Genomic DNA, 230,686 nt, shown 5'->3' on the forward strand with positions numbered 1-230,686 from the left:
TTCCTGCACCGCTTCGCCGTGGCGCTCGAGATCGGCCGCGGCAAGCACGACCCGAACCGGGTCGAGCGGCCCGACTACAGCTTCGCGATCGACCGGCTCGACGATGGCACGAAGCGCGTGCGCATCACCCCGCGCAAGCGCGGCAGCCCGATGGACAAGCTGGTGGCCGAGCTGATGATCCTGTGCAACAGCACCTGGGGCAAACAGCTGGCCGACGCGCGCATCCCGGCCATCTACCGCGCCCAGAGCATGGGCCGGGTGCGCATGACCACCCAGCCGGCGCCGCACGTCGGCCTCGGCGTCGCCCAGTACGCCTGGGCCAGCTCGCCGCTGCGCCGCGCCGCCGACTTCATCAACCAGCAGCAGCTGCTGGCGATGCTGTCGGGCGAGCCGCCGCGCTACGGCGCGCGCGACCCGATGCTGTTCGCCGCGCTGCGCGACTTCGACCAGACCTACAACGCCTACGCCGAATTCCAGGGCCGGCTGGAGCGCTACTGGTGCCTGCGCTGGTTCGAGCAGGAGGGCGTGCGCGAGATCGGCGCCACCGTGATCAAGGAAGACCTGGTGCGCTTCGACGGCCTGCCGCTGGTGCTGCGCATCGCCGGCCTGCCGGAACTGGCGCGCGGCACGCCGGTGAAGCTGCAGCTGATCTCGACCGACTACCTCGACCTGGCGCTCGAATGCCGCCTGCTCGAGGCCGGCGAGCCGGTGGCGGTGGTGGACGAGGAAGAAGAGATCGCCGAGGCGGCCGAAGAGGCCGAAGCCGATGTCGCCGAAGGCCTCCCCGATGCTGCCGTGCCGGCCACCGACGCGGCCGCCGGCGAACCGCCGGCCGCTGCGGCCTGATCGTCCATGCGCCCGACCCAACGCCTCGATCATTTCCTGCCGGTGCGCTTTCGCAACGGCACGCTGGTGAAGCAGTTCTCCAAGCCCTGCGTGCGTTGCGGCCGCGTGCTGCACGCGGCCGACATGCACGGCATCGCCCGGCTGCTCGGCAGCCACCTGGCGCTGGCCGCCCAGGCCGAGTGCCCGGCCTGCCAGGCGCGCTTTCCGGTCACCTGCGTGGTCGACGACAAGAAGCGCGTGCGCCGGCTCGGCGTGCCGCACTTCCTGCTCAGCCTCTACCTGCGCCTCCTGCCCGACCATCCCGACGAGGGCGAAGCGCGCGAGGCCGCCGCAGCCCAGGCGGCGCGCGAAGAGGCGGCCGCCGTCGCCGTGGCGCCGGTGGTCGACTACCCGCGGGCCGACGTCGCGCTGGGCAGTTACCAGGGCAAGCCGATCCCGGCCCATATCGTGGTCGACGGCCGCGAGGTTCCGTTCGACCGGGTCGAGCCCGGGGGCCGCGTGGCGCCCGGCGAATACCTGCTCGACGGCTGTTTCGTATATAAGAGCCTGCCCCGTTAGCGATCCGATCCGCAGGTCGCGCCGGCGCAGCACCCGATCCGCACCCCACTGGCCGGGCTTACCCACCCGGCAGCCGATTCTCACGAGGAAGACAACATGGCAAACCGCACTCCGCTCTTTGATGCCCACCTGGCCGCCAACGGCAAGATCGTCGATTTCGCCGGCTGGGAGATGCCGATCAACTACGGTTCGCAGATCAAGGAGCATGAGGCGGTGCGCACCGACGCCGGCATGTTCGACGTCTCGCACATGACCGCCGTCGACGTGCGCGGCGAGCGGGCCACCGCCTTCTTCCAGAAGCTGATCGCCAACGACGTGGCCAAGCTCGGCTTCGAAGGCAAGGCGCTGTACTCGGGCATGCTCAACGAGGCCGGCGGCGTGATCGACGACCTGATCGTCTACCGCACCAGCTGGGGCTACCGCGTGGTGGTCAATGCCGGGACCACCGACAAGGACCTGGCCTGGATGGGCAAGCTGGCCGCCGAATTCGGCGTGACGCTGACGCCGCGCCGCGACCTGGCCATGATCGCCGTCCAGGGGCCGAACGCCATTGCCAAGGCCAAGGCCGCGCGGCCTGAGGCGGCCGAGCTGATCGACGGCCTCGGCGTGTTCGTCGGCCTTCCGCAGGGCGAATGGTTCTTCGCCCGCACCGGCTACACCGGCGAGGACGGCCTGGAAATCACCATGCCGGCCGCCGAGGCGATCCCGTTCTGGAACGCGCTGATCGCTGCCGGCGTGGTGCCGGCCGGCCTCGGCGCGCGCGACACGCTGCGGCTCGAAGCCGGCATGAACCTGTACGGCAACGAGATGGACGACGGCGTCTCGCCGCTGGCCGCCGGCATGGCCTGGACCATCGCCTGGGAACCGGCCGACCGCGACTTCGTCGGCCGCAGCGTGGTCGAGGCCGAACGCGCCGAGCGCGCCGCCGGCAGCACGACGCGGCTGAAGCAGGTCGGCCTGGTCTACGAAGGCAAGGGCGTGCTGCGCGGCCATATGCGCGTGGCGACGGCGGCCGGCGACGGCGAGATCACCTCGGGCACCTTCTCGCCCACGCTGCAGGTTTCGATCGCCATGGCGCGCGTGCCGCTGGCGGTCAAGGTCGGCGACGCGGTCGAGGTCGACGTGCGCGGCACGCTGCAGCCGGCCCGCGTGGTGAAGATGCCGTTCGTGCGCAACGGCAAGAAGGTCTACGAGTAAGGCGCCGAGGCCGTCTGCAAGGGCGGCCTTTTTTCGCCGCGGAGGACGCCGGAGGCGCAAAAAGTACATCGTGGCGTCGCTCGCCCCGGCCTTGGCGCCGGATGGCCGGGCGCACGGCGTTGCCGGCGTGTCTTGTGCAATTCCCCGCGTCCCCGGCGTCGTCCGCGGCACAATCCCGGCCGCGCAACCGCCGACGGGCGCGGCGGGTTTTCCCGACTGTCCCGGTCACCGTGCGGCCGTTATCGTTATCCGAAACGCAAGTGTCTGTACCCGCAGCAGGAGCGGCTACGGATTTGATAGAATCCGCGCCAGCCAACCCGGCCCAGGCCGACCCATAACTAGGCGTGACCCGCGCCCCCACCACGGAAGCGACCCATGAGCACCAATATCCCCAGCGATCTGAAGTACGTTGCCAGCCACGAATGGCTGCGCGCCGAAGCCGACGGCGTCGTGACCGTGGGCATCACCGACCACGCCCAGAGCCTGCTGGGCGACGTGGTCTACGTCGAAGTGCCGTCGGTCGGCGATGTGCTGGCGGTCGACGCCGGTGCCGGCGTGGTCGAATCGGTGAAGTCGGCTTCCGACGTCTACGCCCCGATCGCCGGCGAGATCGTCGCCGTGAACGAAGCGCTGGCCGACACGCCCGACCTGGTCAACAGCGACCCGTACGGCGAAGGCTGGTTCTTCAAGATCCGCCCGGCCAATGCCGCGGACCTCGACGGCCTGATGGACGCCGAGGCGTACGCCAAGGAAATCGGTGCCTGAACATTGATCGCCATCGGTGATGGAGCTGCATGCAGTCCAGGCCCCCGGCGAGGCCGGGCGCTTCGGGGGCGGTGAGCGATCGGCGGATCTTTCGCCGATCGAATCCGCTCCCCCCGCCCTCGCCGCCCCCGGGGTCCCCGCGAAGTCGGAGACTCGTGGGGTGGTCCTGAGGGAGCTTCGCTACCGCTCGTGCATGGCTGCTGCTGCGGCCGTAGCCCATCCTATAGCCGAGTACATACTCACCGGTCGCCACAAGCGGCCGGTTTGCCATTCTCTTCTGTGATCGCCGCGCCGGCCCCTCGGCGCGGCAAAACGACAAGGGTCATACCGTGACGCCGCTTCTCTCCCTCGAAAACCACAACGAATTCATCCACCGCCATATCGGCCCGGATGAGGCCGAGATCGCCAGCATGCTGGAGACGGTCGGTTCCGCCTCGCTCGACGCGCTGGTGGAAGACACGCTGCCGGCGGCCATTCTCGGCGGCACGCCCTGCGGCCTGCCGGACGCGGTGACGGAAGAAGCGGCGCTGGCCGAGATCCGCGCCATCGCCTCGAAGAACGTGATCGCGCGTTCCTTCATCGGCATGGGCTACCACGAGACCATCACGCCCAAGGTGATCCTGCGCAACGTGATGGAAAACCCCGGCTGGTACACCGCCTACACGCCCTACCAGGCCGAGATCAGCCAGGGCCGGCTGCAATGCCTGCTCAACTTCCAGCAACTGGTGCTGGACCTGACCGGCCTCGAGCTCGCCAACGCCTCGCTGCTCGACGAAGCGACCGCCGCCGCCGAGGCGATGGCCATGGCCCGCCGCGTGTCCAAGTCCAAGTCCAACCGCTTCTTCGTCGACCGCGACGCGCTGCCGCAGACCATCGACGTGATGAAGACCCGCGCCCGCGCCTTCGGCTGGGAGCTGATCTACGGCACCGCCGCCGAAGCGAAGGACCACGAAGTGTTCGGCGCGCTGTTCCAGTACCCGAACGTCAACGGCGAGATCGCCGACCTCGAGTCCGCCATCGCCGCGATCAAGGCCATGGGCGGCCTGACCGCGCTGGCGACCGACCCGATGGCGCTGGTGCTCTTGAAGTCGCCGGCCGCGCTCGGCGCCGACATCGCGCTCGGCTCGGCCCAGCGCTTCGGCGTGCCGATGGGCTTCGGCGGCCCGCACGCCGCCTTCTTCGCCACCAAGGACGAGTACAAGCGCTCGGTGCCGGGCCGCATCATCGGCGTGTCGGTCGACTCGGCCGGCAATCCGGCGCTGCGCATGGCGCTGCAGACGCGCGAACAGCACATCCGCCGCGAGAAGGCCAACTCCAACATCTGCACCTCGCAGGTGCTGCTGGCCAACATGGCCTCGCTGTACGCCGTCTACCACGGCCCGGCCGGCCTCAAGCGCATCGCCGACCGCATCCACCGCCTGACCGCGATCTTCGCCGAAGGCCTCAAGCGCGTCGGCGTGACGGTGCAGACCCGCCACTTCTTCGACACCGTGGTGGTCGACCTCGGCGCCAAGGCGCATGCCGCCTTCGAAGCCGCCCAGGCCGCCGGCTACAACCTGCGCCACGTCTCGTCGAGCCAGCTCGGCGTGAGCTTCGGCGAGCGCGCCAGCCGCGCCGACGTCAAGGCGCTGTGGACCGCGCTGGTCGGCGAAGCGGCCAAGGGCCTCGACGTCGAACTGCTCGACCAGGAACGCGTGGCCGCCCTGCCGGCCGCCGCGCTGCGCACCGACGCGATCCTGACCCACCCGGTGTTCAACGCCCACCACACCGAGACCGAGATGCTGCGCTTCATGAAGAAGCTGCAGAACAAGGACCTGGCGCTCGACCACGCCATGATCTCGCTCGGCTCCTGCACCATGAAGCTGAACGCCACCGCCGAGATGATCCCGGTGACCTGGCCCGAGTTCGGCGACATCCACCCGTTCGCGCCGGCCACCCAGACCCGCGGCTACCTCGAGCTGGTCGAGGGTCTGAGCGAGCAGCTCAAGGCCATCACCGGCTTCGACGAGATCTGCATGCAGCCGAACTCCGGCGCGCAGGGCGAATACGCCGGCCTCTTGGCGATCCGCCGCTATCACGAGGCGCGCGGCGAAGGCCACCGCACTATCTGCCTGATCCCGCAGTCGGCTCACGGCACCAACCCGGCCACCGCCCAGATGATGTCGATGCAGGTGGTGGTGGTCGCCTGCGACGACAACGGCAACGTCAACGTCGAGGACCTGAAGGCCAAGGCCGAGCAGCATTCCAAGAACCTGGCCTGCCTGATGATCACCTACCCGTCGACCCACGGCGTGTTCGAGGAGGCGATCCGCGAGATCTGCGACACCATCCACCGCCACGGCGGCCAGGTCTACATGGACGGCGCCAACCTCAACGCGCTGGTGGCGCTGGTGAAGCCGGCCGAGATCGGCGCCGACGTCAGCCACATGAACCTGCACAAGACCTTCTGCATCCCGCACGGCGGCGGCGGCCCCGGCATGGGCCCGATCGGCCTGAAGGCCCACCTGGCGCCCTACATGGCCAACCACGTGGTGGCGCCGATCGACGGCCCGCACCGCGGCCAGACCGCCGTCTCGGCGGCGCCGTTCGGCTCGGCCTCGATCCTGCCGATCTCGTGGATGTACATCCGCATGATGGGCGGCAACGGCCTGAAGAAGGCGACCCAGGCCGCCCTGCTGAACGCCAACTACATGGCCAAGAAGCTGGCCGAGCACTACCCGATCCTCTACACCGGCAAGAACGGCCGCGTCGCCCACGAGTGCATCGTCGACCTGCGTCCGCTCAAGGCCGCCAGCGGCGTCACCGAGGTCGACATCGCCAAGCGCCTGATGGACTACGGCTTCCACGCCCCGACCATGAGCTTCCCGGTGCCCGGCACCTTCATGGTCGAGCCGACCGAATCCGAATCGCAGGCCGAGCTCGACCGCTTCATCGAAGCGATGATCTCGATCCGCATGGAGATCGACATGGTGCAGCAGGGCGAATGGCCGGCCGAAAACAACCCGCTGCGCAACGCGCCGCACACCCAGTACGCGGTGATCGGCGAGTGGGAACGTCCGTACGGCCGCGAAGTGGCGGCCTACCCGCTGGCCTGGGTGCGCGACAACAAGTTCTGGCCGAGCGTGGGCCGCATCGACGATGCCTACGGCGACCGCAACGTGGTGTGTTCCTGCCCGAGCATCGACGCCTACAAGTAAGCGGCGCGCCGGGCGGTCGCCGCATGGCGGCCGCCCGCAGCCTGCATGATCGAGGAGAACCCACTGCCTGGCGGTGGGTTCTTTCATATACGCTTTAGGCGCGGCCGACGTTCATGCCGAACGCGCGCCGACATTTCCACCTGACCGGCATCGACCGGACGGAGCCCGAGGAGAGGACGCCACCATGACCACCCTGCCCGCCATCCTGCAAGAACCCATCCAGGCCCTGCTCGACGACGGCGACAAGCTGTTCGACAAGGGCAAGTTCGACGCTGCGCTGGCCAAGTACCAGGAGGCGCAGGCGCTGCTGCCGTCCGACCTGGAGCGCTGGGAAGCCAGTACCTGGGTGCTGGCCGCGGTCGGCGACGCGCGCTTCCAGCTCGGCGAATTCGACGCGGCGCAGCCGGCCTTCGCCCAGGCGGTGCGCTGCCCCGAGGGCGCCGACAATCCCTTCATCCTGCTGCGGCTGGGCCAGTGCGAGCTGGAGCTCGGCCGCGACGAGTCGGCGCGCGACGCGCTGGCGCGGGCCTTCGCCGGCGGCGGCGACGAGCTGTTCGAAGACGAAGACCCGAAGTACCGCGCGCTGCTGGCCTGAAGCGGGCCGTCGCGCCGGCGGCATCCCCGGCTGGACGGCGCCGTTCACCGCGGAGGACGCCGAGGACGCGGAGACGAGCGACGGACCGTCCCGTCAACGCAACGAGCCCTGCCTATTCGGCAGGGCTTCGTTTTTTCCGCGTCCTCGGCGTCCTCTGCGGTAAAAGGGTCGGTCCCGGCCGCGCCTCAGCGCACGCCGAGGTGATCGAGCCAGTGGTCGTAGTCGCTGGCCGACCAGTGTGCGCCGGCCGAGCGGGCGGCGGCCGGCGACAGGCCGGTCAGCATGGCCGCCACGCGGCAGCCGGCGGCGATGCCGGCCGCGATGCCGAGCGCCGAATCCTCGTGCACCAGCGCCGACGACGGCGCCACGCCGAGCCGCGTGCAGGCGGCCAGGAAGGGATCGGGATGCGGCTTGCCGCGCGGCACGTCCTCGGCGCCGAGCACCAGGTCGAATTCATCCTCGAGCGCGAGTTCGGCCAGCGTGAATTCGATGTTGATCCACGGCGCATTGGTGACCAGCGCGACCGGGATGCCGCGCTCGGCCAGCCAGCGCCGGTAGCGCGCGAAGCCGGCCAGCGGCGCCAGCTTGCCGCGCGCCAGCGCATGGAAGCGCCGTTCCTTGTCGTCGTGCAGGCGCTGCGCCTCCTCGCCCTGCACGTCGCGGCCGAGCACGGCGCGCACCACGTCGAGCGTGCGGCCCGGCACCAGGCGCGGATCGCCTGGCGCGACGCCGCTGCCGGTATGGGCGCGGGCGAATTCGTCCCAGGCCGCGTCGTGCAGCGGCGTGGTGTCGGTGATGGTGCCGTCCATGTCGAACAGCACGGCTTGGAAGGGAAAGTCCACGGCGGGGATCTCGATATGCATTGCAGGCATTCTTGCGAGTAGTCCCGGACCCGACAACTACGAGCCTCGTGGATTTGAATCCGTTCTGTGCGGCTTTGAGCTTCGGCGCGGCGCCCGGCAAAGCCGGACGTTCAAGAGCAGTGGAATACTGAACTACCGGCTCTGGCCTGTTCCATCCCGACTTCCCCCGCCCTCGCCGCCGCGAGGGGCCTCGCTGACGCTCGTCAGCGTCTATTTCAATCCTCAGCGCAGACTGATTCGGCGCCGCCGTTTTTGTAGGAGCGGCTTTAGCCGCGAATAGCTGGAGTACATGCGGCCATTCGCGGCTAAAGACGCTCCTACACAACCCGCCGACATGAGCGTAGCGATATGTCTAGCTGCAGGATCAACGAAGAGCGAACGAGCGCCAGCGAAGCCCCCTCGCGGCGGCGAGGGCGGGGGAGTCGGGTTGAATCAGGGAAGCGCGCCCTGGTTCAGCCGTCACAAATGACAAGCGCCCGGCTTTGCCGGGCGCCCGCACTACCGCTCGATACCACTCGGCGGTCAGTTCAGATCATGCGCGCTTGAATCGGGCCTCGGCGACGCGGTCGGCCACCACGCTGGTCGGCAGGCCTTCGCTGTCGGCACGCGCGAACACCTCGGCCAGCGTCTCGCCGATGCGGCGCACATGGGCCTCGACTTCGCTTTCCGGCTTCTTCAGGTGCTCGTAGCAGACCTTGATGATGCCGCCGGCGTTGATGACGAAATCGGGTGCGTAGAGGATGCCCTTCCGGCGCAGCGCTTCGCCGATGTCGGCGGTGGCGAGCTGGTTGTTGGCGCCGCCGGCGACGATCTTGACCTTGAGGCGGTCGAGCGTGGTCGGGTTCAGCGTGGCGCCGAGCGCGCACGGCGCATAGATGTCGGCCTGCACGTCGTAGATCGAATCGACCGGCACGATTTCGGCGCCGAGTTCGGCACGGGCGCGCTCGAGGCGGGCCGGGTCGATGTCGGCCACCACCAGGCGGGCGCCGGCTTCGCGCAGGCGGCGGGCGTAGTCGTAACCGACGTTGCCCAGGCCCTGCAGGGCGACGATCAGGCCGTCGAACGAGTCGCGCTTGAGGTGGTGGCGCACGGCGGCCTGGGCGCCGACGAAGCAGCCCAGCGCGGTGAACGGCGACGGATCGCCGGTCTCGCCGAGGCCGGCGACGTGGCGGGTGCGGCGGGCGACGTGGGCCATGTCGTCGGTGTTGGTGCCGACGTCCTCGGCCGTCACGTAGCGGCCGCCGAGGCGCTCGAGCGCCTCGCCCAGCGCCTCGAACAGCGCCGGGGTCTTGTCGGTCTTGGAATTGCCGATGATCACGCTCTTGCCGCCGCCGATCGGCAGGCCGGCCACGGCGTTCTTGTAGGTCATGCCGCGCGACAGGCGCAGCACGTCGGTGATCGCTTCGCCTTCGCTGGCGTAGTTCCACATGCGGCAGCCGCCCATGGCGGGCCGAGATTGGTGTTGTGGACGGCGAGGATGGCCTTGAGGCCGGACTTGGGTTCGGAGACGAACACCACTTGTTCGTGGGCGTCGAAATTCGGTTCGTTGAAGACGAAGGCGGTCATGCTTTTGGCTCCGCGCGGCGTCGGTCCACGCAGCCCGGTAGGGTGGCGCGGCGGCGTTCCGCAATGGGTCTGGTTGGTCTGGGTCTACTGGTATTTCGGTGCGTCCGCGGCGCGATGGCCCCGTCGAACGGCGCGGCCGGCGATTGTGTCGCCGGCCGACGCGCATCGTAATGCCTTCGCCGCCGTGGGAACAGTGCGGCAAGCCCCTTACGGCCGCCGCCGGTCAGTCCAGCCGACGGGCGCGATAAGCCAGCGTGCGGTAAGGGAAGCGCACCTCGGCCCGGCCTGCCAAGGCCGGGTGGCCGGCGACCAGCGCGCGCAGCCGCTCCGCCACCCGCTCGCGCTCGGCATCGGGCAGCGCGGCGATGAAGCTGACCGACAGCACGCGGTCGACCACCACCTGCTCGGCCGGACCGGCATGCACGTAGTCGAAGGCGGTCTCGGCCAGCGGGCCGAAGCCCTCGGCCGGGAACACGCTGCGCCAGGCGCCGCTGTGGAAGCGCGGCGTGTCGCCCTCGTAGGGCGTCATCAGCTCGGTCAGCGCGGCCACCCAGTCGACCGATTCGTCGCGCACGTTCCACACCAGCAGCAGCTCGCCGCCGGGCTTCAGCACCCGGCGGATCTCGGCCAGCGCAGGCGGCGTGGCGAACCAGTGGAAGGCCTGGGCGCAGGCGACCAGGTCGCAGCTCGCATCGGCCAGCGGGATCGCCTCGGCGGTGCCGGCCTGCACGTCGACCTGCGGCAGGCGCGCCGCCAGCTGCGCGCGCATCGCCTCGACCGGCTCGACCGCGACCACCGTGGCGCCGCTGGCGGCCAGCAATCCACTGAACTTGCCGGTCCCGGCGCCGAGATCGAGCACCCGGCGGCCGGCGCCGAGGCCGATTTCGTCGCGCAGCCAGCCGGCCAGCGCCTGCGGATAGTCGGGCCGGCCGCGCGCATAGGCGGCGGCCTGGCTGCCGAAACCGTCGGCGGCGGCGTGGTGGATGCCGGCGCTCATCGCTTGAACGCCCCGAGCAGCAGGCCGGCGCCGACGAAGGCGCCGCCCGAGGCGCGGTTGAACCAGCGCATGCGGCCGCCCTGGCGCAGCCAGACCGCCAGCTTGGCGCCGCCGCCGGCATAGACGCACATCCAGCCGGTCTCGATCAGCACGAAGCTCAGCAGCAGCAGGCTGGCCTGGCCGGCCATCGGCTTGCCCGGGTCGAGGAACTGCGGGAAGAAGGCCACCCCGAACAGGATCGCCTTGGGGTTGGACAGCGCGACCAGGATGCCGATGCGGAAGCGCGCCCAGGCGTCGTCGGCGTCGGGCCGGCCGTTGGTCTCGAGCGCGCTGTCGGCGGCGCGCCAGGTCTTGATGCCGAGGTAGATCAGGTAGGCGGCGCCCAGGTACTTGATCACCTCGAACGCATGGCTCGACGCCAGCAGCACGGCGCCCAGGCCGCCGAGCGAGATCGACAGGATCACCGCCAACCCGGCCAAGAGGCCCAGCATGGTGCTGCCGAAGGTCTTGCCCAGGCCGTGGTGGATGCCGTGGGTCATCGCCAGCAGCATGTTGGGGCCGGGCGTGCCGGAGATCACGAACACGGCGGCGAGATAGGCGAGCCAGATTTGCAGGGTCATGGCGGGATTCCTGGGCGGGGACGGAGGCTCGATCATACTGCGCAGCCCGGCCGCCGCGATCCGGGTTGTCCCGCGGTGCCGCTCCGGGTCGTCCGATGGTGCCGTTCCGGGTCGTTCCATAGTGCCGTTCCGGCAAAGCGGCCGGTTTGTCGTATGCTTCGCGGCACCCGTCGCGCCCGCCCTGCCGCATGCCTTTCCGCCCCCTTATGGTCCGTTCCGTGTTCCTCGCCCACCACGGAGACCTGACCATGCATCTCAAAGCCCTGCTCGCCTGTGCCGCCGTCGCGGCCGCCGTCAATCTGCCGCTCGGCGCCGCCGAGCAGCCCGGCACGCCGCCGGGCTGGACCGTCTCGGCCACGGTCGGCAAGCAGTACGAAGTCGGCTACGACCCGAAGGAAGGCGCCGTCTACCTGCGCTCGGTCGGCGATCCGGGCGACGCGGTGGGGGCGCTGAGCCAGTCGATCGACCCGGCGGCCTACCGCCACAAGAACCTGATGTTGTCGGCCGAGGTCAAGGTCGATCCGGAACCGGGCCGGGTCGAGCTGTTCCTGCGCGCCTCCGGCGGCCCCGACACCCATTCCGGCGCCTCGTGGAACACGCCGAAGGAATGGGCGCCGATCACGGTGCAGATGGGCGACGGCGTGACCGACGCCACCACCGCGCTGGACTACGGCCTGGCCATCCAGGGCCGCGGCCGGGTGTGGATCCGCAACGTGCAGCTCACCGTGCTGCCCGATACCGCCCGGCAGGCCCACAACGTGCCGCTGCACCTGAAGCTGCCGGCGGAGCCGATCGTGCCGCGGCCGGTCAACCTCGGATTGCGGCCGTGACCGGGACCCTCGCATACGACCATCCGATGGCGCCGTTCAACCTGCGCGCCGCCATCTTGGCGCTGGGCTGGGCGCTGCTGGCGCTGGCCGGCTGGAGCGCCTGGCGCAGCGGCTTCAGCGCCGACCTGGCCGGCCTGCTGGCCGGCCATGCGCTGGCGGTGGGCCTGCTGGAGCCGACCCGGCGCTGGCAGCGCGCGGGCCTGGCGATCGCGACGGCGGTCGGCGTGCTGGCGCTGTCGACCTGGCTCGGCGGCGCGCTGGCCCACGCCTTGCGCGTCGCCGCCGACGCCGGCCCGCGGCCCTGGCGGCTGCCGGACGCGGTGCCGATGGCGGTGCTGTGGCCGCTGCTGCTGCCCGGCATCGTGCGGCGCTGGCTGGCCTGGCGCGAGCAGCGCACGCTGGCGGAGCAGGCCGAGCGGCACGCGGTCGAACGCACCCTGCTCGAAGCGCGGCTGGCCGCGCTGCAGGGCCAGATCGAGCCGCATTTCCTGTTCAACACGCTGGCCAATGTGCAATACCTGCTGCGCCACGACGCCGCGCTGGCCGACCGCATGCTGGAACGCCTCAACGCCTACCTGCGCGCCACCCTGCCCGAGCTGCGCCAGGCCGAGGCCACGCTGGGGCAGGAGCTGGCCCGGGTCGAGGCCTACCTCGACATCATGCGCATCCGCATGGGCGAGCGGCTGCGCTATGCCATCGACAGCCCGGCCGGGCTGGCCGATGCGCTGCTGCCGCCGCTGGCGTTGGCGACGCTGGTCGAGAACGCGCTCAAGCACGGCCTCGAGCCCAAGCGCGGCGACGGCCGCATCGACATCGTGGCCTGGCGCGACGGCGCGCGGCTGCGGGTGGCGGTCGAGGACGACGGCGTCGGCTTCAGCGAAAGCGGCGGCGGCCACGGCATCGGCCTGCGCAACCTGCGCGAGCGGCTGGCGGCGCTGTTCGGCGCCGAGGCCGGCCTGCTGCTGGCGGCGCGGCCCGATGGCGGCGTGCGTGCCGAATTGAACCTGCCGCTGCGCCGTAGAGAGGGGGCGGCATGAACGCCACCGCGCTGATCGCCGAGGACGAACCGCTGCTGCGCGAGCAATTGCGCGAGGCGCTGGCGGCGCAATGGCCGGCGCTGCGGGTGGTGGCCGAGGCGGCCGACGGGGTGGCGGCGCTGGCCGCGCTGGTCGAGCACCGGCCCGACGTGGCCTTCCTCGACATCCGCATGCCCGGCGCCAGCGGGCTGGAGGTGGCGCGCGCCGCCTCGGGCCGCTGCCACGTGGTGTTCCTGACCGCCTACGACGAATACGCGCTGGCCGCCTTCGACGCCGGCGCGGTCGACTACCTGCTCAAGCCGCTCGATCCGGCGCGGCTGGCGCGCGCGCTCGAACGGCTGCGCCAGCGCCTGGCCAGCCCGCCGGCCGATCTGCGCGGCCTGCTCGATCGGCTGACCCCGGCCGAGCCGGCGCGGCTGCGCTGGATCCATGCCGCCAGCGGCCTGCAGATGCGCATCGTGGCGGTGGACGAGGTGGCGGCCTTCGTCGCCGAAGCCAAGTACACCCGGCTGCTCGGCGTGGGCTTCGACGCCCATATCCGCAAGACCATCAAGGAGCTGGCCGGCGGGCTCGACCCGGCGCGCTTCTGCCAGGTCAGCCGCGGCGCGGTGGTCAACATCGGCCGCATCGAGCGGGTGGAGCGCGACGGCGGCGGCGGCATGCGGCTGTGGGTGGCCGGCACCGCGCTGACGGTGAGCCAGCCCTACCAGGCGCAGTTCCGCCAGATGTAGCGGCTCGCCGTCGGCCCGCCGGAATGCACAAGGCCCGGCATCGAGCCGGGCCTTGTCGGGTGCCGCTGCCTGGGCCGGACGGGCCGGCCGCGGGATCAGCCCTGCACGCCTTCGAGCATCTTCTGCAGTTCGCCGTTCTGGTACAGCTCGCTCATGATGTCCGAGCCGCCGACGAACTCGCCCTTGACGTAGAGCTGCGGGATGGTCGGCCAGTTGGCGAATTCCTTGATGCCCTGGCGCACTTCGTCGTCGGCCAGCACGTTGACCGCCTTGTACTGGTCGACGCCGCAGGCCTTGAGGATGCTCGCGGCCTTGGCCGAGAAGCCGCATTGCGGGAAGGTCGGCGTGCCCTTCATGAAGAGCACCACCGGGTTCTCGGTGACGGTTTGGCGGATTTTTTCCTGGATGTCCATGACGCTTTCCTCGCTGGCCGTCGCAGTACGGCCGGTTGGCAGTCCGAGCGATGGTTCGGACTCGGTAGATGCGGATTCGACCAATAGTCGAGCAATTCGGTCGGGAATTTTACGCGGCGGCCCGGCCGGCCGGCAAGCCGGCTCGGCGGTGCGGCCGGCTCAATCGAACAGGCCGAGGCTGCTGCCGGCCGGCGGCCGGTGGCGGCGCTCGAAGGCCAGCAGCGCCTGCTTGCGCGGCAGGCCGCCGGCGTAGCCGGTCAGCGAGCCGTCGCCGCCGATCACGCGGTGGCAGGGCACGATCAGCGCGATCGGGTTGGTCGCGTTGGCGCGGCCGACCGCGCGCGCCGCGCCGGGCTGGCCGAGCGCAGCGGCCAGCTCGCCGTAGCTGACGGTCTCGCCATAGGGGATCTGCACCAGCTGGGCCCACACCGCATGCTGGAACGGCGTGCCTTCGGGCGCCAGCGGCAACTCGAACTGGCGGCGTTCGCCGGCCAGGTATTGCGCCAGCTGATGGATCACCTCGGCCAGCGCCGCCGGCGCATGGCGTGCGCCGGCGGCACGCGCCTCGTCCTCGGCGGCGGCGCCGAAGCTCAGGCTCAACAGGCCGTTCTGCCCGTCGGCGACCGCGACCATGCGGCCGAACGGCGAGTCGAGCGCATCCCAGGTCGCCGCGCGGCGGGCGAGCGAACGGGCGGGCAGCGGCTGGGCGTCGTCGAATTCCATCTTGCCGGTCCGCCGTGGACGGCCTCAGCCGAGCCGGCCGCCGCTGACCCGTTCGATGCCGGCCAGGTCCTGCCAGCTCTGTACCGCGGCGAAGCCGGCCGCGGCGAGCAGCGCGCGGCAGTCGGCGGCCTGGTCGTAGCCGTGCTCGAACAGCAGCCAGCCGCCCGGCGCCAGGTGCTCGCCGGCGCCGGCCACGATGCGGCGCAGGTGGGCCAGGCCGTCGGCCTCGTCGGTCAGCGCGCCGCGCGGCTCGAAGCGCAGGTCGCCCTGTTCGAGATGGACGTCGCCAGCGGCGATGTAGGGCGGGTTGGAGACGATCAGCTCGAAGCGCTCGCCGGCCACCGCCGAATACCAGTCGCTCGCCAGCAGGCGAACGGCGGCGCCGTGGCGCGCGGCGTTGCGGCCGGCCACTGCCAGCGCGGCCTCGGAGCGGTCGACCGCGGTCATGGCCAGCAGCGGGCGGTGCCTGGCCAGCGCCACCGCGATCGCGCCCGAGCCGGTGCCGAGATCGAGCGCGCGGCACGGCGCGTCGGCCGGCAGCCGTTCGAGCGCCAGTTCGACCAGCAGCTCGGTTTCCGGCCGCGGGATCAGCACGTTGGCGTCGACCTCGAATTCGAGGCTGAAGAATTCGCGCGAGCCGAGCAGGTAGGCGACCGGCTCGCCGGCCACGCGGCGCTGCGCCAGGTCCTGGAAGCGCGCGGCCGGCGCGTCGTCGAGCGCGGTCTCGGGCCAGGCGGCCTGGCGGGTGCGGTCGAGGCCGCTGACGTGCTCGAGCAGCATGCGCGCCTCGAGCACCGGCAGGCCCAGCCCGCGCGCCCAGGCCAGCAGCTGCTGGACGGTGGCCGCCATCAGAACGCCTGCCAGGCCGGCCGGGCCGCCAGCGAGACCGACTTGAACTGGCGGCGGTAGAGGAAGCCCTGCACGCAGTCGACTTCGAGCGTGCGCGCCAGCGCCAGGTCTTCCTCGCGCTCGATGCCCTCGAGGATCACGCGGCAACTGCATTCGTGGGCGAAGCCGATCAGGTGGCGCAGCGCGGCGCGGCCCTTGACGTCGCGTGCGCGGGCCAGCCAGGAGCGGTCGAACTTGAACCAGTCGACCGTCATCATCACGTCGAGCGACACCATGGAATTGGGCGCGCCGATGTCGTCGAGCGCCAGCCGCACGCCGCGCGCGGTGAAGGCCTGCGCCAGCAGCTGCGACAGGTGGGCGTCGGAGACGTCGGAATTCTCGATGATCTCGACCACCAGGTCCGGGTGGCTGCCGAGCAGCTCCAGCAGCGGATCCTCGGCCTCGCCGACGGTCACGCCGTAGGCATCGGGATCGAGGTTGACGAACAGCGGGCCGGCCGGCGCATAGGCAAGTTGCAGCCGCTTCATGTCGTACTCGACCTGGTAGAGGCTCAAGGGGCTGGCGTGCAGCGCGTCGAAGATCGGCTTGGGCGCCAGCGGCTGGCCGTCGGCGGTGTAGAAGCGCGCCAGCGCCTCGTGGCCGATGGCCTGGCCGCTGGCGAGCTCGATGATGGGCTGGTATTCGACGCCGTAGCGCTGATGGCGCAGCAGGTCGAGCAGCAGGGCGGCCGGCACGCGGCTGGGGCGGCGTGCACCGAGCGGTCGGAGATCGGGGAGAACATGGTAGGAATATTACACGATGGCCTTCGGCCGCCGGACGCGATCGGTGGCCGGATGCGGCAACGCCGCGAGTATCCACCGCAGCTCGATGCAGATGCGACGAGCGTCAGCGAGGCTCCCTCTGGCCCAACCCGCGAAGTCTGAGACTTCGTGGGGGCCTGGTGGCGGCGAGGGCGGGGGAGTCGGGATGGGACAGACTTGCCACGAGGTCGATGACTCACGACCAGGCAATCCCCGGCACCGCAGGTCAATGTCCCACGCTCAGAGCAAGAACACCGTGGCGAGGCCGAGGAAGATGAAGAAGCCCATGCTGTCGGTCGCCGCGGTCAGGAATACCGAGGAGCCGTAGGCCGGGTCGCGGCCGAGCTTTTCCATGGTCAGCGGCACCACGATGCCGACCAGCGCGGCGATCTGCAGGTTGAGCACCATGGCGGCCGTCATCACGATGCCGAGGTGGGCGTCGTGGTAGAGCAGCCAGGCGATCACGCCGAGCACGCCGCCCCACACCACGCCGTTGAGCAGCGCGATCGCGTGCTCCTTCAGCACCAGCCGGCGCGCGTTGGCGCTGTTGACCTGGCCCAGCGCCAGGCCGCGCACCACCAGCGTCACGGTCTGGGTGCCGGTATTGCCGCCGATGCCGGAGACGATCGGCATCAGCGCCGCCAGCGCGACCAGCTGGGCTATGGTGTGCTCGAAGGCGCCGATCACCCGGCTGGCGATGAAGGCGGTGCCGATGTTCACCGCCAGCCAGGGCCAGCGGTTGCGCGCCGACTGCCAGACCGAGCTGAACAGGTCTTCGTCTTCCTTCAGGCCGCCCAGGCTCAGCACTTCGGCCTCGCTCTCCTCGCGGATCACGTCGACCATCATGTCCACCGTCAGCCGGCCGATCACCTTGTGGGTCGAGTCGACCACCGGCGCCGACACCAGGTCGTAGCGCTCGAAGGCCTGGGCCGCCTCGCTGGCGTCCTCGTCGGCGCGGAACATCACCACGTCGTGCGACATCACTTCGGCGACTTCGCGCTCGGGATCGCTGACCAGGAGCTTCTTGATGCTGAGCACGCCCTTGAGGCGCTGGTCGTTGTCGACCACGAACAGCTTGTCGGTATGGTGCGGCAGCTCGTCGAAGCGGCGCAGGTAGCGCAGCACCACCTCGAGCGTGACGTCGTCGCGGATGCTGACCATGTCGAAGTCCATCAGCGCGCCGACCTGGCCCTCGGCATAGGACAGCGCCGACTGCAGCTCGGCCCGTTCCTCTTCCTCGAGCGAGCCCATCAGCTCGCTCATCACGTCCTGCGGCAGGTCGGGCGCGAGGTCGGCCAGCTCGTCGGCGTCGAGGTGCTCGGCGGCGGCCAGGATCTCGTCCCGGTTCATGTCGGCCAGCAGCGTCTCGCGCACCGAGTCCGACACTTCCAGCAGCACCTCGCCCTCGGTCTCGCCGGGCACCAGGCCCCAGACCGTCATGCGGTCCTCGAGCGGCAACGATTCGAGGATGAAGGCGATGTCGGCCGGGTGCAGCAGGGCCAGCTTGTGCTCGAGCTCGACTAGGTTCTGCTTGTGCACCAGCGATTCGACCAGCTCGTGGCGCGGCATGTCCTGCTTGTGCACCAGGTTCTCGACCAGCTTGTGCCGCTGCAGGATGCGGACCACCTGCTGCAGGCTGTCCTGCAGGCTTTCCTTGGGCTTGGGGGCGGGAGCGGTCATGCCGGAACCTCGGTGAGGCGGCGCCCGCACGGGCGCGATCGGGGTGGGGCCGGAAGGCGGCGCGAGTTTAGCATGCGGCCCTGCTTGAAACTGTGCGCGCCAACCCGATCTAAGCTGGATGTATCCGGGCAGCCGGCATGCGCGGCGCCGGCCGGCAAGCTGGCGGAAACGCCAGGTCGGAACGTTGGCGGCGGCGCGGCATGTGCATGCAACATAGCGGTCCGATCATCGGCCCGGCGCGTGGGTCGCCGCGGCGAGCACGATCTCGATATCGATTAGCAGTAGCCAACCAAAACAGGTAACGCCATGAACGTACCCCGCCTTGCCACGGCCCTGACCGGGCCGCTGCTCGACCTCGAGCGCAAGATCCTGGCCGCCCAGTGCGACATCGAAGCCTGGTTCCGCAGCCAGTGGCTGGATCACGCTCCCCCCTTCTACGGCTCGGTCGATCTGCGCAACTCCGGCTTCAAGCTGGCGCCGGTCGACATGAACCTGTTTCCGGGCGGCTTCAACAACCTCAATCCCGATTTCACCCCGCTGTGCGTGCAGGCGGTGCAGAGCGCGCTGGAGAAGGTCTGTCCCGATGCGCGGCGCCTGCTGCTGATCCCCGAGAACCACACCCGCAACCAGTTCTACCTGCAGAACGTGGCCGCGCTGCAGCGCGTGCTCAAGCTGGCCGGCCTCAACGTGCGGCTCGGCTCGCTCAATCCCGAGATCACCGCGCCGACCGCCTTCGCGCTGCCCAACGGCACCTCGCTGACGCTCGAGCCGCTCAAGCGCACCGGCCGCCGCGTCGGCCTCGACGGCTTCGACCCCTGCGTGGTGCTGCTCAACAACGACCTGTCGGCCGGCGTGCCGCCGATCCTCGAAGGCATCGACCAGAACCTGCTGCCGCCGCTGCACGTGGGCTGGCACCGCCGCCGCAAGACCAACCACTTCGGCCAGTACGACGTGGTCGCGGCCGAGTTCGCCGACCTGCTGGCGATCGACCCGTGGTACATCAACCCCTACTTCGGCCAGGTCGACCGGCTCGACTTCCAGACCCGCGAGGGCGAGGAGCGGCTGGCCGCCGAGGTCGAGCGCATCCTGGCGCTGACAGCGGCCAAGTACCGCGAGCTCGGCATCGACGCCGCGCCCTACGCCATCGTCAAGGCCGACGCCGGCACCTACGGCATGGGCGTGATGAGCGTGAAGTCGCCCGACGACGTGCTGGGCCTCAACCGCAAGCAGCGCAACAAGATGGCGGTGGTGAAGGAAGGCCTGGAAGTCAGCGACGTGATCGTGCAGGAAGGCGTGCCGACCTTCGAGACGCTGGGCGAGGCGGTGGCCGAGCCGGTGGTCTACATGATGGACCGCTACGTGGTCGGCGGCTTCTACCGCGTCCACACCGGCCGCGGCGCCGACGAGAACCTCAACGCGCCCGGCATGCACTTCGAGCCGCTGTACTTCGACACCCCGCTGTCGACGCCCGATTGCGACGGCAGCCCGGACTGCGCGCCGAACCGCTTCTATGCCTACGGCGTGGTGGCGCGGCTGGCGCTCCTGGCCGCCTCGCGCGAGATCGAGGCGACCGAGCCGCAGTACGACGCCGCGCTGGCGGTCTGACCCGCCGCCCCATCGACAGGAGCCCGCCATGCCCTCTCCCCGCCTCGTCTTCGCCGCGCTGCTGGCCGCGGCCTCGTTCGTCCAGGCTACCCCGGCGCCCGGCGACGGCGCGCCGGCCAATGCGCGCGTCCATTTCATCGGCATCAAGGACGGCGACGTGCTGCCGCCGACCGTCACGCTGCGCTTCGGCGTCGAGGGCATGAAGGTGCGCAGCGCGGCCGAGGATCCGTTCGACCGCAGCAGCGGCCACCACCACCTGCTGATCGACCTGCCGGCCGTGCCCAAGGGCCAGGTGATCCCGTTTGACGAGCGCCACGTCCACTACGGCAAGGGCCAGACCGAGGCCACCGTCACGCTGGCGCCCGGCCCGCACACGCTGACGCTGCAGTTCGCCGACGGCGCGCACGGCTCCTACGGCCCGCAGCTGTCGGCCAGCGTGCGAGTGACGGTGGAGGCGGCCAAGCCGGCCGAGACCGACAAGAAACCGGCCAAGGCCGGCGCCAAGTAGCACGGCGGGGCCGCGCCGGCCCCGCTTCAATCCGTCGGCGGGCTCCGCCGGGTCGCGGCCGCGATCCGGCGCCGCCGCCGTGCCGACCGATCCACCGGGAATCCACCATGCGCATCGCCTTCTTCGCCGACCCGCTCGACCGGTTCAAGACCTACAAGGACAGCACCTACGCCATGATGCGCGAGGCCGCCCGCCGCGGCCACGCGATCCACGCCTTCGAGCAGCGCCACCTGAGGGTGAGCGAGGGCCGCGTGCTGGCCGACGCGCGCCGCATCGCGCTGACCGGCGACGCCCACGACTGGTACCGCGCCGAGCCGGCCGAGGCCACGGCGCTGGCCGACTTCGACGCGGTCGTCATGCGCAAGGATCCGCCGTTCGACAGCGAATACCTGTACGCCACCCACCTGCTCGAGCACGCCGAGCGCCAGGGCGCGCGGGTGTTCAACCGGCCGCAGGCGCTGCGCGACTACAACGAGAAGCTGGCGATCCTGCGCTTCGCCGACTACACCACGCCGACGCTGGTCAGCAGCCAGCCGGCCGACATCCGCGCCTTCCTGGCCGAGCAGCGCGACGTGATCCTCAAGCCGCTCGACGGCATGGGCGGCATGGGCATCTTCCGGCTCAAGCCCGACGATCCCAACCTCGGTTCGATCCTCGAGAGCCAGACCCGCGACGGCACCGTCACGCTGATGGCGCAGCGCTACCTGCCCGAGATCCTCGACGGCGACAAGCGCGTGCTGGTGATCGGCGGCAAGCCGGTCGACTGGTGCCTGGCGCGCATCCCGATGGCCGGCGAGACCCGCGGCAACCTGGCCGCCGGCGGCACCGGCGTGGCGCGGCCGCTGAGCGCGCGCGACCGCGAGATCGCCGAGGCGCTCGGCCCGACCTTCGTGCGCGACGGCCTCTTGCTGGTCGGGCTCGACGTGATCGGCGACTGCCTGACCGAGGTCAACGTCACCAGCCCGACCTGCTTCCAGGAGATCAGCGCGCAGTCGGGCATCGACGTCGCGGCGCTGTTCGTCGATGCGCTCGAGGCGGCGGTCGGGGCGGCGGCCTGAGTCCGGCGTCGCTGCGGTGGCCTTGGACTGCCGGGCGTTGCTCCGCCTGTCCGGCCGCCGCCGCGCTGGATCGGCAGGCGATGTCCGGCTGAGCGGCCGTGCGGTGGGCACAAGCGCTTTGGTCCGAACCGGCCGGTTTCTGCCGCCGCCGCGGAATTTCGCCCGCCGGAGCCGGTCGGACGAATTTACCGCATCGCAGCAGACGGGCGCGCGGCGCTGCTAGAATCGGCTCCAACGCGTTTCCCTGAGTCTCGACATGGTTGGAATCCTGCTGGTCACGCACTACGGCCTCGGCGAAAGCCTGGCCGAATGCGCCGCTCACGTGCTCGGCCGAGCGCTGCCGCAATTGCGCTACCTGCCCGTCTACCGTACCGACGATCCCGACGTGGTGCTGGAGCGGGCCCGCACGCTGGTGCGCGAGATCGACACCGGCCGCGGCGTGCTGGTGCTGTCGGACATCTACGGCGGGACGCCGTCCAACGTCGCCTACCGGCTGATCCAGCCGGGCCGCGTCGAAGCGGTGGCCGGGGTCAACCTGCCGATGCTGGTGCGCTCGCTCAACTACGGCCACGAGCCGCTGGACGTGGTGGTGAGCAAGGCCGTCACCGGCGGGCTCGAGGGCGTGATGTACATGCTGCCGCCGACCACCCGCCAAGGGCCCGGCCAAGAATAGAAGACCACCGAGAACACCATGGCGCAGAAAGAAGTCGAAATCATCAACAAGCTGGGCCTGCATGCGCGGGCCTCGAGCAAGCTGACGCAACTGGCCAGCCGCTTCAAATGCGAAGTCTGGCTCGCCCGCAACGGCAAACGGGTCAACGCCAAGAGCATCATGGGGGTGATGATGCTGGCGGCCGCGCGCGGCAGCCGCGTGACCATCGAAACCATCGGCGAGGACGAGGAGGCCGCGATGGCGGCCCTGACCGAGCTGATCGCCAACCGCTTCGACGAATCGGAATAGACGCCTCGTCGCGCGCAAGGTCGGAGGAGCCATGACCATCACCCTGCACGGCATCGGCATCGGCGGCGGCATCGCCATCGGGCGCGCGCACCTGGTGAGCCATACCGATCTCGAGGTCGCCCACTACGAGATCACCCAGGCCGAGGTGGCCGGCGAGATCGCCCGCTTCGACCAGGCGGTGCGCGCCACCCGCAAGGAACTCGAGCAGCTGTGGGGGAGCATCCCGGAGAACGCGCCGACCGAGCTCGGCGCCTTCCTCAGCCTGCACGTGATGCTGCTCAACGACCACACCATCAGCCGCGAGCCGCGCGACATCATCGTCGAGCGCCGCTGCAACGCCGAATGGGCGCTCAAGCTGCAGCAGGATCGCCTGCTCGAGCAGTTCGACGTGATCGAGGAGGAATACCTGCGCGAGCGGCGCAACGACGTGATCCAGGTGGTCGACCGGCTGTTCAAGGCGCTCGACGGCCACGACGGCGAGCACTACGTGCCGCCCGAGGACAGCAAGGAGCGCGTGCTGATCGCGCACGACCTGAGCCCGGCCGACATGGCGCTGTTCAAGGGCGCTGACTTCGCCGCCTTCCTCACCGACGTCGGCGGGCCGACCTCGCATACCGCGATCCTGGCGCGCAGCCTCGACATTCCCTCGGTCCTAGCGCTGCACCATGCGCGCCAGCTGATCCGCGAGGACGAGACCATCATCGTCGACGGCACCGCCGGCGTCGCCATCATCGACCCGAGCGAGACCATCCTCGCCGAGTACCGCAAGCGCCAGACCGGCCTCGCGGCCGAGCGCAAGAAGCTGCAGAGCATCAAGCGCACCGCCGCCGCCACCCGCGATGGCGTCGCAATCGAGCTGCACGCCAATATCGAGACGCCCGGCGACGTGGCCCAGGCGCTGGGCAACGGCGCCACCGGGGTCGGCCTCTACCGTTCCGAATTCCTGTTCCTCGGCCGCGACGACCTGCCCGACGAGGAAGAGCAGTACCGCGCCTACCGGTCGGTGCTCGAAGGCATGAAGGGCGCGCCGGTCACCATCCGCACGGTCGACCTGGGCCGCGACAAGATGCCCAAGTGGGCCGACGAGGAGGCCGTCTCGGCGCCCAACCCGGCGCTGGGCCTGACCGGCGTGCGGCTGTGCCTGGCCGAGCCGCAGCTGTTCCGCACCCAGCTGCGTGCGCTGCTGCGTGCCGGCCGCCACGGCAAGCTCAAGCTGCTGGTGCCGATGCTGGCGAGCCTGGCCGAGGTCAAGCAGGTGCGGCTCCACGTGGAACAGGCGCGCGAGGAACTGCGCGAGGACGGCATCGAGTTCGCCGACGACGTCGAGGTCGGCGGCATGATCGAGGTGCCCGGCGCCGCGCTGACGGTCAGCCACCTGCTCGGCAAGCTCGATTTCGTCTCGATCGGCACCAACGACCTGATCCAGTACACGCTGGCGGTCGATCGCGGCGACGACGCGGTCAGCCACCTGTACGACCCCTTCCACCCGGCCGTGCTGCACCTGATCGGCCACGTGATCCGCACGGCCGACCGCGCCGGCGTGCCGGTGTCGGTCTGCGGCGAGATGGCCGGCGACGCGCGCATGACGCGGCTGTTGCTGGCGCTGGGCTTGCGCCGCTTCTCGATGCACCCGGCGCAGCTGCTCAACGTCAAGCAGATCGTGCTCAAGAGCGACCTGAGCAAGCTGGCGCCGCTGGCGCGCGAGATCGAGCAGGCGCCGGACGCCGACCGCGTGCGCGAGATCCTGGCCAGCCTCGACGGCTAGGTTCGCGCCGATGCACACCTAGGTTTCCGGCCCGGCGCCGATCGTCTAGCGTAGGAGCGGCTGCAGCCGCGAATGGCCGTCGATCATCGGCCCCATTCGCGGCTGCAGCCGCTCCTACGCTGCTTTCCAATCCAGCTTCGGCGACGACCGCAACTCGCCGGCCACCTCTGCCAATCCCATGCCCGACCAGCCCATCAAGCTCGCCATCGTCCGCCAGAAATACAACCCCGCCGGCGGCGCCGAGCGCTTCGTCAGCCGCGCTATCGCGGCGCTGGCCGGCTCGGTCGAGGTCACGCTGGTCACGCGCAGATGGGAGGAGCACGCCGGCTACCGCAGCCTGAAGGTCGACCCGTTCTACCTCGGCAGCGTCTGGCGCGAATGGAGCTTCGCCCGCGGCGTGGCGCGCGCGCTCGACGGCGCCGGCTTCGACCTGGTGCAGTCGCATGAGCGCATCGCCTGCTGCGATCTCTACCGCGCCGGCGACGGCGTGCACCGCGAATGGCTGGCGCAGCGCCGCCGCCAGCTCGGCCCGCTGGCGCGGCTCGGGCTGTGGTTCAACCCGCTGCACCACTACGCGCTGGCGGCCGAGAAGAAGCTGTTCACCAGTCCCCGGCTGCGTGCCGTGATCTGCAATTCGCAGATGGTGAAGGACGAGCTCAAGCACTGGTTCGGCCTGCCCGACGAGCGCCTGCGGGTGATCTACAGCGGCATCGACGCCGAGGCCTTCTCGCCGCAGCGCGCCCGTGCCCGGCGCGACGCCATGCGGCAGCAGCTGGGCATCGCGCCCGATGCGGCGGTGCTGGCCTACGTCGGCTCGGGCTTCGAGCGCAAGGGCGTGGCGACCTGCCTCGCCGCGCTGGCCGCGGCCGGCGGCGAGACGCGGCTGGTGGTGGTCGGCCACGACAAGCGCGCGCGCCGCTACCAAGCGCAGGCCGCCGCGCTCGGCATCGCCGGGAGGGTGCATTTCGTCGGTGCGCAGAAGAACGTGCAGGACTGGTACGGCATGGCCGACGCGCTGTTCCTGCCGACGCTGTACGACCCCTTCCCCAACGTGGCGCTCGAGGCCTTCGCCTGCGGCCTGCCGGTGCTGACCAGCCGCAAGTCGGGCGCGGCCGAGTTCGTGCGCGAGGGCGAGAACGGCTTCGTGCGCGACGCGCTCGACCACGCCGGCTTCGCGGCATTGATCGCGGCGCGGCCGAAGGCGGCCGATTGGGCGGGGATGGGCGAGGCGGCGCGGGCGACGATCCTGCCCTATACGCCGGCGGCGATGGCGGAGCGGCTGACGGGCTATACGCCGAATTGTTGACTGCGCGCCGCTGAGCCAGGCGAATTGCCTGGCTGATTCCGTTCAGCCCCTGGGCCACCAGCACAAGCTGGCCAGCCGCTCGCGCGGCGCGAAGCCGAGCGAGGCGTAGATGCGGCGCGCATGCTCATGCTCGTCGGCCAGCATCACCAGCCGCTCGGCGCGGGCGAAGCCCTGCTGCGCCACCCGGTGCACCAGCGTGCGGCAGATGCCGCGGCCGCGGTAGGCGGCATCGGTCAGTACCGCCTGGAAGCGGCCGGTCGCGCCCTCGAAATACAGCCCGAGCTGCGCCACCAGCCGGCCGTCGAGCCAGGCGCCGTGCCAGCCGCCGCGGCCCTGTCCGCTCAACTGGCGGTACATGCGCTGCTTGGCGGCGAGGTGGCGGCGGTAGCTGTCCTCGGGATAGCGGCCGCCATCGTCGGCGATGTTCAGCGCGGTCCAGGCCGCCCAGTCGGCGTCGTCGCGGAAGGCGCGGATCTCGAGGCCGGTGTGCGGCCGCGGCGGGGCGACCAGGTCGGCGGCTTCGGCCAGCATCACCACGGTCTCCTGCAGCGCGTAGCCGTCGGCCATGAAGCCGTCGACCGCCGGCGCCGCAGCCCCTGCCGCCACCGGCCACATGAAGGTGCGGTGCTGGATGCGCGGCGGCGTGCCGACCCGCGCGGCGAAATCGGCTTCGAGCCGGCCGCGGTCGGCGTCGCTCGGCGCCGCGTCGAGCACCAGCAGGTTGCCGAAGTAGAAGTCCGGGTTGCCTGGCGTGCGAACCACCGTGTAGCCGCTCGCCTGTTCGATCTGGCCGGCGGCGCGGTGGAACAGCATCTCGCTGTCCAGCCCCCAGCGGCTCATATGTCGCCTTCGGCCAGGTTGCCGTTCTCTTCCAGCCAGGCGCGCCGGCTGCTCGCCTCGCCCTTGCCCATCAGCATGGTCATGATGCGGCGGGTATCGTCCTCGATCGCGTCGAAGTCGATCTGCAGCGTCCGGCGCGTATCGGGGTTCATGGTGGTCTCGAACAGCTGCTCGGCGTTCATTTCGCCGAGGCCCTTGAAGCGGCTGATGCTCCAGGCGCCTTCGCGCACCTTCTCCAGCCGCAGCTTGTCGAGCACGGCTTCCAGCTCGCCGTCGTCGAGCGCGTAGAACTTGCGCGGCGGCTTGTTCTTGCCCGAGCCGGCCACGTCGATGCGATACAGCGGCGGCTGGGCGATGTGGATGTGGCCGTGCTTCACCAGCTGCGGGAAGTGGCGGCAGAACAGCGTCAGCAGCAGCACCTGGATGTGCGAGCCGTCGACGTCGGCGTCGGACATCACCAGGATCTTGCCGTAGCGCAGGCCGCTGAGGTCGGCCGGGCCGTCGGCCTTGTGCGGGTCGACGCCGATCGCCACCGCGATGTCGTGGATCTCGTTGTTGCCGAACAGTTCGCCGGCGTCGACTTCCCACGAGTTCAGCACCTTGCCGCGCAAGGGCAGGATGGCCTGGAAGTCCTTGTCGCGGCCCTGCTTGGCGCTGCCGCCGGCGCTGTCGCCCTCGACCAGGAACAGCTCGCGGCGCGAGACGTCCTCGCTCAGGCAGTCGGTCAGCTTGCCGGGCAGCACGGCCACGCCGCTCGACTTCTTCTTCACCACCGTCTTGGCCGCCTTCATGCGGCTCTGCGCCTGGCGGATCGCCAGCTCGGCCAGCTTCTTGCCGTAGTCCAGGTGCTCGTTGAGCCACAGCTCGAACGGATCGCGCACCTGGGTCGACACCAGCCGCAGCGCATCGCGGCTCGACAGCCGCTCCTTGGTCTGGCCCTGGAACTGCGGATCGAGCACCTTGGCCGACAGCACGAAGCTGGCGCGGGCGAACAGATCCTCCGGCAACAGCTTGACGCCCTTGGGCAGCAGGTTGTGCAGGTCGATGAAGTTCTTCACCGCGTTGAACACGCCGTCGCGCAGGCCGGTCTCGTGGGTGCCGCCCGACGGCGTCGGGATCAGGTTGACGTAGCTTTCGCGCGCGATGCCGCCCTCCTCGGTCCAGGTGATGACCCAGGCGGCGCCCTCGCCCTTGGAGAAGCTGTCGCTCTCCTCGGTGATGTAACGCTCGCCGCGGAACAGCGGCACGATCAGTTCGGCGTCGGCCAGCTGCTCGTTCAGGTAGCCGGCCAGGCCGTCGGGATAGCTCCAGGCCTGGGTGTCGCGGCTGCCGTCCTTCTTCTCGACGATCAGCGTGACCGTGATGCCGGGCAGCAGCACCGCCTTGGAGCGCAGGATGTGGGCCAGCTCGCCCATCGGGATATTGGGCGAATCGAAATACTTGGGATCGGGCCAGCAGCGCACCGTGGTGCCGGTGTTCTTCTTGCCGACCTCCTTCAGCATGGCCAGCGGCTCGATCACGAAGCCGTCGCCGAAGGCCAGCGCATGCTCGGCGCCGTCGCGCTTGACGCGTACCTCGAGCCGGGTCGACAGCGCATTGGTCACGCTGACGCCGACGCCGTGCAGGCCGCCGGAGAAGCTGTAGGCGCCGCCGTCCTTCTTGTTGAACTTGCCGCCGGCATGCAGCTGGGTGAACACCACCTCGACGGCCGGCACCCCCATCTCGGGATGGATGCCGACCGGGATGCCGCGGCCGTCGTCGGCCACCGCGATCGAGCCGTCCTGGTGGACCGTCACCTCGATCGACTTGGCGTAGCCGGCCAAGGCTTCGTCGGCGGCGTTGTCGATCACTTCCTGGACGATGTGGAGCGGGTTCTCGGTGCGGGTATACATGCCCGGCCGGTGCTTCACCGGCTCCAGGCCCTTGAGCACCTTGACCGAGGATTCGTCGTATTGCGGGGCGGCGGCCATGTTCGATCCTTGTTGCGGCGATTGGCGCGGAGTCTAGGGGGGCGGGCCGCGGCGGGCAAGCGGGCACGGGCTTGCGAGCGGCAATGGAAAAAGCCGCTGATCGAGGATCAGCGGCTTTTGGAATCTGGTTGCGGGAGTAGGACTCGAACCTACGACCTTCGGGTTATGAGCCCGACGAGCTGCCAACTGCTCCATCCCGCGACAGAGAGGCCGGATTATGTCGACCTCGTTACGCTTCGTCAAGCGTCTTGTGCAAAAAGTTTCATTCGGGCCGGTTCGCGGCCGGCCATCGAGGGAACGTAGGAGCGGCTTCAGCCGCGAATCGGTTCAACATCTACCGGTGCCATTCGCGGCTGAAGCCGCTCCTACAAGGTCGTTCATTCGATCGCGCAGCTTTCGTAGGTCGGGCTGTATGCCCGACGGCGACGCCGGATCGACAGTGCTGTCGGGTGTAAAACCCGACCTACGGGGCCGGAGCGCTCAGCGTTCGTCGCTGCGGTAGAAGCGCCAGGCCAACCCGATGCCCGCGCTCAGATTGGTCTTGCGCTTGACCAGCGGGCTGTCGGCGAAACGGGCGCCGCCGACCTGGTCGGCCCGCAGGAAGGTGCCGAGCCACCAGTCGCCGAAGCTGCGGCTGGCCGACAGCGTGCCCTGCAGGCCGCCGTAGCCGCCGCGTGCGCGGTAAGCCGGCCGCTCAGCGGTGGCGTAGCGCGCGTCGACGTCGTAGAAGTAGGCATGCTGGCGGCGGTCGCCGAACAGCGCGCCGGCGCTCAGGCCCATGCCCCAGTCCCGGCCCTGGCGCCATTCGACGCCGATCTTCGGATTGAACACGTTGCCGACGTGGCGCACGCGCCAGTCGTCGAACGAGGCCACCGCGCGCAGCGGCAGCACCAGCTCGACCCGCACCGGGTCGGCGGCGGCGCTGAGCCGGTACTTGAACGAGGGGCCGATCTCCAGCGTCGGGTCGAGTTCGGGCATGCCGGCGCGCGCGCGGTTCTTCTCGCTCTTCACCGGCGGCGTGGCGTTCAGGCTCAGGTCGAATTCGGTGCGCTCGCCCTGGAACAGCAGGCCGCGCACGCCGGCGCGCGAGACCTGCAGCCGTTCGCCCTGGTAGCTGAGGTAGGGCAGGGGCAGCAGGTAGCCCTGCTGCTCGTCGCTGCCGCGGTAGTCGGGCAGTCTCAGCGCGGTGGCGCCGATGCCGAGTTCGAGGCGGGCATCGTCGGCGGCGAAGGCCGGGGTGGCCAGGACGAGGGGGAGGATCGTGAGGGCGGCAGCACGCATGGCGGAGTGGGCGGCGAGGGAAAGCAGGCAGTCTAGCAGCCGGCCGGGCCCGATTCGCCGCGACCGGGCCGATCGCTAGCCGGCCGCCAGCAGCGCGGCCAGCTCCATCGGTGCGCGTTCGATACGCACCGTCGGCGTGCCGTGCCAGTCGGCGCAGCGGCGGATCGCGGCGCCGAGGTCGCCGGCCAGCCGCTGCGATACCCGCACGCCGGGCTCGAGATACAGCGCCTTCACCTCGAACACGCCCTGCTGGCGATGCGCCTTGGCGTCGAGCCGGCCGACCAGCCGGTTGCGGCTCAGCAGCGGCAGCACGAAGTAGCCGTACTGGCGCTTGGGCGCCGGCGTGTAGCACTCGATGCGGTAGTCGAAATCCCACAGCTCGGTGGCGCGCTTGCGGTCCCACACCACCGGGTCGAACGGCGACAGCAGCGTGGTGACGGTCGAGCCCAGCGTGCCGGCCTCGGCCGCCGGCAGGTGCTCGGCCAGCGAGGCGTGGACGAACACGTCGTGCTTCCAGCCCTCGATGCGCGCCGGCAAGAGCTCGCCGGCATCGGCCAGCGCATGCAGCGCGGCGTCGTACTTGCCGCGGCGCAGCCGGTAGTAGTCGCCGACCCAGCCGGCCTTGACCACGCCGAGCGCCCGGCACGAGCGCCGCACCATCTCCGCCTGGGCCGCCTCGAACGTCGGCGTGTCGCGGCCGTCGTCCCAGCCGGCCGGGAAGGTCTTGGCCAGCACGCGCTCGGCCAGATCGTAGACGCGCTGGAAGTTGCGCCGCTCGGTCACCATCAGCCGGCCGGTGGTGAACAGCACCTCGAGGTGGCGCTTCTCCGGCTTCCAGTCCCACCAGCCGTTGCCGCGGCCGCCCTGGCGCTCGAAATCGGCCGAGCGCACCGGGCCGTGTTCGCGGATGCGGCCGGTCATCTCGGCGATCTCGGCCTGGTGCGCCTCGAGCCAGCGCGCCGAGAACTTCCAGCCCATCGCCGCCGGGTCGAGCATGCGGTGGCGCAGCAGGCCGTAGTCCTCGGTCGGCACGAAGCAGGCCTCGTGCGCCCAGTATTCGTACAGCGCGCCCTCGGCCAGCCATTGTTCCAGCCATTCCTGCGGATAGGCGCCGAGCCGGCTCCACAGCACCAGGTAGGGGCTGCGCGCCACCACGTGGATGGTGTCGATCTGCAGCAGCGCCATGCGGCGGATGGCGGCCAGCACGTCGGCCTTGGCCGCCTTGCGGCGCGGCGGCGCGAGCAGGCCCTGGGCGGCGAGGTGCAGGGCGCGGGCGGCGGGGAGCGAGAGATGGATCGTCATGGCGGGCGGGGCGGAACGCGGAGTGCGCCAGCATGGCGAGCCGGCCCGGCGCTGGCAAGCGGGCCGGCGCGCTTGCCGCGGATTCGGCTTCGGCGCGAGCGGGCCCATTATCGCGGCCGATGGTCACACCGGGTTCGTCCGGCTCGGCTGCTGCGGCGGGCCGTCCCGTTCCGGTGCGCGGCTGCTGCACCGGAATGCCGCGCCGCCGGCGCTCCGATCGGCCCTGCCACGGTGGATTCGAACCGGCTGCCCCTGCCGGCCATGCGGCAAAATCCGCCGGCGGGTAGCATTCTTATGTGAATGTTTTAAGAATGTTCCGGGTCGCTTTTAATTCCAATGGTTACTGTCAGGTTAAACAGGTTAAATATCCTACGATATTTGCGGCGCGCTTGAATATTGCCCTATAAATCAAGAGGCCCGGATGCACCGCATTCAGGGCTCGGTGCATAGGCATATCGTCGCAACATAGGGCGATTTCCGATGCGCCGACAGATCGGTCGGCCAAAATCGATAATTAGGATGAGGTCGGGCCGTTTTCACGAAGATGTTAAAAGGAGGAATTAATCATGGCAAAAGTCAGTACCGCACTCTCGGCTACTTCCCAGCATCTGACCATCAACGTCATGACGACGATGGACGTCGATGCGATCATTGCGCAATACGGCAGCCTCAGCTCGCAACCGACCGCACCGACCCCGATCGGCCACCAGAACATCTGGATGGTGTCCGACGATCCGCGCGGCTGGAGCACCAATGGCGATCCGGCCAACATCTCGCTGAACGCCCACGTCGGCGATACGCTGTCGTTCTTCTGCAGCAGCATGTCCGACAATTCCGACAGCGCCGCCTTCATTTACCAGATTTCGGGCGGCGGAGCCGTGCTCAATCCGTCCACGGTGAATGTCATCACCCTGCAGCAGGCTGCCCAGCCGACGGCACCCAATGCCTATCCTTTCGAGGGCGTCAGGGAAAGCTTTTCCAGCTGCGACGCCAAGGTGGCACAGCAAGGCACCGCCCAGAACTTCTGGGTGAGCGCCGCGCTGTTCACCCTGGACGACAGCGGCGAGCGCCAGGTGCTGGCCGGCTATGTGTCCTGGGATCCGACCGTCGTGGTGTCCTGAACAACGGTGATTCGTTGATCGAGGCTGTTTGACAGCCTGGATATTGAGCAGGCGGACCTCCGGTCCGCCTGCTTTTTCGTCGGGGGAACCGGCGAGGGCCATCATGCGGCGCGATAGAATCGCCCCTCTCCCTTCTCCGGACCGACTGCCATGGCGCTCGGCGCAACCCTCGAACACGCCCTGCTGGCGCTTGGGCGCCGGCGTGTAGCACTCGATGCGGTAGTCGAAATCCCGCAGCCCGGTGGCGCGCTTGCGGTCCCACACCACCGGGTCGAACGGCGACAGCAGCGTGGTGACGGTCGAACCCGGCATGCCGGCCTCGGCCGCCGGCAGGTGCTCGGCCGGCGAGGCGTGGACGAACATGACGTGCTTCCAGCCCTCGATGCGCCGGCAAGAGCGCGCCGGTATCGGCCAGCGCATGCAGCGCGGCGTCGTACTTGCCGCGGCGCAGCCGGTAGTGGTCGCCGACCCAGCCAGCCTTGCGTACGGGCCGGGCATTCGCGGCTGAAGCCGCGCCTACCGCATCTCCTTCCCTGCAGAGTGTTCCCATGACCCCGCTCGAACTGCGCCAGCGCTGCCACACCATCGTCCCCGGCCATCGCGCCACCACCGCGCCCGCGGCCGAAACCTTCGCCGCGATGGCCGACTGGTGCGCCGCCCACGACGTGCGCCACGACCAGTACGGCGAGGGCGCGCTGATCCAGGCCTTCGAGCGCAAGGTCGCCGCCCTGCTCGGCTATCCGGCCGCCGTCTTCATGCCGACCGGCACCCTGGCCCAGACCGTGGCGCTGCGGCTGGCCTGCGAGGCGCGCGGCAGCCGCAAGGCGGTCATGCACCCGACCGGCCACGTCTACCGTCACGAGCGCGGCAACTACCAGCTGCTCGATCATTTCGAGCTGCTCACCGTCGGCGAGCCCGGCCGGGTGTGGGATGCGCGCCACCTGGCGGCCTGCCACGACCGGCTCGGCGCGGCGCTGTACGAATTGCCGATGCGCGAGATCGGCGGCCAACTGCCCGAATGGGAGGCGCTCGAAGCGCTCAAGGCCGCCTGCCGCGCGCGCGGCGTCCATCTGCACCTCGACGGCGCCCGGCTGTGGGAGGCGGCCGCCGGCTACGGCCGGCCGCTGGCCGAGGTCTGCGCCGGTTTCGATTCGACCTATGTATCGTTCTACAAGGGCATCGGCGGCATGGGCGGCGCCATGCTGCTGGGCCAGCCCGAGCTGATCGTGCCGGCCGCGGTCTGGCTCAAGCGCATGGGCGGCAACCTGTGGCAGCGTTCGCCCTACGTGGTGGCGGCCGCCATGCAGTTCGACGCGCGGCTGGCGCAGATGCCGGCCTGCCTGGCGCGGACCCATGAAGTGGCGCGGCTGCTCGGCGAATTCCCGGCGCTGCGGCTCAATCCGGCCGCGCCGCAGGTGAACCTGTTCCACGTCCACCTGTCGTGCAGCGAGCAGGCGGCCAACGCGGCGCGCGACCGGCTGGCGGCCGAGCGCGGCATCTGGCTGTTCGGCGCGGCCCTGCCGGGCGAATTGCTCGGCCATTGCTATTTCGAGTGGTACGTCGGCGACAACCTGCTGGCGCTCGGCGACGAGGCCCTGCGCGGCGCGGTGGCGGAATTCCTTGCTTACGCAGGTATCGCCTGACGAAGCGCCTCGGGTCGCGCATGTAGGCGCGGCTTCAGCCGCGAACGGCTGAGCTGAAATGTCGATCATTCGCGGCTGAAGCCGCTCCTGCGACGGCGTTCATCGCCGGTTGCGGCGGCGCCCGGCGTAAGCCGTGAAGGCATCCATCGCAGGACGGGCTTTACGCCCGACGGCGATCTCGATAGGCGGCGCCGTCGGGCGTAAGGCCCGACCTACGGGTTCTCTGGCGCACCTTGCTCCGGCCGTTGCGCATGGCGGCGCCTCAGTCGAACAGCCCCAGCACATTTTCCGGCGGCCGGCCCAGCACGGCGCGGCCGTCCTTGACCACGATCGGCCGTTCGATCAGCCGCGGATGCGCCGCCATCGCCGCCAGCAGCGCGGCCCGGCCCAGTTGCGGGTCGTCCAGCCCGAGCTCGGCGTATTCGGCCTCTTTGGTACGCATCAGCTGGCGCGGATCGTCGAAGCCGAGCTGGGCCAGCAGCGTCTCCAGCGTCGCCGCATCGGGCGGCGCGTCGAGATAGAGCACCACCTCGGGTTCGACGCCGCGCTCGGCCAGCAAGGCCAGCGTCTCGCGCGACTTGGAGCAGCGCGGGTTGTGATAGATGGTGGTCATGGCGGTGCCTTCGCATGCAAAGGCCGCAGTGTAGCGCGGTAGAATCGCGCCCTCCCCGCTTCCCTCCGGACCAGACCGCCATGGCGCTCAGCGCAACCATCTACAAGGCCGACCTGCAGGTCTCCGACCTCGACCGCGGCTACTACGGCGGCCACAACCTGACGCTGGCCTGCCATCCGTCCGAGACCACCGAGCGCATGATGCTGCGGCTGGTCGCTTTCGCCCGCCACGCCTCCGAGGCGCTCAAGTTCACCCGCGGCATCAGCAGCGACGACGAGCCGGACCTGTGGGAGCACCACGACTACGGCGACGTGAAGCTGTGGATCGAGCTCGGCCTGCCCGAGGAACGGCGGCTGCGCCAGGCCTGCGGCAAGTCCGACGAGGTCTGGCTGTACGCCTACGGCGGCCGCGCGCTGCCGGTGTGGTGGCAGCAGAACGCCGGCGCGCTGCGCAAGCTCGACAAGCTCAGCGTGGTATCGGTCGACGAGGCCACGCTGGCAGCGCTCGACGCGATGGCCGCGCGCACCATGCAGCTCAGCTGCACGATCCAGGACGGCACCATGTGGCTGGCCGACGGCGAGCACAACCTCGAGATCGTGTTCGAGACCTTGCAGGATCACGGTCGGCAGGCTTAGCGGAGCTGGTTGGGACAACGCTTTACCGCGGAGGAAAAGCGAGGGGACGCTGGTACCGGCCCATCGGCCGCGGGCTTTCCGCTTCCATTTCCTCCGCGTCCTCTGTGTCCTCTGTGTCCTCTGTGTCCTCTGCGGTGAAAGCATTGACGGGCTACGCTCCGTCTTCATGCTATCTCGATGAAATAAAAGCATTTTTCGAGACTTGTCGGGCGGTTTCTGAGAAAATCGCCGATTGCCCGCAATGCCCGATCGCCCCATGTCCGCCAGTCCCCAGCCCATCTACCAACTGCCCGCCGGCGTCGCGCCGCGCAAGCCGGCCACTTTCCTGCCCATGAGCCGGGCCGAAATGGACGCGCTCGGCTGGGACGAATGCGACGTGATCCTGGTCAGCGGCGACGCCTATATCGACCACCCGAGCTTCGGCATGGCGCTGGTCGGCCGGCTGCTCGAGGCGCAGGGCCTGCGCGTCGGCATCCTGGCCCAGCCCGACGGAGGCAGCGCCGAGGCGTTCAAGGCGCTGGGCCGGCCGCGGCTGTTCTTCGGCGTCACCGCCGGCAACATGGATTCGATGATCAACCGCTACACGGCCGACCGCCGGCCGCGTTCGGACGACGCCTACACCCCGCACGCCGCGCCCGACAAGCGGCCCGACCGCGCGGTGACGGTCTACTCGCAGCGCTGCCGCGAGGCCTACCCGGGCGTGCAGATCATGATCGGCGGCATCGAGGCCTCGCTGCGCCGCATCGCCCAGTACGACTACTGGAGCGACAAGGTGCGCCAGTCGGCGCTGGTCTATGCCAAAGCCGACATCCTGCTGTTCGGCAACGCCGAGCGCGCGCTGGTCGAGGTGGCGCAGCGCGCCGCCGCCGGCGAGAAGCTGCGCGACATGCGCGACATCCGCGGCACCGCCTTCATCGTGCCGCACGGCTGGCGGCCCGACGAGGGCTGGAGCGAGGAGGACTCGACCACCGTCGACCTGCCCGGCCGCGTCGATGCGCATCCCGATCCGTACGCGATGGAACCCGAGCCCGCAGGTCGGACTTTAGGTCCGACGGCGGACGGGGCGCTGCCGGAGCTAGGTCGGACTTCATGTCCGACGGCGACGGTGGATGGGGCGCCGTCGGACCTAAAGTCCGACCTGCAGAACCCTCAGCCCGTCGTGATGCCGATCCGCCTGGTCAGCAAGGCCGAGCGGCTGCGGCAGAAGCTCGAAGCCCGCCAGAAGACGGTGGTGCGCATCCCGGCCTACGAGGCGGTCGCCCACGACCCGGTGCTGTACGCCCACGCCAGCCGGGTGCTGCACCTCGAATCGAACCCGGGCAATGCGCGCGCGCTGGTGCAGCTGCACGGCGAGCGCGACGTCTGGATCAACCCGCCGCCGATCCCGCTGACCACGCCCGAGATGGACTACGTGTTCGGCCGCCGCTATGCGCGCAACCCGCATCCGTCCTACGGCGATGCGCATATCCCGGCCTGGGAGATGATCCGCTTCTCGATCAACATCATGCGCGGCTGCTTCGGCGGCTGTACCTTCTGCTCGATCACCGAGCACGAGGGCCGCATCATCCAGAGCCGTTCGGAAGCATCGATCCTCGGCGAGATCGAGGAGATCCGCGACAAGACGGCCGGCTTCAAGGGCCATATCACCGACCTCGGCGGCCCGACGGCCAACATGTACCGGCTGGCCTGCAAGGATCCGAAGATCGAGTCTGCCTGCCGCCGGCTGTCCTGCGTCTACCCGGGCATCTGCGAGAACCTGAATACCGACCATTCCTCGCTGATCCAGCTGTACCGCAAGGCGCGCGCGATCCCCGGCGTGAAGAAGATCACCATCGGCTCGGGTCTGCGCTACGACATCGCGGTGCGCTCGCCCGAGTACATCAAGGAGCTGGTCACCCATCACGTCAGCGGCTACCTGAAGATCGCGCCGGAGCACACCGAGGACGGCCCGCTCGACATGATGATGAAGCCGGGCATCGGCGCCTTCGAGCGCTTCAAGGAGCTGTTCGACCGCTTCAGCAAGCAGGCGGGCAAGGAGCAGTACCTGATCCCCTACTTCATCGCCGCCCACCCGGGCACCACCGACGAAGACATGCTGAACCTGGCGCTGTGGCTGAAGAAGCACGGCTTCCGGCCCGACCAGGTGCAGGCCTTCACGCCGACGCCGATGGCGATGGCCACCACCATGTGGCACACCCGGCGCAATCCGCTGAAGAAGCTGAGCCGCAGCTCGGACAAGGTCGCGGTGATCCGCGACGGCCAGCAGCGCAAGCTGCACAAGGCTTTCCTGCGCTACCACGACCCGAAGAACTGGCCGATGCTGCGCGAGGCGCTGCTGAACATGGGCCGGCGCGACCTGATCGGCCACGGCGCCCACCACCTGATCCCGCCCGAGCGGCCGGGCGAGCGCCAGCTCAAGGCGCCGGCCGGCAATGCGCGCGGCGGCGGCGGGCCGGGGACGGCGAATCCCTCGGCGCGCGGCGGCGGCCGTCGGCCGGCCGTTGGCAAGGGGGATGGGCGCAGGGGGAAGGGTGGGAACGGCAGGTGAAACGTGAAATGTGAAAGGTGAAACCTGTCACCCCATCCCCTCCCCGACCCTCCCCTTGAAGGGGAGGGAGCCATATTGCGACACGTATGACGGTCACCGGCGATCGGGATCTGCGCTCCCTGTCCCCCCCTTCAAGGGGGAGGCTAGGAGGGGGATGGGGTCCACGTTTCACATGTCACGTTTCACATTTCACGGCTTTCAACGCCTGATCACCACCCGCTGCTTCGGCATGCTGTACCCATTGCCGTCTGCCTCGGCCGCCTCGGCCTTGTCCTGCAGCACCGGCAGTTCGCGCTGCGCCAGCAGCACGGTGACCAGGCTGTTGCTGCGCCGCAGCCGCTCGGCCATCAGGGTGCCGACATTGCGGTAGAGCTTGGCCGCCAGCTCGGCCGGCAGCTTCACCATGTCGAGCCGGTCGAATCCCAGCAGCCGGCACGGCTCGCTGCTGACCACCGAGGCCGAGCGCTCGCCGAAATCGATCAGCGCCAGCTCGCCGAACACGTCGCCGGCCGACAGCGTCGCCAGCTCCACCGTCTCGCCGGCCTGGCCGCGGCGCTGCACCTGCAGCTTGCCGCTCATCACCGCGTACAGGTGGCGGCCGTGCTCGCCTTCCCGCACGACGACGACCTGGTCGGCGATCTCCTGCTGGCGGCAGTGCGACAGGAACAGCAGCAACTCTTCCGGCGACAGGCCCTGGAACAGCGGCACGGTCGCCAGCAGGCGCTGCATGGCTTGCTGGTTCTTCATCGGCGGTCTCCCTTCCCCGCGAAGTCTAGCGAGCTTTTCCACCCGTCGCTCGCGGCGGCCGCGGACGCAAAAAAGGCCCGGGTCGCCCCGGGCCGTCAATCTCTCGCGCAATTCGAAACGAACGACCCGCCCCCTTACTGCGGGCGGTAGGTCACTTTCAGCGTGTAGGCCGCCGCGGTGTAGCCGCGCACCATCACGTAGGCGTTGCCGTTGGCCGTCACGTTGACCGAGCAGGTCTCGTTGCTGCCCGACTGGTAAGGGCGGCAATCGTAGGTGCTGGTGGTCGGCGCGGCGTTCTTGCGCACGTAGAGGTCGGCGTCGCCGGTGCCGGTGATCTCGGCCTTGAAGGTGCTGCCGGCCACCGTGGCGAACGGGCCGTAGTTCACGTTCTGGCCCTTGGCCACGCTGCCGGTGAAGGTCTCCACCTTGTCGCCGCCGCCCGGTGTGCCGCTGCCGTCGCTGCCCAGCTCCACCGCGTAGGCCAGCGCCAGGCGGGCGAACTTCAGCGCATGCGCCGCCTGGTTGCCCGAGTTGGCGTAGGTGTCGTTGACCGAGTGGATGTAGGGGTTGTCCTGATTGAAGGCGGCCTCGAACGGCAGCGAGGCGACGTAGCCCTGGCCGTTCCACGAGGCGTGGTCCGAGCAGCCGTAGCCGCACTTGTCGTAGCCGACCTTCAGCGTGGGCAGGTAGGTGGTGATCAGGTTGGCCAGGAAGGTGTTCTGCTGGCTGTCGGTGTAGTCGGTGTAGATATAGATGTCGTTGGCCGAACCCTTGTAGTTGGTCATGTCCAGCTGCATCACGCCGACCACGTTGACGCCGTCGGCCTTGAACTTCTTGGCGATGTCCTGCGAGCCGCGCAGGCCCACTTCCTCGGCGGCGTAGCCCATGAACTTGATGGTGCGGCGCGGCTTGTAGCCGGTCGACAGCATGATCCGGGCCGTTTCGGTGAGGCTGGCGATGCCCGAGGCATCGTCGTCGGCGCCCGGTGCGCGCATGGTCTCGGCCGAGCCGCCGCTGCCGTTGATCGAATCGAGGTGGCCGCCGATCACCACGACTTCGCTGGCGTTGTCGGTGCCCTTGATGGTCAGGATCACCGATTTCTGCGACCAGCCGGTGTGGGCGAACTGCTCGACCGTCACGTCGCTGCGGCTGCCGGCCATCTGCTGCCACTGCTGCGCCAGCCAGTTGGAGGCGTTCACGCCGTGGCTGCTGGTGTAGTAGCGGTTGGTGTAGGACGACAGGCTGTTGATGGTGCCGGCGATATTGCTTTCCTGCATCTGCGGCAGCAGCGGGTTGACGGTGGCCTGGTTGTCGATCGCGTAGCTCGGCCGCGTCGCGGTGGCGGTGGCCAGGAGGGCGGTCTGGCGGCCCAGCGTGCTGCGCGCCTCGGTCTCGGTGCGGTGCACCATGTAGCCGCCGCAGTGGTTGAGCTGGTGGTGGATCGATTCGGACAGGCCGTCGAGCACGGCCTCGTCGACCTGCACCACGTGTACGCGCTCCAGGCCGCCGCTGCGGCCGACGCCAGCGCTGGCCGGCATGGCGCGGCTCTCGGCGGCCAGCGCCTGCGGCGCCAGCTTCTGCAGTTCGGCGTAAGCGGCGTCGCCGAGGGTGATCCAGACCTTCTTCGGGGCCGGCGCGGCGCCGGCCAGGCTGCCGGCGGCGAGGCCGGCCAACAGCAGGGGAATCAGCTTGCGTTGCATGATCTGCTCCTTGGGTCGGGCGCGATCGGCAAGGCGTCGTCCACCCGGCGCGCGGCGCGGCCCGGCCATGCCGCGGAAGCGGCCGGCGGGCGCGTCGCGTGCCGCCCGGCGAAACCACCGATCGGGCACGAAAAAGCCCCTCCCTCCCGCACAGGAGAGAGGGGCCGAGGGGGTGGATTACTGGTGGTTGCCGACCAGCGTGACACCGCTGAAGGCGGCGTAGCCGCGCAGCATCAGGTGGTAGGTGCCGGTCTTGGGCGAGGCGATGGTCACCGTCTCGTTGTTGCTGCTGAGGTACGGACGGTAGTCGTACGAGCTGGTGGTCGGAGCCGAACCGAACTTCACGTACAGGTCGGCGTCACCGGTGCCGCCCGAGATCTTGAAGGTCAGGTTCTTGGCACCGGCCGGGATCACCATGGTGTAGCGCAGCTCGGCGCCCTTGGCGGCGGTCAGGCCCGTCACCGGCACACCCTTCTGCAGCACGGTGCCGCCGGGGTTCGGGTTCGGGTTGCTGTTGCAGCTCACGCCCACCGCGGCGAAGGCGGCGGTCACGTCGGCCTTGCTGTAACCACGGTTGTCGGCCGCCTTCTCGACGCCGCAAGCGCCTTCGTTGAAGGTGCTGTTGGCGGTCCAGTACAGGCGGTTGGCATCGACCATCACTTCGAAGGCCTTGCGCGTGCCCCAGCCTGCGGTCTTGGCCAGCGTGTAGAAGGCCTTGTTGTAGACGCCGCTCGAGTAGTGCACGTCCATGCCGCTGCGGTAGTCGGCGGCATTGCCGATCGAGCTGCCGTCACGCGGCGGGTTGTCCATGTAGCGCAGCGCGCCGGCGGCCTTGAAGATCTCGGCGCCGACCTGGAAGTCGTTGCTGCCCTTCATGTAGAACTCGGCGGCTTCGCCGGCCATGTCGGAGAAGGCTTCGTTCATGCCGCCCGACTGGCCCGAGTAGGTCAGGCCCGAGTTCTGCTCGGTGAAGCCGTGGCTGACTTCGTGCGCCGACACGTCGAGCGACACCAGCGGGTAGAAGGTGCTGCCGCCGTCGCCGAAGCTCATGGCCGAGCCGTCCCAGAACGCGTTCTGGTAGTTGGTGCTGTAGTGCACCTTCATGTACAGGGTCTGGCTGATCGGGCGCAGGTTGAACCAGTCCTGGTACATGTTGAACACGACGTTGCCGAAGTAGTGGGCGTCGTTCAACGGCGAGTAGGCGCCGTTGATCTGCTTCACCGTGTTGCGCGGGCAGGCGAACTGGAACGGCGTGGAACCGCTGGTGCCGTGGTTCAGGTTGACCGTGATCACGTTGCCGCTGTTCATCTTGCAGTCGTCGGTCACGACCAGCGGGCCGAAGTCGGTGCCGTATTCGTACTGGCCGGTCTTCTGGTTGCCGCCGGGGCCGGTCGCATCCTTGTGGGCGAGACCTTCCCAACGCTCGAGCACGGCGCCGGTGTTGGCGTCGATGAAGAAGTGCGGACGCGACGGGGCCGAAGCGTCTTCGACGAAGAACGACACCAGGTAGACCAGGCGGGCACGGCCGTTGGCATCGAGCTTCACGTACAGCTTGGCCTGCTCGTTCTCGACCTTGGCGCTCTTGCCCTTGAGGGCCAGGTTCTTGGCCTGGGCCAGCACCATGGCGGCCGGCATGGTCGGCTTGGCGCTCGGCAGGTCCTGGGCCAGGCCGTTGACCACGGTGCCGGACAGCTTGGCGGCGGCGACGCCGGGCAGGCGGTGCTCGACGATCGCTTCGCCCCAGACCGGCACGCCCTGGTGGAATTGCTGGTAGCGGGTGATGACCTTGCCGTTCGGCAGGGTCTGGCTGCGCACCGCCTGGGCTTCGTCGGCGGCGAGGCCGAGCGTGCGCTGGATGGTGGCCGTGCCGCTGGTGATGGCCGCGGTGCGGGCATTGGTCTGCGCGGCGAATGCTGCCGGCATGTGTTCCAGATCGACGCGCTCGGCGGCGACGGTACCGAGGGCAGCGCCGACCAGGACCGACAGCATCAGGGACGCACTACGCAGGTGTTTCCTTGCTTCATTATGGTGATCCTTCCTCATCTCGATTGCACGCGGGGGTTACCCCGCATTTGGCCGCTTACGGACGACCGGTCCGGTCGCCCCACGGCCTCCCCGCGCGCCCTGCCGGTTGGGCAGAGCGCGACGTTCCACGCAGCCCGATGCGTGCATCCGGCCGCGAAAAACCAAGTGTTGCCCGCGCTCAGCCGGTCGGCCGGAAGAGCATGGGTAACCCGTAAGTGATGTTTCCTGGGAAAGTCGCACCGGTAGCGAGGGATGGCCGGTGCATGGTCCGTGCAGGCGTCTGCTGCGCCGATCGGACTCGTATTTATGACAAGGCGATGGAAGTAATAGGGCAGGACGATGACGACGTCCACGAGAGGCTTAGCCAGGCCGACGAACGGTAGGTAATTGTCATTTTCTTAGCGCCGAAGCAACAATTGCGCACTCGCCATGCCGGCTGCGGTGAGGAGCAGCGAGCCGAGCAGGTGAACGCCGGCGGCAGCCAGCGCCCAGCCCGGCTGGTCGTTGCGCAGCAGCGTGACGACCTCGGCCGAGAAGGTCGAGAAGGTGGTGAGGCCGCCGAGGAAGCCGGTGACGGCGAACAGCCGCCACTCGGGCGCGAGATCGCCGAAATGGGCGAAGAAAGCGTAGGCGACGCCGACCAGGTAGCCGCCGACCAGGTTGGCGGCCAGGGTGCCGTAGGGCAGCGTGGGGAACAGCGGATTGAGCCACAGCGACAGGCCCCAGCGGGCCAGCGCGCCGAGCGCGGCGCCGAGGGCGATGGCGAGGATGGCGGACATAGCCTTGATGAGCCTCAAAACGATCGTGTGTGGATGACTACGGGTTCAGGCGCCTGGGAACCCGTGTGCCGACGCTGGAGTCGCGGCAATCCCCGACATGAACGGCTGTGCGCGGGGCGAACGGTTCAACGCACCATTGGCGAGCGTCAGCGAGGCTCCCTCTGGTCCACCCCACAAAGTCGCGACTTTGTGGGGCCCCGGGGCGGCGAGGGCGGGGGAGTCGGGATGAATCAGGGATCAAGCCAAAGTTGAACACTCACCGGTGTTCAAACGCCCGGCTTTGCCGGGCGCTGAACTGCCGGTGGCCCTCCGACCGGCGATCCAAGCCAACTAGGCCCGCGGCCGCTTGATGACCTGGACGCCGAGCTGCTTGAGTTTGCGGTAGAGGTGCGTCCGTTCGAGCCCGACCTTGTCCGCCACGCGGCTCATATTGCCGCCCTCGAGGCCGATGTGGTGCTCGAAGTAGGCGCGCTCGAACTCGTCGCGCGCCTCGCGCAGCGGCTGGTCGAAGTTGAACTGCGGGCCGGCCGCGATGACGGCCTGCGCGCGCGGCGGCGAGAACTGCGCCAGCACGCGGCTGACCGGCGCGGCGTCGATGTCGCTGTCGGTCGAGGTCAGCGCCAGGCTCTTGACGATGTTGTGCAGCTGCTCGTGGTTGCCCGGCCAGTCGTGCTGGCGCAAGGCGTTGAGCGCGGCCGAGCTGAAGCGGCGCGGGCCGGTCTTGTTGGCCTCGACCACGCTGGCCAGGATGTGCTCGGCCAGCTCCGGGATGTCGTCGCGGTGCTCGCGCAGCGCGGGCAGCGGCACCACCAGTTGCGACAGGTAGGTGAACAGCGCCGGGTCGAAGCGGTCGATCAGCTCGGGCAGGCTCTTCGAGGTCGCGCAGATCAGCCGCACATTGTGCTTGTCCAGCCGCGGCAGCAGCGCCACCAGCGCGGCCTGGGCGCGCCGCTCGTAGTGGCCGATGTCGCGCAGGAACAGCGTGCCGTTGGCGGCGCGGGCGACCAGGTCGGCGCCGCTCTCGACCAGCGCGTCCTGGCTGTCGGGCGCGACGAAGGGCGCGGTCGGCGGCGTCAGGTAGCGCGCGCAGGTGACGAAGCCGCTGCCCGGCTCGCCGGTCATCAGGAGCGGAAACGACAGGCTCTGCGCCTGGTCGAGCTGCTTCTTGAGGATCAGGATCTGCGGGCTCTTGCCCAGCGCGGCCAGCGAATTCTCGGCCACCTTGGGTTGCACCTCGCCGTGCTTGAGCGCGCGCTTCACGGTGGCCAGCAGCTTCTGCAGGCCGATCGGCTTCTCGAGGAAGTCGAACGCGCCGATGCGGGTAGCCTCGACCGCGGTGTCGATGGTGGCGTGGCCGGACATCATCACCACCGGCATGGTCAGCTGGCCGTTGCTGGCCCACTCCTTGAGCAAGGTCACGCCATCGGTGTCGGGCATCCAGATGTCGAGCAGGACCAGCGCCGGGCGGCCCTGGTTGCGGATCTGGCGGGCCTGGGCCGCGTTTTCGGCCACCGCGACGCGATAGCCTTCGTCCTGCAGGATTTCCGACAGCAATTCACGGATGCCGATCTCGTCGTCGACGATCAGGATGTCGTTACTACCCACTCGTTCTCTCCCCTGTTTGATCTGCGATCGGCAGATCGATACGGACGCAGGCGCCGTGCGGCTCCACGTTGAAGGCCGCGATCTGGCCGTGATGTTCGTCGATGATTTTCTTCACCACGGCCAGGCCGAGCCCGGTGCCCTTCTGCTTGGTTGTTGCATAGGGCTCGAAGACACGTTGCAAAATTGCCTCGTCGAAACCCGGACCGTTGTCTTCGACCGACAATCGTACCGTTTTCCCGCGTCGTTCGGTACGCAGCTTGATGCGCGCGAAGATATCTTCGCCGACCGCCTCCTGCGCGTTCTTGAGCAGGTTGTGCACCACCTGGCGCAGCCGGGTCGGGTCGGCCATCACGCGGAGCGCATCCTCGCCCACCGTTTCGCGTTCGACCGGAGCGCTCTCGTACAGCACCATCACCTCGTCCAGCAGCGCGCGCAGATCGACCGGCACCAGCTGCAGCGAGGGCTGGCGCGCGTATTCGCGGAATTCGTCGACCATCCGCTTGAGCGCGCCGACCTGGGCCACGATGGTGTGGGTCGAGCGCGTCAGCACCTCGCGGCCTGGATCGTCGAGCTTGTCCGCCAGCTTGAATTCGAGCCGCTCGGCGGCCAGCTGGATCGGCGTCAGCGGATTGCGGATCTCGTGCGCCAGCCGCTTGGCCACCTCGCCCCAGGCGGCGTCGCGCTGGGCGCGCAGCAGGTCGGTGACGTCGTCGAACACCACCACCGCGCCGCGCCGTTCGCCCTCGGCGATCAGCCGCGCGCCGTGGGTCAGCAGGATGCGGGTGCTGCCCTCGAACGGCAGCTCGAGCTGGCGGTGCCAGTCGCCGTCGATCTCGCCGAAGGCCGCCATCATGCCCTCGGCGAAGCCGGCCAGGTGCGGGAAGCGCTCGGGCCACAGCTCGAGCCGCAGGCCGTCGAGCCGCTCGATCTCGGCATGCAGGATCGCCTCGGCGCTGAGGTTGGCGGCGCGCAGCTTCCAGCGCTCGTCGAAGGTCAGCACGCCGGCGGTCAGGCTGGCCAGCACGGTCTCGAGGTAGGCCTTGGCCGCCACCGTTTCGCGCTGCTCGCGCTCGAGCTGGTCGCGCGCCTCCGACAGCTGCCGCGTCATGCGGTTGAAGCTGTGCGTGAGCGTGCCGAGCTCGTCCTGGCTCACCACCGGCTGCACCTGCGAATAGTCGCCCTGCGCCACCGCGCGCGTGCCGGCCGCCAGCACGGTGAGCGGCGCGGCGAGCTTTTCCGACAGGAACATGCCGAGCACCACCGCGGCCAGCAGCGCCATCAGCAGCGCCAGCGTCAGCGTCAGGCCGTAGCTCTTCTTCAGCACCGAGCGCGACAGCGACAGCAGCTTGTAGTTGTTGCGCATCTCCTCGACCTGCTCGGCGTCGCGCGCCAGCTGGCGCGGCACCGGCTGGATCAGCTGCAGCGCGCGCGTCTCGACGCCGATGCCGCTGCCGTAGCTCGGGTTCACCGGCACGATCACGCGCAGGCTCAGGCCGTAGCTCGGCGTCGATTCGAGCTCGCGGTAGGGCTGCTGCGCCAGCACCTGCTTGAGCACGTTGCGCTCGGGCACCAGCGGCACCGGGTTGGCGTATTCGTCGCCGACGTGGGCGATCACCCGGCCGCGGCCGTCGAACAGGCTGGCCTCCTGCACGTTGTACTGCTCGCGCAGCCGCGACAGCGTGGTCAGCGCCTGGGCGTCGAAATCGCCGGCCAGCTCGCCGGCCATGTAGTGGGCCTTCTGCTTGAGGTCGTCGAGCGAATAGTCGAGTGCCTTGCGGCCGAGGTTCAGGCCGCTGTCGAGCGCGCTGTCGACGCGCACGTCGAACCAGGTCTCGATCGACTTGGTGAGGAACTGCACCGACAGCGTGTAGACCAGCGCGCCGGGCAGCACCGCCACCAGCGCGAACATCAGGGTGAGCCGCCAGGCCAGGCGCGAACCGAACAGCCGGGCGCTGACCTGGCGCCGCAGCTTCAGGAGCCGCGTCGCCACCAGCGCGGCGAGGCCGACGATCATCAGGATGTTGAGGCCGAGCAGCGGCTCGTAATAGCGGCCGAACACGGTCGAATTGCCGGCCGCGGTGGCGAGCAGGAACAGCAGGATGACGCCCAGCGAGCCGAGCAGGATCAGGGTATTGCGAACGGGCATGGGGACCTGCGCTATTTCGCTTCGCCGAATTCGACGGCGGTCGTGGCGGACTCGAGCGTCCAGTCGTCGCCGAGCAGGCTCAGCTGCAGCGGCTTGGGCAGCCTGGAGGTATCGAGCCGCATCGTCAGCTCGCCGGCGAAGCGGCTGTCGAGCTTGCGGGTGACCGAGCCGCGCTCGGCGACCTGCCAGTCGCGCACCACGCCGAGCCCGCGCAGCGCCTCGCTGAGGGTGTCGTAACTCTGGTAGAGGGTGCCGACGCCGACGCGGTAGCTGCGCGTCAGCGCGTGGTAGGACAGCTTGTATTCGATGCGCGCGGTGGGATTGAACCAGTCGGCCATGCGTCGCCAGGCCCAGTACCAGCGCGGCTTGGTGAGGGTGAACTCGACCGCGAACACCAGCGGGACGCCGGCCAGCAGCGCGTTCTCGTGCACCGCGTCGAGGCTCACCACGTAGCGCGCGTCGAGCGCCAGCCGGCCTTCGCTCTCGAGCCCGGCCGCGCTTTCGAGCCGGATGCCGGCCGCGCCCGCCTGCGCCATGAGCAGGCCGGCCAGCAAGGCCAGCAGGCTAAGTCGGAGTCTTGTACAGCAGCGCGTAAAAAAACCCATCGTGGCGATCGTTCGGCAGCAGTTGCCCGTCGTCGGGTAGGTGATCCGGCAAGGGCAGCCGCCGGGCGTCGGCATGACGCGAGAGGAAGTCGGCGACCTGTTGTTGATTTTCCTGCGGAAAGACCGAGCAGGTTACGTAAAGCAGTTTACCACCCGGTTTCAGGCAGCCCCACAGCGCCGCCAGTATGGCCGCCTGTTGCGTGGCGAATTGCGCGAAATCGTCGGGTCGGCGCAACCACTTGATGTCCGGATGGCGCCGCGCCACGCCGGCGGCCGAGCACGGCACGTCGGCCAGGATGCGGTCGAACGGCTGGCCGTCCCACCAGCCTGCCGGTTGACCGGCGTCGCCGACCTTGAGTTCGGCGGCGAGGCCCAATCGCTCGAGATTGGAGGCGACGCGGCGCAGCCGCTCGGCGTCGGCGTCGAGCGCGGTCAGCGTGCAGTCGGCCAGCTCGAGCAGGTGGCCGGTCTTGCCGCCCGGCGCACAGCAGGCGTCGAGCACCCGCATGCCGTCGGCGACGTCGAGCAGCGGCGCGGCCCATTGCGCGCCGATGTCCTGCACCGAGCAGGCGCCGTCCTGGAAGCGCGGCAACCGCTCGATCGGCACCGGCTGGGCCAGGCGCAGGCCGGCCGCGCCATCGGCCGCGGCGGCCAGGCCTTCCGCCTCGAGCTCCGCGAGATAGGCCTCGCGCGTCCCCTGGCGCAGGTTCACCCGCAGGCTCATCGGCGGATGCTGGTCGTTGGCCGCCAGCACTGCCTGCCAATGTTCCGGATAGGCTTCCCTCATCGCCGCGACCCACCAGCCGGGATGATTCCAGCGCGCGCGCTCGTCCTGCCGCGCCGCGGCCAGCAGTTCGTCCTTGCGGCGCAGGAAGTTGCGCAGCACCGCGTTGACCAGGCCCTTGCCGCGGCCGGCCTGGATGCGCGAGGCGACCTTGACCGCATGGTCGACGATCGCGTGCGGCGCGGCGCGGCCCCAGCCGAGCTGGTACAGGCCGGTCGCCAGCAACGCGCGCAGCGCCGGGTCGGTGTCCGGCCGGCTCAGCAGCTGGCCGAGCATGAATTCGATCTCGCCCCAGCGCCGCAGCGTGCCGTAGCTGATGTCCTGGATCGCGGCGCGCTGGCGCGGTTCGAGCGCCTCGCGGCTACGCTGGCGCGCCAGCACGTCGGTCAGGTTGCGGCCGTCGAGCACGGCGGCCACGGCTTCGCTGGCGAGTTTCTGGGTCACGTACATAAGGTGGCGATTTCCGGTGGTGCAAATGAAAGGACGGGGCGAGGCGCCCCGTCCTGTGTCCATGGTAGCGCGCCGGGCCGGCCGGCGCGGCGCTCGTGTCCTGCTCAGTACCGCCTGCCGGCCGCCATCGCCCGCAGCCGCGCCACGCGCTCCTCGGTGCGCGGGTGGGTACGGAACAGCTCGGTCATGCCGCCGCCGTGCAGCGGGTTGACGATCATCATCTGCGCGGTCTCGGGTGGGCCTCGGCGGCGTGCAGCGGCAGCCCCTGCGCATAGCGCTCGATCTTCAGCAGCGCGTCGGCCAGCGCGCCCGGGTCGCCGCCGATCGCGGCCCCGCCGGCGTCGGCGCCGAATTCGCGCGAGCGCGAGATCGCCAGCTGGATCAGCATCGCCGCCACCGGCGCGAAGATCATCACCAGCAGCGCCACCAGCGGATTGACGCCGCCGCCCTCCTCGTCGCGCTGGCCGCCGGTGAAGAACATGGCGAAGTTGGCCAGCGCCGAGATCGCCCCGGCGATCGAGGCCGAGATGGTCGAGATCAGCGTGTCGCGGTGCTTCACGTGGGCCAGCTCGTGCGCCATCACGCCGCGCAGCTCGCGCGCGGTGAGCACCCGCATGATGCCGGTGGTGGCCGCCACCGCGGCGTGCTCGGGGCTGCGGCCGGTGGCGAAGGCGTTCGGCTGCGCCTCGTCGATGATGTAGACGCGCGGCATCGGCAGGCCGGCGCGCTGCGCCAGCTCGGCGATCATGGCGTGGAATTCGGGCGCGCTGCGGGCGTCGACCTCGCGCGCGTCGTACATGCGCAGCACCATGTCGGCGCTGAACCACCAGGCCCAGATATTCATCGCGCCGCCGAACAGCAGCGCCACCAGCATGCCGGTGCGGCCGCCGAGCACCAGGCCGATCGCGCCGAACAGCGCCACGAAGGCCGCCATCAGGAGCGTGGTCTTGAACCAGTTGCCGAACATCGTCTCGTCCTCCGGATTGCAAGGCGCCCGATCGGCGCCGTCCCTGCTTAGATGGGGCCGGGCTCCAGGGAATTCAATGATTTAGCGCCGCGCGCTCAGCCCAGCAGCTCGCCGACCGCCGGCGCGCCGCCGGCAAGGAAGGCCTGTGCCGGCAGCCGCTTGCCGCCGGGCCGCTGCAGCTCGGTCAGCCGCAGCACGCCGGCGCCGGTGGCGACCCGGATGCCGTGCGCGTCGGCCGACAGCACTTCGCCCGGCCGGCCCGCGACGGCGCCGTCGGCCTCGGCCACGCCGGCCCAGCATTTGACGATCGCCTCGCCGTGCCGCGCAGTGCAGCCGGGGAAGGGATCGAAGGCGCGCAGATTGCGGGCCAGCTGCTCGGCCGGCAGGGTCCAGTCGATCGCCGCCTCGTCCTTGCGGATCTTCTCGGCATAGGTCACGCCCTCGGCCGGCTGCGGCACGGCGGCCGCCTGCAGCGCAGGCAGCCGGGCCAGCGCCTCGACGATCGCGCGGGCGCCCTCGGCCGCCAGCTTGTCGTGCAGGCTGGCGGCGGTGTCGTTTGGCAGGATGGCTACAGGGTGCGTGCTCAGCATCGCGCCGGTATCGAGGCCGGCGTCCATCTGCATGACGGTGATGCCGGTTTCGCCGTCGCCGGCCTGGATCGCGCGCTGGATCGGCGCTGCACCGCGCCAGCGCGGCAGCAGCGAGGCGTGGATGTTGAGGCAGCCGTGGCGCGGCAGGTCGAGCACCGCCTGCGGCAGGATGATGCCGTAGGCCGCCACCACCATCAGCTCGGCCTCGACCGCCGCCACCGGCGCCTGCTGCTCGGCCGTGCGCAGCCGCTCGGGCTGGTAGACGGCGATGCCGTGGCGCTCGGCCAGTTGCTTGACCGGCGAAGCGACCAGCTTCATGCCGCGGCCGGCCGGCCGATCGGGCTGGGTCAGCACCAGCGGCACCTCGTGCCCGGCGGCGAGCAGCGCATCGAGCGCCGCGGCGGCGAAATCCGGCGTGCCGGCGAAGATCAGTTTCATGGTGTGTGGGCCATTTATATAAAAGGGGCGAAGGCGAGGCCAAGCCATTGGCGCCGCCTACCTTTTGAATGAATTACTTGTCCGTCCGGTGACGATCGGTGCGTAGTTCCGAATCCGCACCCCCATCTATGGAGTGTGGACCATTCTGGCTAACGGAGAGCGGACGAGCGCTAGCGAGGCCCCCTCGCGGCGGCGAGGGCGGGGGAGTAGGGATGAATCAGGTAGACCCGCTGCGTGAATACTCACTGACCTGAAGTCCCCGGCTTGGCCGGGGACTGAGCTGCCGGTCGATTTCACCCGGCCTGCGCAAGGTCTAAAGGGTCTTCCGCTGATTCTTCTTCAACTTCACCAGGATCCGGTCGAGCTTGAGCCGCGACAGCTTCTCGACGAACACCTTGCCGTCCAGATGATCGATTTCGTGCTGAATGCAGATCGCCAGCAAGCCCTCGGCGTCTAGGCGGAAGGAATCGCCGTTGCGATCGAGCGCCTCGACGGTGACCCGTTCGGCGCGCTCGACTTCTTCGTAAATCCCCGGCACCGACAAACAGCCTTCCTCGAATCGGGTTTTACCGTCGAGCGAAATGAGTTTCGGGTTCACCAATGCGATCAGCCCGCTCTTGTCTTCGCTGACGTCGATCACGATCAGGCGCAGATGGCGGTCGACCTGGGTGGCCGCCAGGCCGATGCCCGGCGCGGCGTACATGGTCTCGGCCATGTCGTCGATCAGCCGGCGGATCTCGTCGTCGACTTTTTCCACCGGCTTGGCCACTTTATGCAGCCGCTCATCCGGGTAATGCAGGATATTCAGAATCGCCATGTTTTCTTGCTAGCTTAAGTATTTGGATGCAGAATCCGAGCAATTGGATTAAATGACCTCGGCATAAAACATTTCGAAGCCGAGTCGAACAAGGAAGCCATCAATGCGCCCGTCCGCAATCCGTTCCAATCTCGTTTCCCGACTGGTATCTGGCGTCATTATAACGCTGGCGGCCGCACTGCCGGCCCTGGCCGACGAGCTCAAGCTGCAGGACAACGCGCCCGAGCGCTACGTGGTGGTCAAGGGCGATACGCTGTGGGACATCTCGGGCAAGTTCCTCAAGGATCCGTGGCGCTGGCCGCAGATCTGGAACATGAACCGCGACGAGATCAAGAACCCGCACTGGATCTATCCGGGCGATGTGATCGTGCTCGACACCAGCGGCGGCAGCCCGCGCCTGCGCCTCTTGGGCAACAAGGACACCGACGGGATGCGCGCCCGGCAGAAGCTCGACCCGCGCATCCGCGTCACCCAGTTCGAGCCGCAGGCCGCGCCGGCCATCCCGGCCCAGGCGATCGAGCCGTTCCTGCAGCGCCCGCTGGTGGTCGACGAGCGGGAATTCGCCAACGCCCGCGCATCGCGCTGGGCCCGGAAGACCGCGTCGCCATCGCGACCGGCGACCGCGCCTACGCGGTGGGCCTCGGCGGCAAGAAGGGCGACGTCTTCCAGGTGTTCCACGGCGGCAAGGAATTGCGCGATCCGGATACCAAGGAAGTGCTCGGCTACGAAGTCACCTACGTCGGCGAGGCGGTCAGCCGCGAGGTGGCCGACGTCAGCTCGCTGCAGATCGTCAACACCAACCAGGAAGTGGTGCTGGGCGACCGGCTGATCGCCAAGCCGCCGCGCGAGTTCACCAACTACGTGCCGCGCGTGCCCGACAACGACATCCGCGGCAAGGTCATCTCGACCTACGGCGGCGTCAACGATGCCGGCCCCTACACCACGGTGGTGATCAACAAGGGCGGCCGCGACGGCCTGGCGCCCGGCCACGTGCTGTACGCCTACAAGGCGCAGCGGCTGGTGCGCAAGGAGAAGCGCGGCGAGGCCGACCTGTACACGCCGCTCGAGCGCAACGGCAGCGTGTTCATCTACCGCGTGTTCCCCAAGCTGGCCTATGGTCTGGTGCTCGACAGCAACCAGTCGGTCAATCTGCTCGACGAAGTACGCAAGCCTTGAGCTTATGCGGACTTTGGCTGTAGCTCAGCCTGCAGTGCAAGCGCCCGGCGAAGCCGGGCGTTTGTGTTCGGAGTGGGCTCGAGCTGCGGCTTGCCCTGATTCATTCCTACTCCCCCGCCCTCGCCGCCGCGAGGGAGCCTCGCTGCGCTCGCCTGGCGCATTTTCAGTCTTCATCGCAGCTTGGGCTGCGGCGCTGCTCTCGGCAAAGCCGGGGTTGCAAGGATGTGAGTGCTCGACCAACGGCGAGCCTTGATTTATCGCGACTCCCCCGCCCTCGCCGCCGCGAGGGAGCCTCGCTATGCTCGCCTGGTGCATTTTCAGTCTTCATCGCAGCTTGGGCTGCGGCGCTGCCCCGGCAAAGCCGGGGGTTGCGAGGATGTGAGTGCTCGACCAACGGCGAGCCTTGATTTATCCCGACTCCCCCCGCCCTCGCCGCCGCGAAGTCCCCGCAAAGTCGCAGACTTTGTGGGGTGGGTCAGAGGGAGCCTCGCTGCGCTCGCTCGCATCTCCTTCAGCCGTTTATTTGCGCTTCTCCCATTGCCACGGCATGGGCTCCGCACGACGTATGCCTGCTTAGGTATTTGGATGGAGGCGCGCCATGCGTGACGCCGATAGCGAGAGCTGGCTGCGGCTGGCGTTGGTGCCGGGTGTCGGGCCGGCGGCGATGGTGCGGCTGTTGTCGGCCTTCGGCGATCCGGCCCGGGTGCTGGCGGCCAGTCCGGCCAGCCTGGCGCGGCTGGTGCCGGCCAAGTTGGCCGAGGCGATCCGGCAGGGGCCGGCGGCCGATGAGCTGGCGGCCGCGCTGGCCTGGCTCGAGGTGCCGGAGAACCGGCTGCTGACGCTGGCCGACGCCGACTACCCGCCGCGCCTGCTCGAAATCGCCGATCCGCCGCCGCTGCTCTATGTGAAGGGCCGGGTCGAGCTGCTCGCCGCGCCCAGCATCGCCGTGGTCGGTAGCCGCAATGCCACGCCGCAGGGCCTGCAGAACGCCGAGGCCTTCGCGCGCGAGCTGTCGCGCCAAGGCTGGACCATCGCTTCGGGCCTGGCGCTCGGCATCGACGCCGCGGCGCACCAGGGCGGCCTGGCCGGCATGGGCTCGACCATCGCGGTGGTCGGCACCGGCCTCGACATCGTCTACCCCGCGCGCAACCACGCGCTGGCGCGGCAGATCGCGGCCGAGGGCGTGATCGTGTCGGAGTTCGCGCTCGGCACGCCGGGCCGCGCCGGCAACTTCCCGCGCCGCAACCGCATCATCTCGGGCCTGGCGCGCGGCGTGCTGGTGGTCGAGGCGGCGCTGCAGAGCGGCTCGCTGATCACCGCGCGCGAGGCGGCCGAGCAGGGCCGCGAGGTGTTCGCGATCCCAGGCTCGATCCATTCGCCGGTCGCGCGCGGCTGCCATCAGCTGATCAAGCAGGGCGCCAAGCTGGTCGAGACCGCGGCCGACATCGTCGACGAGCTCGGCGGCGGCAGGATGCCGCTCGTCGCCCGCGGGCCGGAACCGTGGCCGAAACGGCGGCGCCGGCGGTCGACGCGGAGGCCGCGGCGCTGCTGGCGGCGCTCGGCCACGACCCGCTCGACGTCGAGACCCTGCTCGGCCGGGCCGGCTTGACGCCCGATCGAGGCTACGCGATGCTGTTGACGCTCGAGCTTGCCGGGCTGGTCGCCAGATTGCCCGGCGGCCGCTTCCAGCGGCTGGCCTGAGCCCTTTCAGCATTCCGCCCGACCGAGGTCCCCCGCCCGATGTTCGACGTCCTTGCCTACCTATTCGAACAGTACTTCACGCTCGACAACTGTCCGGACCACGGCACGCTGGCCAAGCGGCTGTCTGCGGCCGGCTTCGACGAGGATGAGATCGGCGAGGCGCTCGACTGGCTGTCCGAGTTCGACGAGCTGGACCTGGCGCCCTACGCCGCGCTCGACCAGGCGGCCCAGCTGCCGCGCCTGCTGCATCCGCGCGAGGAGGCGCGCCTGAGCGAGGCGGCGCAGTCGTTCTTCCATTACCTGTCGGCCTCCGGCGCGCTCGGCACCGCCCAGCGCGAGCTGCTGATCGACCGGCTGATGCAGAGCAGCGCCGCCACCATCGACGAACCGGCGGTCAAGCGCGTCGCGCTGATGCTGCTGTGGCGGCAGGGCGACGACCTCGCCAACCTGCTGATCGAGGAGCTGCTGTTCGCCGAAGCCGGCGTGCCGATGCACTGAAACCCGCTGCAGAATGCGCCCCGGCCGCGAACCGGCCGGGCTGCGGAGTGGTCCCACTCCGCGTCCCGATCGAACGGGCGGATTGGAAAATCCTGTTCCCGTACCTAAATTGTCCCTAACATCGCGCCGCGGCCCCGCCTGCCGGTCGGACCGCACCACTACTATTCAATATTCTCCCGTCGCGGAGCACGCATGGCCGACAACCTGCTGATCGTCGAGTCGCCTTCCAAGGCGAAGACGCTGAAAAAATACCTGGGCAAGGATTTCGAGATCCTCGCCTCCTACGGTCACGTCCGTGGCCTCGTGCGCAAGGACGGCTCGGTCGACGTCGACCACGACTTCGCCATGAAGTACCAGGTGATCCCGAAGAACGCCAAGCACGTCGACGCCATCGTCAGCGCCGTGAAGGCCGCCAAGAACGTCTACCTGGCGACTGACCCGGACCGCGAAGGCGAGGCGATCTCCTGGCACCTGCTGGAGATCCTCAAGGGCAAGAAGGCGCTCGGCGAGAAGCTGGTCAAGCGGGTGGTGTTCCACGAGATCACCGAGAGCGCGGTCAAGGCCGCGGTGGCGCATCCGCGCGACGTCGACAGCCACCTGGTCAACGCCCAGCAGGCGCGCAGCGCGCTCGACTACCTGGTCGGCTTCAACCTGTCGCCGCTGCTGTGGCGCAAGGTGCGCTCGGGCCTGTCGGCCGGCCGCGTGCAGAGCCCGGCGCTGCGGCTGATCTGCGAGCGCGAGCGCGAGATCCGCGCATTCACGGCGCAGGAATACTGGACCGTCCATCTCGACAGCCACAAGGGCAAGCAGAAGTTCGGCGCCCGGCTCAACGAGTGGCGCGGCAAGAAGCTCGAACAGTTCGACGTGCCGAACGAGGCGACCCAGGCCGAGATCCTGGCCGCCATCGAGGGCCAGCCGGCCACGGTGCTCAACGTCGAGAAGAAGCGCAAGAACCGCAACCCGGCCGCGCCCTTCACCACCTCGACCATGCAGCAGGAGGCGGTGCGCAAGCTCGGCATGACCACCGACCGCACCATGCGCACCGCGCAGCAGCTGTACGAGGGCATCGCGCTCGGCGACGGCACCACCGGCCTGATCACCTATATGCGTACCGACTCGGTGGCGCTGGCCAACGAGGCGGTGGCGGAGATCCGCGAATACATCGGCAACACCTTCGACGCCGAATCGCTGCCGGCCAGCCCGCCGGTCTACAAGAGCAAGGCCAAGAACGCCCAGGAGGCGCACGAGGCGATCCGCCCGACCTCGATCCTGCGCACGCCGGAGTCGGTCAAGGCCTTCCTCAGCGCCGAGCAGTACAAGCTGTACGAGATGATCTGGAAGCGCACGCTGGCCTCGCAGATGTCGGCCGCGCGCTTCGACACCACCGGCGTCGACATCGGCGTCGGCGAGGCGGTGTTCCGCGCCAGCGGCCAGGTGCTGGTGTTCGCCGGCTTCCTGGCGGTGTACGAGGAGGACGTCGACGACGCCGAGGACGAAGACAACGCCAAGCTGCCGCCGCTCGAGGCGGGCGAGGCGGTGCCGGTCGACAAGCTCTACGGCGAGCAGCACTTCACCCAGCCGCCGCCGCGTTATTCCGAAGCCAGCCTGGTGAAGGCGCTCGAAGAGTTCGGCATCGGCCGGCCGTCGACCTATGCCTCGATCATCTCGACGCTGAAGGATCGCGAGTACGTGATCCTCGACAAGAAGCGCTTCCTGCCGACCGACACCGGCGAGGTGGTCAACAAGTTCCTGACCGAGCATTTCGCCCAGTACGTCGATTACCAGTTCACCTCCAAGCTCGAGGACAAGCTCGACGAGATTTCCAACGGCGAGCGCGACTGGATCCCGGTGATGGAGGAGTTCTGGAAGGGCTTCTCCGAGCAGGTCGAGGAGAAGAAGGCGCTCAAGCGCAGCGAAGTGACGCACGAGGCGCTCGACGAGGCCTGCCCCAAGTGCGGCAAGCAGCTGACCATCCGGCTCGGCAAGCGCGGCCGCTTCATCGGCTGCTCGGGCTACCCCGAGTGCGACTACACCCGCGACCTGAACGAGACCGCCGAGCAGCGCGCCGAGGCCGAAGCGGAGGCGCCGCAGGTGATCGAGGGCCGGGTCTGCCCGCTCGACGGCGGCCAACTGGTGGTGAAGTCCGGCCGCTACGGCAAGTTCATCGGCTGCGCCAACTACCCCAAGTGCAAGCACATCGAGCCCTTGGAGAAGCCCAAGGACACCGGCGTGACCTGCCCGCAATGCAAGGTCGGCACGCTGACCGAGCGCAAGTCGCGCTACGGCAAGCTGTTCTACAGCTGCAACACCTATCCCAAGTGCACCTACGCGACCTGGAACCCGCCGATCGCCGAGACCTGCCCGCAGTGCAAGTGGCCGGTGCTGACGCTGAAGACCACCAAGCGGCGTGGCCTGGAGAAGGTCTGCCCGCAGAAGGAGTGCGGCTACAGCGTGGTCGTCAAGACCCCTGAACAACTCGCCGCCGAGGGCGGCGGCGAGGGCTGATCCAGGCTCGCGGATCGGGCCGGAAGGCTTGTGGCGCAAGGGCCCGGCAGACATCTGCCGGGCCCTTGGTGTTTATGCACTCATCATCGATTGTCGCTTCGGGAGTAAGATGCGCATCCTCGAAGGGGCGGCGGGTACGCCGCAGGTCGGAATTCCGGCCGATCGTGGTGTGCGACAGGCACCGGCCGCCCCGAGTTCTGGCAATGTTTCACCGCGCGAACGTGCCATAGTGAAGTGCTCGCCGAGCACGAGCGCCGGAGAGAGACAACGATGACAGCCCGCCGCGACTTCGCCGAAGTCGTCCCCAACGCAACAGCACGCGCGACTTCCTGGAGGCGCTCGACGCCGTCAGCCAGTTGATCACCGATGCCGGCGAGGACGCGCTCGCGCGCACGCTGATGGTGATCGGCCAGGCCGCGCGGGCCGGTGCGGCGGCGCTCTACCGTCACCAGGCCGGCGGCCTCAGTGCCCAGCACGTGGCCGGCTGGCGCGGCGACGTGAGTCTGCCGGCCGACGTCGCCGCCAAGCTCGCCCGGCTCGACTACCGCATCTACCGCGACCTGCACGACACGCTGTCGGCGGGGCTGATGCTCGAGCGCCACGTCAGCGAGCTGCTGCCCGCCACCCAGGTGATGCTCGGCCCGATCGGCCTGCAGCACCTCCTGTGCGTGCCGCTGCTCGACGGTGGCGAGCTGGTCGGCTTCATCGCGTTGGCCTATCTCGACGCGCCGCGCCGGCGCGAAGCCGGCGAGCCGCGCTTCCTCGCCACGCTGGCCAACTACCTCGCCTTGGCGCTGGTGCGCCACGAGGCCGAGAGCCGCCTGCGGGTCAATGCCCAGCGGCTGTCCACCCTGGTCGGCGCGACCGAGGACATGGTGTTCGAGCTCGACGGCGGCGGCATGGTGATCAACGTCTGGTCGAGCCATCCGGCGCTGCCCTCGGCCTCCCTGGTCGGCCTGCCGCTCGACCGTGCCTTTCCGCAGGACATGGCCTGGGCGCTGCGCCAGGCGATGCCGCGCGCGCTGGCCAGCGACGGCCGCGAGCAATTCGAATTCACCCTGCCGCGGCTCGAAGGCGCGATCTATTGCATCGGCCGGCTGCAGGCGGTACCGAGCGAGAACGGCAACGGCCGCCACCTGGTCGCGCTGGTGCGCGACGTGACCGAGCTGATGCGCGAGGAAGCGCGCCGCCGCTCGATGGTGGAGACGCTGGACCTGCTGGAGGAGGCGGTGATCGAGCTCAGCGCCGACGGCCGGCTCAGCCGCGTCTCGGCCGCCTGGTCGCAACTGCGCGGCGGCGACGAGTCCGATCCGCAGAGCCTCGGTCAGCCGCTCAGCGAATTCGTCCACCCCGACGACCATGCCACCCTGGTGCGCGCCTACGGCGAGGTGCTGCGCTCGGGCGAGCCGGTGACGGTGCGCTTCCGCCTGGTGCGTGCGGTCGGCGAGCCAGTCTGGCTCGAGGCCAAGCTGCTGCCCAACTGGGGTGCCGACGGCCTGGCGCAGGGCCTGCGCGGCGTGCTGCGCGACGTCACCGCGGCCCACCTGAGCGAAGCCCACATCCGCCAACTGGCGCTCTACGACGGCCTGACCGGCCTGCCCAACCGCGTGCTGCTGGACGACCTGCTCAACCAGGCGCTGGCGCGCGCGCGCCGCCACGGCAGCCGGGTCGCGCTCGGCTTCATCGACCTCGACCATTTCAAGCAGATCAACGACGCCTTCGGCCACCAGGCCGGCGACCAGGTGCTGGCCACGCTGGCGCGGCAGATCCGCTCGGTGCTGCGCGAGGAGGACGTGCTGGCGCGCTGGGGCGGCGACGAATTCATCGTGATGCTGCCCGACCTGCCCGATCTCGCCACGCTGAGCAACGTGGCCGAGCGGCTGCGCGAGATCGCCCGCCAGGGCGTGGTGCTGGAGGGCATCGAGACGCGGCCGACCATCTCGATCGGCATGGCGGTCTACCCCGACAACGCCGACAACGCCGAATCGCTGCTGCGCGCCGCCGACAGCACCATGTACCACGCCAAGGCGATGGGCCGGAACAACGTGCAGTTCTACGGCGACATCGTCCACCTGAAGAGCATCGGCCGCGAGCACATGGCGATCCAGACGCGGCTCAACCACGCCGTGCTCGGCAACGAGCTGCAGGTGTTCTATCAGCCGATCGTCAACGCCCGCACCGGCGAGGTCAGCAGCGTCGAGGCGCTGGCGCGCTGGCACGACGACGTGGCCGGCTGGATCACGCCGCAGCTGTTCATCCCCATGGCCGAGAAGCTCGGCCTGATCAGCGAGCTGTCCGAGCAGATCACGGTGCAGGCGCTGACCAAGCTCAAGGGCTGGCGCGAGCGCGGCCTCAAGCAGCAGCTGGCGCTCAACGTCTCGCGCAACCTGCTGTTCTCGCCGCGCTTCGTGAAGAACCTGATCGCCACGGTCGAGGAATACGGCCTCAGGCCCGCCGACGTAATGATCGAGGTGACCGAGAGCCTGGCGCTGACCGACCACGCGCGCCAGTCGCGCCACCTGCGCCAGCTGCACGAGGCCGGCTTCCGCATCGCCATCGACGATTTCGGCACCGGCTATTCCTCGCTGTCGCAGCTGCACGACATGCCGGTCGACGTGCTCAAGGTCGACCTCAGCTTCACCGCCCGGCTCAACCAGGAGGCCGGCCGCCGCATCATGCAGGCGATCGTGCAGATGGCCCATTCGCTCGGCATGGAAGTGGTGGTCGAGGGCGTCGAGACGCTCGACGCGGCGCGCTTCCTGCAGGGGCTCGGGGTCGAGAAGATGCAGGGCTTCCACTTCAGCGAGCCGGTGCCGGCCGGCGTCTGCGAGCTGCACATGCAGTTGGGGCTCGACGGCAAGATCTGACCGGGGCTGCGGCGCATGGGCGCCGCGGGCACAGTGCGGCGGCCGCAAGGCAAGCGCTCGATATGCCGCCGCGTCGACGGCCTGCTCCGCGGTAGAATCCGCCCTCCTTTCTGGCGACGGACCCAACATGCGCGTGCTGCAGGCGTTTTACGGCATCTACCTCGGCCTGCTGTTCATGGCCGGCGTGGTCGGCGTCATGCCGTTCTACGTCGTCGCTTCCTTCCTGTCCGACCGGCCGCGGCTGGCCCTGATGTTCGGCGCCAACCGCGTCGCGATGCGGCTGTGGTCGCTGCTGACCGGCGTGCGCATCCGCGTCGAGGGCCAGGCGGTGTGGCAGCCGGCCCACGTGCTGGTCGGCAATCACTGCAACCTGCTCGACATGCCGGTCTGCGCCGTCGCCTGCGCCCGGCCGGTGAAAGTGCTGGCCAAGCAGGAATTCGCCCGCATGCCGCTGCTGGGATTCCTGTTCCGCAGCTTCGCGGTGCTGGTGGCGCGCGATTCGGCCGACAGCCGCCGCGCCGGCGCCCAGGCGCTGGCACGGGCGCTGGCCGAGGGCTGGCCGGTGCTGCTGTTCCCCGAAGGCACCCGCAACCGCACCGCAGCGCCCTTGCAGCCGTTCCGCGACGGCGCCTTCCGCGCCGCCATCGCCGCCCAGGTGCCGATCCAGCCCTTCGTGCAATTGCGCATGCGCAGCGTGCAGCAGCTCAACACGCTGTGGTTCCGGCCGGGCCGGCTGATCTTCCGCTGGCTGCCGCCGGTGCCGACCGCCGGCCTCGGCGAGGACGACGTGGCGGCCTTGCGCGATCGCGTCTACGCGCTGATCGAGGCCGAGCTCAAGCGCGACGATCCGGCGTTCCGCGACTAGGGCTGCGTCGGCCGGATCGGCAGGTCGGGCTTTACGCCCGACAGCGCTGCCGATCGAGGCGGCTGTCGGGTATAGAACCCGGCCCACGGCCGCAGCATCTCCGACGTTGCGCCGATGGTCTGCTCGACCGTCTTGCCGGCCGCGCGATCGAGACCTTGCCGGCAATCCGCCTTCATCGAAGCTTCATGCCGGCGTCACGGCATCGACACGCCTCCGCCGCAGTCTGCGGCGTCATGACCGCACGACGCCTCCACCTCGCCCTGATCACCGAAACCTATCCGCCCGAAGTGAACGGCGTGGCCATGACCTGCGGCCGCATGGTCGACGGCCTGCGCGCCCGCGGCCACCGCGTCGAGCTGGTGCGGCCGCGCCAGGCCGGCGACGGCCCGGGCGCCGCTGCGTCGGGCGGGCCGGCATCCGCGGCCGCCGTCCCGGGCGGCGACCTGCTGGTGCGCGGCCTCGGCATTCCGCGCTATCCCGACCTCAAGTTCGGCCTGCCGGCGACCGGCCGGCTGCTCAAGCGCTGGCGCGCCGAGCGGCCCGACCTGGTGGTCGCCGTCACCGAGGGGCCGCTGGGCTGGAGCGCGCTGCGGGCCGCGCGCAAGCTCGGCATCCCGGCGCTGTCCGAGTTCCACACCAATTTCCACAGCTACAGCGCCCATTACGGCCTCGGCTGGCTCGAGCGGCCGGTGCGCGGCTACCTGCGCGCCTTCCACAACCGCAACCTGGCCACGCTGGTGCCGAGCGAAGACGTGCGCGCCCGGCTCGACGGCCAGGGCTTCGGCCATCTCGAAGTGGTGGCGCGCGGCGTCGACACCGGCCTGTTCGACCCGGCCAAGCGTTCGGCCGGCCTGCGCGCCGGCTGGGGCGCGCAGGAAACCACCCAGGTGGCGATCTACGTCGGCCGCCTGGCCGCCGAGAAGAACCTGCCGCTGGTGCTGGCCGCCTTCAACGCGATGCGCGCGATCCGGCCCGACAGCCGGCTGGTGTGGGTCGGCGACGGCCCGAGCGCGCCGCGCTGCAGGCCGCCCATCCGGACCACTGCTTCGCCGGCATGCAGCGCGGCGAGGCGCTGGCACGCCACTACGCCTCGGGCGACGTGTTCCTGTTCGGCAGCACCACCGAGACCTACGGCAACGTCACGGTCGAGGCGATGGCCAGTGGCCTCGGAGTGGTCGCCTACGACTATGCCGCCGCGCGCGCCCATATCCGCCATCGCGACAACGGCCTCACCGCGCGTTTCGACGACGGCGACGATTTCGTCGAGCAGGCCTGCTATGCCGCGCGCTACCCGGTGCTGATGCGCGAATACGGCGCCGCCGCGCGCCGCACCGCGCAGGGCCTGGGCTGGGAGGCCATCGTCGAGCGCTTCGAGCAGGTCGCGCTGGCGGCGCTGGCGCGTACCGGCGGCCGCCTGCCGTCGGCCGCCCCGGCCTGAGCGGCCCGGCCCGCTTTCGCCAACGGAGCGGCCTGCATCGCGGGATGGGGCCACGCGCGGGTTGACGGCGCCCCGCCATGCGGTTAAACCCACGGTCAATGGCCGTGCCGGCCGCTTCCCCGATTCCCGCGATGAAACTCCGCTTCACCAAGATGCAGGGCCTGGGCAACGACTTCGTCGTGCTCGACGGCGTCCGCCAGTCCATCGACCTCAGCCCGGCGCAGTACCGCGCGCTCGGCGACCGCCATTTCGGCGTCGGCTGCGACCAGATCCTGCTGGTCGAGCCGCCGACCGAGGCCGAGGCCGACTTCCGCTACCGCATCTTCAACAGCGACGGCGGCGAGGTCGAGCAGTGCGGCAACGGCGCGCGCTGCTTCGTCCGCTTCGTCACCGAGCAAGGCCTCACCGACAAGCGCCGCATCCGGGTCCAGACTGCGCGCGGGCTGATCGCGCCGCAGCTCGAGGACGACGGCCTGGTCACCGTCGACATGGGCGCGCCGCGCTTCGTGCCGGCCGAAATCCCGTTCATCGCCGATGCCGAAGCCGTCACCTACCCGCTGCAGCTGGCCGAGCGCAGCGTCGAGATCGGCGTGGTGTCGATGGGCAATCCGCACGCGGTGCAGCTGGTCGACGACGTCGATACCGCGCCGGTGGCGGCCGAGGGGCCGCAGATCGAGCATCACCCGCGCTTCCCGGCGCGCGTGAACGCCGGCTTCATGCAGATCGTCTCGCGCGGCGAAATCCGCCTGCGGGTGTTCGAGCGCGGCGCCGGCGAGACGCTGGCCTGCGGCACCGGCGCCTGCGCCGCGGTGGTGTCCGGCATCCGCCGCGGCCTGCTCGATGCCACGGTGCGGGTGCAGGCGCGCGGCGGCCAGTTGACCGTCCGCTGGGACGGCCCGGGCCAGCCGGTACTGATGACCGGTCCGGCAGTCACCGTGTTCGAGGGCGAAATTGAGCTTTGACTGTTTGATCTTCGACTGCGACGGCACGCTGATCGACAGCGAGCCGATCGGCCATCGCGCGATGGCCGAGGAGTTGGCGCTGCTCGGCATCGAGGAGGACGCCGCCGACATGCAGCGGCGCTACCTGGCCTGGCGCCTGCGCACGCTGTTCGACGACCTCGAGGCCCGCCACGGCGTGCGCTTCGACGACGGCATGGAGGCGCGCTGGCGCGCCCGCGTGGCGCAGCTGTACGACGCCGCGCTGCGGCCGATCGACGGCGTCGCCGCCATGCTGGCCGCGCTGGCGCAGCCCAAGTGCGTCGCCTCCAACGGCCCGCGCGCCAAGATCGAGCACGGCCTGCGCGCCACCGGCCTGCTCGGCCATTTCGGCGACCGGCTCTACAGCGCCTACGACGTCGGCGCCTGGAAGCCCGATCCGGCGCTGTTCCGCCACGCCGCCGCCAGCATGGGCGCGGCGCCCGCGCGCTGCGCGGTGATCGAGGACAGCCCGGTCGGCGTCGAGGCCGCGCTGGCGGCCGGCATGCCGGCCTTTTTCTATGATCCAGACGGCAGCCAGCCGGTGCCGCCGGGCGTGGTCGCCTTCGCCGACATGGCCGGCCTGCCTGCGCTGCTGGCCGCTTCTTCCCAACCGTAATCGACACGAGATCCGCCCATGTCCCTGCCCGCCGCCGACGTCGCCAGCTGGCTGCAAGCCAATCCGGAATTCTTCGAGGAATACGCCGACCTGGTCGCCGAGATCTTCATCCCCCATCCGCACGGCGGCCGCGCCATCCCGCTGGCCGAGAGGCAGATCCTGACCCTGCGCGAGAAGAACAAGCTGCTCGAGGGCAAGCTCGGCGAGCTGCTGCAGTTCGGCGAGGAGAACGACCAGATCGGCGACAAGGTGCACAAGCTGTGCGTGGCGCTGCTGCAGTCGCGCGACCTGGCCGGCGTGCTCGGCACGCTGAACTACCACCTGCAGGAGCATTTCCGCGTGCCGCACGTGGCGGTGCGGCTGTGGGGCGGCGAAGCGGACGAGACCCTGGCCGAGTTCGCCCCGGTCGGCGACGCCGTGCGCGAGCTGGCGCACAGCCTGGCCACGCCCTACTGCGGCCCCTACGTGACCGACGAGGTGCTCGGCTGGCTCGGCGAATCGGCGCCGCGGCTCAAGTCGTTCGCCCAGGTCGCGCTCAAGGGCGAGGACGGCCCGTTCGGCCTGCTGGTGCTGGCCAGCGAGGACCCGCAGCGCTTCTATCCCGAGATGGGCACGCTCTACCTGGCGCGCATCGGCGAACTGGCGGCCGCCGTGCTGGCGCGCTGCATCGATTGACGCGATGACGGCCGCCGGCCCGAGCGCGCTCGAGCGCTTCGAACGCCACCTGGCCGGCGAGGCCGGCCGCTCGGCCGCCACGCGCGAAGCCTACCTGGCCGATGCGCGCCTCTTGCTCGAGCTGGCCGGCGCGACGCCGCTGGAAGCGCTGACGCCGCGGGCGATCCGCGGCTGCGTGCGCCAGCTGCGCCAGCGCGGCCACGATCCGCGCAGCATCGCGCGGCGGCTCAGCGCCTGGCGCGCCTGGTTCCGCCTGCTGCGGCGCGAGGGGTGGTGGAGGCTGACCCGGTCGCCGGCATCAAGGCGCCGCGTGCCGAGAAGAAGCTGCCGCGGCCGGTCGGCGTCGATGCGGCGGCCGGCTTCCTCGACTCGCTCGACCAGGACGAACCGCTGGCGCGGCGCGACCGTGCGATCTTCGAACTGGCCTATTCCTCCGGCCTGCGGGTGTCCGAGCTGGTCGGCGCCGACCTGGCCGATTTCGAAGAGGCCGGCACGATGCTGCGGGTACTGGGCAAGGGCGGCAAGACGCGCACCGTGCCGGTCGGCGCGGCCGCGCGCGCGGCGCTCGATACCTGGCTGGCCGAGCGCGGCACGCTGGCGCGGCCGGGCGAGCCGGCGCTGTTCGTGAGCCGGCTCGGCGGCCGTATCGGCGTGCGCGCGGTGCAGCAGCGGCTGTCGCAGTGGTCGGACCGGCTGGGTCTCGCCGACAAGCTGCATCCGCACCGCTTGCGCCATGCCTGCGCCAGCCATTTCCTGCAGGGCAGCGGCGACCTGCGCGCGACGCAGGAGCTGCTGGGGCATGCCAGCATCGCCAGCACCCAGATCTATACCCACCTCGACTTCGACCGGCTGGCGGCGGTGTACGACGCCGCGCATCCGCGCGCCAAGGCGAAGTCCTGAACGGCTCGCCGACAGATCACCGGTAGATGCTTCCGTCGGACGGGAGGAGGAAAGACGCTTACCGCAGAGGACGCAAAGGACGCAGAGGTAAAAGCCATTCGCTCGAGCCGCCTGTGGTTACCCTCGACCAGCCCGTTTTCCTCCGCGTCCTTGGCGTCCTCGGCGGTGTATTTTCGAATCGGCCGTGCCATCGCATCGGCGATTTGCGCGCATCGCAACCGTAGGAGCGGCTTCAGCCGCGAACGCGCAACGGGATTGATCGCGATTCGCGGCTGAAGCCGCTCCTACGACACCGTGCCTGGCCGTCCTGGTCAAGCCGACCAGTTCACCAGCCCGCTATACGCCGTCGCCAGCACCAGCAGGCCGAAGCCGATGCGGTACCAGGCGAACGGCACGAAATCGTGGTTGGCGACGAAGCGCAGCAGCGCGCGTACCGCGATCAGCGCGAACACGAAGCTCGCCACGAAGCCGGCGGCGAACAGCGCCACGTCCTCGCTGCCGAGCGCATGGCGGTGCTTGTACACGCTGTACAGCGATGCCGTGCCGAGCACCGGGATGCCGAGCAGGAAGCTGAACTCGGTGGCGGCGCGGCGCGACAGGCCGAAGAACAGCCCGCCGATGATGGTGCTGCCCGAGCGCGAAGTGCCCGGGATCAGCGCCAGGCATTGCGCCAGGCCGACCTTGAGCGCATCGAGCGGGCCGAGGTCGTCCAGCGTCTGCACCGTCACGCGGTGTTCGCGCTTCTCGGCCCACAGGATGACGAAGCCGCCGACGATGAAGGCGATCGCCACCGCCACCGGATTGAACAGCACCGCCTTGATCTGCTCGCCCAAGAGCTTGCCCAGCGCCAGCGCCGGTACCGCCGCCACCGCCAGGTTGACCAGCAGGCGGCGCCCCGGCCCCGGTTCGCGCGCGTGCAGGATCGCGCCGGCCAGCCGCGCGCGGTACTCCCATACCACTGCCAGCATGGCGCCGAGCTGGATGAAGATCTCGAAGACGTCGCGCTTCTCCTTGTCGAGGAAGCCGAGCAGGTGGCCGGCCAGGATCAGGTGGCCGGTGCTCGAGATCGGCAGGAATTCGGTCAGGCCTTCGACCACGCCCATCAGCAGGGCCTTGCACAGCAGGATGATGTCCATCAGGAATGTCTAAAATAGTGGAAGGGAATCGGAGGTGGTGCGGCGCAGCACGGATTATATGCGTCGGACGTGCGGCCGAAGGCCGGAACCGGGCGCCGCCAGCGCCTAGAATGGATGACCGGCGCCGCAGTGCGGCCGGGTCGTCGCGGGCGACGAATAACGAAAACGGCGGAGTGCACCCAGCATGATCAAACGCGTTGCCTCGAACGAGCTCAAGGTCGGGATGTACATCCACGATCTGGGCGCCGACTGGTCGGTCCATCCCTTCATGCGTTCGGCCTTCCTGCTCCGCGACGACCGCGACATCGAGACCATCGTCTCCTGCGGCATCCACGAGGTCTACATCGACACCGACCGCGGCCTCGATGTTCCCGACGCGCCGACCCAGGACGAGGTGCAGCGCGAGCTCGAGCGCGAAATGATCGCGATCGCCGCGGCCGGGCCGGCGGCCTCGATCCGCGTCTCGACCGCCGAGGAGATGGGCCGCGCGCGCGCCATCAAGAGCCAGGCCGCCAACCTGGTGCGCAACGTGATGGCCGACGTGCGGCTGGGGCGCGCGGTGGCGATGGAGGCGGTCGAGCCGATGGTGACCGGCATCACCGAATCGATCCTGCGCAATTCGGGCGCGCTGATCGGGCTGATGCACATCAAGAACAAGGACGACTACACCTTCCTGCACTCGGTCAGCGTCTGCACCTTCATGGTGGCGTTCTGCCGCTCGGTCGGGCTCGACGCCGAGACCACCCGCCAGGCCGGCCTCGGCGGCCTGTTGCACGACACCGGCAAGGCGCTGGTGCCCGACGCGATCCTCAACAAGCCCGGCCGGCTCACCGACGAGGAATTCGAGATCATCCGCCGCCACCCGAGCGACGGCCACGCGATCCTGCTCAAGACGCCCGGCGTGGGCGAGATCCCGCTCGACATCACGCTGCACCACCACGAGCGCGTCGACGGCTCGGGCTACCCGCACAAGCTGGCCGGCGACCAGATCAGCACGCTGACCAGGATGGCCGCCATCGTCGACGTCTACGACGCGATCACCGCCGACCGCTGCTACCACAAGGGCATGCCGGCGACCGACGCGCTGCGCAAGATCTTCGAATGGAGCAAGCACCACTTCGACCCGGCGCTGGTGAAGGCCTTCATGCGCTGCATCGGCATCTACCCGGTCGGCACGCTGGTGCTGCTGGAAAGCCAGCGGCTCGGGGTGGTGACCGAGCACAACGAGGACAGCCTGCTGCAGCCCAGGGTCAAGGTGTTCTTCGACGTGCGGCGCGGCTATCTGCCGCCGTTCGAGCTCGACCTGGCCAAGCCGATGGGCAAGGGCGGGGCGGACCGGATCGTGAGCCACGAGAGTCCGGCCAAGTGGAAGGTCGATCCGCAGCGCTTTATGTAATTGAGGGGTGATCGCCCGTAGGCGCGGCTTCAGCCGCGAATCGGCGGTCGTGCCACCCATGATCGATCGCGGCTGAAGCCGCGCCTACGGGGTGCCGGATGTCGACCTGGCTAGTGGCCCGGCCGAGCCGCGCCGGGCGTCGGCGCGAAGCTGCCGGTCTCGCGTTCGAGCCAGCCGAGGAAGCGCAGCGCCTGGCCGCGGTCGTCGCCGCACATCTCCTCGCTGGCCTTGAGCCCGCCGCAGACGGCCGGCCGTTCGGGCCGGCCGAAGATCCTGCAGCGCAATTCTTCATCGAGCTGGATGCACGGCACGCCGGCCGGCTTGCCGTCGGGCATGCCGGGGATCGGCGAGCTGATCGACGGGGCGATGCAGCAGGCGGCGCAGCGCGGCCGGCATTCCATCTTCGGCACCCTCAGGCCAGGCCTTCGGCGCGCAGCGCGGCGAGCACGGCGGGCCGGGCGGCGACGCGGGCGGCGTAGCGTTGCAGCGCCGGCCAGCGGTCCAGGCCGATCTTGAGGAAGTTGCACCAGTTGAGCAGCGTGAACAGGTAGCCGTCGGCCACGCCGAACTGCGCGCCCATCAGGTAGTCGCGCTCGCGCAGCTGGCCGTCGAGCCAGTCGAGCCGGGTGAACAGCTTGTCCTGCGCCGCCTGCCGCGTCTCGGCCGGCGCCGCGCTGTTCCACAGCGGCGAGAAGCCCTTGTGCACCTCGGTGCTGAGGAAGTTGAGCCATTCCTGCAGCCGCACCCGCTCGAAGCTGCCGGCGGCCGGGGCGAGATTGGCCTCGGGCGCGCGGTCGGCCACGTATTGCAGGATGGCCGGGCCCTCGGTGATCAGCGCGCCGTCGTCGAGCTCCAGCGCCGGCACGTAGCCCTTGGGGTTGATGGTGTAGTAGTCGGTGTCGCGCTCGGTGCGGTGGGCCTTGAGGTCGACGCGCTCGAGCGTGAAGGCGAGGCCGGACTCCTGCAGCGCGATATGCGGCGACAGCGAGCAGGCGCCGGGGGCGTAGTAGAGCTTCATGGCGTTTCTCCGGGGCTGGGGATCAGCGGGGTGGTCATTTCGGGGCGGTAGCGCGCCACCCGGTCGCGGCCGTCGCGCTTGGCGGCGTACAGCGCCAGGTCGGCCTCCTTGAGCAGGCTGTCGACATCCGGGCTGGTCGATTCGGACAGCGTGCAGCCGATGCTGACCGTGACGCTCAGCACCGACCCGCCGGGCAGCTTGATCGCGGTGGCGGCGGTGACGGCGCGCAGCCGTTCGGCAGCGTCCAGCAGGCCGCGTTCATTTTCCTCGGGCAGCAGCACCGCGAATTCCTCGCCGCCGAGCCGGCCGAGCAGGTCGGTCTCGCGCAGCTGCTGGCGGATGGCATCGGTGAAGGCGCGCAGCACGCGGTCGCCGGCATCGTGGCCGTAGCGGTCGTTGATCGACTTGAAATGGTCCAGGTCGAGCAGCATCAGTCCGAGCGGATGGTCGTAGCGCAGCGCCCGCTGCCATTCCTGCTGGGCGCGTTCGAGGAAATAGCCGCGGTTGGCCACGCCGGTCAGCGGATCGATCGTGGCGCGGCGCCACAGCGTTTCCTGCGCCGCCTTGCGCTCGCTGATGTCGATGAAGCCGACGAAGTAGGCGGTCTCGCCCTGGTATTCGATCAGCGAGGCCGACAGCGAGGCCCAGAAGCTTTCGCCGTCGCAGCGCTTGAGCTTGAGCTCGTACTCGCTGAGCGCCTTGTGCTGGGCCAGCTGGGCGGCGATCTCGGCATGGTGCTCGCCGCGCAGGTAGAGCGAGTCGACCGGCCGGCCGGTCAGCTGGGCCGCGCTGCAGCCGAACAGCAGGCCGGCGCTCTGGTTGGCGGCCAGGATCTCGCCGCTGTCGCCGCGCACCAGCAGCAAGGGGCGCGACAGCGTGTCGAGCGCGCGCAGGATGTGGGCGTCCTGCTCCTGCCGGCGCTGGCTGCCGGCCTGGATCTGCAGCGCCAGCTGCTGCTCGCGCCAGCCGCGCCAGGCGGTGCCGAAGGAGAACACCAACAGCAGCAGGTAGGCCGTCACGTAGGCCGCGGCCTTGAGCCGCCAGTCGGCGAAATAGGCGTGCTCGGGCACGCCGACGAAGACGATGAAGGGGAAGTTCTCCAGCCGGTGGAAGTAGAAACCGCGCTCGACCCGGTCGTAGGGCGAGGCGAATACCGCGTAGCCGGTGCTGCGGCCGTTCACCCAGTCGGTGAGCCAGGCCGCGTCGCGCACCTGCTTGCCGACCATGCCGGGCAGGTCGGGATAGCGGCCGACCAGCACCAGGTCGTTGTCGAGCAGGGTGAAGGCGCTGCCGTCGACCGCTTCGAGCCGGCGCGCCAGCTGGTTGAAGTATTCGAGCTTGACCAGCGCGGTGGCGGCGCCGCCGAGCTGGCTGCCGGCGCCGTCGATGCGGCGCGCGACCACGAAGCCGAGCTCGGTCGAATGCGGCAGTTGGAACGGCGGCGAGAACGACAGCGCCTGGCCGGGGTTCTCGCGCAGGTGGCGGAAGAAGGCCTGCTGGCCGGCGTCGGCCTCGGCCAGCCGGTCTGGCGTCAGCGCGGTGCGGCCGTCGGGCGACAGCAGCGCCAGCGTCTCCACCTGCGGCAGGGTGGCGAGCTTCTCGCCGAGCAATTCGCCCAGCCGGCTGCGCTCGGCCTCGGGCAGCTCGGCCAGCCGCGCCACGGTGGCCGGCGGCACCTTGCCGACCAGGTCGCGCAGCACCAGGTCGGTCTCGCGGAAGGCGCCGTCGAGCTGCTCCTTGAGCAGCAGCGACAGGTTCTTGGCCGCCAGCTGGGCGGCGCTGCGGGTATCGCGGTAGGACTGGCGCAGCTCCCAGCCGATCAGCCCGGCCACCCCGATGCTCATCGCCACGATCGAGGCCAGCACGCTGCTCCGCGCCCGCAGGAAAGCGCGCCAGGTGACGGCGGTGCGGGCTAGCGGGGCGGAAGACTGGGGCATGGCGGGTGCCGGCGAGGAGGTCACCGCTGATTATAGAGGCCGGTATGGGCGCCTACCGGGTCGTTGCCGTCCGTCTGCGCGGGCGTGCCGGCGGTGTCCGTGCGGCAGCGGTCCATCACGGGTTGCCAAGGGCGTTTTACCGCAGAGGACGCCGAGGACGCAGAGGAAGCTGGCGGCCTGACAAGGCCCGGACTTGAGCGATCTGCAGGCCGATCCGACGGGCCTTCCTCCGCGTCCTCGGCGTCCTCTGCGGTAAGGCTTTGGGCGCCGCCGCCTCAGCCGCGCAGCCAGCGCGCCGCCTTGGGCGCGAAATACGTCAGGATGCCGTCGGCGCCGGCGCGCTTCATCGCGATCAGCGATTCGAGCGCCACCTTGCGCTCGTCGATCCAGCCGTTCTGCGCGGCGGCCTGGATCATCGCGTACTCGCCCGATACCTGGTAGACGTAGGTCGGCACGCGGAATTCGTCCTTCACCCGGCGCACGATGTCGAGGTAGGGCAGGCCCGGCTTCACCATCACCATGTCGGCGCCCTCGGCCAGGTCCAGCGCCACCTCGTGCAGCGCCTCGTCGCCGTTGGCCGGGTCCATCTGGTAGGTCTGCTTGTCGGCGCGGCCGAGGTTGGCGGCCGAGCCGACCGCGTCGCGGAACGGGCCGTAGTAGGCCGAGGCGTACTTGGCCGAGTAGGCCATGATGCGCATGTGGATGTGGCCGGCCTCGTCGAGCGCCTGGCGCACCGCGCCGACCCGGCCGTCCATCATGTCGCTCGGCGCGAACACGTCGGCGCCGGCCTCGGCATGGCAGAGCGCCTGCTTGATCAGCACTTCGACCGTCTCGTCGTTGAGCACGTAGCCGCTGTCGTCGATCAGGCCGTCCTGGCCGTGGCTGGTATAGGGGTCGAGCGCGCCGTCAGTGATCAGGCCGAGTTCGGGGAAGCGGGCCTTGAGCGCGCGCACCACGCGCGGCACCAGGCCGTCCGGGTCGTAGGCGGCGCGGCCGTCGGCGGTCTTCTCGCCCTGGATCACCGGGAACAGCGCCAGCGCCGGGATGCCGAGCGCGACCGCTTCCTCGACCTGCGGCAGCAGCGACTCCAGGCTCAGCCGGCTCACGCCCGGCATCGACGCCACCGGCTCCTCGCGCCGGCCCTCGCCGTCGAGCACGAACACCGGCCAGATCAGGTCGTTGGTGGTCAGCACGTGTTCGCGCATCAGCCGGCGGCTGAATTCGTCGTGGCGCATGCGGCGCGGGCGGTAGAGCGGGAGGGAGCGGTTGCTGTGCATGGGAAAGCCTCTGCGGGAGCGGTGATGCGGTGGCGCGGCCGGCGGCGCTTCAGCCGGCCGGCTGCCAGACCATGTCGAGGTGCGGGATCTCGTCTTCGAGATAGACCTCGCTGGCCGGCGCGAAGCCGAGCGAGCGATAGAAGTCGGCCAGGTGGGCCTGGGCGCCGATGGTGTTGGCCTGGCCGGGATAGTGCCGCGCATGGCCGGCCAGCCCTTCGCGCACCAGCGCGCGGCCGCTGCCGCCGCCGCGGGCGGCGGGGGCGGTCAGGATGCGGCCGAGCGAGGGCGTGGCGTACTTGAGGCCGGCCGGCACCAGCCGCAGATAGGCCTGCAGCGTGCCGGCTGCGTCGCGGCCCAAGAGGTGCAGGCTGGGCGGATCGAGCGCGTCTAGGTCGGGATAGGGGCAGGTCTGCTCGACGATGAACACCGCCTGGCGCAGCACGGCGACCTCATGCCATTGCAGCGCGTCGAGCCGGTCGAGCCGGACCCACTGCCAGGCCAGCGGCGCAGCCGCCATCAGGCGTCGCCGAGCCGGGCGCGGACGCGGGCGATGGCGGCGCGGACCTGGGCCGGCGCGGTGCCGCCGACGTGGTTGCGGCTGGCCAGCGAGCCCTCGGGCGTCAGCACGTCGAACACGTCGGCCGCGATCAGCGGCGAGAAGGTGCCGAGCTCGACCAGGCTCAGCTCGGCCAGGTCCTTGCGCTGCTCGCCGGCGTAGCGCACCGCCAGCGCGACCGCCTCGTGCGCATCGCGGAACGGCAGGCCCTTCTTGACCAGGTAGTCGGCCAGGTCGGTCGCGGTGGCGTAGCCCTGCTTGACGGCGCGGCGCATCGCCTCGGGCTTCACCACCACGCCGCGCATCATGTCGGCGACGATGCGCAGGGTGGCGGACAAGGTGTCGACGGTGTCGAACAGCGGCTCCTTGTCCTCCTGGTTGTCCTTGTTGTAGGCCAGCGGCTGGGCCTTCATCAGCGTCAGCAGCGCCATCAGGTGGCCGTTGACGCGGCCGGTCTTGCCGCGCACCAGCTCGGGCACGTCGGGGTTCTTCTTCTGCGGCATGATCGACGAGCCGGTGCAGTAGCGGTCGGCCATGTCGATGAAGCCGAAGCGCGGGTTGATCCACAGCACCAGCTCTTCCGACAGGCGCGACAGGTGGGTCATGACCAGCGCGGCGGCGGCGGTGAATTCGATCGCGAAGTCGCGGTCGCTGACGGCGTCGAGCGAGTTGTAGCAGACCTCGTCGAAACCGAGCTGGCGGGCGACGAACTCGCGGTCGATCGGGTAGCTGGTGCCGGCCAGCGCGGCGGCGCCCAGCGGCAGCCGGTTGACGCGCTTGCGGGCATCCAGCAGCCGCTCGACGTCGCGGGCCAGCATCTCGACGTAGGCCATCAAGTGGTGGCCGAAGGTGATCGGCTGGGCCACCTGCAGGTGGGTGAAGCCGGGCATCACGGTCTCGGCGTTCGGCTCGGCCAGCTCGATCAGCGCGCGCTGCAGGTCCTCGGCCAGGTGCACCAGCGCGTCGATCTCGTGGCGCAGCCACAGCCGGATGTCGGTGGCGACCTGGTCGTTGCGGCTGCGGCCGGTGTGCAGGCGCTTGCCGGCATCGCCGATCAGGTCGGTCAGCCGCTTCTCGATGTTCATGTGGACGTCTTCGAGGTCGAGCGACCAGTCGAAGCTGCCGCCGCGGATCGCGGCCAGGATCTGGCTCATGCCGCCGGTGATGGCGGACAGGTCGGCCTCGCTCAGCACGCCCACCTTGTTCAGCATCTGCGCGTGGGCGAGCGAGCCCTGGATGTCGTATTCGGCCAGGCGTTTGTCGAAGGACACCGAGGCGGTATAGCGCTTGACCAGCTCGGCGACGGGCTCGGAGAAGCGGCCCGACCAGGTTTTCGGGGAGGCGTCTTGCATGAACACGGGTTCCAGGACGGTGCGATGGCGCGATTATAGGGCAATCGTTACTTTTGCCGCAGCGCATCAAAGGCGCGGGACAGTAAGCGGCGATTCAGCATGCGCCGCTATAATGCGCCGCATTCATCCGCGGCCGCCGCCGCACATCGAGTCAGGTCATGAGCAGGGATTACAAGCAAAGCGGCAGGAAACCGGCCGGCAACGGCAGCAAGCGCGGCGGAAACGGACGCAGCGGGGACGGCGGCAGCTCGGCCTTCGCCGGCTTGTTCATCGGGCTCTGCCTCGGCATCGCGGTGGCGGTGGCCGGCGCGCTCTATTTCAACAAGCTGCCGACCGGCTTCAACAAGAAGGTCCAGCCGCCGGCGCCGCTGGCCAATGCCGGCAAGGGTGTCGGCGGGCCCGAGATGATGTCGCCCGGCGTGCAGGGCGGCAGCACGGCGCCGTCCCAGCCGGCCGTGCTGCCGGCGGCCCAGCCGCCTGCTCCGCCCGCGGCGCCGGCCGCCCACGGCAACCCGCCGGCGCAGGAAGGCGACCGTTTCGACTTCTACACCATGCTGCCCGAACTCGGCGGCGGGGAACCGAAGGCGCAGCCGCCGGCCAAAGCCGCCGACGCCACCCCGCCCGCCTCGGTCGTGCCGCCCAAGGGCGCCTACCTGCAGGTCGGCGCCTTCCAGAACGAGACCGATGCCGACAACCTCAAGGCCAAGCTCGCGCTGGTGGGCGTCGAGGCCAGCATCACCACCACCGAGATCGCCGGCCGCGGCGTGATGCACCGCGTGCGCGTCGGCCCGCTGGGCAAGCCCGAGGACATCGACCGCGTGCGCGCCCAGCTCAAGGTGAACGGCGTCGAATCGACCCTCGTCAAGCAGTAATCCCCGACCAACCGACTACCGAAACAGGAGCCACCATGCGGATCGCCAAGCTGTTCGCCCGCGTCCTCGCCGCCGGCCTCGCGCTGGCCGCCCTCTCCACCCAGGCCGCGCCGCGCGCGGGCGTCGACTTCGACTACATGCCGAACGTGATGCCGGTCGAGCAACCGGGCAAGATCGAGGTGATCGAATTCTTCTGGTACGGCTGCCCGCACTGCTACCACCTCGAGCCCGGCGTCGAGGCCTGGGAGAAGAAGCTGCCCAAGGACGTCAACTTCCGCCGCGAGCACGTGATGTGGGACGGCCGCAGCGACATGGCCGGCCACGCCAAGCTGTTCGTCGCGCTGAAGGCGCTCAACCAGGTGGATGCGCTGACGCCCAAGGTGTTCGACGCGATCCAGAAGGACGGCATCGAGCTGCGCGAAGAGAAGACGCTGTTCGACTGGGTGGCCAAGCAGGGCGTCGACCGCGCCAAGTTCGAGGCGGCCTACAAGTCCTTCGGCGCCCAGGCCGGCTTCTCGCGCGCCACCCAGCTGTCGCGCGACTACCGCATCGAAGGCGTGCCGACCTTCATCATCAACGGCAAGTACAAGACCTCGCCGAGCAAGACCGGCACCGAGGACAAGTTCTTCCAGGTGGTGAACGAGCTGATCGCGCAGGAACGCGCCGCGCAGGCCAAGAAGAAGTAAGCGCCGCCGCCGGATCGGATTCGAACGAAAAGCGCCCCGCGGGGCGCTTTTCGTTTGCCCGGTTTGCCCGGCCGGTTCAGCGGGGAGCGCGGGCCAGGAGGATGTAGCCCATGATGGCCGACAGCGTCGAGCCGACCAGGATACCGAGCCGGCTGACGTCGGCCAGGCGGGCCGATTCGGCGTCGAAGGCCAGGCCGGCGATGAACAGGCTCATGGTGAAGCCGATGCCGCACAGCACCGCCGCGCCGTAGATATGGCGCAGCCCGACGCCCTCGGGCAGCTTGCCCAGCCCGAGCGCAGCGCCAGCCAGGCGAAGCCGAACACGCCGAGCTGCTTGCCGAGCAGCAGGCCGAGCGCGATGCCCAGCGGGGCCGGCTCCAGCAGGCTGGCCGGGCCCATGCCGGCCAGCGGCACGCCGGCATTGAAGAAGGCGAACACCGGCAGCACGAAGAAGGCCACCGAGCCGTGCAGCGAGCCTTCCATCGCCCGCAGCGGCGATTCGCCCTGGGCATTGCGGGCGCGCAGCGGCAGGAAGAAGGCCGCCGCCACCCCGGCCAGCGTCGCGTGCACGCCCGACTTGAGCACTGCCGCCCACAGCACCAGCCCGATCAGCAGGTAGGGGAACCAGTCGGTCACGCCGCGCCGGTTGAGCGCGTAGAGCAGCAGCAGGCAGCCGGCGGCGATCGCCAGTGCGGCCAGCGACAGGCCCTCGCTGTAGAACAGCGCGATGATCAGCACTGCGCCGAGGTCGTCGATGATGGCCAGCGACACCAGGAACACCTTGAGGCCGGCCGGCACGCGGCGGCCCAGCAGCGTGAGCACGCCGAGCGCGAAGGCGATGTCGGTGGCGGTCGGGATCGCCCAGCCGCGCAAGGCGAGCGGATCGCCCTGGGTGCAGGCGAGATAGACCAGGGCCGGCACCGTCATGCCGCCGATCGCGGCGATCGCCGGCAGCAGTGCCTGGCGCCGGTCGGCCAGCTCGCCCTCGAGCAGCTCGCGCTTGAGTTCGAGCCCGACCAGGTAGAAGAAGATCGCCATCAGGCCGTCGTTGACCCACAAGAGCAGCGGCTTGTCGATGACGAAGCCGCCGATGCCGAACACCGTCGGCGTCTGCAGCAGGGCGGCGTAGTGCGCGGCCAGCGGGCTGTTGGCCACGACGAGCGCGAACGCGGTGGCGGCCATCAGCGCGAAGCCGCCGGCCGATTCGTGGTGGATGAACTTCTGGATCGAGGTAAGCAAGGTATTCCCTCCTGATCGTGCGGGCGGCGAAGCGCCGCGCGGGTGGTAAGACAGACCGGCCCGCAGGGAAGGCGGGGATCGAGCCGGCGGCGGCGGGCCTAGTCCCGGGCGGCCGGGTCGGCCTTCTTCTGGATGAACTCGATCTTGTAGCCGTCCGGATCCTCGACGAAGGCGATCACGGTGGTGCCGTGCTTCATCGGCCCGGCTTCGCGCGTCACCTTGCCGCCGCGGGCACGGACCGCGTCGCAGGTGGCGTAGGCGTCGTCGACCTCGATCGCGATATGGCCGTAGCCGCTGCCGAGCTCGTAGCGTTCGGTATCCCAGTTGTGGGTCAGCTCGATCACCGCGCCCTCGGCTTCCGGGCCGTAGCCGACGAAGGCCAGGGTGAAGCGGCCGTCCGGATAGTCGTTACGGCGCAGCAATTGCATGCCCAGCACCTCGGTGTAGAAAGAAATTGAACGATCGAGGTTGCCGACTCTCAACATGGTGTGCAAAATGCGCATCTCGTGACTCCTGTGGCGGACGAACGGGAAACGACTTAGTGTAACCGCAAGGTCGATCGTTCCCCGCCAAACTCGAATCAATGTTCGAAAGAGTTGACACCCGGAAAAGCGCAGCTATAATGCGCGGCTCCCTAGGGTCGTTAGCTCAGTCGGTAGAGCAGCGGACTTTTAATCCGTTGGTCGCAGGTTCGAGTCCCGCACGACCCACCAAGGGAAACTTGGGGCGTTAGCTCAGCTGGTAGAGCAGCGGACTCTTAATCCGTAGGTCCACAGTTCGAATCTGTGACGCCCCACCAATAGAATCAAGGCCTTGTGCGGTTTTCCGCACGAGGCCTTGTGCCTCTTTAAGCGGCATATTCCCCGCTTGGGGAATATTCTCCGGCGTCTCCGTCCTCATCTCCCGCATGTTCGGCATCGCCACGTCGGGCAGCCGGGCCTTCAGGTAGATTTCCGTCGTCGTCACGGACTCGTGGCCGAGGAGCTGCTGGATGCGCTCTACGGGCGTGCCGGCCCGGTACATGTCCGTGGCGCCCTTCCCCTTCAGGTCGTAGATGCCGAAGTCGGTGAGCCCCGCCTTCGCCACGTAGCGGCGGAACATCGCCACCAGCCCCGAGTAGGTGTACTGCTTGTCCGCCCGGGTATGCACGAAGGTCGGCCAGACGGACGGCGCGGCCATGTGCTCGTCCACGACGCGCTCCAGGTCGCCCGCGAGCACGATGTCCACGGTCTTCCCCGTCTTGCCCTGCCGGACGCGCAGGACGCGCGTTTCCCGGCCGTCCAGGTCGATCGTGCGGACGTTGGCGGGTCCCGCCTTGATGAGGTCGTCCGGACGCTGGCAGGTGCGGTAGACGAGGTCCATGAGGCGCCGCATGGAATTCTCGGCGTAGCCGTAGACCAGCCGGAACTCCCAGTCCTCGACCATCCGCTCGCGCGGCTTCTCCGCGTTGCGCCATTTGATGATGGTGGCGACGCTGACGTTGAAGCGCTGGGCGAGTTCGACATGAGTACCGCTGGCAGCCTGGATTTCGGCGCGAATGGCAGGGGTGGTGCGGGCTTGCTTGTGGAGGCGAACGATCATGTGGCTACAGCCTGGAGCGAGGCTAGGAGTTTACCCATCGCTTGTCGGGCGAGGGCCAGCTTCCAAATACGTTGGCTGATATGATCATCCGGGATGCGACAATTAGGGAATTAATTATGTAAGTCCCTAACTAAGGCGGAAGGATTCTATGCGGGTTTAAGTGATTGCCGCATCCTCCATATGGGGAGAATCCTATGGATTCCCCCCGGTTCGGGAGGTGAGCCCTACACCATCGGGGGGACTAAACCACCACCGGGAACATCGACCCAGACCAAAAGGTTGGGCAATAGATATCTGAGAAAAATACGCAAAAACAATGTGCTACGAGCGTTAGTTCCCCGATAGTATAGCCCGCCGATTTTCAATGGTGGTTTACTGATACGGATAAAGCGTTAATCGTCGTCAAGGATCGTATTTTGTCACTGCCGGTACGAATAAAAAATTTAGCCCGCAGGGCGCGCTATGGTGAGGCGAACCAATGTCGGTCCCGTTGCAGGATCAACGGATCCGATCGGGCTGAAGGACGGAATCAATACCTACGCTTACCATGTCGGGAAAGTCCGCTGTATGGGCTAGTCCGTGGCGTTGGCTAAAGGAGAATCCGGGGAAGTTGGGTGGATTCCGGCCGTGTCCTCTCCCGAGAAGGGGAGATTATGCTATGAAAGATATTTATATTTCAAGCCGGGCTTTATAACTACGAGAATTTATTAAGAAGTGAGATTGTAAGAGAAAATAATTTCCATGAATTTTCTGGGTGTGAATATGTCTTTCTAAGACGGCGTTAGGTTGAGATGTGGCTCGCTGAAATGTCTACACTGGGGCGCAATGAATCGTCATGAAATTATGCGAGCGGTCCGACGTACTAATACTAAGCCGGAACTTGCGGCTCGACAGACACTACACTCTTTGGGTCTACGATTTCGTTTGCATAGAAAGGACCTGCCCGGGACGCCTGATATTGTTTTGCCAAAATTTAGGACAGTGATTTTCGTTCATGGATGTTTTTGGCATCGGCATACAGGATGTCGATTGACAACGACACCGAAGTCGAACTATGAATTCTGGCAGCGAAAATTCGAAGCGAACATTGAGCGTGATAAACGCAATGAGGCGCAGCTTGAAGAGCTGGGATGGAGAACGTTGGTAGTCTGGGAATGCGAAACTCAATGCCTAACAACGCTTAGGCATCGACTCGTACAGGCATTCCTAGCTCAAGACAATTTCGAACATGAGCCTGGAGACTCTCGCCTATGACTTCGCCTAGACGAACAGGGACTGCATTGCCGATCATGCGGCCAATGGCCTTGAAGTTGATTTCATTGGCAGGCATGAATTCATATGTGGTGGGAAAGGACTGTAGTAAAGCAGCTTCGCGTAATGAAATGCCTCTATGTTGCTCTGGATGGCCAAAACGACCATTTCCAAAGCCATAACACAAAGTGGTCATGGTTGGGCTAGGTAACTCCCAAGACATGCGACCGTACACGCTTGGATATGTCTTTCCGCTTTTCTTTCGATGGCAGTGTGCACGCAATTCCTCTGGCCAATCTCTCCAGGATCCGCCCGGACGAGAGTGCAGCATACGCATGAAGTTGATTGGTGAAAGTCGTGCTGCCCGATGTAATGGATCGTCTGGATCGCATCCACCCGCTTCGATAGGACTGAGTTTTCCGATCGTATCTGCCACGGTGACGGGCGTATCCGCGTGTGTCGGTGCGATCAAACTGATGGGGCCAAGCCTAGATGCCAGTAATACATGTCTACGTCGTTGCTGTGGTAGGCCATATTGAATGCATGAAACTGCATCCGCCCACACAAAATAGCCTTCATTTTTCAAGCCAGCAACGAAGTCATGATAAACCTCGTGCTTTGTCACGTCAGGCACATTCTCCATCGTAACTAATTCGGGCCTAATTTCTTCAATAAGACGCCTGAACGAACGCAGCAATGGCCATTTTTTATCGCTACGAGTGTCCTTGCCTTGATTATAGCGAGAGAAGGGCTGGCAGGGCGCGCAACCCGCCAATAGTCTAACAGACTCGCAATTATACCAAGCCATTACCTGGTCTGAAGTCACTGTCTCGACGGATTCGCCGATAAATTCTGCGCCATTGTTTTTTTCGTAAGCATATTTGCAGCGTAGATCAATATCGTACCCAGCACGCACTGACACCCCAGCTTGACGCAAGCCGGCCGTAAGTCCCCCCGCACCGCAAAACAAATCGACCGCATCTATTTGCAATTTTCAAACTCCTTTCTTGATATTATACTTCATTTCTCTGGCGGCATCAAGGCGTGGGCGAGCGTGTAGTGTCGTCTTATGGCGTTGTTACCTATGCGCGTGCAACGTAGCAGCTATACTTTGATAAAGAGTCCTTTCCCTGGCGGCATGATGTACGTCGCTTGAACGAAGGAGGGGTTGCAACCAAAGGCGGCTAATTTGAGATGACTGGTCCGAATATCATGCAGCAACAAGATCTCGGGGACGAAGGGGAGCGCTATACCTTCACGGTAGCGGCTGCGCTACTGAAGGAACTTGGTGAGCGCCTCGTTGGTAAGCCATTTGTGGCACTTGCTGAGCTGGTCAAGAATGCCTATGACGCTGATGCCACACGAGTGCATATCAGATTCGAGCCGGACGCCATAGAAGTTGTCGACAATGGCGATGGAATGTCAAAAGAGGACTTCAAGAATTATTGGATGCGGGTTGGTACCACTCATAAGCAAGGGCTTGCAGAAACTAAACTTTACAGCAGACAGGTGTCTGGTTCAAAGGGCGTTGGCCGTTTATCAGTACAATTCTTGGGGAATATACTTAATCTCTGGAGTGTGTCGCGAGCGGAATTGGGCGTCGCCTTTCGAGCGCATGTTGACTGGCATTCTGCACAAAGTACCCAGGATCTTGTCAACGCAGGAGCAACAGTATTTCGCGCAGATGCTGAGGGCGCATTGCCTTCAGATTTTCGTCATGGGACACGTGTCAGGATTGAGGGCCTTAACCAAGAGTGGACCGATGAAATGTTGGAGAGCTTGGCGACCGAGTTATGGTTTCTTCGTCCTCCAGCGCAATTGCATGGGGCCGTACAGCCTAAAGATAAATTCGATATTCATGTGGAGGGAGTATCGGACAAATCACAGGACGCGTTTGATACTAAACTTGGACAGGCATTCGCTAGCTGGATAGCTGAAATTGAAGGTGAGATTAAAGACGGTAGATCTGGCCAAGAGGCATCGGTAACCATCACTCTTAAAGGGCGCAAGCCCGAAAAAAAGAAGTATCCGTTGAAGCATGGTGCGCTTGATCTTGCTACTTTTCGGATTCGCGTATACAAGCTGACCGGAAAACAATCAGGTGGGATCGCAGTCCAGGATGCGAGAGACTATTTTCGAAAGTTCGGTGGTGTCCATATATACGATCAAAACTTTCGACTGCCATTTTATGGTGGTGAAGGTGATGATTGGCTCGGTCTCGAATACGATCATTCGCATCGCTTGATTCTCTCCAAGCTTGTGCCAAATGAACTGAGAGGTGATGGCGATTTACGTTTTTTGCCTACGAATGGGCGTGTTTTCGGAATCGTGAATGTTTCTACGAATCATGAACGAGAAGTTGCATCCGTGGAGCAGCGTGAGAAAGGTGCGCATCTCAATGTTCAGGTGACGAGAGATCGCTTAATTGACAATGCGGCCATGGATGACCTTCGCACTCTGGTGCGATGGAGTCTTGATTATTATGCATATCTTGCATCCGCAAGGAAATATAAGGAGGATGAGCTGGGTGGCGGCCGGCCCATAAAACCAACCGAGCCCGTCTTCGATGAAATTCGGGAGCGGCTATCAAACTTGCGGGCCGATGTTCCCCCGCAAGCCGCAGCGGTATTGCATACGATTGATAATCGAATTGCCGAATTATTTAGCATTGAGAAGGATCGCGAGAAGCGATTTCATCGTGAGCGAATATTACTTGGCGCTCTTGCCACTGCAGGAATGGGCGCAATTGCATTGGAACATGAACTGGGTAAGGAGCTTACCGCGCTTCGGGATGCGATCGCTAAACTTTCTGAACTATCTCCGGATTTTTCGACCGAGTTAGATGTTGGTGAAATCAAACAGGGCCTTGATTCGCTTGTTAATCGAATAACTGACGCACGTAAGCTTTTGTCTCCATTGATGGAACCGGACAATAGGGATCTGGAGGCTCCTATGCGGCTGAAACCATTAATCGAAAGTATAATTCTAGACATAAAACCATTGCTTCGTAGCGCAAAGGTCGAAATCGCCCCTATTGATGAAAATCTTCGACTTCCAAAAGCTACCCAAGCGGCATGGTCTGCCATATTTCAGAATGTCGTCGTGAATGCGGTGAACGCGACAATCGACACTCCTGCGAAGCGTATTCGAATTTCGACCCAACAATTATCAGGAAATCGAGTGTCCGTTTTGGTCGAGGACAATGGTGTCGGTGTGGATTTGGAGGAGGCCTCCGTATTATTTGAGCCATTTGAGCGGCGACTTGAACTATCCGATGAGCGTAAGCGCCTTGGTCTAGGAGGTGTCGGACTTGGACTGACGATCGTACGCATGGTGGCTCAATCGGTTGGATGTGATGTGCAATTTACAAAACCGTCTCCTAATATGAAGACGGCTTTTGAACTTTCCTGGAAGCAAGATAATGAAAAATCATCCGGTACGGATTCGCATCGTAGACGACGAACCTGAACGGTCCAAGGGATGGGTCAAGGCAATTAAAGCGCTCAAAATCCCAAGCATGGACATTGTCGCTCTCGAAAAAGATAAGAGTCGAGAATTGATGAAATTGGTTGCCGATCGCCAGCATGGAATTCGCAATTCCCAAGTGATACCGACGAGTGATGACAGTCCGCTACAAGATATTGATGTATTGGTGGTCGATTATGATCTGCAGGAATTATTGACCGAGGGGCAGTGGTCAACAGGGCTGCAAGTTCTTGCGCTCGCAAGAGCGTTCAGCGGAGTGAAATTGATTGTGTTAGTGAATCAATTTGGTTCCAATATATTCGACCTGACATTGACGAAGTCTGTACGTTCTCCTGCGGATCTTGATGTTGGAAGCGATCAATTGGTGAATCCAGCATTCTGGGATCGATCACTGGCGGAAAGTTTCGCCCTTGGGCTTGGGGAGACGGTGTGCTTAGTGCAGTGGACCGCATGGTTCAATCGATAGAATGGGCAAAGAAAAGTCTGGATCAACCAGTGCTGGAATGCTTGGGCTTTACTTATGGATCCGATCACGTGGATTCTCCTTCGTATATCTCAAGCGAACTTTGGCAACAATGCCTGGTTAACCCGGTGCATACGTTGCGTGAAATGGTTGGTGCATCCGATTTTTTAACGCAAAAGGATCGGGATAATGCCATTCTCAAATCTGAAGAATCGTGTGCACGTGTTGCCACTATGTTGATTACCCGTTGGTTGGACCGATGGGTTGTTCCGGCAAATGAAGTGCTTGCAGATTTGCCCCATCTGGTTTCATTTTATCCATGGCTACTTCTCGATAATACTAATTTGGCAGGCTGGAAAAAATCTATCACAGATGGATTCAATGGGCTCCATATGGCAGCTTCGAATTACTCATTCAATCCGAAATTTTTATTACCCAGGCCGGTAGTATGGAAAAATAAGATATTGAGCGATCCGATGTTGGCTGAGCCTAAGGGATTTAATTACGAAGGAATTCCAGACCTGGTTTTTTGTGAGGATACATCAAGCTTTGTGGATTTCGTCAATGCAAAGCCTTTTACCTCGCGGTTGCCCGGTCTAGATTCACAGCGATTCGTAGTTGACCAGAAAAAGCTGGACATCCTTGGGGTATGGACGCCAAAGGGTGTGGCGTATGAACCTTCAGTTCTATTCGCGTTGTAAATATAAAAATGATAGACGCTAGACAGAATCAAATGTTGGGAAGGGACATCGTCGACCAAGTTGACGAAGTGCTGAAGAAGCTATTTACCGAAGGGAAAGCGTGGCTAAAGGGATTCGAAGCGGGGGATCCCCGAAAGTCTCAGTATTCTTCTAACCGTCCCAATCGGGACAGTAAAGCACCAGATGTTAAAGACATCGTTACGGAGATTCAGTGTGTTACAAATTACATAAAAAATCGGGCAAGTTCGAGTACTGAAGCAAAACACATGTACGTGATTGTAAAGCCTGATGCACCATGTCACGATGATAACGTAGTTACTCTTATTCGCCCGGTTCTGAAGATTAATAAGAATCATGAGCCATGCCTGAATTTTCACGTCTGGTTTCATCATCTCGCGACGAATGGGAGCGAGCATTACATGGCAGGTTGGCGATTGGAAGGGCCGGAAGGTGATGAAACTAGCCATGACTACTATCATGCGCAACCATTAAAGAAATTTGGCGAAGCAGCTTCGACTCATGGTGCACCAGGAAGACAATCCGAAAGATTTCCAACCATACCATTACAGGCGAACAATATAGTGGAGCTTTGCCTGACTACTGTGTTAATGGTCGGGGTAAAGAGGCTTTACGGCGATTGATTTGCACAAGTACCAATAAGGCATTGAGAAATTCGGCTAGAGAGTATTGGAAAAGAGTGTTCAGTGGACCATTTCCTAACCTGACGGAAGAAAAGTAGTAGATGGCTTCGACGCTCAATATTGATATGCTCTAGCTATGTACTGCCTATGAAATTAAGCTCAATGGTTTCAGGGTTGAGATATTTAAGTTCAAATTCAAATCCCTATTTTTATTCAATACCACAGCCCCTCGTGCTAGTTACCACCGCAGTGGCCGCCGATACCAGCAGACCCTCGGCGTCCAATTCGGCCTCGCACAGGAGCTGGGTCAGAACGCGCAAGTCGCCGTAGCCCAGTTTGAGGGTGTGGTCGGGGGGATGTCGAACATGGGAATTTATGGTCCTAATGCCGATCCGCTTAGCATACAACTCGTCTTCCTTGCCGACTGAATCCGCTGGCGGGCTGTCGCCGGAAGCTCATTTAGGTATCAAAAAAGCGGGGAATAGTTTCAGGGTGAGCCACGCAAAATCAACGCGTTGCGAGCGTGAATTCCGGGAAACTATTCCCCGCCAATTTCTCAGCAATGGCTTACCGCTGCGGATAAGCCGTCAATCCTCCTCATGACTCTTAATCCGTAGGTCCACAGTTCGAATCTGTGACGCCCCACCAATAAAACAAGGCCCTGTGCGGTTTCCCGCACAGGGCCTTGTGCATTTCAGGCCGGAAATTCCCCATCCGGGGAACAGGTTCCGGCGTTCTGATCCGCTTTCCTGCATGTTGGGCACTAGCCCCCCTGCCTGGCTATGCGTACGTCCCGGGCGCATGCGAGCCTGCCCGCGCAGGTGATTCCAGGCCTGCCTCCTGCTTCACATCCGTCCAGCCCGACTTCCTGCGATCCGCCACACCTGATCCGCGCCCGTTTCCGGCCGCAGCCTGGTCTTATGATTCCATATTTCTAGAATCATATTGATACAGGTGGGAAAGGTGATTATTCTGGAAATATGGAAACAATGCTCTTCAAGAGCACTGCGTCCGTTCCGATCCATCGCCTCTGGAGCCCCGAATGTCCACCCCATTGATCAAGGAGCACGGTGTCGCCGTTCTCGGCGCTGGGCCGGTCGGCCTGGCCGCCGCGGCGCACCTGTTGTCGCGCGGCATCGTCCCGACCATCTTCGAAGCCGGCGCGGAAGCCGGGCACAGCTTTCGTTCCGCCGAGCACGTGCGCCTGTTCTCGCCCTGGCGCTACAACATCGACCATGCCGCCCGCGAGCTGCTGGAGCGGCAGGGCTGGCAGATCCCCGCGCTCGATGCCTTGCCGACGGCGGGCGAGTTGCGGCGCCGTTACCTCGTTCCTCTGGCCGGGGCGCTGGCCGGCTATCTCCGCTTCGACAGCCGGGTGCTGTCGCTGTCGCGGCTGGGGCTGGACAAGATCAAGACCGCCGGGCGCGACCGGGCCCCATTCGTGATACGGGTCCTGCAGCAGGGCGAGATGCGCGAGCACCTTGCCGGCGCCGTCATCGACGCGACCGGTACCTGGGGCCAGCCGAACCCGCTCGGCGCCGACGGCCTGCCCGTGGCCGGCGAAGCCGGGCAGCGCGATCGCATCGTCTACGGCATTCCCGACGTACTGGGGCGGGATCGCGCCCGCTACGCCGGCAAGTCGGTGCTGGTGGTCGGCTCCGGCCATTCGGCCGTCAATGCGCTGCTTGACCTGGCCGAGCTGAGCCGCGAAACCGGGACCACCCGCATCCACTGGGCCGTGCGCGGCGACAATCTGCGGCGCGTGCTCGGCGGCGGCAGCGCCGATCGGCTGCCTGCGCGCGGCGAGCTGGGGCTCCGCCTCGGGGCGCTGCTCGAAGACGGCCGGTTGAGCCTGCATACCGGCTTCCGCATCCGCGCACTGGAGGCCGGCGCAGCCGGCCTGACGGTCCGGGCCGATACGCCGGCCGGCTTGGCCGAGCTGGCCGGCATCGACGAGATCGTCTGCGCCACCGGCGCCCGGCCGGACCTGGCGCTGAGCCGCGAATTGCGCGTGCGCCTCGACGCTTGGCTCGAAAGCGTCGACGCCTTGGCGCCGCTGATCGATCCGAACGAGCACAGCTGCGGCACGGTCAGGCCACATGGGCATCGCGAACTGGCGCATCCGGAGCCGGGCTTCTACATCGTCGGCGCCAAGAGCTACGGCCGCGCGCCCACCTTCCTGATGGCGACCGGCTACGAGCAGGTGCGCTCGATCGCGGCTGCCCTCGCCGGCGACATGGCGGCTGCGGACGAGGTCCGGCTGGAGTTGCCGGAGACCGGCGTCTGCAGCGCTTCCCCCGCTCTCGGCTCGTCCGGCGCCTGCTGCGGCGCCCCGGCCCCATTGCGGATCGAGGAGCCGGCCGCGGCGTGTTGCGGCGGCGAGGCGCCCGCTGGCGTCGATGCCTGCTGTGCGCTGGATGCGCAGGCCAGGCAGGCCGGCCGATCGGGTTGCGGCTGCGGTCCCGCCGCCCGGCCCTCGCCCGTCATCGACGCCGCGCGCGCCTGAGCGGCCATGGAAACCTTCGACGCCATCGTGATCGGTGCCGGCCAGGCGGGGCTGGCCGCCGGCTACCACCTGCAACGCGCCGGCCTGCGCTTCCTGCTGCACCCGCTGGCTCAGCGACCAGAGCACGCCCGTGCTGGACGGCGGGCCGTATCGGCGGGCGGTCCGGTCCGGCAGGCTGGTGCGCGAGGCGATGTTCCGCGCGGTGGTCGAAGACGGCGTGATCTGGGCCGACGGCCGCCACGAGCGTATCGACGTGCTGCTGTTCGCCACCGGCTTCCGGCCGCGCATGCCCTGGCTGGCCCGGCTGGGCGTGCTCGATGCCGAAGGCTGCCCGCGCCAGCGCAACGGCGTCGCGCTCGACCTGCCGGGGCTGTACTTCGTCGGGCTGTCGCGCCAGCGCAATTTCGCATCGGCGACCTTGCGCGGCGTGGGGCCGGATGCGGCCTACGTGACCGATCTCATCGTGCGCGGCGCGCCGGCTGCGATCCGCGTGGGGCGCGGATCAGTCGCGTAGCGGCGTCACGGTCCGGTCTTCGCCGGCGTTGGCCAGCAGATCCAGCGACAACGGCGCCTTGTCGCGCAGCAGCCAGCCGAACACCAGCGTGGCGGCGACCGCGCCGGCCAGTTGCGCCGCGATGAAGCCGGGCGCGTCGGCCGGCCGGATGCCGGCGAAGGTATCGGTGGCCGCGCGGGCCAGGGTGACGGCCGGGTTGGCGAACGAGGTCGACGCGGTGAACCAGTAGGCCCCGACGATGTAGGACGCCACGGCGAACGGCACGGCCTCGGGCCGGCTGCGCGAGCAGCCGAAGATCACCGCGAGCAGGCCGAAGGTGGCGACGAACTCGCTCCACCATTGCGCCGGCCCGGTGCGGACATGCTGCGATGCGAAGAACAGCGGCTCGCCGAACATGCCGTGCGCCGCGGCCACGCCGCAGAAGGCGCCGAGGATCTGCACCGCCATGTAGAGCAGGGCGTCGCGGCCGCCGAGTTCCTGCCGCAGCGCGGCGGCCAGCGTCACCGCCGGGTTGAAATGCGCGCCCGAGATGCCGCCGAAGGTCAGGATCAGGGCGATCAATCCGCCGCCGGTGGCCAGCGCGTTGGCGAGCAGGGCGAGCCCGGTGTTACCGCCCGACAGGCGTTCGGCCATGATGCCCGAGCCGACCACGACGGCCAGCAGGAAGGCGGTGCCGAGCCATTCGGCAAACAGGCGGCGACGCAGGTCCATCATTGTTCTCCGGATTTGATGAAGGGCACGGCGTAGACCTCGTCCGACATGGCGGTCTCCATAACTGAGGCGGATTGAATGGTTGCAGGCGAGCGGGCTCGGCCCCTCGCCCGCCGCCGAGTAAAGCCAGGCGCCGGGCCGCGGACGTCAGGCGCCGATCAGGCCGATACGATCGAGCTCGGGCTTGAGCCTGGCCGGGTCGGCCAGCACCTCGGGCGGCAGCGCCAGGAAGGCTTCGATGCGGTTGCGCAGGATGCGGTAGGCGTTCTCGAAGGCGGCATCGATCTCGGCGTCGGTGCCGCTGGCGTGGGCCGGGTCTTCCACGCCCCAGTGCGCCCGCAGCACCGGGCCCAGATAGGCCGGGCAGACCTCGCCGGCCGCGCTGCCGCAGACGGTGATGACGACGTCGGGCGTGGTCGGCAGGCTGTCCCACGACTTGCTGTGCAGGCCCTCGACGGAAATCCCTTCGCGCTGCAGCAGGGCGAGCGAGCGCGGGTGGACGTGGCCCGCCGGCCTGCTGCCCGCGCTGACGGCCCGGATCGTCGGCGGCGCCAGGTGGTTGAGGGTGGCTTCGGCCAGGATCGAGCGGCAGGAGTTGCCGGTGCAGAGGATCAGGATGTTCATGCTTGGCTTCATTTGCAGGGTGGAGATGGGCTGGCGGATTTGCGTCGGCTCGGCGCACCGCTCGGGATGGCCGCCGCAGCATCGCTGGTTCAGGAAATGCGTCGCCTCGCGCATCCGCGCGAGATTGGCGCGGTAGCGCTGGAAGCGGCCTTCCTGCTCGACCGACACCAGGCCGGCATGGGTGAGGTTCTTCAGGTGAAAGGACAGCTTGGACGGCGCGATGTCGAGCCGGCTGGCGAGCTCGCCGGCGACCAGGCCGGCGGTGCCGGCCTCGACCAGCAGCAGGTAGACGTCGAGCCGCGCGCTCGACGAGAGCGCTTCGAAGACTTGTCGTACGGCCGGCTTGTCCATCACATCTTTCAAATAAAATTGAAATGTTGGGGTTTTAAGCGATCAGCCGCAGCAGCCGGCCTGCTGCCCGGCGTCGCCGGCGGTGCAGCAGTTCTCGGTCATGAAGCCCAGCAGCGCGTTCATCGTGTCGAAATTCGCCGAGTAGTGGATGAAGCGGCCTTCCTGCCGCGCGACGATCAGGTTGGCGCGCGCGAGTTCCTTCAGGTGGAAGGACAGGGTCGCCGGCGGCACCTCCAGCGTCTCGCCGATCCGGCCGACGGTCATGCCCTGCGGCCCTTGGACGATGAGCAACCGGAAGATCGCCAGACGGGTTTCCTGGGCGAGCGCGGCGAGCAGGGTGACGGCAGCCTTGTTTTCCATGTTTCAACTATATTCGAAATGTGGAAGCAAGGTCAATCGCCGGGAAGGGACGCCCCGGCGGGCTCGGCGCAATCGTGAGCGACGGCCCGCCGATCGAGGGTCCGGTGGGCCGTCACGGTTTCCGGGCGGATATTTCCGGCCGCGGAATCGCTGTGTTCGCCTGCCTGATGGCTCTAGGCGCGGTCATCGGCCTGCTTGCGTTGCGTCGGACGACGAGCGGAACCCGGCCCGACCTGCGTCAGGAGGCGCTCGAACCGCGTGCCGCGCGACGGCGGCTGACGGCCGCGATCGCCAGTGCGGCGAGCACCAGCAGCGCCGCGACCGCGAAGGTGGTCCGGGTCGCCGCGGCGACGGCCGCCGGGCCGGCGGTGCCGACGTCGGCCGCCGCCGTCGCCAGCGCGAACACCGCGCCCATGGCCGATGCGCCGGTGAACAGGCCGAGGTTGCGCGACAGGTTGAGCAGGCCGGACACGCCGCCGCGCTGGTCCGGCCGCACTTCCTTCATGACCGCCGTGTTGTTGGCCGCCTGGAACAGCGCATAGCCGGCGGTGAGGACGACCAGCGGCGCCACGTAGCCCGGCACGCCGGCGCCGAGCGGCATGGCCGCGAGCAGGATGCTGCCGGTCGCCATGCCGGCCAGCCCGAGCCCGATCATGCGGACGGGGCCGAAGCGGTCGACCAGGCGGCCGGCCGGGGCGCCGGTCAGCGCCGAGACGGCCGGGCCGGCCGACATGGCGAGGCCGGCCAGCGCCGCGTTCAGCCCGAGCGCGTGCGCGAGGTGAAACGGTCCGACCACCAGCGTGGTCATCATCACCGTCATCACCAGCCCGCTCGTCAGGAGGCCGGCGCTCAGCACCGGATCGCGGAACGCGGCGAGCCGGATCAGCGGGCTGGCCGCCTTCGCCTCGGCCAGCACGAACAGGCCGGCGCCCAGCCCGGCCGCCGCCAGGAGGCCCAGGTTCAGCGGGCCGAAACGGCCGCGGCCCAGCGTCGTCGCCAGCGCGTAGGCGGCGAGCGTCGCGGCCAGCAGCAGCGTGCCGACCTTGTCGAAGCGCTGCGCGCCCTGGGCCGCCGCCGGCCGGTCCGCCGGCAGGTAGCGCCGGGCCAGCAGCAGCGCCAGCAGGCCCAGCGGCACATTGGCCAGGAACAGCGCGGGCCAGCCGAAGGCGGAGAGCAGCAGGCCGCCGAGCGAGGGCCGAGCGCGGTGCCGACCGCCGACATGGTGCCCAGCAGCCCCATGGCGCTGCCGGTCCGTTCCTTCGGCACCGCCTCGCCCACCATGGCCATGGTCAGCGCCATCATGGCGGCCGCGCCGAGGCCTTGCGCCGCCCGCGCCGCGATCAGCGTCCCGAGCGAGGGGGCGGCGCCGCAGGCGAGCGAGGCCAGCGTGAACAGGCCGAGCCCGCCCAGCAGCACCCGGCGCCGGCCGGCCAGGTCGCCGAGCCGGCCGGCGCTGACGATCAGCGCGGTGACGGCGAGCAGGTAGGCGAGCACCACCCACTGCACGTCCTGGAACGGCGCGGCGAAGGCCTGCGCCAGGGCGGGCAGGCCGACGTTGGCGATGCTGGTGCCGAGCGAGGCCAGCAGCGTGGCCAGCGCCAGGCTGGCGAGCGCGCCGCGTGCCGGCGGCCGCTCCGCCCGGGTGATGTCCTGATTGCTTGTTGCGAGCGTGGTTTGCATGGTTGCCTCGTCGATGCCGATGAGCGGCGTGGGATAAGCCTGGAGGCTAGTCCGCCGACCGGCATGGCGGAAGGCGCACCATTTGCACTTCATCCATGCGTTTGACGCCATATGTGAACCGTGCCACGGTGCGGCCATGTCCACGCCCGATTTCAACCTCTTGGTCACCCTCGACGTCCTGCTGGCGGAGGGCAGCGTCGCGCGGGCGGCGCGGCGGCTGCGGCTGAGCCCGTCGGCCATGAGCCGCGCGTTGGCGCGGCTGCGCGAGACCACCGGCGATCCGCTGCTGGTCCGGGCCGGCCGCGGCCTGGTGCCGACGCCGCGCGCGCTGGCATTGCGCGAGCAGGTCGGCCGGCTGGTGCAGGAGGCCGAGGCGGTGTTGCGGCCGGCCGGCGGGCTCGCGCTGGGGCAATTGGTGCGCGTGTTCACGCTGCGCAGCCGCGACGGTTTCGTGGAGAACTTCGGCCCGCGCCTGCTCGCCCGCGTGGAGGCCGAGGCGCCGGGCGTGCGGCTGCGCTTCGTGCAGAAGCCGGACAAGGACGGCGCACCGCTGCGCGATGGGGAGATCGATCTGGAAACCGGCGTGGTCGGGCCGGACACCGCGCCGGAGCTGCGCGCCCAGGCCTTGTTCCGCGACCGCTTCATCGGCGTGGTGCGCGCCGGCCATCCGCTCTGCGCGGGCGAGATCACGCCGCAGCGCTATGCGGCGGGCCGGCACGTGGCGGTGTCGCGTCGCGGCCTGGAGAAAGGCGCGATCGACGCGGCGCTGCTGTCGCTCGGGCTGGAACGGCAGGTCGGCACCCTGGTCGCGGAATTCTCGACCGCGCTGGCGCTGGCCCGCGCCTCCGACCTGATCGCCAGCGTGCCCGAGCGGCACAGCGGCAACCTGCGCGACGGCATGCACAGCTTCGCCTTGCCGCTGCCCTTGCCGGAATTCACCGTGTCGCTGCTATGGCATCCGCGCTTCGATGCCGACCTGGCGCACCGCTGGTTGCGCGGCTGCATCCGCGAGGTCTGCGCGGCGCCGTGAGCCGGGCGGCGCCGCGGCGCCGGGCGGGCGCTCACTCCGTGGTGCTGAGATTCCAGAACGCCTGCCGAACATGGTTCTCGCCCGAGAGCTGGGCGACGATGCGCTCCAGCTGCGCCGATTCGACCGAGGTCGACAGCAGCGTGGCCTTGATCTCGACGGCGTCCTCGCCGAACGGCTCGACCTCGAGGTCGCCCACCGGGTAGCTGGCCTCGGCCAGCGCGGTTTCCAGCAGGTCCAGCACCTGCTTCTGCTGATCGCTGCGGACCACCAGGCAGAGCTGGTAGGTCACCTCGCTGGCGCGGTCGTCGATCGGCCGGCGGTTGATCGAGTTGACCAGCGGCCGCAGCAGGGTATTGGAGGCCAGCACGAAGATCGCCGCCAGCAGCGCCTCGGCCACCAGGTCGGCGCCGGCGCAGGCGCCGACGGCGGCCGAGCCCCACAGCGTCGCGGCGGTGTTGAGGCCGCGCACGTTCAGCCCTTCCTTCATGATGGTGCCGGCGCCGAGGAAGCCGACGCCGGACACCACGTAGGCCGCCACCTGGGTCGCGCCGGCCGCGCCGTTGAGGCGGTAGGCCATGTCGACGAAGACCGCGGCGCTGACCGCCACCAGGGTGTTGGTGCGCAGGCCGGCGGTGCGCTGCCGGTACTGGCGCTCGTAGCCGATGATCGAGCCGAGCACGAAGGCGGTGGCGAGGCTGACCAGCGAATCGAGGAAGCTGGCGAGGTCGAAATGCAACAGCGCTTGCATCGGGTGGGCTCCTTGGCGGCATCGGCGCGACCGCTCGCGCCGCCGTCGAGCATATGACAGCCGCACGGCCGATAGGCGATGAACATGCGGTCGGCGCTGAGGGATTCCGTGCCGCCGGGCGGGCTGCGCTACGGCGTCTGGAGTTATCCACAGCCGAGCCGGCGCCGTCGGTCGGCGGCACCGCCAGGTCTGCCAGGGCGAAGCCCTCGAGTTGGCCGGAAATTTGCCGATTCACCATCTAGACTCATGCTGTATTGCCGTCGGTTCCTGCACCAGGCCGGTGCATCGACGGCTCCACGCAACAGCAGGATTGGTCCATGCCGCAGCCCTCCAGCCCGTCCCGAACCGCCATCCCGCTGCCGTTCCGGCAGTCCGCCCGCCCGCTCGTCCGAGGCGGTGCACGGGGCCGATCGCCGGCCCGCTGAACCCCGACATTCCCAGGCGCTTCCCCGCTTCCGTGCTCCAGACCAGAGTGACCACCATGCCTTTCAAAGACGACGTGGCTTCCTGCTTTCCCGTTGCGGCTCCCGCGCGGGCCGTTTCCCTGCGCCGCGCCGGCCTGCTGGCCGCGTTCTGCCTGCTGGCGCCCGGCGCCGCCTTCGCCGCCCTGCCCTCGGTGACCGAGCCGGGCCGCGAAGCGCCGCAGCCGGTGCTGCCGCAGCCGACTCCGCCCGGCCAGCCGATCACGGTGCCCAAGGCCTCGGCCGCGCAAGCGCCGGCCGGGGCCGAGCAGCTGACGTTCACGCTGAACGAGATGGCGATCGAAGGCGCCACCGCCTACGGTCCCGAGCTGCTCCGCCCGCTCTACGCCGACCTGATCGGCAAGCGCATCACGGTGGCCGACGCCTTCAAGGTCGCGGGCGAGATCGAGCTGCGCTACCGCTCGGCCGGCTACGTCACCTCGCGCGTGATCGTGCCCGAGCAGACCATCGACCAGGGCCGCTTCCGCATCGTGGTGGTCGAGGGCTACGTCTCCGACATCGCCTACGACGCCGACATCGGCCCGGCCAAGGCCGCGCTGGCCAAGCTGCTCGAGCCCCTGCGCGGGGTGAAGCCCATCAACGTGGCCGAGATCGAGCGGCGCCTGCTGCTGGCCAACGACCTCGGCGGCCTCGCCGTGCGCGCCTCGCTCGAACCCTCGCCCGACCAGGTCGGCGGCTCGCGCGTGGTGGTGCGCGCCGAGCGCGACGCCATCGACGGCTCGGTCAGCATCGACAACCGCAATACCCGCTATCTCGGCTCGCACCAGCTGTCGGGCAGCCTGGTGTTCAACTCGTTCGGCGAGCGCGCCGACCGCGTCTCGCTGACCGCCAAGGCCTCGACGCCGGCCTATCGCTCGTCGGCCGTCAGCGCCGCCTACGACGCGCTCTTGAGCAGCGACGGCATGACCGGCGGCATCAGCGCTACCCGCGCGCGTTCGCGCCCGGGCCGCGAACTGGCCGCGCTCGACGTGCGCAGCAAGGTGCGCAACCAGACCGCGACGCTGACCTACCCGCTGATCCGCTCGCGCCTGCAGAACCTGCGCCTGGTCGGCGAATTCGAGCACCGCGACGTCGATACCGACATCGGCGGCGACCCGTTCACGCGCGACAAGCTGCGCATCCTGCGCGTCGGCCTGAGCTACGACCGCAGCGACGACTGGAACGGCATCACCGCGCTGCGCGCCACGCTGCACAAGGGCCTGGACGTGATGGGCGCGACCGACCGCGGCGCCGACCTCGCCTCGCGCGAGAACGGCCGCAGCGACTTCGCCAAGCTGACGCTGGACCTGACCCGGGTACAGCAGCTCGGCGAACGCACCAGCCTCCTGGCCACCTTCACCAGCCAGTTCAGCGCCGATTCGCTGCTGGCCAGCGAAGAGATCTCGCTCGGCGGCCCGACCTACGGCCGCGGCTACGACGACGGCGAGATCGCCTCGGACAACGGCATCGCCGGCTCGCTCGAGCTGCGCTACTCGCCCGAGGCGTCCTTCCTGCCCGGCGGCCTGCAGCTCTACACCTTCGTCGATGGCGGCCGCATCCGGGCGCATTCGGGCAGCGCGCCGGTGGTGCGCCGTTCGATCTCGTCCTACGGCGGCGGCCTGCGGGCCAACCTCAGCAGCGTGGTGTTCGCCACGCTGGACCTGGCCAAGCCGATCAGCAGCCCGGTGCAGAGCAGCGGCGACAAGAAGGCCCGCCTGTTCTTCAAATTGACCGCCCAGTACTAGGGCGGCACCCCCGTCGATGCGTCCGCGCTTGCCGGCGCGGCGCATCGGGCGGCCAGTTCGACCCCGCGGCGCCACCTCGCAGGCGCTGCGGACGTTTCGCCAGTCACGTCACGGCATGAGCCGCAAACCACCCGTTGAGCCAAAGGAGCAGGGGATCATGAACTCGCGCAAGATCACCCGCAGCCGCAGCACCCCGTCCCCTCTCTACCGCTTCTTCCGCCGGCTGCGTCCCCGCCGGATGCCCAAGACCACGCTGAGCACGCTGGCGATGCTGGTCGGCTCGATGCTGTCGGGCAACCTCGCGCACGCCAACCCGACCGGCGGCCAGGTGGTGGCCGGCTCGGCGACGTTCGCCAACAGCGATCCGAACACGCTGAACATCTTCCAGTCGACCAACAAGGCGATCATCAACTGGAAGGGCTTCAGCATCGGGGCCAACGAGACGGTCAACTTCCTGCAGCCGGGCGCGTCCAGCGTCACGCTGAACCGGGTGCTCGGCAACGATCCCTCCTCGATCTTCGGCCGGCTCAACGCGACCGGCACGGTGATGCTGGTCAATCCCAACGGGGTGATCTTCGGCGCCGGCTCGCGCATCGACGTCGGCGGCCTGGTGGCGACCACCGCCAACATCCGCGACGACGACTTCATGGCCGGCCGCTATGCCTTCGACCAGGCGTCGAACCAGGCCGGTGCGCGCATCGTCAACCAGGGCGAGATCACCATCCGCGACAGCGGCCTGGCCGCCCTGGTGGCGCCCAGCGTGCAGAACTCCGGCGTGATCGAGGCCCGGCTCGGCCGCGTCGCGCTCGGCGGCGCCAAGACCTTCACGCTCGACTTCCACGGCGACGGCCTGCTCAGCTTCGACGCCGGCTCGGCGGTCAGCGAGCTGCCCGACGGCGCGCTGGTGGTCAACAGCGGCGAGATCCGCGCCGAAGGCGGCTCGGTGCTGCTGTCCGCGCGCGCGGTCAAGGGCGTGATCGACCACGTCATCAATACCGACGGCCTGATCGTGGCCACCTCGGTCGGCAGCGAGAACGGCCGCATCGTGCTGTCCGGCGGCGGCGCCGGCACGGTGGCGGTCAAGGGCACGGTCGACGCGTCCGGCCGCGGCGCCGGCGAGCACGGCGGCCAGGTGATCGTCACCGGCGAGCACGTCGCGGTCGGCGCCGGCACCGTGGTCGACGCCTCGGGCGCGGCCGGCGGCGGCGAGATCGCGCTCGGCAGCTCGGGCCTCAACGGCGCCGCGCCGCACAGCGCGGCCGGCCAGTTCGCCGACAAGTCGCAGACGGTCGAGGTGGCCGCCGGCGCGGCGCTGAAGGCCGATGCGCTGGCGAACGGCGACGGCGGCGCGGTCACGCTGTGGTCGAGCGACACCACCCGCTTCGGCGGCAGCATCTCGGCCCGCGGCGGCGAGCAGGGCGGCGACGGCGGCTTCGCCGAAGTGTCGAGCAGCAAGAACATCGGCCTGACCGGCACGGTCGACCTGCGCGCGCCGCAGGGCCAGACCGGCCTCTTGCTGCTCGATCCGACCGACCTGCGCATCGTCTATGCGGCCTCGGGCGCCGGCAGCCAGGACAGCAACGCCGGCGACGGCACCGTTGCGTCGGGCGATGCCGACCAGGGCAGCGGCGCGACGCTGAACACCGTGTCGAGCACCCTGCTCGAAGGCCTGGCCGGCAACACCAACATCCTGCTGCAAGCCACCGGCCAGATCACGGTCGAGGCGATGGGCTTGGGCAACCGGCTCGACCTGCAGACCACGGGCGGCAACAGCTTCACGCTGCAGTCGACCCAGAGCGGCGGCATCCGCTTCCTCGATGCGAACACCGAGATCCGTACCCAGGGCGGCGACATCAAGCTCGAAGCGCTCGGCGTCGGCAGCACGCTCGGCAATATCGGCAAGCTGACCAGCAACGGCGGCGCCATCACGCTGAACTCGACCGGCGACATCCAGCTGGCCGGCGACATCAACGCCAGCTCCGGCATCGTGACGCTGCAGTCGATCGCCGGCTCGATCGCCAACAAGGCGGCGACCAGCCCGCTGGTGACCGGCGGCGCGGTCAAGCTGCTGGCCGCGGCCGGCAGCGTCGGCGCCAGCGGCTCGGCCATCTCGGTCAGCACCGCCACCCTGTTCGGCCAGACCGGCGGCAATCTGTACGCCGGCAGCGACACCCAGCTGACCCAGCTGTCGCTGACCCTCGACGACGTGGTGGCCGGCACCTCGACCTTCCAGCTCACCGCGCCGAGCCAGAGCTTCGTGCTCAGCGAGGGCGGCGACGGCCGCTACCTGCTGGGCGCCGCCACCAGCACCGCCGACCTCGACTTCAGCCTCAGCGTCGACCGCACGCTGCAACTGGGCACCGTCGACGTGGTGGCCGGCCCGCTGGCGCTGACCTCGCGCCAGGGCGACATCCTGGCGGTCGATTCCAGCTCGCACCTGACCGCCGCCGGGCTGACGCTGACGGCCAAGGGCAGCACCGGCAGCAACGGCGCCATCGGCAACGGCAGCCAGTCGATCGTCACCAACGTCAATACGCTGACCGCCACGGCCGGCAGCGGCGGCGTCCACCTGAGCGAGGACGGCTACCTGACGCTCAACCACCTGGTCGCCAGCGGCAACAGCTCGGTCTCGGCCGGCGACGACCTGACCGTCGGCAACGTCGCCATCGGCAGCAACGCGCTGACGCTGTCCGCCGGCGGCGCCCTGCTCGACGACGGCGACACCAGCACCACGATCGGCGCAGCCCAGGTGACCCTGAGCGGCGCCACCGAGATCGGCACCAGCGTCGACCGCATGGTCACCAGCGCCAGCACGATCAACGCCTCCTCGACCTCGGGCGGCGCCTACCTGAAGTCGACCGCCGCCTCGGTCACGCTCGACATCACGGCCGGCAACGGCGACATCTCGGTGCTCACCGGCGGCACCACCACGGTCACCAAGCTGGAATCGGGCACCGACGCCAGCGGCAACGACATCGACCTGACGCTGACCGGCACCGGCGAGCTCTATCTCGGCATCGTCGATGCCGGCACGCTGGGCAACGTGTCGCTGACCACCGCCAACGGCAGCATCACCAGCATGGGCAGCGACCCGGTCACCGGCAACCGCGTCAGCTTCAAGACCGCCACCGGTCTCTTCGACTACAACAGCCTCAACGCGATCACCAAGGCCAACGTGCTGGTCGCCGACATCGGCGCGGGCGGCATCATCCTGACCCAGCAGGGCTCGGCCACGGTGGAGAAGCTGAACACCTCCGGCTACTACGCCTATCTCACCGCCACCAGCGGCGATCTGACCCTGGGCAGCGTCAAGACCGGCGCCGGCGGCATCGCCAGCATCACCGCCAGCGCCGGCAACATCGTCGGCGACACCGACGTCAATACGCTGATCGATGCCTCCTCGATCACGCTGGCCTCGGCCGGCCACCTCGGCCAGAGCGGCAGCCAGCTGCAGACCAGCACCACCACGCTGAGCCTGTCCGGCGTCGGCGACATCAATCTCAAGAACACCGGCTACACGCTGTCCAGCCTCACCATCGACAACAAGCACGCTACCCCGGGTGCGGCCAACACCCTGGCGATCGATTCGCCCTACCTGACCTTCGGCATCTTCGACACCGGTACCGAGTACCAGATGGACGACCTGGTCGGCCAGGGGCTCAGCACCGTCAGCTTCACCGGCGACCAGTCGATCCGGGTCGGCCAGGTCATGCTCCCCGCCGGTGCGCTGTCGCTGACCGCCAGCGCCGGCGACATCACCGGCGACAGCAACGACCAGACCCGCATCACCGCCAACAGCATCAAGCTCAGCGCCGCGGCCGGCGGCATCGGCAGCGCCGGCACGCCGATCGACGTCAACACCAACACGCTCGACCTGACCACCCGCGGCGACCTCTACATCCGCGACCTGGCCGACCTGACCAAGCTGACGATCTCGAGCAAGCACGCCGACGGCACGACCAGCTACGGCATGGACATCGTCGCGCAGTCGCTGAACTTCGACGTCAGCGACTCGGCCGGCGGCCACAGCCTCAATACGCTGACCGACGCCAGCGGGCTGACGCTGAGCTTCACCAGCGACCGCAGCATCACCATCGGCGACGTCGACGTCACCTATACCGGCAGCGCGACGCTCAACTCGACCAACGGCAACCTGATCGACGACGGCAACAAGTCGACCTGGCTGCTGGCCAAGGACACCACGCTCAAGGCCAGCCAGGCGATCGGCGCCAGCGGCGCCGGCTACCTCGACGTGATCACCGGCACGCTCGGCGCGCAGGCCAGCGGCGGCGGCGTGTACGTCACCCTGCCGATGCCGACCGGCAACGACAACTACGTCGGCGCGGTAACGCTGGGCAGCCTGCTCAACGGCAGCGTCAGCGCCGTCGGCGGCCCGGTGGTGATCAAGGCCAGCCATGGCGACATCGCGCTCGGCACCAGCATCAGCGTCAGCGGCGCCAGCAACAGCATCACGCTGGAGGCGACCGCCGGCAGCATCCTCAACGCCAGCGCCAGCATGCTGAGCACCGGCAGCAATGCCGGCACCGTGAGCCTCAAGGCCGGCGGCGCCATCGGCGCCAGCGACAAGCAGGTCTACCTCGGCGCCGCCACGCTCAGCGCCGAGGCCGGCACCGGCCTCTACGTCAGCGGCACCAGCGGCATGTCGCTGCTGAATCTGGCCGCCGGCAGCGCCATCGCGGTCGGCACCTCGAGCGGCAACCTGACGGTCGGCACGGTCGGCCTCACCGGCGCCGGCGAGGTGGCGCTGACCGCCAGCAGCGGCTCCATCCTCGACGACGGCAACGCCGGCACCGGCATCAGCGCCGACAAGGTCACGCTGAGCGCCGCCTCCGGCTCGGTCGGCAGCACGTCCAGCGCGCTGAACCTCACCGTCGACGAGGCCAGCGTCACCGCCCGCGGCGACATCGGTATCGCCAACAGCCAGGCCTTCGACAGCCTGGCCATCACGCGCGGCAGCTCGTCCTCGGGCAGCTTCGCCATCACGGCCGGCGGCGGCCAGGTGTTCACGCTGTCCGAAGACGCCAGCGCCAGCTACCTGCAGACCGTCAGCAGCGCCACCGCGCTGGACTTCAGCTTCACCGGGGTGCGCGGCCTCACGCTCGGCGACATCGACGTCGGCGCGGCAGGTTCGGCCACGCTGGCCGGCGCCGGCGAGGTGATCAGCGACGGCGTCGCCGGCTCCAAGGTCGCCGCCGGCAAGGTCTCGCTCACCGCCGGCAGCAGCAACTCGATCGGCACCTCGAGCCTGGCCGTCGACGTGGTCGGCACCAGCGACCTCGCCCTCAGCGCCGGCCGGGACTTCTACGTCAGCGACGACACCGCGCTGACCAAGCTGGCGCTGACCAGCACCAACTCGACCACCTCGGCCGGCACCGCCAGCGTATTCGGCCTCACCCTCAACGGCCTCGACCTGGTCGCCGACGACAACGGCACCACCCAGACCGTCGACCTGACCGGCGCCAACGCCGGCCTCCTCACCGACTTCAGCTTCACCAACCGGAAGAACATCCGGATCTCCGAGATCGTCGCCAGCAACGCCAAGGTGACGCTGGCCACCAGCGGCGGCGGCGCCAACTCGAACATCAGCAGCCTGAATCCCTCCGGCCTCGTCAACGCCGCCGAGGCGGTGCTGTCGGCCGTCTCGACCGTCGACGGCAACGGCAACATCGGCACTGCCAGCGCCAGGGTCGGCATCAACGCGCCCAAGCTCACCCTCGTCGGCAGCGGCAACGTCTATGTCGACGACGCCCAGAACCTGTCGACGCTCGACGCCACGCTGAGCCACGTCAACAGCGCCAGCAACTACACCTACGACATCAGCGCCGGCAACATCAACTCCTTCGTCGTGGTCGACGGCAGCACCATGTCGCTCGGGCTGGCCGTCCTCGGCTCGATGAACTTCGCCTGGAGCGTCGACCGCGCGCTGTCGCTCGCCACCGTCGACGCCGGCACCAGCAGCACCGGCTCGATCGCGCTGACCTCGCGCAGCGCGCCCAGCGGCACCAGCCCGCAGATCAACCGCAGCAGCGGCTCGCTGACCGCCGGCCATATCAGCCTGACGGCAATCGGCACCAACAGCGGCATCGGCGCCAGCGCGACGCTCTCCACCAGCACCCAGAACCTGTCGATCGCCACCGGCGGCAACCTGTCGATCAGCAACAGCACCACGCTGTCCTCGCTCAAGCTCGAGGCACTGCACAAGAAGTCGCCGAGCAGCAGCAACAGCTACGCGATCTCGGCGACCGGCCTCACCTTCAGCGTCACCGACAACAACACCGGCCCGGACGGCCTGAAGATCAACAGCATCAGCCAGTCCGGCCTCGACTTCTCGCTGAAGACCGACAAGGTCCTCACCGTCGGCACCCTCAACGTCGGCGGCAGCGGCAGCGTGAGCCTCACCGCCGCCAGCGCCACTGCGGGCAGCTACAACGCGATCCGCGGCGTCGGCGCCAATGCCGTCACCGCCGACTCGCTCTATCTCGAGGGTTCCTCGGTCGCCGGCGCCACCTCCGGCACGCAGTTCTACAGCGTGGTCAACTCGCTGTCGTCCAAGCTCACCGGCCAGCTCTACCTCAGCAACGCCGGCAGCCTCGAGCTCCAGGGCAATACCGTCGGCACCACGGCCGACATCACCGTCACCGGCAGCAGTTCGATCACCCAGAACGGCAGCGGCCTGGTCGCCCCGATCGTCAAGCTGACCGCCACGCAGGGCTCCATCGGCGCCAACGGCAACGCGATCCTGACCGACACGCGCCAGCTGAGCGCGACCAGCGGCGGCAACATCTACGTCGACAACGCCTCCGATCTCTACAGCCTCGCCCTCACGGCCAAGCACAACACGGTCGGCCAGCAGGGCTTCGTCGAAGTCACGGCGCAGGATCTCGCGCTGACCGTGACCGACAGCGTCGCCGGCGACCGCTACACCGTGTCGGACATGTCCGACGGCAGCGGCCTCAACTTCAGCTTCGCCACCGACGTCGATCTCGATCTCGGCACGCTGACCGCCCAGGCCGGCCGCTCGCTGACGCTGCAGACCACCGGCGGCGACATCGAGCGCGTCAGCAGCGGCATCCTCGGCGGCGACACCGTCACCCTCTCCGCCTCCGGCTCGATCGGCCAGAGCGGCAGCGCGATGGAGACCGAGACGCGCAACCTGGCGCTGACCACCGGCGCCAACTTCTACGTCAACAACAGCGCCGACCTGAGCAACCTGAGCCTGACCAGCACCCAGTCCAGCGGCGGCGTCTCGCCGACCTACGAGCTGTCGTCCTGGAACCTCGCGACCTTCGACCTGTTCGACAACGGCACCACCAACGTCAACAGCGTGATCGACACCACGGGGCTCAACTTCTCGCTGTCGACCCAGCGCAACCAGCTGATCCGCGTCATCGACGTCGGCCCCGCGGGCGCCGTGACGCTGACCGGCGCCGGCGACATCATCGGCAGCTCCAATACGGCCGACCGCATCAGCGCCGGCCAGCTCACCGTCACCACCACCGCCGGCGGCGCCGCCGGCGCGCTGGCCGATCCGCTGCGCATCTCGGCCCCGCTGGTCACCTTCAACGTCACCGGCGCGCTCAATGTCGAATCCGATACCCACATCGACTCGCTGATTCTCAACGTCACCCATCCGACCGCCACATACGGCGGCACCTACGACATCCAGTCGGTGCTGCGCACCGGCGGCCCGCAGTACGGCCTGTTCAGCGGCGTGGACGACGTCAGCGGCACCACCGTGACCAGCCTGGTCGACACCGGCGGGCTGGACTTCGCCCTCACCAGCGACCACAAGATTATTGTCGGCACCGTCGACCTCGGCACCCAGGGCGCCGTGGCGATGACCTCCAACGGCAGCGACATCGTCGGCGACGGCAATACCGCCACCCAGGTGCAGGCTGCCAAGCTGACCCTGACCTCGCCGAGCGGCCTGGTCGGCGCCACCGGCAGCGGCAACGCGGTCGAGGCCACCGTCGACTCGCTGACGGTGACCGCCAACAACGGCGTGAACGTCTCGCTGCACGGTTCGGCCAACCTCAACGGCATCATCTCGGGCGGTCCGATCACCCTGACCAACGACGTCGGCGACATCGCGCTCGGTACCATCGACGCCTCGGGCCAGTCGATCACCATCGACAACCAGGGCGGCTCGATCCTCAGCGGCTCGCTGTCCAATACCGGCACCGTGTCGCTGATCGCCAGCGGCTCGATCGGCAACCGCAGCGCCATCAGCACCACTGCGCTCGGCAACGGCACCACCACGCTCAGCGCCTCGGCCAGCGCGGCCCACGGCGCCAGCGGCAGCGTGGCGGTGACCGAGAGCTACAGCCTGATCGCCAGCACGATCACGGCGGCCGACGACGTCAGCCTCGCTGCCGGTTCGGACAGCAACGGCATCACGGTCGGCACCATCACCAGCGGCGGCGACGTGGTGCTCAACGCCGGCGGCGGCAACCTGCTCGGCTCCTCGATCAGCAACCTGATCACCGCCGAATCGGTCAAGCTGGTCGCCAACACCGGCAGCGCCGCGGTCGGCAGCTCCGGCACCCGGCTGCGGGTCGACACCGAGTCGCTGAGCATCAACAGCGTCGGCAGCATCTACCTCACCGACCTGGGCGACCTGTCCAGCCTGACCATCGACCGCACGGGCTCCGGCTCGAGCAGCACCGGCACGCTGAGCCTGGTCGGCAGCAACTTCACCATGGCCGCCACCGACTCGAGCGGCAGCGCCACGCTGACCAGCGTGGTCGACAGCAGCGGGCTCGACTTCAGCTACAAGACCAGCGGTTCGATCGCGGTCGGCACCATCAACGTCGACAGCGGCGCGGTGGTGCTCACGGCCTCGCCCAACAGCGGCAGCGGCAGCATCGGCGCCATCAACTCGTCCTCGCTGATCACCGCCGGCGACCTGACGATGACCGCCAGCGGCTCGTCCGGCGCGATCGGCACCAGCGGCACCCTGCTCGGCCTGGCCGTCGGCAGCCTGACCGCCTCCAGCGGCAGCGGCGGCATCTACGTCAAGCAGGCCGGCACGCTGACGCTCGATTCGCTGAGCACCAGCGGTGCGCTGACGGTCGATTCGTCGAGCGGCGACCTGACCATCGGCTCGATTTCCACCGGCAGCAACAGCCCGATCACGCTGACCGCCGGCGGCGGCAGCATCCTGTACGGCGGCGGCACGCTGACGGCGGGCGGCAGCAGCGCCGCCATCACGCTCAGCGCGGCCAACGGCATCGGCACCGCGCTGGCGCCGATCCTGGTGTCGGCCTACAACAGCGGCGGCAGCGGCAGCACCGTGTCGGCCACCGTCACCGGCACCGGCTCGCTCTACATGACCGCCAACGGCGGCATCCAGGGCGGCCTGACCACCTCGGTCAACAACGGCGCCACCTCGGTGCTCGCCGGCGGCGCCATGGTGGTCAACGGCATGAGCTCGGGCACCGACGCGGCCGGCAACGACATCTCGCTGCGCACCTCGAGCGGCGACATCACGCTGCAGGGCAACGTCATTGCCGGCGCCAGCAACGGCAAGATCGAGCTCGACGCCGCCGGCATGCTGCTCAACGGCTCCGGCACCGCCAAGGCGGAGGCCTTCGATGTCGCGCTCAACGGCGCCGGCGGCGTGGGCGGGCTGTCCAACCGCTTCGAGGTCGCCGGCCAGCGCGTCCAGGTCACCAGCTCGGGCGGCGCGATCTACCTGAAGAACACCTCCGCGCTGACGCTGACCTACCTCAACTCCGGCGGCGGCCTGGTCAACATCAGCGGTACCGCCAGCCAGCAGCTGCTCAACCTGATCTCGGGCGGCGCCGGCATCGTCGTCTCGTCCGGCCCCGGTACCATGGTGCTGGGCAATATCGACGCCGGCGCGGGTACCTTCACCGCGGTGGCCTCCTCCTCCGGTGGTCGCATCATCGACGACGGCCAGGACGGCACCCGCGTGGTGGCCGCAGGCGTCGCGCTGACCGGCAGCGAAGGCGTCGGCACCAGCAGCCGGGCGATCCAGACCACCACCTCGGCGCTGGCGCTCGCCTCCAACACCACCGGCGTCGGCATCTACGTGACCGACGACAACAGCGCGGGCCTCACCGTCAGCAACGCCCGCGCCCGCGGCGGCGACCTGGTGATCAACACCGCCGGCCCGACCACGGTGACCAACGCCCAGGTCGACATCGACGGCAATAGCGTGACCCTGGCCACCTCGAGCGGCGACCTGACCGTCGGCACCGCCACGGCCGGCACCACCTCGGGCGTGGTCAACCTGACCGCGGCCGGCTCCATCCTGGCCACCGGCAGCGGCACCCAGGTGACCGCCCATACCGCCGCGCTCAGCGCCGGCGGCGACATCGGCGTGGTGACCGACGCGAGCACCGGCGCCGGCACGCCGATCAAGCTCAACGTCTCCGCCATCAGCAACCTGTCGTCGACCGGCACCGGCGTGATCTCGGCCGACAACAGCGGCACCGGCGCGCTGGTGCTGGGTTCGGGCGCGCTCAGCATCGGCAGCGGCGGCTCGATCTACCTGAAGACCGCCGGCGACCTCGACGTCACGGCCGGCATCGCGCTGTCCGGCGGCAACCTGTCGCTCGATTCGGCCGGCACGCTCAAGCTCTCCAGCGCGGCGATCTCGACCACCGGCGCGGTGCGCCTGATCGGCAGCACCGACGTGCTGACCGACGCCAGCGGCGCGGCCGCGCGCGAGCTGGCGGTCAGCGCGTCCTCGCTCTACCTGCGCAGCGGCTCGGCCGGCGGCGACACCACGCTGACCACCACGGTCGGCAGCCTCGACGCCGGCCTGACCGGCGCCGCCGGCCTGACGGTGAACAACACCGGCGCGCTGAGCTCGGCCGCGCTGTCGACCAGCGACGGCGACATCACGCTGACCAACAGCGCCGGCGCCACCGTCGACACCGCGGCGGCCGGCGGCACCGGCCGCACCATCGACCTGACCGCCACCACCGGCGACCTGACGGTCGGCACCGTCAACGCCGGTGCCACCGGCAGCATCGTGCTGGAAGCCGCGGCCGGCTCGCTGCTCAGTGCCTCGTCCTCGTTCATCGGCGCCAGCCTCGACCTGACCAGCGCCACCGGCATCGGCACCAGCGGCGCGGCCTTCGACACCTCGGTCGCCAGCGTGGCGGCCCAGGTGACCGGCACCGGCGGCATCTACCTCGATTCCAGCGTCGACGTGACGCTCGGCGCGATGACCACCGCCGACGGCGACATCTCGGTGACGGCGAACGGCGACATCCTCGCCAACGGCAGCATCAGCGTCGGCAACAGCGGCAACCTCGCGCTGGCCGCCACCGGCGGCGACGTCACGCTGGCCCAGGCCTTCACCAACAACGGCGCCGACAGCACCCGCTCGGGCATCACCCTCAGCGGCGACAACATCAGCCTGGCCGGCGTCGTCACCAGCGGCGCCCAGTCCTACACCGGTGCCACCACGTTCGGCGCCGACCTGACCGGCAAGTCGATCGTCATCGACGGCGCCGTGACCCTGACCAGCAACGCCACGCTGAGCACCGAGGCCGCCAACGGCAACATCACCGTCGCCGGCGCGCTGGTCGGCGCCGGCAGCGCCGCCACCTTCAAGGCCGGCAGCGGCAGCGTCGACCTGCAGAGCGTCGCCAGCGGGCTGTACTCGCTGACCGTCACCGCCGGCGACATCACGCTGGCCGGCGTCGGCTCCACCGGCAACCAGAGCTACACCGGCACGACCACGCTGTCCGGCAACTACACCACCACCAGCGGCGGTTTCAACGTGATCGGGGCTGCCACCCTGGCCGGCGACGTCACCATCGGCACCACCAGCGGCACGGTCGACTTCAGCAGCACGGTCGACGGCGCCCATGGCCTCGACATCGACGGCGGCAGCGGCGCGGTGACCTTCGGCGGCGCCGTCGGCGGCACCACGCGGCTCGGCGCGCTGGCGGTCGAGAGCAGCAGCGCCATCACCTTCGTCGATTCGGTCAAGGCCGCCTCGCTCGACGTCACCGGCTTCTCGATCGCCGGCGGCGACATCGATACCGCCAGCGGAGCCCAGAACTACAGCGACCGGATCTACCTCACCAACGACCTCACCCTGACCGGCAGCACCGTCACGCTGTCGCAGGGCGCCGACTCCTACGGCACGCCGGCCCACAGCCTCGCCATCGCCGGCGACGCGGTGCTCGGCGATTCGATCGGCGGCATCTACCTGATCTCCGACTTCTCGGTCAGCGGCGCCACCACCATCAACGGCGGCGGCATCTACACCAGCGGCGACCAGACCTACACCGGCGCGGTCACGCTGAACGTCGACCTCGGCATGAACACCGGCGGCGGCGACATCGGCTTCGGCAGCACGGTGGACGGCGCCCACGAGCTGTACATCACCGCCGGCGCCGGCGACGCGACCTTCAACGGCGCGGTCGGCGGCACCACCCGGCTCGGCATCCTCACCGTCAACAGCAGCGGCGCGACCACTTTCGGCGCAGCGGTCAAGACCGCCTCGGTCAGCACCGACTCGGTCGGCACGCTGGCGCTGAACGGCGGCAGCATCGACACCACCTACGGGCAGAGCTACGGCGAGCGGGCCGTGCTCGGCGCCGACACCACGCTGACCGGCAGCACCGTGACCCTGAACGGCGGTGCCGACGCGGCCACCGCCGGCAGCCAGTCGCTGAGCATCGTCGGCGACGCGATGATCTCCGGCGCGGTCGGCGCCAACGCGGCGCTGGGCAGCCTGTCGATCAGCGGCGCCAGCACGCTCGGCGGCGCGACCATCGACACCAGCGGCAACCAGACCTACACCGGCGCGGTCACGCTGACCACCGTCACCACGCTGAATGCCGACGACGCCGACATCGCCTTCGGCAGCACGGTGGATGGCGGCTATGCGCTCAATGTCGTTACCGGTTCCGGCGACGCGACCTTCAGCGGCGCGGTCGGCAGCACCGGTCAACTCGGCGCGCTCGACGTCGACAGCGGCGGCGCGACCACCTTCGGCGGCACGGTCGGCGCGACCTCGGTCAGCACCGATGCGGCCGGCACGCTGGCGATCAACGGCGGCGGCGTCACCACCAGCGGCACGCAGAGCTACGGCGAACTGGCCGTGCTCGGCGCCGACGCCACGCTGACCGGCAGCGCGGTGAGCCTGCTGGGCGGCGCCGACGCGGCGGCGGCCGGCACGCAGTCGCTGATCGTCGACGGCAACGCGGTCATCGGCGGCGACCTCGGCGCCGGCGCGATGCTGGGCGGCCTGTCGGTCAGCGGCAGCACCCAGCTCGGCGGCTCGGTCTCCACCAATGCCAACCAGACCTACACCGGTGCGGTCACGCTGACCGACGACGTGACGCTGACCGCCAACAGCGCCAACGTCAGCTTCGCCAGCACGGTCGACGGCGCCCACGCGCTCAGCGTCGACACCGGCTTCGGCGACGCGACCTTCAGCGGCGCGGTCGGCGGCGTCACCCGGCTCGGTGCGCTGGTGGTCCACAGCGACGCGGCCACCACCTTCGGCGCGGCAGTCAGCGCGGCATCGGTCGCGACCGACGCATCCGGCACGCTGGCGATCAACGGCGGCGGCGTCGACACCACCGGCACCCAGAGCTACGGCGAACTGGCCGTGCTCGGCGCCGACACCACGCTGACCGGCAGCACGGTGAGTCTCCTGGCCGGCGCCGATGCGGCTTCGGCCGGCAGCCAGTCGCTGAGCATCGTCGGCGACGCGGTGATCGGCGGCGACCTCGGCGCCGGCGCGATGCTGGGCGAACTGTCGATCAGCGGCACCAGCCAGCTCGGCGGCTCGGTCTCCACCAATGCCAACCAGACCTATACCGGCGCGGTGACGCTGACCGGCGACGTCACGCTGCAGGCCAACAGCGCCAACATCGGCTTCGGCAGCACGGTCGACGGGGCCTACGCGCTGACCGTGAGCACCGGCTCCGGCGACGCGACCTTCAGCGGCGCGGTCGGCGGCGGCACGCGGCTCGGCGCGCTCGAGGTCGACAGCGGCGGCGAGACCACCTTCTCCACGGCGGTCACGGCGGCTTCGGTCGTCACCGACTCGGCCGGCACGCTGACCATCGGCGGCGACATCGACACCACCGACGACCAGAGCTACGGCGAGAGCGCCCTGCTGACCGGCAACACCACGCTGACCGGCGACACGGTGAGCCTGCTCGGCGGCGCCGAAGCCGCGAGCGCCGGCGGCCAGTTCCTGATCATCGACGGCGACGCGGTGATCGGCGGCGCGCTCGGCGGCAGCGCGGCGCTGGCCAGCCTTTCGATCAGCGGTACCAGCAGCCTCGGCGGCGGCACCGTCAACACCACCGGCAGCCAGACCTACACCGGCGCGGTCAGCCTGACCGCCGACAACACGCTGCACGCCACCAGTTCCAACATCGGTTTCGGCGGCACGGTCGACGGCGCCCATGCGCTGACCGTCGGCACCGCCTTCGGCGATGCGACCTTCGCCGACGCGGTCGGCGGCACCACGCGGCTCGGCGCGCTCACGGTCAACAGCAGCGGCGCGACCACCTTCGGCGGCGCGGTCAGCGCGGCCTCGGTCACGACCGACGCGTTCGGCACGCTGGCGATCGACGGCGGCAGCGTCGACACCACCGGTATCCAGAGCTACGGCGAGCGCGCCGTGCTCGGCGCCACGACCACGCTGACCGGCAGCACGGTGACCCTGTCGAACGGCGCCGATGCATCCAGCAACGGCGGCCAGGCACTGACCATCGCCGGCAATGCGGTGATCGGCGGCGACGTCGGCAGCGGTGCGGCGCTGGACCAGCTGACCGTCACCGGCACCAGCGCGCTGAACGGCGGCACGATCCACAGCCTCGGCGACCAGCTCTACAGCGGCGCGGTGACGCTGGGCGGCGACGTGAGCCTGGTCAGCGGCGGCGGCGACGTCACCTTCTCCGGCACCGTCAACGGCGCCCACGGCCTCGCCATCGACAGCGACGCCGGCGACGTGCAGTTCAACGGCGCGGTCGGCAACACCACGCGGCTCGCTGCGCTGTCGATCGACGCCAGCGGCGCCACCGGCTTCGCCGGCTCGGTACGGGCGGCCTCGGTCAGCACCGACGGTGCCGGCACGCTGGCCATCGACGGCAGCAGCATCAACACCACCGGCACCCAGAGCTATGGCGAGACGGCCGTGCTCGGCGCCGACACCACGCTGACCGGCAGCGAGATCACACTGCTGAACGGCGCCGACGCGACCAGCTCCGGCGGGCAGAGCCTGGACATCATGGGCAACGCCGTGATCGGCGGCGCCGGCATCGGCGCCGGCACCGCGTTGAGCGGCCTGTCGATCAGCGGCACCGGCACGCTGCACGGCGTGGTGATCGATACCCTCGGCAGCCAGAACTACAACGGTGCCGTGACGCTGCTCGGCGACGTGTCGATGAGCAGCGGCGGCGGCAACGTCGGCTTCAACGGCGGCATCGAGGGCACGCACGACCTGGCCATCGACAGCGGCGCCGGCAACGTGCTGTTCTCGGGCGCGATCGGCGGCACCACCACGCTCGGCGCGCTCAGCGTCGTCAGCAGCGGCCAGACCCGCTTCGACGCGGCGGTCGACGCCGCCTCGGTGAGCACCGACGCGGCCGGCACGCTGGCGCTGAACGGTGGCAGCGTGACCACCAGCGGCACGCAGAGCTACGGCGAACTGGCCGTGCTCGGCGCCGACACCACGCTGACCGGCAGCACGGTGAGCCTGCTCGGCGGCGCCGACGCAGACGTGGCCGGCAACCAGTCGCTGACCATCGTCGGCAACGCGGTGATCGGCGGCGACATCGGCGCGGGCGCGATGCTGAACAGCCTGTCGGTCAGCGGCAGCACCAGCCTCGGCGGTTCGGTCTCCACCGACGGCAACCAGACCTATACCGGCGCAGTGACGCTGACCGCCGATACCGCGCTGCAGGCCACCGCCGCCGACATCGGCTTCGGCAGCACGGTGGACGGCGCCCATGCGCTGAGCGTGGACACCGCCTTCGGCGACGCGACCTTCGCCGGCGCGGTCGGCGGCACCACCCGGCTCGGCGCGCTGACGATCGACAGCAGCAGCACGACCACCTTCGGCGGCACGGTCCGCACGGCCTCGGTCGTCACCGACGCCGCCGGCTCGCTGGCGCTCGACGGCGGCAGCGTCGACACCACCGGCACGCAGAGCTATGGCGAAGTCGCCCTGCTCGGCGCCAATACCACGCTGACCGGCAGCACGGTGAGCCTGCTGGCCGGTGCCGAAGCCTCCACCATCGGCGGCCAGTCGCTGGCCATCGTCGGCGATGCGGTGATCGGCGGCTCGATCGGCGCCAGCACCGAGCTGAGCCAGTTGTCGATCAGCGGCGCGAGCGCGCTGAACGGCGGCGTGGTCGACACCACCGGCACGCAGAGCTACGGCGGCCTCGCCACGCTCGGCACCGACGCGGCGCTGTCCGGCAGCACGGTCAGCCTGCTCGGCGGCGCCGAGGCGGCCACGGCCGGCGCCCATTCGCTGAGCATCGACGGCGACGCGGTGATCGGCGGCGCGCTCGGCGCCAGCGCCGCGCTGGAAAGCCTGTCGATCACCGGCGCCAGCGAACTCGGCGGCGGCATCATCAATACCGCCGGCAGCCAGATCTACACCGGCGCGGTCACGCTGACGGCCGACGCCACGCTGCATGCCGACAGCGCCAACATCGGCTTCGGCAGCACGGTCGACGGCGGCCACGGCCTGACCGTCGGCACCGCCGCCGGCGACGCGACCTTCGCCGGCGCGGTCGGCGCCACCACCCGGCTAGGCGCGCTGGCGGTCGACAGCAGCGGCGCGACCACCTTCAGCGGGGCGGTCCGTGCGGCCTCGGTCGGCACCGACGGGCTCGGCTCGCTGGCGATCGACGGCGGCAGCGTGAATACGACCGGCATGCAGAGCTATGGCGAAAGCGCCGTGATCAGCGACAACACCACGCTGACCGGCAGCACGGTGAGCCTGCTGGGCGGTGCCGAAGGCACGAGCGCCGGCGGCCAGTTCCTGAGCATCGTCGGCAACGCGGTGATCGGCGGCGCGATCGGCGGCAGCATGGAGCTGGCCAGCCTGTCGATCAGCGGCGCCAGCAGCCTCGGCGGCGGCACCGTCGACACCACCGGCAGCCAGACCTACACCGGCGCGGTCGCTCTGGCTGCCGACAACACCCTGCATGCCAGCAGCGCCAACATCGGCTTCGGCAGCACGGTCGACGGCGCGCATGCGCTGACCGTCGGCACCGCCTTCGGCGATGCGACCTTCGCCGGCGCGGTCGGCGGCACCACGCGGCTCGGCGCGCTCACGGTCAACAGCAGCGGCGCGACCACCTTCGGCGGCGCGGTCAGCGCGGCCTCGGTCACCACCGACGCGTTCGGCTCGCTGGCGATCAACGGCGGCAGCGTCGACACCACCGGCACGCAGAGCTACGGCGAATCGGCCGTGCTCGGCGCCGATACCACGCTGACCGGCACCGCGGTGAGCCTGCTCGGCGGCGTCGATGCGACTACGGCCGGCGGGCAGTCGCTGGCGATCGTGGGCGATGCCGTGATCACCAATGGGCTCGGTGCCGGTACGGCCTTGAACGCGTTGTCGATCAGCGGCGCCAGCACGCTCGCCGGGACCTTCAAGACCATCGGCGGGCAGCAGTACGGTGATGACGCGGGCGACGCGGTGACATTGGCCGGCGACGTGAGCCTGGATTCGGGCGGTACGATCACCGTCCCCAGCACGGTCGATGGCGCGCATGACCTGAGCATTCGTACCGATGGCGCGCTCGCCCAATTCACTGGTGCGGTCGGCGCCGGCACGCGAATCGGCGTGCTGAGCACGGCCAGCGACACCAATGTCCAATTCGATGGAACGGTGCGTGCAAGCGCGGTACAGGCAACTGGCAGCAGCCACTGGAACGTGAACGGCGGTAGCGTGGATACCACCGGCGATCAGAACTATGGCGGGCTGTGGCTGGGTAGTGCGTCGCATCTGACCAGCAATGGCGGAGATGTCCACTTCGGCGGCACTCTCAACACGGCCTCTGACCTGACCGTCGACAGCGGCAGCGGCAATGTCAACTTCTCCGTGTTCGGGGTGGGCGGCGCGCTGATCGTCAACAGCTCCGGCGTGACCACCCTCAGCGCGTTGTCGATGGGCGCGGGTTCGGTCACGACCGACGCCGCCGGCAGTACGGTGTTGGGCGGCAATCTCTCGACCAGCGGCGGTCAGCACTATGGCGATGCCGTGACCCTGGCCGGGGATACAGAGCTTTCCGGCGACTCGATCTACTTCGGCAGCACCGTGGATGGCGGCCACAACCTGACTATCAGCTCCACCTCGACCGGCTTCGGCGGCGCCGTCGGCGGCACCGAGCGGCTGGGTGCGCTCACGTCGAACGCCAGTCTCTACACCGGCTTCGCCGGCACGGTGGCGGCGGCATCGGTGACGACCGGCAGCGGCGAGGCGTACCTGGACGGCGGCAGCGTAGACACCACCGGCGCGCAGCACTATGCCGGCCATGTCCAGCTGGGCGTCGACACCACCCTGCACGGCACGACGGTCAGCCTGCTGAGCGGTGCGGATGCGGCTTCGGCCGGCGGGCAGTCGCTGAACATCGAAGGCGATGCCGTGATCGGCGGCGGCCTTGGCGCCAATACCGCGCTGAACCAGCTGTCGATCAGCGGCAGCAGCAGCCTGAACGGCGGTACGGTCGAAACTACCAGCACGCAGAGCTACACCGGTCTGGCGACGCTCGGCGCCGACGCGACGCTGATCGGCAGCACGGTGAGCCTGCTCGGCGGCGCCGATGCGGCCAGCGCCGGCAGCCAGTCGCTGACCATCGTCGGCGGCGCGGTGATCGGCGGCGCCGGCCTCGGCGCCGGCGCGGCGCTGAACCAGTTGCAGATCGCCGGCCCGGCCGTGCTGAACGGCGGCGTGGTGAACACCAGCGGTTTCCAGTCCTACGGCGACGCGCTGACGCTGGCCGGCGACGAAATCCTGAGCAGCGGCGGCGTGGTCAGTTTCGCCGGTACCGTCGATGGCGCCCATGACCTGACCATCTCCAGCGGCAATGCGGACGTGCAGTTCAGCGGCGTGGTCGGCGGCGACACCCGCCTGGGCGACCTGGCGATCAACAGCAGCGGCCAGGTCTACCTTGCTGCCGCGGTGAACGCGGCCTCGCTGACCACCGACGCGGCAGGCGGCCTGAACGTGAACGGCGGCAGCGTCGACACCACCGGTGCGCAGAGCTACGGCGAAGCCATCGTGCTCGGTGCCGACGCCACCTTGACCGGCAGCACGGTCAGCCTGCTCGGCGGCGCCGATGCGGCGGCCGCCGGCGGCCAATCGCTGACCATCACCGGCAACGCGGTGATCGGCGGCGCCGGCCTCGGCGCCACCACGGCGCTGGGCCAGCTGGCCATCAGCGGCGCGAGCACGCTGAACGGCGGCGTGGTGAACACGACCGGCGCCCAGACCTACACCGGCGCGGTGACGTTGGCCGGCTACGAAGGCCTGAACAGCGGCGGCGGCGACGTGACCTTCGCCGGCACCGTGAACGGTGCGCACGGCTTGGCGGTGCACGCCGGCACCGGCGACGTGCAGTTCGCCGGCAGCGTCGGCGGCACCACTCGCCTCGGCGCGCTGGCAGTCGACGGCAGCGGCGCGACCACCTTCGGCGCGGCGGTCAGCGCGGCCTCGGTGACGACCGATGCGGCCGGCACGCTGGCCCTGAACGGCGGCAGCGTGAACACCACTGGCGCCCAGAGCTACGGCGAGCTGGCCGTGCTCGGCGCCGACACCACGCTGACCGGCAGCACGGTGAGCCTGCTCGGCGGTGCCGATGCAGCTGCTGCGGGCAGCCAGTCGCTGACCATCGCCGGCAACGCCGTGATCGGTGGCGCGGTCGGTGCCAATGCGGCGCTGAGCAGCCTGGCGGTCAGCGGCAGCAGCGCGCTGGACGGCGGCACGGTCGATACCACAGGCACGCAAAGCTATACCGGCGCGGTGACGCTGGGCGCCGATACCACGCTGACCGGCAGCACGGTCAGCCTGCTCGGCGGCACCGATGCCGCCACGGCCGGCGGCCAGTCGCTGACCATCGCCGGCAACGCGGTGATCGGCGGCGGCATCGGTGGCGCAGCCGCGCTGAGCCAGCTGTCGATCGGCGGCGCCAGCACGCTGAACGGCGGCGTGGTGAATACCACGGGCGACCAGACCTACAGCGGTGCGGTGACCCTGGCCGGCGACGAAAGCCTCGCCAGCGGCGGCGGTGACGTCACCTTCGCCGGCACGGTGAACGGTGCGCATGGCCTGGCCGTGAACAGCGCAGGCGGCGACGTGCAGTTCACCGGCAGCGTCGGCGGCACCACGCGGCTCGGCGCGCTGGCGGTCAACGGCAGCGGCGCGACCACCTTCAGTACGGCGGTCAACGCGGCCTCGGTCGCGACCGACGCGGCCGGCACGTTGGCGATCGACGGCGGCAGCGTGAACACCACCGGCATGCAGAGCTACGGCGAAGTCGCCATGCTCGGTGCCGATACCACGCTGACCGGCACCACGGTGAGCCTGCTGGGCGGCGCCAATGCCGCTGCGGCCGGCGCGCAGTCGCTGACCATCGCCGGCGACGCGGTGATCGGCGGCGCCGGCCTTGGTGCAACGGCTGCGCTGAGCCAACTGGCTATCAGCGGCGCGAGCACGCTGAACGGCGGCGTGGTGAACACGACCGGCGATCAGAACTACGGCGGCGCGGTGACGCTGGCCGGCGACGAAAGCCTGAGCAGCAATGGCGGCGACCTGAGCTTCGCAGCCGCGGTCGCCGGTGCGCACGACCTGAGCGTGGCCAGCAGCGGCGGCGACGTGACGTTCGGCGGTACGGTGGACGGCGTGCAGGACCTGACCGTGAACGCCGGCGCGGGCGACACGAGCTTCGCCGGCAGCGTCGGCGGCAGCGCGCGGATCGGTGTGCTGGCGGTCAACGGCAGCGGTGCGACCACCTTCTCGGCAGCGGTCAACGCGGCCTCGGTCGCGACCGATGCAGCCGGCACGCTGGCGATCGACGGCGGCAGCGTGAACACCACCGGCACGCAGAGCTACGGTGAAGTCGCCGTGCTCGGCGCCGACACCACGCTGACCGGCACCACGGTGAGCCTGCTGGGCGGCGCCGATGCCGCTGCGGCCGGCGCGCAGTCGCTGACCATCGCCGGCGACGCGGTGATCGGCGGCGCCGGCCTCGGCGCGACGGCTGCGCTGAGCCAACTGGCGATCAGCGGCGCGAGCACGCTGAACGGCGGCGTGGTGAACACGGCCGGCAATCAGACCTACGGCGGCGCGGTGACGCTGGCCGGCGACGAAAGCCTGAGCAGCAACGGCGGCGACCTGAGCTTCGCGGCCGCGGTCGCCGGCGCGCACGACCTGAGCGTGGCCAGCAGCGGCGGCGACGTGACGTTCGGCGGCACGGTGAACGCCGTGCAGGACCTGACCGTGAACGCAGGTGCGGGCGACGCAAGCTTCGCCGGCATCGTCGGCGGCACCACGCGGATCGGTGCGCTGGCGGTCAACGGCAGCGGTGCGACCACCTTCTCGGCAGCGGTCAACGCGGCCTCGGTCGCGACCGACGCGGCCGGCACGCTGGCGATCAACGGCGGCAGCGTGAACACCACCGGCATGCAGAGCTACGGCGAAGTCGCCGTGCTCGGTGTCGACACCACGCTGACCGGCACCACGGTGAGCCTGCTGGGTGGCGCCAATGCCGCCACGGCCGGCGCGCAATCGCTGACCATCGCCGGCGACGCGGTGATCGGCGGCGCCGGCCTCGGCGCAACGGCTGCGCTGAGCCAACTAGCGATCAGCGGCGCGAGCACGCTGAACGGCGGTGTGGTGAACACGACCGGCAATCAGACCTACGGCGGCGCGGTGACGCTGGCCGGCGACGAAAGCCTGAGCAGCAATGGCGGCAACGTGAGCTTCGCGGCCGCGGTCGCCGGTGCGCACGACCTGAGCGTGGCCAGCAGCGGCGGCGATGTGACGTTCGGCGGCACGGTGAACGGCGTGCAGGACCTGACCGTGAACGCCGGCGCGGGCGACGTGAACTTCGCCGGCAGCGTCGGCGGCACCGCGCGGATCGGTGCACTGGCGGTCAACGGCAGCGGCGCGACCACCTTCTCGGCAGCGGTCAACGCGGCCTCGGTCGTGACCGATGCAGCCGGCACGCTGGCGATCGACGGCGGCAGCGTGAACACCACCGGCATGCAGAGCTATGGCGAAGTCGCCGTGCTCGGTGCCGATACCACGCTGTCCGGCACCACAGTGAGCCTGCTCGGCGGCGCCGATGCTGCGACCGTGGGTAGCCAATCGCTGACCATCGCCGGCGACGCGGTGGTCGGCGGCGCCGGCCTCGGCGCAACGGCTGCGCTGAGCCAACTGGCTATCAGCGGCGCGAGCACGCTGAACGGCGGTGTGGTGAACACGACCGGCAATCAGACCTACGGCGGCGCGGTGACGCTGGCCGGCGACGAAAGCCTGAGCAGCAATGGCGGCAACGTGAGCTTCGCGGCCGCGGTCGCCGGCGCGCACGACCTGAGCGTGGCCAGCAGCGGCGGCGACGTGACGTTCGGCGGCACGGTGAACGGCGTACAGGACCTGACCGTGAACGCCGGCGCGGGCGACGTGAGCTTCACCGGCAGCGTCGGCGGCACCACGCGGATCGGTGCGCTGGCGGTCAACGGCAGCGGCGCGACCATCTTCTCGGCAGCGGTCAACGCGGCCTCGGTCGCGACCGATGCAGCCGGCACGCTGGCGATCGACGGTGGCAGCGTGAACACCACCGGTACGCAGAGCTACGGCGAAGTGGCCATGCTCGGTGCCGATACCACGCTGACCGGCACCACGGTGAGCCTGCTCGGCGGCGCCGATGCTGCGACCGTGGGTAGCCAATCGCTGACCATCGCCGGCGACGCGGTGATCGGCGGCGCCGGCCTTGGTGCAACGGCTGCGCTGAGCCAACTGGCGATCAGCGGCGCGAGCACGCTGAATGGCGGCGTGGTGAACACGATCGGCGATCAGACCTACGGCGGCGCGGTGACGCTGGCCGGCGACGAAAGCCTGAGCAGCAATGGCGGCAATGTGAGCTTCGCAGCCGCGGTCGCCGGCGCGCACGACCTGAGCGTGGCCAGCAGCGGCGGCGACGTGACGTTCGGCGGCACGGTGAACGGCGTGCAGGACCTGACCGTGACCACCGGCGCGGGCGACGTGAGTTTCGCCGGCAGCGTCGGCGGCACCACGCGGATCGGCGCACTGGCGGTCAACGGCAGCGGCGCGACCACCTTCTCGGCAGCGGTCAACGCGGCCTCGGTCGTGACCGACGCAGCCGGCACGCTGGCGATCGACGGCGGCAGCGTGAACACCACCGGTACGCAGAGCTACGGCGAAGCGGCCGTGCTCGGCGCCAATACGACATTGACCGGCACGATGGTAAGCCTGCTCGGCGGCGCTGATGCGGCCACCGTCGGCGGCCAATCGCTGACCATCGTCGGCGACGCACTGGTCGGCGGCAGCCTCGGCGCCAACGCGGCGCTGGCCAGCCTGTCGATCGACGGCGCCAGCACGCTGGACGGCGGCGTGGTCAACACCAGCGGCAACCAGGCCTATACCGGCGCAGTCACGCTGGCCGGCGCCGAAACGCTGACCAGCGGCGGCAACGTGAACTTCGGCGGCACGGTGAACGGCGCCCATGCGCTGAGCGTGAACGGCAGCGGCGAGACCCGATTCGGCGGTGCGGTGAACCTGGCCTCGCTGTCGACCGACGCGGCCGGCACGCTGGCGATCGACGGCGGCAGCATGACCACCACCGGTGCGCAGAGCTACGGCGAAACGGCAGTGCTCGGCGCGAATACCACGCTGGCCGGCACGACGGTGAGCCTGCTCGGCGGTGCCGATGCGGCCACGGCCGGCGGCCAGTCGCTGACCGTCACCGGCGATGCGGTGATCGGCGGCGCCGGCCTCGGTGCCTCGGCAGCGCTGGCCGGCGTTTCGATCAGCGGCGCGAGCACGCTGAACGGCGGCGTGGTGAACACGACCGGCGACCAGAACTACGGCGGCGCGGTCACGCTGGCCGGCAACGAAACCCTGAGCAGCGGCGGCGGCGACATCCGCTTCGCCGCCACGGTCGACGGCGCGAGCCGCCTGGCCGTGAACGCCGGCGCGGGCGACGTGAGCTTCGTCGGCATCGTCGGCGGCAGCACGCGGCTCGGCGCGCTGGCGATAAACGGCAGCGGCGCCACCACCTTCGGCGCGGCGGTCAACGCGGCCTCGGTCGGCACCGACGCGGCCGGCACGCTGGCGATTGACGGCGGCAGCGTGAACACCACCGGCGTGCAGAGCTACGGCGAAGTGGCCGTGCTCGGTGCGAACACCACGCTGACCGGCACCATGGTGAACCTGCTCGGCGGCGCCAACGCAGCAAGCGCGGGTGCGCAATCGCTGACCATCGCCGGCGACGCGGTGATCGGCGGCGCCGGCCTCGGCGCGACGGCTGCGCTGAGCCAACTGGCGATCAGTGGTGCGAGCACGCTGAACGGCGGCGTGGTGAACACCAGCGGCGATCAGGGCTACGGCGGCGCGGTCACGCTGGCCGGCAACGAAGTCCTGAACAGCAACGGCGGCGACGTCGTCTTCAGCGGCACGGTGAACGGCGCGCGCAACCTGAGCGTGAACGCCGGCACCGGCGACGCGAGCTTCGCCGGCATCGTCGGCGGCAGCACGCGCCTCGGCACGCTGGCAGTCAGCGGCAGCGGCGCCACCACCTTCGGCGCGGCGGTCAGCGCGGACTCGGTCGCGACCGATGCGGCCGGCACGCTGGCGCTCAACGGCGGCAGCGTGAACACCACCGGTACGCAGAGCTACGGCGAAGCAGCCGTGCTCGGCGCGAACACCATGCTGACCGGCACGACGGTGAGCCTGCTGGGTGGCGCCAATGCCGCCGCGGCCGGCGCGCAGTCGCTGACCATTGCCGGCAACGCGGTGATCGGCGGCGCCGGCCTCGGCGCCACGGCGGCGTTGAACCAGCTGTCGATCAGCGGCGCGAGCACGCTGAACGGCGGCGTGGTCGACACCACGGGCGACCAGGCCTACGGCGGCGCAACCACGCTGGCCGGCGACGAAGTGCTGAACAGCACCGGCGGCGACATCGTCTTCGGCGGCACGGTGAATGGTGCACGCGGCCTGACGGTGAACGCCGGCGCGGGCGACGTGAGCTTCGCCGGCATCGTCGGCGGCGCCGCGCGCCTCGGCGCGCTGGCAGTCAACGGCAGCGGCGCGACCACCTTCGGCGCGGCGGTCAACGCGGCCTCGGTCGCGACCGATGCGGCCGGCACGCTGGCGCTCAACGGCGGCAGCGTGAACACCACCGGTACGCAGAGCTACGGCGAAGCGGCCGTGCTCGGCGCCAACACCACGCTGACCGGTACCACCGTCAGCCTGCTCGGCGGCGCGGAAGCAGCCACCGCCGGCGCACAGTCGCTAGCCGTCGTCGGCGACGCGGTGATCGGCGGCAGCGTCGGCGCCATCGCGGCGCTGAGCCAGCTGTCGATCAGCGGCACCAGCCTGCTGAACGGCGGCGCAGTCAACACCACCGGCAGCCAGACCTACACCGGCGTGGCCACGCTGGGTGCCGACACGACGCTGACCGGCAGCATGGTCAGCCTGCTCGACGGAGCGGGCGCCAGCACGGCCGGCGGCCAGTCGCTGGCCATCGTCGGCGACGCGGTGATCGGCGGTGCCGGCCTCGGTACCTCCGCAGCGCTGAGCCAGCTGTCGATCAGCGGCGCGAGCACGCTGAACGGCGGCAGCATCGACACCACCGGCGACCAGAACTACGGCGGCGCCGTGACGCTGGCCGGCGACCAGGCGCTGCACAGCGCAGGCGGCGACATCGCCTTCGCCGGCACGGTGAACGGCGGCCATGCGCTGGACATCGACAGCGGCGCCGGCGACGTCCGCTTCGCCGCCGCGGTCGGCGATGCGGCCCGCCTCGGCGCGCTGTCCATCGCCAGCGCCGGCCAGACCCGCTTCGACGCGGCCGTCAGCGCGGCTTCGATCGCGACCGACGCGGCCGGCACGCTGGCGCTCAACGGCGGCAGCGTGAACACCACCGGTACGCAAAGCTACGGCGAAGTGGCCATCCTCGGCGCCGACACCACGCTGACCGGCAGCCTGGTCAGCTTGCTGGCCGGCGCGGAAGGCGGCCCGGTGCCGGTCGGCGGCCTGGTCGCGGCGGCCGTCGCGGGCGAAGGCCACAGCCTGACCATCACCGGCGACGCGGTGATCGGCGGCGCAGGCCTCGGCGCCCGGCAATCGCTCGGCAGCCTGTCGATCAGCGGCGCGAGCACGCTCGAGGGCGGCGTGGTCAACACCAGCGGCAACCAGAGCTACGGCGCGGTGACCCTGCTCGGCGACGAAAGCCTCAGCAGCGCCGGCGGCATGGTGACCTTCGCCGGCACCGTCGATGGCGCGCACGATCTGACCATCGACAGCGGCAGCGGCGACGTCCGCTTCGCCGCCGCGGTCGGCCAGGCCGAGCGCCTCGGCGCCCTGCTGGTGAAGAGCGCCGGCAACACCCGCTTCGACGCGGCGGTCGGCGCGGCCTCGGTCAGCACCGACGCGGCCGGCAGCCTGTCGCTCAACGGCGGCAGCGTGAACACCACCGGTGCGCAGCGCTACGGCGAAGTCGCCATCCTCGGCGCCGACACCACGCTGACCGGCAGCCTGGTCAGCCTGCTGGCCGGCGCCCAGGCGGCGGCAGCCGGCAGCCAGGGCCTGAGCATCGTCGGCGACGCGGTGGTCGGCGGCAGCGGCCTGGGCAACCAGGCGGCGCTCGAGCAGCTGTCGATCAGCGGCAAGACCACGCTGAACGGCGGCACGGTGAAGACCACCGGTACCCAGCTGTACGGCGGCAAGGTGCTGCTGGGCAGCGATGCGCTGCTGTCCGGCACCACGGTCAGCCTGCTCGGCGGCGCCGACGCGCTGGCGGCCGGCGAGCAGGACCTGAGCATCGTCGGCAACGCCCGGCTGGCCGGCGCCTTCGGGGCCGACCAGGCGCTCGGCGCGGTCTCGGTCAGCGGCGACAGCGAACTGGGCGAAGGCAGCATCCGCACCACCGGCGGGCAGCACTACGCCGGCGCGGTCAAGCTGGTCGGCAACCAGTCGCTCGGCAGCGTCAACGGTTCGCTGGTGTTCGGCAGCACGCTGGACAGCGCCAACGGCTCCGACCTCGCGCTGACCGCCACGGCCGGCGCGATCGAGGTCGCCGGCGCGGTCGGCGGTACGCAGGCGCTCGGCGGCTTGACGCTGGCGGCCGGCTCGACCGTGACCTTCGCCCAGCAACTGCACGTGCGCAGCCTGCGCCAGACCGGCGCGACCGGCACCACCCGCTTCGGCGGCGCGGTGCTGGCCGACGGCGCGGACGGCATCGTGCTGAGCGGCGACAGCTTCGCCTTCGACGGCACGCTCACCGCCGCGCAGGGCAGCATCGCCATCGCCAACAGCGCGAGCGGTACGCTGACCTTCGCCGCCGGCAGCGCGATCAGGGCGCTCAGCGGCTTCACCCAGACCGGCGGCAGCCGCGTCGTGCTGCCGGCCAGCATCCAGATCTCGGCCGGACCGTTCAGCGTGGCGGCGCCCGCCGAACTGCGCGCCGGCGCGGCGAACTGGGTCATCGACGGCTCGGTCACGCTGAGCGGCCTGTCGGGTCCGGAAACGGTGCTGACGCTGTCCTCGCACGGCGCGCTGCTGATCGGCCTGAAGGACGGCACGGCGGAGCAGAAGGTGAACCTGCTGCAGCTGATCGTCCCGAGCGCCGCCTCGGCCCAGCTGTACGGCACCGTGGCCGGCAAGGACGGTTCGCTCGCCGCATCGGTGATCGACGGCCCGCTGCGCGGCAAGCCGTACTACATTAACGATACCGAGTGGGGACCGACCGACGCGGTCAGCCGCATCATCTCGACCCAGGTGCCGCAGCTGCCGGTGCCGAGCACCCCGGACGCCGCCGCCCTGTTCACCGGCGCGGTGCAGCCCGACGGCATCGGACCGGACGCCCTGGCGGCCTTCACGGCGCCGCAGGTGCTGACGATCGACGAGGTGTTGACCGGCGGTACCGGTGGCGACGACGATGACGACGCCAAGAAGAAGTCGAAGCAGTCCTCCGCAGGTGGCCAGTAGCCGGCAGCCGGCCACGGGCAGATTCAATCAACGTTTCGCCGATCGAAAGAAACCATGACTGCAAACACCCTTCCGCTGTTCTACCAACAACCGCATGCGGTGCAGCCGGGCCGCCACGGCGACAAGTCGCTGGCGCGCCAGCCGGATTACCGTTTCGCGGCGCAGACCAACTCGGTGCCGCTGGCGATCACCGAGCTGCCGATCGCCAGCCGTCATTTCCCGATCGTCTTCACCGCCGGCGAGGTGCCGCAGCCGGTGGCCGTGCTGGGCCTGCGCGGCCAGCAGAACATGTTCGTCGACGCCGACGGCCAATGGCAGGCCGGCACCTACATCCCGGCCTACATCCGCCGCTATCCGTTCATCTTCCTGGAGAACGAGGCCCGCACCGAGTTCACCCTGTGCATCGACGAGGCCTCCGCCGCGCTGGTCGACGGCCGCGACAACCCGCTGTTCGACGCCGAAGGCAAGCCGAGCCAGCTGACCAACCATGCGCTGGCCTTCTGCCGCGACTACCAGAGCCACTACAAGGCCACCGCCGAGTTCGCCCAGGCGCTGGCCGCGGCCGACCTGCTGGTCGAGAACCGCGCCGACATCACGCTGCGCGACGGCCAGCGGCTCAGCCTGTCGGGCTTCAAGGTGATCGACGAGGCACGCTTCAACAAGCTGCCGAACGAGACCTTCCTCGAATGGCGCGCCAAGGGCTGGCTGCCTTTCGTCTACTGCCACTTCCTGTCGACCGGCACCTGGACCAACCTGATCGACCACCTGGCCGAGAAGCCCGCCGAGGCCTGATCCGGCCCCGCCCGCAAGAAGCAGAAAGGCCCGGCCGCTCGATGAGCGCCGGGCCTTTTGCCGTCTGCCGTCGTCCGGAACACCGGCCGCGGACCGTACGGTTCACATGTCACAGGCCATGGTAGTCGCGATACCAGGCCACGAACCGCCCGATCCCCTCCGCCAGCGGCGTCGACGGCGCGAAGCCGGTCAGCGCGGCCAGTTCCGAGGTGTCGGCATAGGTGGCCGGCACATCGCCCGCCTGCATGCCGACCGGCTCCTTGATCGCCTCGCGGCCGACCGCGGCCTCGATGGTCTCGATGAACTGCATCAGCGGCACCGGCTGGTGGTTGCCGATGTTCAGGAGCCGCCACGGCGCCCAGCTCCGGTCGGGCCGGCTGCCGTCGCCGTCGGGCGCGGGCGGCAGCGGCAGCAGCTTGACGATGCCGTCGACGATGTCGTCGACGTAGGTGAAGTCGCGCCGCAGCTGGCCGTGGTTGAACACCTTGATCGGCCGGCCCTCGAGGATGGCCGAGGTGAACAGCCAGGGCGCCATGTCGGGCCGGCCCCAGGGGCCGTAGACGGTGAAGAAGCGCAGGCCGGTGCAGGGCATGCCGTAGAGATGGGCGTAGCTGTGCGCCATCGCCTCGTTGGCCTTCTTGGTGGCGGCGTAGAGGCTGACCGGGTGGTCGGTGTTGTCGCGCTCGGCGAACGGCACCTTGTCGTTCTGGCCGTAGACGCTCGACGAACTGGCGTAGACCAGGTGCTGCACCGGATGGCGGCGGCAGGCCTCGAGCAGGTTGGCGAAACCGACCAGGTTGGCCTGCACGTAGGCGCCCGGGTTCTGCAGCGAGTAGCGCACGCCGGCCTGGGCCGCCAGGTGGATCACCGCGTCGAAGCCTTCGGCGGCGAACAGCGCCATCAAGGCCGCGCCGTCGGCGATGTCGAGCCGCTCGAAGCGGAAGCCGGCCAGCGGCTCGATCTGCGCCAGCCGCGCCTCCTTGAGGCTGACCGGGTAGTAGTCGTTGAGGTTGTCGATGCCGACCACGCGGTGGCCGGCCGCCACCAGGGCGCGGGCGGTATGCATGCCGATGAAGCCGGCGGCGCCGGTGAGCAGGATGTTCATGTGCGTTCCGAATCGTGCCGTTGCCAGCGCTCGGCCAGCTTGGCGTATTTGACGAAGGCGAAGAAGCTGCCGATCAGGATGTGGGCGAAGCCGCCGGCGCCGTCGAGGAAGCCGCGCCGCACGAAATAGAAGCGGATGAAGCGCGTCAGCGGCGACAGCGCCATCTTGCCGATGCCGGCGCGGCGGCCGGCGGCGAACAGCGCCTCGGCCTGCAGGTCGGTATAGCGGTTCTGCTTGGTGAGGTAGCTGGCCAGGCTTTCGGCCGAGTCGTGCAGGAGGTCGCCGGCCAGGCTGCCGGTGCCGCCCTCGCGCACCTCCACCTTCTCGTGCACCGCGTCCGCGCTCCAGCCGGCGCGGCGGCGGTCGAACAGCCGCAGGCACCAGTCGGGATAGGCCTCGCCATGGCCCAGGTAGCGGCCGAAGAAGCGGTTGCGGCGGGCGAAGCGATAGGCGGCGTGCTGCGGATCGGCCAGCGCGGCGCGGATCGAGGCGGCCAGTTCGGGCGTCAGGCGCTCGTCGGCGTCGAGGCAGAGCACCCAGTCGTATTGCGCCAGCGCCACCGCCGCGCGCTTCTGCGGGCCGAAGCCGAGGAAGGGCTGGCTGGCGATCCGCGCGCCGTAGCGTTCGGCCAGCGCGAGGGTGCCGTCGTCGCTGCCCGAATCGAGCAGCACGATCTCGTCGGCCAGGCCGCGCGCCGAGTCGAGGCAGGCGGCCAGCTGGCCGGCGGCGTTGCGGGTGATGAGCACCAGGCTGAGTTTCTGCATCGCGCCATTCTAGCCGAGCCGGCCGTTGCGACCGCCGTCGCTATAATCGCGCCATGCCGAAAATCCTGATCGTCCGCCTGTCGTCGATGGGCGACGTGATCCACAACCTGCCCGCGGTCACCGATCTCGCCGCCCATTACCCGAACGCCGAATTGCACTGGGTGGTCGAGGAGGGCTTCGCCGAGCTGCCGGCGCTGCACCCGGCCGTGGTCCGGACCATCCCGTTCGCGCTGCGGCGCTGGCGCAAGAAGCTGCTGGCGCCGGTCCACCGCGACGAGATGCGCGCCTTCCGCGACCGGCTGCGGGCCGAGCGTTACGACCTGGTGATCGACTCGCAGGGCCTGCTCAAGAGCGCGCTGGTGGCGAAGCTGACCGGCGCGCCGATCGCCGGCTACGACCGCCGCAGCATCCGCGAACCGCTGGCGAGCTGGTGCTACGACCAGAAGCTGGCGGTGTCGCGCAGCCTGCACGCGATCGCCCGCAACCGGCTGCTCACGGCGCGCGCGATGGGCTACCAGCCCGGCGAGGCGATCGACTACGGCGTGCAGCCGCCGGCGGTCGACCTGGCCTGGCGGCCGCGCGGCGACTACGCCGTGCTGCTGACCGCCACCAGCCGCGACGACAAGCTGTGGCCCGAGGCCGACTGGGTCGGGCTCGGCCAGTCGCTGGCGCGGCGCGGCATCGTGCCGGTGCTGCCCTGGGGCGGCGAGGCCGAGCGGCTGCGCGCCGAGCGCATCGCGGCGCAGCTGAGCGGCGCGGTGGTCGCGCCGCGGCTGCTGCTGGGCGAGGCGGCGCGGCTGTTGGCCGATGCGCGGCTGGCGGTCGGCGTCGATACCGGCCTGGTCCACCTGGCCGCCGCGGTCGGGGTGCCGACCATCGCGCTGTTCTGCGCCTCCGAACCGGGCCTGACCGGCGTGCTGGCGTCCGGTTACGCGGTCAATCTCGGCGGCTACGGCCGCCCGCCGGCGCTGGCCGAGGTCGAGGCGGCCGTCGCTGGGGCGCTGGCATGATCGTGCGGGCGCTCTACACGCTGGCCTGGTGGTGCCTGTTGCCGCTGGCCTTCGTCTACCTGTGGCGGCGCGGCCGCCGCCAGCCCGCATACCGGCACGATTGGGCCGAGCGGCTCGGCCGTTATCCGGCGGCGCCGGCCGGCCCGCTGATCTGGCTGCACGCGGTGTCCGTCGGCGAGACGCGCGCCGCAGTGCCGCTGGTGCAGGCGCTGCGCGCACGCCATCCCGATCACGCCATCCTGCTCACCCAGATGACGCCGACCGGCCGCGACACCGCGCGCCAGCTGTTCGGCGACAGCGTCACCGTGGCCTATCTGCCCTACGACCTGCCGTTCGCGGTGGGCCGCTTCTTGCGCCATTACCGGCCGCGCTTCGGCGTGCTGATGGAGATGGAGATCTGGCCCAACCTGCTGCACCGGGCGGCCGATGCCGGCGTGCCGCTCTACCTGGTCAATGCACGGCTGTCGGAGAAGTCGCTGCGCGGCTACCGCAAGGTTGCCGCGCTGGTGCGTCCGGCCATGGCGCGGCTGGCGCGGGTGGCGGCGCAGGGCGAGGCGGATGCGGCGCGGCTGCGCGAGATCGGCGCGGCTGCGCCAGTGGTGACCGGCAACATCAAGTTCGACATGCGGCTCGACCCGGCGCTGCTGGCGCGCGGCCAGGCCTGGCGCGCGCGCTTCGGCGGCCGGCCGGTGTGGGCGGCCGCCTGCACGCGCGAGGGCGAGGAGGCGCTGCTGCTCGACGCGCTGGCGCGCGCCGCCTTGCCGGCCGATGCCTTGCTGCTGCTGGTGCCGCGTCATCCGCAGCGCTTCGACGAGGTGGCGGCGCTGCTGGCGGCGCGCGGCCTGAACGCGCAGCGGCGCAGCGATTGGGCCGACGACGCGCCGCTGCCGGCCTCAGTGCAGGTGCTGCTCGGCGACAGCCTGGGCGAGTTGGCCGCCTACTATGCGGCCGCCGACCTGGCCTTCGTCGGCGGCAGCCTGGTGCCGCTGGGCAGCCATAGCGTGATCGAGCCGTGCGCCCAGGGCGTGCCGACGCTGCTCGGTCCGTCGAGCTTCAATTTCGCCGAGGCGGTGCGCGAGGCGGTCGAGCTCGGCGCGGCGAAGCAGCTGCCCGATGCCGATGCGGTGCTGGCCGAGGTGGGACGTCTGTTGGAAGACGAGACGGCGCGCGCGGCGATGGCGGCGGCCGGGCTGGCCTTCGTCGGCCGCCATCGCGGCGCGGTGGAGCGGGTGCTGGCGCTGCTGCCTTAGTCAGCGGATCCGATCGCCGGGCGACCGTAGGAGCGGCTTCAGCCGCGAAGGCGCGGTGGAATCTCGACCGGCCGTGGAAACGCCGGCATTCGCGGCTGAAGCCGCTCCTACAGGTGGATCGCCGTAACGCATGTGAATGTCCGCGAGCGGGCGATCGCGCCTTCAGCCGCGCCGCTTCGCCACCATCGCGGCCAGCGCATCGCGCAAGGGCGACGGTGGTAGCGTAGTGGCCGCCTCGTCCAACGCGCGTAGCGCGGCATCGCTAAGTGCCAGATTTGATTTCGGTTTCGGCTGCTGGTGCGGCATCCATCCGACTTGAACCTGCCAGCGGATTGCGTTAACTTGCAGGCCATTTTCGGCCAAGCGCATCCTGATGCGCGCTTCCATCTGCCGCAGCTTGGCCACCAGCGCCTGGCTGCGCGCGGTGACCACCAGGCAATCCCCGTCCACGCCCACCACACTGGTCAGGTTCTCCAGCCCGGCCGGCAGGGCGTCCTGCCATTGCTGCTCGATCCTGCGCTGGGCGTTCGCCAGGCGGTTCAGGCGCATCAGCTCGGGCGAGCTCAGCAGGGACTTGAAGGGGCGGGTGCTCATGGGGGCGCGTGCAAGGCACGACGAGGAGTCGGCAGACATGAACATTATTCTGGTTTCCAACCGCCTCTCCAAGGCGGTCACGCTCGGACCGCGCCACCTGTGGCTGGTCGGCGCGCTGCTGGGCCTGGCGCTGCTGGGCCTCGCCACGCTGGCCAGCTGGGCCACCTACACGCTGACCAAGCCGTTCGGCATCCAGCTGCCGGCGCTGCCGGGCACCTCGGCCGCGCAGCAGCGCCAGATCGACACGCTGGCGGTCAAGCTCGGCCAGATGCAGGCGCAGCTGGTGCGGCTCGACGGCCTGACCCGCCGCGTGTCGGAACAGACCGGCATCGACGCCAAGCCCTTCCTCAGCAGCTCGGCCGCACCGCAGGGCGGCGCCGTGTCGCGGCTGCCCGAGCGCGCGCTGGACTTCAAGACGCTGGCCGGCCAGGTCGGCCTGACCGATCGCCGCATCGAGGACGCCATCGACCAGTACGGCCTGATCGACACCGTGCTGACCCAGCGGAAGCTCAACACCTTCCAGGCGCCGGCCAACCTGCCGACCGCGGCCGGCGTGCGCTCCTCGCTGTACGGCTGGCGCATCGATCCGTTCTCGGGCCGGCAGACCTTCCACGAAGGCATCGACTTCGTCGGCGACATCGGCACGCCGATCTACGCCGCCGCCGGCGGCCGGGTGCTGCGGGCGGAGCGCCATCCCGAGTATGGTAATATGCTCGAGATCGACCACGGCAACGGCATCACCAGCCGCTATGCGCATGCTTCGCAGCTGCTGGTGAAGGAAGGCGACCGCGTGACGACCGGACAGCAGGTGGCCCTCTTGGGCAACAGCGGGCGTTCGACCGGCCCCCATCTGCATTTCGAGATTCGTTACAAGGACGTGCCGCAGAATCCGCTCTACTTCCTGCGGCTGGCGCATGCGCCGACCACCGTGCAAGTGGCCGCCGATTGAGCGTTGTTGAATTTGCCGGGTGCGTCCCCATATGTAGCGGACGAGTCGGCCAGCATTGAGCGACACGGCGGATCGGGATACCCGGTCCGCCGTGTTTTTGTGTACCTGCGCGCTGCCAGCGCGGACCAAACTGAAATTCGAAGGGCCCACAAGGCCGTCTGGAAACACGATGATCGCTTCTCTCCTGAAGAAAGTATTCGGTAGCCGCAACGACCGGTTGCTCAAGCAGTACGGCACCGTGGTGCGCCAGGTCAACGCGCTGGAAAGCCAGATGCAGGGCCTGTCGGACGCCTCGCTGCAGGCCAAGACCGAGGAATTCAGGCAGCGTGTCGCCAAGGGTGAGACGCTCGAGGCGATCCTGCCCGAGGCCTTCGCGGTCTGCCGCGAGGCTTCGCGCCGGGTGATGAACATGCGCCACTTCGACGTGCAGCTGATCGGCGGCATGGCGCTGAACGAGGGCAAGATCGCCGAAATGCGCACCGGCGAGGGCAAGACGCTGGTGGCCACGCTGCCGGCCTATCTCAACGCCCTGTCGGGCAAGGGCGTCCACGTCGTCACGGTCAACGACTACCTGGCCCAGCGCGACGCCACGGTGATGAGCAAGCTGTACAACTTCCTCGGCCTCACCGTCGGCATCAACCTGAGCCAGCTGCCGCACGCGCAGAAGCAGGCCGCCTACGCCGCCGACATCACCTACGGCACCAACAACGAATTCGGCTTCGACTACCTGCGCGACAACATGGTCTACGCGACCACCGAGCGCGTGCAGCGCGGCCTGAGCTTCGCCATCGTCGACGAAGTCGACTCGATCCTGATCGACGAGGCGCGCACGCCGCTGATCATCTCGGGCCAGGCCGACGACAACGTCGACATCTACGCCCGCATGAACCAGATCACGCCGCGGCTCAAGCGGCAGGAGAAGGAAGACGGCGAGGGCGACTTCTGGGTCGACGAGAAGGGCCACCAGGTCCTGCTGTCGGAAGAAGGCCACGAGCACGCCGAGCAGCTGCTGGTCCAGGCCGGCATGCTGGCGGCCGGCGACAGCCTCTACGCGGCCGGCAACATCGCGCTGATGCACCACCTTTACGCCTCGCTGCGCGCCCATGCGCTGTACCACCGCGACCAGCACTACGTGGTGCAGAACGACGAGATCGTCATCGTCGACGAATTCACCGGCCGGCTGATGGCGGGCCGGCGCTGGAGCGAGGGCCTGCACCAGGCCGTCGAGGCCAAGGAAGGCGTGACCGTCAACAAGGAAAACCAGACGCTCGCCTCGATCACCTTCCAGAACTACTTCCGCATGTACGGCAAGCTGGCCGGCATGACCGGCACGGCCGACACCGAAGCCTACGAATTCCAGCAGATCTACGGTCTCGAGACGGTCATCATCCCGACCAACCGGCCGATGGTCCGCCGCGACATGAACGACCAGGTGTTCCGCACCGCGGGCGAGAAGTTCGGCGCCATCCTGGCCGACATCAAGTCCTGCCAGGACCGCGGCCAGCCGGTGCTGGTCGGCACCACCTCGATCGAGAACTCCGAGCTGCTGTCCGAGCAGCTGCGTGCCGCCGGCTACCCGCACAACGTGCTCAACGCCAAGCAGCATGCGCGCGAAGCCGAGATCGTGGTGCAGGCCGGCCGCCCCGGCATGATCACCATCGCCACCAACATGGCCGGCCGCGGCACCGACATCGTGCTCGGCGGCAACGTCGAGCCGCAGATCAAGCTGGTCGAGACCGACGAGACGATCGACGAGATCGAGAAGCGCGCCCGCATCGACAAGCTGCGGCAGGAATGGCAGGTGCTGCACGACCAGGTGGTGGCGGCCGGCGGCCTGCACATCATCGGTACCGAGCGGCACGAGAGCCGCCGCATCGACAACCAGCTGCGCGGCCGTTCGGGCCGCCAGGGCGACCCCGGTTCGAGCCGCTTCTACCTGTCGATGGAAGATCCGCTCTTGCGCATCTTCGCCGCCGAGCGCATCGGCGCGCTGATGGAACGGCTCAAGCTGCCCGAGGGCGAGGCGATCGAGTCGGGCCTGCTGTCGCGCGCGATCGAGAACGCCCAGCGCAAGGTCGAGGGCCGCAACTTCGACATCCGCAAGCAGCTGCTCGAATACGACGACGTCTCCAACGAGCAGCGCAAGGCGATCTACGCCCAGCGCAACGAGCTGCTGGAATCGGCCGACGTGTCCGCGACCATCGCCAACCTGCGCGACGGCATGATCGCCGAGCTGGTCGACCAGCACCTGCCGCCGGGCAGCATGGAAGAGCAGTGGGACGCCGAAGGCCTGCAGAAGTCGCTGGCCGAGTTCCAGCTCGAGGTGCCGGTGGCCGAGTGGCTCAAGAGCGAGACCACGCTGGAGCTCGAACAGGTCAAGGAGCGCGTGGTCGAGGCCGCGCGCAGCGCTTACGCCGCCAAGACCGCCGCGGTCGGCGACGACGTGATGCGCCACTTCGAGCGCGCGCTGATGCTGCAGATTCTCGACCAGCACTGGCGCGAGCACCTGGCTTCGCTCGACCACCTGCGCCAGGGCATCCACCTGCGCGGCTATGCGCAGAAGAACCCGAAGCAGGAATACAAGCGCGAGGCCTTCGAGCTGTTCGAGGGCTTGCTGATGCGCGTGCGGCGCGACGTGGTGCAACTGGTGATGACGGTGCAGATCCGCTCGCAGGAAGACGTGGCGGCGCTGGAGCAGCACGAAGAGCCGGCCATGCAGTTCCACCATGCCGACTACGAGGAGGCGCTGGCCGCCGCCAACGCGCAGCCGGAAGGCGCGCAGCCGCTGACCCGCACCTACGACAAGATCGGCCGCAACGACCCCTGCCCGTGCGGTTCGGGGCTGAAGTACAAGCAATGCCACGGCAAGCTCAGCTGATCGTTGCCTGAGCCCCTGAAACGACAACGCCACCTTCGGGTGGCGTTGTCGTTTCAGGGGCGCTTCCGAACGACGATGCGCATGTAGGCGCGGCTTCCGCCGTGAACCGCCGTTCCTGCGCCGATCGTCTTACTTATCGCGGGCGGCCATTCGCGGCTTTAGCCGCTCCTGCGCGATCTGCCGTAGGTCGGGCTTTATGCCCGACAGCACTGTCGATCAGGGCTGCTGTCGGGCATAAAGCCCGACCTACATGGATTGTGCACATGGCTTTAGCGTAGGCGCGGCTTCAGCCGCGAACCGCCGTTCCTGTGCCGATCGTCTTATTCATCCGCAGGCGGCCATTCGCGGCTGAAGCCGCTCCTGCAGGGCCGCCGCCGACCGATCAGTCCAGTTCCTTGAGCAGATTGGCCAGCTCCACCGCCGACTTCACGCCCATCTTTTCCAGCACCCGCGCGCGGTGCACTTCCACCGTCTTCATGCTGATGTCGAGCTCGTCGGCGATCTGCTTGTTGAGCTTGCCGTCGAGGAACAGCGCCATCACCTCGCGTTCGCGCGGCGTCAGGTCGCCGAGCCGGCGCTCGATCTGGCGGCGGCGTTCCCAGGCGCCGCGGCGCTCGGTGTCGAGCGACAGGCAGTTCTCGACCAGGCTGACCAGCGCGTTGTCGTCGAACGGCTTCTCGAGGAAGTCGACCGCGCCCTGCTTGAGCGCGGCGACCGCCTGCGGCACGTCGCCGTGGCCGGTCAGGAACAGCGTGGGCGGGCAGTAGCCGCGGCCGACCAGGGTCTGGAACAGCTCCATGCCGCCCATGCCGGGCATGCGTAGGTCGAGCACCAGGCAGCTGAAGCGGCTCGGGTCGCGGTCGGCCAGCAGCGCGGCGGCGGATTCGAACGAGGCGACGCTGTGGCCGCGCGAGGCGAACAGCCACTTGAGCGCGTCGCGCACGGCGGCGTCGTCGTCGACCAGGGCGATGCGGGGATCGGATGCCATCTAGGGACTCCTTGGTGAGGTCCAGTTATCTGCCAACTCGGTCGTGAACGAGCATATGGTTGAGCGTCATGCGTCCGAGCGAAGCGAGGCTCCCTCGCGGCGGCGAGGGCGGGGAGTAGGAATCGAACAAGGGCGGGACCGCCGGTTCAGCATGCTCTGCTCGTAAGCCCCGGCTTTGCCGGGGCCTGTGCTGCAGATCGAGTCATAGACCATACATTCAGCATTCACGCGGTCCCAACGGCAGGCTGACGATGAAGCGGCTGCCGCCGCCGGCGCGTTCCTCGACCCACAGCCGGCCCTGATGATGTTCGACGATGGTGCGGCAGATGTTCAGGCCCATGCCCATGCCCTCGGCCTTGGTGGTGTAGAACGGGCGGAACAGCTTGTCGACGTCGGCCGGATCGATGCCGGGGCCGCGGTCGGCCACCACCAGGTCGAGCCAGCCCTCCCGCAGCCGCGTTTCCAGCGTCAATTCGCGGTCGCCGGGCTCGCTGTCGATCATCGCCTCGATCGCGTTCTTGCCGAGGTTGAACAGCACCTGCTCGAGCATCACGCGGTCGGCCGACAGCTCGACGTCGTCGGCCAGCCGCAGCTCCACCAGCCGCACATAGTAGCGGTTCAGCGGCGCGGCGAGCAGCGACAGCACGGTGTCGACCAGGTCGCCGATGCGGCAGGGCGAGCGCTTGGGCTCGCGCTTCTGCACGAATTCGCGGATGCCGCGGATGATGGCGGCGGCGCGGCGCGATTGCTCGGCGATCTTCTCCAGCGCGCCGTCCAGCTCCTCGGCGGTGATCTGGCCGTTGGCCACCAGGTTGCGGCAGGCGGTGCTGTAGCTCGAGATCGCCGCCAAGGGCTGGTTCAGCTCGTGCGCCAGGCTCGAAGCGATCTCGCCCATCGCGATCAGCCGCGCGGTCTGCTGCAGCTTCTCGGCCTGCTGCCGCTCGCGGTCGATCGCCAGCTTGCGCTCGGTCACGTCGGTGGCGATGTCGAGCCAGACCTGCGACTGGTCGACCCACAGCGTGGCGCGGCGGTGATGCTGGTACCAGCGGCCGCCGATGGTGTCGTGCCATTCGCCACCGGCATCGGGCTGGCGCAGCGGCAGCGCGCACAGCGGGCCGTCGTCGCCGAGCCGGAAGGCCTCGCGGAAGGTGCGGTTGGACAGCAGCAGCTCGCCGCTCTTGCGGTCGGTCACCGCCACCGCGGCGTCGAGGCCGTTGAGCACCGCCACGAAGCGCTCGTGCGAGGCCTTGAGCGCCTCGCGCTCGCGCCGCAGCTCGGTCACGTCGGTCATCGACGACACCCAGCCGGTATGGCGGCCCTCGCCGTCGATCAGCGGGCTGGAGTAGAGCCGCACGTCGAAGCGCTCGCCGTTGCGGCGGCGGAAGCGCAGCGAGAAGCCGTTGGCCGGGCTCTCGCCGCGCAGGATGGCGGCGAACACCTGCTCGCAGCGCGCGGCCGCCTCGGGCGACCAGAAATCGAACGGCGGCTTGCTGCCCAGGAGCGACTCGGGCTCGGTGCCGACCATCCGGCAGAAGGCGCGGTTGGCGTGCAGGATGCGGCCCTCGCGGTCGGTGGCCAGGATGCCGGACACCAGCGAATCCTCCATCGCGCGCCGCATATTGGTCTCGCGCAGCAGCGCCCGCTCGGCCACCAGCCGTTCGCGCATATGGCGCTTGAGCACCCACAGCGACCACACCATCAGGCCCGACAGCGCCGCCAGCAGCCAGTACAGCGCATGGCGCCAGACCGGCCAGCCGCCCTGCAGCGCGACCGCGCGCAGGCGCAGGCCGTAGCCGGGCGGGTCGAAGGCGATGTCGTAGCTCTGCGGCGAATCGGGCAGCGGCTGCTCGGGCCGCGCCGCCACGGTGCGCCGCTCGATGTCGACGAAGCCGAGCTGGTAGCGCTTGGCGATCCACCACGGCACGTAGGTCTGCAGCAGCGACTTGAGCGAGATGACGGCGACGAAGGCGCCGCGGGTCTGGTTGCCCTGCACCGCCGGAAACGCGATCGCCACCACCGGGCCGACGCCCGGGTAGTCGAACGGCGGCGTGCTGGCCGGCAGGCCGATGCGGCCGGCGCGCTGCACCGGCTCCATCGCGGCCGGCACCCGCTGCAGCGGCTCGAGCGCCTGTTCCGGGTAGCTCCACACCGCTTCGCCGTACTCGTTCGACAGCGCCATCGCCACCACCTCGGCGCTGGCCGACATCAGCGACGCGGCGCGGCCGTAGAAGGCGCCCTCGCTGAGGTCGCCGCGCACGTAGTCGTGGGCCAGCGCCTCGAGCTGGCGCTGGCGGCCCAGCACCTCGTTGCGCAGCGCCTGCTCCTGCCACAGCACGTCCTCGATCAGCGCGTCGCGCTGGGCGTCGCGCTCGTTGGCGCGGATGAACCACAGCAGCGCCACGCCGACCGCCAGGAAGCAGATCAGCGCCAGGTTGGGCATCGCCCACAGCCAGCGTGCCGGGCGGGCAGGTTGTTGTTTCGCTTCATGGTCCGTGGTCGGGCCGGGCCGGTGCGCGTACGCCGGCCGTCGCATAAATGGGGTCGGGCTGCGGGGCCGACGCGTGTTCGAACTCTTATATCAACAGAAGCCGATACCGCGCCGCGTCCATCGCTTGGGGCTTTCCCTGATAGGTGGCCGGCGGCAAAAGGAGGTACCAAGAAAAAGGCGCGCCAGCCGGCCGCCCCAGCCATTTTACGTCCGAACCGATGTCGCCCGCCGCCCGCCGTCTCCTGCCGCTGCTGCTGTTCTGCCTCGCCGCGCCGCTCGCCTGCGCCGACGCGGTGGTGCTGCGCTTCAGCCTGGCCGAGGCGCGCGACACGCCGAACGGCCGCGCCGCCGAGCGTTTCCGCCAGCTGGCGGCGCGCTATACCCAGGGCAAGGTCGAGGTGCGGATCTTCCCCAGCGGCGAGCTGTACAAGGATCGCGAAGACCTCGGCGCGCTGCAGGTGAACGCGGTGCAGATGCTGGTGCCGGCGCTGGGCAAGCTGGCGCGGCTGGGGTTGCGCCGGTTCGAGCTGTTCGACCTGCCCTACCTGTTCCCCGACGACCAGGCGGTGCACCGGGTGCTCGACGGCCCGAGCGGCCGCGCGCTGTTCGAGGATCTCGACGACTACGGCCTGGTCGGGCTGACCTACTGGGACGAGGGCTTCCTGCATTTCTCGGCCAACCGGTCGCTCAAGCGGGCCGAGGATTTCCGCGGCCTCAAGCTGCGGGTGGCGCCGGCGCCGCTGCTCGAGGCGAGGCTGCGCGCGCTCGGCGCCCAGCCGCGGCCGATGGCGGCCGACGAGGCCTTCGGCGCGCTCGAGCAGGGCCTCTTGGACGGCGCCGAATTCACCCTGCCCGATTTCGACGCGCTGCGCATGCAGTCGGCCCAGCGCCACCTGGCGTTGTCCTGGCATGGCTGGCAGGGCAATGCGGTGGTGGTGAACAAGCGCTTCTGGGACGACCTGCCGAACGATCTGCGCGGCGGCCTGATCGAGGCGCTGCGCCAGGCCACGGTCTACCAGCGCAAGCTGGCCGCCGAGGACAACCGCCGCGCGCTGGCGGCGATCACGGCCACCGGCGTGACCGAGGTGCAACCGATCCCGCTGGCCGAGCGCGAGCGCATGCGCCAATTGATGCGGCCGGTGCTCGAGCGCTATGCGGAGAGCGTCGATCGGGCGCTGCTCGAGCGTGTGCAGCGGGTGGTGGGGGCTTCACGGCGCTGAGCAACTGACGCGACAACCCTCTCCCTCCGGGGAGGGAGTAGTAGGCCGCACAGGCGGACACGGCGCACGCTGCATGCCCTTCCCCTTCCCCCTTCCCCTTCCCCCTTCCCCTTCCCGCCGCTCCGTCCGCCCGGGTAGCATCGCCCCACTCCAACGACGATACAAAGAGGGACACGATGGTCAGGGACGACAAGCACGAGGCGCTGGAAGCGGCGCGGCAATGGATCGCGCAGCACGAGGTGGAATACCTGCTGGCGCAGTTCGTCGACATCCACGGCGCCGCCAAGACCAAGGTGGTGCCGGCGCGCCACCTCGACATGCTGGTGCACACCGGCGCCGGCTTCTCCGGCTACGCGATCTGGGGCACCGGCCTGGCCCGCAACGGCGGCGACTACTACGCGCGGGCCGATCTCTCCACGCTGTGCCCGGTGCCCTGGCTGCCCGGCTACGCCCGCCTGGTCGGCGACGGCCACGTGCACGGCCAGCCGCACCCGCTGTGCTCGCGCGTGCTGCTCAAGACCCAGCTGGCGCGGCTGGCCGAGCGCGGCTGGACCTTCAACACCGGCCTCGAGCCCGAGTTCGTGCTGCTGCGCCGCCAGGCCGACGGCGACTACGTGCCGGCCGACGGCTTCGACCGGCTCGACAAGGCCAGCTACGACTACAAGGCGTTGGCGCGGCCCGACAACCGGCGCTTCCTCGAGCGCGTCACCGAGGCGATGGCCGCGGTCGGCGCCGACGTCTACCAGATCGACCACGAGGACGCGACCGGCCAGTACGAGATCAACTACGCCTACTCCGACGCGCTCAAGAGCGCCGACCGCTACACCTGGTTCAAGATGGCCGCGAGCTTCGCCGCGGAGGAGGCCGGCCTCTTGTGCAGCTTCATGCCCAAGCCCTTCGCCGACCGCGCCGGCTCCGGCCTGCACTTCCACGTCTCGATGGCCGACGCCGCCGGCGTCAACCTGTTCGAGGACGACAGCGATCCGCAGGGCTATGCGCTGAGCCAGCTCGGCTACCGCTTCCTGGCCGGCATCCTGCACCACGCGCCGGCGCTGACCGCGCTGTGCGCGCCGACGGTGAACAGCTACAAGCGGCTGGTGGTCGGCAACTCGCTGTCGGGCGCCACCTGGGCGCCGGCCTACGTGGCCTACGGCGACAACCGCACGGTGCTGGCGCGCTGCCCGGCGGCCGCATCGAATGGCGGCTGGCCGACGCCGGCGCCAATCCCTACCTGGTCAGCGCCGCGCTCCTGGCCGCCGGCCTCGACGGCATCGACCGCGCGCTCGAGCCGGGCCAGCCGGTCAACGACGACCTGTACGAATACGACGCGCGCCGCTTGCACGAGGCCGGCATCCGCCACGTGCCGCAGCACCTGGGCGAGGCGGTCGACGCGCTGGAGGCGGATCGTGTGCTGGCCGCCGCGCTGGGCGAGGAATTCGTCGCCGAGTTCGTCCGGCTCAAGCGGATGGAGTGGGTCGACTACCTGCGCCATGTGAGCGACTGGGAACGCAAGCGCTACGCCGACTTCTTCTGATCGGCCGGAGATTTGCCCCGGTCCGCTGAGCGGGCGGTTTTGTAGGAGCGGCTTCAGCCGCGAATGGCCGAGCGTGTTGCTGTCGATCATTCGCGGCTGAAGCCGCGCCTACGGGAACCCGCCGCCCCGGTTACTCCCGCCGCTTGCGGAACGCCCACAGCCCCGCCAGCGCGGTGAAGCCCGCCACCAGCGCCACCAGGAGCCAGAAGCCGTGCGGATGGTCGGCCAGCGGCACGCCGCCGACGTTCATGCCGAAGAGGCCGGCCAGGATGTTGATCGGCAGCGCCAGCACCGTCACCACCGTCAGCGTGAACAGGCTGCGGTTGGTCTGCTCGTTCAGCGTGGCGGCGATCTCTTCCTGCAGGAGCTTGATGCGCTCGACCAGCGCGGCGAGGTCGTCGAGCACCACCGCGAATTCCTCGGTCGACTGGCGCAGGTCCTGCACGTCCTCGCCGTGCAGCCAGCGCGGCGGCCGGTTGAGCAGGCGGAACAGCGCGCCAGGCTCGGGCGCCAGCAGCCGCTGCAGCCGCACCAGCACCCGCCGCAGCGCGCCCAGGTCGGCGCGGTTGCCGTGCAGCCGGCGCGACAGCAGCCGATCCTCGATGCCGTCCACCCGCGCGGTGGTCTCGCGCACGATCTGCACCAGCACGTCGGCCTGGTCGCGCAGCAGGTGCACCAGCAGCTCGGTCGGCGAGCGGAACAATTCGCCGCGCCGCACCGAGGCGCGCAGCTTGTCGACGCTGCGCAGCGGCCGCGCCCGTGCCGTCACCAGCAGCCGCCGGTCGGCGTGCACCCACAGCGTGGCGAGGTCGGAGGCGGCGAAATCGAAGTCGTACAGCACGTCGTTGACCACCGCCACCAGCGCGTCGTCGGCGTATTCGATGCGGGTCGAGCGCGAGCCCTCGTGCAGCGCCTCGAAGAAGGCCTCGGGCACGCCGAGGTTGTGCCGCATCCATTTCTCGCACAGCGCGTGCGACAGGTTGAAGTGCAGCCACAGGAAGCCGTCGAACGCCGCCGCCTGCAGGCCGGCCGCGGCGCTGGCCGAGTCGATCTCGACGCCGGGCTGGCCCGGCTGGAAGCGGTAGCCGCAGATCAGCCCGGCCTGGTCCGAGCCGTACTGTGCGGGGGCGATGTTCGGCTGCATGGCGATCCGGCCTCGGTCTGGCGTCGACGGCGACGCAGCAGTCTAACGCCGCGATGCGACGGGCGGTTTACCCGCAGTCGTCGCCCGCGCTTGATCCGCCTCAAGGCGGCCGCCGCGCGCGGCCGATAGCCTGCCTCCTCCCAAGCGAAGAGACGACCGGCCCGCGCCAAGGCCGGTCCACAGGAGAACAGGCGAACATGAACGGATACGCATTGCTGGAACTGGCCGGGCGCGCGCTCCTGCCGATCGTGCAGGGCGGCATGGGGGTCGGCGTGTCGGCCCACCGGCTGGCCGGCGCGGTGGCTGCCGAGAACGCGGTCGGCACGGTGGCCGCGGTCGACCTGCGCCACCACCACCCGGACCTGATGGAACGCACCCATCGCTGCCGCGACCGCGCCGCGATCGACCAGGCCAACCTCGAAGCGCTCGACCGCGAGGTGCGCGCCGCGCGCGAACGCGCCGGCGGCCGCGGCCTGATCGCGGTCAACGTGATGAAGGCGGTGCGCGAGCATGCCGCGCTGGTGCGGCAGGCCTGCGCCAGCGGCGCCGACGCCATCGTGATGGGCGCCGGCCTGCCGCTGGACCTGCCCGAGCTGACCGCCGAGCATCCGCGCACCGCGCTGATCCCGATCCTGTCGGACGCGCGCGGCGTCGGCATCGTGCTGAAGAAATGGCTGAAGAAGGGCCGCCGCGCCGACGCGGTGGTGATCGAGCATCCGGGCCACGCCGGCGGCCACCTCGGCGCCGCCCGCGTCGAGGAATTGCGCGACGGCCGTTTCGACTTCGCCCGCGTGCTGGCCGAGTGCCGCGCGCTGTTCGACGAGCTGGGCCTGGGCCGCGATGCGCCCAGGCTGATCGTGGCCGGCGGCATCGACAGCCACGCCAAGGCGCGCCACTGGCTCGGCTCGGGCGCCGACGCGGTGCAGCTCGGCACCGCCTTCGCGGTCAGCGAGGAAGGCGATGCGCATCCGGCCTTCAAGCAGGTGCTGGCCGGCGCGCAGCCGGAGGACCTGGTCGAGTTCGTCAGCGTGGCCGGCCTGCCGGCGCGCGCGGTGGCGACGCCGTGGCTGGCCGGCTACCTGCGCCGCGAGGGCCGGCTGCAGGCCGCCGCCCAGGCCGATCCGCGCCGCTGCACCCAGCGTATGGACTGCCTGAGCCAGTGCGGCCTGCGCGACGGCATCGGCCGCATCGGCCAGTTCTGCATCGACCTGAAGCTGGCGGCCGCCCTGCGCGGCGAGGTCGACCGCGGCCTGTTCTTCCGCGGCGCCGGCCGCTTGCCGTTCGGCACGGCGATCCGGCCGGTGCGCGAGCTGATCGACCATCTGCTGCACGGCACCTGGCCGGCCGGGCTGGAGCCCGCGGCGGCCTGAGCGATCCGCAGCAGGCTGCGCTGCCGCTCGATGTCGATGCGCATGCAGGAGCGGCTTCGGCCGCGAATGGCCGGTCGAGTCCCGACCGTCGTTCGCGGCTGAAGCCGCTCCTGCGGGACGGGCGGTAGGTCGGACTTCAGTCCGGCGGCGGCACCGATCGAGATCGCTGTCGGACTGAGGTCCGACCTGCAGGCGTGGCCATCGCCGAGTAGCGTGGTGCACGAGCCGCGGCGGGTGGGCAGGTCGGGCTTCATGCCCGACAGCGACCTCGATCAAGTACCGCCGTCGGGCGCGAGACGGGGCAGGCGCTGGAGCCCCGCCTGCGAACCGCCGGCGGCGCGGGCCGATGGGCGCGGCGGCCGCTGCGGTACAATGCCGGCTTCCGTTTTTCCGGCCCGATCCCACGTGCAGAGCAGCCGCGACCTCTACTTCCGCATCCTGCGCCATACCCTGGCCTACAAATGGCCGCTGCTCGCCTCGATGGTCTCGCTGGCGCTGGTCGCCGCCACCGAGGCGAGCTTCGGCTGGCTGCTGCAGCCGCTGATCGACCTCAACTTCTCGCAGACCGCCAGCCACTTCCCGCTGATCGGCCAGCTGCTGCCGGTCGATCCGACCCGCGGCTGGCCGCTGTGGGGCGTGCCGGTCGCGCTGCTGAGCGTCGCCTTCGTGCGCTTCCTCGCCAGCTACGTCAACGCCTACTCGGCGGCCTGGCTGGCTTCCAAGGTCCAGCACGACCTGCGCGCGCTGATGTTCGGCCGGCTGATGCGGCTGCCGGTGGCGACCTTCGACCAGGAATCGGCCGGCGTGCTGCTGTCGCGCGTCACCTTCGACGTCACCTCGATCACCCAGGCCAACACCCAGGTGCTGACCGTGCTGTTCAAGGACGCGCTGACTGTGGTGTTCCTGCTGTGCTCGCTCCTGGCGATCGACTGGCAGCTCACCCTGTTCTGCTTCGCGGTGATCCCGGCCATCGCGGTCTGCGTCGCGCTGATGAGCCGCCGCATGCGCCGGCTCAGCCTGTTCAACCAGGGCGCCATCGGCGAGCTGACCCGCATCCTCGACGAGGCGCTCGGCGGCCAGCGCATCGTCAAGGTGTTCGGCGGCCAGCCCTACGAGGAGGCGCGGTTCGACCAGGCCGCCAAGCACGTGCGGCAGGCCATGGTGAAGCTCGATTCGACCTCGGCGCTCAACTCCGGCACGGTGATGCTGATCGTCGCCATCGTGCTGGCGGCCATCATCTATTTCGCCAGCCTGCGCAGCCAGTCGGCGGCGCTGACCGCCGGCGCCTTCGTCACCTTCATGGTGCAGATGCTGCAGCTGCAACAGCCGATCAAGAACCTGACCAAGATGAACGAGCAGCTGCAGCGCGGCCTGGCCGCCGCCGAGACGGTGTTCGGCCTGATCGACCGGCCGATCGAGCCCGACCACGGCCGGCGCGAGGTGGCGCGCGCCGAGGGCGCGCTCGAATTCCGCGGCGTGCGCTTCCGCTACGGCGAAGGCCCGCGCTGGGCGCTCGACGGCGTCGACCTGGCCATCGCGCCGGGCGAGGTGGTGGCGCTGGTCGGCGGCTCGGGCGGCGGCAAGACCACCCTGGCGACGCTGCTGCCGCGCTTCTACGACCCGACCGAGGGCGCCGTGCTGCTCGACGGCCACGACCTGCGCGACTACACGCTGGCCAGCCTGCGCCGCCAGATCGCGCTGGTGAGCCAGGAAGTGGTGCTGTTCAACGACACGGTGGCGGCCAACATCGCCTACGGCGCGGGCGAAGTCGACCTGGCCCGGGTGCACGCCGCCGCGCGCGCGGCCCATGCCTACGACTTCATCGAGGCGATGGCCGACGGCTTCCAGACCGTCATCGGCGAGAACGGCGTGCGGCTGTCGGGCGGCCAGCGCCAGCGGCTGGCCATCGCGCGGGCGATCTACAAGGACGCGCCGATCCTGATCCTGGACGAGGCCACCAGCGCGCTCGACACCGAATCGGAGCGCCAGGTGCAGGCTGCGCTCGAAGTGCTGATGCGCGGCCGCACCACGCTGGTGATCGCGCACCGGCTCAGCACCATCGAGAACGCCAGCCGCATCGTCGCCATGCACGGCGGCCGCGTCGCCGAGGTCGGCAGCCACGCCGAGCTGCTCGGCCGCGACGGCGTCTACGCCAATCTCTACCGCCAGCAGCGGGCGGCCGCGGCATGAAGATCGAAACCCGCCAGATCCGGCCGGCCGCGATCCGCCGCGTGCTGGTGACCAAGCTGCGCCACCACGGCGACGTGCTGCTGGTCACGCCGGTGCTGCGCAGCCTCAAGCGCCAGCTGCCGTGGGCCGAGATCGACGCGCTGGTCTACGACGAGACGCGCGCGATGTTGGCCGACAACCCGCACCTGGCGCAGCTGCACACCATCAAGAAGACCCGCGCCGCCGGCGGCAGCCGCGCCAAGCTGCGGCACGAGATCGGGCTGTTCCGCACGCTGCGCGCGCGCGACTACGACCTGGTGCTGCACCTGACCGAACACAACCGCGGCGCGACGCTGGTACGGCTGCTCGGGCCGCGCTGGTCGGTCAGCCTCGACGGGCCGTGGAACCGCTGGTTCAAGCGCAGCTTCACCCATCTGTACCAGCCGCTGTGGCTCAACCAGCGCCATATCGTCGAGCAGAACCTCGACGCGCTGCGCGCGCTCGGCCTGTACCCCAGCGAAGAGGACAAGCAGCTCGAACTGGTGCCCGGCACGGCGGCCGAGGAGGCGACGCTGGCGGCGCTGCACGCGGCCGGCATCGAGCCCGGCGGCTACATCCTGGTCCATCCCGGTTCGCGCTGGGCCTACAAGGTCTGGCCGGCCGAGCGGGTGGCGGCGTTGATCGGCCGGCTGCTCGACGCCGGCCACAAGGTGGTGCTGACCGGCGCGCCCGACGAGGCCGAGCGCGCCATGGCCGCCGCCATCCTGGCCCTGCTCGGTCCGCGCGCGGCGCAGGTGCACGACCGCGTCGGCCAATTGGGCCTGCGCGAGCTGGCCGCCTACATCGGCCAGGCGCGGCTGATGGTCGGCGTCGACTCGGTGCCGATGCACATGGCGGCCGCGCTCGGCACGCCGGTGGTGGCGCTGTTCGGGCCGTCCAACCTCAACGAATGGGGCCGTGGCGGGTGCCGCGGCGCATCGTCTCGGCCGACCTGACCTGCCTGCCCTGCGGCATGAAGGGCTGCGGCAATTCCGGCTACAGCGAGTGCCTGGCCTTCCTGCCGAGGGCGGGTGCTGGCGGCGGTGAACGAATTGCTGGCCGAGACGGAGGGCCGTCGTCCATGAGCGCCTCCGTACGAGTGCCCCGTAGGAGCGGCTTCAGCCGCGAATCGTCGAGCGTGCCACGTCCACCATTCGCGGCTAAAGCCGCTCCTACGTGGTGCCGCCGGCCGATTTCCGGGAAGGATCACTGACATGTGCGGCATCGCAGGCTTTTTCGGTACCCGGCCGATCGCCGCCGCCACGCGCGCGGCCATGCTGGTGGCGCTGCGCCGGCGCGGTCCGGACAGCCAGCACGAGACCGCCTGGGACGCCGCCGGCCGGCCGGTGGCGCCGCACGATGCGGCGCTCGGCGCCCTGCTGCATGCGCGACTGGCCATCATCGACCCGCGGCCCGAGGCCGACCAGCCGATGGTCGACGAGTCCGGCCAGGTCTGGCTCTGCTACAACGGCGAGGTCTACGGCTGGGCCGACCAGGCGGCCGAACTCAAGCGCCAGGGCGTGCGCTTCAATACCCGTTCCGACACCGAATTCATCCTGCGCGGCTACCAGGCCTGGGGCATCGAAGGGCTGCTGGCGCGGCTGCGCGGCATGTTCGCCTTCGCCCTGCTCGATCGCGGCACCGGCAAGCTCTACCTCGTGCGCGACCGCATGGGCGAGAAGCCCCTGCTGTACGCGGCAAGGCCCGACGGCATCGCCTTCGGCTCGACCGTGCGCAGCGTGCTGCCCTGGCTGCCGCAGGGCGAACGCCGGTTCGACGCCGCCGCGCTCGACGCCTACCTGGCCCACCGCTACGTGCCGGCGCCGGCCACCGTGTTCGCCGGCATCCGCCGGCTCGAGAACGGCCACTACCTCGAGATCGACCTGGCCGACTGGCAGCCGCGCAAGCGCCGCTACTGGCAGCCGATCGCGCGCGGCGCGGCGACGATGGACGAGGCGCTGGCCGAGCTGGCCACCGCCACCGAGCTGCGCACGGTGGCCGACCGGCCGCTCGGCGTGTTCCTGTCGGGCGGCATCGATTCGAGCTGCGTCGCCAGCATGCTGGCCGCGCGCGGCCATACCCGACTGCACACCTTCACCGCGGCCTTCCCCGGCAGCCATTTCGACGAGAGCGCGGACGCGGCCGAGATCGCCGCCACGCTCGGCCTCGCCAACCATCCGCTGCCGGTGCCGACCACGCTCGGCGATGCTTTCGAGCGCATCGTCGCCGACCTCGACGAGCCGTTCGCCGATCCGTCGAGCTTCCCGACCTGGTTCCTGGCGCGCGAGACGGTCAGGCACGTCACCGTGGTGCTCGGCGGCGACGGCGGCGACGAGGTGTTCGCCGGCTACAAGCGCCATCCCAAGCACCTGCGCAGCGCCTGGCGCGGCGGCCTGCGGCTGCCGCTGAAGGGCACCGCCAGCCTGCGCGGCCGCGGCTGGGCCAAGATCGCCGACGAGCTCGGCATTAGCTGGCTCGACGGCTACAGCCTGCGCTTCTCCGGCTTCACGCCGGCGCAGCGGCGCTTCCTGCAGGGGGCAAGCCGCTGGCCCGGCTGACCGGCTGGCGGCCGGCCGACGCGCCCGAGCGCGCGCCGATCAAGCAGCTGCTGGCGCTCGACTTCGCCAATACGCTGCCCGAATACATCCTGCGCAAGGGCGACCTGTGCACCATGGCGCACGGCCTGGAGCTGCGCGCGCCGATGCTCGACCACGTCTGGCTGGAGAAGCTGTTCGCGGTGGACGACGGCGCCCGCTTCACCGAGCCGGCCAAGCGCATGCTGGCCGGCGCGATGCCGCAACTGGCGGCGCTGGACCTGTTCGGCCGCAAGAAGCGCGGCTTCAACCCGCCGCTGCGCGACTGGCTGCGGCAGGACCTGGCGCCGAGGCTGGCCGGCCTCGGCGGCCGCCTGGCCGCGGCCAGCGACGGCCTGCTCGACGCCGCCGCGGTCGACGCCTTCGCCGCCGCCTACCAGGCCGGCGACGAAGCGCTGGCCGAACAACTGCTGCAATTGCTGATCCTCGACGAAAGCCTGGCGCAGCTGCGCCGGCTGGCCGCCGAGGCCTGAACCGAAGCTTGCCCATGACCACACCGCATATCGCCGTCCTGGCGCTCGACGACGCCTCCGCCGCCGATCAGGCCCGTTTCCTCGCCGCGCTGTATGCCGCCGAGGCGCTGGCGCGTTGCCGCATCACCGTGCTGGCTGCGGCCGGCGGGCCGGCCGCCGCGCTGGCACGGCCGGCCTGGGTCGAGCTCTCGGCCGTGGCCGGCCTGGCCGAACTGCCGGCCGCGCTGGCCCGATTGCACGCCGCCGCGCCCCTGGCCGCGGTGCACGCCTGCGGCCCTGCCGAGCACCGTGCGGCGGTGGCGCTGAAGCAGGCCAGCGCCACCCCGCTGTTCGTGCTGCGCAACCGCTTCGCCGCCGAGACGCTGCCGCAGGACCGCGCCGCGATCCGGCTGCACAACAAGCAGACGGCGATCAACCTGTTCTTCGACGGCGCCACCTTCGACGCCATGCGCGGCGGCGCGCCCGGCCTGCGGCTCGACAATCCCTACCTGCTGGCGCAGCCCGAGCTGGGCGAGCAGGGGCCGGCGCTGATGCTGGAGCACTGCTACCTGTCGCTGCTGTCGCCCGACCGCGACCACCGCGTCAGCGGCCACAAGCGCGACCATTCGCACCTCGGGCTGGCCTTCGTCACCCACTTCTACTGCAACCAGAAGAGCACCGACTCGGTGATGGCGATGCTGGCGCGCTACGCCCGGATGCGGCCCGACATCCTCGACCGGGTGCACTTCGTGGTGGTCGACGACGGCTCGCCGGTCGAATACGAGATTCCCGACTTCGGCCTCAACCTGACCTGGCTCAAGGTCGACCGCGACATCCGCTGGAACCAGGGCGGCGCACGCAATCTCGGCGTCACCTATGCGCGCGCCGACAAGGTGGTGCTGACCGACCTCGATCACGAATTCCCCGAGGAGACCTTCGAGCGCCTGCTGGCGCGGCGGCCCTGCGGCAAGCGGCTGTACCGCTTCTGGCGCCAGGACGGGCAGGGCGGCTGGCAGAAGGGCCATCCGAACATCTTCTTCCTGTCGCGCGCGCGCTTCATGGAGCACTTCGGCTACGACGAGGAATTCGCCGGCCACTACGGCGCCGAGGACATCCGCTTCGTGAAGTACCAGAAGGCGATGGGCACGCTGCACTACCACCTGCCGCGGCGCTACTGGTGCTACGAGCGGCAGGACATCGACCGCGGCCGCGCCTACCACAGCCTGGGCCGCGACCTGTCGTTCAACACGCCGGTCGACAGCCGCAAGCGGCAGGAGCTCGACGAATACGGCCACGGCGCCGGCCACAGCCGGTCCTTCCTCGGCTTCAGCTGGACCACGCTGCGCGAGGACTGGCGCACGGTCGAGCGGCCGCGCCGGCCCGATCAGCGCTGGAAATGGCGCCAACTGCTGCGGCAGCTGATGCCGCGCGGCTGGTAGGGGGAAAGTCATGGTTACGGCCTTTGTAGGTCGGGCTTTATGCCCGACAGCGATCCGGCCCTGCGGTGCCGTCGGGCATAAAGCCCGACCTACCCTGCCGGGGCGACGATGCCTACGCGAATCCCTTGAACCGGTTCTATCCATCGGGCGGCTCGGCATGAATTCCGACCCGCGGGCCGAATGAGCGAATCCATCGCTCGCCCGCTGACCGTCGTCCTGCTGATCGACGGCCTGCCCGGCGGCGGCGCCGAGAAGGTGGTGCTGACGCTGGCCGCGGCCATGGCGCGCGCCGGCCACGCGGTCACCCTGCTGTCGCTGCGGGCGGTGTGCGAATACCCGGTGCCGCCCGGCGTGCGCTACCTGCTGGTGGAGGACCGCGAGCGCGGCCCGCTGCGCCGCGTCGGCGAGATCGGCCGCCGCGCGCGCGCGCTCGACGCCGCGCTGGCGGCCACCTTCGGCGACGCGCCGATCGACCTGGCGATCTCCAACCTGCCCAAGACCGACCGCATCGTGGCCGCCTCGAAGCGCCTGAAGCGCGCCTGGATGTGCCTGCACTGCGCGCTCGAGGTCGGCAGCCTGGCCGGCCGCAGCGGGCTCAAGCGCTGGATCAAGCATCGCCAGCTGCTGCGCACCTATTCGGGCCGCCGGCTGATCACCGTGTCGGCGGCGCTGCAGGACGACGTGCGCGCGCTCGGCATCGCGCCGGCGCGCATGGTCACGATCTACAACCCGTTCGAATTCGAGGCGATCCGCGCCCAGGCGGCCGAGGCCTGCCCGATCGAGGGCGACTTCGTGCTGCACGTCGGCCGCTTCAACCACCAGAAGCGGCACGACCGCCTGCTCGAGGCCTTCGCGCAGAGCCGCTTCGGCGGCCGGCTGGTGCTGCTGGGCAGCGGCGGCGCGGCCGAGGTCGCGCCGGTGCGCGCTCAGGTCGAGGCGCTCGGGCTGGCCGACCGGGTGGTGTTCGCCGGCTTCCAGGCCAATCCCTACCCCTATATGCGCGCCGCGCGCGCGCTGGTGCTGAGCTCGGACTACGAAGGCTTCGGCAACGTGCTGGTCGAGGCGCTGGCCTGCGGCACGCCGGTGGTCAGCACCGATTGCCCGTCGGGGCCGGACGAGATCCTGACCGGCCCGCTGGCGACCGGCCTCGCCGAACTGACGCCCGAGGCGCTGGCCGCCGCCATCGACCGCGTGCTGGCCGCGCCGCCGCCGATCGACCCGGCTGCGCTCGAACGCTTCGGCGTCGACCACGTCACCCGCCAATACCTGGCCCTGGCCGAACCGACATGACCGCGCTCTCCATCATCATCGCCGCCCACGACGCGGCCGCCTACCTGGGCCGCACGCTCGAGCGGCTGGCCGCCGAGCTGCCGGCCGGCGCCGACGTCGAGGTGCTGCTGATCGACGACGCCTCGACCGACGCGACCGGCGCCATCGCCGCCGAGCAGGCCGGCCGCCACGGCTGGCTGCGGGTGCTGCGGGTCGAATTCCGCAACGTCGGCAAGGTTCGTCAGTTCGGCGTGCAGCAGGCGCGCGGCCGCCATATCACCTTCCTAGACAGCGACGACGCCTTCATGGACGGCGCGCTGGCCTGGCTGCTGGCCACGCTGGCGGCGCAGCAGCCCGACGCGCTGCTGGCGCCGCTGCGCGAGGTGAGCGACGCCGACCGCGCCGAGCCGATCGCGGCCGACCTCGCGGTGCGGCCGATCTCCACCGCCGCGGCGATCGACGCCTTCCTCGACCACCGGCGCATCCAGGGCCACCTGATCGGCAAATGCTTCTCGCGCGCGCTGCTGGCCAGCTGCGAGATTCCCGGCCTCAGCGCCTACGAGGATCTCGCCGTGCTGCCCGAGCTGCTGCTCGGCGCCCAGCGCATCGTGCTGGCCTCGGACGCCTTCTACCTCTACCTCAAGCGGCCCGGCAGCCTGTCCAGCCGGGCGCGCGGCTGGCCGCGGCTGGCCGAGCAGGTCGCGGCGCTCGAGCGGGTCGAGCGGGCGCTGGCGCCGTGGGTGCCGGCGCATCGGCTCGGCGTGTTCTGGGTCGAGCTGGCCCATGCGCTGAGCGCCACGCCCGACGGCGCCGCGCTGCTGCCGGACCATCCGGCCATCGGCCGGCGGGTGGCGGCGCTGCCGCTGTGGCGCTTCCTGCTCTCGCCCTCGGTGCGCACCAGTCTCAAGCGCAAGCTGCTCAAGCTGGGCGCGCTGCGCCGGGCGGCCGGGGCGCGATGAGCGTTTCGCGTTCCGCCTGGCTCGGCGGCCTCGCCGCGCTGGCGCTGTTCGCCCAGCCGGCGCTGCTGGCCGGCTGGCCGGCCGGGTCGCGCGGCCTGGCGCTGTGGCTGTGCCTGATCGGCTTGCTGATGGCGGGCTGGCAGCGCCGGCAGGCGCGCCATGGCGTGGCCGACCGCGGCCCGGCCGATCGCGGCCCGGCCGACCCGCTGGCCGCGCAGGCCGGCCTCGCCTTCCTGCTGTTCGCGCTGGCGCTGGCGCTGGCCCATCTGTTCAACCCGGCCGCCAGCACCGATCACCGGCGCATCGTCGACGCGCTGCTGGCCGGCGGCGCGCTGTGCTTCGCCGCGCGCACGCGCGGCCAGGCCGGCGCCTGGTGGGCCGGCTGCGCGGCGGCGGCGATCGCCATGGCGCTGCAATCGGGCTACGAGGTGTACGTGCTCGGCGCCGAGCGCGCACGCGGCTATCACTTCTGGGTCAGTTGGGGCTCGCTGGGCCTGATGCTCGGCCTGCTGCCGCTGTCGGCCCGGCCGCCGGGCTGGCGCCACGGCTGGCGCCGCGCGCTGCTGTGGGCCGGGGCGGCCGGCGGACTGGCCACCGCCTGGCTGTCGGGCTCGCGCTCGGTCTGGCTGGCCGCCGCGGCGCTGGCGGTGTGGCGGCTCGGCCGGCGGCGGCCGGCGGCGCTGTGGGCGCTGGCGCTCGGCGCGCTGCTGCTGCTGGCCGCCACCGGCCTGGCGCCCAGCGGCGCGCAGCGCTGGCAGATGGCGCTGTCCGATCTCCAGCAGTACCGGGGCGGCAATGCCGACACCTCGCTCGGCCTGCGCCTCCTGATGTGGCAGGAAGCGTTCGCGGCCTGGCAGCAGGCGCCGTGGTTCGGCCTCGGCGTCGGCGGCTTCCAGGACTGGCTGGCCGCGGCGGTGGCGCAGGGTCGTGGCCCGGCCAGCCTGCTGACCCACGGCCATGCCCACAACGAAGCGCTGAATGCACTGGTCAGCGCAGGTCTGCTAGGCTTGGCGGCCACCGTGCTGCTGCTGTGGCTGCCCTGGCGCGCCTTCGCCCGCCGCGAGGCCGAGGCGCGCGACCCGGCCGCCGCCGCCGCCGCGCGCGGCGGCAAGACGCTGGTGCTGGCGATGGCGCTGCTCGGCCTGGCCGATACGCTGCTGCTGCACGGCTTCCTGCTCGGCTGGTATGCGATCGCCGCCATGCTGCTGCTGGGCTGGTCGGCGCCGGCCGGCCGGGGCAAGACCTGATAACGATACGAGATGCGCCCGCCGCCGGGCGCGGATGCGAACCCATGACCGAGCCCCACGACCCGTCTTCCGTCGGCTTCGTCACCGCCCAGTGCGCGGTGTTCGACGACCCTTTCCCGCTGCAGGGGGGGCCGTGATCCCGCACTATCAGCTGATGTACGAGACCTACGGCACGCTGAACGCCGAGCGTTCCAACGCGATCCTGATCTGCCACGCGCTGTCGGGGAATCATCACGTCGCCGGCCGCTACACCGCCGAGGACAAGTATCCGGGCTGGTGGGACAGCATGATCGGCCCCGGCAAGCCGATCGACACCAACCGATTCTTCGTGGTCGGCGTCAACAACCTCGGCGGCTGCCACGGCTCGACCGGCCCCTCGAGCATCGACCCGGCCACCGGCCGGCCGTGGGGCTCGAAATTCCCGGTGGTGGTGGTCAACGACTGGGTGCAGTCGCAGGCGCGGCTGGCCGACCGGCTCGGCATCGAGCGCTGGGCCGCGGTGATCGGCGGCAGCCTCGGCGGCATGCAGGCGCTGCGCTGGACCGTGACCTTCCCGCAGCGCGTGCGCCACTGCATCACCATCGCCTCGGCGCCCAAGCTCACCGCGCAGAACATCGCCTTCAACGACGTCGCCCGCAACGCGATCCTGACCGATCCCGATTTCCACGGCGGCGACTACTACGCCCACGGCGTGGTGCCGCGGCGCGGCCTCAGGCTGGCGCGCATGCTCGGCCACATCACCTACCTGAGCGACGAGGGCATGGGCGGCAAGTTCGGCCGCACGCTCAAGTCCGACGGCTACCAGTTCGGCTACGGCACCGAGTTCGAGATCGAGAGCTACCTGCGCTACCAGGGCGACCGTTTCGCCGACGTGTTCGACGCCAATACCTATCTCTTGATGACCAAGGCGCTCGACTACTTCGACCCGGCCCGCCACTTCGGCGGCAGCCTGCCGGCCGCGCTGGCCGCCACGCCGGCGCGCTTCCTGGTGGTGGCCTTCACCAGCGACTGGCGCTTCTCGCCCGAGCGCTCCAAGGAGACCGTCAAGGCGCTGCTCGACGCCAAGAAGCCGGTGACCTATGCCGAGATCGAATCGGTGCATGGCCACGACGCCTTCCTGATGACCGACGAACCCTATATGCGCCTGATGGATGCCTATCTGAAACGCGTGGCCGAGGAGGTAGGCGCATGAATCCGCACACCTCCAGCACCGAACTGCGGCCCGACCTGGCGCGCATCGCCGGCTGGATCGCGCCCGAGACGCGGGTGCTCGACCTCGGCTGCGGCGACGGCGAACTGCTGGCCCACCTGCGCGACCACAAACAGGTGGTCGGCTACGGCGTCGAGATCGACATGGACGGCGTGATCGGCGCGGTCGGCCGTGGCGTCAACGTGATCCAGCGCGACCTCGAGTCGGGCCTGGCCGGCTTCGAGCCGGCCAGCTTCGACTACGTGGTGCTGTCGCTGACCATCCAGTCGATGCGGCGCATCGAGTTCATCCTCGACGAGATGCTGCGGGTCGGCCGCACCGGCATCGTCACCTTCCCCAACTTCGGCTACTGGGAGAACCGCTGGCAGCTGCTGTTCGGCCGCATGCCGGTGTCGGAGACCATCCCCTACCAGTGGTACAACACGCCCAACATCCACCTGTGCACGCTCGACGACTTCGACGACCTGGTCACCTCGCGCGGCGCGCGCGTGATGGCCCAGGTGGTGATGCACCAGGGGCGCCGCATCACCTTCCTGCCCAACCTGCTGGGCAGCCTGGCGCTGGTGCGGTTCGAGCGGGCCGAACGGTAAGGCGGGACGGCGCGCGGCGGACGGCCGCCGCGGCCGAACGAGGAGAACGCGATGTATCGACTCTATGGCAGCAAGGGCTGCGGCTCGGCCGCGATCGAGGCGGCGCTGGTGCTGGCCGGCCAGCCCTATGAAGCGATCGAGGCCGCGCCATGGGATGGCGGCCCCGGGGTCGACGCGCTGCGCGCGCTCAATCCGCTGGCCCAGATCCCGACGCTGGTGGCGCCCGACGGCACGGTGCTGACCGAGAGCGTGGCGATCCTGATCTGGCTCGACGGCCAGCACCCGGATGCGGGCCTGCTGCCGGCCGAGCCGGCGGCGCGCGCGGTCGCGCTGCGCTGGCTGGTGTTCCTGTCGGCCAATGCCTATGCCGCGATCAGCGTGGGCGACTATCCCGAGCGCTGGGTCGACGGCGAGGAGGCCCAGGCCAGCCTGCGCAAGCAGGCCAAGGCGCGCCTGCAGGACTACTGGCTGATGCTCGAAGCCGCGCTCGGCGACACGCCCTGCCTGTTCGGCCAGCGCATCGGCGCGCTCGACCTGCTGGCCGCCACCATGGTCCACTGGCGGCCGGGCCGCGCCTGGTTCCAGAAACATTGTCCCAGGCTGATGGCGGCGGTCCGCCATACCGAGCAGGATCCGCGGCTGGCGGCCCTGTGGGCCGCGCAGTTCGGCCGCTGATCGATTCAACCGGGCGCCCGCCGCCTCGCCGCGGCGGGCGCCGTTTTTTTGCAGCATCGATGAACGAATACGAAGACTTCCTGCGCGGCCTGCCCGCGCTGATCGACGGCCTGGCCACCCACGGCCACGTCGTCTGCGACGATTTCCTGAGCCCGGCCCAGACCGCGGCCCTGCGCGACGAAGGCGCGCAGCGGCTGGCCGGCGGCGAATTCCACCGAGCCGGCGTCGGCCGTGCCGAGCAGCAGGCGGTGCGCGACGAGATCCGCGGCGACAGCGTGCGCTGGCTCGACCCGCAGCGGCGCGCGCCGGCCGAGCAGGCCTACTGGCAGCGCATCGAGGCGCTGCAGGCGGCGCTCAACCGCGAGCTGTTCCTCGGCATCCGCGAGGGCGAGTTCCACTATGCCCACTACCCGGTCGGCGGCTTCTACAAGCGCCACCTCGACCGTTTCCGCGACGACGATGCGCGCGTGGTGTCGGTGGTGTGCTATCTGAACGAAGGCTGGCAGGACGCCGACGGCGGCCAGCTGCGGCTGTGGCTGGAGGCCGGCGAGGATGCGCCGCAGCTCGACATCGCGCCGCGCGGCGGCCGGCTGGTGCTGTTCATGGCCGACCGCTTCTGGCACGCGGTGCTGCCGGCGACGCAGCCGCGCTGGTCGGTGACCGGCTGGCTGCGGCGGGCGGGCTGAGGCCCGTCGATCGCGTGAGGGTTTTGTAGGAGCGGCTTCGGCCGCGGATGGCGGACGCATCGCCGGCGCCATTCGCGGCTGAAGCCGCTCCTACAAGGGGGCGATCGGCCTGCGGTGGCGTCGGTCGGGCTTACCCGCCTAGTCACCGGCTGCCCGCCACCGTAGGTCGGGCATAAAGCCCGACCTACGTGGTGCGCGGATCGCCGACGGGCATGAGGCCCAGGCGGGGCGTCGGCGGATGCCCAGGAAAAAGGACGGCCTCGGCCGTCCTTTTCTTCCTGCCAACGATGCTCCGCTCAGTGCGGCTTGTGCTGCATCAGCTTGTCGGTGAAGGCCATCACCAGCGCCGACAAGAGGAAGGTGCAGTGGATCACCACCTGCCACAGCAGGCCCGATTCGCTGATGGTGCTGGTCGGGCTGCCCAGGTCGGAGGCGCTGATGAAGCTTTTGAGCAGGTGGATCGACGAGATGCTGATCAGCGCCAGCGACAGCTTGGTCTTGAGCACGCCGGCGTTGACGTGGCTGAGCCACTCGGGCCGGTCCTCGTGCTTCTCGAGCGAGTCGATCTTGGAGACGAAGGTCTCGTAGCCGCCGATCACCACCATCACCAGCAGGTTGGCGATCATCACCACGTCGATCAGGCCGAGCACGATCAGCATGATCTGGGTCTCGGAGAAGGTGGTGGCGTGGCTGACCAGGTGCCACAGCTCATGCAGGAAGTGGTAGACGTAGACGCCCTGGGCCAGGATCAGGCCGACATAGAGCGGCGCCTGCAGCCAGCGGCTCCAGAAGATGAACGATTCGAGTCGGTGGACGGCGGAGGTCATGCGGTTCCCTATGCGTATGCGGCAAAAAACAGGTGGCAAGTATCCATTTCTGTGGGGGGATGCAAGCGGGGAAGGGGAGAGGGGGAAGGGGGAAGGGGGAAGGGGAAGGGGAAGGGGGAAGGGGGAAGGGTAACCCCATCCCCACCCCAACCCTCCCCTTGAAGGGGAGGGAGCTGCGTTGCGACACCTATAACGATCACAGCCCATCCAGAATGACGCGCCCTACTCCTCCCCTTCAAGGGGGAGGCTGGGTGGGGGATGGGGTTACCCTTCCCCTTCCCCCTTCCCCCTTCACACCGCCAGCTCCAACCGCCCCGCCCCCGCCAGGCAAGTCCCCCGCCCATCGCGTGCGAAGGCCACCAGCGTCAGCCCGGCCGCCTCGGCCAGCCGGACCGCCATCGCGCTGGCGGCCGAGACCGCGCACAGCGCCGGCAGGCCGACCGTCGCGGCCTTCTGCGCCAGCTCGAAGCTCGCCCGCGCGCTGACCAGCGCGAAACCGTCGCCCGGCGCGACGCCGGCCCGCGCCAGCTTGCCCAGCAGCTTGTCGAAGGCGTTGTGGCGGCCGACGTCCTCGGCGGCGTACAGCAGCGCGCCGTCGCGGTCGGCGAAGGCCGCGACGTGGGCGCCGCCGGTCGGGCCGCCCAGCCGCTGCTGCGACGGCAGCGCCGCCATCGCCCGCTCGACCGCGGCGGGCGCGAGGCGGAAATCGTCGGTCAGCCGCGGCGGCACCCGGTTGGCCGCCGCCAGGTCGCGCGCGCCGCACAGGCCGCAGGCCGAGCTGGCCAGCGCTGCCGCCTGGCGCGCCGCCACCCGGTCGAGGCAGGCCGGGTCGATCTCGATCAGCACCGCCATGCCCTGCGCGGTCGGCACCACCTCGACCGCGCCGATCTGCGCCGGCCGCTCGACCAGGCCCTCGCTCCAGCTGAAGCCGATCGCCAGCGCCTCCAGCTCCAGCGGCGTCGCCAGGGTGACGATGGCGTGGCGGCCGTTCCATTCGAGCGAGACCGGCACTTCCTCGATCACCGCGTCGCTCACGGCCGTGGTGCTCACCGCCGCGGCCATGCCTGCCGCTGCGTTCGTCCCCTCCGTCGCGTTCGCGCGCCCCGTCGCATTCGCGACCCCGTCGCATCCGCGCCCCCCGTCGCATTCGCGACCCCCGTCGCATTCGCGACGGTGGCCTCCCACCGTACCCGGGCAGCGCCTGCCAGCCCTGCGCCAGCGCCTCCGCCGGCGGCATCAGCCCGCTCACCGGCCGCCTCCGGCGCGCTGCACCGCCGAGCGCGCCAGCTGCACCGGGATCTCCTTGCTGGCCGGCGTGCGGGTGTAGCGCGATACCAGGCCGCGGCCGACCAGCGGCGTGGCCTCGGGGAAGTAGGCGGCGATGCAGCCGGCCGGGATGTCGTAGGGCACCAGCCGGAAGCCGTGCACGCTGCGCGGCTCGCCGTCGTCGCAGCGCGCGTGCAGGTCGACGTAGTCGCCGGCCGCGAAACCGAGCCGGGCCAGGTCGGCCGGGTGGATCAGCACCACGTGGCGGCCGCCGAAGATGCCGCGGTAGCGGTCGTCCTGGCCGTAGACGGTGGTGTTGTACTGGTCGTGCGAGCGGATGGTCATCAGCGCCAGCACCGTGTCGCCCCAGACGGCGCGGGCACGGTGCACCGGGCCGTCGGTCGGCACCGGGTGGACGCGGAACTGCGCCTTGCCCGACGGCGTCGCCCAGCGCCGCTCGCTGGCGGCGTTGACCAGGCGGAAGCCGCCCTTCCGGCCGACGCGGGCGTTGAAGTCCTGGTAGCCGTCGAACACACCGGCCATGCAGCGCTCGATGCGCTCGCGGATGCGGCCGTAGTCGCGCGCCAGGCCGAGCCAGTCGATCGGCGCCTCGCCGAGCAGCGCGTGGCCCAGGCCCGCCACGATGGCCGGCTCGCTGCGCTGATGCGCGCTGCGCGGCGTGGCGAAGCCCTGCGAGGCGTGCACCATGCTCATGCTGTCCTCGACCGTGACGAACTGCTCGACGCCGTCCTGCAGGTCGCGGTCGGTGCGCGCCAGGCAGGGCAGGATCAGGCCGAGCTGGCCCGGGTAGCAGTGGGTGCGGTTGAACTTGGTGGCGATGTGCACGGTGAGCGTGCAGCGCGACAGCGCCGCGGTCAGCCGGGCGGTGTCGGGCGCGGCGGCGGCGAAATTGCCGCCGAGGCTGAGGAAGGCCTGGACGCTGCCGTCGAGCAGGCCGCCGACCGTCTCGATCGCGTCGCGGCCGTCGCGCCGCGGCGGTTCGATGCCGAACTCGGCCGCCAGGTTGTCGAGCCAGCGCGCCGGCGGCCGGCTGGTGACGCCCATGGTGCGGTCGCCCTGCACGTTGGAATGGCCGCGCACCGGCACCGCGCCGCAGCCGGGCCGGCCGACGTTGCCGCGCAGCAGCAGCAGGTAGACGATGGTCTGCACCGTCGCCACGCTGTGCTCGTGGTGGGTGATGCCCATGCACCAGGTGGCGATGGTGCGCTCGCTGGCGGCGTACAGCGCCGCCGCCTCCTCCATCTGGGCACGGGCGAGGCCCGATTCGGCCTCGATCAGCGCCCAGTCCTCCATCGCCAGGTCATCGCGCAGCGCGGCGTAGCCCTCGGTGTGCGCGGCGATGAAGGCCTCGTCGACCAGCGCCGCGCCGCCGGCCGCGCGCGCCGCGGCGTCCTGCGCCAGCAGCGCCTTCATCACGCCCTTGAGCGCGGCCAGGTCGCCGCCGATCTTCACCTGGTAGATCCGGTGCGCCACCGCCAGGCCGCGGCCGGTCAGCATCTCGGCCGGGTCCTGCGGATCGGCGAAGCTGACGAAGCCGCGCTCCTTCAGCGGATTGAACGCCAGCACCTTGGCGCCGCGCCGCACGGCGGCGTGCAGCGTGCCCATCATGCGCGGATGGTTGGTGGCCGGGTTCTGGCCGATCACGACGATCAGGTCGGCCTGGTCGAAATCGTCGAGCGTGGCGGTGCCCTTGCCGACGCCGATGACCTCCTTCATCGCGTAGCCCGACGGCTCGTGGCACAGGTTGGACGAATCGGGCAGGTTGTTGCTGCCGTAGGCGCGCGCCAGCAGCTGCCACAGGAAGGCCGCCTCGTTGCTCGAGCGGCCCGAGGCGTAGAAGGCGGCCGCCTCGGGCGCGGTCGCGCGCAGCACGGCGGCGGCGCGCGCCAGCGCGTCGTCCCAGGAGATCGGCAGGTAGCGGTCGCTGGCGGCGTCGTAGCACAGCGGCTCGGTCAGCCGGCCGTGGTCTTCGAGTTCGAAATCGGTCTGGCGGCGCAGTTCGGCCAGCGTATGGGCGGCGAACAGGTCCGGCGTGGCCAGCCGCGCGGTCAGCTCGGCCGCCACCGCCTTCATGCCGTTCTCGCAGGCGTCGACCGTGCGGCCGTCGTTGCGGTCGGGCCAGGCGCAGCCGGGACAGTCGAAGCCGTGGTGCTGGTTGGCGCGCAGCAGCGCCAGCGGGCCCTTGATCGGCAGCCGGTGCAGCCGGAAGGTGCGCCGCACCGCGCCGAGCGCGCCCCAGCCGCCGGCCGGGCGGTCGTACGGTTCGCTGTGCGCTTCGGGTCGGTCGGGCGTGTCCACGGTATCCATCCTGTCTCGGTGCCGCCCGGCGGCGGCTCGGCGCAATGGTAGCGGCAAACGGCGGCGGCCCGGCCCGGCCGGCCGGGCAAAAGTTTTCCGAGGCCAGGCATAAGCGCAGCGGGGGAAGCGTCACGAAGCCGCCACGGACGCTCGGGAGAATGCCGCGCCACCCGGCCTCGATGCCGAGCCACATTCCCCAGGAGGATCGCCATGAACTTCACCCGCCTGCTGGCCGGCCTCGCCGCGGCCTGCTGCCTCGCCGCGCCGGCCCATGCCTTCACCCAGGAAACCCATCGCCGCATCGTGCTCGACGCGGTCGCCTACATGCAGGCCAACCCGTCCACCACCAACTTCGCCAGGCTGCAGGCCGGCGCCACCAATGCCGGCTACACCATCGAGCAGTTCGCCGCGGCGCTGGGCCAGGGCGCCTACGACGTCGACGACTTCGCCGACACCTACCTGTGCGGCGCCACCACCGGCGACTGCCAGCTCGCCCCGGTGTGGGGCGCCGGCGCCAGCATCGTCAAGTACACCAGCTACTTCCACTTCCAGAACCACACCGCCGGCCCCGACCTGCACGGCAACAAGCTCGGCGGCTACAACTACCACGCGCTGACGGTGTGGGGCGACATCGACGACATGGCGGCCGCCTGGCTCTACGGCGACTACCTCGACGACGGCCGCGGCGGCATGAAGGGCTGGTTCGGCGACAACAGCAAGTACAACAGCTACGGCATCACCGAGGCCAACTACCGGCTCGGCGGCACCTCGACGGCCTCGATGTACGCCGATTTCGAGAAGATGCCGTTCCAGCCGATCGATAACCTGGGCCAGTACTGGTTCCAGCAGTTCCTGTCCAGGCCGACCGCGCAGACGCTGGGCTTCGTGCTGCACACCACCGACCTCTTGCAGCCGCACCACACCTGGACCACCTCGGCGCTGAACCACGCCGACTGGGAAGGCTGGGTCAACGACTATTACTACGCCGAGAAGCTCAACGACGCCGCGCTGGTCAAGGCCGCGCTGGCCGACTTCACCCCGCCGGCCAAGACCGCCACCGACATCCGCCCGCTGCTGACCCAGGGCGGCGACATCTCCTACGCCCGCGGCGGCGCGGTGCTGTCGGCGACCGACCACGAGACCCGCCGCACGGTCGGCAAGGTGGTGATCCCACACGCGATCGCGATGGTGGTGCACATCCTCAACCGCGCCGCAGAACGGTTCTGACATGTGGCGGGGTTCTGACATGCGCCGGCAATCCGCATCCCGGCTGCGGCCCGCGCTGGCCGCGCTGTTGGCGGCCGGCCTGGCGCTCGGCGGCGCGGCGCTGGGCGCCAGCCGCGATGGCCTGGCCGATCCGGCGCTGGCGGCCCGCATCGACGGTCAGCCGATCCCGCTGGCCGGCCTGCGCGTGCTGCATACCGTCGGCGCCTACCGCGACATGAAGGTGCCGCTGGACAAGGTGCTGGCCTCGGTGATCGACAACCGGCTGCTCGGCGACTACGCGGCCGGCCAGTACGACGAGGCGACGCTGTTCCCCAATACCGCGGTGGCCTTCGCCCGCGAGGTGGCGGTCGAGGACCAGCTGGTCGCCACCCTGCGCCGCGCCTACAAGGCACCGCTCGACGCCGCCCTGGCCCGCGCCGGCGGGCTGGCCAGGCTGGTGGTGCGGAACACGGTACCGAGCCGGCAGGCGCTCGAGGCGGTGTTCCCGCCCGGCGACGCGCTGCGGCTCGACGCGGCGCTGACGCCGCAGCAGCTCGAGGCGGCGCGCGCGGTCACGCTGCTCGAATACCGCTTCCCGGGCGGCGAGACCGGCCGCATCGACCTGGCCCAGCTGTGGCAGCGGCAGAACATCCAGGGCAAGACCCTGCTGCGCGGCGGCGATGCCGACTACCGCGCGCAGCAGGCGATGCAGCTGCTCGGCAGCCGCTACGTGCTGGCCTGGGCGCGGCGCGACAGCGGGCTTTCCGCCGACGACCTCGCGCTGCTGCGCCGGGCGATCGAGGATCGCGACCGCCGCGGCGCGCTGCTGCAGCTGTTGGGCATCGAGGCCGACATGCACTACAGCAGCGCCCATCTCAAGCAGCTGGCCGCCGCGGCGACGCCGGCCGAGGTGGCCGACTACTACGCGCGCCATCCGGCCGAGTTCCGCCGCATCGAACGCGTGCGCGCCCGCCATATCCGCTGCGGCGACGAGGCGGCTTGCCGCGATGCCTACGAGCGACTGCGCGGCGGCGCCGATTTCGCTGCCGTGGCGCGCGCCGCATCGAGCGCCGGCGACGCGGCCGACGGCGGTGCGCTCGGCTGGCTGCGGCGCGACGACGGGCAGCCCTCCTGGCTGCGGGACCTGGCCTTCGCGCTGCCGCCGGGCAAGCCGTCGCGGCCGGTGCGCGAGCCCGGCGAGCCGGCGGCCTGGCAGATCGTGCTGGTGGAGGAACGCGAGGAAGGCCTGCTGCCGGCCGATAGCGAATCGGTGCGCTACATCGCCGGCCAGGCGATCGCGCGCAAGAAGGCCGTGGCCGAGTTCAAGGCGCTGCGCGAGCGGCTGTACCAGGCGGCCGACATCGAGCTGAACGCGAATGCGCTGGGCTTCGGCCATCGCGCGCTGGTCGCCGGAGCGGCGCCGTGAAGCGCGAGAACCGGATCGCCGTCGCCGCGCTGTGCATCGCGGCCGGCTGCCTGGCGTGGACCTTGTGGCCGGCAGCGCCGGCGTCGCAGCCGGCGGTGGCGCGACCCGAACCGGCCGTCCGGACCGAACCGCCGCGGCCGCCCGAACCGGTGGCGCTCATCGCCGCCGAGCTGCCGCCGGCGCCGACCGCAGCCGGACCGGCCATCGACCAGTCCGCCCCGGCGGTGCTCAGCCTGAGCGCGGCGCGCGAACGCGGCGACGAGCGCGCGCCGCCGCTGGCGCGCAGCGACGAGGGCCGCGAGCCGGCCAGCGCGGCCGAGCTGGCCGACCCGGCGCGCTATCGGCAGTACGCCGAGCGCCAGCAGCGCAAGCTCTACCGCGCCTACGTGGCGGCCGCCGACCGGATGCTGCCGCAGCTCGACGCCGACATCGCGCGCGCCCGCAGCGAGGGCCGCATCGACCCGGCCGAGATCGCCCAGGCCGAGGAGAAGCGCCGCCGCATCGCGGCGATGCAGGCCGAGGCGGCGGCCAGGCTGGGCGAGCAGACGGCTGTGGATAACCAGGAACAGCTTTACCGCTGAGGACGCAGAGGACGTGGAGAAAAACCGCCTTGATGCGCGGTTTGGACACGTCGCACGAACGGGCTTTCCTCCGTGTCCTCCGCGGTCAATGGACTGCGATTGAAATCTTCATCGGTTGGCTGGATGCGAAAAAGCCCGCACACCTTACGGTGACGCGGGCTTCCGTCGTTCACCATGGCCAGGCCGCGGCGAGCGCTTCGTCTTACAGCGAGTAGTACATCGCGAATTCGACCGGGTGGGTCGTCATGCGGAACTTGGTGACTTCTTCCATCTTCAGCTCGATGTAGGAGTCGATCCAGTCGTTCGAGAACACGCCGCCGCGGGTCAGGAACTCGCGGTCGCGGTCCAGGTGCTCGAGCGCCATTTCCAGGCTGTGGCAGACCTTCGGCACCAGCTTGTCTTCTTCCGGCGGCAGGTCGTACAGGTTCTTGTCGGCCGGGTCGCCCGGGTGGATCTTGTTCTGCACGCCGTCCAGGCCCGCCATCATCAGCGCGGTGAAGGCCAGGTAGGGGTTGGCCAGCGGATCCGGGAAGCGGGCTTCGATGCGGCGGGCCTTGTCGCTGGCGACGTAGGGGATGCGGATCGAGGCCGAGCGGTTCTTGGCCGAGTAGGCCAGCATCACCGGGGCTTCGTAGCCCGGCACCAGGCGCTTGTACGAGTTGGTGCCCGGGTTGGTGATGGCGTTCAGCGCCTTGGCGTGCTTGATGATGCCGCCGATGTAGTACAGCGCGAACTCGGACAGGCCGGCGTAGCCGTTGCCGGCGAACAGGTTCTTGCCGTCCTTCCAGATCGACTGGTGCACGTGCATGCCGCTGCCGTTGTCGCCGACGATGGGCTTGGGCATGAAGGTGGCGGTCTTGCCGTACTGGTGGGCCACGTTGTGGACCACGTACTTCAGGCGCTGGGTCCAGTCGGCGCGCTGCACCAGCGTGCTGAACTTGGTGCCGATCTCGTTCTGGCCGGCGGTGGCGACTTCGTGGTGGTGCACTTCGACCGGGATGCCCAGTTCTTCCAGCGCCAGGCACATGGCCGAGCGGATGTCCTGAAAGCTGTCGACCGGAGCGACCGGGAAGTAGCCGCCCTTCACGCTCGGACGGTGGCCGGTGTTGCCGGCCTCGTACTCTTCCGACGAGGACCAGGCGGCCTCTTCGGACTTGATCTTGACGTGGGTGCCGGACATGTCGGTGCCCAGGTCACGCTGTCGAAGATGAAGAATTCGGGTTCCGGACCGAAGAAGGCGGTGTCGCCCAGGCCCGAAGCCTTCAGGTAGGCCTCGCCGCGCTTGGCGATCGAGCGCGGGTCGCGGTCGTAGCCCTTGCCGTCGGTCGGGTCGATCACGTCGCAGGTGATGAACAGCGTCGGCTCGTCGTAGAACGGATCGATGGCGGCGGTGCCGGCATCGGGCATCAGCAGCATGTCGGACGCCTGGATGCCCTTCCAGCCCGCAATCGAGGAGCCGTCGAAGGCGTGGCCGTGTTCGAACCAATCTTCGTCGACCACGTGGGCCGGCACCGAGACGTGCTGTTCCTTGCCCTTGGTGTCGGTGAAGCGCAGATCGACGAAACGGATGTCGTTTTCCTTGATTTGCTTGAGTACGTCGGCGACCGCCATTTGATAACTCCTGTTTGGAAACTGGAAAACCGGCCTGGCGGCCGGCGGGGACCCTGGAGGCCCCGGGGAAACCCATTCGGGGACCGATTGTAGAACCTGTCGTGCGCCTTGCCGAGGCTGGCGGCGCGCGTCCGGCAGTCCGATAGCATGAAGCATGCCATGGGCTCGGAGCGCTGCCATGCGCCATCCAGGGGCGTGTTGATACCACTTAATGCACCAATATTGCACATCGATGACGGCGGCGCACAAAAATGGTGCCACCCGTCGGTGCGCGACGATCTTTGCCATAATCAATGGCAAGACCAGCCGAACCGGAGCATCGCCATGAGTCTCACCAACGACATCCTGCAGCGCGCCCAGGCGCGGGCCGCGCAACTGGGCCTGCCCTATTCCGGCGCGCTGACGCCCGACGAGGCGCACACCCTCCTGGCGGCGCTGCCCAACGCGCGCCTGGTCGACGTCCGCACCCATGCCGAATGGCAGTTCGTCGGCACGCCCGAGGGCGCGGTCAAGGTCGAGTGGAAAAGCTGGCCGGGCATGACGCCGAACCCGCATTTCATCGACCAGCTGCGCCACCAGGTCGATGCCGAGCACGCGCTGTTCTTCCTCTGCCGCACCGGCGGCCGCTCGCACGAGGCGGCGGCGCTGGCGGCCTCGCAGGGCTTCGCCGAGTGCTACAACGTGCTCGAGGGATTCGAGGGCGACCGCGACGAGGCCGGCCAGCGCGGCCGGGTGAACGGCTGGAAGGCGCGCAACCTGCCCTGGTCGCAAGGCTGACCGTTCCCGTATCGCCCACCCGCCGGCCCGCCTCCGTGGCGGGCCTTTCCACACCCTCGCCGGATACCCCGCGCATGAGCACGCCCATCGATCTGACCAAGCCGATCAATCCCTACGCGCCGCCGACGGCCGACCTCGCCACGCCAGGCGGCGGCGGCACCGACGCCTGGCGCCAGGGCAAGAAGCTGATCGTGCGCCGGGGCGGCCAACTGCCGCACCGCTGCGTGAAGTGCAATGCGCCGGCGGTGACGCCGATCAAGCAGCGCAAGGTCTACTGGCACCATCCGGCGGTCTACCTGGCCTTCCTGCTGAACATCCTCATCTACATCGTCATCGCGCTGATCGTGCGCAAGAGCGCCCAGGTCGCGCCCGGCCTGTGCCCGGCGCACCAGCGGCGCCGCACGGTGGGCCTGCTGATCGGCTGGATCGGCGTGCCGCTGACCCTGGCCGCCTTCATCGGCGGCGCGGCCGGCGACGCCCCGCTGGTCGCAGTCGCCGGCCTGCTCGGCCTCCTGGTGGCGATCATCGCGGCGCTGATCCTGGCCCGCATCGTGATCCCGAGCCGCATCGACAAGGAATACACCACGCTCAAGGGCTGCTGCGACGCCTTCCTCGACAGCCTGCCGGTCTTCCCCGGCTGAGTTCCGGCCCCATCGCCCCGATCCGCGCGCCCAGCCCCGGGCGCGCGGCCGCTTTCCCCGCAGGAAACCCGCCATGACCGATCGCTACGCCGTCCTCGGCAATCCCGTCGCCCACAGCAAGTCGCCGGCGATCCACGCCGCCTTCGCCGCCCAGACCGGCCAGAAGCTGCGCTACGAGCGCATCGAGGCGCCGCTGGCCGGCTTCATCGAGACAGTGGCCGACTTCTTCGCCATGGGCGGCGCCGGCTGCAACGTCACCGTGCCGTTCAAGGAAGAGGCGTTCCGTTTCGCCAACCTGCTGACCGAGCGGGCCGAGCAGGCCGGCGCGGTGAATACGCTGTGGCTCGACGACGAGGGTGTGACCGGCGACAACACCGACGGCGTCGGCCTGGTGCGCGACCTGCGCCGCCACCTGGCGCTGGCCGGTCGCCGCGTCCTGCTGCTCGGCGCCGGCGGCGCGGCGCGCGGCGCGATCGGCGCGCTGCTGGCCGAGCGGCCGGCAGCGCTGGTGGTGGCCAACCGCTCGGCCGACAAGGCCGCGCTGCTGGCCGAGCGCTTCGCCGCGCTCGGGCCGATCCGCGGCTGCGGCTACGAGGACTTGGCGGGCGAGCCGTTCGACCTGGTGGTCAATGCCACCTCGGCCAGCCTGGCCGGCGCGGCGTTGCCGCTGCCCGCCTCGCTGTGGCGGCCGGAGACGGTGGCCTACGACATGATGTACGGCCGTGGCCTGACGCCCTTCCTCGAACAGGCGCGCGCCGGCGGCGCCGGCCCGTTGCTCGACGGCCTCGGCATGCTGGTCGAGCAGGCGGCCGAAGCGTTCTTCCTGTGGCGCGGCGCGCGGCCGGATACCGCGCCGGTGCTGGCGGACTTGCGGGCGGGGCTGTAAAGGCGCGTAGAGCTGGCCGGGTTTCGTAAGTCGGGCTTTATGCCCGACACCGGGTTCGCTACTGACATTGGCATTGCATGCGATACCAAAATGCTTAGGGCAGTCCTGGACAACAATGTGCTGGTCAGTTCAAAGCGCGCGGCCCGAGGCGATCGGGTGGCGTTCGAGGAGGTCCTGGCGATGGTGCCGGATGTGGCGCCGGACGATGGCGACGCGCCGTGAGCGTGAGCATCCCACCTGGCTTGACGGTATCCGCAACGAGTTAAAGCAACGCCCCGCCCCCGATGCGCCTATGATCGGCCCATGCTCCGTGCCCGCGATCCGATCGCGGCGCGGGCTGCGGGGACACACCCGCAATCGTCGTACCGCAGCCACCGGCAGCGCGCCGGCACGGCAAGGAGAACACCATGGCCAAGGGTCAGATGCGCGGCAACAAGGAAGCGAAGAAGCCCAAGAAGGAAAAGACGGTCACTGCACCGGCCAATCCCTTCCAGTCTCAGATGAAGGCGGCCGAGCCCGGCAAGCACAAATAGGCTCGAGACCAGACCAGAAACCGGCGCAAGCCGGTTTTTTGTTGGGCGCGGCCGGTGCATTCCCATCGGTGTCCCGCGTGTGGAGGTAGGCTGCTACCTTCAGGCCCGCAATCGGATTTCCCGTTCCGCGCGCCTGCCCGTATCGGCCGATGCGGCGGAGCCCTGGCCGGCCGGCGGTCAGACCGCTTCGGCCGCCTCGTCCGCCTCTTCGCCGAGGAAACCGCCGCTCTGGTGCGCCCACAGCCGCGCGTACAGGCCGCCGCGCGCCAGCAGCGCCGCGTGATCGCCTTCCTCGACGATGCGGCCGCCGTCCATCACGATCAGCCGGTCCATCGCCGCGATGGTCGACAGCCGGTGGGCGATCGCCACCACCGTCTTGCCCTCCATCAGCGTGTACAGGCTGTCCTGGATCGCCGCCTCGACCTCGCTGTCGAGCGCGCTGGTGGCCTCGTCCAGCAGCAGGATCGGCGCATCCTTGAGCATCACCCGGGCGATCGCGACCCGCTGGCGCTGGCCGCCGCTGAGCTTCACGCCGCGTTCGCCGACGTGGGCTTCGTAACCCTGGCGGCCCTTGGGGTCGGTCAGCGTCTCGATGAAGTCGTGCGCCTCGGCGCGGCGGGCGGCGGCGATCATCTCGGCATCACTGGCGTCGGGCCGGCCGTACAGCAGGTTGTCGCGCACCGAGCGGTGCAGCAGGCTGGTGTCCTGCGTCACCATGCCGACCTGGCGGCGCAGGCTGTCCTGGGTGACCTGGGCGATGTCCTGGCCGTCGATCAGGATGCGGCCCGACTCGACGTCGTAGAAACGCAGCAGGAGGTTGACCAGCGTGCTCTTGCCGGCGCCCGAGCGGCCGACCAGGCCGACCTTCTCGCCGGGGCGGATGGTCAGGTTCAACTGCTCGATCACGCGGCGCTGGCCGCCGTAGCCGAAATCGACCTGCTCGAAGCGGATCTCGCCGCGGCGCACTTCGAGCGGCTGGGCGTCGGGCCGGTCCTTGATCGCGATCGGCCGCGACAGCGTGGCGATGCCGTCCTGCACCGTGCCGATCTGCTCGAACAGGCTGGCCATCTCCCACATGATCCAGTGCGAGATGCCGTTGAGCCGCAGCGCCATGGCGGTGGCGGCCGCCACCGCGCCGACGCCGACCTCGCCGCGCGTCCACAGCCACAGCGTGGCGCCGGCGGTGCTGCCGATCAGCAGCATGCTGAGCACGTGGTTGACCACCTCGAAACCGCTGACCAGCCGGGTCTGGCGATAGGCGGTCAGCATGAATTCCTGCATCGCGCCGCGGGCGAACTGGGCCTCGCGCTGGGCGTGGGCGAACAGCTTGACGGTGGCGATATTGGTGTAGGCGTCGGTGATGCGGCCGGTCATCAGGCTGCGCGCGTCGGCCTGCTCGCTGGCGACCTTGCCCAGCCGCGGCACGAAGAAGCGCAGCGTGAGCACGTACAGCGCCAGCCAGCCGAGGAAGGGCAGCACCAGCAGCGCGTCGAAGCGGCCGACCACCGCCACCATGGTGACGAAGTAGATGACCACGAAGACCAGGATGTCGGCCACGATCAGCACGGTGTCGCGCACCGCCAGCGCGGTCTGCATCACCTTGGCGGCGACCCGGCCGGCGAATTCGTCCTGGTAGAAGCTCATGCTCTGGCCGAGCAGGTGGCGGTGGTAGTGCCAGCGCAGCAGCATCGGGAAATTGCCGAGCAGGCCCTGGTACTTGCACAGCGCCTGCAGCGCGATCAGCACCGGGCTGGCGAGCAGGATGCCGGCCAAGAGCAGCAGGTGGCCGCGTTGCTGGGTCCACAGCTCGGCCGGCGGCACCTGGCCGAGCCAGTCGACCACCGAGCCCAGCATGCTGAACAGCAGCGCCTCGAAGGCGCCGATGCCGGCGGTGAGCACGATCATCGCGGCGATCAGCCCGCGCAGGCCCTCGGTGCCGGCCCAGACGAAGCGGAAGAAGCCCTTGGGCGGCTGGGCCGGGGGCGTGTCGGGATAGAGGTGGACGCGTCGTTCGAACCAGCTGAACACGGGGAGGCCTTCGGGGAGTGCGGGGAGAGGGCGCAGTGTAGCAAAGCGCTTGCGGTGGGCTGCTGACACGGTGCTGGCAGGATGGCGGGCGTGTCGGAAATGCATTCGCCGCGGCGGGCGGGCGCCATCGCCGGTTCTCGCTGTCCGGGGTTAGGGTTCCCGTAGGAGCGGCTTCAGCCGCGAATGGCCATTGCGCCACGACCGGCGATTCGCGGCCGAAGCCGCTCCTACGTGCGCTTCGATGCGGTAGCTCGGCATTCATTCCGACGGCGATGTTGAATCGGCGGCGCGGTCGGAATGACTTCCGACTACGGCGGTGTCGTATCGAGGATGGTGGATGGCGCTCCGCACCATTGCGCCACCTGCGCCGCCAGCCAGTGCGGGTCGTCGAGCGGCAGGTCGTGGCCGGCCGTCTCGTGCAGCCGCAGCGGCCAGCCGGCCGCGGCGGCCAGCGCCTGCGAGCAGGCCGGGTCGACCAGCCGGTCGCGCCGGCTGGCCAGCAGCAGCGCCGGGCAGCCCGGCCATTGCGGCGGCAGGCGGAAGCGCGCGGCGGCGGCCAGCTGGCGCAGCAGGTTGGCGCGCGCGACCGGCGCCTCGCGCTGCCAGGCGATCCACTGCGGCAGCGCCGCGGCGCGGCGGGCCGGATCGTTGCTGACCATGGCCAGGATGCTGCGCTCGCGCGCCGCGATCGATTGCAGCGGCAGCCGCGCGATCGCCGGGTAGCGCGGCCAGCGCAGCCGGCGCCAGAACGGCGCGAGGCCGGCCAGGCTGGTGTTGACCAGCACCAGGCGCCCGACCTCGGTCGGCCGACGAGTCGCCCAGTCGAGCGCCACCATGCCGCCGAGCGAGATCGCCAGCAGGTTGACCGGGCCTTGCGCCAGCACCTCGGCCAGCTCGGCGCGCAGGCCGTCGCACTGGCCGGCGAGGGTCGCGGCGCTGCGTTCGCGCCAGCGCCGGCCGTTGCCGGCCAGATCGGGCGCCAGCACGCGCACGCCGCCGAGCGCCTCGGCCAGCAGCGGCGGGAAGCCGCCCCAGTGGCGCGCCTCGCGGCCGAGGCCGCGCAGCAGGATCCAGGTCGGCGCGGCCATCGTCAGCTCCGGTACCACAGGTCCATCGCATCGCGCCGATGCTGCAGCCGGCGGTTGCGGCCCTCGAGCCAGCGCAGCTCGCTGCTGGCTACCCGCAGCAGGAATTCCATCAGCAAGAGGTGGCTGCGCATCACCCGCTGTTCGCGGTGCGGCGCCACCGGGTTGAATACGCCGAGCCGCGAGAACAGCTGGCGCGGGTTCTTGCGCACCCATAGCCAGGAGCCCATTTCCAGCGTCAGCGGCAGGAACAGCCGGTCGGGATCGGCGCGCGAGCGCAGGTAGAGGTGGTCCCACAGGTCGCCGTGGGTCAGGTACTGGCGGCTCTGCGGCTCGAACAGGTAGCGGTGGTGCGGATAGGCCTGGTCGAACAACGTCTTGAGCGTGTAGATCTCGCCCAGCGTATCGATCGGCCGGCGGCTGCCGGCCAGCGGAAACCAGATGTGGTCGCGGCTCCCGAAGCCCGAGTGGCAATCGAGCGCCAGCGCCAGCGGCCGGCTCAGCAGTTCCTGCTCGACCACCGTGCACAGCGCGCGGCTTTCCTCTTCCATCTCTTGGCCGTGGTCGCCGCGGTACCACGGCAGCCAGCGGCCGAAGCGGTGGCCGCCGACCAGCCAGGCGACCCGTTCGCTGGCGTCGATCGGCGCGTTGCGCATCAGGTCGATGCCGGCCGGGTTGGCGCGGCGGCGCTGCAGCATGCCGCCGGGGTTGACCAGCGGCATGAACAGCAGCTGCACGCGTTCGAGCTGGTGCTCGAGCGCCGAATCCCAGCGCAGCCGCATCAGCAGGTTGCGCAGGAAGGCCAGGATCACCTGGGTGCCGATGCGCTCGAGCCCGTGCACGCCGCCGAAGAAGCCGACCGCCGGCGCGGCCGGGTCGTCGCTGCCCAGGCTCAGCACGTGGATCGGCAGGCAGAAGTTGCCGACCGTCACGCCGGCCACGCTGCGCGACCGCAGCCGGCCGCCGCCCAGGGCGAGCAGGCGTTCGATCTCGGCCAGTTCGGGGAGGCGGTCATACAGGGACATGGCGATCGCCAGCATAGACAGCGGCGCGCCGGGCAGGCGTGACGGTTTCGTGACAAGTGCTTCGGCCGTCCGCGTCCTGGTCCGATGCGGTGGAACGCGGTGCGATCGATGCCGTGGACGAACCTCATAGGAGCGGCTTCAGCCGCAAGTCCTCGAAGATGAGCCGCCGCCATTCGCGGCTGAAGCCGCGCTTACAACGCTCTCAATAGGATGCGTCGCGGCGGCTCAGCCCGCCAACCGCGGCACGATCCCGGGCATGCGGATGGTCCGCCCATCGGGCAGCGTCAGCGGCAGGAACATCTCGCGCGCATGGAAATGCGGGTCGGCGAACATGTCGGCCACCGAGTAGACCTTGGAGGCCGGCACCTCGGCCTCCTTCAGCACGGCCATCACCGCGGCGAGGTCGTGCTGCGCCACCCACTGGTCGATCACCGCGTAGAGCTCGTCGCGCCGCGCGTCGCGGCCGGCGTTGTCGGCCAGGTCCGGCGCAGCGGCCAGATCGGGCCGGCCGATCGCGCGCATCAGCCGCTGGAAGATCGCGTCGCCGTTGGCGCCGATGGTGACGTGGCCGCCGTCGCGGGTGGTATGGGTATTGGACGGCGTGATGCCGGGCATGATGTTGCCGCTGCGCTCGCGGATGAAGCCGTCGTGGTCGTACTCGGGCACCAGGCTTTCCATCATGGCGAACACCGCCTCGTACAGCGCCACGTCGACCACCTGGCCGCGGCCGCCGTTGACCTCGACCTGGCGCAGCGCCATCAGCGCGCCCATCACCGCGTACAGCGCGGCGATCGAATCGCCGATCGAGACGCCGGTACGCACCGGCGGGCGATCCTCGAAGCCGGTCACGTAGCGCAGCCCGCCCATCGATTCGCCGACCGCGCCGAAGCCGGGCAGGTCGCGATAGGGGCCGGTCTGGCCGAAGCCGGAGATGCGCACCATCACCAGTTTCGGATTGAGCTGCGACAGCGTTTCCCAGCCGAGGCCGAGCTTCTCCATCACGCCGGGGCGGAAGTTCTCGACCACGATGTTGGCCTCGGCGCACAGCGCGCGGGCGCGTTCGAGTTCGGCCGAATCCTTGAGGTTGAGATTGATGCAGCGCTTGCCGCGGCTCTGCACGTACCACCACAGCGAGGTGCCGTCGTGCAGCCGCCGCCAGCGCCGCAGCGGATCGCCCTCGGGCGGCTCGATCTTGGTCACCTCGGCGCCGAAGTCGGCCATCAGCCGGGTGCAGAACGGCGCCGCGATCAGCGTGCCGAGCTCGACCACCTTGATGCCGGCGAGCGGTTTCTTCGGGTCCTGCATGTCTTCTCCTCGCGCGCCCCGCGCGCCTTGGCCGGCAGCATAGCAAAGCCGGCCGGCGGCCCGGCCGGTCGCGGCGAAGATGGAGAAGACGGGGGAAGAGCTGCGGGACGGATGCGCCGGACGGCGCCGGGATCAATAGCGCTTGAGCTTGCAGACCACCTTGACGAAGCCGAGCTCGAGCTCCATCTCGTAGCGGTCCTTGAACACCGTCATGGCGAGCACCTTGGTGTGGTAGGGCACCATCGACTTGAGGTAGGCCGCGACGTCGGCGGCGCTGGCGTGGGCGATGCCGTTCTCGCGGTCCTGCAGGAAGCGGTCGACGTGGGAAAGCACGGCGGCGATGTCCTTGCGGGCATCGTCGGCGGGGGCCAGTTCTAGATCCAGGATCATGGTGTCGGGTTCGGTCGGCGGTCTGGTGGAGCGAGAGCGCGTATTTTAGGCAAATCTGATGGACCTTGCGCGGCTTGCGGCGGAAGCAGCCCTCCACCATGTTCGGCGCATGCGCGTGTGACCGGGCGGCGATGCCCGCGGTTCGCTACCGCACGGCGGAGGGCCGGTCGGTCTGGTCGTTTTCACGTTCCGCCGCCGGCGGTGCTGGCTATGATCGGGACTCGATCCAAATCAGGACATCGTCATGAATCCGGCCCGTACATGGCTGCTGCCGCTGTGCACCTCGATCCTGCTCGGCGCCTGCGGCGGAGGGGGTGATGGCGGCGGCGGCTCGCCGACCCCGGTCCCGACTCCCACGCCGACCCCGCTGCCGGCCGCGCCCACGGTACAGGCGTTCGACGCCTCGCCCGCGGTGATCGCCGTCGGCCAGTCGAGCACGCTGAGCTGGCAGGTCAGCGGCGCCGCCAGCATCAGCATCGCGCCCGGCATCGGCACGGTGAGCGGCAGCAGCGTCACCGTCGCGCCGGCCGCCAGCACCACCTACACGTTGACCGCCAGCAATGCGGCCGGTACGGCCAGCGCCAGCACCACGGTCACGGTCGGCAGCGCCGGCGCGCACTACGGCAGCATGGCGGCGGCCGACCTCGGCGTCGGCGCCGCGCTCAACGGCAGCCTGCCCTTCCCGGCCGGCAATGCCTGGAACCAGGACATCTCGGCCGCACCGGTCGATCCCAACTCGGCCAACCTGATCGCCACCATCGGCGCCGGGCGCGGCCTGCATCCCGACTTCGGCGCCGGCCTCTACGACGGTGCGCCGATCGGCATTCCCTACGTGGTGGTGAGCGGCGCGCAGGCCCGGGTGACGATCCGCTTCACCGCTTACGGCGACGAGAGCGATCCCGGCCCCTACCCGGTGCCGGCCGCCGCGCCGATCGAGGGCCAGCGGCCCGATGGCGGCGCCTTCGACGGCGACCGCCATGTGCTGGTGATCGATCGCGACAACAACCGGCTGTACGAGCTCTACCGCGCCTTCCCGCAGCCCGACGGCAGCTGGAACGCCGATTCGGGCGCGGTGTTCCATCTCGATTCCAATACCGTGCGCCCCGGCGGCCAGCCGGGCTGGACCAGCGCCGACGCGGCCGGCCTGCCGGTGTTCCCCGGCCTGGTGCGCTACGACGAGGCCGCCAGCGGCACCATCCGCCATGCGCTGCGCTTCACCGTCAGCCAGTCGCGCCGCGCCTACGTGCCGCCGGCCACCCACTGGGCCGCCAGCAGCACCGACCCGAACCGGCCGCCGATGGGCATGCGGGTGCGGCTCAAGGCCGCCTACGCGATCCCGGCCGGCTTCAGCGCCGAGAGCCGCGCGATCCTGCAGGCGATGAAGACCTACGGCATGATCGTGGCCGACAACGGCAGCAACTGGTATGTCAGCGGCGCGCCCGATGCGCGCTGGAACAACGACGAGCTGGTGAGCGAGCTCGGCAGCGTGAAGGGCAGCGATTTCGAGGTGGTGCGGATGGATGGGCTGGTGACGAACTGAACGTCCGGGCCCGGCATGCGGATGCTGTGCGGCGCAGGGGACTTTGCAGGAGCGGCTTCGGCCGCGAATGGCGTTGGCGCTGCCTCGGCCATTCGCGGCTGAAGCCGCTCCTGCGGGGATGGCGCCGATTCTGGTGTCAGTGGATGGAATCGGCGTCCGCCGCGCCCAGCCCGGCGTGCTCCAGCACCTCCGGCAGCAGCCGCTGCCAGCTCTGGAAGCCATGGTCGCCGCCCTCGATCACGGTCTGGCGGCTGCCGGCGTAGTAGGCCACTGCATCGCGGTAGTCGAGCGTCTCGTCGGCGGTCTCGGCCAGCAGCCAGTAGCGCTCGGGATGCAGCGCGGCCGGCTCGAGCGCGATCAGCTCGTCCATGTGCCGCTCGGTCAGCACGTAGGCTTGGTCGGTGTAGAGATTGCGCTGCGGCCCCAGCAGCGGCGCGAGCAGGCGGTGGGGCCGCACGGCCGGGTTGATCAGCACCGCGGCGCAGCCGTAGCGCTCGGCCGCCCAGGTGGCGTAGAAGCCGCCGAGCGAGCTGCCGACCACGGTCAGCCCGGCCGGGCCGAGCCGTTCGATCTCGGCGGCGATGAGGCCGGCGGCCGCGGCCGGCGAATAGGGCAGCGCGGGAGCGTGGAAGCGGTCGGCCAGGCCGCGCTCGGCCAGGGAGGCAGCGGTCTGCCGCGCCTTGATCGAGGCCGGACTGCTGTTGAAGCCGTGCAGGTAGAGCAGGTGGGGCATACGGTCGAGAGATGTGCGCGAGCGAAGCGAGGCTCCCTCTGACCCACCCCGCGAAGTCTGGGGGACCGCCATCAGGGAGCCCTGGGCGGCGAGGGCGGAGGGAGCAGGGATCAATCAGGGGAGCCGCTGGTCGAGAAGAGCAAACCGCAAGCGCCCGGCTTTGCCGGGTGCCTGTGCCGCGACTCGATTCGGCGCGGTCTCAATCCAGCGTGAACAGGCGGCCGAAATTGGCGACGTCGAGCACGGCACGCACCGTGCCGCGCGTCTGCGCCAGGTGGATCGGCTTGTCGCCGAGCCGTTCGCGCAGCAGCAGCAGCATGCCGAGCGCGGCGCTGTCCATGTATTCGACGGCCTCGAAATCGATCGACAGCGTTTCGACGCCGTCGCTCGCCAGCAATTGCTGGGTCGCTTCCTTGAACGGCCGATGGCCTTCGAAGGTGAAGTCGCCGATCAGCTTGATGACGGCATGGTGATCGGTCAGCGAGAGGATGGCGTTCATGGCGTGCTTACCGTGGTTGTCCCTGTTCAACCCAGTGTATCAGGCCGTCGTCGTATTGCTACGCCACCACGGTTACCCGCGCCCGGCCGGCAATCCTGATAAGGTGCGGCCACCTCGTTCCGTCCCTCTGCCATGCACCCGACCGAATCCTGGCGCGAAGCGCTGCTCAATCGCCGCATGCTGGTGTGCGTATTCACCGGCTTCAGCTCCGGCCTGCCGCTCTACCTGCTGATCCAGCTCTTGCCGGCCTGGCTACGCAGCGAGCAGATCGATCTCAAGCAGATCGGCCTGTTCGCGCTGATCCAGTTTCCCTACACCTGGAAATTCCTCTGGTCGCCGCTGCTCGACCGCTACGGCATCGCCACCCGCTGGCTCGGCCGCCGGCGCGGCTGGATGGCGTTCACCCAGCTCCTGCTGGCCGCCTCGATCCCGCTGTTCGGCTGGCTCGATCCGCAAGCCCAGATCGGCACGGTGGCCATGCTGGCCGCCGCGGTGGCGCTGTTCTCGGCCACCCAGGACATCGTGCTCGATGCCTACCGGCGCGAGCTGCTGCCCGAGGCCGAACTCGGCATCGGCAACGCGGTGCACGTCAACGCCTACCGCATCGCCGGCCTGATCCCGGGCTCGCTGTCGCTGATCCTGGCCGACCACCTGCCGTGGGACAGCGTGTTCGCCATCACCGCGCTGTTCATGCTGCCCGGCGTGCTGGCCACGCTGCTGCTGGCGCCGACCGCCGATGCCGCGATCGCGCCGCCCAAGACGCTGCAGGAGGCGGTGGTCGCGCCGTTCCGCGAGTTCATCGGCCGCCACGGCGGCTGGGCCGCGCTCGAGATCCTGGCCTTCATCTTCCTCTACAAGCTCGGCGACAGCATGGCGACCGCGCTGTCGACGCCGTTCTACCTCGACATGGGTTTCAGCAAGAGCGAGATCGGGCTGGTGGCCAAGCACGCCGGGCTGTGGCCGGCGGTGATCGGCGGCATCCTCGGCGGCATCTGGATGGTCAAGCTCGGCATCAACCGCGCGCTGTGGCTGTTCGGCGCGGTGCAGCTGGTGGCGATCCTCGGCTTCGCGCTGCTGGCCGAGGTCGGCCACGACCTGTGGCTGCTGGGCGGCGTGATCGGCCTGGAATACCTCGGCGTCGGCCTCGGCACCGCGGCCTTCGTCGCCTTCATCGCCCGCACCACCGATCCGCGTTATACCGCCACCCAGTTCGCGCTGTTCACCAGCCTGGCCGCCGTGCCGCGCACGCTGGTCAGCGCCGCGGCCGGCTGGCTGGTCGAGCAGATGGGCTGGGGACCGTTCTTCTGGTTCTGCTTCGCGCTCGGCCTGCCCGGCATGCTGCTGCTGCTGCGGGTGGCGCCGTGGAACGGCGATGCGCCGGCGGACAAGCCGCAGGCTTAGCGGTCATGGGCAGATTGGTCGAGGGCCTCGGCCGTCTCCCCTGTAGGCGCGGCTTCAGCCGCGATTCGCCGCTCGGCGCGCTGTCGGCCATTCGCGGCTGAAGCCGCTCCTACAGGGTGCGTAGCCGGTCCAGCCTGAACCAGGCTCCGATCGAGCCGGGCATCTCAACCCGCGAAGTCGTAATCGACCGTCAATGGCGCATGGTCGGAGAACTTCACATCCTTGTAGATCGCGGCCGACCTGGCGGTGGCGGCCACGCCGGGCGTGGCGATCTGGTAATCGATGCGCCAGCCGACGTCCTTGGCATAGGCCTGGCCGCGGTTGGACCACCAGGTGTAGCCGGGATGCTCGAGGTAGAGCGAACGCCAGACGTCGACCCAGCCCAGGCCGAACACGTCGGTCAGCCAGGCGCGCTCCTCGGGCAGGAAGCCCGAGTTCTTCAGGTTGCCCTTCCAGTTCTTCAGGTCGATTTCCTTGTGGGCGATGTTCCAGTCGCCGCACAGCACGATCTCGCGGCCTTCCTCGCGCAGCCGCTTGAGATGCGGCATGAAGCGTTCCATGAAGGCGAACTTGATCTGCTGGCGCTCCTCGCTGCTCGAGCCCGACGGCAGGTAGAGCGAGATCACCGACAGCTTGCCGAAGTCGGCGCGCAGGTAGCGGCCCTCGGCGTCGATGTCGGCGATGCCGAGGCCTTCGACCACCGCGTCGGGCGCGATCCGGCTGTAGATGCCGACGCCGCTGTAGCCCTTCTTCTCGGCCGGGTGGAAGAAACCGTGGTAGCCGTGCGGATTCCGCATCAGCTCGCTCAGGTCGGGCAGCTGGGCCTTCAGTTCCTGCACACAGACCACGTCGGCCGAGGTGGTGGCGAGCCAGTCGAAGAAGCCCTTGGAGGCGGCGGAGCGGATACCGTTGAGATTGGCGGAAATGATGCGCATGTCGGGTTCCGGCTGAGCTAGGGGGTGCGGAATGATATGCTATAAAACTCTGAAACCCGCATGCCTTCTCGATTCCATGAGCATTTCCCGCACCGATTTCATCGCCTTCGCCGTCGAGCAGCAAGTGCTGCGTTTCGGCGATTTCCAGACCAAGGCCGGCCGCCAGTCGCCCTACTTCTTCAACGCCGGCCTGTTCCAGGACGGCGCCAGCGTCGGCCGGCTGGCCGGCTTCTACGCCGACGCGGCGATCGAGTCGGGCGTCCGGTTCGACATGCTGTTCGGCCCGGCCTACAAGGGCATCGTGCTGGCCGCCACCACCGCGGTGGCGCTTGCCGCGAAAGGGCGCAATCTGCCGTTCTGCTTCAACCGCAAGGAAGCCAAGGACCACGGCGAGGGCGGCACCCTGATCGGCGCGCCGCTCAAGGGCCGGGTGATGATCATCGACGACGTGATCTCGGCCGGCACTTCGGTGCGCGAATCGGTCGAGCTGATCCGCGCCGCCGGCGCCGAGCCCGCCGGCGTGCTGATCGCGCTCGACCGGCAGGAGCGCGGCCAGGGCGCGCAGTCGGCGGTGCAGGAGGTGGCGGCGCGCTACGGCATCCCGGTGATCGCCATCGCCACGCTGACCGACCTGATTGCCTACCTCGGCGGCCAGCCCGAGCTGGAACGCAACTTGCAAGCGGTCCAGCGTTACCGCGCCGAATACGGCGTCGCCTGATCGGGTCGCCCAGGCCGGCCCCACCCTGTTCCGAGGAGTTTCACCCATGTTCCGCCGTCATTCCGTTTTCGCGCTGCTGCTTGCCATGGCGCTTCCCGCCGCGGCCGGCGTCTACAAGTGGGTCGACGAGAACGGCAAGGTGCAGTACAGCGACAAGCCGCCGCAGCAGCAGAACCAGAAGGGCCTCACCGAGCTCAACAAGCAGGGCATGACGGTGCGCCAGACCGAGGGGATCCTCACGCCCGAGCAGCGCGCCGCGCGCGAGCTCGAGATCGCCAAGCAGCGCGAGGCCTCGCAGCAGAAGGAAGACGCGCGCCGGCGCGACAAGGCGCTGATCAACAGCTTCACCCGCACCAGCGAGATCGACGCGATCCGCGACCGCAACCTCGAGCAGGTCGCGGCCGGCATCCAGTCGGACAAGCTGCGGCGCGAGGCGGTCCAGAAGCGGCTCGACGGCTACCAGGCCCAGGTGGACAAGCTGAACAAGGCCGGCAAGCCGGTGCCGGACGACCTGAAATCCGACATGAAGGACCGCAAGGCCGAGATCGCCAAGATCGACGAGCAGATCAAGCAGCGCGAGAACGATGCGGTGCTGCTCAAGGAACGTGCCGAGGCCGACAAGAAGCGGCTGATCGAATTGCGCGGGGCCGACGCGGGCAAGTGATGGGATCCGGGTCCCAAGCAAAAGGCCGCCCTCGGGCGGCCTTTTGCTTGGAGATGGCGATGCGTAGGCAGTAGGCACAGCGCAGCCGGCGTAGGTCGGGATTGACTCCCGACAGCATTCTTGGAAACAGCGCAGTCGGGAGTGAATCCCGACCTACAGGGACTGCGCGATGTTCAGCCCAGCACCGGGTAGCCGAACTGCCGCAGCAGCGCCGCGGTCTCGCACAGCGGCAGGCCGACCACGCCGCTGAAACTGCCGCGGATCTCCTCGACCAGCACCGCGCCCAGACCCTGCGCGCCGTAGCTGCCGGCCTTGTCCAGCGGCTCGCCGCTGGCGACGTAGGCGGTGATCTCGGCCGCCTCGAGTGCGCGGAAGCGCACGGTACTGGCCGACAGCGCGGTCTCGACGCGCTCGCCGTCGGTCAGCGCCACCGCGGTGAGCACCTCGTGGCTGCGGCCCGACAGGCGCGCCAGCATCGCGGCGGCGTCGGCCGCGTCGAGCGGCTTGCCGAGGATCGCGTCGTCGAGCGCTACCGTGGTGTCGGCCGCCAGCAGGAGGCGCGGCGGCAGTCCGGCTGCGCGCATCGCGGCCAGGCCGGCCTCCGCCTTGGCGCGGGCCAGCCGCAGCACGTAGGCGTGGGCGCCTTCGCCGGCCAGCGGCGTCTCGTCGACCTCGCTGCCGATGCGCTCGATCGGCACGCCGATCTGGTTCAGCAATTCACGCCGGCGCGGGCTGCCGGAGGCCAGGTAGATCGGGGGTCTCGTCATGGCGGAAGCGCTCATTCGCGGTGGTAGGGATGACCCTGGTTGATCGCCACGGCACGGTACAGCTGTTCGGCCAGCAGCACGCGCACCATGCCGTGCGGCAGGGTCAGCGCCGACAGCTGCAGCAGGTCGTCGGCCTGCTTCTTCACGTCGGCGTGCAGGCCATCGGCGCCGCCGATCACGAAGGCCACGTCGCGGCCGTCCTGCTGCCAGCCGCGCAGGCGTTCGGCCAGCTTCATGGTGGTCCAGGCGGCGCCGCGTTCGTCGAGGATCACCTTGCGGCAACCGGCCGGCAGCGCGGCCAGGATACGGTCGCGCTCGGTCTCCATGGCGCGTTCGACGCTCGAGCCGGCGCGCTGGCCGGGCTTGAGCTCGGTCAGCTCGATCGTGGCCTCGCGCGGCATGCGCTTCACGTATTCGCGGAAACCGGCCTCGACCCAGTCGGGCATCTTGTGGCCGACGGCGATGATGTGGAGCTTCATTGCGGACTGTTACTCAGTGACCGGGCATGCGTAGACGACGAACGCCCGGCATTGCCGGGCGCCCATGCTGCTGATCGCATTTCGCCTGCGATCCACGTCGATGCGGCGATTACTTCGGATCGTCGTGCGCCTGGATGGCCGCTTCCCACGGCCGGGTCGGATTGAAGGTCGGCTTCTGGCCGCCCCACAGCTGCTCGAGGTTGTAGTAGTCGCGCACCGCCGGCAGCATCACGTGGATGATCAGCGGGCCGACGTCGACCAGCACCCATTCGCCGGTGGTGTCGCCTTCCATGCCGAGGATCTCGGCGCCGGCTTCCTTCAGCTTCTCGCGCGCGTTGTTGGCGAGCGCCTTGACCTGGCGGTTGGAATTGCCCGAGGCGACCACCATGCACTCGAACATCGAGGTCAGCTTGGTGGTGTCGAGCGCGAGGATGTCCTCGCCCTTGATGTCTTCGAGTGCGGCGACGGCGATGTCGCGCATCTGTTCCGGGGTCAGGTGTCGTTGTTGTTCGGTCATGTTCGCAGGGTTCCGCTTGCCGCCTGGCCCACCGTGCCGCCCGGTTCGGGCGGGCGCGGCGTCGCGGCGGAATAAAGCAAATGCCGCCCGGCGTAGTCGAGCACGGCGTCGGGCGCGAGGTAGCGGGCGGATCGTCCGGCCGCGAGTTCGGCGCGTATCGCGGTGCTCGAAATGGCGAGCGGCGTGGTTGGCAAAAGCGCGATTGTACCCGGAAGGTGCCGGCCGGTCACGCTAAGTGTTTGAATTCTCGGCAGGACTTCGTCGGCCAGCGCGGGTGACGCACGTTCGCGCCAGCGGTCGAGGTCGAATCCGGGGCGGCAGGCGACGGCCAGCGTGGCGAGATCGAACAGCTCGCGCCAGCGATGCCAGCGGTCGAGCGAGAGGAAGCTGTCGGCGCCGATCAGCCAGCTCAGCGGCGCGTCCGGGCCCAGCTCGGCGCGCAGTTCGGTCAGCGTGTCGATGGTGTAGCACGGGCCGTCGCGCCGCAGCTCGCGCTCGTCGACCGCCAGCCGCGGGTTGCCGGCGACGGCCAGCCGCACCATCGCCAGCCGGTCTTCGTTGCCGGCCAATGGGCCGGCGCGGTGCGGCGGATTGGCGGTCGGCACCAGGCGCACCTGCTCGAGCCCGAGCGCCGCGGCGAACTCCTCGGCGATGCGCAGATGGCCGAAGTGGATCGGGTCGAAGGTCCCGCCGAAGATGCCGATGCCGGCCACGCGAACTCCAGTCTTGCCATGCAAAAGGCCGCCCCGCTTGAACGGTGGCGGCCTGTCGGGTCGATGCGAAGGTATCTGGCCGAAGCCCCGGTCAGAACGACTTCTCGTAGCGCGCGACCAGCGCCTTCAGCGCGGCGGCGGTGCCGGCCAGTTGATCGGCCGACGTCGCCAGCGACTGCGCCTCGCGGTTGTTGGCGTCGATGGTGCTGGCCATCCGCTCGATGGTGTTGGCCACTTCCTCGGCGGCCGACGACTGCTGGCGCAGCGTGTCGGCGATCTGGCCGGTCATCTCCACCGTGCGCTCGGCGGCGGTGGCGACGTCCTGCAGGTTGCGGCTGCTGGCCTCGATCGAGGCGGTGCCGTTGCTGACCTCGGCCACGGCGTCGTCCATCGTCATCAGCGTGGCCTGGGTGACCAGCTGGATGTTGGCGACGTTGTTGTTGATGTCGAGCGTCGACTGCGAGGTGCGTTCGGCCAGCTTGCGCACCTCGTCGGCCACCACCGCGAAGCCGCGGCCGCTTTCGCCCGCGCGGGCGGCTTCGATGGCGGCGTTGAGCGCCAGCAGGTTGGTCTGGTCGGCGATTTCCTTGATGGTGCCGGTCATGCTGCCGATGCGGGCGACGGCCTGGTTCAGGTCGTCCAGCGTGGCGCGCGCTTCGCCGACCACCTCGACGATGCGGTTGGTCGAGGCGCGGCTGGCCTGCATGTTGGCTTCGCCCTCGCGTACCACGGTCTTGGCCTGCATGGCGCTTTCGGCGGTCTGGTGGGTGGCGCGGCTGATCTCGGTCACCGACACGCTCATCTCTTCGGTCGCGGCGCTCACCTGCATCGCCTGCTCGCTCTGGCGGCCGGTCTGCAGCGCCAGCTGCTCGGCGGCGCGGTCGACCACGTCGGACTGCTCGGCGATCTTGCGCGAGGTCGACAGCACGTCGGCGATCATCGCGCGCAGGTGGATCGACAGCGTGCGGACCGAGCCGATCAGCTCGGCGAATTCGTCGGTCGGGTCGATTTCGGGCTGGTAGCGGAAATTGCCTTCCTCGATGTGGCGGAGCGCCACCTCGACCTTGCGCATGCCGTGGGCGGCACGGCTGACCCACCAGCCGCCGCCGACCAGGGCGGCCAGCGCGCCGAGCACCGCCAGCGCCCAGGTCCAGCCTTCGCCCAGGCCGAAGCTGGCCGCGGCGGCGGTCAGGAGATTGAGAATCGCCAGCAGGATGAAGGCGAGCCAGGCGCGTTGGGCGAAGGAAATTTTCTGCATGACGGTTCCGGTTGGTGTGTCGGGGAAGCGGGCTCGCTTTTCCCGGATGTCGCGGTACAGCGCCTCGGCGCGCGCAACCTCACTGCGCGCCGGAGCAGTCCGCACGGACATGTATCCGCGCGGCCTGCCTTCTTCAAACATAGGTGTGACGTAAGCCTCCACCCAATAAAAATCGCCGTTGCTGGCCCGGTTCTTCACCAGGCCGCGCCACGGCCGCCCGCCTTCAACGTGCGCCACAGATCCTCGAAGGCCTCGGGCGGCATGTCCGGGTGGCGGACCACATTATGCGGCTTGCCGATCAGCTCGGCATGGCTGAAGCCGCTGATTTCGACGAAAGCCGGGTTGGCGTATTCGATGACGCCCTTGAGATCGGTGCGCGTGACGATCGGCTCGTCCGGGTTCAGGAAGCGCTCGACCTGGGTGACTGGCTGATTGAGCTTCATGGCGCCGTCGCTCCGGCACGCCCGGCCGGCGGCCGGTCTGGCGGTTCCATCATCTTTTTTCCTGCTCCCTGTACCGTATTGTTGTGCGTCGTCCAGCATGCCGCTAAACGGCGCCGATCCGCTTGAGCCTAGTCAAGAAGTCGGCCAGCGGCAACCGCGCTACCAGCGCGAATGGTGGTGCTCGACCACGCCGAGCAGGCCGGCCACCTCGCGCGGCGCGGCGTCGGCGGCGCCGCGTACCTGGCCGGCGAAGGTGCCGACCGGCTGAACGTAGCGGCTGGCCGCCACCAGCAGGTTGCGGTCTTCGCGCCGCTCGCCCTCGGGGGTGAACGCCAGGTCGAGCAGGCCGTCGGCGGTACGCACCCGCCAGGGCGCCAGGGTGGCGGCCGGGTCGTAGTCGAATTCGGCGGTGCCGAGCGCTATCAGCCGGCCGTCGAGCCAAAGCGCGTTCTCGTAATCGCCGAAATAGCCGGCCTGCAGATTGAAGCCGATGCCGTCGGCGTGGGCCGAGGCCCAGCGCCAGCGCGTGTCGCGCGGCAGCAGGCCGTTGGAATGGTCGAGGCTGGCGTGGCCGCCGTCGAGCCGGTATTCGCGGCCGCCGGCCAGCGCGCGGCCCTGCACTGCCAGTGCCGGCGACTTGTGGGTGGCATGCCACAGGCCGTCCTCGACCGGGCCGCTGGCGAACAGCCAGGGCGCGGCGGCACGTCCGTCGAATTCGGCCTCGACCGCGAAACCGTCCGGGCCGTGGATGCGCACCGTGAAGCGGTCGGGCGCGGTCTCCTCGAACGCCACGCGCTCGCCGAGCCAGCGGAAGCGGCTGCCGGCGCCGACCGCCGGCACGTCGCCCACCGTGGCGGTCAGGCCGGGCAGCCCTTCGCGCGACAGGCCGCCGACCACCGCGCCGCTGCGGCGGTCGAACAGGTAGGCGAAGGCGGTGTTGGTCCAGCCGAGGTCGACGATCGCGCAGCCGATGAAGCAATCGGCAGTGGCGATGCCGACGTATTGCCAGCGCTTGTGATGGAAGAAGCGCCACCAGGCCGGCCGCGCCAGTCGCGGCGCCAGCGCGCGCCAGTCGATGGCGGCGGTGCGGCCGCAGAAGCGGCCGGCCAGCGGCTCGCCGTCGGGCCCGACCGGCGCGGCCGGCGCCGGCGGCAGGTCAAGCACGAACCTGGCCGTCACCGAGCACGATCCATTTCTGGCTGGTCAGCCCGTCGAGCCCGACCGGGCCGCGGGCGTGGATCTTGTCGGTCGAGATGCCGATCTCGGCGCCGAGGCCGTATTCGAAGCCGTCGGCGAAGCGGGTCGAGGCGTTCACCATCACCGAGCTCGAGTCGACCTCGCGCAGGAAGCGGCGGGCGCGGGTGTAGTTCTCGGTGACGATCGCGTCGGTGTGGTGCGAGCCGAACTCGTTGATATGGCCGATCGCCTCGTCGAGGCCCGGTACGGTCGAGATCGCCAGGATCGGCGCCAGGTATTCGGTCGACCAGTCCTCCGGCGTGGCGTCCTTGATGCCGGCGAGGCCGGCCGCCTCGAGGATGGCGCGCGATTCGGGGCAGGCGCGCATCTCCACGCCCTTCCCGGCGTAGATGCGGCCCAGCCGCGGCAGCACCGCGGCGGCCACCGACTGCGCCACCAGCAGCGTCTCCATGGTGTTGCAGGTGCCGTAGCGATGGGTCTTGGCGTTGTCGGCGATGCGCACCGCCTTGTCGAGGTCGGCCTCGCCGTCGATATAGACGTGGCAGATGCCGTCGAGGTGCTTGATCACCGGCACCCGCGCCTCGCGGCTGATGCGCTCGATCAGGCCCTTGCCGCCGCGCGGCACGATCACGTCGACGAATTCGGTCAGCGTGATCAGCTCGCCGACCGCCGCGCGGTCGGTGGTTTCGACCACCTGTACCGCCGCCTCGGGCAGGCCGGCGCTGCGCAGGCCTTCCCGCACCAGCGCGGCGATGGCCTGGTTGCAGCGCACCGCCTCGGAGCCGCCGCGCAGGATGGCGGCGTTGCCCGACTTGAGGCAGAGGCCGGCCGCGTCGGCGGTCACGTTGGGGCGCGCTTCGTAGATGATGCCGATCACGCCGAGCGGCACGCGCATCTTGCCGACCTGGATGCCGGAGGGACGGTAGGCGAAGTCGCTCATCTCGCCGACCGGGTCGGGCAGCGCGGCGATCTGGCGCAGGCCTTCGGCCATCGAGGCGACGCCCTTGGCCGTCAGCGCGAGGCGGTCGAGCAGGGCCGGTTCGAGCCCGGCTTCGCGCGCGGCGGCCACGTCGGCGGCGTTGGCGGCGAGCAGCCGGTCGGCGTCGCGCTCGATCGCATCGGCGATCGCATTCAGCGCGGCGTTCTTGGCATTGGTATCGGCACGGGCGATGGCGCGCGAGGCGGCCCGCGCGGCGCGGCCGAGTCCGGCCATATAGGCTTTCACATCCACGATCTTGCTCCGGCGTGTATCTAGGGGTCGGATCGATTCTGCCAGATTCCGTGGCGGGCTTGTCGGGCGCAGGGCCTCGCGCTAAGATTCGCGCCTCTTTCGGGCCGATAGCTCAGCTGGGAGAGCGCTGCGTTCGCAATGCAGAGGTCGGGAGTTCGATCCTCCTTCGGTCCACCAGTCAAAATGAACAAGGGATTGCGCGAGCAATCCCTTGTTGCATTTCGCGCCCCCTCCGCCGATTTCCTTCTCGCTCCCGGGTTACGCCGCGCCGGCCGGCCGATAGCTCAGATAGCCCAGCAGCGCGTCGGCGATGGCGCCCTCGAGCCGCGCCGGCGCGATGCCCGGCGGCGGTTCCAGCACCGCCGCGTGCACCAGCGACTCGATCATGTTCAGCACCATGTGGCCGGCCAGTTCCAGGTCCGCCACCGCGACCTCGTCGCGATGCGCCGCCAGCAGCGCGCAGATGCGCGCGTGCATCGCCTGGCTGGCCTCGCTTTCGGCGTAGGGCAGCTCCAGGAAGGGGAATTCGCGTTCCAGCACGCGGTGCAGCTCCGGCTCCAGCCGGTGCGCCGCCACCAGGGCGCCGACCAGCGCGCGGACCTGGCCGGCCAGGCCGGTCTCGCGGCTGGCGGCCAGGCCGCGCTCGATCTCCTCGTTCAGCTGGCGCACGTGGCGCTCGTGCAGCGCCGCCACCAGCGCGGTCTTGTTGGGGAAGTACTGGTAGATCGAGCCGACGCTGACGCCGGCCAGCTCGGCCACCCGGTTGGTATTGGTGCCGGCGTAGCCGCGCTGGCCCAGAACGCGAGCAGTGGTCTCCAGGATGGCCTCGACGGTGACTTGCGAGCGCGCCTGGCGCGGCGTCTTTCTTGGCTTTGCGGCGGTCTGCACCGGTGGCTCCGAACACGAGTAGGGACGTGAAGCGATTGCACCTAACATTTGCCGGACAAATGCGAGCAATCACTCATATCTTAGTTTGCCATGGCGGCCGCTTGCTCTGCCATGGCTGTCAGGAGCCCCTCATGCAATCCCCTTCCAGCGCGCCGCCCGCGGCGCTCGACCCGCGACAGGTACTGGGCCGGCTGTTGCCCATCGCCCTGCTGGTGTTCTTCGTCTTCCTCACCGTCGGCATCCCGCTGCCGGTGCTGCCGCTCTACGTGCACGGCCAGCTCGGCTACGGCGCGCTGGCGGTCGGCGCGGTGATCGGCTGCCAGTCGCTGGCGGCCCTGCTGACCCGCGCCCATGCCGGCCAGCTGGCCGACCGGTCCGGCGCCGGCGTGGCCGTGCGGCGCGGCTTGTGCCTGATCGCCGCGGCCGGCGGCTGCTACCTGCTGTCGCTGTGGGCCGCGTCGCGACCGCCGCTGGCGCTGGCCCTGCTGCTGATCGGCCGCGCGCTGCTCGGCGCCGGCGAGAGCCTGGCCGGCACCGGCCTGTTGAGCTGGGGCCTGGGCCGCGTCGGCCTGCCCAACGCCGGCCGGGTGATGGCCTGGGTCGGCATCGCCATGTACGGCGCGCTGGCGCTCGGCGCGCCGCTGGGCATGCTGCTGCAGCAGGCCTGGGGTTTCGCTGCGATGGCGCTGACGCTCTTGCTGCTGCCGGCCGCCGCGCTGGCGCTGATGGCCACGATTCCGCCGGTGGCGCCGCCGCCGGGCGTGCGCGAGCCGTTCTACCGCGTGCTCGGCGCAGTCTGGCAGCCCGGCGTCGGGCTGGCGCTGGCGGCGGTCGGCTTCGGCGCCATCGCCAGCTTCGTCACGCTGTATTTCGCCCAGCGCGGCTGGAGCCACGCCTCGGCCGCGCTGACCGCCTTCGGCGCGGCCTACATCGGCGCGCGGCTGTGCTTCGCCGGCCTGCCCGACCAGCTCGGCGGCGCCCGCATCGCGTTGGCCTGCCTGGCGATCGAGGCGGCCGGCCAGCTGCTGCTGTGGTCGGCCGACGGCCAGGCGGCCGCGCTGGCCGGCGCGGCCCTGACCGGCCTGGGCTTCTCGCTGGTGTTCCCGGCCTTCGGGGTGGAGGCGGTCAAGCGCGTCGCGCCGGCCAGCCGCGGCAGCGCGCTCGGCGCCTATGCGGCCTTCTTCGACCTGGCGCTGGGCTTGGCCGGCCCGCTCGCAGGCGTGGTGGCGCTCGGTTTCGGCTATGCCGCGGTCTACCTGTTCGGCGCGCTGGCGGTGCTGGCCGCGCTGCCGATCGCGTTGCGGCTGCTGTTCGATCAGCGCGCCCAGGCGTCGAGCATGGCCCTCGGCGGCACGAAGTAGGCCGCGCCGCTGACCGCCCGGGTGAAGCGCAGCAGATGGTCGTCGTAGCCGTCGCGGCGGGTGTTCATGCGTTCCACCATGCGGGTGAAGCGGGTCGGGGTCTTGCAGTAGCTGAGGAACATCAGGCCCTGCTCGCCGCCGACCGTGCCGTAGGGCAGCGACTGGCGCACGATCTCGAGCTCCTCGCCGTCTTCCTCGATCACCACCCGGGCGACGTGGGCGGTCGGCGGCATGACCGCCTCGTCGAGCTCGACGTCGTCCGCCTTGGTCCGGCCGACGATGGCCTCCTGCTCGGCGTCGGTCAGCGTGCGCCAGCGCGGCAGGTCGTGCACGAAGCGTTGCACGTGCAGGTAGCTGCCGCCGTCGAACGCGCCGTCGTCGTCGACCAGCGCGACCTCGGGCCGCGCTTCGGGCGACGGGTTCTCGGTGCCGTCGACGAAACCGGTCAGGTCGCGGCTGTCGAGGAAACGGAAGCCCGGCACCGCTTCGGCCAGCGCGAACAGGCCTTCGAGCGCGCGGCGTACCGCCTCGCCGGCGGCGAAGCACAGGTCGTGGCGCTCGCTGCGCAGGTGGATGAAGACCGCGTGCGGCGTGGCCGGCATCGGGTGGATCGCGTCGGCGAACTGGGGAACGGCGCCAGTTCGCGCGGGGCCGGCAGGCCGCCCAGCGCCGCCCAGTGCTCGCTGCCGACGCCGACCGCCCAGGCGTTGCGTGCGGCGACGCCGGCGGCGGCCCAGTCGTCGAGCAGCGGGCCGAGCCGGCCGAGCGCGCGGCGCGCCAGCCGCGGCTCGGCGCCCGGCGCCGGGTCGAAGGCCAGGAACAGCGCGTGGGCATGGATGGGCGGGCAGATGGCGGTCTGGGCAAGGGCGGCGTGGGACATGTTCGGCGAGGGCTCGTGCGGTGGCGGGATCGGGTGGACCGGATTCTAGTGGATGGCGGCCCGGGCGGCCTCTGCCGTGGGTTTTACAAACGGTCGGGCCGGGCTACATTAGCGGACATTCCCCGACTCCCGCTGCCGCCCATGCCCACGCCCGCCCCGCTCTTCGTCGACGTGTTTCCCATGCGCTGGGGCGACATGGACGCGCTCGGCCACCTGAACAACACGCTGTACTTCCGCTTCTGCGAGGAGGCGCGGGTGCGCTGGCTGGCGCAGCGCGACTGGGCGGTCCGCGTCGATGCCGGCGAGGGGCCGATCCTGGCGGCGACCGGCTGCCAGTTCCGCGCGCCGCTGGTCTATCCCTGCGACGTCCGGCTCGAGACCTATCTGAAGAAGATCGGCAACAGCAGCTTCACGCTGGCGCACCGCATCTGCCGCGCCGACGCGCCCGAGGCCACGGCGGCCGAGGCCGAGGCGGTGATCGTCTGGTGCGATTACGCGTCCGGCAGCTCGAGGCCCCTGCCGGCGGCGCTGCGCGCGGCGCTCGGGAGGCCGCGCCATGAAGACCGCCTTCACCGTGCGCGATGCCCGGCCCGGCGACGCCGAGCCGATCTACCGGCTGGTGCGCGAGCTGGCCGACTACGAGAAGCTCACCCACCTCTGCACCGGCAACGCCGAGCAGCTGCACGAGCACCTGTGGGGCGCGCGGCCCTATATCGAGGCGCTGGTGGCCGAGGTCGAGCGCGCCGGCCAGCCCTACGCGGTCGGCTTCGCGATCTATTTCCACAACTACTCGTCCTTCGTCGCCAAGCCCGGGCTCTATCTCGAAGACCTGTTCGTGCTGCCCGAGTACCGCCGCAACGGCATCGGCGAGGCGATGTTCCGCGAGGTGGCGGCGCGCGCGGTGGCGCGCGGCTGCGGCCGCTTCGAGTGGGCGGTGCTGGACTGGAACGCGCCGGCGCTCAATTTCTACCGCAAGCTCGGCGCCACGGTGATGCCGGACTGGCGCATCTGCCGCGCCACCGGCGATACGCTGCGGGCGATGGCCGGGCAGCGCTGAGGCGGGCTTCCCTGCAGGAGCGGCTTCAGCCGCGAATGGTGGATATGCCGCCCTGGCTGTTCGCGGCTGAAGCCGCGCCTACCACGGCCGGATCGCGATGGCCTCCCGGTCGGACCCATCGTGGAATGTCGGCGTGGCATGGACCGCTTCGCGTCGGATATCGCGCCCCCATCCCCCAAGTGATCCGGCGATGCAACAGGTCGTACCCGGATTCCCATGCTTCGTCGCATCCGCTAGCGCCACCGCCGCGGCACCGGCGTAGCATCGCACCCCGTTCACGCTAGAACGCACAACACATTCGTGGCCGGCTCCAGCCGGCCCGCAAGGAGCATCCATGCGCTTTACCGCCCTGAGCCTCGCGCTCGCCCTGTCGCTCGGCTTCGCGCTGCCGGCCGCCGCCGCCGATGCGCCGAGCGCCGTCGCGCCGGCCGCCGCCCAGCCTACCCGCGTCGCCAGCGTCGAAGGCATCACCGAATACCGCCTGGCCAACGGCCTGCGCGTGCTGCTGGCGCCCGACGCCTCCAAGCCCACCACCACGGTCAACATCACCTACCTGGTCGGCAGCCGCATGGAGAACTACGGCGAGACCGGCATGGCCCACCTGCTCGAGCACCTGGTGTTCAAGGGCACGCCGAGCCTGCCGGACAAGACCATCGTGCAGGAATTCGCCCGCCGCGGCATGCAGTTCAACGGCACCACCTGGTACGACCGCACCAACTACTACGAGACCTTCGCCGCCAGCGACGACAACCTCGACTGGGCGCTGAAGATGGAAGCCGACCGCATGGTCAACAGCTTCATCGCCAGGACCGCGCTCGACAGCGAGATGACGGTGGTGCGCAACGAGATGGAGATGGGCGAGAACAACCCGACCCGCATCCTGATGCAGCAGCTCGCCTCGAGCGCCTACCAGTGGCACAACTACGGCAAGTCGACCATCGGCGCGCGCAGCGACGTCGAGAACGTGCGCATCGAGAACCTGCAGGCCTTCTACCGTCAGTACTACCAGCCGGACAACGCGGTGCTCACCGTCACCGGCAAGTTCGACGAGGCCGCCACGCTGGCCCGCATCGCCCGCTACTTCGGCGCGATCGCCAAGCCGACCCGCGTGCTGCCGCCGACCTACACCATCGATCCGGTGCAGGACGGCGCGCGCGAGCTGACGCTGACCCGCGTCGGCGACAGCCAGATCGTCGCCGCGCTCTACCACACCGCGCCGGGCGCCCACCCCGACAGCGCCGCAGTCGGCATCCTGGCCCACATCCTGGGCGACACGCCGACCGGCCGGCTGCACAAGGCGCTGGTCGAGAAGAAGCTGGCCGCCGACGTCTGGGCCTACCCCTTCGAGCTGAGGGATCCGGGCTACGTGCTGTTCTTCGCCGACCTCAACAAGACCCAGTCGCGCGACGCCGCCCGCAAGGCCCTGCTGGCCGAGCTCGAGAACGTCGCCAAAAAGCCGGTCACCGCCGAGGAACTGGCCCGCGCCAAGCGCGCGCTGCTGAACGACTTCGAGAAGACCCTGAACGACCCGGTGCGCTACGGCGTGGCGCTGTCCGAGGCGATCGCCAAGGGCGACTGGCGCCTGTTCTTCCTCGACCGCGACCAGATCGAGGCCGCCACGCTGGCCGACGTGCAGCGCGTGGCCGAGAACTACTTCAAGGAATCGAACCGCACGCTCGGCCAGTTCGTGCCGACCGACAAGCCGCAGCGCGCCGCCATCCCGGCCGTGCCCGAGATCGACAAACTGGTGGCGGGCTACAAGGGCCGCGCCGCGCTGGCCGAAGGCGAGGCGTTCGACCCGAGCCCGGCCAACATCGAATCGCGCACCACGCGCGGCGCGCTGGCCAACGGCATGCAGACCGCCCTGCTGCCCAAGAAGACCCGCGGCAATACCGTCAACGGCGTGATCGTGCTGCGCATGGGCGACGAGAAGAGCCTGCAGCGCCTGTCCAACGTGGCCGACCTGACCGGCGAGATGCTGCTGCGCGGCGCCGGCAAGCTCGATCGCCAGCAGATCGCCGACCGGCTCGAGGAGCTCAAGGCCAAGGTCGACATCAAGTCGAGCCCGGACAAGCTCAGCGTGCAGTTCGAGACCCGCCGCGACCATCTGCCGGCGCTGCTCGCGCTGCTGCGCGACGTGCTGCGCGCGCCGACCTTCCCGGCCGCCGAGTTCGAGACGCTGAAGACCGAGGCGGTGACCGGCATCGAGGACCAGATGCGCCAGCCCGAAGCGGTGGCGCAGAACGCGCTGGCCCGCCACGACAATCCGTGGCCAAAGGGCGACCCGCGCTACAGCGCGACCTTCGAAGAAGACATCGCGGCGATCAAGGCCACCAGGCTGGCCGACGTGAAGGCCTTCCAGGCGCGCTTCTACGGCGGCCAGAACGGCCAGCTGGCGCTGGTCGGCGACTTCGACCAGGCCGCGGTGCAGCAGCAGCTGAAGGCGCTGTTCGGCGACTGGAAGGCCAAGGCGCCGTATGCGCGCGTGGCCGAGCCGTTCCGCCCGGTCAAGCCGGCCAGCCTGACGCTGGAGACGCCGGACAAGGCCAACGCCTTCTACTTCGCCGGCGAAGCGCTCGAGCTGCGCGACGACCAGGCCGACTACGTCCCGCTGGCGATCGCCAACCGCGTGCTCGGCTCGGGCGGCCTCAAGAGCCGCCTGATGGACCGCCTGCGGCAGAAGGAAGGCATCAGCTACGGCGCCGGCAGCTTCCTGCAGGTCGGCCCGCTCGACACCAGCGGCTCGCTCGGCCTGTACGCGATCTACGCGCCGCAGAACCTGGCCAAGCTCAAGCAGGGCGTGAGCGAGGAGCTGGCGCGGCTGGTCAAGGAAGGCATCACCGAGCAGGAGCTGGCCGAGGCCAAGAGCGGCATGCTGCAGGAAGCCGCCATCGCCCGCACGCGCGACGGCGCGCTGGCCGGCTCGCTGAGCAACCAGCTGTTCCTCAAGCGCACCATGGCCTTCAGCGCGCAGCAGGAGCAGCAGGTGAAGGACGCCAGGCTGGACGCGGTGAACGCGGCGATCCGCAAGTACATCGATCCGGCCAAGGTGGTGCACGTCTACGCCGGCGATTTCGCCAAGGCAGCGGCCGCTGCGGCCGCCCCGGCCGCCGCAGCGGCGCCGGCGGCGCAGTAGGCGCCGGCAGTTTCGCCCGCAACGCCCGGCCTCGTGCCGGGCGTTTTTGCATCCGGCTCCGGAGCGCCGTCAAAGCGCTGTGGTCAAATCGCCGCGGCGGTATATATTTCCGTGGCCGCCCAGCCACTTTCTCATTCCTCTTTCGGATCGCCGGTCATGACCTTCTTCGCCCGCCTCAGCCTGCAGCTCAAATTGCAGCTCGCCTTCCTGGCGATCGCCCTGCTCAGCATCGGTACCTTCACCATCGAGGCGGTCTACCAGGCGCGCCAGTCGGCCATGGCCGAGGTCGACGGCAAGCTGGCGGCGGCGGCGCGCGCCTACGTCTACATCCTCGGCGCCGACTACCACGACAAGCTCGCCCCGCGCGAATCGGCCGACCTCGCCGCCAAGCGCCGCGAAGCCGAACGGCTGACCGAGGCCTCGCGCTTCCTCGGCGTCAAATACCTGTACAGCTTCATCCTGCGCGGCGAGCAGGTGATCTATGCCCAGGCCTCGCTGTCCGACGAGCAGATGGCCGATCCCAAGTTCGAGTTCTACCTCAAGCCCAGCGACGTGCCCGATACCGACCCGATCGTGCGCAAGGCCGCGCAGACCGGCCAGCCCCAGTTCATCTCGTCGAGCGATCCGGTCTACGGCTACCTGCGCACCATCGCGCTGCCGGTGACCGGCCCGGGCGGCACCGCCTACGTGGCCTGCGCCGACGTCGACGCCAACGCGGTCGACGCCGCGGTCAACGGCGCGGTGCTCAAGGCCGTGCTGACCGGCCTGGCGATGCTGGCGGCGGCGGTGGTGGTCTCGCTGCTGCTGGGCCGGCTGATCGCCCAGCCGCTGCGCCGGCTGCGCGACATGATGCAAGCGCTGACCACCGGCAACGGCGACCTGACCATCCGCCTGCCGGTGCAGTCGCAGGACGAGATCGGCCAGATCGCGGTCCACGTCAACACCTTCATGGCCCAGTTGCAGCAGATGTTCACCACGGTGAGCCAGGAGACGGTGAAGCTCACCAACGGCGTGCGCAGCATCGACCAGATGGCGCAGCGGCTGTCCAAGGACGCCGACCTGCAGAGCGAGATGGCCACCGCCACCGCGGCCACCATCGAGGAGATCACCGTCAGCATCAACCACATCGCCGACAGCACCACCGACGCCGACGCGCTGGTGCGCCGCACCGGCCAGATGTCGGAGGACTCGGCCCGTACGGTCGAGGAGGTGGCGGCCGAGATCGGCCGGGTGGCCGGCTATGTCGACGAGCTGTCGGGCGTGATGGGCGAGCTCGACAACCGTTCGCAGCAGATCAGCTCGATCGTCGGCGTGATCCGCGATATCTCGGACCAGACCAACCTCTTGGCGCTCAACGCCGCGATCGAGGCGGCCCGCGCCGGCGAGCAGGGCCGCGGCTTCGCGGTGGTGGCGGACGAGGTGCGCAAGCTGGCCGAGCGCACCGGCAACGCCACGGTCGAGATCGGCCAGATGATCGGCGCCATGCGCGCGCAGTCGCAGCAGGCGCTCGGCCACATGGGCAGCACCCATGCCGCGGTGCGCGGCGGCGCCGAGATGGCGACCGGCGCCTCGCAGCAGATCCGCGGCATCCGCCAGCAGATGCAGGAGGTGGTGGCGCGCATCCAGGAGATCGCCCACTCGGCCAACGAGCAGTCGACCGCGACCACCGAGATGGCCAAGGCGGCCGAGCGGATCAGCGTGATGGCGCAGGACGGCAACCTGTCGCTGCGCGAGGCGCGCGCGGTGATCGAGGACCTGAACGGGCTGGCCGGCGAGCTGCGGCAGATGATCGGGCGCTTCAAGCTTTGAGGGCCGTGTGGGCCTGGTCGACGTCGTAGGGGGTCGACCTTTCGTTCAGGCGCCCGGCAAAGCCGGGCGCTTGCCATTCGTGCGGACTGAACCGCCGGCCCTCCCTGATTCATCCCGACTCCCCCGCCCTCGCCGCCGCGAGGGGGCTTCGCTGGCGCTCAGTCAGCGCTCCAAACGAACGCAGCGACCTGCCCGGCTCATGTAGGAGCGGCTTCAGCCGCGAACCGGCTCCGCCTTCACCGGCCATTCGCGGCTGAAGCCGCTCCTACATCTGTCGCGCCTGCAATCGCCGCAATCCGCCGGCCTTGCCGCGCGCCCCGCGCACTGGCCAGAATGCGCGTCCAGTCTTCCTTCCCGCCCGCCCATGGACCGCACCGCATCCCCTCCCACCCGCCGACAACGAGATCGAGCGCCTGATCGGCCGGCTCGGCAAGGAAGGCCAGGACTTCCTGCGCGAGCGCTTCCGCGAGATCCGCAAGCGGGCGCGGCCGGACGAGCGCGAGATGCTGCACTTCAAGGTGCTGGCGCGCGCCGAGGTGATCCGCCAGGCCTCGCAGTTCACCTTCAGCCGCTGGTGCAGCGGCCGCGCCGAGCTCGAGCGCGACGACGCGCAGCGGCTGCTCGAATACCTGGTCGAGCAGGGCCTGTGGGACGAGGTGCGCGAGCAGCTCGGCATCGCCCGCGCGCCGGACCAGTATTTCTGGAGCCTGGTGCACGAGCTCGAATCGGTGCGCACCACCCGGCAGAAGCTCAAGGACGCCGCGCCCGGCCTCTACCAGATGTGGCGGCCGGCGGTGGTGTGGCCCGGCCGCTACGTGCTGGGCCTCTTGCTGGTCTATTACAACGCCCGCACCGGCGCGATGCGCACGCTCGAGATCCACCGCATGAACGGCGACCGCGACGGCGCCGACGGGCTGATCCGCACGCCGCAGATCACCGAATGCCTGCGCGGCTACCTGGTGAAGAAATCGAGCCAGCTGGTGATCCACAGCTTCCAGCAGGAAACGCGCAACTTTCAGATCACCGTGCTGGCCAACATGCTGCAGCAGGATCGCCAGATCCGCGTGATGAGCGGCCTGTGCCTGGGCCTGATCGGCCAGCGCGGGCTGTTCTGCCGGCCGGTGGCGCTGGTGCGCGAGGCCGGCCTGTCGCCGGCGCTGCTGCAGGCGATCGACGATCACCTGGACGAGGAGGGCTGGCCCGGCGAGGCCTTCCTCGCCGCGCTGGCCGAGGAGCCGCTCTACCGTTCGCTCGACATCGTCGACGGCGCGGCGGTGCCCGATTTCGTCCGCCTGCGGCTGGCCGAGAGCGCCAACCTGACCGAGTTCCCGTAGCGCCGCGCAGATGAACCCCCTGCGCCGTGTCGGCGGGTAGTGCCCGCAGCCGGGAAGCCCCGGCGTTCGCCATCGGCGGTGCCCGGGACTGCGGCGCTACCCATTCCCCGCCCCTCCGCCCGCCCGCCGGCGGGAAGCCTCGCGACGCTCGCCAGGTCGAACCCGCGCTGCGGGCCGCTCGCCGGTTTGCATGGGGCGGCATGCCGCGATGCGCTGCAATCGCCGGCCGGCGCGCTTGCAGCACTTGCATGGGCAAGTCGCGCGCCGCGCAAGCCATGCATGCCGCCGTCCCTGTGTTTGCCGCGGGACGCATGAGAGCCTTCTCCCATCAACCATATGAGAGGGAAATCATGCAGATCGACGGACATTGGGGCGCGGGCGAAGAACGGCAGCGCGCTTACGAGCTGGGCCAGGACGGCCACGGCTACTGGGGGGCCGCCGAGGAGGCGCACCGCGCGGGGCGCATCAAGCTGCGCGTGCGGCAGCAGCGCGACGAGGAGCTGGCGGGTGCGGCGGTCGAACGCGGCGAAGCGCGCCGCGGCGCGCTGGGCGAGGCGCTGCGGCGGCTCGGGGCGGCGCTGCGATGGCGGGCACGACCCGGCACGGGCTAGCGGCGCTGCCGATGTTGCGGCGCATTTATATTCATCCGCCCAGGCGGGATGTTTCTGGGAGCGGCTCCAGCCCTGACAGGCCCACGACGGGCCACCGGCTCGCGGCTGCCGCCGCTTCCACCGATCGGCCACCTGCAGTGCCGATGCTGCGGGTCGATCGCCTTCGACCCGCGCTCGATCAGTTGATGGCGTTCCAGTTGCGGATCGCGTCGCGGCGGTTGTCGGCCTGGTCGCCGATCGAATTGCAGTTGCCGTTGCGGCCGTAGCGCGCGCACTCCACCCAGTAGCGGCGCGAGCCGGCCTTGATCACTTCGCCGGCCGAGCCGCACTTGCGGCATGGCTTGGGTTTGAGCGGGGCGGAATCGGTCATGGTGGCGCTTCGCACGGTAGGGGATGGGCGGGGCCGCGAATGATACGGCATCGGCCTGGGGCAGGGCCGGCGCGATGCGCCGGGACGGTTCAGCCGCCGGCTGGCGGCGGGCGCCGGTCGAACCACGGCCGCGCCTGCTCGAGCTGGCCGGCCAGCGCGAACAGCGTGGCTTCGTCGCCGATCGGGGCGACGAACTGCACGCCGATCGGCAGGCCGGCGGCGTTCCAGTGCAGCGGTACCGACATGGCCGGCTGGCCGGTGATGTTGGCCAGCTGGGTGAACGGCGTGCGGGCGAAGTTGAGCCGCGCCTGCTGTTGGATCGCGCCGCGCAGCAGGCGGATGGCGCCGATCGCATCGATCGCGGCCAGCGCGCTGCGCTGCAGCGGCGGCGTCTTCAGTTCGCCGATGCGCGCCGGCGGCGTCGCCGCCACCGGCAGCAGCAGCAGGTCGTAGCGGCGGTGGAAATCGGCCATGCCGCGCGCCAGCGCGTTCCAGCCGCGCCGCGCGACGCTGGCCTCGGCCGCGCTCAGCCCTTCGCCGATGCGGCCGAGGATCCAGGTTTCCAGCTCGACGTCGCCGCGCCGGGCCGGCCGGCCCAGCGGCCCTGCGAGTTCGCGCAGCTCGGCGGCGACCTCGCTGAAGTACATGGTCAGGTAGTGCCCGGCCAGCACCTCGTGTTGGTAAGGCAGCGGCACTTCCTCGACCGCGTGGCCCAGCCCGGCCAGCAGGCCCATGGCGTCCTCGACCGCGGCGCGGCAGTCGGGGGCGATCGGCGTATCGGGCGCCGCCAGCACCGCGCCGATGCGCAGCGGCCGCGGCGGCGCGGCGAGCGCGGCGGCGAACGGGGTGGCCGGCTTGGCGACGACATAGGGCGCGCCGGCATCGGGGCCGCAGATCCAGTCGAGCATCGCCGCCGAATCGCGTACCGAACGGCTCAGGACGCCCTCCTGCACCGCCCCCACCACGCCTCGGCGTGGTCCGGCCCGAGCGGCACGCGGCCGCGCGAGGGCTTGAGCCCGAACAGGCCGCAGTGGCCGGCCGGGATGCGGATCGAACCGCCGCCGTCGCCGCCGTGCGCCATCGGCACGATGCCGGCCGCCACCGCGGCGGCCGAGCCGCCCGAAGAACCGCCCGGCGTGTGCGCCGGCGACCACGGATTGCGCGTCGCGCCCCAGGCTTCGGGCTCGGTGTAGCCGACCAGGCCGAATTCGGGGCTGTTGGTCTTGCCGAAGATCAGCAGCCCGGCCGACTTGAAGCGCGCCACCAGTTCGCTGTCGTGCGGCGGCTGCCAGCCGCGCCGCTTGAGCGCCTTGCAGCCGTTGGCCAGCGGCGCGCCGGCCAGCGTCGCCACCAGATCCTTGAGCAGGAAGGGCACGCCGGCGAACGGGCCGTCGGGCAGTGCGCCGGCCGCTTGGGCGCGGGCCTGCTCGAACAGCGGCACGATCACCGCGTTGAGCGCCGGGTTGACCACCTCGCAGCGCGCGATGGCGGCCTCGAGCAGCTCGGCGGGCGTGGTTTCGCGGCGGCGGACCAGTTCGGCCAGCGCGGTGGCATCGTAGTCGGTGTAGTTCTGCATGCGGCCGTTGTAGCCGCCGGCACGGCCGCTGGCAATGCCTGCGCAGCGGCCCTCGGTCGGGGCGGCGGCGATGCCCGGGGAAGCGCAAGCGGAAAAAATCCATGACGCCGGGCTTTCGTTCGCGCCTCCGACGGACGAAACTGACGATTCCGGCGCCGCCGGACTGCGGTTCCGCCCCCACTCGCGTACGGAAGCCCCATGCAGCAAGACGACGACCTGCAACGCTCGCGCCAGCGCCTGCAAGCGATCCAGCAAGCCATCCTCACCGTCGGCCGGCAGGCCAACGGCGGCCGCGACCTCGGCGAATTCGGCGAGCTGGTGCATCGCCAGCTGCAGGGCCTGATGCATGCCGACAACTTCTACATCGCGGTCTACGACGCCGAATCCCAGGCGATCTGCTTCCCCTACTTCGCCGACCAGTACGATGCGCCGCCGTCGCCCGAGCAATGGTTCCCGCTCGGCGAGGCCGGCGACATGCGCACCGGCTGGGTGATCCGCCACGGCAAGCCGCTGTTCCTCGATGCCGAGGAAGACCGCCGCCGCGCCGCGGCGGCCGGCTGGAGCCGCGGCAAGCCGCCCGAGCACTGGTTCGGCATGCCGCTGCACGGCAGCGCCGACGAGGTGATCGGCGCGGTGGTCACGCAGTCCTACGACGCCGGCCGGGTCTACGCCGAGGAGGACAAGGAGATCTTCGCGCTGCTGGCCAGCCACGTCGCCATCGCGATCGAGCGGCTGATGCACCAGCAGTGGATGGACAAGCTGATCGCCCAGCGCACGCGCGAACTGGCGCAGGAAGCGGCCGAGCGGCGCAAGGGCGAGCTGCTGAACCGGGTCTTCTACCAGATCGCCGAGCGCGCCACCGCCGGCGATTCGCTGTACGACTTCCTGCAGGCGGTGCACCACCTGCTGGGCGAGCTGCTGTACGCGCGCAACTGCTACGTCTGCCTGTACGACGCCAGGAAGCACGTGCTCAACTTCCCCTACTACGTCGACGAGCGCGACGGCGACACCATGCAGGAGTACGACGTCCCGTTCCGCCGCGGCCTGACCGAGTACGTGCTGCGCACCGGCCGGCCGCAGCTGATCGACCGCCAGCGCATGGCCGACCTGGGCCGCACCGGCGAGATCACCGAGGCGACCGGCGACCTGACCTTCTACAGCTGGCTCGGCGTGCCGATGCAGATCCGCGGCGAGCTCGGCGGCGTGCTCACCATCCAGAGCTACGAGGCCGGCCACCTGTACGACGCGGCCGACGCCGACGTGCTGTCCTTCGTCGCCAACCACATCAGCAGCGCGATCGAGCGCAAGGAAGCCTACGACGCGCTGCGCGAGGCCACGCTGGTGGCGGAGAACGCCTCGCGGCTGAAGTCCGAATTCCTCGCCAACGTCAGCCACGAGATCCGCACGCCGATGAACGCGGTGATCGGCATGGCCTACCTCGCGCTCAAGACCGACCTCACGCCCAAGCAGCGCGACTACGTCGGCAAGATCCACAAGGCCGGCAATTCGCTCTTGGCGATCATCAACGACGTGCTGGACTTCACCAAGATCGAGGCCGGCAAGCTCGACGTGGAGCGCGTCGAGTTCTCGCTCGACGAGGTGCTGGCCAACGTCGCCACCGTCACCGCCCAGAAAGCCCAGGACAAGCAGCTCGAATACCTGTTCCAGATCCCGCTCAACATCCCGCGCCAGCTGGTCGGCGACCCGCTGCGGCTGGGCCAGGTGCTGATCAACCTGGCCAACAACGCGATCAAGTTCACCGAGCACGGCGAGATCCACCTCGGCTGCCGCCTGCTGGCGCATGGCGACGACGGCGTGCGGCTCGAATTCGCGGTGCGCGACAGCGGCATCGGCATGACCCCGGCCCAGGCGGCCGGCCTGTTCCAGCCGTTCATCCAGGCCGACGGCTCGACCACCCGCAAGTACGGCGGGACCGGCCTGGGCCTCGCCATCAGCAAGCGGCTGGTCAACCTGATGGGCGGCGACATCCGGCTCGACAGCGCGCTGGGCGAGGGCTCGACCTTCTACTTCAGCGTCGAGTTCGGCCTGCCGGCCGCCGCGCCGACCTGCCTGCGCACGCTGGCCGGCGCCTTGCAGGGCAAGAGCGCGCTGGTGGTCGACGACCATCCGCTGGCCGGCGAGATCCTGGCCGATGCGCTGCTGCAGCTGTCGATCGGCGCCGATACCGCGTCGGACGGCGCCGCCGCGCTGGCGGCGCTGCGCGCGGCCGACGCCGCCGGCAATCCCTACGCGCTGGTGCTGTGCGACTGGCAGATGCCGCGCATGGACGGCCTGGCGCTGGCGCAGGCGATCCGCCGCGCCGGCCTGCGCCAGCCGCCGCAGGTGGTGCTGGTCACCGCCTTCGGCCGCGAGGACGAGCTGGGATCGCTGGAGGCGGCCGGCGTGGCCGGCTGCCTGACCAAGCCGATCACCCAGGCCGGCCTGGTCGGCGCGCTGCTGCCGCTGTTCGCCGGGCAGGACGATGCGGTCGTCCTGCCGCCGGCCGCCGAGATCCGGCGCTGGGCCGGCTGCCGGCTGCTGCTGGTCGAGGACAACGAGATCAACCAGCAGATCGCGATCGAGCTGCTCGAGGCGCAGGGCTTCGCGGTCGACCTCGCCGGCACCGGCCGCGAGGCGCTCGAACGGCTGGAGGCGCAGCCGGCCGACCATTACCGGCTGGTGCTGATGGACATGCAGATGCCCGAGATGGACGGCCACGAGGCGGTGCAGCACATCCGCCGCGATACGCGCTTCGATCGCCTGCCGGTGATCGCCATGACCGCGCACGCGATGGTCGAGGAACGCGAGCGCTGCCTGCGCGAGGGCATGCAGGACACCATCACCAAGCCGGTCGACCCGGAGCTGATGTTCCGCACGCTGGCGCACTGGCTGGCGCCCGGCGCGTTCGAGGCGAGGGCGGCGGTGGACGAGGCGCTGGCGAGCGGGCGCTGAGGCTGGGTGGGTAGGGTGCCGAGGCCGCAGGGCCTGGTAGGTCGGAATTTATTCCGACTCGCGGCCCGACCCCATCGGGATATGTGGTGTTGCAGGTCGGGCTTGATGCCCGACAGCGCCGCCGATCGAAGTCGCCGTCGGGCATAAAGCCCGACCTACCAGGCGCGAGCCTCTTCCGATTACTGTCGATCAAGCGTGGGTCGGAATTCATTCCGACTCGCGGCAATTCAGCCTTCCGCCGCCCGGCATGGGCCAGCAGCTTGTCCAGCAGCCCGCGCAGCGCGCCGATCTCCTCGAGCGACAGCCCCATCGCGGCCATCAGGCCCGGCGGCACGCTCTTGGCCTGCTCGCGCAGGTCGCGGCCGGCCTCGCTGAGCACGATGCGGACCTCGCGCTCGTTGCCGGCGCGGCGTTCGCGCCGCAGCAGGCCGGCCTGTTCGAGCCGCTTGAGCAGCGGCGTCAGCGTGCCCGAGTCGAGCGACAGCCGCTCGCCGATCGCCTTGACGGTCAGGTCGTCGGCCTCCCACAGCACCAGCATCACCAGGTATTGCGGATAGGTCAGCCCGAGCCCGGCCAAGAGCGGCTGGTAGCAGCGGGTGACCGCGCGCGAGGCGGCATAGAGTCGGAAGCAGAGCTGGGCATCGAGCCGCAGCCAGTCGGCATCGTTCATGGCGGGCGTTCTTAAACAAACGGGAAAACGCGGCAGGCTGCCGCGTTTCGCGATTGTACGGGGCGGTGGCGCAGGCTGTCCCGGCCGCGCCCCTTGATCGATGATCGACCTCGAGCGCAGCGAGGCCCCTCTTGGCCACCCCACGCAGCCTTCGACTTCGTGGGGACCGCCGACGAGGCCCGGTGGTGGCGAGGGCGGGGTGTTGGGAGAAAGCAAGGGAAGCCGGTGCTTCAGCATTCACCACCCGTGAGCACCCGGCTTTGCCGGGTGCTGGCCTGCGTATCGATGCCCCGCAGAGGTAAATCGACGCGCAAAGGCGTTCAGGCCAGCGAGACCTGCACGTCGACGTTGCCGCGGGTGGCGTGCGAGTAGGGGCAGATGTCGCGGTGCGCCGTCTCGATCAGCTCCTGCGCCACTTCGCGGTCGATGCCGGGCAGCGAGACCTGCAGCTCGGCGGTGATGCCGAAGCCGCCGGCCGAACGCGGGCCGACGCCGACCTTGGCGGTCACCGACGACTGCTCGATCTTCACGTTCTTCTGGCGGGCGACGAAGCGCACGGCCGATTCGAAGCAGGCGGCATAGCCGGCGGCGAACAGCTGCTCGGGATTGGTGGCGTGGCCGCCGGCGCCGCCGAGTTCCTTGGGCAGGGCGAGCGCGGCCTGGAGCACGCCGTCGGCCGATTCGATGCGGCCTTCGCGGCCCCCGGTGGCGGTGGCGGCGGTGGTGTAGAGGACTTGGACGGACATGATGTTTTCCTTTCGGTAGCGGTGGCTTGGGGTGTCGGGTGCTGCTGTGGGACGAAATATAGCCAACAAACAAATTGTGTGCAATTGATTTGTTCGAGTCGATCCGACGGAAGGTAGCCGCGGCGGCGTCCGGCATGCCCCCGGGTGCTTTCCGAAGGCATGCCGGCCGGCGTGGCGGCGGCTTGCGGGCCAGGCCGTACGGCCCTGGCGCTGCGTGATTTTTCACCGCCCGAAAGGTTCAGCTTCGATTCAGTCTGCCCCGCGCAGACTGCGCCGCATCAGCAGCCACTTTGCGCTGCACTTTCGGAGACGAACCATGCGTAAGCCGCTCTTCATCCTGTCCCTGGTCGTGGCGCTCGGCAGCGTGCCGGCGCTGGCCGGCGGGCATTCGGGGCCGTGGTCGGTGGCGCACTCGGCGGTGCGGCCGGCTCGGCGATCGGTTACCAGATGGACGGCCGCGACGGCGCCATCGTCGGCGCGGCGCTCGGCGGCGCGCTCGGTGTCGCGATCGGCAGCCAGCACTCGCGCCGCGAAGTGGTGGTCGAGCGTCCGGCCTACTACCGCCCGGTGCGCGAGACCGTGATCTACCGTCCGGCCCCGCCGCCGCGCCGCGTGGTGGTGGTCGACCGCTATTACCGCGACCGCTACTACCGCGACCGCGGCTGGCATCGCGGCTGGGACGATCGCCGCTACGACCGTCACGACCGCCATGACCACGACCGCTGGGATCGCGACGATCGCCGCCACTGGCGCGATTGATCGGCGGATCGCCGGGCGAGGTGAGCCGGGCTCGCCGGCCCGGTATCATCGGCCTGCCGGCCCACCTTCGGGTGGGGCCGTTTCTTTTGCCGCCAACGGAACCGCCATGCCGCACAAACCGCTCCCGCTCGAACGCCTGCTGCAATCGCAGGGCTTCGGCAGCCGCAAGGACTGCCGCTTCCTGGTCGGCGCCGGCCGGGTGGCGGTCGATGGGGTGCCCTGCCGCGACGCGGCGGCGCCATTCGTGCCGGAGGGCCGGGTGCTGACGGTGGACGGCCAGGATTGGCCCTGGCGCGAGCGGCTCTACCTGGCGCTCGACAAGCCGGCCGGCTACGAATGCTCGCGCCAGCCGCAGCACCATCACCCGGTGCTGGCGCTATTGCCGGCGCATTTCGCCGCGCGCGGCGTGCAGCCGGTCGGCCGACTCGACGCCGATACCACCGGCCTTTTGCTGCTCAGCGACGACGGCGCCTGGGCGCACGGCCTCAACTCGCCGCGCCGCCACGTGGCCAAGACCTACCGCGTCGACGTCCGCCACCCGGTCGACGATGAACTGGTGGCGCGCCTGCTGACCGGCGTGCAACTGCACGACGAGCCGGCGCCGCTGGCCGCGCTGGCCTGCGCGCGCATCGATGAGCAGGTGCTGGAACTGGTCATCGACCAGGGCAAATATCACCAGGTGAAGCGGATGGTGGCGGCCGCGGGCAACCGGGTCGACGCGCTGCGGCGCATTGCGGTGGGCGGACTGCGGCTGGGAGAAGGCGAGCTGGCCGGCCTGGAAGCCGGCCGCTGGCGCGAGCTGGGCCCGGCTGCGCTGGCGCTGCTGGGCGAGGGCCGGGCCTGAGGTGCGCTCAGGGCGCCTGGACGAGGATTTCCTCGCCGGCGACCCGCACCACGCTGCCGGCGTAGAGCTTGCGCGTCTTGCGCGTCTCGAGTTCGCCGTCGACCTCGACCAGGCCCTCGGCCACCATCATCTTGGCGGCGCCGCCCGAGGGCGCGAAGGCGAGCAGCTTGAGCAGGCTGTCGAGCGTGATGTAGTCGCTGCTGAGGGTGAAGGTATGGCGTTTCATGTCGGTTCCTTGGGGGCTGCGGACGGCCCGGCCGCCGCGAGCGCGCGTTCGATCCGGCGCGCGAATACCGTCATCTCGCGCGCCGCCTGCTTGTCGCCGCGTGCCTCGGCCACCGCGATGCCTTCGCGGTAGGCGGCCAGCGCGGCCTGGGCCTGGCCGGCGTCGGCCAGGGCGCGGCCGAGTCCTTTCCAGGCCGCCGAGTAGCGCGGGTCCTGCGCCAGCGCATCGCGGAAATAGGCCGCCGCCCGTTCGAAGGCACCGGCGTTCAGATGGGCGGTGCCGAGCGAAAAGCGCAGCAGCGCGCCGTCGCGCGGCCCGCCGAGCAGCTTTTCCAGTTGTTCGATCATTTGGCCGCTGCCGATGCGGTCTGCATGCGTGCCGCCTGCCACTTGGCGATCGCCTCGCGGATGGCCGGCAGCGCGCTCTGCGCCGCGCGCTCGCCTTCGAGGATGGCGCTGTGCTTGAGGTCGAAGTCGGCTGCGCCGATCTTGCCGACGCGCGGCCGGATCACCACCTCGGCGCGTGCCAGCTCCTGCTCGCCCAGGCGCTGGCCCATGATGGTGACGGTCTGGCCGAGGATGCCGGCGATGCCGTCGACCGGCTTGCCGTTCTGCGCCTTGGCCGAGATATCGACCGCGATCACCAGGTCGGCGCCGAGCTCGCGCGCCGCGTCGACCGGCACCGGGCTGACCACGCCGCCGTCGACGTAGCGCTTGCCGGCGATCAGCACCGGCTGGAACACCCCGGGGATGCTGCAGGAGGCGCGCACCGCCTGGCCGGTGTTGCCGCGCGAGAACACCACGCGGCGGCCGGTGTCGAGCTCGGTGCTGACCGCGGCGAACGGCTTGCCGAGCTTCTCCAGCGGCCGCTTCTTGACCAGGTCGTTGACGTAGTCCTGCAGCTTCTCGCCCTTGACCAGCCCGCTGCCGCCGAAGCCGAAGTCGCGCACCTGGGCCTCGTCGAGCGAGAACGAGCGCTCCTGCAGCGCGAAGCCGTCCATCCCGCTGGCGTACAGCGCGCCGACCACGCTGCCGGCGCTGGTGCCGGACACCACGGCCGGGGCGAGGCCCTGGCCTTCGAGCACCTTGATCACGCCGATATGGGCGAAGCCCTTGGCGGCGCCGCCGCCGAGGGCGAGGCCGAGGCGGGGCTGGGGGATGGGTACCGGCGTCGCTGGCGGGATGACGGGCGGGGGGGCTGCATGCTGGTGCAGGCGCCCATCAGTGCACATGTGGCGCCAATGAACAATAAGGAGCGCAGATCGATTGAGGAGAGTTTGGCCATCTTAGTCAGCCGCATTTTTGAACGCAATGACCTTATCCCGGAGCAGGTTCGTGCTGGCCTCAATCAGGTCACTATATTGTGTGTTTTCGAAACCCCAAAGCGTCGATGTAACATTTTCCCGATGTCCGACCAGGAAAGGCACCGTAGTGATTACTCGTATGCCACCTTCGGAGTCGATAAATCGATCGAAAGTATTCTTTGCCATGTCGAGATTATGCTCACTCCAGGATAGCATTCGATCATACATCGAAGCATTATAGATATTGAATACGGCGCCTACCAGTCGGTCCAGATAGACAAATCTTTCCTCGCCATGTTCCTGAATGGCCAAGACTTTGGCGTCCCGTGACAAGTCGGATATCAGCCCTGAAAAGATGTCCCAGTCGTCCATGCGCCCCTCCAGGAATTCCAATATGTCTACCAGGCGCGTTTCGAAGCCGAGTGGAAATTGGACGTCATCCTCGCAAACGATGACATAAGGGAGCTTCTGGGCCTTTGCCTTGAATGCGATCGATTTATAACTCAGTCCGCAGCCGACCCAGCCCATCGTACTCCTAAGTCCGGTATATAACTGGAAATCCGATACGCCATTCGACACGAACGATGCTGTGCGAGCAACAGTTTCAGGAAGACTCAGACAGACCTTTGGACCGATCGGCTCTTGGGCGAGGTGACTGAGTGCTTGGTATTGGAAAAAATCGAGCAGACCCTGGGCGAGCAAGAAACGGAAGAAATATCGATTGAAGCGTGTCGCGTGTAATGCAAGCTTGTCTTGGTAGGATGCAATATGTGCAATACGCAGTTCTTCGTTACCTAGCCAATGTTCGATGGCGGCACTCATGGCCGGCACATCACCGCAATCCACGAATTGGACGATGCCGTCCAGCTCCCCGTGCTCGTCCATATCGGAACTTTTCTCTGATACGACTAACGTGCCAAGTGACAGGCATTCATAAATCCGGGTAGTCTCCAGAAGTGCGTTTTCATAATAGTGAATATTGATTACGATCTTGGCCGTAGCAAGGATTTGATGAAGCTCTTCACCAAAAACTTCATTGACGACTCTGACCGAGAAGCGTTGCGCCAGCTCGGTCAGTATTTTCCTTCGCCGGGCGTTCTTTACGTCTCCATAAAAAACGACGTCGCAAGATTTAGAGTCGCTCGCCGTGACGAGTCCCGGCAGATAACTGACCGGTAGATAGTAGAGACTCTGATAACTCAACCCGCGCGTCTGTAGATAAGCTATATTCCTCTTCGAATAATCGAGGGTGGCAATCGATTTCCGCAGTGTGCTGATATATTTCGAAGTAAACCATCTGGAACTGACGGACTGCTCCATCTGGTAAGCGATGTATCTGCCAGGTAGTCTGTGAAAGACCTGAGGGCAGATGACGAAATACACTGCATCCCGATAACCATCGGCTGGTGGTGAATAAAGGATTGAGGATGCAATCCCCGCCTCGTGCAGACTCTTTTGCAGGAGAAGGGCGATATAATGACAATGCTTTGTCGTCAAAATATAGGCATGGCCACCGAAGTCCAATTTCGGTCGATTTATCTGATCTAGGACGTGCTGGCGGGTTGCGATCGAGGTCCGGATTTTGTCCGCGGCCTTCAGAATGCCAAAATTCCGGATCGACTGCAGGAATTTTACAAGCTTGCGCGGCTCTTCCAGCACCATTCGGGCTGCTCGGTAAGTCATCCGCAGTCCCTTGCCCTCAAGCCATGCCATGTGTCGCACCTCTATTGATTATATGCATGCAGTCCGCACGTGCCCCGAAAATTACCAGCGAATGCCATGTCGCGTCCCAGGAGCGATACCCGACCCAGAGTCGGCACGGATCCAGAGGCCGGGTAGATATGACGAATGCCAGAGTTAATCAACGCTTAACGAGCCTGCGAATGCCGAGCCTCTTGGCGACTTTCTTTGCCCCGCGATAGACGAATCGGGCGGCGCCAATGGATTTTCCGATGAAATACTGAGGCCGCGCCCTGCGAAGTTCAGTCTGGAGTTCTGCAATGTCCTGTTCCAGTTTTCGAATCCACCGCTGTTGATCGCGAATGAGCTTGGTCGATCCCGCAGGGAAAAGCCGGGGTTCGGCATCCATGCTGATCAGGATGCGTTCGTAGTCGCGCTGCCATTGCTGCTGCGAGTGCTCCGAGAACGAGGAGTGCCCTTTCTTCCATTTTCGGTAGATGGATGTGATTTCAGGATTTGAGCGGACACCGCACAGGAATGCTGCCCTCATCTCGAAGTCCCAGTCTTCCGCTGTATTGAGTGTCTCGTCGAACCGGCAGCCGAGCTCGTGATAGACACTGGACGGAATCGCCCAGCCCATGATGGGTGTGAAATTCTGGGTCAGATGGGCGAAGAGATCGAACTCGGACGGGAATGACTTCTTGATCGGACCGACGGTACGTAGCCCAGGAGACTTGTCTCTCCATTCGACTGCTTCGATGTCTTGTTCGGCCGTGACCGTACGCAGCATGCAACCTGCGCCATCGTTGGCGTCCATCTGCTTAAACGTTTCAATCCAATGGCCGAATACGACGTCGTCGTCGTCCAGCATGGCGACATATCGGCCTCGCGCAGCGGCGAATCCTTCGTTTAGCGGTGCTGCTCTACCTACACGGTCGACCAATACCAGGCGCGTCTTCTCCCGCATATAAGGCGGCTGCTCCTCGATCAGGCGTTCGATCTTGATCTGCTGTTCCACCGATACCTTATGTGCAACGACGATCAATTCAAAATCCTGATCGGTCTGTGCTGCGAGACAAAGCAGCATGTCACGCAGGGCGCCACAGCGGCGACCTTGCGTCCTGGTAACCACGCTCAGGAATGGCCGGTCCGATCCGCTACTACGATCCTGCAGGACAGGCGCCTGCTGTTGGGGCGCAGCGGGCAGATAAGCCCTGACCAATTGGTTTACCGTGTCGTTCTTGTCGGCTTGGTGCTTGATCTGCCGCAGGTATTGGCCGATCAGGGTATTTGGACTCAGTAGCAGGTTTCCCTTGGGGAAATGCTGATCGCTCATCTCCATCCGGATATCGGCTTCCCCGACCTGGAACCAGCCTGCTTTGTTGGTCATGGCGGTCAAGAGAGACTCAGTATGGTGAATGACATGGGTGTGATCGAGCAACCCTGCCTCGGTATAGTCCCAGCGACCGCAGAGCGACTTAAAGGAAATGTCGCGATGGGAGACGTTGGGTACGCTGACGATCAATGCAGCAGGATGATGCTCGACCATCGAGCGCAGCACTTCCAGAATCTGAATATCGTTCTTGATATGCTCCAGCGTGTCGATGATCGACATGCAAGCCAGCGGACGACCGGCCAGAATCCGGCTCAGGCCCTCCTGGAGCGAATCGATATCCTGCAGATCGATGCGGTGCGTTTCGAACCCCCGCTGCGATAGATTCTGCAACGATGCGGAATCGACATCGACGCCGACATAGTGAATGCCGCGTTGTTTGATACGCTCTGCAATGGCGCCATAGCCGCAGCCAATGTCGAGGTGAATACCGGTCGTGCCGGAATACTTCTCGCAAAGATCGACGACATGGCCATAAACATTGGTGTCGGAATATTGATTGTTATAAATGGCGCTCATGATCAAAACCTGTGTTTGGCGTAGAAGCCATCGAGAAACATCGCGACCTTGGATGCGCCTTCCAAAGGGGGGGCAATTGGCGTTGTTCTTCCAGCTTGTCGAACTTGGCTACAGCCTTTCGCTGATTCTCATTGCCGTTTTGGCGAAGATCTGCCCGGAATTGGGCCACCAGATCCGGCCGGCCGTATTTGTGTGCCAGCATGAGTGCCGCTTCGGAGGAGTAATATTCCTCCGCGGCCGTTGATTGCCATTGCCCGCTTTGCGAAAGGCGCTTGTCATGGAAGATGACGGCCGATGCTTGGAAAACCACCTTGAAGCCGGCGAGGCGAATGCGCCAAGAGAAGTCGACATCGTCGCAGTAGAGGAAAAATGATACGGCGTCGAAGCCGATAACCTGCTTGATGGCATCCTTGGTGACCAGCGCGCAGGCCGTGGAAGCCCAGCTTGTTTCTCCCGTGGCCCTGTCGTAATCCTTGCCATGTTCGATCGGCAACTGCCGAGCTTCGACGAGGCCAATCTTGGGATTCGACAGGGGCGCCAATAGTTCGGGGAAAATATTGGGCGCGACGACGGTATCGGGATTCAAGATGAGAACCAGATCCGAGTCGAACTTCGCTAGCAATGCATTATGTCCGCCGGCGGAGCCTTTGTTTTCGTCAAAGTAATCATATGTAATTCGCGCGATACCGAACGACCAGTATTTCGTCTGGAATGCTTCGATGTCTTTCGGCGTGAATACCGGCTGTGGCGAACAATCGCCGAACGCCAGCTCGACGTCTGTCAGCAAGCCTGCCATGACTGCGAGTCTGATCGCATTAGCCAGGTTTTCCAGCGAGCTCTGGAGATCCTCCCGCTTGTTGCCGTATAGAACCGATTGAATGCGTAACTTACGCGCGGCACTTTGCGCCGGGTTGACCATAAATTTTCCTTATCGATATGGAGCACGGTTCGGAGCGGTCTTGCTCGGACCGCCCCGCGCAATTTCACGCATTGATACTTGCAATATATTGCTGCAGGGCCGCGACCCCGGCTTCGAGATTCCATTTGGGCTGCCAGGGGAGCTGGCTGATGGTTCTATCGATATCGCATGCGGCATGCCGGACGTCGCCATCCCTGAATTTACCGCAGACATGTGGGCTGGGCGCGCTGTAGTAGCAGGCGACCAGTTCAGCCATCTGCCGGATCGTGGCCGCGGTGCCGGAGCCGACATCCAGCACGCGCTTGGCGGATGTCGCCGTCGCCAGCGCAGCGACGATGGCATCGGCGACGTCGTCGATGAAGACGAAATCCCGGGTCACATTGCCGTCCTCATATAGCGGGATCGATTGGCCGGCACGGGCCAATCGCGAGAACAGTGCGACGATGCCGGTATAGGAGTTGGTCAGGGATTGGCCCGGTCCATAGACGTTCTGCAGGCGCAGTATCGTGAGCGCAACCTTTTGCGCATTGGCCCAAGCCGAAAGGATGTGCTCCTGGGTCAGCTTGGTGGCGCCGTAGATACTGCTGGGCGCGGGAATGGTGACATCCGCTCTGGCCGGCAGCGAGGTGCCATCGGGATAGTCCCATTGCGCAGCCTCAAGTTGGGAGCGATCACGTTGACCGGGATAAAAGACATCGCCCGTAGCCGATTTCCACGCACCTTCGCCATAGACGGCCCGGCTGCTGGTCAACAGGATATGGGAAGGCGTATGGCCGTGGCGACCCAGTGCGTCAGTCATCTGGCTGGTGCCTACCACATTGACCATGGAATGACGCGTACCCTCGGTCAACGATTGGCCGGTACCCGTTTCCGCGGCGAGGTGGATGACGATGTCCGGGCTGCAGTGCGTGAGGAGCGAATCCCAGGTCGACGCAAGCGTGACGTCACCAACGATCAGTTCCGCCGCCTGGTGCAAGTCGCTAGGCCGTTCGCTACTGGCATGCACCTGCGGGTGGAGGTTGTCGACGACGACATAGCGCGATGCATGAGCCGCGAGGCGCTTGGCCAATGCGCAGCCGATGAATCCGGCACCCCCGGTGACGAGTACGGTCTTGCCCTCCACGAAGGCTTGGGTATTGTTGGAATTCATTGATTTTCCTTGGGTAATTGACGATCCGCAGCCATGCTGCCGGAAATCCGTCGGCCGATCTCACGGACGTAAGGTATGCCCTTGCCGAGGAAAGCCGACTTGAGTTTGAGTGAACGCTTCTCGATCAAATGCCAACTGATGTATGCGCAGGCGTAGGTAATGACGATCGTGGCCGACAGGTAGGTGAGCAGGCCGAGCTGATGGACATGGAAGAAGGCGAGTAGTTGCTGTACCGGGAACCCGTAGATATAAACCCCGTAGGAGTAATCGTTGGTAGCGCCTACCTTTTTCAAGGCTGCCGGCATGCTGGATGCCAGCCAGACCAGTCCGTATACCAGTGCCGGGTAGCCAAGGAACAGATAACCGCCCTTGAACAGGGCGGCAATGAACACGGCCCAGCAAAAGATACCGATCTTGGCATCCATCTCGATCCGATCCGAGTAGCGTGCGATTACGCCGCCCAGCATGAACAGGAACGAGTAGCGAAGGAGATGGACATCTGCCGTTAACGGGCTAATGGCGGCCAGCTTATCCGGCAGGCATAGTTGCAGAAGCATCAGGAAATACAGCGACGCGGTGATCATCGCAAGAACGATGGGCATTTTCCGGAGAACCGCAAAAGCCGCGAGGATGCCGATGAATATATAGCACCGCCATTCATAGATCAGCGTCCATACCGAGCCATTGAATACACTCGCGCCTACGGTCGCACCATAGGGCGTAGTCTTGGCGAGCAAGTCGTATATTCTGTACTGGCCGATATCGAGGAAGGCATTCTTCCAGATGTATTGCAGAGGGCCATTTTCCCCGGCGGAGAAATAGCCTGTCAGCGAGCTATTCTCGAAAAAGAACACCACCGGCCCGAGTAGGAATGCCGTGACCAGCAAGGCGAACCAATAGGCGGGGAAGATTCGCAGAGACCGGCGCCAGAGGAATTGGATAATATCCGAGGACACCGCACTCTTTGTGATCAGATAACCGCTGATGGCGAAAAAGGCTGAAACCGAGATGCCGCCAAATGTATCCTGCCCCTTGGACCATCCCCACATCGGGTCTTGGCCGTAACCGCCCAGCGGGAAGGCATGATCCAGCAATACCAAGGTGGCAAATAAAAGTCGCAGGAAGCCGAAGCCATTGCTGCTGTCGCGTAAGCTATCGCGAACGGTGATCATAATCGATTTGCGTCCTCAAGGGAGTCCCGGCCGGGAACGGATAGCGAGATCCTCCGCATTGGAATGCCCAACAAGCCGCTGGTGACGCTGCTTGAATGGGATTTGAGCATCAACGCGTCGTGGATCCATTGATGGATGGTATGGATCTGTTGCGTACCGCTGGCCAGCGCGATGCAGACTGAATAATCCCCGGGCGGCAGGATTGGCATTTCGAATTCGAATACCGCCTGATAAGCATCATCCACGACCAGCGGCTCTGGGCACAGCGCCGTGGAGAGGAAGGTATTGTCCCCGAATAACGACTGCCCGAGTTTGTCCTTGAAAATAAAGCCCACGATGGGTTGCCGAAGGCTGCAGTGTGCGCGAGCTTCCACCTTCAGCTTGACCAGCTCCCCGCCGACGACCCAGGAAAGCGGTCGTTCATCCAGGTCGTGAAGCATGACTTGAACAACCTGCGCCGCGCCATCCCCGAATGATTCGGCAAGGGCATTGAACTGGAATAGTTCGATATCGTTACGCCATTGCGTGGCATTGATCCAGTCCAGGCGAGAATCACGGGGCGGTTGTGCAGGCAAGTTTTCGTATGGCGAAGCGGCTTTGGCCTTGGACTGGGTGTCGTCGGCTGTCTCGCTGCCGCCGTTATAGAAAGCAGCTAGATATCGTTCGGCAACAATCTTTGCATCGTCATCCAGGCGTAATCGGCCTTCGTCGATCCAGATCGCGCGCTTGCACAAGTTCACGACGGAATTCGTGTCATGCGTGACGAACAGCAGCGTGCCCTTCTCCATGAATTGGCGCAAAAAACGCATGCACTTCTGAGTAAAAAACGCATCCCCCACCGCGAGCGCTTCATCGATGATCAGCACGTCTGCATCGACATGCGCAATGACGGCAAAGGCCAAGCGGACGAACATCCCGCTCGAGTATGTCTTCACCGGCTGATCGAGGAATTTGCCGATATCCGCAAAGCGCGCAATGGATTCGAATCTCTCGTCGACCTCGTGCTCCGTTAGCCCAAGCAGGGCCGCATTGAGGTAAACATTTTCGCGACCGGTGAATTCGGGGTTGAATCCGGCCCCAAGCTCGAGTAAGGCCGCAATGCGGCCGACGGTCCGAACCCCGCCTTCAGTCGGAGATAGCGTGCCGCAGATCAATTGAAGCAAGGTGGATTTGCCTGCACCGTTCTTGCCGATAATCCCGACCGCTTCGCCGCGGGAAACGCTAAAGTTGATGTCTTTCACTGCCCAATGCTTTTTTCCATGCCAGCGGGCATTGCGCGTGATCAGGTTAAATAATTGATGGTGGGGTTTGCTAAAGGTCTCGTAGCATTTTCCCAAGCCCTCGACCGTGATCGAAGCGCGCAGTGGTGACTGCTCGTCAAAGGACATCGGCAAACCCCTGTCTGAGCGCTTGAAAACAGCGATAGCCAAGCAAGGCAATCACCACCGACACGAGGGTGACGATGATCAGTTCATTCCAATTTGGCGCTTCACCGAAGATCATCATGCGGCGAGTATTTTCGATCAGGGGCGTCAATGGGTTTAATTGAAGAAAGATTCGATATTTCTCCGGTATCGCAGCGCTCGGATAGAAAACTGGAGACATGAATAGGAGCATTGAGGTGAAAATGCCGGTAGTTTGCGCAATATCGCGCAGGAAGACCGACAAGGCAGCAATTATCCAGGTCAGGCCAACGGTGAGCAGCAGCAGCGCCGGAAGAATCGTTGGAACTAATAGTGCGGTGGCCGGGATGCCGATGCCGAGAATGGCTTGCGCGGCCAGCATGACGGCCAAGCTGATGCATGCATGAAAGCAGGCGGAGGACAGGCTGATCAAGGGCAATATTTCAAGCGGAAATATGACTTTCTTTACATAGTTCGCATTCCCGACGATCAGCAGCGGAGCGCGGTTGATGCATTCCGCGAACAATCCGTGCACGATCAGGCCGGCGAACAGGACGATCGCAAATTCGCCGTGGTTCTGTTGTTCCCCCAGACTTTGCCAACGAGACTTCATTACATATGAGAATACAAATGTATAGACCGTCAGCATCAAGATTGGGCTGAAAAACGACCAGGCCAATCCCAGGACGGATCCACGGTATCGGCCTAGCACTTCTCGCTGCGCCATTTGCAAGATCAGGCTGCGATATTTCCAGAAGGGAATGGTCATTATTGTTTCGAGGAGGAGTGTCTTTGAAAGGCTAGGTGTCTCGTTTGTCGGAAGGCGATAATTGCAGGCTAATGGATTAATCCCGTCGAAGCCTGGATTGGAAATGACTCGCCATTTTAAATGCACGAGATTTAGGTTGATTTGATAACTCTGCGCGCCTGGAATTCCACGTTCGCGTCAATGTGGAATATCGGCCGCATGATTGAATGTGCCCGAAATTTGGCGGCGCATTTTCTCATGATTTTTGTCGGGATGATAGAGGCTGCTTGCCACGCTTCGCCTGGAGCGAAGCGCGCAGGCAATGCCGGTCGGCTATTCGGTTGAAGCAACCTTCAGAACTTCTTCCAGAGTGGTAATGCCTGCAGCGATCTTTTGCGCGCCTGCCAGCTTTAGTGGCCTCAGCCCATCCCTGATCGACTGCTCTCTGATCGCTTGGGGTGGGCCTGCAGTTGCGATCAAATGCCGTAATTCGTTGATGACCGGCAGCATCTCGTACAACCCGATCCGCCCCAGGTACCCGGTATTGCGGCACTCCAGGCACCCCTTCGGCAGATACGCCCCCTTCGGCAGCGGCGCCTTCCACGGCGCCACCAGCGCGTTCCATTCGGCTTCCGGCGGCGGCCCCGGCTGCTTGCAGTGCGGGCACAGCGTGCGCACCAGCCGCTGCGCCATCACCCCGACCAGCGTGCTCGACACCAGGTAGGGCGGCACGCCCAGTTCCATCAAGCGGGTGATCGCGCTCGGCGCGTCGTTGGTATGCAGCGTCGACAGCACCAGGTGGCCGGTCAGCGCGGCCTGGATCGCCATGTCGGCGGTCTCGCGGTCGCGGATCTCGCCGACCATGATGATGTCCGGGTCCTGCCGCAGCAGCGTGCGCACGCCCTCGGCGAAGGTCAGCTCGATCTGCGGATGCACCTGCATCTGGTTGAACGAGGGCTCGATCATCTCGATCGGATCCTCCACCGTGCAGACGTTCACCTGCTCGGTCGCCAGCTGCTTGAGCGTGGTGTACAGCGTGGTGGTCTTGCCCGAGCCGGTCGGCCCGGTGACCAGCACGATGCCGTGCGGCTGGCCGACGAAGCCCTGCCAGCGCTTCTCGTCCTCGGGGCTGAAGCCGAGCGCGGCGAAGTCGCGCACCAGGATGGCCGGATCGAAGATCCGCATCACTAGCTTCTCGCCGAAGGCGGTCGGCATGGTCGACAGCCGCAGCTCGATCTCCCGGTTGTCCGGCGTCTTGGTCTTGACCCGGCCGTCCTGCGGCCGCCGCTTCTCGGCCAGGTCCATGCGGCCCAGCACCTTGATGCGCGAAACCAGCGCGTTCATCACCGCCGGCGGCACCTGGTAGACCGCGTGCAGCACGCCGTCGATGCGGAAGCGCACATGGCCCATCTCGCGCCGCGGCTCGAGGTGGATGTCGGAGGCGCGCTGGGTGAAGGCGTACTGGAACAGCCAGTCGACCAGCGCGACGATATGGTGGTCGTTGGCGTCGACGTTGCCGGTGCGGCCCAGCTGCACCAGCTGCTCGAAATTGGCGAAGTTGTTCTGCCCGCCGGTCTGCGCCACCGCCTGCTTGACGAAGCGCGACAGGTTGTAGAACTCGGGCAGGTAGCGGTTGATGTCGTCCGGGCTGGCCAGCACGCGCTTGATCTCGCGCTTGAGGATGCGGCCCAGCTCGTCCTCCCATTCGCGCACGAACGGTTCGGCGGTAGCCAGCGTGGCCGAGGTGGCGTCGACCGCGACCGGCAGGATCGCGTAGCGGCTGGCATAGCCGTGGCTGACCACGCCGGCCACGCCGGCCACGTCGATCTTCAGCGGATCGATGTGCAGCCAGCGCATGTCGAGCTTGCCGGCCAGCCAGTTGCCCAGCCAGTCCATGTCGATCGCCTCGCCGGTCAGCTGGCTGCGCCAGCCCTGCGGCACGATGGAGGTGAACGGATGGGCCTTGCCGTGGGCCGAGGTGCGGGCCGGGATCAGGAAGGCGTCGGCGCTGGCGGCCGGCAGGTGGCCTTCTTCGGCCAGCGCCTCGACCAAGGCCTTGATCGACAGGCGGTGGTCGCCGTGGCCACGGATCGGGAGGAATTTCTTCATGGGATGCCGGAATGCGGGGGAAGGGCTATTTAAGCCGGTTTCGCCGTGCTTGTCGCGCTGCGGCTCGGCTTACAATCCGCCACCATGACCGAACTGATCCGTGCCGACCTGCTGCTGGCCCAGCGCGGCCTCGCCTCCTCGCGTACCGCCGCCCAGGCCCTGATCGAAGCCGGCCGGGTGACCCTGCACGAGGCCGGCGCGGCGCTGGTGCTGCGCAAGCCCAGCCACAAGCTGCCGCCCGACGCCGACCTCGCCGTGGCCGCCGATCCGGCCGACCGCTTCGTCTCGCGCGGCGGGCTCAAGCTGGCAGGCGCGCTGGCGCACACCGGCCTGGCGGTCGACGGCCTGCATTGCCTCGACGTCGGCATCTCGACCGGCGGTTTCAGCGATTGCCTGCTGCAGGCCGGCGCGGCCGTGGTGGTCGGCGTCGACGTCGGCCACGGCCAGCTGCATCCGCGGCTGGCGGCGGAGCCGCGGCTCACGCTGTTCGAGGGCGTCAATGCGCGTGCGCTCGACGCCGCGACGATCCTGGCCGCCAACGCCGGGCAGCCGTTCGACCTGGCGGTGGCCGACGTTTCCTTCATCTCGCTGACCCTGGTGCTGCCCGCGATGGTGCCGCTGCTGCGGCCCGGCGGCCGGCTGCTGTGCCTGGTCAAGCCGCAGTTCGAGGTCGGCCGCGAAGGGTTGGGCAAGGGCGGCATCGTGCGCGACGCGGCGCGCTACCAGGTGGTCCGGAACAAGATCGAGACCACCGTGGTCGAACTGGGGCTACAGCTGCAGGATTGGTTCGACAGTCCCATCGCCGGCGGTGACGGCAACCGCGAGTTCTTCGTGTTCGCGATCCGCCCCTGAGCGCCGCCCAGTCTTCGTTCCAGGGCATGCGGACAGGCATGCCGCCCGGGTGGAAATCCGTTCCGAATGCCTTGCAACTGTCATTTCATTCCTTCTGTCGCTTTGTTCGAATTTGCTAATATTCACACCATTCGAATCGGCTAATATGGGTTCACGACCCGATTGCGGCCCGCCGGCAGCGTGCGGCGCAGATGCGACGGTGCGGGTATGGACCGAGAGGAGGACGCCATGGCGGCCTGGAAAGTGCTCTACCTGGAGGACAGTCCGCTCGACGCGATGCTGACCCGCAACGCGCTCGGCCGGATCGGGCTCGATCTCGATCTGCACCTGGCGCAGGACGCCGTCGGCTATACCGCGGCGCTGGCGCGCGAGCGCTACGACCTGGTGATCTCCGACAGCACCGTGCCCGGCTGCCAGGGCTACGAGGCGCTATGGCTCGCGCGGCAGCACCAGCCGCAGACCCCCTTCATCTATTTCAGCGGCCACACCGACGAGCTGGTCGGCGAGGCCGGCGTCGAGGCCGGCGCGCTCGACGTGATCGACAAGCGCGACCTGTGGCGCCTCAAGCGCACGGTGCGCCAGCTGTTCGACCACGCCGCCAGCAATACCGAACCCGACACGCTCTACCTGGCCAGCCGGCGGCAGGAGCGGCTGACCTGGGCGGTGCAGCAGCTGATGACCGCGCGCCGCATGGACGAAGTCGCCGCGGTGGTGCGCACGGTGGCGCGCGAACTGGTGTTCGCCGACGGCGCGACCTTCGTGCTGCGCGAGGGCGACCGCTGCCACTATCTCGACGAGGACGCGCTCACCCCGCTATGGAAAGGCCAGAGCTTCCCGCTCACCGCCTGCGTCAGCGGCTGGTCGATGCTGCACCGCGAGCAGGTGACCATCCCCGACATCTACGCCGACGCGCGCGTGCCGCACGACGCCTACCGGCCGACCTTCGTGCAGAGCATGGTGATGACGCCGGTGCGGCGGCAGGCGCCGATCGCGGCGATCGGCACCTACTGGGCGCAGCGCTACCAGCCGACCACCGACGAGCTGGCGCTGTTGCAGACGCTGGCCGACACCGTGGCGCTGGCGCTCGAGAACGTCCAGCTCTACAGCGGCCTGGAGCAGCGCGTGCTGCTGCGCACCGCCCAGCTCGAGGCGGTCAACCGCGAGCTCGAAGCGTTCTCCTATTCGGTCTCGCACGATCTGCGCGCGCCGCTGCGGGCGATCAACGGCTTCGGCAACCTGCTGCTCGAGGATTGCCTGAGCGTGCTGCCCGAGGACGGTCGCCACTACCTGTTCCGCATCTGCGCCGAGGCGGCGCGCATGAACGACCAGCTCGACGACCTGCTCAAGCTGTTCCGCATGTCGGCCCAGGTGTCGCAGCGGCAGGTGGTCGATCTGGGCGTGCTGGCGGCCGAGTGCCTGGCGCGGCTGCGGGCGCGCGAGCCGGGCCGCAAGGTCACGGTGCATATCGCCGAGGGGCTGAAGGTGAACGCCGATCCGGGCCTGGCGGCTTCGCTGGTCGAAAACCTGGTCGGCAACGCCTGGAAATACACCGGCCGCCGCGCCGATGCGCGCATCGAGCTCGGCGTGCAGCCCGATGCCGGCGGCAACGAGGCCTTCTACGTGCGCGACAACGGCGCCGGCTTCGACCTGGCGCGCGCGACCAAGCTGTTCGCGCCGTTCCAGCGCTTCCACTCCGATCGCGACTTCCCCGGCACCGGCATCGGGCTGGCGCTGTGCCAGCGCATCGTGCATCTGCACGGCGGCCGCATCTGGGCCGAGTCCAAGCTGGGCGAAGGCGCGACCTTCTACTTCACGCTGCCCTGATCGGCCGCGCCGGTTGCCGCGGCGTCGGTCGCCGGTTCACCGTCCGAAGCCGCCGGGCCCTGCCCGGCGGTCTTGCGTTCGGCATGGCCCAGCGGCTTGTCCGGCGCGATCACGTCGCGCACCCGCCGCTTGAGTTCGGCCGCGTCGGGGAACCCGCCGTCCGCCTTGCGCTCCCAGACCAGGACGTCCGCGGCGCGGATCTCGAACACCCCGCCGGTCCCCGGCCGCAAGGCCACCTCGCCGATCTCCGCCTCGAAACTCGACAGCAGCTCCTGGGCCAGCCAGCCGGCGCGCAACAGCCAGCGGCACTGGGTGCAATAGTGGATCTCGATGCGCGGCAAGTCGGTCACGGCGGCCTTCGGATTGGTGTTCGGCAGCCTTCCTTTTAACATGAAGCGGGCAGGCTACGGGGCCTGCGCGGCCCGGCCATGCGCCGTCCGACCCGCCTTCCATCCCACAAGAAGAGTTCATGTACCGATGACCCAGGACAATCCGCTCGAAACCGCCCTGCGCCACCTGCTGCCGCGGGCCGGCGACCGCTCGCCCGAGGCGCTGGCGCAGCTGATCGCGGCGATCCGGCCGCGCCGTGCCGACGACGCCGGCCATGCGGTGAACGCGCTGCGCTCGCTGGCCTTCCTGCTCGGCCGCCACGCCGACTACCGCCAGGCGCTGCGCGGCTACCTGATGACGCTGATCGGCACGCGGCGCCAGCTGCACCTGTATACCGACGTCGGCATCCTGTCGAACGAGGGGCTGTGGAGCGCCTTCCGCCGCCGGCTGGGCGAGAAGCTGCTGCCCAGCGCGGTGCACGACGACTACCTGAAGGACGTGTTCGGCCGGGTGTTTCCGCGCCGCGACGATTACCTGTGGGTCAACGCGGTGCCCGACGAGGTCTGGCTCGAACTGTGGCAGTCGCTGCGCTTCGAGGAGGGCGACCATGCGCGCGACGGCCGCAATACCCGGCTGGAGCTGGTCGAGGCCGCCCAGGTGCTGTCCTACCGCATCTCGGCGATCGGGCTGGAGCCCGAACTGGTGCGCAACCACCCGGCGATCGAGCGTTTCGAATCGCCGTTCCTGACCCAGAACGTGGCATTGCGCGACTACCTCGAGGCGTTCAAGACCGCGCTGACCGACGGGGGCGCGGCGGCCGAGGACGACCGCCAGGTGCGCATCCTGCTCGACCAGTGCGACGAGATCGTCGCCAAGGTGCGCAAGACGGCTGCGCACGAGGGCGTCAGCGTCAGCCTGACCTACCTGATGGTGCGGCTGACCCAGCACCTGGCGCGGCTGCGGCTGGTGCTCGACCTGCTCGATCCGGCCCATGCGCACGACGTGCCGGCGCGGGCGGTGAGCTTCTTCAAGACCCTGGTCGAGGCCGACAACCGCAAGACCAGCCTGCGCGACCTGTTCGCCAACAACACCGATCTCTTGGCCTTGCAGATCACCGAGCATGCCGGCCGCACCGGCGAGCACTACGTCGCGTCCAATCGGCGCGAATGGAGCCGGATGGCGCGCTCGGCCATGGGCGCGGGCTTCATCGTCGGTTTCATGGCGCTGATCAAGATCCTGCTGGCCAAGCTCAAGCTGGCGCCGCTGATCGAGGCCTTCGCCTTCAGCATGAACTACTCGCTCGGCTTCATGCTGATCCACGTGCTGCACTTCACCATCGCCACCAAGCAGCCGGCCATGACCGCGGCCCGCATCGCGGCCGGCATCGAGCGCCAGGCCAAGAGCGGCGGCGACCGGCTCGACGCGATCGCCGAGCTGATCGAGGCGGTGGCGCGCACCCAGTTCATCGCCATCCTCGGCAACGTGCTGCTGGCGATTCCGACCGCGTTCGCCATCGCGCTGCTGGCCCAATACGGGCTCGGCCAGGTCTGGGTCACGCCGGAGAAGGCCCATGCGCTGCTGCACGATCTCGACCCGATCCACAGCCTGGCGCTGCCGCATGCGGCGATCGCCGGTGTCTGCCTGTTCACGGCCGGGCTGATCTCGGGCTATTACGACAACAAGGCGGTCTACAACCGCATCCCGCTGCGGCTGATGCAATTGCGCTGGCCGCGCCGGCTGTTCGGCGAGGCGCGCTGGAAGCGCGTCTGCACCTATATCGAGAACAACCTCGGCGCGCTGGCCGGTAACTTCTTCTTCGGCATCATGCTCGGCTCGATGGGCACCATCGGCTATCTGCTCGGCCTGCCGCTGGACATCCGCCACATCACTTTCTCCTCGGCCAACCTGGCCTACGCTGCGGTGGCGCTCGACTTCCAGCTCGACTGGCAGACCTGGGCGCTGTCCTCGGCCGGCATCGCGCTGATCGGGCTGACCAACCTGGCGGTCAGCTTCAGCCTGGCGCTGTTCGTGGCGCTGCGCTCGCGCCGCATCCGCTTCGTCGACGGCCGCGCGGTGCTGGGCCGGCTGCTGCGCCGCTTCGTGCGCGCGCCGCAGCGCTTCTTCGTGCCGCCGCGCAACGGGGTGGCGCCGGCGGCGGATACCGCGGGCGGCAAGGCGTAACCGATGCGGTCGGATGCGGATCCTGCAGGCCCGGGCCATCCGTAGGTCGGGCTTTGTGCCCGACAGCGCGCGCGGCCAAGTTCGCAGTCGGGCGTGAAGCCCGACCTACGTGGTCTCGCCGAACGCGGCCGCGTCGCGTTGACGGCCGCAAGCGCGTAGGAGCGGCTTCAGCCGCGAATCGCCGTTCATCCTCGTTCGACGATTCGCGGCTGAAGCCGCTCCTACGGGGGCGGCCGGCAGCCGAAGCGGCCGGTATCCTGCCTCACTCGTCCGGATGGCCGCAGCCGCAAGCGGCGCCTTGGGCGCCCGCCAGGGCCGGCGCCGCGCTCGCCGCGCCGCCTTCGGCCAGCCGTCGCCGTACCACCCGCGCCGCTTCCAGCATATTGGCCAGCGCCGCTTCGGTTTCCGGCCAGCCGCGCGTCTTCAGGCCGCAGTCCGGGTTCACCCACAGCCGCTCGGCCGGGATCACCGCCAGCGCCTTCTCCAGCAGCGCCGTCATCTCGGCCACCGGCGGCACGCGCGGCGAGTGGATGTCGTAGACGCCGGGGCCGATCTCGTTCGGATAGGCGAACACGCCGAAGGCGTCGAGCAGCGTCATCGCCGAGCGCGAGGTCTCGATGGTGATCACGTCGGCATCCATCGCCGCGATGGCCGGCAGCACGTCCTCGAATTCGGAATAGCACATATGGGTGTGCACCTGCGTCTCCGGCCGGCTGCCGGCGGCGCTGAGCTTGAAGGCGGTGACCGCCCAGTCCAGGTAGGCCGGCCAGTCGGCGCGCCGCAGCGGCAGGCCCTCGCGGAAGGCCGGCTCGTCGATCTGGATCGCGGCGATGCCGGCGGCGTCGAGCTCGGCCACCTCGTCGCGCAACGCCAGCGCCATCTGGCAGGCTACCTCGGCGCGCGGCTTGTCGTCGCGCACGAAGGCCCATTGCACCAGCGTCACCGGGCCGGTCAGCATGCCCTTCATCGGCTTGGCGGTCAGCGACTGGGCGTAGCGGGTCCACTCGACCGTCATCGCGCGCGGCCGGCTCACGTCGCCCCAGATCACCGGCGGCTTGACGCAGCGCGAGCCGTAGCTCTGCACCCAGCCGTGGCGGCAGACCGCCACGCCGGCCAGCTGCTCGGCGAAGTAGTCGACCATGTCGCTGCGCTCGGCCTCGCCATGCACCAGCACGTCCAGGCCCAGCGCCTCCTGCCGCGCCACGGCGTGAGCGATCTCGGCCTGCATCGCGGCGCGGTAGCCGGCTTCATCGAGCTCGCCGCGCTTGAAGGCGGCGCGCTTGGCGCGGATCTCGCCGGTCTGCGGGAAGGAGCCGATGGTGGTCGACGGCAGCAGCGGCAGCTGCAGCCGGGTGCGCTGCAGCGCGGCGCGCTCGGGGTAGGCCAGGCCGCGTTCGAGTTCGGGCAGGGCGGCCAGCCGGGCGGCGACCGCGGCGTCGTCGCGGCCGGCCTGGCCGCGGAAGCGTGCCAGCGCGGCGCGGTTGGCCTCGAGCGCCTGGAAGCAGACGCTGCGGCCCAGGCACAGCGCGCGCGACAGCGTGGACAGCTCGTCGAGCTTCTGGCGGGCGAAGGCCAGGCCGTCGCGCAGCGCCAGCGCGAGGCCGTCTTCCTGTTCAAGATCGACCGGCACGTGCAGGAGCGAGCAGCTCGGCGCCAGCCACAGCGCGTCGCCGAGCTTGCTGTGCAGTGGCGTCAACGTCGCCAGCGCGGCGTCGAGATCGGTCTTCCAGACGTTGCGGCCGTCGACGATGCCGAGCGACAGCACCTTGCCGGCCGGCCAGTCGGCGAAGGCGGCCAGCTGCTGCGGCGCGCGCGCCAGGTCCAGGTGCAGGCCGGCCACCGGCAGGGTGCGCAGCAGTTCGGCGCGTTCGGCCACACCGCTGAAATAGGTCGCCAAGAGGATGCGCGGATGGGCCGCGGCCAGCTCGCGGTAGACCGGCGCGAAGGCTGCCAGCCACTTCTCGTCGAGATCGAGGCCGGCGATCGGCTCGTCCAGCTGCACCCAGTCGCTGCCCTCGGCCAGCGCGGCCTTGAGCAGGCGCACATAGGCCGGCACCAGCCGCGCCAGCAGCGCCAGCGGGTCGAGGCCCTGCACGCGCGCCAGCTTGAGCAGGGTCAGCGGGCCGACCAGCTGCAGCTTGGGGGTGAAGCCGGCCAGCTTGGCCTCGCGCAGCTCGTCCAGCAGCCATTGCGGGCCGCCGTCGAAGCGGGTGGCGGCGTCGTATTCGGGCTTGAGGTAGTGGTAGTTGGTGTCGAACCACTTGGTCATCTCGCAGGCCGGCTGCGCCGCGTTGCCGCGCGCCAGCTCGAAGTAGCGCGCGCGGTCGAGCGTGGCGGCGTCGAAGCCGAAGCGCGCCGGCAGCGCGCCGAGCAGCACGGTGGTATCGAGCACCTGGTCGTAGTGGGAGAAATCGCCGACCGAGACGAAGCGCAGCCCGGCGGCGCGCTGCCATTCCCAGTGGCGCAGGCGCAGCTCGCGGCCGGTGGCGGCCAGGCCGGCCTCGTCCAGCTCGCCACGCCAGAAGCGTTCGACCGCGAACTTCAGTTCGCGCTGGCTGCCGATGCGCGGGAAACCGAGCAGGTGGGTGGTCAACATGAGCATTCCTTTTCGAATATGGATGGATGATTGAACGCTTTGCATCATGCTCGGCAGCTGTCTATCATCCAATCGCATATTTTTCCGATTCATGATCGAAATGGCTCATGTCGATGGCCATGTTCATGAAGCGGCCGAAAGCCCTCGCTCGCCATGAACAGTTATCTGGAACTGCGCCATCTGCGCACCATCGCCGCCCTGGTCGAGACCGGCGGCGTCGCCCGCGCCGCCGAGCGGCTCAACCTGACGCAGTCGGCGCTGTCGCACCAGCTCAAGCAGCTCGAGGAGCAGTTCGGCCTGAGCCTGTTCGAGCGCAAGTCGCAACCGCTGAAGCTGACGCCGGCCGGCCATCGGCTGCGCGCGCTGGCCGACGAGGTGCTGCCGCGGCTGGCCGACACCGTGCGCGATCTCGGCCGCATCCGCGACGGCGCGGCCGGCAGCCTGCGCATCGCGGTCGAGTGCCATACCTGCTTCGACTGGCTGATGCCGGCGATGGACGAATTCCGGCCGCGCTGGCCCGAGGTGGAGCTCGACATCGTGTCGGGCTTCCACGCCGACCCGGTCGGGCTGATCCACCAGGGCGAGGCCGATCTGGGCATCGTGTCCGAGCGCGACCCGGACGAGCCGGTGCACCACTTCCCGCTGTTCCGCTACGAGATCGTCGCCCTGCTGGCCAACGACCATGCGCTGGCCGGCCTGCCGCAGCTGGAGGCGGCCGACTTCGCGGCGGAGACGCTGATCACCTACCCGGTGCCCGACGACATGCTCGACGTGGTGCGCCAGGTGCTGCGTCCGGCCGGCATCGCGCCGAAGCGGCGCAGCTCGGAGCTGACGGTGGCGATCCTGCAGCTGGTGGCCAGCCGCCGCGGCATCGCCGCGCTGCCGGCCTGGGCGGTGGCGCCCTATCTCGAGCGCCAGTACGTGACGGCGCGGCCGATCACCGCGCAGCGGCTGTACGGCGAGCTGTACGCCGCGGTACCGGCCGGCCGCGCGGGGCTGGCCTATGTCGAGGATTTCGTCGATACCGTGCGGGCGACCTGCGCGAGCAGCCTGCCGGGAATCGAACTGATGTGAAAAGGCTGTGAAACGTGAAATGTGAAACGTGAAATGTGAAACGTGAAATGTGAAATGTGAAATGTGAAATGTGAAATGTGAAACGTGAAACGTGGTTCGCCGCTGTACGGCTCAAGTTAAGGCGAGCCGGTTTTAGGTGCGGCAGCGCCGCACCTACGCTTCACATTTCACGTTTCACCTTTCACATGCCTTCAACTTGCCTTTCAAGCACTTGCTTGGTTACAGTGAGCGCCGCATGAACGACACCGCCAAACGCATTCTCGACCTGGCCGAGGCGCTGTGGCTGGAGCGTGGTTTCAATGGCTTCAGCTACCAGCATCTGGCCGGGCCGCTGGGCATGCGCAACGCCGCCATCCACTACCACTTCGCCACCAAGGCCGACCTGGGCGTGGCGCTGGTGGCGCGGTTCCGGCGCCGGCTGCAGCGTTCGGCCGAGCAGGTGGCCAGCACGGTGCACGATCCCTGGCTCAAGCTCGAGTGGTATGTCGATCTGCTGACGCTCGACTACGCCGACGCCGAGCGCATCTGCCCGACCGGCATGCTGGCCGCCGAATGGGCCACGCTGCCCGAGCCGGTGCGCGACGAAGCGGCCGCCTTCATGCGCGAGCTGTACGACTGGTGCGTCGGCGTGCTGCGCGAAGGCGTGAGCGGCGGCCATTTCCGCTTCGTCGGCAGCTGCGAGGACAAGGCCGCCGCGCTGCTGGCGACGCTGCAGGGCGCCTTGCAGGTGGCGCGCTTCGAGCCGGCCTGGCTCGAGGCGATCAAGAAACAGGTCCGGCTCGAACTGGGCGCGCGCTAGCGCCCCGCGAGCGGGCATCAACCGCATTCCGCGTCGGAACCCGTTCCGACCACGACCGAGACAAGGGCCAGGACATGGAAAAATTCAGCAACGCCTTCAGCCGCATCGTCGCCAAGTTCGAGAAGGTGCCGGCGCCGCTGCGCCGCTGGGCGCGCTCCAAGGCGCTGGGCAGCTACGTGAAGTTCGCCGGCACCGCCGGCATCGATTTCGAGACCATCAGCACCGAGCAGGTGGTCTGCCATATCCGCAACGTCAGCAAGAACCAGAATCACATCAAGGGCGTGCACGCCGCGGCGATGGCGCTGCTGGCCGAGACCGCGACCGGCTTCGCGCTCGGCATGAACCTGCCCGACGACAAGCTGCCGCTGCTCAAGAGCATGAAGGTCGAGTACAAGAAGCGCGCCCAGGGCGACCTGAAGGCGGTAGCGGCGCTGACCGCCGAGCAGATCGGCAGCGTGCGCACGCTGGAGAAGGGCGACGTGCTGGTGCCGGTGACGGTGACCGACGAAGCCGGCAACGAGCCGATCCTGTGCGAGATGGTGTGGGCCTGGGTGCCCAAGAAGCGCAACTGAGTTTCTGCGCCGGCCGGGGCAAGCCGATCCGGCGAGTTTCACCGCCGAGGACGCAGAGGACGCCGAGTTCGGGCCCGTCGGAAGCGGTCTCCTCCGTGTCCTCTGCGTCCTCCGCGGTGCATCGTTTTCCGTCGTCCGAGCCATACGCCGTAACCCGGCCAGGATTATTTTGTGCCCCCACGGCCATCGACCGCTTGATCGCCCCCGCATCAAGCCCTAGAACGATGCCATCACCGATTCCCTCTAGCCTGCCCGCCATGAGCCTGCCCCACTACAGCACCCTCGCCGTCACCCTGGAAAACCACGTCGCCCAGATCACGCTGAACCGGCCCGAACGCGCCAACGCGATGAACGAGCCGATGTGGCGCGAGCTCGGCGAGGCCATGCGCTGGCTCGACGAGGAGCCGAGCGCGCGGGTGGCGGTGATCGCCGGCAGCGGCGAGCATTTCTGCTCGGGCATCGACCTGACCATGCTGATGGCGGTGCAGAGCCACATCCAGGACGAATGCCTGGGCCGCCAGGCCGAGAAGCTGCGCCGTTTCATCATCGGCCTGCAGGACAGCCTCAGCGCGATCGAGCGCTGCCGCAAGCCGGTGATCGCGGCGATCCACGGCAGCTGCATCGGCGGAGGGCTCGACCTGGTGGCGGCCTGCGACCTGCGCTATTGCACGATGGATGCGGTGTTCTGCCTGAAGGAGCTCGATCTCGGCATCGTCGCCGACGTCGGCGTGCTGCAGCGGCTGCCCAAGTTGATCGGCGACGGCCGCGCGCGCGAGATGGCCTTCACCGCGCGCGAGATGAAGGGCGAGGAGGCGGCGCGCATCGGCCTGGCCAACGGCTGCCTGCCCGACCGCGATGCGCTGTTGATGGAGGCGATGACCGTCGCCGACGCGATCGCCGCCAAGCCGCCGCTGACGGTGCGCGGGCTCAAGGAGAACCTCAACTATTCGCGCGACCACACGGTCGAGGACGGCCTGCGCTACGTCGCCACCTGGAATGCGGCGATGCTGATCTCGAAGGATCTCGAGGCGGCGGCGATGGCGCACGTGATGAAGCAGACGCCGAGCTTCCGCGATTGAACGGCCGCACGGTCGGGCAATCGGGTTTTGTAGGAGCGGCTTCAGCCGCGAACGCGCATTCGCGGCTGAAGCCGCTCCTACATGGCGCGCCGCAAACCGCGCATCGCACGCAAGCAAGCAAAAAGCCCGGACCTTGGTCCGGGCTTTTCTTCGCCCAGCGCGGCCGCCAGCGGCCGGCGATCAGTGCTGCAGGATCTTGGACAGGAACTGCTGCGCCCGCTCGCCGCGCGGCGCGCCGAAGAATTCCTCCTTGGTGCAGTCTTCCTCGATATGGCCGCGGTCCATGAAGATCACCCGGTTGGCGACCTTGCGCGCGAAGCCCATCTCGTGGGTCACGCACATCATGGTCATGCCTTCCTGGGCCAGCTGCACCATCACGTCGAGCACTTCGTTGACCATCTCCGGGTCGAGCGCCGAGGTCGGTTCGTCGAACAGCATCACGATCGGATCCATCGCCAGCGCGCGGGCGATCGCCACGCGCTGCTGCTGGCCGCCCGACAGCTGGCCGGGGAACTTCGAGGCATGCGCCTTGAGGCCGACCCGGTCGAGCAGCTTCATGCCCTTGTCCATCGCCTCGTCGCGGCCGCGGCCGAGCACCTTCTGCTGGGCGATGGTCAGGTTGTCGGTGATGGTCAGGTGCGGGAACAGCTCGAAGTGCTGGAACACCATGCCCACGCGCGAGCGCAGCTTGGGCAGGTTGGTCTTCGGATCGGCGATCGAGGTGCCGTCGACCACGATGTCGCCCTTCTGGAACGGCTCGAGCGCGTTGACGCACTTGATCAGGGTGGACTTGCCCGAGCCGGACGGCCCGCACACCACCACCACCTCGCCCTTGCTCACTTCGGTCTGGCAATCGGTCAGCACCTGGAAGCTGCCGTACCACTTGGATACGTTCTTGATCGAAATCATGGGTTTTTCCTCAAGCCAGAATTAAGCATGGAGATGCCCGCTTCCGAGCGAAGCGAGGCTCCCTCGCGGCGGCGAGGGCGGGGGAGTAGGAATCGATAAAGGAGGGCCGGTGACCGATGCGCGCTGGCTGCAAACCTCCGGCTTTGCCGGAGGCTCGCACCACAGCGAGAGCCACGAAAGAAGTATCCACCGTCATGACGGCCCCTACCGGATGATGGCGATTCTGGCGTGCAACGCCTTGACGGCGCGCGACAGCGAGAAACTGATGACGAAGTAGACGACCGCGACCGCGAGATACATCTCGACCAGCGTGTTGTCGCGGTGCGCGATCTTGTCGGCGGCGCCCAGGAGATCGGTGGCGCCGACCACGTAGACCAGCGAGGTATCCTGGAACAGGATGATGGTCTGGGTCAGCAGCAGCGGCACCACGTTGCGGAAGGCCTGCGGCAGGATCACGTAGCGCATGTTCTGGCCGTAGGTGAAGCCGAGCGCCTGGCCGGCGCCGACCTGGCCGCGCGGGATCGACTGGATGCCGGCGCGCATGATCTCGCAGAAGTAGGCCGCCTCGAAGATCGCGAAGGTGACGTAGGCCGAGCGTTCG

At 69.0% G+C, this 230,686-nt stretch carries 178 protein-coding genes, 4 tRNA genes and 11 pseudogenes (2 of these 193 only partly in view); 100 read left to right on the top strand and 93 right to left on the bottom strand.

Features of this window, described 5'->3' with window-relative positions; genetic code table 11:
• From H9L41_RS00245 to H9L41_RS00270, 6 genes are all read left to right on the top strand, one after another.
• Window positions 1-846, top strand: partial view of a ribonuclease catalytic domain-containing protein gene (locus H9L41_RS00245; protein ID WP_051319257.1) — the final stretch only. 1,155 nt of this gene lie to the left of the window's left edge; the window shows 846 of its 2,001 coding nt (coding positions 1,156-2,001); the start codon falls outside the window, past its left edge; its stop codon occupies window positions 844-846.
• 6 nt (window positions 847-852) lie between these two features.
• A complete protein-coding gene (locus H9L41_RS00250) occupies window positions 853-1,404 on the top strand; it encodes a hypothetical protein (protein WP_028447240.1) in 552 nt (183 codons plus the stop codon).
• 96 nt (window positions 1,405-1,500) lie between these two features.
• Window positions 1,501-2,601 (top strand): glycine cleavage system aminomethyltransferase GcvT, encoded by a 1,101-nt coding sequence (gcvT, locus tag H9L41_RS00255; protein WP_028447239.1) that lies wholly within the window; start codon window positions 1,501-1,503, stop codon window positions 2,599-2,601.
• A gap of 375 nt (window positions 2,602-2,976) precedes the next feature.
• Window positions 2,977-3,366, top strand: a complete 390-nt coding sequence (gene gcvH / locus H9L41_RS00260) for a glycine cleavage system protein GcvH (RefSeq protein WP_028447238.1) — start codon at window positions 2,977-2,979, stop codon at window positions 3,364-3,366.
• Window positions 3,367-3,695: 329 nt separating this feature from the next.
• Window positions 3,696-6,563 carry an aminomethyl-transferring glycine dehydrogenase gene (gcvP, locus tag H9L41_RS00265; RefSeq protein WP_028447236.1) on the top strand — a complete coding sequence of 956 codons (2,868 nt, stop codon included), beginning with the start codon at window positions 3,696-3,698 and terminating at the stop codon, window positions 6,561-6,563.
• Window positions 6,564-6,747: 184 nt separating this feature from the next.
• A complete protein-coding gene (locus tag H9L41_RS00270) occupies window positions 6,748-7,158 on the top strand; it encodes a tetratricopeptide repeat protein (protein ID WP_028447235.1) in 411 nt (136 codons plus the stop codon).
• A gap of 185 nt (window positions 7,159-7,343) precedes the next feature.
• On the opposite strand, the gene H9L41_RS00275 is transcribed toward H9L41_RS00270, so the two are convergent.
• The 5 genes from H9L41_RS00275 to H9L41_RS00290 all read right to left on the bottom strand — a co-directional run bounded on the left by H9L41_RS00275 (window position 7,344) and on the right by H9L41_RS00290 (window position 11,204).
• Entirely contained in the window at window positions 7,344-8,000 is a 657-nt protein-coding gene (locus H9L41_RS00275) for an HAD family hydrolase (RefSeq protein WP_169730221.1), read from the bottom strand.
• Between the two features lie 553 nt (window positions 8,001-8,553).
• Window positions 8,554-9,450: a Leu/Phe/Val dehydrogenase gene (locus tag H9L41_RS00280; RefSeq protein ID WP_265583896.1), complete on the bottom strand. Its 897-nt coding sequence runs from the start codon at window positions 9,448-9,450 to the stop codon at window positions 8,554-8,556.
• The gene (locus H9L41_RS24155) at window positions 9,387-9,587 is read right to left on the bottom strand and encodes a Glu/Leu/Phe/Val dehydrogenase (RefSeq protein ID WP_265583897.1); all 201 of its coding nucleotides are present in this window, start codon (window positions 9,585-9,587) and stop codon (window positions 9,387-9,389) included. The genes H9L41_RS00280 and H9L41_RS24155 overlap by 64 nt, the downstream gene beginning before the upstream one ends.
• Before the next feature lie 223 nt (window positions 9,588-9,810).
• Window positions 9,811-10,584, bottom strand: coding sequence for a class I SAM-dependent methyltransferase (locus H9L41_RS00285; RefSeq protein WP_028447233.1), 774 nt, complete (start codon window positions 10,582-10,584; stop codon window positions 9,811-9,813).
• Entirely contained in the window at window positions 10,581-11,204 is a 624-nt protein-coding gene (locus H9L41_RS00290) for a LysE family translocator (RefSeq protein ID WP_028447232.1), read from the bottom strand. The genes H9L41_RS00285 and H9L41_RS00290 overlap by 4 nt, the downstream gene beginning before the upstream one ends.
• 248 nt (window positions 11,205-11,452) lie before the next feature.
• Between H9L41_RS00290 and H9L41_RS00295 the strand changes: the two genes are divergently transcribed.
• The 3 genes from H9L41_RS00295 to H9L41_RS00305 are packed head-to-tail and all read left to right on the top strand — an operon-like array spanning window position 11,453 to window position 13,802.
• A complete protein-coding gene (locus H9L41_RS00295; protein ID WP_028447231.1) occupies window positions 11,453-12,034 on the top strand; it encodes a hypothetical protein in 582 nt (193 codons plus the stop codon).
• A complete protein-coding gene (locus tag H9L41_RS00300) occupies window positions 12,031-13,071 on the top strand; it encodes a sensor histidine kinase (RefSeq protein WP_051319255.1) in 1,041 nt (346 codons plus the stop codon). The genes H9L41_RS00295 and H9L41_RS00300 overlap by 4 nt, the downstream gene beginning before the upstream one ends.
• Window positions 13,068-13,802: a LytR/AlgR family response regulator transcription factor gene (locus tag H9L41_RS00305; protein ID WP_028447230.1), complete on the top strand. Its 735-nt coding sequence runs from the start codon at window positions 13,068-13,070 to the stop codon at window positions 13,800-13,802. Before H9L41_RS00300 ends, H9L41_RS00305 begins: the two co-directional genes overlap by 4 nt.
• Window positions 13,803-13,897: 95 nt before the next feature.
• Here the strand turns inward: H9L41_RS00305 and grxD are convergent, their stop codons facing one another.
• From grxD to mgtE, 5 genes are all read right to left on the bottom strand, one after another.
• On the bottom strand, window positions 13,898-14,215 hold the full coding sequence (gene grxD, locus H9L41_RS00310) for a Grx4 family monothiol glutaredoxin (RefSeq protein ID WP_028447229.1): 318 nt from the start codon (window positions 14,213-14,215) through the stop codon (window positions 13,898-13,900).
• 159 nt (window positions 14,216-14,374) lie between these two features.
• Entirely contained in the window at window positions 14,375-14,938 is a 564-nt protein-coding gene (locus tag H9L41_RS00315) for a methylated-DNA--[protein]-cysteine S-methyltransferase (RefSeq protein WP_084300501.1), read from the bottom strand.
• A gap of 24 nt (window positions 14,939-14,962) precedes the next feature.
• Window positions 14,963-15,787, bottom strand: a complete 825-nt coding sequence (gene prmC, locus H9L41_RS00320) for a peptide chain release factor N(5)-glutamine methyltransferase (RefSeq protein ID WP_034607704.1) — start codon at window positions 15,785-15,787, stop codon at window positions 14,963-14,965.
• Window positions 15,787-16,521: an EAL domain-containing protein gene (locus H9L41_RS00325; protein ID WP_265583898.1), complete on the bottom strand. Its 735-nt coding sequence runs from the start codon at window positions 16,519-16,521 to the stop codon at window positions 15,787-15,789. Before H9L41_RS00325 ends, prmC begins: the two co-directional genes overlap by 1 nt.
• A 306-nt stretch (window positions 16,522-16,827) precedes the next feature.
• Complete coding sequence (gene mgtE, locus H9L41_RS00330) at window positions 16,828-18,267, bottom strand: magnesium transporter (protein WP_028447227.1); 1,440 nt, start codon at window positions 18,265-18,267, stop codon at window positions 16,828-16,830.
• 306 nt (window positions 18,268-18,573) lie between these two features.
• Between mgtE and gshA the strand changes: the two genes are divergently transcribed.
• The 7 genes from gshA to H9L41_RS00365 all read left to right on the top strand — a co-directional run bounded on the left by gshA (window position 18,574) and on the right by H9L41_RS00365 (window position 25,470).
• The gene (gshA, locus tag H9L41_RS00335) at window positions 18,574-19,872 is read left to right on the top strand and encodes a glutamate--cysteine ligase (protein ID WP_028447226.1); all 1,299 of its coding nucleotides are present in this window, start codon (window positions 18,574-18,576) and stop codon (window positions 19,870-19,872) included.
• A 28-nt stretch (window positions 19,873-19,900) separates the two neighbouring features.
• Entirely contained in the window at window positions 19,901-20,380 is a 480-nt protein-coding gene (locus tag H9L41_RS00340) for a DUF4399 domain-containing protein (protein WP_084300500.1), read from the top strand.
• Window positions 20,381-20,487: 107 nt separating this feature from the next.
• Window positions 20,488-21,438, top strand: coding sequence for a glutathione synthase (gene gshB / locus H9L41_RS00345; RefSeq protein ID WP_028447225.1), 951 nt, complete (start codon window positions 20,488-20,490; stop codon window positions 21,436-21,438).
• A 256-nt stretch (window positions 21,439-21,694) separates the two neighbouring features.
• The gene (locus H9L41_RS00350) at window positions 21,695-22,111 is read left to right on the top strand and encodes a PTS sugar transporter subunit IIA (protein WP_028447224.1); all 417 of its coding nucleotides are present in this window, start codon (window positions 21,695-21,697) and stop codon (window positions 22,109-22,111) included.
• 18 nt (window positions 22,112-22,129) lie between these two features.
• The gene (locus H9L41_RS00355) at window positions 22,130-22,399 is read left to right on the top strand and encodes an HPr family phosphocarrier protein (protein ID WP_028447223.1); all 270 of its coding nucleotides are present in this window, start codon (window positions 22,130-22,132) and stop codon (window positions 22,397-22,399) included.
• A 31-nt stretch (window positions 22,400-22,430) separates the two neighbouring features.
• Entirely contained in the window at window positions 22,431-24,164 is a 1,734-nt protein-coding gene (gene ptsP / locus H9L41_RS00360; RefSeq protein WP_028447222.1) for a phosphoenolpyruvate--protein phosphotransferase, read from the top strand.
• Between the two features lie 178 nt (window positions 24,165-24,342).
• A complete protein-coding gene (locus H9L41_RS00365) occupies window positions 24,343-25,470 on the top strand; it encodes a glycosyltransferase family 4 protein (RefSeq protein WP_187523629.1) in 1,128 nt (375 codons plus the stop codon).
• Between the two features lie 42 nt (window positions 25,471-25,512).
• Here the strand turns inward: H9L41_RS00365 and H9L41_RS00370 are convergent, their stop codons facing one another.
• The 5 genes from H9L41_RS00370 to H9L41_RS00390 form a co-directional block, all read right to left on the bottom strand.
• Window positions 25,513-26,310: a GNAT family N-acetyltransferase gene (locus H9L41_RS00370; protein ID WP_028447220.1), complete on the bottom strand. Its 798-nt coding sequence runs from the start codon at window positions 26,308-26,310 to the stop codon at window positions 25,513-25,515.
• On the bottom strand, window positions 26,307-28,280 hold the full coding sequence (parE, locus tag H9L41_RS00375) for a DNA topoisomerase IV subunit B (RefSeq protein WP_028447219.1): 1,974 nt from the start codon (window positions 28,278-28,280) through the stop codon (window positions 26,307-26,309). Before parE ends, H9L41_RS00370 begins: the two co-directional genes overlap by 4 nt.
• A 125-nt stretch (window positions 28,281-28,405) precedes the next feature.
• Window positions 28,406-28,481 (bottom strand) — tRNA-Met (locus tag H9L41_RS00380).
• Window positions 28,482-28,760: 279 nt separating this feature from the next.
• Window positions 28,761-29,561 carry a MipA/OmpV family protein gene (locus tag H9L41_RS00385; protein ID WP_034607702.1) on the bottom strand — a complete coding sequence of 267 codons (801 nt, stop codon included), beginning with the start codon at window positions 29,559-29,561 and terminating at the stop codon, window positions 28,761-28,763.
• Window positions 29,562-29,636: 75 nt separating this feature from the next.
• Window positions 29,637-30,863: a winged helix-turn-helix domain-containing protein gene (locus tag H9L41_RS00390; protein WP_028447217.1), complete on the bottom strand. Its 1,227-nt coding sequence runs from the start codon at window positions 30,861-30,863 to the stop codon at window positions 29,637-29,639.
• 566 nt (window positions 30,864-31,429) lie between these two features.
• On the opposite strand from H9L41_RS00390, the gene H9L41_RS00395 reads away from it, so the two are divergent.
• Entirely contained in the window at window positions 31,430-31,984 is a 555-nt protein-coding gene (locus tag H9L41_RS00395) for an inclusion body family protein (RefSeq protein WP_028447216.1), read from the top strand.
• A 246-nt stretch (window positions 31,985-32,230) separates the two neighbouring features.
• On the opposite strand, the pseudogene H9L41_RS25380 reads toward H9L41_RS00395, so the two are convergent.
• Window positions 32,231-32,482: pseudogene (locus tag H9L41_RS25380) on the bottom strand (hypothetical protein); the annotation flags it as partial.
• 50 nt (window positions 32,483-32,532) lie between these two features.
• On the opposite strand from H9L41_RS25380, the gene H9L41_RS00405 reads away from it, so the two are divergent.
• A complete protein-coding gene (locus tag H9L41_RS00405; protein WP_028447214.1) occupies window positions 32,533-33,627 on the top strand; it encodes a threonine aldolase family protein in 1,095 nt (364 codons plus the stop codon).
• A 262-nt stretch (window positions 33,628-33,889) separates the two neighbouring features.
• Here the strand turns inward: H9L41_RS00405 and arsC are convergent, their stop codons facing one another.
• On the bottom strand, window positions 33,890-34,240 hold the full coding sequence (gene arsC / locus H9L41_RS00410; protein WP_028447213.1) for an arsenate reductase (glutaredoxin): 351 nt from the start codon (window positions 34,238-34,240) through the stop codon (window positions 33,890-33,892).
• Window positions 34,241-34,320: 80 nt separating this feature from the next.
• Between arsC and H9L41_RS00415 the strand changes: the two genes are divergently transcribed.
• Entirely contained in the window at window positions 34,321-34,875 is a 555-nt protein-coding gene (locus tag H9L41_RS00415) for a YaeQ family protein (protein WP_028447212.1), read from the top strand.
• A 256-nt stretch (window positions 34,876-35,131) separates the two neighbouring features.
• Window positions 35,132-37,423: a YgiQ family radical SAM protein gene (locus H9L41_RS00420; RefSeq protein WP_051319254.1), complete on the top strand. Its 2,292-nt coding sequence runs from the start codon at window positions 35,132-35,134 to the stop codon at window positions 37,421-37,423.
• Window positions 37,424-37,621: 198 nt separating this feature from the next.
• Here H9L41_RS00420 and H9L41_RS00425 read toward each other — a convergent pair whose 3' ends face one another.
• From H9L41_RS00425 to def, 11 genes are all read right to left on the bottom strand, one after another.
• Complete coding sequence (locus tag H9L41_RS00425; protein ID WP_051319253.1) at window positions 37,622-38,170, bottom strand: cyclic nucleotide-binding domain-containing protein; 549 nt, start codon at window positions 38,168-38,170, stop codon at window positions 37,622-37,624.
• A 134-nt stretch (window positions 38,171-38,304) separates the two neighbouring features.
• Complete coding sequence (locus H9L41_RS00430) at window positions 38,305-39,870, bottom strand: M28 family metallopeptidase (RefSeq protein ID WP_028447211.1); 1,566 nt, start codon at window positions 39,868-39,870, stop codon at window positions 38,305-38,307.
• A 177-nt stretch (window positions 39,871-40,047) separates the two neighbouring features.
• Window positions 40,048-41,859, bottom strand: a complete 1,812-nt coding sequence (locus H9L41_RS00435) for a M4 family metallopeptidase (RefSeq protein ID WP_157462100.1) — start codon at window positions 41,857-41,859, stop codon at window positions 40,048-40,050.
• A 434-nt stretch (window positions 41,860-42,293) separates the two neighbouring features.
• The gene (crcB, locus tag H9L41_RS00440; protein WP_028447209.1) at window positions 42,294-42,674 is read right to left on the bottom strand and encodes a fluoride efflux transporter CrcB; all 381 of its coding nucleotides are present in this window, start codon (window positions 42,672-42,674) and stop codon (window positions 42,294-42,296) included.
• Between the two features lie 330 nt (window positions 42,675-43,004).
• Window positions 43,005-44,279 (bottom strand): sigma-54-dependent transcriptional regulator, encoded by a 1,275-nt coding sequence (locus tag H9L41_RS00445; protein ID WP_028447208.1) that lies wholly within the window; start codon window positions 44,277-44,279, stop codon window positions 43,005-43,007.
• Window positions 44,272-46,425, bottom strand: a complete 2,154-nt coding sequence (locus H9L41_RS00450; RefSeq protein WP_028447207.1) for a sensor histidine kinase — start codon at window positions 46,423-46,425, stop codon at window positions 44,272-44,274. Before H9L41_RS00450 ends, H9L41_RS00445 begins: the two co-directional genes overlap by 8 nt.
• An 11-nt stretch (window positions 46,426-46,436) precedes the next feature.
• Entirely contained in the window at window positions 46,437-47,030 is a 594-nt protein-coding gene (locus H9L41_RS00455; RefSeq protein ID WP_028447206.1) for a DUF4390 domain-containing protein, read from the bottom strand.
• On the bottom strand, window positions 46,990-48,264 hold the full coding sequence (gene rsmB, locus H9L41_RS00460; RefSeq protein WP_028447205.1) for a 16S rRNA (cytosine(967)-C(5))-methyltransferase RsmB: 1,275 nt from the start codon (window positions 48,262-48,264) through the stop codon (window positions 46,990-46,992). Before rsmB ends, H9L41_RS00455 begins: the two co-directional genes overlap by 41 nt.
• Window positions 48,265-48,481: 217 nt before the next feature.
• The gene (gene htpX / locus H9L41_RS00465; protein WP_308419560.1) at window positions 48,482-49,231 is read right to left on the bottom strand and encodes a zinc metalloprotease HtpX; all 750 of its coding nucleotides are present in this window, start codon (window positions 49,229-49,231) and stop codon (window positions 48,482-48,484) included.
• A gap of 95 nt (window positions 49,232-49,326) precedes the next feature.
• Complete coding sequence (gene fmt, locus H9L41_RS00470) at window positions 49,327-50,259, bottom strand: methionyl-tRNA formyltransferase (RefSeq protein WP_028447203.1); 933 nt, start codon at window positions 50,257-50,259, stop codon at window positions 49,327-49,329.
• A gap of 313 nt (window positions 50,260-50,572) precedes the next feature.
• A complete protein-coding gene (def, locus tag H9L41_RS00475; RefSeq protein WP_028447202.1) occupies window positions 50,573-51,076 on the bottom strand; it encodes a peptide deformylase in 504 nt (167 codons plus the stop codon).
• A 103-nt stretch (window positions 51,077-51,179) separates the two neighbouring features.
• Here def and H9L41_RS24170 point away from each other — a divergent pair, with 103 nt between their 5' ends.
• From H9L41_RS24170 to H9L41_RS00505, 8 genes are all read left to right on the top strand, one after another.
• Window positions 51,180-51,905, top strand: a complete 726-nt coding sequence (locus H9L41_RS24170) for a LysM peptidoglycan-binding domain-containing protein (protein ID WP_265583899.1) — start codon at window positions 51,180-51,182, stop codon at window positions 51,903-51,905.
• Window positions 51,791-52,252, top strand: coding sequence for a hypothetical protein (locus tag H9L41_RS24175; RefSeq protein ID WP_265583900.1), 462 nt, complete (start codon window positions 51,791-51,793; stop codon window positions 52,250-52,252). Before H9L41_RS24170 ends, H9L41_RS24175 begins: the two co-directional genes overlap by 115 nt.
• Before the next feature lie 598 nt (window positions 52,253-52,850).
• Entirely contained in the window at window positions 52,851-53,861 is a 1,011-nt protein-coding gene (dprA, locus tag H9L41_RS00485) for a DNA-processing protein DprA (RefSeq protein ID WP_308419561.1), read from the top strand.
• On the top strand, window positions 53,801-53,953 hold the full coding sequence (locus H9L41_RS25385; protein ID WP_308419679.1) for a DprA-like winged helix domain-containing protein: 153 nt from the start codon (window positions 53,801-53,803) through the stop codon (window positions 53,951-53,953). The genes dprA and H9L41_RS25385 overlap by 61 nt, the downstream gene beginning before the upstream one ends.
• Before the next feature lie 39 nt (window positions 53,954-53,992).
• Window positions 53,993-54,451: a Smg family protein gene (locus H9L41_RS00490; RefSeq protein WP_028447199.1), complete on the top strand. Its 459-nt coding sequence runs from the start codon at window positions 53,993-53,995 to the stop codon at window positions 54,449-54,451.
• A 192-nt stretch (window positions 54,452-54,643) separates the two neighbouring features.
• The gene (gene topA / locus H9L41_RS00495) at window positions 54,644-56,956 is read left to right on the top strand and encodes a type I DNA topoisomerase (protein WP_028447198.1); all 2,313 of its coding nucleotides are present in this window, start codon (window positions 54,644-54,646) and stop codon (window positions 56,954-56,956) included.
• Window positions 56,957-57,312: 356 nt separating this feature from the next.
• A complete protein-coding gene (locus tag H9L41_RS00500; protein WP_187523630.1) occupies window positions 57,313-59,823 on the top strand; it encodes a bifunctional diguanylate cyclase/phosphodiesterase in 2,511 nt (836 codons plus the stop codon).
• A gap of 127 nt (window positions 59,824-59,950) precedes the next feature.
• Entirely contained in the window at window positions 59,951-60,688 is a 738-nt protein-coding gene (locus H9L41_RS00505; protein ID WP_028447196.1) for a lysophospholipid acyltransferase family protein, read from the top strand.
• Here H9L41_RS00505 and H9L41_RS00510 read toward each other — a convergent pair.
• On the bottom strand, window positions 60,685-60,864 hold the full coding sequence (locus H9L41_RS00510) for a hypothetical protein (RefSeq protein WP_034607698.1): 180 nt from the start codon (window positions 60,862-60,864) through the stop codon (window positions 60,685-60,687). The genes H9L41_RS00505 and H9L41_RS00510 overlap by 4 nt on opposite strands.
• Window positions 60,865-61,005: 141 nt before the next feature.
• Between H9L41_RS00510 and H9L41_RS25950 the strand changes: the two are divergent.
• The 8 genes and pseudogenes from H9L41_RS25950 to H9L41_RS24190 all read left to right on the top strand — a co-directional run.
• Window positions 61,006-61,446: pseudogene (locus tag H9L41_RS25950) on the top strand (glycosyltransferase); the annotation flags it as partial.
• 230 nt (window positions 61,447-61,676) lie between these two features.
• Window positions 61,677-61,910, top strand: a pseudogene (locus H9L41_RS25955) (glycosyltransferase); the annotation flags it as partial.
• Window positions 61,911-61,982: 72 nt separating this feature from the next.
• Window positions 61,983-62,126, top strand: coding sequence for a hypothetical protein (locus tag H9L41_RS24180; RefSeq protein ID WP_265583902.1), 144 nt, complete (start codon window positions 61,983-61,985; stop codon window positions 62,124-62,126).
• Between the two features lie 131 nt (window positions 62,127-62,257).
• Window positions 62,258-63,088 carry a diaminopimelate epimerase gene (dapF, locus tag H9L41_RS00520; protein WP_028447194.1) on the top strand — a complete coding sequence of 277 codons (831 nt, stop codon included), beginning with the start codon at window positions 62,258-62,260 and terminating at the stop codon, window positions 63,086-63,088.
• Window positions 63,078-63,722, top strand: coding sequence for an HAD-IA family hydrolase (locus H9L41_RS00525; RefSeq protein ID WP_028447193.1), 645 nt, complete (start codon window positions 63,078-63,080; stop codon window positions 63,720-63,722). The genes dapF and H9L41_RS00525 overlap by 11 nt, the downstream gene beginning before the upstream one ends.
• Before the next feature lie 18 nt (window positions 63,723-63,740).
• A complete protein-coding gene (locus H9L41_RS00530; protein ID WP_028447192.1) occupies window positions 63,741-64,397 on the top strand; it encodes a DUF484 family protein in 657 nt (218 codons plus the stop codon).
• Between the two features lie 4 nt (window positions 64,398-64,401).
• A pseudogene (locus H9L41_RS24185) lies at window positions 64,402-64,608 on the top strand (site-specific integrase); the annotation flags it as partial.
• A 59-nt stretch (window positions 64,609-64,667) separates the two neighbouring features.
• Window positions 64,668-65,297, top strand: a complete 630-nt coding sequence (locus tag H9L41_RS24190; protein ID WP_265583903.1) for a tyrosine-type recombinase/integrase — start codon at window positions 64,668-64,670, stop codon at window positions 65,295-65,297.
• Window positions 65,298-65,608: 311 nt separating this feature from the next.
• On the opposite strand, the gene H9L41_RS00540 is transcribed toward H9L41_RS24190, so the two are convergent.
• On the bottom strand, window positions 65,609-66,433 hold the full coding sequence (locus H9L41_RS00540; protein ID WP_028447190.1) for an undecaprenyl-diphosphate phosphatase: 825 nt from the start codon (window positions 66,431-66,433) through the stop codon (window positions 65,609-65,611).
• A 184-nt stretch (window positions 66,434-66,617) separates the two neighbouring features.
• On the opposite strand from H9L41_RS00540, the gene H9L41_RS00545 reads away from it, so the two are divergent.
• Complete coding sequence (locus H9L41_RS00545; RefSeq protein ID WP_028447189.1) at window positions 66,618-67,829, top strand: cyclic di-GMP phosphodiesterase; 1,212 nt, start codon at window positions 66,618-66,620, stop codon at window positions 67,827-67,829.
• Window positions 67,830-67,939: 110 nt separating this feature from the next.
• On the opposite strand, the gene H9L41_RS00550 is transcribed toward H9L41_RS00545, so the two are convergent.
• The 6 genes from H9L41_RS00550 to argH form a co-directional block, all read right to left on the bottom strand.
• A complete protein-coding gene (locus H9L41_RS00550) occupies window positions 67,940-68,230 on the bottom strand; it encodes a YkgJ family cysteine cluster protein (protein WP_051319250.1) in 291 nt (96 codons plus the stop codon).
• 11 nt (window positions 68,231-68,241) lie between these two features.
• Entirely contained in the window at window positions 68,242-68,847 is a 606-nt protein-coding gene (gstA, locus tag H9L41_RS00555; protein WP_028447188.1) for a glutathione transferase GstA, read from the bottom strand.
• Window positions 68,844-70,784: a sensor domain-containing diguanylate cyclase gene (locus tag H9L41_RS00560; protein ID WP_157462071.1), complete on the bottom strand. Its 1,941-nt coding sequence runs from the start codon at window positions 70,782-70,784 to the stop codon at window positions 68,844-68,846. Before H9L41_RS00560 ends, gstA begins: the two co-directional genes overlap by 4 nt.
• A gap of 275 nt (window positions 70,785-71,059) precedes the next feature.
• Window positions 71,060-72,061 (bottom strand): porphobilinogen synthase, encoded by a 1,002-nt coding sequence (gene hemB, locus H9L41_RS00565; RefSeq protein WP_028447187.1) that lies wholly within the window; start codon window positions 72,059-72,061, stop codon window positions 71,060-71,062.
• Window positions 72,062-72,110: 49 nt separating this feature from the next.
• Window positions 72,111-72,578, bottom strand: coding sequence for a GNAT family N-acetyltransferase (locus tag H9L41_RS00570; protein ID WP_028447186.1), 468 nt, complete (start codon window positions 72,576-72,578; stop codon window positions 72,111-72,113).
• Window positions 72,578-73,969, bottom strand: a complete 1,392-nt coding sequence (gene argH / locus H9L41_RS00575) for an argininosuccinate lyase (RefSeq protein WP_028447185.1) — start codon at window positions 73,967-73,969, stop codon at window positions 72,578-72,580. Before argH ends, H9L41_RS00570 begins: the two co-directional genes overlap by 1 nt.
• A gap of 158 nt (window positions 73,970-74,127) precedes the next feature.
• On the opposite strand from argH, the gene H9L41_RS00580 reads away from it, so the two are divergent.
• Both H9L41_RS00580 and H9L41_RS00585 read left to right on the top strand, forming a co-directional pair.
• Entirely contained in the window at window positions 74,128-74,841 is a 714-nt protein-coding gene (locus H9L41_RS00580; protein ID WP_051319248.1) for an SPOR domain-containing protein, read from the top strand.
• 35 nt (window positions 74,842-74,876) lie between these two features.
• Window positions 74,877-75,527, top strand: a complete 651-nt coding sequence (locus H9L41_RS00585) for a thiol:disulfide interchange protein DsbA/DsbL (RefSeq protein WP_034607694.1) — start codon at window positions 74,877-74,879, stop codon at window positions 75,525-75,527.
• A gap of 76 nt (window positions 75,528-75,603) precedes the next feature.
• Here H9L41_RS00585 and nhaA read toward each other — a convergent pair.
• Together nhaA and gloA are read right to left on the bottom strand one after the other, a co-directional pair.
• Window positions 75,604-76,709: pseudogene (gene nhaA / locus H9L41_RS00590) on the bottom strand (Na+/H+ antiporter NhaA).
• Window positions 76,710-76,864: 155 nt separating this feature from the next.
• Window positions 76,865-77,269, bottom strand: a complete 405-nt coding sequence (gene gloA / locus H9L41_RS00595; protein WP_028447181.1) for a lactoylglutathione lyase — start codon at window positions 77,267-77,269, stop codon at window positions 76,865-76,867.
• 134 nt (window positions 77,270-77,403) lie between these two features.
• Here gloA and H9L41_RS00600 point away from each other — a divergent pair.
• Together H9L41_RS00600 and H9L41_RS00605 are read left to right on the top strand one after the other, a co-directional pair.
• Window positions 77,404-77,479, top strand: a tRNA-Lys gene (locus H9L41_RS00600).
• Between the two features lie 10 nt (window positions 77,480-77,489).
• Window positions 77,490-77,565 (top strand) — tRNA-Lys (locus tag H9L41_RS00605).
• Between the two features lie 197 nt (window positions 77,566-77,762).
• On the opposite strand, the pseudogene H9L41_RS25960 reads toward H9L41_RS00605, so the two are convergent.
• Window positions 77,763-78,347, bottom strand: a pseudogene (locus H9L41_RS25960) (site-specific integrase); the annotation flags it as partial.
• 843 nt (window positions 78,348-79,190) lie between these two features.
• Here H9L41_RS25960 and H9L41_RS00615 point away from each other — a divergent pair.
• The gene (locus tag H9L41_RS00615) at window positions 79,191-79,601 is read left to right on the top strand and encodes a very short patch repair endonuclease (protein WP_211236919.1); all 411 of its coding nucleotides are present in this window, start codon (window positions 79,191-79,193) and stop codon (window positions 79,599-79,601) included.
• Here the strand turns inward: H9L41_RS00615 and H9L41_RS00620 are convergent.
• The gene (locus H9L41_RS00620; protein WP_051319312.1) at window positions 79,528-80,589 is read right to left on the bottom strand and encodes a DNA cytosine methyltransferase; all 1,062 of its coding nucleotides are present in this window, start codon (window positions 80,587-80,589) and stop codon (window positions 79,528-79,530) included. The genes H9L41_RS00615 and H9L41_RS00620 overlap by 74 nt on opposite strands.
• Window positions 80,590-80,810: 221 nt before the next feature.
• On the opposite strand from H9L41_RS00620, the gene H9L41_RS00625 reads away from it, so the two are divergent.
• From H9L41_RS00625 to H9L41_RS00650, 6 genes are all read left to right on the top strand, one after another.
• Window positions 80,811-83,066, top strand: a complete 2,256-nt coding sequence (locus H9L41_RS00625; RefSeq protein WP_169730220.1) for a sensor histidine kinase — start codon at window positions 80,811-80,813, stop codon at window positions 83,064-83,066.
• Window positions 83,020-83,550 (top strand): hypothetical protein, encoded by a 531-nt coding sequence (locus H9L41_RS00630; protein ID WP_187523632.1) that lies wholly within the window; start codon window positions 83,020-83,022, stop codon window positions 83,548-83,550. The genes H9L41_RS00625 and H9L41_RS00630 overlap by 47 nt, the downstream gene beginning before the upstream one ends.
• Window positions 83,535-84,248 (top strand): hypothetical protein, encoded by a 714-nt coding sequence (locus H9L41_RS00635; RefSeq protein ID WP_187523633.1) that lies wholly within the window; start codon window positions 83,535-83,537, stop codon window positions 84,246-84,248. Before H9L41_RS00630 ends, H9L41_RS00635 begins: the two co-directional genes overlap by 16 nt.
• A 68-nt stretch (window positions 84,249-84,316) precedes the next feature.
• A complete protein-coding gene (locus tag H9L41_RS00640; RefSeq protein WP_187523634.1) occupies window positions 84,317-84,889 on the top strand; it encodes a hypothetical protein in 573 nt (190 codons plus the stop codon).
• A 1,042-nt stretch (window positions 84,890-85,931) separates the two neighbouring features.
• Window positions 85,932-87,395 carry an NAD(P)-binding protein gene (locus tag H9L41_RS00645; RefSeq protein WP_028447179.1) on the top strand — a complete coding sequence of 488 codons (1,464 nt, stop codon included), beginning with the start codon at window positions 85,932-85,934 and terminating at the stop codon, window positions 87,393-87,395.
• A 130-nt stretch (window positions 87,396-87,525) separates the two neighbouring features.
• Window positions 87,526-87,909, top strand: a complete 384-nt coding sequence (locus H9L41_RS00650; RefSeq protein ID WP_169730218.1) for an NAD(P)/FAD-dependent oxidoreductase — start codon at window positions 87,526-87,528, stop codon at window positions 87,907-87,909.
• On the opposite strand, the gene H9L41_RS00655 is transcribed toward H9L41_RS00650, so the two are convergent.
• The 4 genes and pseudogenes from H9L41_RS00655 to H9L41_RS25965 form a co-directional block, all read right to left on the bottom strand.
• The gene (locus H9L41_RS00655; protein WP_028447177.1) at window positions 87,898-88,620 is read right to left on the bottom strand and encodes an aquaporin; all 723 of its coding nucleotides are present in this window, start codon (window positions 88,618-88,620) and stop codon (window positions 87,898-87,900) included. The two genes, H9L41_RS00650 and H9L41_RS00655, sit on opposite strands and share 12 nt — an antisense overlap.
• 147 nt (window positions 88,621-88,767) lie before the next feature.
• Window positions 88,768-89,595: a metalloregulator ArsR/SmtB family transcription factor gene (locus H9L41_RS26390; protein WP_084300498.1), complete on the bottom strand. Its 828-nt coding sequence runs from the start codon at window positions 89,593-89,595 to the stop codon at window positions 88,768-88,770.
• A gap of 42 nt (window positions 89,596-89,637) precedes the next feature.
• On the bottom strand, window positions 89,638-89,955 hold the full coding sequence (locus H9L41_RS00665; protein ID WP_028447175.1) for an ArsR/SmtB family transcription factor: 318 nt from the start codon (window positions 89,953-89,955) through the stop codon (window positions 89,638-89,640).
• 238 nt (window positions 89,956-90,193) lie between these two features.
• Window positions 90,194-91,875: pseudogene (locus tag H9L41_RS25965) on the bottom strand (MFS transporter).
• Between H9L41_RS25965 and H9L41_RS00675 the strand changes: the two are divergent.
• Entirely contained in the window at window positions 91,772-92,665 is an 894-nt protein-coding gene (locus tag H9L41_RS00675; protein WP_028447173.1) for a LysR family transcriptional regulator, read from the top strand. The pseudogene H9L41_RS25965 and the gene H9L41_RS00675 sit on opposite strands and share 104 nt — an antisense overlap.
• A gap of 31 nt (window positions 92,666-92,696) precedes the next feature.
• Here the strand turns inward: H9L41_RS00675 and H9L41_RS00680 are convergent, their stop codons facing one another.
• A complete protein-coding gene (locus tag H9L41_RS00680) occupies window positions 92,697-93,413 on the bottom strand; it encodes an MgtC/SapB family protein (protein WP_028447172.1) in 717 nt (238 codons plus the stop codon).
• 481 nt (window positions 93,414-93,894) lie between these two features.
• On the opposite strand from H9L41_RS00680, the gene H9L41_RS00685 reads away from it, so the two are divergent.
• The 3 genes from H9L41_RS00685 to H9L41_RS00695 all read left to right on the top strand — a co-directional run bounded on the left by H9L41_RS00685 (window position 93,895) and on the right by H9L41_RS00695 (window position 124,630).
• Entirely contained in the window at window positions 93,895-95,619 is a 1,725-nt protein-coding gene (locus tag H9L41_RS00685) for a ShlB/FhaC/HecB family hemolysin secretion/activation protein (RefSeq protein WP_084300497.1), read from the top strand.
• Window positions 95,620-95,776: 157 nt separating this feature from the next.
• On the top strand, window positions 95,777-123,838 hold the full coding sequence (locus H9L41_RS00690) for a filamentous hemagglutinin N-terminal domain-containing protein (protein WP_034607687.1): 28,062 nt from the start codon (window positions 95,777-95,779) through the stop codon (window positions 123,836-123,838).
• Between the two features lie 54 nt (window positions 123,839-123,892).
• Window positions 123,893-124,630, top strand: coding sequence for a SapC family protein (locus H9L41_RS00695; protein WP_028447170.1), 738 nt, complete (start codon window positions 123,893-123,895; stop codon window positions 124,628-124,630).
• 109 nt (window positions 124,631-124,739) lie between these two features.
• Here H9L41_RS00695 and H9L41_RS00700 read toward each other — a convergent pair whose 3' ends face one another.
• Window positions 124,740-125,735, bottom strand: coding sequence for an NAD-dependent epimerase (locus H9L41_RS00700; RefSeq protein ID WP_028447169.1), 996 nt, complete (start codon window positions 125,733-125,735; stop codon window positions 124,740-124,742).
• Window positions 125,732-126,499: a glycosyltransferase family 2 protein gene (locus H9L41_RS00705; RefSeq protein WP_028447168.1), complete on the bottom strand. Its 768-nt coding sequence runs from the start codon at window positions 126,497-126,499 to the stop codon at window positions 125,732-125,734. The genes H9L41_RS00700 and H9L41_RS00705 overlap by 4 nt, the downstream gene beginning before the upstream one ends.
• A 53-nt stretch (window positions 126,500-126,552) precedes the next feature.
• On the opposite strand from H9L41_RS00705, the gene waaC reads away from it, so the two are divergent.
• On the top strand, window positions 126,553-127,509 hold the full coding sequence (gene waaC, locus H9L41_RS00710; protein ID WP_028447167.1) for a lipopolysaccharide heptosyltransferase I: 957 nt from the start codon (window positions 126,553-126,555) through the stop codon (window positions 127,507-127,509).
• Window positions 127,506-128,759 (top strand): lipid IV(A) 3-deoxy-D-manno-octulosonic acid transferase, encoded by a 1,254-nt coding sequence (gene waaA, locus H9L41_RS00715; RefSeq protein WP_028447166.1) that lies wholly within the window; start codon window positions 127,506-127,508, stop codon window positions 128,757-128,759. The genes waaC and waaA overlap by 4 nt, the downstream gene beginning before the upstream one ends.
• 162 nt (window positions 128,760-128,921) lie before the next feature.
• On the opposite strand, the gene H9L41_RS00720 is transcribed toward waaA, so the two are convergent.
• The gene (locus H9L41_RS00720) at window positions 128,922-129,353 is read right to left on the bottom strand and encodes a DciA family protein (protein WP_157462067.1); all 432 of its coding nucleotides are present in this window, start codon (window positions 129,351-129,353) and stop codon (window positions 128,922-128,924) included.
• Window positions 129,354-129,390: 37 nt separating this feature from the next.
• Between H9L41_RS00720 and H9L41_RS00725 the strand changes: the two genes are divergently transcribed.
• Both H9L41_RS00725 and secA read left to right on the top strand, forming a co-directional pair.
• A complete protein-coding gene (locus tag H9L41_RS00725; RefSeq protein WP_034607684.1) occupies window positions 129,391-130,302 on the top strand; it encodes a M23 family metallopeptidase in 912 nt (303 codons plus the stop codon).
• Between the two features lie 169 nt (window positions 130,303-130,471).
• On the top strand, window positions 130,472-133,180 hold the full coding sequence (gene secA, locus H9L41_RS00730; protein WP_028447165.1) for a preprotein translocase subunit SecA: 2,709 nt from the start codon (window positions 130,472-130,474) through the stop codon (window positions 133,178-133,180).
• A 382-nt stretch (window positions 133,181-133,562) separates the two neighbouring features.
• On the opposite strand, the gene H9L41_RS00735 is transcribed toward secA, so the two are convergent.
• Window positions 133,563-134,168 carry a response regulator transcription factor gene (locus tag H9L41_RS00735; RefSeq protein WP_028447164.1) on the bottom strand — a complete coding sequence of 202 codons (606 nt, stop codon included), beginning with the start codon at window positions 134,166-134,168 and terminating at the stop codon, window positions 133,563-133,565.
• Window positions 134,169-134,385: 217 nt separating this feature from the next.
• Complete coding sequence (locus tag H9L41_RS00740; RefSeq protein WP_187523635.1) at window positions 134,386-136,608, bottom strand: PAS domain-containing sensor histidine kinase; 2,223 nt, start codon at window positions 136,606-136,608, stop codon at window positions 134,386-134,388.
• Window positions 136,609-136,874: 266 nt separating this feature from the next.
• Between H9L41_RS00740 and H9L41_RS00745 the strand changes: the two genes are divergently transcribed.
• Complete coding sequence (locus H9L41_RS00745; protein WP_034607681.1) at window positions 136,875-137,876, top strand: DctP family TRAP transporter solute-binding subunit; 1,002 nt, start codon at window positions 136,875-136,877, stop codon at window positions 137,874-137,876.
• A 317-nt stretch (window positions 137,877-138,193) separates the two neighbouring features.
• Window positions 138,194-139,410, top strand: a pseudogene (glnT, locus tag H9L41_RS00750) (type III glutamate--ammonia ligase).
• A gap of 130 nt (window positions 139,411-139,540) precedes the next feature.
• On the opposite strand, the gene H9L41_RS00755 reads toward glnT, so the two are convergent.
• Entirely contained in the window at window positions 139,541-140,554 is a 1,014-nt protein-coding gene (locus H9L41_RS00755) for a transporter (RefSeq protein WP_028445675.1), read from the bottom strand.
• A gap of 197 nt (window positions 140,555-140,751) precedes the next feature.
• On the opposite strand from H9L41_RS00755, the gene H9L41_RS00760 reads away from it, so the two are divergent.
• The 13 genes and pseudogenes from H9L41_RS00760 (at window position 140,752) to H9L41_RS00815 (ending at window position 155,253) form a co-directional block, all read left to right on the top strand.
• Window positions 140,752-141,924 carry an NAD(P)H-dependent flavin oxidoreductase gene (locus H9L41_RS00760; RefSeq protein ID WP_028445676.1) on the top strand — a complete coding sequence of 391 codons (1,173 nt, stop codon included), beginning with the start codon at window positions 140,752-140,754 and terminating at the stop codon, window positions 141,922-141,924.
• Window positions 141,925-142,329: 405 nt separating this feature from the next.
• A complete protein-coding gene (gene msbA / locus H9L41_RS00765; RefSeq protein ID WP_028445677.1) occupies window positions 142,330-144,114 on the top strand; it encodes a lipid A export permease/ATP-binding protein MsbA in 1,785 nt (594 codons plus the stop codon).
• Window positions 144,111-145,088, top strand: a complete 978-nt coding sequence (gene rfaQ / locus H9L41_RS00770) for a putative lipopolysaccharide heptosyltransferase III (protein WP_265583904.1) — start codon at window positions 144,111-144,113, stop codon at window positions 145,086-145,088. The genes msbA and rfaQ overlap by 4 nt, the downstream gene beginning before the upstream one ends.
• A 258-nt stretch (window positions 145,089-145,346) precedes the next feature.
• The gene (gene asnB, locus H9L41_RS00775) at window positions 145,347-146,690 is read left to right on the top strand and encodes an asparagine synthase (glutamine-hydrolyzing) (protein WP_265583905.1); all 1,344 of its coding nucleotides are present in this window, start codon (window positions 145,347-145,349) and stop codon (window positions 146,688-146,690) included.
• Between the two features lie 50 nt (window positions 146,691-146,740).
• On the top strand, window positions 146,741-147,199 hold the full coding sequence (locus H9L41_RS24210; RefSeq protein WP_265584081.1) for an asparagine synthase-related protein: 459 nt from the start codon (window positions 146,741-146,743) through the stop codon (window positions 147,197-147,199).
• 14 nt (window positions 147,200-147,213) lie between these two features.
• Entirely contained in the window at window positions 147,214-148,617 is a 1,404-nt protein-coding gene (locus tag H9L41_RS24215; protein ID WP_211236847.1) for a glycosyltransferase family A protein, read from the top strand.
• A 180-nt stretch (window positions 148,618-148,797) separates the two neighbouring features.
• Window positions 148,798-149,907 carry a glycosyltransferase gene (locus H9L41_RS00785; protein ID WP_211236848.1) on the top strand — a complete coding sequence of 370 codons (1,110 nt, stop codon included), beginning with the start codon at window positions 148,798-148,800 and terminating at the stop codon, window positions 149,905-149,907.
• Complete coding sequence (locus H9L41_RS00790) at window positions 149,904-150,845, top strand: glycosyltransferase family 2 protein (RefSeq protein ID WP_051318891.1); 942 nt, start codon at window positions 149,904-149,906, stop codon at window positions 150,843-150,845. The genes H9L41_RS00785 and H9L41_RS00790 overlap by 4 nt, the downstream gene beginning before the upstream one ends.
• Window positions 150,842-152,092: an O-antigen ligase family protein gene (locus tag H9L41_RS00795; RefSeq protein WP_028445682.1), complete on the top strand. Its 1,251-nt coding sequence runs from the start codon at window positions 150,842-150,844 to the stop codon at window positions 152,090-152,092. Before H9L41_RS00790 ends, H9L41_RS00795 begins: the two co-directional genes overlap by 4 nt.
• A gap of 44 nt (window positions 152,093-152,136) precedes the next feature.
• Window positions 152,137-153,284 (top strand): annotated as a pseudogene (gene metX / locus H9L41_RS00800) (homoserine O-succinyltransferase MetX).
• Window positions 153,281-153,892, top strand: a complete 612-nt coding sequence (gene metW, locus H9L41_RS00805) for a methionine biosynthesis protein MetW (protein WP_028445684.1) — start codon at window positions 153,281-153,283, stop codon at window positions 153,890-153,892. Before metX ends, metW begins: the two are co-directional and overlap by 4 nt.
• A 51-nt stretch (window positions 153,893-153,943) precedes the next feature.
• Window positions 153,944-154,567, top strand: a complete 624-nt coding sequence (locus H9L41_RS00810; RefSeq protein WP_028445685.1) for a glutathione S-transferase family protein — start codon at window positions 153,944-153,946, stop codon at window positions 154,565-154,567.
• Window positions 154,568-154,626: 59 nt separating this feature from the next.
• Window positions 154,627-155,253 (top strand): 2OG-Fe(II) oxygenase, encoded by a 627-nt coding sequence (locus tag H9L41_RS00815; RefSeq protein WP_051318892.1) that lies wholly within the window; start codon window positions 154,627-154,629, stop codon window positions 155,251-155,253.
• A gap of 296 nt (window positions 155,254-155,549) precedes the next feature.
• Here the strand turns inward: H9L41_RS00815 and H9L41_RS00820 are convergent, their stop codons facing one another.
• The 3 genes from H9L41_RS00820 to H9L41_RS00830 form a co-directional block, all read right to left on the bottom strand.
• Complete coding sequence (locus tag H9L41_RS00820) at window positions 155,550-156,080, bottom strand: TIGR00645 family protein (protein ID WP_028445687.1); 531 nt, start codon at window positions 156,078-156,080, stop codon at window positions 155,550-155,552.
• A gap of 291 nt (window positions 156,081-156,371) precedes the next feature.
• Window positions 156,372-157,130, bottom strand: coding sequence for a formate dehydrogenase accessory sulfurtransferase FdhD (gene fdhD, locus H9L41_RS00825; protein ID WP_169730159.1), 759 nt, complete (start codon window positions 157,128-157,130; stop codon window positions 156,372-156,374).
• A gap of 195 nt (window positions 157,131-157,325) precedes the next feature.
• Entirely contained in the window at window positions 157,326-159,665 is a 2,340-nt protein-coding gene (locus H9L41_RS00830; protein ID WP_028445688.1) for an FdhF/YdeP family oxidoreductase, read from the bottom strand.
• Window positions 159,666-159,875: 210 nt separating this feature from the next.
• Between H9L41_RS00830 and H9L41_RS00835 the strand changes: the two genes are divergently transcribed.
• The 3 genes from H9L41_RS00835 to H9L41_RS00845 are packed head-to-tail and all read left to right on the top strand — an operon-like array spanning window position 159,876 to window position 162,878.
• Complete coding sequence (locus H9L41_RS00835; RefSeq protein WP_028445689.1) at window positions 159,876-160,892, top strand: phospholipase C/P1 nuclease family protein; 1,017 nt, start codon at window positions 159,876-159,878, stop codon at window positions 160,890-160,892.
• Window positions 160,893-160,911: 19 nt separating this feature from the next.
• Window positions 160,912-162,297, top strand: a complete 1,386-nt coding sequence (locus H9L41_RS00840) for a peptidylprolyl isomerase (protein ID WP_051318895.1) — start codon at window positions 160,912-160,914, stop codon at window positions 162,295-162,297.
• On the top strand, window positions 162,294-162,878 hold the full coding sequence (locus H9L41_RS00845) for a hypothetical protein (RefSeq protein ID WP_028445690.1): 585 nt from the start codon (window positions 162,294-162,296) through the stop codon (window positions 162,876-162,878). The genes H9L41_RS00840 and H9L41_RS00845 overlap by 4 nt, the downstream gene beginning before the upstream one ends.
• Window positions 162,879-163,080: 202 nt before the next feature.
• Here the strand turns inward: H9L41_RS00845 and glnA are convergent.
• Window positions 163,081-164,489, bottom strand: a pseudogene (gene glnA / locus H9L41_RS00850) (glutamate--ammonia ligase).
• A gap of 324 nt (window positions 164,490-164,813) precedes the next feature.
• Between glnA and H9L41_RS00855 the strand changes: the two are divergent.
• The 4 genes from H9L41_RS00855 to H9L41_RS24220 all read left to right on the top strand — a co-directional run bounded on the left by H9L41_RS00855 (window position 164,814) and on the right by H9L41_RS24220 (window position 167,326).
• The gene (locus H9L41_RS00855) at window positions 164,814-165,266 is read left to right on the top strand and encodes a rhodanese-like domain-containing protein (RefSeq protein ID WP_028445692.1); all 453 of its coding nucleotides are present in this window, start codon (window positions 164,814-164,816) and stop codon (window positions 165,264-165,266) included.
• A gap of 74 nt (window positions 165,267-165,340) precedes the next feature.
• Window positions 165,341-165,907, top strand: coding sequence for a hypothetical protein (locus tag H9L41_RS00860; protein WP_051318896.1), 567 nt, complete (start codon window positions 165,341-165,343; stop codon window positions 165,905-165,907).
• A gap of 73 nt (window positions 165,908-165,980) precedes the next feature.
• Complete coding sequence (gene aroE / locus H9L41_RS00865) at window positions 165,981-166,793, top strand: shikimate dehydrogenase (protein ID WP_028445693.1); 813 nt, start codon at window positions 165,981-165,983, stop codon at window positions 166,791-166,793.
• 407 nt (window positions 166,794-167,200) lie between these two features.
• Complete coding sequence (locus tag H9L41_RS24220; RefSeq protein WP_265583906.1) at window positions 167,201-167,326, top strand: hypothetical protein; 126 nt, start codon at window positions 167,201-167,203, stop codon at window positions 167,324-167,326.
• A gap of 177 nt (window positions 167,327-167,503) precedes the next feature.
• On the opposite strand, the gene H9L41_RS00870 is transcribed toward H9L41_RS24220, so the two are convergent.
• The 5 genes from H9L41_RS00870 to H9L41_RS00890 all read right to left on the bottom strand — a co-directional run bounded on the left by H9L41_RS00870 (window position 167,504) and on the right by H9L41_RS00890 (window position 173,159).
• Window positions 167,504-169,354 (bottom strand): ABC transporter ATP-binding protein, encoded by a 1,851-nt coding sequence (locus H9L41_RS00870; protein ID WP_028445694.1) that lies wholly within the window; start codon window positions 169,352-169,354, stop codon window positions 167,504-167,506.
• A gap of 308 nt (window positions 169,355-169,662) precedes the next feature.
• Window positions 169,663-170,442 carry an alpha/beta fold hydrolase gene (locus H9L41_RS00875; protein WP_051318897.1) on the bottom strand — a complete coding sequence of 260 codons (780 nt, stop codon included), beginning with the start codon at window positions 170,440-170,442 and terminating at the stop codon, window positions 169,663-169,665.
• Between the two features lie 2 nt (window positions 170,443-170,444).
• Window positions 170,445-171,464 (bottom strand): M14 family zinc carboxypeptidase, encoded by a 1,020-nt coding sequence (locus tag H9L41_RS00880; RefSeq protein ID WP_034606607.1) that lies wholly within the window; start codon window positions 171,462-171,464, stop codon window positions 170,445-170,447.
• A 225-nt stretch (window positions 171,465-171,689) separates the two neighbouring features.
• On the bottom strand, window positions 171,690-172,769 hold the full coding sequence (locus H9L41_RS00885; RefSeq protein ID WP_034606608.1) for a CaiB/BaiF CoA transferase family protein: 1,080 nt from the start codon (window positions 172,767-172,769) through the stop codon (window positions 171,690-171,692).
• Between the two features lie 132 nt (window positions 172,770-172,901).
• Complete coding sequence (locus H9L41_RS00890) at window positions 172,902-173,159, bottom strand: hypothetical protein (RefSeq protein WP_028445696.1); 258 nt, start codon at window positions 173,157-173,159, stop codon at window positions 172,902-172,904.
• Window positions 173,160-173,403: 244 nt separating this feature from the next.
• Between H9L41_RS00890 and H9L41_RS24225 the strand changes: the two genes are divergently transcribed.
• Window positions 173,404-174,699, top strand: a complete 1,296-nt coding sequence (locus H9L41_RS24225; RefSeq protein ID WP_245589185.1) for a PKD domain-containing protein — start codon at window positions 173,404-173,406, stop codon at window positions 174,697-174,699.
• Window positions 174,700-174,835: 136 nt separating this feature from the next.
• Here H9L41_RS24225 and H9L41_RS00900 read toward each other — a convergent pair whose 3' ends face one another.
• Together H9L41_RS00900 and H9L41_RS00905 are read right to left on the bottom strand one after the other, a co-directional pair.
• Complete coding sequence (locus tag H9L41_RS00900) at window positions 174,836-175,432, bottom strand: YqiA/YcfP family alpha/beta fold hydrolase (RefSeq protein ID WP_028445697.1); 597 nt, start codon at window positions 175,430-175,432, stop codon at window positions 174,836-174,838.
• A gap of 199 nt (window positions 175,433-175,631) precedes the next feature.
• Window positions 175,632-175,931, bottom strand: a complete 300-nt coding sequence (locus tag H9L41_RS00905; protein ID WP_028445698.1) for an STAS domain-containing protein — start codon at window positions 175,929-175,931, stop codon at window positions 175,632-175,634.
• Between the two features lie 132 nt (window positions 175,932-176,063).
• On the opposite strand from H9L41_RS00905, the gene H9L41_RS00910 reads away from it, so the two are divergent.
• Window positions 176,064-177,332 carry an AmpG family muropeptide MFS transporter gene (locus H9L41_RS00910; RefSeq protein WP_028445699.1) on the top strand — a complete coding sequence of 423 codons (1,269 nt, stop codon included), beginning with the start codon at window positions 176,064-176,066 and terminating at the stop codon, window positions 177,330-177,332.
• Between the two features lie 164 nt (window positions 177,333-177,496).
• Here the strand turns inward: H9L41_RS00910 and H9L41_RS00915 are convergent, their stop codons facing one another.
• Complete coding sequence (locus tag H9L41_RS00915; RefSeq protein ID WP_028445700.1) at window positions 177,497-178,267, bottom strand: exodeoxyribonuclease III; 771 nt, start codon at window positions 178,265-178,267, stop codon at window positions 177,497-177,499.
• A 76-nt stretch (window positions 178,268-178,343) separates the two neighbouring features.
• Here H9L41_RS00915 and pyrE point away from each other — a divergent pair, with 76 nt between their 5' ends.
• Window positions 178,344-178,985, top strand: a complete 642-nt coding sequence (gene pyrE, locus H9L41_RS00920) for an orotate phosphoribosyltransferase (RefSeq protein WP_028445701.1) — start codon at window positions 178,344-178,346, stop codon at window positions 178,983-178,985.
• A gap of 46 nt (window positions 178,986-179,031) precedes the next feature.
• A complete protein-coding gene (locus tag H9L41_RS00925; RefSeq protein WP_028445702.1) occupies window positions 179,032-179,649 on the top strand; it encodes a DUF4124 domain-containing protein in 618 nt (205 codons plus the stop codon).
• A 173-nt stretch (window positions 179,650-179,822) separates the two neighbouring features.
• On the opposite strand, the gene H9L41_RS00930 is transcribed toward H9L41_RS00925, so the two are convergent.
• The 8 genes from H9L41_RS00930 to H9L41_RS00965 form a co-directional block, all read right to left on the bottom strand.
• Complete coding sequence (locus H9L41_RS00930) at window positions 179,823-180,416, bottom strand: Maf family protein (protein ID WP_028445703.1); 594 nt, start codon at window positions 180,414-180,416, stop codon at window positions 179,823-179,825.
• 11 nt (window positions 180,417-180,427) lie between these two features.
• On the bottom strand, window positions 180,428-180,895 hold the full coding sequence (rlmH, locus tag H9L41_RS00935) for a 23S rRNA (pseudouridine(1915)-N(3))-methyltransferase RlmH (RefSeq protein WP_028445704.1): 468 nt from the start codon (window positions 180,893-180,895) through the stop codon (window positions 180,428-180,430).
• A 109-nt stretch (window positions 180,896-181,004) separates the two neighbouring features.
• The gene (rsfS, locus tag H9L41_RS00940; RefSeq protein ID WP_028445705.1) at window positions 181,005-181,412 is read right to left on the bottom strand and encodes a ribosome silencing factor; all 408 of its coding nucleotides are present in this window, start codon (window positions 181,410-181,412) and stop codon (window positions 181,005-181,007) included.
• A complete protein-coding gene (gene nadD / locus H9L41_RS00945; protein WP_084300074.1) occupies window positions 181,409-182,125 on the bottom strand; it encodes a nicotinate-nucleotide adenylyltransferase in 717 nt (238 codons plus the stop codon). Before nadD ends, rsfS begins: the two co-directional genes overlap by 4 nt.
• 91 nt (window positions 182,126-182,216) lie before the next feature.
• On the bottom strand, window positions 182,217-183,383 hold the full coding sequence (locus tag H9L41_RS00950) for a methyl-accepting chemotaxis protein (protein ID WP_187523637.1): 1,167 nt from the start codon (window positions 183,381-183,383) through the stop codon (window positions 182,217-182,219).
• A gap of 194 nt (window positions 183,384-183,577) precedes the next feature.
• Window positions 183,578-183,925 (bottom strand): PAS domain S-box protein, encoded by a 348-nt coding sequence (locus H9L41_RS00955; RefSeq protein WP_187523638.1) that lies wholly within the window; start codon window positions 183,923-183,925, stop codon window positions 183,578-183,580.
• 60 nt (window positions 183,926-183,985) lie between these two features.
• Complete coding sequence (locus tag H9L41_RS00960; protein ID WP_034606611.1) at window positions 183,986-184,990, bottom strand: DUF2804 domain-containing protein; 1,005 nt, start codon at window positions 184,988-184,990, stop codon at window positions 183,986-183,988.
• Window positions 184,983-186,254, bottom strand: a complete 1,272-nt coding sequence (locus H9L41_RS00965; RefSeq protein ID WP_028445708.1) for a glutamate-5-semialdehyde dehydrogenase — start codon at window positions 186,252-186,254, stop codon at window positions 184,983-184,985. Before H9L41_RS00965 ends, H9L41_RS00960 begins: the two co-directional genes overlap by 8 nt.
• 101 nt (window positions 186,255-186,355) lie before the next feature.
• Between H9L41_RS00965 and H9L41_RS00970 the strand changes: the two genes are divergently transcribed.
• Window positions 186,356-186,431 (top strand) — tRNA-Ala (locus tag H9L41_RS00970).
• 81 nt (window positions 186,432-186,512) lie between these two features.
• On the opposite strand, the gene H9L41_RS00975 is transcribed toward H9L41_RS00970, so the two are convergent.
• Entirely contained in the window at window positions 186,513-187,142 is a 630-nt protein-coding gene (locus tag H9L41_RS00975) for a TetR/AcrR family transcriptional regulator (protein WP_028445709.1), read from the bottom strand.
• A 131-nt stretch (window positions 187,143-187,273) separates the two neighbouring features.
• Between H9L41_RS00975 and H9L41_RS00980 the strand changes: the two genes are divergently transcribed.
• Entirely contained in the window at window positions 187,274-188,503 is a 1,230-nt protein-coding gene (locus H9L41_RS00980; protein WP_028445710.1) for an MFS transporter, read from the top strand.
• Here the strand turns inward: H9L41_RS00980 and H9L41_RS00985 are convergent.
• Entirely contained in the window at window positions 188,458-189,105 is a 648-nt protein-coding gene (locus H9L41_RS00985; protein ID WP_265583907.1) for a Dyp-type peroxidase, read from the bottom strand. The two genes, H9L41_RS00980 and H9L41_RS00985, sit on opposite strands and share 46 nt — an antisense overlap.
• 473 nt (window positions 189,106-189,578) lie before the next feature.
• Here H9L41_RS00985 and H9L41_RS25405 point away from each other — a divergent pair.
• The 6 genes and pseudogenes from H9L41_RS25405 to H9L41_RS01015 all read left to right on the top strand — a co-directional run.
• Window positions 189,579-189,866, top strand: a pseudogene (locus H9L41_RS25405) (acyl-CoA thioesterase); the annotation flags it as partial.
• Window positions 189,867-189,939: 73 nt separating this feature from the next.
• The gene (locus tag H9L41_RS00995; protein WP_028445713.1) at window positions 189,940-190,440 is read left to right on the top strand and encodes a GNAT family N-acetyltransferase; all 501 of its coding nucleotides are present in this window, start codon (window positions 189,940-189,942) and stop codon (window positions 190,438-190,440) included.
• Between the two features lie 334 nt (window positions 190,441-190,774).
• A complete protein-coding gene (locus H9L41_RS01000; RefSeq protein ID WP_051318899.1) occupies window positions 190,775-193,576 on the top strand; it encodes a M16 family metallopeptidase in 2,802 nt (933 codons plus the stop codon).
• Between the two features lie 156 nt (window positions 193,577-193,732).
• Entirely contained in the window at window positions 193,733-195,385 is a 1,653-nt protein-coding gene (locus H9L41_RS01005) for a methyl-accepting chemotaxis protein (RefSeq protein WP_051318900.1), read from the top strand.
• A 305-nt stretch (window positions 195,386-195,690) separates the two neighbouring features.
• The gene (locus H9L41_RS01010; protein ID WP_187523639.1) at window positions 195,691-196,719 is read left to right on the top strand and encodes a hypothetical protein; all 1,029 of its coding nucleotides are present in this window, start codon (window positions 195,691-195,693) and stop codon (window positions 196,717-196,719) included.
• A gap of 248 nt (window positions 196,720-196,967) precedes the next feature.
• A complete protein-coding gene (locus H9L41_RS01015; RefSeq protein WP_157461919.1) occupies window positions 196,968-197,330 on the top strand; it encodes a hypothetical protein in 363 nt (120 codons plus the stop codon).
• Window positions 197,331-197,508: 178 nt separating this feature from the next.
• Here the strand turns inward: H9L41_RS01015 and H9L41_RS01020 are convergent, their stop codons facing one another.
• From H9L41_RS01020 to H9L41_RS25415, 3 genes are all read right to left on the bottom strand, one after another.
• On the bottom strand, window positions 197,509-197,700 hold the full coding sequence (locus tag H9L41_RS01020; protein WP_028445716.1) for a Lar family restriction alleviation protein: 192 nt from the start codon (window positions 197,698-197,700) through the stop codon (window positions 197,509-197,511).
• An 89-nt stretch (window positions 197,701-197,789) separates the two neighbouring features.
• On the bottom strand, window positions 197,790-198,608 hold the full coding sequence (locus H9L41_RS25410) for an amidase family protein (RefSeq protein WP_308419566.1): 819 nt from the start codon (window positions 198,606-198,608) through the stop codon (window positions 197,790-197,792).
• 26 nt (window positions 198,609-198,634) lie between these two features.
• A complete protein-coding gene (locus H9L41_RS25415; protein WP_308419567.1) occupies window positions 198,635-199,276 on the bottom strand; it encodes an amidase in 642 nt (213 codons plus the stop codon).
• A gap of 198 nt (window positions 199,277-199,474) precedes the next feature.
• Here H9L41_RS25415 and H9L41_RS01030 point away from each other — a divergent pair, with 198 nt between their 5' ends.
• A complete protein-coding gene (locus tag H9L41_RS01030; protein ID WP_051318901.1) occupies window positions 199,475-202,228 on the top strand; it encodes a response regulator in 2,754 nt (917 codons plus the stop codon).
• Here the strand turns inward: H9L41_RS01030 and H9L41_RS25420 are convergent.
• Window positions 202,116-202,898 (bottom strand): MarR family winged helix-turn-helix transcriptional regulator, encoded by a 783-nt coding sequence (locus H9L41_RS25420; RefSeq protein WP_187523640.1) that lies wholly within the window; start codon window positions 202,896-202,898, stop codon window positions 202,116-202,118. The two genes, H9L41_RS01030 and H9L41_RS25420, sit on opposite strands and share 113 nt — an antisense overlap.
• A gap of 320 nt (window positions 202,899-203,218) precedes the next feature.
• Window positions 203,219-203,644 carry an organic hydroperoxide resistance protein gene (locus H9L41_RS01040; RefSeq protein ID WP_028445719.1) on the bottom strand — a complete coding sequence of 142 codons (426 nt, stop codon included), beginning with the start codon at window positions 203,642-203,644 and terminating at the stop codon, window positions 203,219-203,221.
• Between the two features lie 396 nt (window positions 203,645-204,040).
• Here H9L41_RS01040 and H9L41_RS01045 point away from each other — a divergent pair, with 396 nt between their 5' ends.
• Together H9L41_RS01045 and H9L41_RS01050 are read left to right on the top strand one after the other, a co-directional pair.
• A complete protein-coding gene (locus H9L41_RS01045; protein ID WP_187523641.1) occupies window positions 204,041-204,403 on the top strand; it encodes a glycine zipper domain-containing protein in 363 nt (120 codons plus the stop codon).
• A 106-nt stretch (window positions 204,404-204,509) separates the two neighbouring features.
• Window positions 204,510-205,247 carry a pseudouridine synthase gene (locus H9L41_RS01050; protein WP_028445720.1) on the top strand — a complete coding sequence of 246 codons (738 nt, stop codon included), beginning with the start codon at window positions 204,510-204,512 and terminating at the stop codon, window positions 205,245-205,247.
• Window positions 205,248-205,254: 7 nt separating this feature from the next.
• Here the strand turns inward: H9L41_RS01050 and H9L41_RS01055 are convergent, their stop codons facing one another.
• From H9L41_RS01055 to tfpB, 11 genes are all read right to left on the bottom strand, one after another.
• Window positions 205,255-205,473, bottom strand: coding sequence for an RNA-binding S4 domain-containing protein (locus H9L41_RS01055; protein ID WP_028445721.1), 219 nt, complete (start codon window positions 205,471-205,473; stop codon window positions 205,255-205,257).
• Window positions 205,470-205,820 (bottom strand): tetratricopeptide repeat protein, encoded by a 351-nt coding sequence (locus H9L41_RS01060; RefSeq protein ID WP_028445722.1) that lies wholly within the window; start codon window positions 205,818-205,820, stop codon window positions 205,470-205,472. Before H9L41_RS01060 ends, H9L41_RS01055 begins: the two co-directional genes overlap by 4 nt.
• Window positions 205,817-206,704, bottom strand: coding sequence for a patatin-like phospholipase family protein (locus H9L41_RS01065; protein WP_308419568.1), 888 nt, complete (start codon window positions 206,702-206,704; stop codon window positions 205,817-205,819). The genes H9L41_RS01060 and H9L41_RS01065 overlap by 4 nt, the downstream gene beginning before the upstream one ends.
• Before the next feature lie 54 nt (window positions 206,705-206,758).
• Window positions 206,759-208,489: a glycosyltransferase family protein gene (locus H9L41_RS01070; RefSeq protein ID WP_157461921.1), complete on the bottom strand. Its 1,731-nt coding sequence runs from the start codon at window positions 208,487-208,489 to the stop codon at window positions 206,759-206,761.
• A 148-nt stretch (window positions 208,490-208,637) separates the two neighbouring features.
• Window positions 208,638-210,368 carry a methyltransferase domain-containing protein gene (locus H9L41_RS01075; protein WP_157461922.1) on the bottom strand — a complete coding sequence of 577 codons (1,731 nt, stop codon included), beginning with the start codon at window positions 210,366-210,368 and terminating at the stop codon, window positions 208,638-208,640.
• Window positions 210,352-211,287 (bottom strand): glycosyltransferase, encoded by a 936-nt coding sequence (locus H9L41_RS01080; RefSeq protein ID WP_265583908.1) that lies wholly within the window; start codon window positions 211,285-211,287, stop codon window positions 210,352-210,354. Before H9L41_RS01080 ends, H9L41_RS01075 begins: the two co-directional genes overlap by 17 nt.
• Before the next feature lie 64 nt (window positions 211,288-211,351).
• Window positions 211,352-212,437, bottom strand: a complete 1,086-nt coding sequence (locus tag H9L41_RS01085; RefSeq protein ID WP_028445727.1) for an NAD-dependent epimerase/dehydratase family protein — start codon at window positions 212,435-212,437, stop codon at window positions 211,352-211,354.
• Window positions 212,434-213,609 carry an acyltransferase family protein gene (locus H9L41_RS01090; protein ID WP_051318904.1) on the bottom strand — a complete coding sequence of 392 codons (1,176 nt, stop codon included), beginning with the start codon at window positions 213,607-213,609 and terminating at the stop codon, window positions 212,434-212,436. Before H9L41_RS01090 ends, H9L41_RS01085 begins: the two co-directional genes overlap by 4 nt.
• Complete coding sequence (locus H9L41_RS01095) at window positions 213,606-214,997, bottom strand: ABC transporter ATP-binding protein (protein WP_028445728.1); 1,392 nt, start codon at window positions 214,995-214,997, stop codon at window positions 213,606-213,608. The genes H9L41_RS01090 and H9L41_RS01095 overlap by 4 nt, the downstream gene beginning before the upstream one ends.
• A complete protein-coding gene (locus tag H9L41_RS01100) occupies window positions 214,987-215,781 on the bottom strand; it encodes an ABC transporter permease (protein ID WP_034606595.1) in 795 nt (264 codons plus the stop codon). The genes H9L41_RS01095 and H9L41_RS01100 overlap by 11 nt, the downstream gene beginning before the upstream one ends.
• A gap of 312 nt (window positions 215,782-216,093) precedes the next feature.
• A complete protein-coding gene (gene tfpB / locus H9L41_RS01105; RefSeq protein ID WP_028445730.1) occupies window positions 216,094-217,869 on the bottom strand; it encodes a type IV pilus assembly ATPase TfpB in 1,776 nt (591 codons plus the stop codon).
• Between the two features lie 84 nt (window positions 217,870-217,953).
• Here tfpB and H9L41_RS01110 point away from each other — a divergent pair, with 84 nt between their 5' ends.
• Window positions 217,954-218,721: a TlyA family RNA methyltransferase gene (locus H9L41_RS01110; RefSeq protein WP_187523642.1), complete on the top strand. Its 768-nt coding sequence runs from the start codon at window positions 217,954-217,956 to the stop codon at window positions 218,719-218,721.
• 228 nt (window positions 218,722-218,949) lie between these two features.
• On the top strand, window positions 218,950-220,545 hold the full coding sequence (locus H9L41_RS01115; RefSeq protein WP_028445732.1) for an ATP-binding protein: 1,596 nt from the start codon (window positions 218,950-218,952) through the stop codon (window positions 220,543-220,545).
• Here the strand turns inward: H9L41_RS01115 and H9L41_RS01120 are convergent.
• Window positions 220,527-220,895 carry an Rdx family protein gene (locus tag H9L41_RS01120; RefSeq protein WP_308417304.1) on the bottom strand — a complete coding sequence of 123 codons (369 nt, stop codon included), beginning with the start codon at window positions 220,893-220,895 and terminating at the stop codon, window positions 220,527-220,529. The genes H9L41_RS01115 and H9L41_RS01120 overlap by 19 nt on opposite strands.
• Before the next feature lie 127 nt (window positions 220,896-221,022).
• On the opposite strand from H9L41_RS01120, the gene H9L41_RS01125 reads away from it, so the two are divergent.
• A complete protein-coding gene (locus tag H9L41_RS01125) occupies window positions 221,023-223,056 on the top strand; it encodes a site-specific recombinase (RefSeq protein WP_084300086.1) in 2,034 nt (677 codons plus the stop codon).
• 262 nt (window positions 223,057-223,318) lie between these two features.
• Here the strand turns inward: H9L41_RS01125 and metE are convergent, their stop codons facing one another.
• A complete protein-coding gene (metE, locus tag H9L41_RS01130) occupies window positions 223,319-225,652 on the bottom strand; it encodes a 5-methyltetrahydropteroyltriglutamate--homocysteine S-methyltransferase (protein WP_084300088.1) in 2,334 nt (777 codons plus the stop codon).
• 153 nt (window positions 225,653-225,805) lie between these two features.
• Here metE and H9L41_RS01135 point away from each other — a divergent pair, with 153 nt between their 5' ends.
• The 4 genes from H9L41_RS01135 (at window position 225,806) to H9L41_RS01150 (ending at window position 229,176) form a co-directional block, all read left to right on the top strand.
• Window positions 225,806-226,726 (top strand): LysR family transcriptional regulator, encoded by a 921-nt coding sequence (locus H9L41_RS01135; protein WP_028445734.1) that lies wholly within the window; start codon window positions 225,806-225,808, stop codon window positions 226,724-226,726.
• A 235-nt stretch (window positions 226,727-226,961) separates the two neighbouring features.
• Window positions 226,962-227,525 carry a TetR/AcrR family transcriptional regulator gene (locus tag H9L41_RS01140; protein WP_034606596.1) on the top strand — a complete coding sequence of 188 codons (564 nt, stop codon included), beginning with the start codon at window positions 226,962-226,964 and terminating at the stop codon, window positions 227,523-227,525.
• Window positions 227,526-227,599: 74 nt separating this feature from the next.
• Window positions 227,600-228,097, top strand: a complete 498-nt coding sequence (locus H9L41_RS01145) for a DUF4442 domain-containing protein (RefSeq protein ID WP_028445736.1) — start codon at window positions 227,600-227,602, stop codon at window positions 228,095-228,097.
• Window positions 228,098-228,354: 257 nt separating this feature from the next.
• Window positions 228,355-229,176: a crotonase/enoyl-CoA hydratase family protein gene (locus H9L41_RS01150; RefSeq protein WP_034606597.1), complete on the top strand. Its 822-nt coding sequence runs from the start codon at window positions 228,355-228,357 to the stop codon at window positions 229,174-229,176.
• Between the two features lie 180 nt (window positions 229,177-229,356).
• Here H9L41_RS01150 and H9L41_RS01155 read toward each other — a convergent pair whose 3' ends face one another.
• Both H9L41_RS01155 and H9L41_RS01160 read right to left on the bottom strand, forming a co-directional pair.
• Entirely contained in the window at window positions 229,357-230,085 is a 729-nt protein-coding gene (locus tag H9L41_RS01155; protein WP_028445738.1) for an amino acid ABC transporter ATP-binding protein, read from the bottom strand.
• Window positions 230,086-230,289: 204 nt separating this feature from the next.
• Window positions 230,290-230,686: the 3' portion of an amino acid ABC transporter permease gene (locus tag H9L41_RS01160; RefSeq protein WP_157461923.1), read on the bottom strand. The gene runs 263 nt beyond the window's last position; the window shows 397 of its 660 coding nt (coding positions 264-660); the start codon falls outside the window, past its right edge; it ends in the stop codon at window positions 230,290-230,292.

It is taken from the genome of Chitinimonas koreensis (genome assembly GCF_014353015.1).
Taxonomy (GTDB): domain Bacteria; phylum Pseudomonadota; class Gammaproteobacteria; order Burkholderiales; family Chitinimonadaceae; genus Chitinimonas; species Chitinimonas koreensis.

Excerpts from the sequence above, each read along its gene's own strand:
- H9L41_RS00250 (WP_028447240.1), top strand. The coding sequence starts at position 853 with ATGCGCCCGACCCAACGCCTCGATCATTTCCTGCCGGTGCGCTTTCGC.
- gcvT (WP_028447239.1), top strand. The coding sequence starts at position 1,501 with ATGGCAAACCGCACTCCGCTCTTTGATGCCCACCTGGCCGCCAACGGC.
- gcvH (WP_028447238.1), top strand. The coding sequence starts at position 2,977 with ATGAGCACCAATATCCCCAGCGATCTGAAGTACGTTGCCAGCCACGAA.
- H9L41_RS00270 (WP_028447235.1), top strand. The coding sequence starts at position 6,748 with ATGACCACCCTGCCCGCCATCCTGCAAGAACCCATCCAGGCCCTGCTC.
- H9L41_RS00280 (WP_265583896.1), bottom strand. The coding sequence starts at position 9,450 with ATGTGGAACTACGCCAGCGAAGGCGAAGCGATCACCGACGTGCTGCGC.
- H9L41_RS24155 (WP_265583897.1), bottom strand. The coding sequence starts at position 9,587 with ATGACCGCCTTCGTCTTCAACGAACCGAATTTCGACGCCCACGAACAA.
- H9L41_RS00285 (WP_028447233.1), bottom strand. The coding sequence starts at position 10,584 with ATGAGCGCCGGCATCCACCACGCCGCCGCCGACGGTTTCGGCAGCCAG.
- H9L41_RS00290 (WP_028447232.1), bottom strand. The coding sequence starts at position 11,204 with ATGACCCTGCAAATCTGGCTCGCCTATCTCGCCGCCGTGTTCGTGATC.
- H9L41_RS00295 (WP_028447231.1), top strand. The coding sequence starts at position 11,453 with ATGCATCTCAAAGCCCTGCTCGCCTGTGCCGCCGTCGCGGCCGCCGTC.
- H9L41_RS00305 (WP_028447230.1), top strand. The coding sequence starts at position 13,068 with ATGAACGCCACCGCGCTGATCGCCGAGGACGAACCGCTGCTGCGCGAG.
- grxD (WP_028447229.1), bottom strand. The coding sequence starts at position 14,215 with ATGGACATCCAGGAAAAAATCCGCCAAACCGTCACCGAGAACCCGGTG.
- H9L41_RS00315 (WP_084300501.1), bottom strand. The coding sequence starts at position 14,938 with ATGGAATTCGACGACGCCCAGCCGCTGCCCGCCCGTTCGCTCGCCCGC.
- prmC (WP_034607704.1), bottom strand. The coding sequence starts at position 15,787 with ATGGCGGCCACCGTCCAGCAGCTGCTGGCCTGGGCGCGCGGGCTGGGC.
- mgtE (WP_028447227.1), bottom strand. The coding sequence starts at position 18,267 with ATGACCGCTCCCGCCCCCAAGCCCAAGGAAAGCCTGCAGGACAGCCTG.
- gshA (WP_028447226.1), top strand. The coding sequence starts at position 18,574 with ATGAACGTACCCCGCCTTGCCACGGCCCTGACCGGGCCGCTGCTCGAC.
- H9L41_RS00340 (WP_084300500.1), top strand. The coding sequence starts at position 19,901 with ATGCCCTCTCCCCGCCTCGTCTTCGCCGCGCTGCTGGCCGCGGCCTCG.
- gshB (WP_028447225.1), top strand. The coding sequence starts at position 20,488 with ATGCGCATCGCCTTCTTCGCCGACCCGCTCGACCGGTTCAAGACCTAC.
- H9L41_RS00350 (WP_028447224.1), top strand. The coding sequence starts at position 21,695 with ATGGTTGGAATCCTGCTGGTCACGCACTACGGCCTCGGCGAAAGCCTG.
- H9L41_RS00355 (WP_028447223.1), top strand. The coding sequence starts at position 22,130 with ATGGCGCAGAAAGAAGTCGAAATCATCAACAAGCTGGGCCTGCATGCG.
- ptsP (WP_028447222.1), top strand. The coding sequence starts at position 22,431 with ATGACCATCACCCTGCACGGCATCGGCATCGGCGGCGGCATCGCCATC.
- H9L41_RS00365 (WP_187523629.1), top strand. The coding sequence starts at position 24,343 with ATGCCCGACCAGCCCATCAAGCTCGCCATCGTCCGCCAGAAATACAAC.
- H9L41_RS00370 (WP_028447220.1), bottom strand. The coding sequence starts at position 26,310 with ATGAGCCGCTGGGGGCTGGACAGCGAGATGCTGTTCCACCGCGCCGCC.
- parE (WP_028447219.1), bottom strand. The coding sequence starts at position 28,280 with ATGGCCGCCGCCCCGCAATACGACGAATCCTCGGTCAAGGTGCTCAAG.
- H9L41_RS00385 (WP_034607702.1), bottom strand. The coding sequence starts at position 29,561 with ATGCGTGCTGCCGCCCTCACGATCCTCCCCCTCGTCCTGGCCACCCCG.
- H9L41_RS00390 (WP_028447217.1), bottom strand. The coding sequence starts at position 30,863 with ATGACGATCCATCTCTCGCTCCCCGCCGCCCGCGCCCTGCACCTCGCC.
- H9L41_RS00395 (WP_028447216.1), top strand. The coding sequence starts at position 31,430 with ATGGCAAAAGTCAGTACCGCACTCTCGGCTACTTCCCAGCATCTGACC.
- H9L41_RS00405 (WP_028447214.1), top strand. The coding sequence starts at position 32,533 with ATGACCCCGCTCGAACTGCGCCAGCGCTGCCACACCATCGTCCCCGGC.
- arsC (WP_028447213.1), bottom strand. The coding sequence starts at position 34,240 with ATGACCACCATCTATCACAACCCGCGCTGCTCCAAGTCGCGCGAGACG.
- H9L41_RS00415 (WP_028447212.1), top strand. The coding sequence starts at position 34,321 with ATGGCGCTCAGCGCAACCATCTACAAGGCCGACCTGCAGGTCTCCGAC.
- H9L41_RS00420 (WP_051319254.1), top strand. The coding sequence starts at position 35,132 with ATGTCCGCCAGTCCCCAGCCCATCTACCAACTGCCCGCCGGCGTCGCG.
- H9L41_RS00425 (WP_051319253.1), bottom strand. The coding sequence starts at position 38,170 with ATGAAGAACCAGCAAGCCATGCAGCGCCTGCTGGCGACCGTGCCGCTG.
- H9L41_RS00430 (WP_028447211.1), bottom strand. The coding sequence starts at position 39,870 with ATGCAACGCAAGCTGATTCCCCTGCTGTTGGCCGGCCTCGCCGCCGGC.
- H9L41_RS00435 (WP_157462100.1), bottom strand. The coding sequence starts at position 41,859 with ATGCTGTCGGTCCTGGTCGGCGCTGCCCTCGGTACCGTCGCCGCCGAG.
- crcB (WP_028447209.1), bottom strand. The coding sequence starts at position 42,674 with ATGTCCGCCATCCTCGCCATCGCCCTCGGCGCCGCGCTCGGCGCGCTG.
- H9L41_RS00450 (WP_028447207.1), bottom strand. The coding sequence starts at position 46,425 with ATGCCCGTTCGCAATACCCTGATCCTGCTCGGCTCGCTGGGCGTCATC.
- H9L41_RS00455 (WP_028447206.1), bottom strand. The coding sequence starts at position 47,030 with ATGGGTTTTTTTACGCGCTGCTGTACAAGACTCCGACTTAGCCTGCTG.
- rsmB (WP_028447205.1), bottom strand. The coding sequence starts at position 48,264 with ATGTACGTGACCCAGAAACTCGCCAGCGAAGCCGTGGCCGCCGTGCTC.
- htpX (WP_308419560.1), bottom strand. The coding sequence starts at position 49,231 with ATGTTCGGCAACTGGTTCAAGACCACGCTCCTGATGGCGGCCTTCGTG.
- fmt (WP_028447203.1), bottom strand. The coding sequence starts at position 50,259 with ATGAAACTGATCTTCGCCGGCACGCCGGATTTCGCCGCCGCGGCGCTC.
- def (WP_028447202.1), bottom strand. The coding sequence starts at position 51,076 with ATGGCGATTCTGAATATCCTGCATTACCCGGATGAGCGGCTGCATAAA.
- H9L41_RS24170 (WP_265583899.1), top strand. The coding sequence starts at position 51,180 with ATGCGCCCGTCCGCAATCCGTTCCAATCTCGTTTCCCGACTGGTATCT.
- dprA (WP_308419561.1), top strand. The coding sequence starts at position 52,851 with ATGCGTGACGCCGATAGCGAGAGCTGGCTGCGGCTGGCGTTGGTGCCG.
- H9L41_RS00490 (WP_028447199.1), top strand. The coding sequence starts at position 53,993 with ATGTTCGACGTCCTTGCCTACCTATTCGAACAGTACTTCACGCTCGAC.
- topA (WP_028447198.1), top strand. The coding sequence starts at position 54,644 with ATGGCCGACAACCTGCTGATCGTCGAGTCGCCTTCCAAGGCGAAGACG.
- H9L41_RS00505 (WP_028447196.1), top strand. The coding sequence starts at position 59,951 with ATGCGCGTGCTGCAGGCGTTTTACGGCATCTACCTCGGCCTGCTGTTC.
- H9L41_RS00510 (WP_034607698.1), bottom strand. The coding sequence starts at position 60,864 with ATGAAGGCGGATTGCCGGCAAGGTCTCGATCGCGCGGCCGGCAAGACG.
- dapF (WP_028447194.1), top strand. The coding sequence starts at position 62,258 with ATGAAACTCCGCTTCACCAAGATGCAGGGCCTGGGCAACGACTTCGTC.
- H9L41_RS00530 (WP_028447192.1), top strand. The coding sequence starts at position 63,741 with ATGTCCCTGCCCGCCGCCGACGTCGCCAGCTGGCTGCAAGCCAATCCG.
- H9L41_RS00540 (WP_028447190.1), bottom strand. The coding sequence starts at position 66,433 with ATGGACATCATCCTGCTGTGCAAGGCCCTGCTGATGGGCGTGGTCGAA.
- H9L41_RS00545 (WP_028447189.1), top strand. The coding sequence starts at position 66,618 with ATGATCAAACGCGTTGCCTCGAACGAGCTCAAGGTCGGGATGTACATC.
- H9L41_RS00550 (WP_051319250.1), bottom strand. The coding sequence starts at position 68,230 with ATGGAATGCCGGCCGCGCTGCGCCGCCTGCTGCATCGCCCCGTCGATC.
- gstA (WP_028447188.1), bottom strand. The coding sequence starts at position 68,847 with ATGAAGCTCTACTACGCCCCCGGCGCCTGCTCGCTGTCGCCGCATATC.
- H9L41_RS00560 (WP_157462071.1), bottom strand. The coding sequence starts at position 70,784 with ATGCCCCAGTCTTCCGCCCCGCTAGCCCGCACCGCCGTCACCTGGCGC.
- hemB (WP_028447187.1), bottom strand. The coding sequence starts at position 72,061 with ATGCACAGCAACCGCTCCCTCCCGCTCTACCGCCCGCGCCGCATGCGC.
- H9L41_RS00570 (WP_028447186.1), bottom strand. The coding sequence starts at position 72,578 with ATGGCGGCTGCGCCGCTGGCCTGGCAGTGGGTCCGGCTCGACCGGCTC.
- argH (WP_028447185.1), bottom strand. The coding sequence starts at position 73,969 with ATGCAAGACGCCTCCCCGAAAACCTGGTCGGGCCGCTTCTCCGAGCCC.
- H9L41_RS00580 (WP_051319248.1), top strand. The coding sequence starts at position 74,128 with ATGAGCAGGGATTACAAGCAAAGCGGCAGGAAACCGGCCGGCAACGGC.
- H9L41_RS00585 (WP_034607694.1), top strand. The coding sequence starts at position 74,877 with ATGCGGATCGCCAAGCTGTTCGCCCGCGTCCTCGCCGCCGGCCTCGCG.
- gloA (WP_028447181.1), bottom strand. The coding sequence starts at position 77,269 with ATGCGCATTTTGCACACCATGTTGAGAGTCGGCAACCTCGATCGTTCA.
- H9L41_RS00615 (WP_211236919.1), top strand. The coding sequence starts at position 79,191 with ATGCGAGCGGTCCGACGTACTAATACTAAGCCGGAACTTGCGGCTCGA.
- H9L41_RS00625 (WP_169730220.1), top strand. The coding sequence starts at position 80,811 with ATGCAGCAACAAGATCTCGGGGACGAAGGGGAGCGCTATACCTTCACG.
- H9L41_RS00630 (WP_187523632.1), top strand. The coding sequence starts at position 83,020 with ATGAAAAATCATCCGGTACGGATTCGCATCGTAGACGACGAACCTGAA.
- H9L41_RS00635 (WP_187523633.1), top strand. The coding sequence starts at position 83,535 with ATGGTTCAATCGATAGAATGGGCAAAGAAAAGTCTGGATCAACCAGTG.
- H9L41_RS00645 (WP_028447179.1), top strand. The coding sequence starts at position 85,932 with ATGTCCACCCCATTGATCAAGGAGCACGGTGTCGCCGTTCTCGGCGCT.
- H9L41_RS00655 (WP_028447177.1), bottom strand. The coding sequence starts at position 88,620 with ATGGACCTGCGTCGCCGCCTGTTTGCCGAATGGCTCGGCACCGCCTTC.
- H9L41_RS26390 (WP_084300498.1), bottom strand. The coding sequence starts at position 89,595 with ATGGACAAGCCGGCCGTACGACAAGTCTTCGAAGCGCTCTCGTCGAGC.
- H9L41_RS00665 (WP_028447175.1), bottom strand. The coding sequence starts at position 89,955 with ATGGAAAACAAGGCTGCCGTCACCCTGCTCGCCGCGCTCGCCCAGGAA.
- H9L41_RS00675 (WP_028447173.1), top strand. The coding sequence starts at position 91,772 with ATGTCCACGCCCGATTTCAACCTCTTGGTCACCCTCGACGTCCTGCTG.
- H9L41_RS00680 (WP_028447172.1), bottom strand. The coding sequence starts at position 93,413 with ATGCAAGCGCTGTTGCATTTCGACCTCGCCAGCTTCCTCGATTCGCTG.
- H9L41_RS00685 (WP_084300497.1), top strand. The coding sequence starts at position 93,895 with ATGCCTTTCAAAGACGACGTGGCTTCCTGCTTTCCCGTTGCGGCTCCC.
- H9L41_RS00690 (WP_034607687.1), top strand. The coding sequence starts at position 95,777 with ATGAACTCGCGCAAGATCACCCGCAGCCGCAGCACCCCGTCCCCTCTC.
- H9L41_RS00695 (WP_028447170.1), top strand. The coding sequence starts at position 123,893 with ATGACTGCAAACACCCTTCCGCTGTTCTACCAACAACCGCATGCGGTG.
- H9L41_RS00700 (WP_028447169.1), bottom strand. The coding sequence starts at position 125,735 with ATGAACATCCTGCTCACCGGCGCCGCCGGCTTCATCGGCATGCATACC.
- H9L41_RS00705 (WP_028447168.1), bottom strand. The coding sequence starts at position 126,499 with ATGCAGAAACTCAGCCTGGTGCTCATCACCCGCAACGCCGCCGGCCAG.
- waaC (WP_028447167.1), top strand. The coding sequence starts at position 126,553 with ATGCCGAAAATCCTGATCGTCCGCCTGTCGTCGATGGGCGACGTGATC.
- waaA (WP_028447166.1), top strand. The coding sequence starts at position 127,506 with ATGATCGTGCGGGCGCTCTACACGCTGGCCTGGTGGTGCCTGTTGCCG.
- H9L41_RS00720 (WP_157462067.1), bottom strand. The coding sequence starts at position 129,353 with ATGAGCACCCGCCCCTTCAAGTCCCTGCTGAGCTCGCCCGAGCTGATG.
- H9L41_RS00725 (WP_034607684.1), top strand. The coding sequence starts at position 129,391 with ATGAACATTATTCTGGTTTCCAACCGCCTCTCCAAGGCGGTCACGCTC.
- secA (WP_028447165.1), top strand. The coding sequence starts at position 130,472 with ATGATCGCTTCTCTCCTGAAGAAAGTATTCGGTAGCCGCAACGACCGG.
- H9L41_RS00735 (WP_028447164.1), bottom strand. The coding sequence starts at position 134,168 with ATGGCATCCGATCCCCGCATCGCCCTGGTCGACGACGACGCCGCCGTG.
- H9L41_RS00740 (WP_187523635.1), bottom strand. The coding sequence starts at position 136,608 with ATGCCCAACCTGGCGCTGATCTGCTTCCTGGCGGTCGGCGTGGCGCTG.
- H9L41_RS00745 (WP_034607681.1), top strand. The coding sequence starts at position 136,875 with ATGTCGCCCGCCGCCCGCCGTCTCCTGCCGCTGCTGCTGTTCTGCCTC.
- H9L41_RS00755 (WP_028445675.1), bottom strand. The coding sequence starts at position 140,554 with ATGCAGCCGAACATCGCCCCCGCACAGTACGGCTCGGACCAGGCCGGG.
- H9L41_RS00760 (WP_028445676.1), top strand. The coding sequence starts at position 140,752 with ATGAACGGATACGCATTGCTGGAACTGGCCGGGCGCGCGCTCCTGCCG.
- rfaQ (WP_265583904.1), top strand. The coding sequence starts at position 144,111 with ATGAAGATCGAAACCCGCCAGATCCGGCCGGCCGCGATCCGCCGCGTG.
- asnB (WP_265583905.1), top strand. The coding sequence starts at position 145,347 with ATGTGCGGCATCGCAGGCTTTTTCGGTACCCGGCCGATCGCCGCCGCC.
- H9L41_RS24215 (WP_211236847.1), top strand. The coding sequence starts at position 147,214 with ATGACCACACCGCATATCGCCGTCCTGGCGCTCGACGACGCCTCCGCC.
- H9L41_RS00785 (WP_211236848.1), top strand. The coding sequence starts at position 148,798 with ATGAGCGAATCCATCGCTCGCCCGCTGACCGTCGTCCTGCTGATCGAC.
- H9L41_RS00790 (WP_051318891.1), top strand. The coding sequence starts at position 149,904 with ATGACCGCGCTCTCCATCATCATCGCCGCCCACGACGCGGCCGCCTAC.
- H9L41_RS00795 (WP_028445682.1), top strand. The coding sequence starts at position 150,842 with ATGAGCGTTTCGCGTTCCGCCTGGCTCGGCGGCCTCGCCGCGCTGGCG.
- metW (WP_028445684.1), top strand. The coding sequence starts at position 153,281 with ATGAATCCGCACACCTCCAGCACCGAACTGCGGCCCGACCTGGCGCGC.
- H9L41_RS00810 (WP_028445685.1), top strand. The coding sequence starts at position 153,944 with ATGTATCGACTCTATGGCAGCAAGGGCTGCGGCTCGGCCGCGATCGAG.
- H9L41_RS00815 (WP_051318892.1), top strand. The coding sequence starts at position 154,627 with ATGAACGAATACGAAGACTTCCTGCGCGGCCTGCCCGCGCTGATCGAC.
- H9L41_RS00820 (WP_028445687.1), bottom strand. The coding sequence starts at position 156,080 with ATGACCTCCGCCGTCCACCGACTCGAATCGTTCATCTTCTGGAGCCGC.
- H9L41_RS00835 (WP_028445689.1), top strand. The coding sequence starts at position 159,876 with ATGAACTTCACCCGCCTGCTGGCCGGCCTCGCCGCGGCCTGCTGCCTC.
- H9L41_RS00840 (WP_051318895.1), top strand. The coding sequence starts at position 160,912 with ATGCGCCGGCAATCCGCATCCCGGCTGCGGCCCGCGCTGGCCGCGCTG.
- H9L41_RS00855 (WP_028445692.1), top strand. The coding sequence starts at position 164,814 with ATGAGTCTCACCAACGACATCCTGCAGCGCGCCCAGGCGCGGGCCGCG.
- H9L41_RS00860 (WP_051318896.1), top strand. The coding sequence starts at position 165,341 with ATGAGCACGCCCATCGATCTGACCAAGCCGATCAATCCCTACGCGCCG.
- aroE (WP_028445693.1), top strand. The coding sequence starts at position 165,981 with ATGACCGATCGCTACGCCGTCCTCGGCAATCCCGTCGCCCACAGCAAG.
- H9L41_RS24220 (WP_265583906.1), top strand. The coding sequence starts at position 167,201 with ATGGCCAAGGGTCAGATGCGCGGCAACAAGGAAGCGAAGAAGCCCAAG.
- H9L41_RS00875 (WP_051318897.1), bottom strand. The coding sequence starts at position 170,442 with ATGGCCGCGCCGACCTGGATCCTGCTGCGCGGCCTCGGCCGCGAGGCG.
- H9L41_RS00880 (WP_034606607.1), bottom strand. The coding sequence starts at position 171,464 with ATGTCCCTGTATGACCGCCTCCCCGAACTGGCCGAGATCGAACGCCTG.
- H9L41_RS00885 (WP_034606608.1), bottom strand. The coding sequence starts at position 172,769 with ATGCAGGACCCGAAGAAACCGCTCGCCGGCATCAAGGTGGTCGAGCTC.
- H9L41_RS00890 (WP_028445696.1), bottom strand. The coding sequence starts at position 173,159 with ATGATCCTGGATCTAGAACTGGCCCCCGCCGACGATGCCCGCAAGGAC.
- H9L41_RS24225 (WP_245589185.1), top strand. The coding sequence starts at position 173,404 with ATGAATCCGGCCCGTACATGGCTGCTGCCGCTGTGCACCTCGATCCTG.
- H9L41_RS00900 (WP_028445697.1), bottom strand. The coding sequence starts at position 175,432 with ATGCCCCACCTGCTCTACCTGCACGGCTTCAACAGCAGTCCGGCCTCG.
- H9L41_RS00905 (WP_028445698.1), bottom strand. The coding sequence starts at position 175,931 with ATGAACGCCATCCTCTCGCTGACCGATCACCATGCCGTCATCAAGCTG.
- H9L41_RS00910 (WP_028445699.1), top strand. The coding sequence starts at position 176,064 with ATGCACCCGACCGAATCCTGGCGCGAAGCGCTGCTCAATCGCCGCATG.
- H9L41_RS00915 (WP_028445700.1), bottom strand. The coding sequence starts at position 178,267 with ATGCGCATCATTTCCGCCAATCTCAACGGTATCCGCTCCGCCGCCTCC.
- pyrE (WP_028445701.1), top strand. The coding sequence starts at position 178,344 with ATGAGCATTTCCCGCACCGATTTCATCGCCTTCGCCGTCGAGCAGCAA.
- H9L41_RS00925 (WP_028445702.1), top strand. The coding sequence starts at position 179,032 with ATGTTCCGCCGTCATTCCGTTTTCGCGCTGCTGCTTGCCATGGCGCTT.
- H9L41_RS00930 (WP_028445703.1), bottom strand. The coding sequence starts at position 180,416 with ATGACGAGACCCCCGATCTACCTGGCCTCCGGCAGCCCGCGCCGGCGT.
- rlmH (WP_028445704.1), bottom strand. The coding sequence starts at position 180,895 with ATGAAGCTCCACATCATCGCCGTCGGCCACAAGATGCCCGACTGGGTC.
- rsfS (WP_028445705.1), bottom strand. The coding sequence starts at position 181,412 with ATGACCGAACAACAACGACACCTGACCCCGGAACAGATGCGCGACATC.
- H9L41_RS00950 (WP_187523637.1), bottom strand. The coding sequence starts at position 183,383 with ATGCAGAAAATTTCCTTCGCCCAACGCGCCTGGCTCGCCTTCATCCTG.
- H9L41_RS00955 (WP_187523638.1), bottom strand. The coding sequence starts at position 183,925 with ATGCTGGACGACGCACAACAATACGGTACAGGGAGCAGGAAAAAAGAT.
- H9L41_RS00980 (WP_028445710.1), top strand. The coding sequence starts at position 187,274 with ATGCAATCCCCTTCCAGCGCGCCGCCCGCGGCGCTCGACCCGCGACAG.
- H9L41_RS00985 (WP_265583907.1), bottom strand. The coding sequence starts at position 189,105 with ATGCCGGCCACGCCGCACGCGGTCTTCATCCACCTGCGCAGCGAGCGC.
- H9L41_RS00995 (WP_028445713.1), top strand. The coding sequence starts at position 189,940 with ATGAAGACCGCCTTCACCGTGCGCGATGCCCGGCCCGGCGACGCCGAG.
- H9L41_RS01000 (WP_051318899.1), top strand. The coding sequence starts at position 190,775 with ATGCGCTTTACCGCCCTGAGCCTCGCGCTCGCCCTGTCGCTCGGCTTC.
- H9L41_RS01005 (WP_051318900.1), top strand. The coding sequence starts at position 193,733 with ATGACCTTCTTCGCCCGCCTCAGCCTGCAGCTCAAATTGCAGCTCGCC.
- H9L41_RS01015 (WP_157461919.1), top strand. The coding sequence starts at position 196,968 with ATGGGCAAGTCGCGCGCCGCGCAAGCCATGCATGCCGCCGTCCCTGTG.
- H9L41_RS01020 (WP_028445716.1), bottom strand. The coding sequence starts at position 197,700 with ATGACCGATTCCGCCCCGCTCAAACCCAAGCCATGCCGCAAGTGCGGC.
- H9L41_RS25410 (WP_308419566.1), bottom strand. The coding sequence starts at position 198,608 with ATGCTCGACTGGATCTGCGGCCCCGATGCCGGCGCGCCCTATGTCGTC.
- H9L41_RS25415 (WP_308419567.1), bottom strand. The coding sequence starts at position 199,276 with ATGCAGAACTACACCGACTACGATGCCACCGCGCTGGCCGAACTGGTC.
- H9L41_RS01030 (WP_051318901.1), top strand. The coding sequence starts at position 199,475 with ATGCAGCAAGACGACGACCTGCAACGCTCGCGCCAGCGCCTGCAAGCG.
- H9L41_RS25420 (WP_187523640.1), bottom strand. The coding sequence starts at position 202,898 with ATGAACGATGCCGACTGGCTGCGGCTCGATGCCCAGCTCTGCTTCCGA.
- H9L41_RS01040 (WP_028445719.1), bottom strand. The coding sequence starts at position 203,644 with ATGTCCGTCCAAGTCCTCTACACCACCGCCGCCACCGCCACCGGGGGC.
- H9L41_RS01050 (WP_028445720.1), top strand. The coding sequence starts at position 204,510 with ATGCCGCACAAACCGCTCCCGCTCGAACGCCTGCTGCAATCGCAGGGC.
- H9L41_RS01055 (WP_028445721.1), bottom strand. The coding sequence starts at position 205,473 with ATGAAACGCCATACCTTCACCCTCAGCAGCGACTACATCACGCTCGAC.
- H9L41_RS01060 (WP_028445722.1), bottom strand. The coding sequence starts at position 205,820 with ATGATCGAACAACTGGAAAAGCTGCTCGGCGGGCCGCGCGACGGCGCG.
- H9L41_RS01065 (WP_308419568.1), bottom strand. The coding sequence starts at position 206,704 with ATGTGCACTGATGGGCGCCTGCACCAGCATGCAGCCCCCCCGCCCGTC.
- H9L41_RS01070 (WP_157461921.1), bottom strand. The coding sequence starts at position 208,489 with ATGGCATGGCTTGAGGGCAAGGGACTGCGGATGACTTACCGAGCAGCC.
- H9L41_RS01075 (WP_157461922.1), bottom strand. The coding sequence starts at position 210,368 with ATGAGCGCCATTTATAACAATCAATATTCCGACACCAATGTTTATGGC.
- H9L41_RS01080 (WP_265583908.1), bottom strand. The coding sequence starts at position 211,287 with ATGGTCAACCCGGCGCAAAGTGCCGCGCGTAAGTTACGCATTCAATCG.
- H9L41_RS01085 (WP_028445727.1), bottom strand. The coding sequence starts at position 212,437 with ATGAATTCCAACAATACCCAAGCCTTCGTGGAGGGCAAGACCGTACTC.
- H9L41_RS01090 (WP_051318904.1), bottom strand. The coding sequence starts at position 213,609 with ATGATCACCGTTCGCGATAGCTTACGCGACAGCAGCAATGGCTTCGGC.
- H9L41_RS01095 (WP_028445728.1), bottom strand. The coding sequence starts at position 214,997 with ATGTCCTTTGACGAGCAGTCACCACTGCGCGCTTCGATCACGGTCGAG.
- H9L41_RS01100 (WP_034606595.1), bottom strand. The coding sequence starts at position 215,781 with ATGACCATTCCCTTCTGGAAATATCGCAGCCTGATCTTGCAAATGGCG.
- tfpB (WP_028445730.1), bottom strand. The coding sequence starts at position 217,869 with ATGAAGAAATTCCTCCCGATCCGTGGCCACGGCGACCACCGCCTGTCG.
- H9L41_RS01110 (WP_187523642.1), top strand. The coding sequence starts at position 217,954 with ATGACCGAACTGATCCGTGCCGACCTGCTGCTGGCCCAGCGCGGCCTC.
- H9L41_RS01115 (WP_028445732.1), top strand. The coding sequence starts at position 218,950 with ATGGCGGCCTGGAAAGTGCTCTACCTGGAGGACAGTCCGCTCGACGCG.
- H9L41_RS01125 (WP_084300086.1), top strand. The coding sequence starts at position 221,023 with ATGACCCAGGACAATCCGCTCGAAACCGCCCTGCGCCACCTGCTGCCG.
- metE (WP_084300088.1), bottom strand. The coding sequence starts at position 225,652 with ATGTTGACCACCCACCTGCTCGGTTTCCCGCGCATCGGCAGCCAGCGC.
- H9L41_RS01135 (WP_028445734.1), top strand. The coding sequence starts at position 225,806 with ATGAACAGTTATCTGGAACTGCGCCATCTGCGCACCATCGCCGCCCTG.
- H9L41_RS01140 (WP_034606596.1), top strand. The coding sequence starts at position 226,962 with ATGAACGACACCGCCAAACGCATTCTCGACCTGGCCGAGGCGCTGTGG.
- H9L41_RS01145 (WP_028445736.1), top strand. The coding sequence starts at position 227,600 with ATGGAAAAATTCAGCAACGCCTTCAGCCGCATCGTCGCCAAGTTCGAG.
- H9L41_RS01150 (WP_034606597.1), top strand. The coding sequence starts at position 228,355 with ATGAGCCTGCCCCACTACAGCACCCTCGCCGTCACCCTGGAAAACCAC.
- H9L41_RS01155 (WP_028445738.1), bottom strand. The coding sequence starts at position 230,085 with ATGATTTCGATCAAGAACGTATCCAAGTGGTACGGCAGCTTCCAGGTG.